The organism is Sphingobium sp. KKT206, assembly GCF_055640555.1.
The window spans coordinates 771340-1002025 of record NZ_CM145765.1 but is presented as its reverse complement, the minus strand read 5'-3'; the positions used below and the strand labels follow the sequence as shown (position 1 = coordinate 1002025).

Below are 230686 nucleotides of genomic sequence, written 5' to 3'. Positions count from 1 at the left end.
GGATCGACCTGTCCACGCCCGAAGGCCAGGAGGTTTTATATGAGCTGGCCAAGACGGCGGATGTCTTCCTGACCAACTATCTGCCGCAGGTACGCCAGAAAAACCGGTTCGATGTCGAGCATATCCGCGCCGTGAACCCCGATATCATCTATGCCCGTGGCAGCGCGCTGGGCGACAAGGGACCGGAGCGGCTGGTCGGCGGGTTCGACGGCACCTGCTTCTGGTCGCGCAGCGGCGTCGCCTATGCGATGACGCCTGAAGCCCTGCCGGGTCCGTTGACGCAGGGTATCCCGGCCTTTGGCGATTCGATCGGCGGCATGTTCATTGCAGGCGGCATTTCGGGCGCGCTGCTGCATCGCGAGCGCACGGGCGAGGCGACCGAGGTGGACGTATCGCTGCTGAGTGCCGCCTGGTGGGCGTCGGGCGCGCTGATATCGCAGGTGATGGAGACCGGGATCGAAACGCGCAATCCGATGCCGACATCGGGCGGGTCGCTGCGCAATCCGTTCATGGGCAATTTCCGCACGTCCGATGGCGGCACGATCAATCTGTGCATGGTCAGTCCAACCGGCCTGATCCGCGATACGTTCGAGCATGTCGGTGCGCCGGAAGCCGCGGACGATCCGCGCTTTAAAGACGTCTTGTCGCTGATCGAGAATGCGGGTGCGGCGAGCGACATATTGGTCAAGGCCTTTGCCCAGAAGCCCTTTGCCTATTGGCGCGCGCACCTCAAGACCATGAAGGGGCAATGGGCGCCGGTGCAGAGTTTCAGCGACCTGCTGACCGACGAACAGGCGCTGGCCAACGACATGATCATCGAGGTCGAGGGTGCCGATGGCAGCGGCAAGCCGCTGCGGCTGGTGCGCGGACCGGTGCAGTTCGATGGCAAGCCGCTGGAAACCACCCGCGCGCCACAGGCGTCGGAGCATACCGAAACGGTGCTGATGGAAATGGGCATCGAGTGGGACAAGATCGAACAGTGGAAAGCCAGCGGCGCGATCGCGTGAGGCTTGGAACAAAGGCGACCAGTGCAATGAAACCGGGAACGAAATTGAAGAGCGCGGCATGCGACACCGAAGTCATGGTGATCCGTTGCGGCGAGGGAGCCATCGAATGCGGCGGCGCGGCGATGGGCGAGGCGAAGCCGGAAGCGGTCGGCACGCCGTCGGCCGATTTCGCCGCTGGCACGTTGATGGGCAAACGCTATGTCGATGCGGCAGGGACGTTCGAATTGCTGTGCGTCAAGCCGGGCAAAGGATCGCTTTCGGTCGACGGCGTGGCCTTGCAGGTCAAGGACGCCAAGCCCCTGCCCGCGTCGGACTGAATGACAGACCGATGAACATCGCCCTCTTCCTGGAAATGACGGCCGACGCCGCACCCGACCGGATCGCTTTGGTGTGCGATGGCGCGCGCTGGACCTATGCTGACCTGCTGGCGGGCGCGCGCGGCGCGGCTGCGCTGATCCGGCAGAGCGAGGTCGCGCATGTCGCACTGCTCGACGAAAGCAGCGAGGCGGCGGTCATGGCGTTGTTCGGCGCGGCGCTGGCAGGCGTGCCTTATGTGCCGCTCAACTATCGGCTGGCGGATGCGGATCTGGGGGCGCTGCTGGCGCGGATCAGCCCGGCGTTGATCGTCGGGGATGGCGCGCGGGTGCGGCGGCTATGCCCGGATGCCGCCAATATCATTGTGTCGCGCGCGGATTTCGTCGCGCAGGCCCAAACACTGGCGGGCGATGCGCCGGTGGAAGCGGACGCGGGCGACGATGTCGCGATCCAGCTGTTCACCAGTGGCACGACCGCCGCGCCCAAGGCCGCGATTTTGCGTCATGCCAATCTGGTCTCCTATATCCTTGGCACGGTGGAGTTCGCCGCTGCGCCGGAAGAGGATGCCGCGCTGGTCAGCGTGCCGCCCTATCATATTGCGGGGATCGCGGCGTTGCTGAGTTCCATTTACGCGATGCGGCGAATCCTGATGCTGCCCGCCTTTGCACCCGACGCCTGGCTGAACCTCGCGGCGGTGGAGCGAGCGAGCAATGCGTTTGTCGTGCCGACCATGTTGGCGCGGATCATCGAGGCGATGGGCCAGATGGTCGCCAAGGGTGCGTCGCAGCCGGACCTGTCCGCGCTGCGGGCGATCGCCTATGGCGGTGGCAAGATGCCGACCGAGCTGATCCACCAGGCGCTCGACCTGTTTCCGACGACCGGCTTCACCAACGCCTATGGCCTGACCGAGACGAGTTCGACCGTCGCGCTGTTGGGACCGGATGAGCATCGCGCGGCCCATGGGTCGGACGATCCGGTGGTGCGGGCGCGGCTGGGATCGGTGGGGCGGCCGTTGCCGACCGTGGAGATCGAGATACGCGACGAGGATGGCCAAGTGCTGCCGCCGGGCGTGCCGGGCGAAATCTATGTGCGCGGCGAGCAGGTGTCGGGCGAATATCGCGAACGCAGCGCGCTTGACGCCGATGGTTGGTTTCCGACTCGTGACGCGGGCTATATCGATGCGGACGGCTATCTGTTCCTGTCGGGGCGCGCGGATGATGTGATCGTGCGGGGCGGCGAGAATATCTCGCCCGGCGAGATCGAGGATGTGGTGATGACCCATCCCGCCGTGGCCGAGGCGGCGGCGGTCGCCATTCCTTCGCATGAATGGGGCGAAGCGGTGGGCCTGATCGTAGTGCCGCGCGCAGGCCATAGCGCGCCGGACGAGGACGAGCTGAAGCAGATGGTACGAGCGCGGCTGCGGTCATCGCGGGTACCAGAGCGGGTGCTGTTCACCGATGCCCTACCCTATAATGAGATGGGCAAGCTGCTGCGGCGGGAAATCAAGACGCTGTTTTCCCGCTGAAGCGCAACAAGCGGACAGCGAATCGGACAATGGTTACGGCTTTTTGCGCCGGGGTTGCTGTGCATTTTTCTTCGGAACCGAACGGTGACCGGCAGCTCCATTGCTCTGGAAACCTGTACGGAACGTCTATTTTTATAGTAATAATTCAGATGGTTGTGAGGATTTCTGGCTGCTTCCACCTGCCCAATTGGGCAAAATAAACGAGAGTATCTCATTTTTAATTGACAGGCCTGCCCCGGTAGTGAACAACTGTGTTCATAAACCGAAGGAGAGGACCATGGCTCAAATAGAGTCCAACAAGGCAAAGATCGCCAAGCGCGTCATCGAAGTGCTGGAATTCTTCGATGAAGATCATCCGCAGGCTACGGTGATGGACATCGTCCGTCGTTTCGACCGGCCTCAGTCCAGCACGTCGGAATTGCTGTCGAGCCTGGTTGACCTTGGCCTTTTGCACAAAGATCCCTGCTCGCGTTCCTATTCGCCCACGCCCCGCGCCGCGATGCTGGGGGCCGCCGTGCAGCCCAAGCTGGTGCGCGATGGCGTGCTGACCGGGCTGATCGATCGCCTGTCGGCGCAGACGGGCCTGGGCGTTGCGGTGTTCGGCATGGTGGGCCTGAAGGTCCAGGTGTTCAACTGGCGGGCCGGCACGCGCACCTTCCGCACCGCCGGAGCCGCCGGTTTCTGCGGCGGCCAGCAGGATCATCTGTCCGACAGCGCGGCGGGATGGCTGATGCTCTCGACCGTTCCGCAGCCGCGGCGCGACGGCATGATCCGCCGCCTGAATGCGGAAGCCACGCCCGATCGCAAGTTCATACCCGCCGACATGAGCGCACAGGTGCTGTCATGCCGGGAGCAGGGCTTTGCCAGTGGCAAGGTCGGCTTCGGGTCGATCGCGGATGTAACGGCCGTGCTGCTGCCCAACATGCCCGAAAGCCAGCCGCTGGCCATTGGTTTCGTCTACGAGCCATCGGACCAGATCGATGCCGACAGCCTGTTGCGGACACTGAATGAAGCGGTGCGTCGCTGCGTGGAGGAACCGGCGCCCGCGCCCGTTTCCCCGCTGTTCGATGGCAGCCGCCAGCCGATGGAGATGAAGCATGGCTGATGTGAAGGACAAGACCGACAGCGAAATGGCGCAGGCCGCCAAGAAATATTGGTCGGCCGAAGGCTATACCGAAGGCGGCGTGATCCGCGAGGTGGATTATGCCACACAATCGGGCGGGTTGGACCCATCGCTGGCTGGCATCAAGATCGTCGACACCGACACGCATATCACCGAAGCACCCGACCTGTTCACCTCGCGCGCGCCGGCCAAATATAAGGGCAAGGTGCCCTATGTGAAGCAGGACGCCGACGGCGTCGAACGCTGGTATGTCGGTGACCGCAATTTCGGATCGATGGGTGGCAACGTCATTCGCGCCGACAATAACAAGCTGTTGGGGCGGCTTGCTTTCCCCAAGCTGGAGCAGGCGCATCCGGGCGGCCACCTGATCAAGGAACGGTTGCAGGCGATGGACGATATGGGCGTCTATGCCCAGATCGGCTTCCAGAATTCGGGCGTGACCCAAGCCGGGTCGTTGATGTCGCTGGGTGACCCCGACCTCGCGCTCGCCATCGTGCAAATGTATAATGATGCATCGGCCGAATATCAGCAGGTGTCGGGCAACCGCATCTTCAACATGGGCCACCTGCCCTTCTGGGACCAGAAGGCGTTGGAGACCGAGGCGCGGCGTTGCTACGACATGGGGATCAAGGGCTTTGTCCTGCCCGATACGCCCGAACGTGTCGGCGTGCCGAGCTTCATGCACGATTATTGGACCCCGTTCCTGGAGATGTGCGAAGCGACCGGCATGCCGCTCAATTTCCACCTCAACAGTGCGGTCGACCCCAATACGCTGACCTGGGACGGGTTCGGCTTCGAGCAGACGCTGTCGGTGGTGGCGACGATGTTCTCGATCGGCAATGCCGCGACGCTGGGCAATTGGATGGTGTCGGGCCGGCTCGATCGCCATCCCAAGCTCAAGATCGGCCTTATCGAAAGCGGCATGGGCTGGCTGCCCTTCGCGATCGAGGCGCTGGAGCATCAGTTCAACGAGATGCTGCCGAGCAAGGCCAATATGCTGCATAAGCGGCCGTGGGAATATTTCCGCGACCATTTCTGGGTCACCTTCTGGTTCGAGAAGGTCGGTCCCAAGCTGCTGCTGGAAACCATCGGCGTGGACAAGGTGATGTTCGAAACCGATTTCCCGCATCCCACCTCGCTCTATCCCGGCGTGCAGGCGCATGTCATCGACGTGCTGGGCGGCTATGATTTCGAGGTCAAGAAGAAGGTCCTGCAGACCAACGCGACAGGCCTCTACAACCTGCCCTTCTGATAGCGAAGGGACGATATGGGGCGCGCCTTCCCTCTCCGGCGCGCCCCTTTTTTTCGTCTATCGCGGGTGGAAGGCGTGACCATCGAAATGGTCGAGCGGGGTCGGCGACGCACCGCTGAAATCGATGACCTGGCCGACGCGGCGGGCGTGAACGGCATTGTCCGGCTGGAAGGTGAAGCAGTTGGGCGGCACCTTCGTCGCGGTGGATTGCCGCTCCATAGGAATCAGGCGGCCATTGGCGAGGATCGTGCCCCATTGCAGCAGGCGGGCGGCTTCGCGCTGCGGGTCTTCGAGGCTGTCGATCCAGGGGCGCAATTTCAGGAGCGATTGGCCGGCGATGGCGGCCGGGGCTTCCAGGATATGCTGGCGATGCGTTAGCCTGAGCAGTAGCGCGCCGTCGCGCCGGATTTCCGCGACCGCCAGGCCATCGACGGGGTCGCAAGCGACGATGTCGTAGAGGATCGGTTCATCGTCCGCCGCATGGGCGGCGGCCAGTACGGCCAGATCGTGCAAATGGGTGCAATTGGCCTTTTTTTCTCCCCGCGCCGCGACATCCACCAGTGCGACACCGGTGAAGGTCGCGGCCAGCACAGCAGGCGCGCCGGGACAAGTGGTCCAGGGTACGCGCTCCATGAGGGAGTCGACGCCAGTGACGTGCGTGCCGTCATGGCGCAGGGTGACGGCCATGCAATGATAGTCATCCTCGACTGCGGCGATGACCGCCCCCTCAGAAGGCGTGACGCGGAAACGCCGCCGGAAGCCCGGCAGCGCGTCGAGCGTAGCACTGTCCATGACAGGCTAGTCCTTGGCCAGCAGCAGCGCCGCCGCCATGGGGCCGCCGCCTGACGTGGCGATGGCGACGCGGGGATCGCCGCCGATCTGGCGTGCGCCGCCCTCCCCACGCAATTGGACGACCGATTCATAGGCGAAGCCGAAGCCGTGGAGCCGGCCCCAGCCAAGCTGGCCGCCACCGGTATTCATCGGCAGCGCGCCATCACGGGCGATGCGGGTGCCGCCTTCGAGGAATTGACCGCCTTCGCCGATGGGACAAAAGCCCAGCCCTTCGAGCCAGGTGATGGGCTGGAAAGCGAAGCCGTCATAGAGCTGGACGGTATCGACATCGTCCACCGTGTAGTCCGTGTTCTTCCACAGGTCGCGCCCGGTGGCATAGGCGCCCGCCCATTCGGCCTGGTCCCAGCTATAGCGTTCGACCGAACCCGCGCTCGCGGCGATGCGGATGGGTGTCGCCTTCACGTCGCCAAGCGCGTCGCCCGCCGAGACGATCACCACGGTCGAGGCATCGGTGAAGCGGTCGCAATCATAGAGGCATAAGGGCGAACTGATCATCCGGGCGGACATATAATCGTCCATCGTTAGCGGCTTTTTGACCAGCGCGCGCGGGTTGAGCGTGGCATTGGCATGATCGTTCAAAGCAACCTGCGCCAATTGCTCGCGGGTGAGGCCATAGCGTTTCATATGGCGCATCGCGAACTGCGCGGTCCAGTTGGCGGCGGAGAAGGCACCGAAGGGCGAGACCCATTGGGAATTGCCCGACACATCCTTGCGCCGTTCCATCGGCGGGAACTCCTCCGGGCGGGCAAGCGCGGCGGCTTCATAAACGGTGCGGAAGCAGAGGACGTGGCGGGCGAGGCCTGCCTTCACCGCATTGGCGGCTTCGATGATGGCCCCCAATTGCGCGGTCGATTCCGCCGCACCGATATGCCAACGGGTTTTCAGCCCCAGCACTTCGATCAGGTCGTCCGAACTGACGGGCGAGAAGCCGAGGAAACTCGGCATCTTGCCGGGATAGGTGGCGACGCCATCGATCTGATCGAGCGTCAGCCCGGCGTCGGCGATGGCTTCGCGCACGGCATCGACCGTGAGCAGCAGCGGCGAGCGGGTCAGGCGCACCCCGACCTCCGACATGCCGATGCCGCTGATATAGGCTTCGCGTTGCGCCATGGTCAGGCGACCTTTTCGAACAGGGGGAACCAGATGCCGTCCTGTTCCTCGAACACGACCTGCACGCGATCATCGATATCGACCGCATCGACCGGGCTGCCGACGATATTGGTGGTGAGGTACACGCCGGGCGCATCGTCCAGCTTCACCCGCGCGATGACGAAGGGCACCTCCATATCCTTGGCCCAGGCCTGGTGATTGATAGTGTAGGTGTCGATGATGCCCGTGCCCGCCACCGCATGGGGCGCGACATTTTCCGACTGGCAATGGCGGCACAGCTCGCGTGGCGGATGGGTATAGTTGCCACAGTCACCGCATCGGGTGATGTGCAGCTTCCCCTCCGCCCCGCCAGTCCAGAAGGCGCGGTTGTCCCGGTCGAGACGCGGGCGCGAACGCTGCCAGGCCATGGATCAGACGTCCCAGACCAGGTGCATGCTTTCGATGCCGATGACATGGCCGCCATGGAAGACCGGCGGATGATCGGGATCGAGCCGGAATTCGGGCATGCGTGCCAACATTTCCTCATAGAGAACCTGCAGCTCGACACGCGCGAGATGCGAGCCGAGGCAGCGATGCGGGCCGACGCCAAAGGCGATGTGGACGTTGTTTTCGCGATCGAGATCATAGACGTCGGGCTGCGGAAATTCCTTTGCGTCTAGATCGGCGGCAGGCAGGAACAATTTGACCATGTCGCCGGGCATCATCTTGGCCCCGGACAGTTCGACGGGGCGCTTCACGACCCGCATCGGCACGGTGAAGGTGTAGCGGCGCAGCATTTCTTCAGCCGCTTCGGCGATCAGCTTGGGTTCGGCGCGCAGCTTGCGCTGAAGATCGGTGTCCACGGCCAGACCGCGCATGGCGAGGCCCATGCCGTTCATCACCGTGTCGAGCCCGGCAATGAAGAGCAGCACGCCGTAATTTTCCATGTCGGCGAGCGTCGTCGGCTGGCCATCAATTTCCAGCTTCCAGAGCATGGAGATGATGTCGTCGCGCGGATTGTCGCGCCGGTCCAGCAACGTGTCGCGCATGGCCGCCGCGATCGTTTGAAGGCGACGCATCGAGCCTTCGCGATCGCCGTCGATCGCTTCCATATGCTCCTTCACGATGGCGCGATATTCGGGCAGCCGATCGAGCGGCAGGCCGAGCATCTTGAGGAACACCTGTACCGGCAAAGGTTCAGCCACCGCGCTCATGAATTCGCAGCGGCCATCAGGCTTGATCGCCTCGATCAGGTCGCCGGCCAGCTCGCGGATGCTGTCGCGCAGCGCCGAGATGGTCTTGGGCGAAAAGACTTTTTGCAGCGGCTGGCGATATTTGGTGTGTTCGGGCGGATCGAGCGTGATCGGGATCGGCTGGGGAATATGCGGCGCGCCGGGCGGCAGCGAGGCAAGCATCGCCTTCATCTTGTCCTGCGGCACAAATTCGCTGGAGAAGGCTTCGGTATCGCGCGACGCCTCATAATTGGCGGCATGCGTCAATACCATCCAGCCGCCGCCGTTGCGCGGGGTCCAGAATACCGGCGGCGCGTTGCGCAGCAGGTCCATGATGCGGACATGCGGATCGTCGAGCAGGCCGGGATCGGCATGGATGTCGAAATCATAGACTAGTGCGTCGGGCACATGGGCGGGTTTCGGGGCGGCGGGGCTGAGGGCGTGATCCATGCAAGTCTCCGGCAAATCTGTTTATCATTTATCCCGGTTTCGCGCGCATGGAGCATAAAGGCAAATGCGTCGCGCAGCCCCGGTCCATATACCGCTCCGACGATTGCTGGCTGGGACGCCTCCCTTGCGTATCGTGGCGGCGATTGAGCGGTTGGACATGTTGATCGGTCTCCCAATCTCCTTTCTAAGGAAGACAAGTATCGCTGGAGTGGCTGCATGAAGATCCGCATCGAAAAGGCCGGTTGCGTGGGCAATGCCCGCTGTGCCGCCGTGTCCGCAACCCTCTATCCGCTGGACGATGACGGCTATATCCAAACCGAGGGCTTCACTGTTCCCGAAGGCATGGAGAAGGCCGCCAGAAATGGCGCGAGGGCCTGCCCCGAACGCATTATCTTCGTTGAAGAAGAGGATGGCCGCATCAGCTGGCCCCCGGCGGCCAAGGCCTGACATTCCCATATAATCGGAGAGTATGATGAGCGACCTGTTGGGTTACAAAGGCAAGCGCGTGATCGTGACCGGCTGCTTTTCGGGCATGGGGGAAGCGACCGCGAAACTGTTGCTGAGCCTCGGCGCGGAGGTGCATGGGCTGGACTATAAGGACAGCGCGCTGCCGCTGGCGTCTTTCCACAATGTCGACCTGCGCGATCCGGCCTCGATCGACGCGGCGGTGGCAGGCATTGGCGGCAAGGTGGACGCGCTGTTCAACTGTGCGGGACTGCCGCAATCCTTTCCAGCGATGGACGTGATGAAGGTGAACTTCATCGGCCTGCGTCATTTGACCGAGCAGGTCTTGCCGCTGATGGGACCGGGTGGCGCGATCGTCAGCATCGCGTCCACCGGCGGGATGGGGTGGAGCCGCCGGATTCCGACCAATATGGAATTCGTCACCACCAAGGGGTTCGACGCGGCGATCGCCTGGTGCGAGTCCAATATGGACACGGTCAAGGAGGGCTACAGCTTCTCCAAGGAGAATGTGATCGTGTGGACCCAGTATATGGGCGCGCATTTGATCAAACAGGGTATCCGCATCAACTGCACCCTGCCCTCCCCCACCCAGACGCCGATGATGGCGGCGTTCGAGGCGACGTCGGGCAAGGATGTGGTCGCCGCCGCCGCCGAGCCGATGGGGCGCTATTCGACGCCGGAAGAGCAAGCGGCGGGGCTGGTGCTGATCAACAGCGATCTGGCGAGCATCGTCAATGGCGTCGTTTTCCCGGTCGATGGCGGTTTCATGGGCGGGGTCGCCACCGGACAAGTGGACCTGAGCGTCATGATGCGCCGGTCCGCGCCTGCGCAGGGTTAGGGGGCAGACACGCCCACCATGTTCCCCTCCCCTTACAGGGGAGGATTGAGAGTAGAGGCATAGTCCCATGAATTTCGACCTGACCGATGACCAGGAAATGATGCGCGACATGTTCGTGCGCTTTCTGGACGAACATAGCAGCATCGCGCGGGTGCGCTCGGCGGCACCTTCGGGTTTCGATCCCGCGCTGTGGACGGGTTTGGCGGAATTGGGCGCCTTGTCGATCCGCGTGCCGGAAGAAGCAGGCGGCCTGGGGCTCGGCCTGTTCGATGCCGTGATTTTGATGGAGGAAGCGGGCCGGACCTTGGTGTCGGGGCCGCTGGCCGAAACACTGGTGGTGGCGCGGATGCTGGCTTTGCTGGGCGGCGACGCGGCGACCGACCTGCTCGGCCGGGTCATGGCGGGCGAAGCGGTCGCGAGCATCGCCTTCCATGATATCGCTACGCAACCGGTGCAGTGGATCGGCGGAGGTCAGGTGGTGCAGGCTGTCGTGGCGCGGCGGGGTGACGACATCCTTCTGATCGACGTGCCGGACGGCGCGCGCGTGGCGGAGGAGAATTTGGCCGATACGCCGATGGCACAAATCGACCTTGGCGCCTTGCCGCAGGTCGTGCTGGCGTCCGGCGCGGACGCCGTTGCGACCTTCGCCAGCGGTATCGAGGAATGGAAACTGCTGATCGCGGCTGGCCTAGCCGGGATCGGGCGCGAGGCGTTGAAGCTGGCGGCGGCCTATGCGTGCGAGCGCAAGCAGTTCGATCAGTATATCGGCCAATTTCAGGGGATTTCCCACCCCCTCGCCGATTTGCTGTGCGATGTCGACGGCGGCAAGTTCCTGGTGTGGAAGGCGATCCGCGACATTGCCGATGGCGCGCCGGAGGCGGGAGCGGCGATCAGCATTGCCGCCTGGTGGAACAGCGATGCGGCGGGCCGGGCGGTGGCACAGGCGCTGCACACATTTGGCGGTTATGGCCTGACCACCGAATATGATATTTTCCTGTTCAACCTGCGCGCCAAGGCCTGGCCTTTGTTGCTGGGCGATCCGCAGCGGTTGATCGGCGAGGCCGGGCGACGACTCTATGCAGGCGAGCAGGCGGCCTTGCCTGATGCGGGCGACATGTCGGTCAATTTCGATCTGGGCGAAGACGCGCGCGCCATCACCCAGGAGATAGAGGATTTCTTTGCCGCCCATGTGACGCCGGAAATGCGCGAGGCGTTTCATTATAGCTGGGAGGGCTATAACCCCGTCCTCAACCGCAAATTGGCGGCGCAGAATCTGCTCTATGTGGGCTTGCCGCAGGATGTCGGCGGGCGCGGGCTTTCCGCCTATGAAAAGACCGCCGCGATGGATGCGTTCGAAGCGGAGGGTTATAATAATCCGGCTGCGAATGTTACGCAGATGGTCGCGCTGATCGTCCATCGCTTTGGCAGCGAGGAATTGAAGGCGGCGATCCTGCCCGAAATCATGCGCGGCGAAGTCATCTGCTCGCTGGGCTATTCCGAGCCGGGCGCTGGGTCCGACGTGTTCGCCGCGCAGTGCCGCGCGACGCAGGAAGCCGATGGTAGCTGGCGGATCGATGGGACCAAGATGTTCACCAGCGGGGCGAACCTGTCGACCTATGTGCTGATGCTGTGCCGGACCAACCCGGACGTGGCCAAGCATAAGGGGCTGACCATGTTCATCGTGCCGCTGAAGGCCGAAGGCGTGACGATCCAGCCGGTCCATACTTTTCAGGACGAGCGCACCAACATCACCTTCTATGACGGAGTGAAGATACCCGATAGCTGGCGGCTGGGCGCGGTCGACGGCGGGGTGCGGACGATGAGCGCGAGCCTGGAACTGGAGCATGGTGGCGGCTTTGCCAAATATCAGCGCGCGATGCTGCATGCGGCCGAAACGCTGTGCCGGGAGATACAGTGCGATGGCCAGCCGTTGATCGCCGACGCCGGGGCGCAGGCGCGGCTGGCGCGCACCGCGGCCAATCTGTGGGCATCCGAACTGATCGCCTTCCGCGCCAATTGGGCAAGCATGGAGAAGAAGCCGAACCTGGCCTATGGACCGATGGCCAAGATGTTCAGTTCCGAGAAGTTCCAGAGCGATGCACGCGACTTGCTGGACCTGACCGCGCCCTTGTCCCTGTCCAAGCGCAAGGGGGCGGCGGCGGAGATCAACATGTTCTACCGCCACGCGCAGGGCGCGACCATTTATGGTGGGACAAGCGAGGTCCATCGTTCCATGATCGCCGAGCGCGCGCTGGGCCTGCCGCGCACCCGCGCCTGAAGGATGACGATATGAGCGACGCCCCGCATCTGCTCACGCAGGACCAGGACGGCATCCTGATCGTAACTTTGAACCGGCCCGACAAGTTGAACGCCCTGTCGGCGCAGACGATGGCGCTGTTCGAACAAGCGCTGTTGCGCTTTCGCGATACGCCGGAATTGCGGGTGATGCTGATCCGCGCGACCGGGCGCTATTTCTGTTCGGGCGCGGATTTGAAAAGCGGGACCAACCCTGACTATCCGCGCACCCCGTCGGGCATTCGCGAAAATCATCGGCTCAACCTCAACGGCATGCAGCGCATCTATGACGAGATGGAGCATATCGAAAAGCCGATCGTCAGCGCCATTCATGCGACCTGCGTCGGTGGTGGGCTGGAAATGGCGCTGTCGTGCGATTTCCGGCTGGCGGCGAAATCCGCTGCCTTTTCCTTTCCCGAAGGCTTGTTCGGGGTATTGCCCGCGTCCAATGGCGTCAGCCGCCTGACGCGCATCTGCGGGCCGCATTGGGCGCGCTGGCTGATCATGGGCAACCAGAAGGCGGATGCCGACCGCGCCCTCGTCATGGGGCTGGTGCATGATGTTTTGCCCGATGAAGGGTTTGACGAAGCGGCGCTGGATTTCTGCCGCCACCTGACCAAGCAGAATGCCGAGCAGATGGGCGCGGCCAAGATCGCGATCGAACTGGCGGCCGAGGTCGGCCCCTCCATGGGGCGGCATGTCGAGCGCATGGCGAACAGCGCGCTGATGCTCAACCCGGCCTATCTGGAGGGCATGGAACGCTATATGAAAGGCGTGGGCAATAAAAAAGACTGAGGGCAAGGGTGTGAGATGAACGGTTGGGCACGCCGACCGTTACGCAACGATGCTCCATTTCTCCGCGCCCGAACCCTATATCCTTTGGCTAACTGGCGCGGGGGTGTTGATTGCCCTGGTCGCCTGGCTGCCGTTGGCGTTGAAGAAACTGCCCCTGTCATTGCCGATCATCTGCATCGGGATTGGTGCGGCCGTTTTTTCCATTCCCGCCGTCACGCTGCGGCCGATGCCGCTGGATTATCCCGACATTACCGAGCGATTCACTGAGTTCGTGGTGATCATCGCGCTGATGGGGGCGGGGTTGAAGCTGGACCGGGCGTTCAGTTGGCGGCGCTGGGGGGTGACCTGGCGATTGCTGATCGTCACCATGCCGATCAGCATCGTGGCGATCACCGCGATCGGCGGGTGGGGACTGGGCCTGCCCTGGGTCGCGGCGCTGCTGCTGGGTGCGAGTCTGGCGCCGACCGATCCCGTACTCGCCGCCGATGTGCAGGTGGGGCCGCCCAAGACGGGCGAGGAAGATGAGGTGCGGTTCGGCCTGACGTCCGAGGCGGGGCTGAATGACGGGCTGGCCTTTCCCTTCGTCAATCTGGCGCTGGCGCTTGGACTGGCGGCATCGGTCGGTGAGCCATGGGCGCAGAAATGGGTGCTGGAAAGTGTGTTATGGGAGATTGGCGGCGGTGTCGCGGGCGGCTGGGTGATCGGCAAGGTCTTCGGTTGGCTGACCTATCATGTTCCGGCGGAAACGAAATTGTCGAAGACGGGCGATGGCCTTATCGCCATTGCCGCCACGTTCGTCTCCTATGGGCTGACCGAAATCATCAACGTCTATGGCTTCCTGGCCGTCTTCGTCACGGCCTTGACGCTGCGCAGGTCGCAGCATGACCATGATTTCAACCATGCCATGCACAATATCACGGAGCAGATCGAACGGTTGGCGATGATGGTGGTGCTGATCCTGCTAGGCGGCGCGCTGGCCAACGGGTTGCTGAGCGCATTGCGATGGACGGATGTGGCGGCGGCCTTTGCCATCATCCTGATCGTTCGGCCGCTGGCGGGTCTGCTGGCTATGATCGGGTTCCGGGCTGCGTGGCCGGAGAAGCTGACTTTGGCCTTTTTCGGCATTCGTGGCGTCGGGTCATTCTATTATCTGGCCTATGGGCTCAATCATATGCCGTTGGAGACGGGCGAGCGGCTATGGGCGATCGTCGGGCTGGTTGCTGTGCTGTCGATCCTGCTGCATGGGCTGACCGTGACACCGGCGATGCGGCTGCTCGACCGGAGCCGCGGGCGCGATCCCGATGAGCCCAGCCCAGACCCGGACGCGACGCCAAGCGGGGCGCACTAATCTGTATCAGTCCGATTCCCGTGCGACGGGTGCGACCAATTTTGGGGTCGAGACGTTATCGCAGCCGAAACAAACGGACAGTCGAACGGTTGAAAGTGGGTCGCCCCAGTCGGGAGCGCCTGCTCCGCCCGACGCAGACAATGAAACGGAATGCAGCATGTTTCCCTGGACCCATAAGTCCCAAGTCCAACTCGAAGCCGAGTTGCAGGACCATATCGTTGCGCCCGCCTTCCCCTGCGTCGGCGCGAAGGCCGCACTGGCGCGGGGCAATCTTGTGACGCTGGCGTGCAATCGCATTGACAGCGCGTGGGACGACTTGCGCGTGCATGATGCGCTGCTGGGCTTTACCAGCGCATATAAGGACCAGCCGGGGCTGTTCCGCAGCTTTGCGGCGGTGTTCGAAGGACCGGACGATCTGTCGGAGGAGGCGTTCGAGCGCGCCTTGTGGGACCGGGTGCAGTCGTTGAGCGACAAGGATGCATGGCGGGGCCAGGATTATGACAAGCGGGTCAGCGCCGATCCGACCAATCCGCATTTTTCGCTAAGCTTCGGGGGCGAAGCCTATTTCATTGTCGGCCTGCATCCGCGCGCCAGCAGGCCAGCGCGCCGGTTCAAATACCCCACCTTGATCTTCAACCTGCATGATCAGTTCGAGCAACTACGCGCCGAAGGGAAATATGAGACGATGCGCGAGAAGATATTGGTGCGCGACGAAGCGCTGGCCGGGTCGCGCAACCCCATGCTGGAGCGGCACGGCGAAAATAGCGAGGCGCGGCAATATTCCGGGCGCGCGGTGGGTGACCAATGGGTCGCGCCCTTCGAATATCATGGAGAGAAAGCATGACCGATGGCGTGCAGGTGATTGCCGAGCGGAGCGGTGCGGCGTTTCGGCTACCGCGTGGGGCCGTGTTGACGGTGACTGACCCCAAGGGCGAGCAGGTGGCGGACCTGTTGGCCTATAATGCCGCCGATGTGCGGGAGGTCATCTCGTCCGGGCGGACGCTGGATTATGCCGAGACAATCAGCCTGACCACCGGCCATGCGCTGTATTCCAATCGGTCGCAGGTGATGCTGACCATCATCGCGGATACGGTGGGCCGTCATGACTTTCTGCTGACGCCCTGTTCGATCGACACGTTCTACCATTTCTATCCCGACCTGGAGCCGCATCGCGGTTGCTTCGGCAATCTGGCCGAGGCGCTTGCGCCCTATGGGATCGAGCCAGATACGATTCCGGTTGCGTTCAATTGTTTCATGAACGTGCCGGTCGCGCCGGACGGCAAGCTGCGCGTGCTGCCGCCCGTCAGCAAGGCGGGCGATCATATCCGCTTTCGGGCGGAGATGGACCTGATCATTGGCCTCACCGCCTGTTCAGCGCCTGATTCCAATGGCGGCAGTTTCAAGCCCATCCATTATGAGATTGCTGAAGCCGCGGATCAGGCCGCCGCCATCTGATCCACTTCGGCCTGGAGCAGAGCGCGGCTCTGGTCGGTCACGGTCCAGCGATCGGCGAACAACCCCTGTTCGCCGAACAGGGCGGTGACGATGCCCGCAGTCCCGGCCGATTGCCATAAAGCGGCAAGCTGCGCGGCCAAGGGATCATCCACCGGTCGCACGTCGCCGCGGATATGAAGCATCCAGGCCGCCAGCGCTTTCAATGTTGCGGGACAGGCGCGCCCGGCGGCCAGGTTAGCCGCCAGCGGCTCCAGCCAGCGTTGCGGGATTTTCTGCGACCCGTCGATCGCGATTTGAGCGAGGCGGTGTGGCAGGGCCGGATTGGCGAAGCGCGCGAGCAGTTGCGCGGCATAGGCGTCGATGTCGAGGCCGGGGTCGCTGCCGAGGCTTGCGCCTGCCTCATTGCACATGAGCCGTTCGATCAGGGGACGCAGGGTGGGATCGGCGATCGCCTGATGCACGAAGTCATCGCCTTGGGCGAGACCGAGATAGGCGAGCGCGGAGTGGGCGCCGTTGAGCATCCGCAGCTTGGCGGCTTCATGCTGACGCACATCGGATACCAGTTGCGCGCCGCCGACTTCCCAGCGAGGGCGCGGTCCGGCAAAGCGATCCTCGATCACCCATTGGCGGAAGGGTTCGGTGATGACGGCGGCGGCGTCGTCCAGGCCGATGGTGTCGGCGATCTGCTGGCGGTCGGCATCGGTGACGGCGGGCACGATGCGATCGACCATGGTGGAGGGACAGGCGCATTCGCGGCGGAACCAGGCGGCGAGGCCGGGATCGACGCGATCGAGATAGGCGTTGAGTAGGCCGGACAGGACCGCGCCATTTTCCGCGAGATTATCGCAGCTTACGAGCGTCAGACCCGCGATGCCGGCCGCGCGTCGACGCGCCAGCCCGGCGGCGAGGAAGCCGTAGATGCTGCTGGGGGTTGCGCCCTTGACCAGTTCCGGTTCGAGCATGGCCAGATCAAGCTGGCCAGCCGGTGTGCGGCAATAGCCCTTTTCCGTCACGGTGAAGCTGACGATGTGCGTGCTGCTGCTGGCCAGCGCCGCGACGACGGCGGCGGGATCGCGCGGCGCGACAATCACGCGCTGCACTGCGCCGATCAGGCGGGTATACGGGCTGCCACTGCCGCGTTCCGACACGGTGAACAGGCCATCCTGGGGCTCCATCTGATCGGCGACATCGCCCGAACGGAGCGATACGCCGGTGATGCCCCAATCGCGGTCGCCCGCCGCCATGGCATCGTCGGTATAGACCGCCTGATGCGCGCGGTGAAAAGCGCCGATGCCGAAATGGACGATGCCGCAGGCCTGAGCCTCGCGGTCATAGCCCGGCCGTTCGACGTCCGCGTTCAGCGCGGCGATGTTCTCTTGCGACAGTCTCACAGCTTATACGCCTTTTTGGCCAGCGTGTAGGAGAGGTCTACCGCCAGTTCGGCGGCCTCCCATTCCTCCATGCGATGTTCTGCGACCCATTGGGCGAGGAAGCCACAGTCGATCCGCCGCGCGACATCGTGGCGTGCCGGGATCGACAGGAAGGCGCGGGTATCGTCGTTGAAGCCGACCGTATTGTAGAAGCCGGCCGTCTCCGTCATCTGGTTGCGGAAGCGACGCATGCCTTCGGGACTGTCGTGGAACCACCAGGCGGGGCCGAGCTTGAGCGCGGGATAATGGCCCGCCAGCGGCGCGAGTTCGCGCGCATAGCTGGTTTCATCGAGCGTGAAGAGGATGATGGTGAGGTTTGCTTCATTGCCATAGCGGCCGAGCAAGGGACGCAGCGCATGGACATATTCGGTGGCCATCGGAATATCGGCCCCCTTGTCGCGGCCGAAGCGCGCGAAGAGCGACGCATTATGGTTGCGATAGGCACCGGGATGGATCTGCATCACCATGCCATCCTCGACGCTCATCCCGGCCATGACGGTCAGCATATGCGCGCGGAACAGTTCGGCGTCGGCATCGGACACACTATCGGCGGTTACGCGGGCGAAGAGCGCTTGCGCCTCTGCATCGGTCAGATCCGCAGTCGCGGCGGTTGGATGGCCATGATCGGTCGAGGTCGCGCCCATGCTGGCGAAAAAGGCGCGACGCTGGCGGTGGGCGGCGAGATAGCCCTTATAGTCGAACGCATCTTCGCCGGTCAGGTCGGACAGTTTGCGCAGATTGTCCCGAAAGCCGTCAAACTGCGGGTCGATGACGGGATCGGGCCGGTAGGCGGTCAGCACCCTGCCCTTCCAGCCATCGGCGGTATTATTTTCGGCAAGGATCGCGGCGTGATGGGCGAGATCGTCGAGCGGCGATTCCGTGGTCGTGATCACTTCGATATTGAAGCGGTCATAAAGCGCGCGCGGGCGGAAGGCCTCGGTCGCCAGCGCCTGCGTAATGGTGTCATAATAAAGGTCGGCGCTGGCCGCTTCGAGCTGAACGGTCAGGCCGAAAGCCTCGGCAAAGACCCAGTCGAGCCACATGCGCGAGGGCGTGCCGCGGAACAGCGTGTAATTTTCCGCCAATATGCGCCAAGCCGCGCGCGGATCGACAGAGGTGCCCTCGCCACCTTTGGGCACCAGCCCGATCATGTCGAGCGATATGCCTTGGCTGTAGAGCATCCGAAAGACATAATGGTCGGGCGTCAGCAGCAATTCGCTGGCATTGCCGAAGGGCTGATCCTGCGCGAACCAGCGCGGGTCGGTATGGCCATGCGGGCTGATGATCGGCAGGCCTGCGACGGCTTCATAGAGGCGGCGCGCAATCGGCCGGACGGACGGATCGGTCGGGAACAGACGGTCTGGATGCAGAATCAGCGGACGCATGAACGAAACCTATAGGGTTGCGGCGCGGGCATAACGCGCACGGGTGGAAGCGATGGTGCGGCGGGCGTCCTCGATCGCATCTTCCTCGATCGTGAACAGCAGATGGTCGATGACCGAGCCTAGATGCGCGCGCATCGCGGCCCTGGCGGCGGCGGGATCGCGGGCATGGAGAGCATCGCGCACGACGCTATGTTCCGCCACCACGGGCTGGATATTGGCGGTGCGCGCCTTTTCGAGCAGCAGTGCGCAGTCGGGCGAGGTCGAGCGCAAGCGCCACATTTCCTCCACCTGATTGTGGATCACCGCGTTGCGCGTGGCCGAAGCGATGAGCAGGTGGAAGGCGCGATCGGCTTCAGTGCTGACGCCGGGGAGGAGATTTTCCTCCGACATTTTCAGGACCAACCGGTCGAGTTCTTCCAGTTCGTCGTCGCGGATGTTGACTGCGGCCAGCGCCGCCGCTTCGCCTTCGACCAACAGGCGCGCCTCCATCAGTTCGAAGGCGGTGACGGTAAAGCCCGGCCGGTCCTGATCACCCGGCAGCGCGCGGACATAGGCACCAGACCCGATCCGCACTTCGATCAACCCCTGGACTTCCAGCGCGATCATCGCCTCACGTACGGCCGGACGGCTGACGCCGTGCATGACCGACAGCTCGCGCTCGGCCGGCAGGCGGTCGCCAATCGCATAGCGGCCGGTCGCCAGATCCTCGAACAATCGGCGTGCCAGCTTCTGATATAGCCGCTCGGTACCGTCCATCGGGACCGATCCACCGGCGCTTTTGCCTGTCTCAATCATTTTTCTACCCTCGCCTGAAAATAGGCCTTACCAATTTTGTTGAAATCGGCAAGAGTGACACTAACGGTAATTGCCAACTATGGCCACTGGTGAGGGAAGTATCTCATGAAAATTCAATCAGCGCGCGTCATCGTCACCTGTCCGGGGCGTAATTTCGTGACGCTCAAGATCGAAACCGACCAGGGTGTCTATGGCATTGGCGATGCAACGCTCAACGGCCGTGAACTGGCGGTCGTCTCCTATCTGGAGGACCATGTCATTCCCTGCCTGATCGGCATGGACCCGCGCCGAATCGAGGATATCTGGCAGTATCTGTATCGCGGTGCCTATTGGCGGCGCGGGCCGGTGACGATGCGCGCCGTGAGCGCGGTCGATACCGCGCTGTGGGACATCAAGGGCAAGATGGCGGGCATGCCGCTCTATGACCTGCTGGGTGGCAAGAGCCGGGACGGCATCATGGTCTATGGTCATGCCAATGGCAGCGATATTGAAGAAACGGTCGATGCGGTCGGCCACTATATCGACATGGGCTATAAGGCGATCCGCGCGCAGACGGGCGTGCCGGGCATCAAGGATGCTTACGGCGTCGGGCGCGGCAAGCTATTCTATGAACCGGCCGATGCCGCGCTGCCCTCGGTCACGGGATGGGATACGCGCAAGGCGCTCAATCATGTGCCCAAGCTGTTCGAGAAATTGCGCGCCACTTATGGCTTCGATCATCATCTGCTGCATGATGGGCATCATCGCTATACACCGCAGGAAGCCGCCAATCTGGGCAAGATGCTGGAGCCCTATCAGCTATTCTGGCTGGAAGATTGCACGCCGGCGGAAAATCAGGAAGCATTCAAGCTGGTGCGCCAGCATACGGTGACGCCGCTGGCCGTCGGCGAGATTTTCAACACGATCTGGGATTGTAAGGATCTGATCCAGAACCAGTTGATCGATTATATCCGCTGCACGGTGGTCGGCGCAGGCGGTGTCACGCATCTGCGCCGGATCGCCGACCTTGCTGCCCTGTACCAGGTGCGGACCGGAAGCCATGGCGCGACCGACCTGTCGCCGGTGACGATGGGTACGGCGCTGCATTTCGACACATGGGTGCCCAATTTCGGCATTCAGGAATATATGCGCCATACGCCCGAAACCGACGCCATATTCCCGCATGATTACCGGTTCGAAGCGGGCGAAATGTTCGTTGGCGATACGCCGGGCCATGGCGTCGATATCGACGAAAAGCTGGCAGCGAAATATCCCTATAAGCCCGCCTATCTTCCGGTGGCGCGCTTGGCCGACGGAACCATGTGGAACTGGTAAGGCCGGTCACTATAGTCGGAATATGACCGCGTAAGAAAAAGGGCGCTGGAATTGGCTTATTCCAGCGCCCTTTTCTGTGCTTTCGTCGCCTGGGTGTCAGGCCGGAAGCGGAATGGCGGAGGGCTTTTTACGAAGCAGGGTCCATAGGATGGCGGCACCCGCAATATCGAACAGAGCGAGGCAAGCGAACAGCGGATCATAGCCGATCGTGTCAGCCAAAGCGCCGATCACGAGCGAGAAGCTCAAGCCGCCGATCCAGGCCGCCGAGCCCGCCATGCCGGTCGCCGTGGCGACGACGCGGCGGTCGAACAGGTCCGCCGACAGCGTGAGCAGCGCGCCCGACAGCATCTGATGCGCGAAGCCGCCGACGCAGAAGAGCGCGATGGCCATGGCCGGACTGCCAGCTAGACCGATACAGCCCGGCCCGATCATGCAAAGTGCGCCGGTGGTCATCACGATCTTGCGCGATGTCAGCAGCGACACGTTGAACCGCCGCATGAGCCAGGGCGCATAATAGCCGCCGATGATCGACCCAGCGTCGGCGGCGAGAAAGGGCAGCCAGGCGAAAGCGGCAATGCCCTTGAGGTCCATGCCGCGCGCTTCAACCAAATAGAGGGGAATGAAGAAGCTGAATGTTTGCCATGCCGGTTCAGCGAGAAAGCGCGGAATGGCGATGCTCCAGAAATCGCGGCGTACGATCAGTACGCGCCAGCCGAGCGGCGTATCCCCCGCTGCGGCATCGGATGCCGCCTCTTCGGCCGCGCGCCCGCCCAAAATATGCTCGCGCTCGCTTGCGCTCAGGCGAGGATGATCTTCCGGGTTGCGATAGCCGAAATACCATAGGGCCGCCCACAGGAAGCCGACGCTGCCCGTGACGATGAAGGCGGATTGCCACCCCCAGACAGCGATGCAGAAGACGACGACCGGCGGTGCGATCATGGCACCGAGCGATGATCCGATGTTGAACCAGCCGGTGGCGACCGTGCGTTCGACCGGGGGAAACCACTCGCCCACCACCTTGATCCCGGCGGGGATCGCCGCCGCTTCGGTCAGGCCAAGCAGCCCTCGGAAAACCGCGAAGCTGGGCCAGCCGGTTGCAAAGGCATGGCAGCAGTTGGCCGCCGACCATCCGAGCGCGAACAAGGCGAAGCCAAGCCGCACCCCCATCCAGTCGAGCGCCAACCCGGCCAAGGGTTGGGACACGGTATAGGCTGCCTGGAAGGCGGCGACGACCCAGCTATATTGCTGGGTGCTCATGTCGAACGTGGCCTTGAGGGTCGGGGCAGCGACCGACAGGGAGGAGCGGGCAAGATAATTAAGGACCGTGCCCAATGTGACCAGACTGATGATCCACCATCTCAGTCGCCCGATCCTCTGTGTGGTCATCGTCAGAACCTTCAAAAAAAATGGCCGGGCCTTGAATGCCCGGCCATTAGGGGGAGATGAAGCAAGCTAAGGCAACGTGTGCCTAGGCTTAATATTTGGCGGCGAGCCGGACCCCGAAATAGCGGGCGGAGTCACGTACGCGCAGGCCGATGATATTCGTCACCGGCGATGGGTTGGGATAAGGATTATTAGCGAAGCTGCCCGCGTCGTTGCGGATCGTGCCGAAATAATGGCGGTCGAACAGATTACGCACCAGGAAGGTGATGCTGTATTTCTGGTCGGTCTTTTCCTCAAAGCCGATGCTCATATTGGCGATGCCATAAGCACCCTGACGTGACGCCGGATCATTGGTTAGCGCGAAGAATGTCGCGCTTTGCCACGTATAATTGGCGTTGGCCTTCAAATCGACCGGCAGGTTGCCCAAGGGCAGGTTTACGTCCGCGCCGACATTGAATTTCCATTCGGGCGAATTGGCGAGCCGCGAGCCGGACAGATCCTGTGCGCGCCCACCAATAGCATTGGGCAGGCAGCCCTGCGCAGCCGTCTGGCCGAAATAGCATTCGCCATTGGGATAGGATTTCACCTTGGCATCGACATAAGCAACGCTGCCGTTGAGGCTGAGCCAATCGCTGGCGCGTGCCGACATCTCCGCTTCCACGCCGCGCGTGCGCAGCGAACCGACATTGGCCAGGATGAACGATCCGCCCAGGCCCGGCTCCAGCGTTTGCGACTGGAAATTGCTATAGTCGGTCCAGAAGCCGGTCAGGTTGAGCGTCACGCGTCGATCAAGGAAGCTGCTGCGCAGGCCGACTTCATAGGCGTCGGCCGTTTCCGGCTGGATCGGCCGGCTGGCCGGGTGGGTCGGGCGCACGAAGGACGAGGTCAGATCATAGCCCTGCCCCTTATAGCCGCGCGAATAGGTGGCAAAGGCCATCACGTCGTCGGCTAGATCCTGCTGGATGCCGAACCTGCCCGTGACGACCGTATCGGACGTGCTGCCACCCGTCGCGAACGGGGGATTGCTGCCGTTGCTGTTGAAGCGCTGATAGCGGAAAGAGATGTCTTCCTTATTCCAGCGCAGGCCCGCGATCAGCTTCGTGCCCAGCATGATTTCCCAGTCCGCCTGGCCAAAAACGGCGACGGCCTCGGACGTCGTGCGACCCGCCCAATTGGCGTTGGCGATCGGACCGGGGCGCACGAAGCTGCGCTGGTTGTTGTTGCGGGAATAATAGGTGCCGACGACATATTGCAGCGGGTTGCCCGATGGCGATGTCAGCCGCAGTTCGTGGCTGAGCGTATCGCCCTTGAAGTTACCACCTTGGGTCAGACCGTTGGGCTGACCAAAGCCAGGACCGAAGGCACCGTCGAAGTCGGACAGATCCTGCGAATTATAATGCGACATAGCGAAGATTTGTGTGAGCGTATGGCGGCCGAGCGCGACGTTCATGGCCAGCGAGCCGCCATAGCTTTCCGAATCCGCCGTCTGGAACGGATCGATACGCACCGCGAAATTATCCTTGCCGGGCGTGATCCCTGCGAGGCTTACCGATGATGGCGTGCCGAAGGACGAAGTAACGCCGGGCGTGCGCTCGATCGTGACGAAGGAGCAGCAGTCGGTGCGGGTCTTGTTATAATAGCCGACCAGTGTGGCGTCGAAATCGGATGAAGGCTCAAAGTGCAGCTTGGCCCGGATATTCTCGCTATCGCGACCGTTGATCATCGTATCGGTCTGCAACTCGCGGACATTGCCGTCGAAGCGGCCGACCGATCCGTTGATACGGAAACCAAGCGTGCTGGTGATCGGGCCGGAGATGCTGGCCGAATAGCGTTGCTCGTCATCATCGGTCACCAGAACTTCCGCGCTGCCAGTGAAGGTCTTGGACGGTGCCTTGGTGGTGATGCTGATAACGCCAGCCGAGGCCGACTTGCCGAACAGAGTGCTTTGCGGGCCGCGCAGCACTTCGACGCGCTCGATATCGTCGAGGTCGTTGAAGCCTTGACCCGGCAGTCCGTTGGCGACGCCATCGACCATGACCAAAACGCTCTGTTCGATGCCGACCGAAAAGGCCGATGTGCCAACGCCGCGCAGGACGATGACATTGTTGTTCAGGTCACCGCCCTGGGTGATCGTCAAACTGGGGGAGAGCTTCGTCAGATCCTGCAACTGGCTGCCGCCGACGCTGGCCAGCTGGTCAGCGCTGACGACGGTGATCGCGACGGGCACGTCCTGAACATTTTGTTCGCGCTTCTGCGCGGTGACGATGATGGCCGCTTCGCCGCTATCGGCCCCCTGCATGACTGGTGCCGTGTCCTGGGCGATGGCTGGCGTGGCCATGGCGATCGCCGTGCCTGCCAATAGAATTGATACGATGTGCATATATCCCCTCCCTACTCACCGGCAATGATTGCTAACCGATTTTTATCTTACTGGTAAGGCCGATTTACGTTTTAGGGCATCGATCTGTCAATCATTTCCTGTGAATTACGCGTATTTCACATATCTGAAGAAATACTGATGGCCGACACCAGTGCGTCATCGCCGTTGGCCGTGAACTCCAGCGTCAGCTTGCCGTTGGTTACCCTTACTGGGAATGTGCGGGTCACAGCCTTCAACGGTCCACCCGCCGCCTGAGCAGGATTAAAGTTCGAGAGCATGATTCGCCCATTTGCCGCCAAATTGAAGCGACGTGTTGCGGCCTTTGAAGCGTCCGGCTCAAACATATGGAGCGTGACGGACCAGCGCCCATTGGGCAGGGGCAGCGCGTAGGAGAAGCTACCTTCCCGATAGGAGGCATAGAGTTCCGGGTCGCTCGTGCCGACGACATTGCTCTCTGCCACCTTCCCGCGTGCGCCCATGCGCAATTCGGGGACCGTGCCACCCGTGAAGAAGGTGTCCGAGCCATAGCGTTTACCGTCAGCAGTGGTAAGACCAGTCAGACTTCCTACCCGGATACGCAAGCCGTCGGCAGCATCCGGTGCCTTCCAGCTTACCGTGTCCAACAGGGACTTGCCGTCAGCGGACGCAGTGGCGGTCACTTCATTGTTGCCCGGCTTAAGCGCGATGCCGGGCCAGACGCAGATATGGTCGGGACAGGGGACCGTGCCGACATAGCGCCCATTGACTTTGAGGCTGGCAGTGGCGGCATTGCTGTAGGCGCGCACATCCATCACCGGATAGGCGCGATCGACGTAGCGCCGACCGGTCAAATGCAGGACAGGCTCCTTCGACCAACTGGCCTTGTAGAAATAAAAGGCGTCCTTGCGAATGGTGCGGTCATAGCTGACCAACCCCTTGTCGTTGAGGTCGATGGCCTCGCCCTCTTCGCGGCTGTTCGAGGCGAAGTCGAACATGTTCCAAATCCAGGTTGCGGAGAGATAGTCCTGCTTTTTGAGGACTTTCCATGTCTCTTCATGGACCCAGGCCTGAAACGCTTCGGGATGGGGACGACCATTGGCATTGACCGGCCCGCCCAGCGGATTGTCGGTATGCTGGGTAAGCGCGCCGCCTGCTCCATATTCGGTCAGCGCAACCGCGCGCCCCGGATATTTGGCATGCAAAGCCGCCAGCGCCGTCGCGGCGTCGCCGGGCTTGCCATAATACCAGCCGAAATAGCGATTCAGCCCGACCATGTCGGTCACGTCGTTGAGGACTTGCGCGCCGGGCAGCGACAGGGGCGAGCCCGTCGCTTCGCAACAATCGGCATAGGCCGTCGGGCGGCTGGGGTCCTCGGCTTGCGCCAGCGCATTGAGTTCGATCAGCATGTCGCGCGACTGGGCGGGTGGCCCCTTTGCCCCTTTGCGCAGCGCGTCGATCGCCGCGCCGATGTCGATTTCATTGCCGACCGACCAGATCATGATTGAGGGATGGTTGTAATTCTGACGGATCAGTTCGCGCAATTGCTGCCGCGCATTGGCGATCAACGCAGGCGATGGCGGGGCGTCGTCGAAGGCGGACTGGTGGACGAAGGGCAGTTCGGCCTTGACGACCATGCCTGCTTCGTCGGCCAAGCGGGTCCATTCCTGGGCATGTTGATAATGGGCATGGCGAATGGTGTTGACGCCCATTTCCGCCATGATCGCCATATCCTGTGCATGGTCTTCCCGGGTGAGCGCCCATCCCTTGCCCTGCCGGTCCTGATGGCGCGACGCGCCGTGCAGGCGGGTGGGCTTGCCGTTCAGAATGAAGCCCCTGTCGGGATCAAAGGCGAAGGTCCGCACGCCGAGCGGTTGCTCCACCCGGTCGACCACGCGGCCGCGTTCGACCAGTTCGGACACGACGCGATAGAGATAGGGATTTTCGCGTCCCTGCCACAATATCGGCTGCGCGATCATCAGCGCGCGGCGCAGTTCCAGCGTGCCATTCGCGGTCAGCGCGGCGGGGGCGCTGTCCCGTGCGACGACCGCGCCGTCGGCATCCAGAATCTGCGTGTTGACGGTCAGCTTGCGCCGCCCCGGTCCGGCGTTGCGCAGCCGCGCGAGCAGCGCCACGCTGGCGGCGGCGTCCGTCACTTGCGGCGTGCTGATATAGAGGCCCGGCCCGCCATGATCGAGCGTATCAAACTGTGCGGCATCGACCGTGATCAGGGATACGCCGCGATAGAGGCCGCCATGGACGAAGAAATCTCCGCCGAGCGGTATGACGTCCGCCGTCGAACTGCCGGGTGCGGGCTTGCTGTTATCGGCTTTGACGACGATGCTATTCGATGCGCCGGCTCGCAATTGATCAGTGATGTCGAAACGGAAGGTCGAAAAGGCGCCGGCATGGCCGCCGACGCGCACGCCGTTCACCCATATTTCCGCGATTGCGCCGACGCCGTCGAACTGGATCAACTGACGCTGGCCCTTGGCCCGCGATGGCGCGGTCAGAGCCAGGCGATACCAGCCGATGCCTTGTTCCAAATTGCTCTGTGCCGACCGGGTGAGCTGATATTCGCCCATGCGGTTCCATGTGTGGGGGAGGTCGATCCGTTCCCAGCTGCTATCGTCGAAGGTCGGGGCGGTGACGCCATCGGCATCGCCGCCGAAACGGAAGCGCCAGCCCGATGCAAGGGAGACGATCTGGCGGGGACCGGCGGCCTGTGCGCCCGGTTGCGCCGTGGCCGATGCGGGGACTGCGGCAGCGGGGGCGGTCGCCAGCGCCATTGCCGCGATGCTGACCAGACCGAGAAAATTGATTTTCGATACGCGCATTTGACCTCTCCCAATTATTGGTAAGGCCAAATAGCATCAGCTGGTCCATGTCAACCATGGACCGCAGATCAGCGGTCGGATCATGCCATTCCGGGCAGATAAATTACGCCGCGTTAGAGCGAGCCGACCTTGATTTTCGAGCCGTCGATCAGGCGGTTCAGGCGAAACTGGGTGGGATCGACGCTTGGCCGGTCGTTGGCGATCAGTTCCGAAGCGAGATAGCCGATGCCGGGGCCAACGCCGAAGCCATGGCCGGAGCATCCCGCTGCGAGATATAGCCCGCCGACCGGATCGACGGCCGAGATCACCGGCACCGCGTCGGGCGTGCAATCGATATAGGCACCCCAAGCGTGGTCAACCTCTATGCCTGCCAGTTGCGGGAAGGTGCCGCGCACATTGTCCATGATCGCCTGGACCAGCCGTCGGTTGGGCACGGGGGCGGCGATGCGGTTGCGTTCGAAGAGACGGTCATCTTTGCCGAACATGGCCGATAGCGATTCCGGGCCGGTGAGGAAGGACGCACCAACCCCCATCTGGACGGCTTTGAGTCGCTGGATAAATTGCGGCATGAATTCGCGCGCAAAGCCTAAGCCCTGGGGCGTCAGTTCCAGCGTGGCCCGGCCGCTGATCGCCATGGTGTAGCTGCCGTCGAAGCGGCGGGTCATGGCGAGGTCCGGGCAATAGAGGACTTCGCCGACATTGACGGTCGGTTTGGTGCGCAGGGCCGTTTGCCGCACGCTGGCCTGCGGGAAGCGGATGCCGTGGCGGCGCAGGAAGGTCGAGGCCCAGGCACCGGCCGCGCACAATATAGCGTCGGTGCGGATCATGCCCCGTTCGGTATGGACGCCAGTGACCTGGCCGTTCGTAATGTCTAGGCCACGCGCGGAACATTGCTGGTGAATGGTCGCGCCGAGAGCGCGGGCGCCTTCCGCCAATATCGGCGCTGCCAAGGCGGGTTCAGCCTTGCCGTCTCGCACCGAATGAAGGCCGCCGACCCAGTTGCGGCGCGTCTGGGGAATGCGCGCGGCCGCTTCCTTGGCGCTCAACATATAGGTTTCGACGCCAAACTCGCGTGCGGTGGGCAGCCACGATTCCCATCCTGCCAACATCGCTGCGTCGTCGGTGGTGTAGATAAGGCCGGAGCGGCGAAAGCCCAGATCCTGCCCGATCTCTGGCGCCAGACTGTCCCAGAGGCGCATCGACAGCAACGACAAGGGCATTTCGCGCGGATCGCGATTTTGCAGGCGGCACCAGCCCCAACTGCGGCTCGATTGTTCGCAGGCGATGTGGCCTTTTTCGATCAGGGCGACCTTCAAGCCGCGCTTTGCCAGATAATAGGTGGCCGCCGTACCGACGATACCCCCACCCACCACGACGACATCGACCGCGTCGGGCAGATGGTCGTCACTGGCGACCTGTTGAACGAAGGGCAGCATCATCGGCTCCTGAAGGGTCAGTCGGTTGTAGCGGGCAGGCTGGCGATCGCGTCGACCTCGACCAGATAGCCATAATGGAGTTCGGGGACGGGGACGACCGTGCGAGCAGGCTTGGCATCGCCCAGCATGTCGGCATAGACGGCGTTGAAGCGCGGCCAGTTGTCGATGCCGACGATATAGGCGGTGACCCGGCACAGGTCGGACAGTTCAGCCCCAGCCGCTTTCAGGATCGCCAGCATGTTGGCGATGGCTTGCCGCGCCTGCGTTTCGAATTCCATGTCGGACAGGGGTGCCTTGTCGGCCCGGATCGGTAGCTGACCCGAAATATAGAGCGTGTTCCCCGACCGGATCGCCTGCGCATAATGGCCGGCCGGAGCGGGGGCAGTGTCGGTCAGGATCGGTTGCGGTGTGTTGGTCATTACCATCCTCCAAAACGCTGCCATTGTGCCACGACCTGATCGTCGGTGCCGTGAACGACATGATAGCGGCGATGCTGCGCGCCGGTGGCGCAGGCATGGTTGGGCAGCACACGCACCCGGTCGCCGATCTTGAGGTCGGGCAAGGCCGCGCCAGAGCCAGGGCGGACCATGATGATGCCATGTTCCTGATTGGCGTCGGCCAGAATGAGATCATCATAGGCCGTGCCGCTGCTGTCGCAGACGACGCCATAGCCCTGATTGACCGCTTGTTTGGATGTGCCGCGATCCTGCGACATCGCCATCCAGCCCGCGTCGATCAATATCCAGCCCTTGTCGCGCTGATGCCCGATCACGGTCGCCAGCACGGAAAGCGCGATATCCTCGACGCGACATATGCCAACGCCTGTCATCACCAGATCGAAGAACATGAAGACGCCCGCGCGCACTTCGGTCACGCCAGTCAGGTCTTGCGCGTGGTGCGCCGTCGGGGAGGAACCCATGCTGACCACCGGACAGGGTAGGCCCGCGTCGCGCAGGATGGCGGCGGCATCGACAACGGCGCGGCGCTCCTCCTCGGCACAGCGGCGCAGCGCCTCTTCCCCGCGCGCGGCATAGCTGCCGCCCGCATGGGTCAGCACGCCGCGCAGTTCGCCGCCCTGGGTCAGCGCCTGCCCGATCGCGACCAGCCGGTCCCGGTCGGTCGGCAACACGCCGGAGCGATGGCCGTCGCAGTCGATTTCGATCAGCGCAGGAATGGCATCGCCCGCTTCGCGCGATGCGGCGGCCACGGCCTGCGCCTGTTCGACCGTGTCGAGGACGATAGCGAGGTCGATGCCCTGTTTGCGCAGGGCGATGACCTTGGCCAGTTTCCAAGGCGCGATCCCCACCGCATAGATGATGTCGCGGACACCGGCGGCGGCGAAAAATTCCGCTTCCTTGAGGGTCGAGACCGTCGCCGGTCCCTGCGGCGTGCTCATGACGCGGTGGGCGACCTCGATCGACTTAGCAGTCTTGAGATGCGGGCGCAGCGATACGCCTAAGGGCGCGAGCCGGTCGCGCAGGCGGGCGATGTTGCGGTCCATGCGGTCGGCGTCGAGGATGAGACAGGGCGTCTCCAGATCGGCGAGGCGCGCGGGCGCCGCTTCGTCCTGCGGCGGTTCCACGGTTTGGGCTATCGTCACGGCCGGTTCCTTGTTGGCATCATCATGTTTGTCATGGGAAATAGCCCAGTATCGCCTTGGTCTCCAAATATTCCTCCAGGCCGAACACGCCATATTCGCGGCCGTTACCCGACTGTTTATAGCCGCCAAAGGGGGCCATGCCGTCCCAGGCCGGATGGTTGATATGGACTTGCCCGGCGCGGATTTGCGCGGCGACGGCGCGGGCGCGGTCCAGGTCGCGCGACTGGACGTGCGCGCCGAGGCCGTAGACCGTGTCGTTGGCGATCCGCACCGCGTCGGCTTCGTTGGCATAGGGGATGAGGCAGAGGACGGGGCCGAAGATTTCCTCCTGCGCGATGCGCATGGTGGGGCGCACGTCGGAGAAGATGGTGGGCCGGACGAAAAAGCCTGTGTCCTGGCCATCGGGCCGCCCCGGACCGCCGCACACCAGCCGCGCCCCTTCGGCCATGCCGATGCGGATCATGGCCTGCACCTTGTCGAACTGGCTGCGATTGGCGACCGGGCCAAGGTCCGTGCCGTCCAGAGCGGGATCGCCGACGACCAACGCGGCGGCGGCGGTTGCGGCGAGCGCTTCGATCTGCGCCAGCCTTTCGGCTGGCACCAGCATCCGCGTGGGGGCGCTGCAGGATTGGCCGACATTGCGGAAGGCCGAGGCCACACCCAAGGGTACGACCCGTTCGAAATCGGCATCGTCCAGCAGGATGTTGGGCGACTTGCCGCCCAGTTCCTGCGTCACCCGCTTGACCGTCGGGGCGGCGGCCTGCGCTACCAGTACGCCCGCGCGGGTGGAGCCGGTGATCGAGATCATGTCGATGCCCGGATGCGCGGCGAGCGTTGCGCCGACCTCTGTGCCGGTGCCACTGACGAGGTTGAAGATGCCCGCCGGTGTCCCAGCGTCGTGCATGATCTGCGCGAAGAGATGCGCGCTGAAGGGTGATAGTTCGCTCGGTTTCAGGATGACCGCGCAGCCAGCGGCGATGGCGGGCGCGACCTTGGCCGTGACCTGGTAGAGCGGCCAGTTCCAGGGCGTGATGAGGCCGCAGACGCCGATGGCTTCGCGCAGGATCGCGGTGCTGCCCTGCTGCCGGAGGAAGGCATAATCTTCCAGCACGTCGATCGCGGCGCGGACATGGGCGATGCCGAACGGCACCTGCGACGCGCGGGCGAAGCCGATCGCCGAACCCATTTCCAGACAGATCGCCTGCGCCAAGAGTTCGAACCGCTCTTCCATCAGCGTCAATATCCGGCGGAGCAAAGCGATCCGTTCGGCGGGGGCGGTCTGGGAGAAGGCAGGGAAGGCGCGGCGGGCAGCCAGGACGGCGGCGTCGACATCCGCCGCGCTGCCCTGGACGACCGCCCCGATCTGTCGCTCGGTCACCGGGCTGATCACCGGGATGGCCGGGAGCGGTTTTGCCGGGTCGACCCAGGCTCCGTCGATATAGAGCCGATCGCAGGATGGGGTGGTCATAAACGCGGCTTTCTTCGATGAAACGGACAGCGACCCGTACATTGGTTTTGACATGCCATGGGTCGCAGAATATGCCGATTTCTGAAGTCCGCAATTAACATATTCTGTATTTATGGCTAAGATGAAACTTAATGCTTTCGACGGATGACCTCCGCTTTTTCCATATGATCGCCAGCGCGCCGTCGCTGGCCGAGGCGGCGCGCAGGTTGAATGTCACGCCGCCTGCGGTCACGCAACGCTTGCGGGCGCTGGAGGAGCGGGTGGGGGTGAAGCTGATCGACCGGACATCTCGCGGTCTGCGCCTGACCGACGAAGGGGAGTTGATCGCGTCGGACGGGGCGGACATCATCAGCGCGATCGAACAATTGTCGGAACGGGTGGCAAGCCGCACCCGGCAGGTCAGCGGCCATCTGCGCGTAGCGGCCCCCTATGGTTTTGGCAGGCGGCATGTCGCGCCGGTGGTCTGCGACTTTGCCAAAAGCCATCCGGCGATATCGGTGACGCTGGCGCTGTCCGACAGCCCGATCCGACAAATGGCCGACAATTGGGATATCGTCGTGCATATCGGGGCGTTGCCCGAAAGCGACCGCCTGGTCACGACGCTTGCCCCCAACAGCCGCATCCTGTGCGCCGCCCCCGACTATCTTGCCCGGCATCCCCCGATCCAGACCCCGCAGGATTTGACGGCGCATCACTGCCTCGCGCTGCGCGAGAATGACGAGGATGTCACGCTCTGGCGCTTTGCCCATGCCAAGCAGGGCAAGGTGACGGTGCGGATCAAGCCGGTCATGGCGAGCAATGATGGCGAGATCATCCGCGACTGGGCGCTGGCGGGGCTGGGCATCATCTTGCGGAGCGAGTGGGATGTCGCGCAGGATCTGGCGGCGGGGCGGTTGCAGGCGATATTGCCGCGCTGGTCGCCGCCCGCCGCCGATGTGGTGGCGCTGCTCCGCGCCCGGCAGGGGCGCAGCGGGCGGACCAATGCGTTCCTGCAGGTGCTGCGCGAGAGCCTGGCTGCGCCGCTGTGGCGCAGGGATTTCACAGCGCTAGGATGAATCCTACGCAGCCTGCGAGGGTGGCGGCAACAAGGAGCATCTGAAGCCCGCGCCGAAAGCGGTGGCCATCGGTCACAACCAGGCTGACGACCAAAATTGCGACGAGCAGGCCCCAGAAGGCCGCGACCAGCGGCGCGTCATTGCCGATCCCTTGGCGCAGGACGAAGGTCAGCATCAGCGCGGCCGGGCTGCCCCAGACGATGGCGTCCCAGGCGCGGGTCAGGCGGGGATGGTCGAGGCCGCGCCGTCGCCGCTTGCCGAGCCAGATCGAGGTGCCGGTCGCGGTCATAGCGCATAGCGCAAGGCCGAACAGGGCATAAGCGATCTTGACCGGCAGGCCGCCATAATTGCCGAAGTGGAGATTATAGGCCGATGCCGCCGCCTGTTGCCCCAGCGCGCCGTCGGACAGGCCCGCCGTGCCATGATAGCCACCCTTGGCGTCGAACATATAATATTCGCCGAAAATGAGCCGGTTGGGATGAAGGCCGACGACCTGGACATGCTGTCCGGCGGTCAGCGGATCATGCAGGATCAGGTAGCTTGGATGCACATCGGGATGATGCGCCTGCATATAGCGCATGGGGGCCGCCATATCCGGGACGGGCGCGGATGCCCTGTCCGCTGCACCTTCGCCGCCGAAGATGGGGGCGTAGACGGCTGCCAGATCGCCCTTGTAGAAACTGCCCGCCAGGCCATAGCCAGTGACGACCGCGAGGCCGATCATCGCGCCGGTCAGCGCGATCATGATGGTGAAGGGCAGCGTCCATACGCCGAGCCGATTGTGCCAGTCGGCAAGCCCCACACCGCCGCTACTGCGCGCGCGCAGGCGGAAGGCATCGCGGAAGATGCGCGGATGGGCGATCACGCCGGAGATCGCCAGCGCCACGATCATGACGCCCAGGAGGCCGACGAGGATCATGCCCAGCGTCGAGGGCAGATGCAGCGTATAATGGAGCGAGAGGAGATAGTCGGACCAGGCATTTTCCTCCGGCATGGCGATGCTACCATCGGAGGCGACATGCACCGCCTGATGATCGGTGGTGATGGTGGTGCGCGGCAGGTCTTGCGTCGGCAGATGGACGTAGAGATGCGTGGTGAGCGGCTTGCCCTTCTCGCTCGCCAGCACGGTTTCCACCGCGCGTTGCACCGATTGGGGCGCGATTTCGCGCATTTCGGGGGCGGCGGGCTGCTCGATCCGTTGCCATTCGGCGAAGAAGACGACGATCGTGCCAGTCAGGCAGACGAGATAGAGGAAGGCACCCGCCAGCAGGCCGATGGCGGCATGGGCCGAGAGCACGTCGCGAACGGTCGCCTTGTCGAAACCTTTGGCGCGCACGCCTTCGCCATTGCTCATTACATCATTCCCCACAGGATGGACAGGCCGCCGACCAGAAGCGGCGCGCCCAGCATCAGCCATTGCGTGCGCCGCCGCTTTGCCAGCATCAGCAGGACGACCAGGATCGACCATAGCAGAGGCGTCAGGAAGAGGGTGACGACATTGGCATTGGCCTCCACTGCCCCGCTGGCGGACACCCAGACGCGCATGGCCAGCGCTAGGGCGAGCGATGTGACGAGGGCGAGCGGCACCGTGATCAGGAAGGTCAGCAGGCGGCGGCCGATATAGGATGGCTCGCCCGCGTCAGGCAGCATATGCGCGCGCCGTTGGGGCGGGCGTGCCTTGTCACGCGGCGCGGTCCAGCCCGCGACGGCTAGGCAGGCGAAGGCGCAGAGCATCAACGACAGGCACGCCACCGACACGCCCCACGCGCCATGGCCCGCCCCTGCGGCGATCAGGCCCAAGAGCAGCAGCGCCCAGGCAGCACCCAGCAGCGGCACGGAACGCCCTTGCAACCGCCAGGCGTGACGGAGCAACAGCACTGCGGCCACCGTCATCGCTGATCCTGCCCAGACCCAGGCCATCAGAAGGCGTAGGTCAGCGTGCCGAAGACATTGCGATCCGCCCCGATGAAGCAGTCGCCGCGCGACAGGCAGGCGGCATAATGTTTCTTGTTGAACAGGTTGGTCGCATTGATCGACATGCGCCATTGCCGCCAGTTCACTTCGGCTAGGGCATCGACCAGCGTGTAGGACGGGGTGCGCACGACACCGCCCGACCAGTTTTCGCCGACATAGCGGACGCCGGTGCCGAGCCGCAGCGACTTGTCATCATCCATGCGGAACGTCTTGGTGGCCCAGGCAGATGCGCCATATTTGGGCACATTGTCGAGTTGCTGCTGATCCGCATTTTCGTTCAGATAGGCTTTGTTGTAGCTGAAATTGGCGATGATCTCATAATCGCCAGGCAGCGAGCGGCGGCCTTCGATCTCAAAGCCCTTCGATGTCGCCTTGCCTGCCTGCACCGAGACGGTTGGGGACAGGTTGATGACCCGATTGCTCTGCCGGATATGATAGGCGGTCGCGGTCAGCAGGGTGCGGTCGTCGGGGTGGAGCTTTACGCCGACCTCATATTGGCGGCCGCGTTCGGGCTTCCACAGCGTGCCGTCATTGGCGCTGCCGGAAATGGGGTTGAAGGATTCGGTATAGCTGAAAAAGGGCGAGAAGCCGGTCACGACTTCGGCGATGATGCCCGCGCGGAAGGAGGTGGCGTTCGCGGTTTCCTTGGTGCGGCTGTTGGTCGTGGGATCGAGGCTTTTGGTTTCGACATGGTCGCGCCGTCCGCCCAGCACGATCGAGACGCGATCCCACAAGCGGATCTGATCCTGCACATAGAAGCCGAGCTGCGCCTGGGTCACATTGCTGTTGGTGCCGTAGAGATAGCCCGCATCGCCCGGCTGCGGGATACCGCCGCCATAGTCGGACAGGGAGGCATAATCGATGTCGTAAATATCGATCGTTTCAAACGCGGCCCCGCCCAATTTGCGCACCCGGTTCCAGCTATAATCGACGCCCGCCAGCAGGATATGTTCGATCGCATCGCCGGTGTTGAAGTCGATCCGCACATTATTGTCGGTCGAAAAGACATCGGTGCTGGCATAGCTGCCATCGGCATAGAGGCCGATCACGCGCTGCGCGGAGTCGAGATAGGGATTGGCGGGATTGCTGTAGCTGTTGGGATAATGGGTGAAATAGGTGAGATCCGAGTCGATCACCCGCGCCTTGAGGTTCAACTGGACATGCTCGTTGAAACGATGTTCCAGCAGGGCCGTACCCTGCAGGGTGCGGCCGTCATAGCGGTCCCAGCCGGGCTTGCCGATGAAGGTGTTGTTCGGCAACTGGCCATTGGGATTGGGCGCGAGCGTGCCGACGATCGGCAGGAATTGCGAGATCGAGCCGCCATCATCTTCCTGATACAGGCCCAGCAGCGTCAGTTCGGTCTGTTCCCCCAGTTTGAAGCGCAGCGAAGGGGCGAGCATCACGCGGTCGTCGGAGACATGATCGACCTGCGTATCGGCATCGCGGACCCGCGCGACCAGCCGCGCAGCGATTCCGTCGGTGAGTGATCCGGTGATGTCGCCCAATATTTCCTTGCGGTCGAACGAGCCATAGCGGACCGACATTTCGCCATGCGTTTCATAATCGGGCCGCTTCGACACGGTGTTGATGAGGCCGCCGATCGAGCCTGACCCGAACAACACGGAGGCCGGGCCGCGCACGACCTCGACTTGCGAGAAATTATAGGGGTCGGACCGGATATTGGCGAAATAGCTGAACAGGTCGCGCATGCCATCGCGGAACTGGAGCGGGGAAATGCCGCGAATGAAGGCCCCGTCCTCGCGCCCGTCCGCGCCATAGGGGTTGGCGACCACGCCCGACACATAGCGCAGCGTATCGGCGATCGAGATCGCGCCCTGCGCCTGATAGGTTTCGGCGTTGATGATGCTGATCGGCTGGGGCGTTTCGATGAGGGGCACGTCGGTTTTCGTGCCCGCGCCGCTCGACTGGCCAGCGACCGCAGTGACGACGATGCTGGACTGGTCCGCGCCCTCCGCAGCGTCGGGTGCCTGCGCGAAGGATGGCGTGACGGTCATGGCGGTGCAGAGGCACAGCGCGAGCTTTGCGGCCTTCATAAAATCCCTTTTATGCAAATAGCGGGCGTAGGATCACCCTGTCGGGCCGCTACTAATGCGAACCACTATCATTCGCAAGTCTCTTTTGCCCTATCGCGATATGCCGGTCTTGGGCACACAGACATAGGCAAGCGATGCTGGCAAGCGGGCTATGCGCCTGCTATGTGAGCGTTACCACGCATCGGAACAGATGCCATATGATGGAGGGAGCCGATGAAGAGAAAAGCTGCAACCTGGTTGACGGGTCTCACTCCCCTATTGATGGCAGCGCCGGTTGGCGCGCAGAGTCGGCCCGCCGTTCCGCTGACCCCGCAAATCGACAATAGCCGTCCCGACTGGGAAAATCCGGCGGTTTTCGAACGCGGCAAGGAGCCTGCGCGCGCCACCGGCTTTCCGTTCGAAGACAGCGCGCGCGCGCTGGCGGGAGATCGCACGGCGTCGCGGCGCTTCCTGTCGCTCAATGGCCAGTGGCAGTTTCATTTTTCGCCCAATGTCGATGGGGCACCGGCGGATTTCTTCCGCGATGATTTCGATGCGTCGGGATGGAAGAGCATAAGCGTGCCGGCGGACTGGCAGGCGGAAGGTTATGACCAGGCGCGATACAATAATATCACCTACCCCTTCCCCGCGAACCGGCCGCTGATCCCGCATGATCGCAATCCGGTGGGGTCGTATCGCCGCGATGTCGATGTGCCGCCGGACTGGGCGGGCGAGGATGTGATATTGCACATCGGCGCTGCGGGTTCGGCCTATTATGTCTGGGTCAACGGACAGCAGGTCGGCTATAGCGAGGACAGCAAGCTGCCGTCCGAGTTCAACGTCTCGCGCTTCCTGCGCCCCGGCAAGAACAGCATCGCGATCCGCATCTATCGCTGGTCGGACGGTTCCTATCTGGAGGATCAGGATTTCTGGCGCGTATCGGGTATCGAGCGCGAAGTCTTCCTGATGGCGGCGCCGAAGACGCGCATCCGCGATTTCGCGGTGCGGGCGGGGCTGACGCAGGATTGGCGCGACGGGACGCTGGAGGTGGTGGCGAAGGTGCTGCCCGGCAGCGGGCCGATGACCATGCGCGCAACGGTGATGGATGGCGAGCAGACCTTGTCGCGCCGAACGGTCGCGGTCGTGTCGGGCACGGCTGAACAGACGGTGCGCGTTGCCGACCGGCTGCCGGGGGTGCGCGCCTGGTCGGCGGAAACGCCCAACCTCTACACGCTGCTGCTGGAGCTGCTGGACGACAAGGGTGCGGTGGTGCAGGCGACCGCCCAGCGCATCGGTTTTCGCGATGTCGCGATCCGCGATGGGCAATTGATGGTCAATGGCCGTCCGATCATGATCCGCGGCGTCAACCGGCACGAGCATGACCCGGACACGTTCCACGTCATTTCGATGGCGTCGATGCGGCGCGACATGGAGATGATGAAGCGCAACAATGTCAACGCGGTACGCACGTCGCATTATCCCAACGACCCGCGCTGGTATGATCTGGCCGATGAATATGGCCTCTATGTCATGGACGAGGCGAATATCGAATCCCACGCCTATATGGAAATGGGCTGGAAGGGCGAAGCCGAGCGCAAACTTTATCAGATTGGCTATGATCCGGCTTGGGACGCTGCCCATGTCTCACGCGTGGTCAATATGATCGAGCGGGACAAGAATCATCCGTCGATCATCTTCTGGTCGCTGGGCAATGAGGCGGGGATCGGCCCGGCGTTCGAAAAGGCGGCGGCGGAAGCGCGGCGACGCGACCCGACGCGGCTGATCAACTATCTGGGCTGGGGCACGCTGAGCGAACCGAAGCCCAATGCCTATGCCGATATCTTTGCGCCGATGTATTATAGCGTCGACCAGACGATCGCCTATGCCCGTGACCCGCGTTTCACCCAGCCGCTGATCCAGTGCGAATATGCGCATATGCAGGGCAATAGCGGGGGTAATATGGCTGACTATTGGGAGGCCATCTACGCCCATCGCAAATTGCAGGGCGGCTTCGTGTGGGACTGGGTGGATCAGTCGATGCATGCGCGCGACGAGAAGGGCGAGCCGTTTTGGGGCACGGGCGGGATTTATGGTCCCAATCCGGGGGGCGACATCGAATTTGGCGATGGGCTGATCCAGCCCGACCGCACGCCCAATCCGCATCTGTTCGAACTGCATAAAGTCTATCAGCCGATCGCCTTCCGTGCTGATGACCTGGGCAGCGGACGGTTCACAGTGATCAATCGCCATGATTTCCGCAACCTGGCCGATTTCGATCTGGGCTGGATATTGCTGGAAGACGGGATCGAGGTGGCGCGTGGGGCTATCCCCTCCCCCGCTGTCGCCGCGCGATCGGAGGCCACGATTACCGCTGCCTTGCCACAGACCCGCAAGGCTGGTGGCGAATATGTCGTGACGTTGACCGCGCGCGCGCGTGGCGGCGCGGTGCCGCTGGTCCCGGCGGGGCATTTGGTCGCCTGGGACCAGTTCGTCGTGCCGGGCGCCGTGATGGCGCAAGCGCCAGATGGTGGCGGGCCGGTCAGCATCACCGATGACCAGGCCAGTATTGTCCTGGCGGCGGCGGGGTCTGAGCTGAGGATCGACCGCGCGACCGGGCTGATCGGCTATCGCAAGGACGGCCGCGCCATCTTGTCTGGCGGCGCGCCGCATTTCTATCGCGCGCTCATCGACAATGACATAGGCACCGGCGTCGCGCGCACCCATGCGATGTGGCAGACGGCGTCGGAGAAGCGCGTCGTCGAAGCGGTGACGGTGGACCAGGCGGACAAACGCGCCGTCGCCGTCAGCGTCCGGTTCAATGTCGGCGATGGCGTGGCGCGGTTCGAGAACCGCTATGTCCTGCGCGGCGATGGTAAGGTGGCGGTGGAGGCACAATTCACGCCGTTGCAGAAGGATCTGCCCGATCCGCTGCGCATCGGCCTCGCCTATAGCATGCCTTCTGCGTTCAAGAGCGTCGAATGGTATGGCAAGGGGCCGCATGAAAGCTATGCCGACCGCCAGACCGGCGCGGCGCTGGGCCGCTGGACCGGCGCAATCGCCGATCAGCACCATGATTATATGCGACCCCAGGAAACCGGGAACAAGGTGGGCGTGCGCTGGATGAAGGTTAGCGGCGCCACCATGCCGTCCCTGACCGTGAAGGGCATGGAGCCACTGTCCGCCAATGTGCTGGCCTTTCCCTATGACGACCTAGCGCGACGTCCGCCCGGCACCTGGCGCAGCAGCGATATCAAGCCGCATGGCGACGTCACGCTGTTGATCGACAAGGTGCAAAGCGGGGTCGGTGGCACTGATAGCTGGAGCGCGCTTGGCCGACCGTTGGAGCCATATCGCATTCCGGTGACGCCGCACCGCTATGGCTTTACGCTGTCGGTCGATGCGGAGGGGGTGGCGACGACAGGCGCGCTGCCCGCCGCCGCAACGGACACGCCGATCCGCTTCTGACGCAAAAGGGGCGCGCTGCCTGTCGGTAGCGCGCCCCTATTCGGTTTCGCGTCAGCCGTCTCGCTCGACATAATGGAAATAGTCGAAGTCGGCGACGGCTCCTGTGCCCGCCATGTCCTGACAGGCCATGCCGACGAAGGTGCCGGTGAAGTTGGGCAAATAGGGCAAGGTCGCTTCGTCGGACAGAATGCTCGCGTCGCGATCGCCGGGAACCTCGTGCCAAGCTTCGTCATCGGCCATGCGATAGGAGAAGCGCATTGTTTCATGATCCACGTCCAGCCGAAGGCAGACCGGGCCGCGCGCGATCGGGATGGCGGGTGAAGTGACACTGGGACGAGCCTCGTCAGGCACGACCGACAATATCTGGATCACCGGTTGCCCCACATCGTCGGCGGTGATGTGCAGATAATGGAATTTCGTGCTGTTATAATAATGGATCAGACCGGCCGACTGCTGGAAATTGGCGGGATGGAAATCGACCAACGTTTCCGCGCTGAAGCGCCATTCGCACTGGCGTCGCGCCACCAGCGCCTGGGTGAAATGGCTGCCCACGGACTCGCGCCCGAACAGGCGCAGATGGCCCGGCCGATCCGTCAGCGAGAAAATCTGGTCGGGATAGGGCGTGCGCAGCCATTGAAAGGGGGGGGGCAAAGTCGGATCGTCGAAATCCGCGCGATCATCGGTCAGGGTGCGCGCGACGCTCACGTTTCCGACCGACGCCATCGGGCGGCCCGTTCCGTCGATCGTGCGCAGCCAGCCATCCTCGCCCCAGCGCATAGGCTGTATCGCGGTTTCCCGGCCCAATATGCAGCGATCGGACGCGGGCAGCGGGCGGCCGCAGAGATAGACGAGCCAGGGATCGCCGTTCGCCGTTTCCACCAGGTCGCCATGGCCAGCGCGAGCAAGCGGCCCATCGGGCTGATCGCGCGCCGTCAGCACTGGCCCATCGGGATGCAGTTCATAGGGGCCAAAGAGCGACCGCGACCGCGCCATCACCACGGCATGATTGCGCTCCGTCCCGCCCTCGGCCACCAAGATATGATAATAGCCGTCGCGCTTGTAGAGATGCGGCCCTTCGGTAAAGCCCAGCGGGCTGCCAGCGAAGATATTATGCCGCTCACCCAGAAGGCGGCCGGTTTTGAGGCACATTTGCTGGATGACGATCCCGGCGAAGCGTTTGTGGCCGGGGCGATGATCCCACAGCATGTTGAGCAGCCAACTACGGCCATCATCGTCGTGGAAGAGCGCGGGATCGAAGCCGCTGCTGTTCACATGGACGGGATCGGACCATTCGCCATCGATACGGTCGCACCACACCCAATAATTATGGAAGTCCCGCAGCGATACGTCCGTCCGGTCGGACCGGGTGGTGCGGCCATAGCGTTTGACGTCGGTATAGGTCAGGTGAAACCGGCCATCGGCATAGCTCAGGTCCGGCGCCCACACCCCGCAGGAATCGGGATTGCCCCGCATGTCGAGCTGGGCCGGGCGACGTAGCGGCCGGGCGACAAGCTGCCAATTGGCGAGGTCGCGGGAATGGTGGATCTGCACGCCCGGATACCATTCGAAGGTCGAAGTGGCGACATAATAGTCGTCGCCGACCCGCACGATCGAGGGATCGGGATTGAAGCCCCGCAGGATAGGATTGGTAATCGAGATCATACCGGTTTTCGCACCAAGGTCCAAAGTATGGCGGCGCCGACAAGGTCCAGCAGCCCAAGGAGAATGAAGAAGGGGCCATAGCCGACCTGGTCGACCCAACTGCCCAGCAGCAGGGTGAAGATCAGCACGCCGAGATTGGCCGCCGTGCCCGCTATGCCGGTGGCCGTCGCCACCTCATCCTGCGGGAACAGGTCGGCCGACATGGTGATGACGGTGACCGACAGGGTTTGATGGGCAAAGCCCGCGACACAGAGCAGGGCGATGGCCGCAACCGGGCTTTGCACGATGCCGACGAACATCATCGAACACATCAGCACCGCGCCGATGGTGAAGGCGCCGCGCCGCGCGTCGATCAGATGGACGCCGCGCCGCTGGAGCCAGGCGACCAGGGCTGGCCCCGCAAGACAGCCAAGGTCGGCGGCAAGGAAGGGTAGCCAGGCGAAGATCGCAATCTGCTGAATATCGAAATTGCGCACTTGCACCAGATAGAGCGGCATCCAGAGCGAGAGCATCCCCCATACCGGATCGGCGAGAAAGCGCGGGAGCGCGATGCCCCACATATCGCGACGGCGCAGCATCGTGCGCAGGTCCGGGCGCTTGCGCTTCTGCTGCAACTCCGCTTCCTGGCCATCGAGGATCTTTGTGCGTTCTTCCGCGGTGATAGCCCGGTGCCGTGCGGGCGTCTGATACCAGAATAGCCACAGGATGAGCCAGACGAGGCCGAGGCCGCCTGCGACGAAGAAGGCCGCGCGCCAGCTATGGGTGAGCACCGCCCAGGCCACCAGCGGCGGCGCGGCGACGGCACCCAGTGATGCGCCGATCTGGTACAATCCCCCTGCGGTCCCGCGCTCGCGGGCGGGGAACCATTGGGACACGACCTTCATGCCCGCAGGCTGCGCGCCGCCTTCGACCAGGCCGAGCGCGCCGCGGAGCGCGAGAAAGCCGAGCCAGCCCTGCACCAGCCCATGCGCCATGGTGATGAGCGACCAGATCAGCACGAAGAAGGTGAAACCGTAGCGCAGGCCCGCAATGTCGAGGACATAGCCTGCGACCGGCTGAAACATGATGCCGATCTGGAATGCCCCGGTGATCCAGGAATATTGTTCGGACGTGATGCCCTGTTCACCCATGATCGTAGGGGCGGCCACCCCCAGGACGCTGCGCGTCAGATAATTGATGGTCATCGCGATCGCGAACAGACCGATGATGGTCCAACGGATATGCCGGAAATAGGTCAACAGACATGTCCTGCGTTAACGTTATCATAGCGATGTAGGCGAAGGCAGCCGGACGCGGCAAGCGCTAATGTGCAGGAGGGTGCGCATCCGCCCCGATGGAGGCCATCGTCTTTGTCTTGACGGGCCTGCCATCTCGCTAGAAATGGTGCGATTGGTTCGAAAGGATGATCTTGAAGCCTCCCCATCCTCAGCAGCGCAGCGCGACCGTGGTCGATGTCGCCAAGCGTGCGGGCGTGTCCGCGATGACCGTGTCGCGCGTTATCAACGGCAATGGCAAGGTGCGCGCCGAAACCCGTCTGGCGGTCAATGCCGCGATTGCGGAACTGAACTATACGCCCAATGTCGCGGCCCGTGCGCTGGTGACGTCGCGCGAGGTGCGGATCGGCGTGATCTATTCCAATCCGAGCGCCGCTTTCATGCATGATTTCCTGATCGGCGTGTTCGAGGAAGCGTCGGTCATGGGGGCGCAATTGACGCTGCTGGGCGGGCAGGATGGTCGCCCGCCGCCGCCCGAAGCGATCCACCGCCTGATCGGATCGGGCGTGGGCGGCATCATCATCGCGCCGCCGCTGGGGGAATCGCGCGTAGTGCGCGACCCCATCCATCTGGCGCAATTGCCGATGGCAGTGGTAGGTGGCTATGCCCGCGATGCGATCTGCGTGCGGATCGACGATCGCGCGGCGGCTTATGACATGACCAAACATCTGATCGGCCTTGGCCATCGTCGCATCGGCTTCATCATCGGTAATCCTGGCCAGTCCGCCAGCGAAGACCGGCTGGCAGGATTCGACGCCGCCGTGCATGAAGCCGGGGGTATTGAGACGATATTGGTCCAGGGAGACTTCTCCTATACGTCCGGCTTGCTGGCGGGCGAGCAGTTGCTGGATATCGACCATCCGCCGACCGCCATTTTCGCGAGCAATGACGACATGGCCGCTGCGGTCGTCTCCGTCGCCCATCGCCGCCACCTGTCCGTGCCCGAAGACCTGACCGTGGTCGGCTTTGACGATACCACCGCCGCGGTGACGCTGTGGCCGCCACTCACGACGATCCGCCAGCCCGTGCGCGAACTGGCGGCCGAAGCGTTGCGCCTTTTGACCCAGGAAATCAGCACCTCGCGCAAGGTGCGCCATCCCAAATGCCTGCTGGGCCATCAGCTTATCGAGCGGCAATCGACGGCCGCCATCGCGGGATAGACGATGGCGGCCGTTTCGATCGGCGGGTGCAGGGGGAGGTCGCACCGCCGACCGTATCGGTAAAGGTCAGAATTTGAAGCGCACACCGGCACGATACATGCGGCCTACGACATCATAGAGTGCGGGATTGGCGAAATAGGGCGAGCGTGCCGGGTCACGATCGAACAGATTGTCGACCTTGGCATAGGCGGTGATCGCAGGCGTCAGATTATAGGTGCCGCCTATGTCCATGTAGAAGGCGCCGGGCATGAAATTATTGTCGATCGTCGGATTGTTGTTGGTCGAGGCCGGGCAGCTGCCGGGCTGACATTCGACATATTGTTTGCCCAACACGCCGTCGGAAAACCAGCGTTCCTGAACATAGAGGGAGAAGGTGTCGGTGGCGTAGGTCTGGATCGCCAGCCATTTCCAGTCGGGCGTATTGCCCAGGTTCGCGCCCGCCGAGTCCAGGGGAACCGAACCGAACAGACCATTGTCGGTCACGAACTTGCGGATATGGGTCGCCAATGCGCGCAGCGTCAATGTGCCGTCCAGCCCCAGTGGCCGCTGCCACACATAGCTGGCTTCGATATCGATGCCCTCGGTCTTGATCGACGCCAGGTTGAAGGCCTGGACATTGATGAAGTTCGGCCCGTTCTGGTTGTTCAGATTGAACACATTGCAGGCGTCGGGCAGGATTTCGCGGAAGCAGAGATTGACGATGTCGCCAGCGCCCAGGCTGGAAATCACGTCGGTCAGGTTGATCTTGTAATAATCCACCGACAGGCTGACGCCGGGCAGCCAGGGGGCATTGGCCAGCGCCACGCCGAAAGTGGTGTTGCGCGCGATTTCCGGGGTCAGGTCGGTATTGCCGATCTGGTTCTGGATGGCCAGCACGTTGACGTTGCGGAAGGGGTCGAAGAAATTGGGCAAGGTGGTGGTGACGGGCGCCGCAAACAGTTCCGACAGGTTGGGCGCGCGCACATCGCGCGAGGCGACACCGCGCAGACGCAGCCCCTCAATCGGCAGATCCCAGGTGCCGCCGACCTTCCAGGCCCACACCGTTCCCGACGTGCTATAGTCCGTTACGCGGGCCGCGGCATTGATGTTGGCGCGGCCGACGGAGCTGCTGTCGAACAGCGGAAGGTCGACTTCGACAAAGGCTTCCTTGACGCTGTAGGCACCCTGGCCATTCTTGTAATTGCCCGCATACCAATTGTTGCCATCGGTCAACAGCGCGGGATCGGCAGGATATTCGCTATTGTTGGGCGACAGGTCCGACACGCCCGCACCATAGGGGTCGGCCGTGACCTTATAATATTCATGGCGATATTCCGCGCCGAACGCGACCGACAGCGGTCCTGCCCAAAGGTCGAAGGGCGAGCCGGAGAAATTGAGACTGACCACATCCTGCGTCTGGCGGGTCCGCTGATAGGGACCGTTTTCGGGCATGATGTAGGACAGGGCAGCCGCGGATGGCGGTGCGCCGCCCAGGATGTTGAGGGGCACGCAGCCATTGGCTCTGGCAACCGGATCGGCACAGACGATCGCGCCATTCAACGTCACCGCCTGAATCGCCTGGTTGAAGCGGCGGGACAGCATGATGTTGGTGACATCGACGTCGGTATAATTGGTGTCATGCTGATAATAGGCATCATAGGTCCAGTCCGATCCGGCGACCGGCACGCGGCCCTTCGCGCCAGCGACGAAGCGATATTGACGGCGGTCGGTATAGACCTGCGTATTGCCCAGCGCCGCATTGCTGGTGCCATAGGCGAAATTGGTGATGCCCGCCGTGGCGCACGCCTGCTGCACCGATGCTGGCACGAACGGGTTGCTGCATTCGATCGTCAGGTTGGGCCGGTTCATACCCCCCACCGGCTGGTTGTTTGTTTTCACCTGCGCAATATTGACGGTCCCGTAAATTTCATTGTCGGGGGCAAATTCGAAGCCCAGGCGGCCGTAGGTATTGAGCCGCTTGATGCTCGATTGCAGCGATCGACCGGCATCGACATTGCCCGACAGATCGCCGCCGATGCAGAAGCCGGGATAACAGCCATTGACCGCACCCGATGCGTTGCCGGATGGCGTGCCGTTGGAACCATATTGGAACTGGAACGGATTGCCCGCCTGGTCAAAGGCGATGCCCTGCAACGGCCCCGCAGTGATCAGGCCATATTTAGTATAATTATAGGGCTGCGCATTATCGAGCAGCAGATATTGGGGCGATCCGTCGTTGAGCGCGTTGCGATTGATCAGCGTGGTTTGCTTGAACCAGTCGCGGCCACCGGCCAGCCCGATACCGAAATCGCCGCCGCCGACGCCAGCCTCATCGCCATATTCGGCGCTGACCACGGCGCGCAGACGACCGTCGAGAAAGCTTTTGCCCGCCGCCAGTTGGACGAGATATTGCTCATTATCGCCATAGGTGGACACGCCGCCCTGGACGTTGCCCTTGAACCCTTCAAAGCGCGTGTCGGTGATGAAATTCACGACCCCGCCCACAGCGTCCGAGCCATAGGAGGCCGAAGCGCCGCCATTGACCACATCGACCTGCTTGATGAGCAGTTGCGGGAAGAGGCTGACATCGGGAACGCCGGTGACATTGGCACCGACGACGCGCTGACCGTCCAAGAGCGTCAGGGTGCGGATCGGCCCCAGGCCACGCAGCGAGAAGGAGGACAGCCCCTGCTGGCCGCTCGACGTGCTGAACGTATTGACCGTGGAGCCGGTCGATCCCTGCAGCGAGGGCAATTGGGCGATGGTGGTGAAGATATTGGGCTGCGCATTTGCCTCAATCTGCTCAGTGCCGATCATGGTAGTGGGCGTGGGCGCATTGAAGCCGTTTGACGTGATGCGCGATCCGGTGACCACGATATCCTGGTTCGTCGGGGCGGGCGCGGCCGGTGCCGATTGCGGCGCTTCCGATTGCGTGGCGGCGGGCTGCGGAGCCTGCTGCGCCAGCGCCACGGATGGCAGGGCTAGATTCGATGCTATCGCTATCATAGAGCCGGTGGCCACATAGGCGCGCCGCCATTTCAGCCCATATTGTGCCGTCGTTTTCCGTATCATGTCCATCTCCCAGTCTTTGTATTTATTGGATATTTATAACTGAACCCGCGAAATCACCCTAAGCCTGCATTCGCGTGCCGAACGGCTGGAACAGTCAGATCATCCGCCCTGCCGAAAATCAGAATGGTAACGTTAACCCGATTTATTGTGACGGCCCGAAGCTGTCAACAATCTTATGGCAGACCACTGACATTTATGTCGGCCATTTCGCTTCGGGCAACTGCCAACGGCATTGCAGACAGCCGTGGGAAGAACGACAGGTTGTTAAAAAGACAGGATTTTTCCGACCGGCTTTTAGAAGCGGAACATGATTTCCGTTCCCACCATGCGGATGGGGCGGGCGGGGCCGGTCTGGCGCAGGAAGTCGCCAGCGCGGAACAGCGATGCCGAAGCGGAGACGGACAGGATCGTGCTGGCCTGCCAGTTGGCCGACAGTTCGACCTGATTGCCGATGTACCGGGATGCCCCCTGCCCTGCGGCGCGGATCAATTGGCCGGGGACATCATAAATGCCGTCCCCGCGACTGAAGCGCCAATAGGCGATTGCCGTCATTTCGACGGTGAGCCCACGACCCAGATCGACATCGATGCTGGGATGCAGGTTGAGGATATTGCGCGGGCCGATGAGCGTCAGTTCGCCGAAATATTTGCCCTTGGGAAACAGCGCGTTGAACGTACCCAGCCGGTTGTCCCTCGGGTCATCGTCGCCACTGGCGGCATTGGCGCGCAGGCGAAGGCGGGGTTTTAGCGGGGTTTCGGCAAACGCATAGCTGGTTTCGGTCGCAATCGACCAGGCTTTGATGGACTGCGAGCCGAACCGACCGCGCTGGAGCATCGCTTCCCAGTTCCAGCCCAGTGCCGCATGGGTGCCGAACAGCCTGACGCCATAGGTTTGCCGTCGTTCGCGCGCGATCATATTGGCATAGCGGGCGGCGGCGTCGCTGTAACGGAGGGCGTAAAGATCGACTTTCACGCCTGTCGCCAGGGGTGTGGTGACATAAAAGCCGTCAAGCTGTTTGGTCGGCGAACGGCGGTCATCAAAATTGCCGGACTGCACCGCGACGGGCTTTCCCTGGAAGGCTTCGATCCGGCTGTTGCCCCGCTCCAGCATCAGCCGAACGCCGTCGAAAGGCTGCGGGATGTTGGGGCCATAGCGCAAACCGACCAGCCGCTCCGATCCAAGCGCAATCAATTCGCGCCCAGCGCGCAGCGTCAGCGACGCTTGATCGCCGATGGGTAGCTGGATATCGGCAAAGCCTTGAAGCAGGTCCAGGCCGGTTTCATCCGCCGGTCCTGCTCCCGCGCCCACGCCTCTGGCATAGCCGCCAATCCCCTGGACGAAGACACGCACGGGGCCGGCATGCAGGTCGGCAAGGGGCATGACACGCAACCAGAGATAGCCATCGTCCGGAGCGGGCGGCGCGCCCCAAAGATTGTCGGCAAAGCCCTCATAGCGGACCCGCGCTTCCGCGCCCAAGGTCAGCGTGAAACGACCGTCTTCATCCAGCGGCCGGTCCAACGGCGCCCACCAGTCGGCGCGGCGGTCGGGGGTTCCGCGCAACGGCGTCCAGTCCTCGTCATAGCGCAGGTTGGTCTGCGCGACCTGTGCCTCGGCAACCGACGGCAGGCCTAGCAAAGCCGCCAGCAGCAGCGCCCGGATCATCGCGCGACGAGGTGGCGGACCAAAGGCGGCACGGCATCCACCTGAAATGCCCGCACCGCGTCCTGCTGCACCCGGTCGGCATTGGTCACCCGCTCATGCTGGCGCAGATGTTCGAGCCAGCTTTCGACGGTGAAGGTTTCAACCACCCGGCCGGGCTGCGCGACATCCTCATAGACGCCCCAATGGATCGCGCCATCGCGGCGACGGATGCGGCGCATGTCCTGCATCGCGGCGAAGAAGTCGGGCACCAGGACCGGGTCGATGCGATATTCGATCGTCACCAGCACGGGGCCGCGATCCTGCTCGATCACCGCTTCGATCATGGGCGCGGGCCAGTGGAGCGAGGGCGAAAGGTCGAACCGGGCCGCGCTGTCGAGCGGATAGCGCCAGGCGAGCAGCAGCGACGCCAGGACAAGCGCCGCCGCCGCCAGCATCAGGGTCGCCGGAACGCCGATCTGCCCCGCAATGCTACCCCACAGCATAGCGCCAGCGGTCATCGACCCCTGAAAGACCAGCAGGTAGATGGCCAGCGCGCGCGCCTTCACCCAGCCCGGCGAGCGGGCCTGCGCCCCGCCGTTCAGCGCGGCCATCATCGCGATCCATGCGAAGCCGCCCGCCCCTACCGCCATCGCCGCCGCCAGGAAATTGCTCGACCAGGAAAGGCCCGCCATCGCCGCCGCCAGCAGCACGGATGCCGCTACCGTCGTGCGATTGGCCCCCAGGCGCGCGCGCAATCGGGGCATGAGGATCGCACCAGCGACCGCGCCCAGCCCCATGAAGGCCAGCAACCCGCCATAGCCCGCTGGCCCCAGCGCAAGGTCGCGCCGCGCGACAATCGGCAACAGCGCCCATAGGCCGCTGGCAAACAGGAAGAAGCCGACCGAGCGGATCAGCACGACCTGCAATTCCGGCGCGCGCAGGGCGTAGCGCAGGCCGGCCCGCATCGCGCCGACAAAATGTTCGGCAGGCAGATGTCGGGCCGCACCCTCCCGACGCCAGCGGAGCATGACGATGATGACGCCCAGCACGGACACCGCATTGAGCGCGAAAACAGCGGCGCTCCCGGCGATAGCGATGATGAGGCCGCCCAGGGCCGGCCCGATGGCGCGGGCAATGTTGACGCCCAGGCTGTTGAGCGCGACTGCCTGCTGCAAGGCGGGGCCAGGCACCAGTTCGGGCACGATCGCCTGAAAGGTCGGGGCCGACAGCGCTGCCCCGACCGCGATCGCGGCGGTCAGCGCGAGCAGCACCGATGGCGTCGTGAGCCCGCTCGCGGTCGCGACCGCCAGGATGACGGTCGCAACAAGACCAAAGAGTTGCGCGCCGATCAGCAGCTTGCGTCGGTCCACGATATCGGCCAGCGCCCCGGCGGGGAGCGCGAAGAGAAACATGGGCAGGGTCGTGGCCGCCTGGACCAACGCGACCATCAGCGGTTCGGTGGACAGTGACGTCATGAGCCAGCCCGCGCCGACATCATGCATCCATGTGCCGATGTTCGACACGATCGTCGCGATCCACAAAGCGCGAAAGACAGGACACGCGAGTGGCTTGTCGTCCGCGGCGGTCATTGGCCGCGCTCGCGCAGGATCGCGGCCATCATCAGCCCGCCGATCAGGCCGATATGTTCCAAGAAAGTCACCCGCTCATGAAAGCGCGCGACCGGATCAGCCATCTGCCAGAAGGGATGCGCGATTCCCGTCGCCAAGGCCGTGAACAGGCCGAGCGCACCGGCCCCCAGCCACGCCTGCCGCCCCATGATGATCAGCAGCGATGCGCCGATCTGGACCAGGATCGTCAGCGCCGCCACCCCGGCCGGGGGCTGCAACCCGAAATGCGCGGCTTCGGCCAGCGCGCCGTTCCAGTCGATCAGCTTGGCGATGCCGCTGGTCCAATAAGGCAGGGTCAGCAGAATGGCCGCGCCGGTCGCGAAACGGCGATCGGCCAGCAAGGCGGCGATGGGACGCGGGGCCATGACTTAAACCGCCCAGCAGCCGCAGCCGACCGCACCCCAGAAGCTCTGGACGTCAGCGGCGGGCACTTGCGCGCCAAGGGCAGTGGCATGGTCATGGCCATGGACGGCGCAGCCAGATGCGCAGCCGCAGGCCGAGGCCAGCTTAGCCGCCATGTCGTCACGGCGATAATGGCCGCCGAAGGTCGCGACCGGCGACCAGTCGGGCATAGCCTTGGGTGCGGTTGGCGCGAGTGGGCCGAACTCTCCTTCGCCATAGACGATTCTACCACCCAGCACCGTCAGCACGGATCGCAGCAGGGCGATGTCATCTTCCGGCACGCTGAAATAATCGTCCGACAGCAAGGCGAGATCGGCCAGTTGCCCGGCTTTGATCTGCCCCTTCTTGCCGACCTCGTTCGAGAACCATGTGTTCCTTTCCGTCCACAGCCGCAGCGCGGTTTCGCGGTCGAGCCGGTTGCGGACGGGATAGAGCCGCAAGCCCCCGACCGTCTTCGACGTCACCAGCCAGCTAAGCGATACCCAGGGGTTGTAGCTCGCGACGCGGGTCGCGTCCGTGCCGGCGCCGACCGGAATGCCCGCCGCCATCATCTTGGCGATCGGCGGCGTCGCTTCTGCCGCCTTGGCACCATAGCGTTCGACGAAATATTCGCCCTGGAAGGCCATGCGATGCTGCACCGCGATCCCGCCGCCCAAGGCCGCGACCCGGTCGATATTCCGGTCGCTGATCGTTTCGGCATGGTCGAAAAACCAGTTGAGGCCGGTGAGCGGAATATCCTTGTTCACCTTCTCGAACACATCGAGCGCGCGGCCGATCGTCTGGTCATAGGTCGCATGCAACCGCCAAGGCCAGCGGCGCTCGGCGAGCAGGCGGATGACCGGCTCCAGGTCGCCCTCCATCTCCGGCGCCATGTCGGGACGGGCGACGCGGAAATCCTCGAAATCGGCGGCGGAATAGACCAGCATCTCGCCCGCGCCATTGTGGCGATAGCTGTCGTCGCCATCGCCCGGTTTGATCTGGGTCGACCAGCTCGCGAAATCCTTCAGCTCTTCCTTGGGTTTTTGGGTGAAGAGATTATAGGCGATGCGCAGCGTTAGTTCGCCATCCTGATGCAGCTTCTCGACGATCGCATAATCGTCTGGGTAATTTTGCGATCCCCCGCCCGCGTCGATGACACTGGTGACGCCGAGCGAATTCAGCTCGCGCATGAAATGCTTCGTGCTGTTGCGTTGATAGTCGGGCGGCAGCTTCGGCCCCTTGGCCAGCGTCGCATAGAGGATCGTGGCATTGGGTTGGGCCAGCAGCAGGCCGGTCGGGTTGCCTTGCGCATCGCGGACGATCTCGCCACCCGGCGGGTTGGGCGTATCCTTGGTATAGCCCACCGCCCGCAATGCGGCCGCGTTTAGCAGGGCGCGGTCATAGAGGTGCAGGATGAAAACGGGCGTGTCGGGCGCGGCCGCGTTGATCTCGGCTATGGTGGGCAGGCGTTTTTCGACGAACTGATGTTCGGTAAAGCCGCCGACCACGCGGACCCATTGCGGCGGCGGCGTATTTTCGGCCTGCCGTTTGAGCATGGCCATGGCTTCGGACAGGCTCGGCACGCCTTCCCAGCGCAATTCCATATTATAATTGAGGCCACCCCGGATGACGTGAATATGGCTGTCGATCAGGCCGGGGATCAGGCGGCGGCCCTTCGCATCGATGACGGTGGCGTCCGGCCCGGCGGCGGCGCGCACCTCCTGTTCGCGGCCCACCGCCAGGAACTTGCCGTCGCGGATGGCAACCGCCTCCGCCACCGGATTTTCGCGATCCAGCGTCGTCACCTTGGCATTGATCAGGATCATGTCTTTGGCGGTCATGGCGAAACTCTCCGTGGCGGTTATCAGGGCGGTCGAGGCGGCACTGGCCAGCGCCTGGCGACGGGTGATCATGCGTCGCGCCCTGAATTGGCGGGCAATTTGCCCAGCACATGGTGGGCGCAGTCGGTGGCGACGAAGCGGGTCAGTTCGGGCAGGCTGGCGAGGCGCTGGGCGATGGGGATCAATTGCTCCCCCACCAATATCCCCGCCAGCCCGACCAGCGCGATGAGCGGCGGGGCGGGAGAACGGACACCCAAGAGGCTGTAGACGATACCGACCAGCAGCCCGGCACCCAGCGCAAGACAATAGGCTTTCATGGGGTCGTTCTCCCGTTCTGGCGTCAGGCCTGGATGAAGGCGAGCATGTTGGCGTTCAGCACGTCGGCATTCACCGTCAGCATCCCGTGCGGATAGCCTTCGTAGAGTTTGAGCGTCGCGTCGGGCAGCAGTTGCGCCTGCAGAACCGCCGCATTTTCATACGGCACGATCTGGTCATCATCGCCATGCAGGACGAGGGTCGGCACGGTAATCGCCTTGAGGTCATCGGTCTGGTCGGTCTCGGAAAAGGCCTTGATGCCTGCATAATGGGCCAGCGCGCTGCCCATCATTCCCTGCCGCCACCAATTGTCGATCACGGCGGGCAGGATGGTCGCCCCGTCGCGATTGAAACCGTAGAAAGGCCCGGCCGCGACATCGCGGAAAAACTGCGCGCGGTTGGCAGCGAGCGCTTCGCGGAACCCGTCGAACGTCGCGATCGGCAGGCCACCGGGATAGCGATCGGTCGCCAGCATGATCGGTGGCACGGCGCTCACCAGCACCGCCTTGGCAACGCGCCCATTGGGCAGGCCGTGGCGCGCGACATAGGCCGCCACTTCGCCGCCGCCGGTCGAATGGCCGATATGGACGGCGTTGCGCAGGTCGAGATGATCCGCGACCGCCGCCGCGTCGGCGGCATAATGCGCCATGTCATGACCGAAATCGACCTGGGCGGAGCGTCCATGGCCGCGACGGTCATGCGCGACGACGCGATAGCCCTTGGCCAGGAAGAATAGCATTTGCGCGTCCCAGTCGTCCGACGAGAGCGGCCAGCCATGGTGGAACATGATCGGCTGGGCATCCTTGCTGCCCCAGTCCTTGTAGAAGATATCGACGCCGTCCGTGGTGGTGATGAAACTGCTCATGGGAAATCTCCGGTGGAAGAAATTGGGTTTAAGGCCCTGACCGGATCGAGTGTGATCCGGTCAGGGTGCCGGGATCAGTGACCGCCTTCGGACGCGCCGAACATGGTCTTGGCATAGGTGATGCCGATGCCATAGCCACCGCCCCATTTGCGGGCGATGCCGGTGGTGAGGTCATAGGTTTCGCCCCGTGCCCAGTCGCGCTGGAGTTCAAGCAGATATTGCAGCGCCGTAATCGGGCGAGCGCCCGCCTGGATCATCCGCGCGACGGCACGCTCATGCGCTTCTTCGGAAATGTCGCCGCACGCGTCGGTGATGACATAGACTTCAAATCCCTGTTCCAGTGCGGACAGGGCCGGGCCGACGATGCAGACGCTGGTCCACAGGCCCGCCAGGACGATCCGGCCCTTCCCGATGCGGTTGATCTCTTCGATCACGGCGGCATCCTCCCATGTGTTCATCGATGTCCGATCGAGCATTGCCTGGCCTGGAAAGGGATCGGTGATCTCGGTGAACATCGGGCCGGAAAAGCTCTTTTCGGCAACCGTGGTCAATATGGTGGGGACGTTGAACCCGGCTGCGGAACTGGCAACCAGCGCGGCATTGTTGCGCAGCAGTTCGGGCGCGATCGACTTGGTGGCGAAGGCCATTTGCGACTGGAAATCGATCAGCACGAGCGCATGATCGGATGGCGACAGCAAGGCGGTTGCCGGTGTGGCGGTTGCGGTAGGCATGGACAATATCCTTTCGACGAGGACAGGAATGGGGGGCAGCAATAGGCGCTTCCTGCAAGGCGATCGTCACGGTGACGATCGGCAGGGGCAATGATTACACCCGAAGCCCGCTGGCCCCACACTGGCAAGGGGGATAGGCGGCTCCCCCATTTGGGGGAGCGCGCGCTATGGTCACGCCCGACCCCATCCGATAGGTTGCGGCAACGCGCATCAGGGGGACTATCTTTGCGCCATATCAGGTCATGGTTGCTGATGGCAGCAGCGCTGGTGGCGACGCCACTCGCCGCCGCGGGCATAGAGGGATTCAAGCATAGCAGCTGGACGCCCGAACAAGGCGCGCCCAGCAATGTCGTCGGCATCGCCCAGACGCCGGACGGCTATCTGTGGATCGCGTCGGCCGAGGGCGTCTTCCGCTTCGATGGGTTGAGCTTCGAATCCATACCGGCCCCGCGCGAGGCGCGTTTCGCCCATGCCATCCCGACCTCTGTCTTTGCCGATCGGGATGGCCGCTTATGGGTGGGCTTCAATCAAAATGCGGGCGCGGCCGTCTATCGCGCCGGTCGCTTGCACGCCCTGTCCATGCTGGCGCCTCCGCCCTCTATCCTGAAATTCGCCCAGACCGCCGACGGTGCCCTGTGGGCGTCCTGGGGCGGCCAGGGGGACAGGTTATTTCGTTATCGTAGTGATAATTGGCAGGTCATGGACCGGCGCTTGAACCTGCCACCGGGCGAGATTGCGGCGATAGCCTCGACAGCGGATGGCAGCCTTTGGGTGACGCTGGGCAACAGCCGCGCGGATGGCACGCTCGCCCGGCTGTCACCCGGTGCCGCCCGCTTCCGGACAGAGGCCGACCGCATAGGTTTTACCATGCTCGCCCGCGCGCCCGACGGCGCGCTGTGGATTTCGGATCGCAATGCCACCCGCATGATCCGCGATGCGAAGGGCGCTGCGCCCGTCCGCCCGCGCCTGTTCCCGCCAGTCGCGGGCGCCGCCGTCCCTACCCTGGCCTTCGACCGGCGCGGTGGCATCTGGGGCACAACGCGCGGCGTGGGACTGTTCCGGCTCGATCCTGCGAGGGGCACGGGTATCGAGCGGCTGGAAGTCGGCCGCATGCTCTCATCCGATGCCACGATCGATGCCTTCACCGATCGCGAAGGGAGCATCTGGGTTGCGACCGACGTCGGGCTCGATCGCTATCGACCCGCCGCCATAGCCCGGCTGTCGGCCATCCCGGCCGATGTGCAGGATGGCCTGAAACTGGCCCGCGCCAGCGACGGCACGGTCTTCGTCGCGGGAAGCCAGGCTCTTTATGCCCTCGCACCCGGCGGCCCCGCGCGGCGCATCGCCGATGGCTTGGGTCGTGTCGCAACGCTCTGCCCGGCTTCCGACGGCGGCATATGGATCGCCCATGGCGGGTCGATGACACGATATGATGCCACCGGCTCATTGACGACCAGCTTCGCCCTGCCACCCGACCCCGTAGCCCCGACCAGTTGCGCGCAGGACCGGGGCGGACGGTTGTGGATCGATGGCGCGGGCGCGCTCTGGGTCGGCGCAAAGGCGCGCTGGCAGCGGGCCCCCGCCGACCTTCAAGGTGGCGGCGCGCTGGACATCGTCGCCGATCCCGATGGCAGCGGGGTGCTGGTCAACACAGGCCATGCCGACCTGCTGAAGCTCGATGCCGTCACCAGCCGCGGCGTGCCTGGCCCGCCCCTCGCCATCGGCGCGCTCGCCGCGCTGTGGACAAGCGAGGATGGCATCTATGCCAGTGGCGCAAAGGGCATAGCGCGTATTTCCAGTGGCCGGGTGCAGCGGATCGAGGCGACGAACAATCCCTGGCTCGTCGGTGTGCGCGGCATGGCGCTGGGCAAGGACGGTGCCGCCTGGTTCCTGGTACGCCTAGGCATTGTCCGGGTCGCTGTCCGCGATCTGGCACGGGGCTTTGCGGCGCCCACGACCGCCCTGCCCCATCGCCTGTTCGACAGCCATGACGGCTATGCGACACGCGGTCAGGCGATCAGCTTTCGCACGCCGCAGGTTGCCGCGACCGGCGATGGCCGCCTTATCTTCGCGACTCGCGCTGGCCCGCTTCTGGTCGATCCAGCCGATGCGGTCCGCAGTCCGCTGTCGCCACCGGTCAGCATCCGCAGTATTTCGGCCGGATCGCTGGTGCGGCGCGATCCACCCGCCAGCCTGACGCTGCCAGCGGGCACGCATACGGTTCGGATCGGCTTTGCGGTCAACAGCCTCGCCGTGCCCAGCCGCAACCGGGCCTTCTATCGCCTCGAAGGCCAGAGTGGCGGGTGGACAGCGGCAGGCGGTCGGCGCGAGGCGACCTATACCAATTTGGGGCCGGGCCGTTACCGGTTCCAGGTGATCGCGGTCAGTACCGATGGCGTCTGGAACCGCCGGGGCCAGACATTGGCGATCGAGATCCCGCCGACCTTTCTGCAAAGCTGGACTTTCAAGCTGCTTTGCATGGCGCTGGGCCTGGCTTTGCTGTGGATAGCCTATCGCATCCGGTTGCGCTTCCTGGCGCGCGAAATCCGTTCCCGCCTGCTTGATCGGCTGCGCGAGCGGGAGCGGGTCGCACGCGACATCCACGACACGCTGCTGCAATCGATCCAGGCGCTGATGCTGCGCTTTCAACTCGCGGCCGATGGCCTGCCTGCGGGGCATCCGGCGCGCGGGCAGTTGGAGGAAGCGATGGACCGGGCCGATAATGTGATCGCCGAAGGGCGGGACAGATTGAGCGACCTGCGCCGGACGGAGGGCCTGGAAGATCCCGAAGCGGCGCTGCGCGAGATTGCCGGGCATCAGTTGGCGGGGACGGCGATCGCAATCACGATACGCTCCTCCGGCGCGGTCCGGCCGATCGATGCCGTGGCCTGGGACGAACTCGCCAGCATCGCGGCGGAAGTCCTGTTCAACGCGGCGCGCCATGCCCATGCCTCCGCCATGGTCGCGGAAATCCAATATCGCAGCACCGGCCTGACCTTGCGCATCACCGACGATGGGATCGGCATCCCGCCACATATGGCCAAGGAGGGACGGCAGGGCCATTTCGGCATAGCGGGCATGCGCGAGCGGGCCGCCCGGATCGGCGGCCATTTTCGCATCGAAAGACGGCGCGAGGGCGGAACCGAAGTGACCGTGACAGTGCCCGCCGCCATGGTATATGGCAGCAGCAGAAAGCGATAGCGGCAGGTGGGCAGGCATGAGCGGTGTGAACGACGCATCCGAGCGCGACAGGCCGATCCGTCTGCTGGTCGTCGATGATCACCCGATGGTGCGCGAGGGGATTTGCGCCACGCTGGCGCGGCAAGACGACATGGTCATCGTCGGCGAGGCCGAAGACGGGGTCGAGGCATTGGCCCTGTTTCGCGATCTTCGCCCCGATGTCGTGCTGATGGACATTCAGATGCCCCAGATGGATGGCATTGAGGCGTTGCAGGCGATCCGCGCCGCACGAGCCGATGCCACCGTCCTCATCCTGACCACCTATCCGGGCGATGTGCAGGCGCATCGCGCGCTGCAGGCGGGCGCTGCCGGCTATCTGCTCAAATCCTGCCTGCGCAAGGAACTGGTCGATACCGTGCGCGCCGTGCATGCGCACCGCCGCGTCATTTCTCCCGCCGTTGCACAGCAATTGGCGCTGCACGACCCGCAGGATCGGTTGACCAACCGCGAAGTCGATGTCCTGCGCCTGGTTGCCGAAGGACAGCCGAACAAGCAGATCGCCTGGCAATTGTCGGTCTCGATCGAGACGGTCAAGTCGCACCTCAAATCGATATTCGAGAAGCTGGGCGTGGACGACCGCACCCATGCGGTGACGGTCGCCGTGCGCCGGGGCTATTTCAGCTGATCGGGATTCACGCCAAACCCAATTCCGCGACAAGCGCCTTTTGCAGGCGGAATTTCTGAATCTTCGACGTCGACATCGGCCATTGATCGATGATGCGGACATGGCGCGGCACTTTGAAACTCGCCACCTTGCCCTTGCAATGATCGATCAGTTCCTGCGTGGTCGTCTGGCTGCCATCGACCAGTTCGACAAAGGCGGCGGGCACTTCGCTATAGCGGTCGTCGGGTATGCCCACGACCTGCGCCAGCTTCACAGCCGGGTGGCTTTGCAGCATCGCCTCGATTTCCGCCGCCGCGACATTTTCGCCGCCGACCTTCAGCATATCCTTGGTCCGGCCGCGGAACATCACCTGCCCGTCGGCATCCATCGACCCGATATCGCCGGTATGGAACCAGCCATCGCGGATGACCTCGGCCGTCTTCTCAGGGGCGTTGTAATAGCCTTTGAGCATGTTGCCATGAAGAACCCTATCTCTTCGTCGATGCGCCTGCGGGGCTGCTGACTTGCGTTCAGATGGGGACGAGCGAATTTCACGGCTGGGGCGCTAGGATCGAGGATGTCGAGAAGCCCGACCGGCTTGTGTTCGATCTTGATCCCGATGAGGGGTTGGCATTCAAGGATGTGGTGTCAGCCGCCTTCCACCTGCAGGATATGCTGGCGCAGATGGGGCTCGTGACCTTTCCGATGGTGACGGGCGGCAAGGGGGTGCATGTGATCGCGCCGCTGACCCCCAGCGCGGAATGGCCGCAGGTCAAGGATTTCGCGCATCGGTTTGCCACCGCTTTGTCGCAGGCTGACCCCGACCGGTTCACCGCCGCACTCGCCAAGGCGAAGCGGACGGGCAAGATCTTCATCGACTATTTGCGCAACCAGCGCGGCGCGACGGCCGTCATGCCCTATAGCGCGCGCTCGCGGCCGTTCGCACCGATCGCCGTGCCGATCAGCTGGGAGGAACTGCGCACGCTCGATGGCCCAGACCATTGGCATATCGGGGATGCAAGCGAGATGGTGAAACGCGCGGCTTCGAAGGATCTGGCCCATTGGGGCAGAGCTGATCAGATTCTGCCCGACCTATAGATTGGGTCGGGCAGAATGTTCAAAATTCAATCGATGCCGACGCTTTGAAGGTGCGGGGCATGCCCTGCAACAGGTCGGGACGGAAGCTGTCGAACGCGGACGCCCAATAACGCCGGTTGGCAATATTATCGATGCCCGCACGAAGCGTCAGCGGGCTGTCGCCCAGCAGCGAGACATGGCGCAGGCCGAGGTCAAACCGTGTCCAGCTAGGCAGGAACAGCGTGTTATCAAGGTTGGCGGCCTGCTTTCCCGTATGCACCGCCCGGCCCGTAACGGTGAACGCCGGGACGAACGGCAGATCCCATTCGACATTGGCATTGAGCATATATTCGGGAACGCCGGTCGGTTTATTGCCTTCATTGACCCCACCTTGGGTCTGGCGCAGTTCGGCGTCGATCACCGATCCGCCAGCGATCAGGCGCAGGCCGTTCACCGGCTCCGCGTCGATGCTTAATTCTATACCGCGGTGCCGCTGCGTGCCGAACGGGCCATAGACAAGAAAGCCCGGCCGCGCCGCGTCGAGCGTATAGATAGCGATGTCGCGATCGATCTGGAATAAGGCCAGGCTGGCGTTCAGCTTGCCAAGCGCAACCTTGCCACCCAATTCATATTGCGTGGATAGAAAGGGGGGAAGCGTCTCACCGCCATTGCTGACGGGCAGGACGCCGGTGCCGGTATTGGCGCTGACGGCTGCAGTGGCGCCGGGCACCAATGCCTCTATCCGGTTGGCGTAGAATGACACGCCGTTGACGGGCTTGAAGACGAGACCAAGGACCGGCGTCACGGCATCTTCATCATAGCGGCCGGTCAGGCCGCCGGCAGCGATTGGTCCCGTGGCGTTTGCGGCATAGGATTTGCTGCCGATCATCTGCAGCCGCAGTCCGGCAGTGATCTGCAGCCGGTCGTTCCAGAAACCGATGGTGTCGGACACGAACAGGCTGCTCAATTTCTGCCGGTTGATCGGGAACGGATCGTCAATGTCGCCGCCTGCGAAGGTGACCACATCGGGACGCGGGACAGCGACGGGATCATAGATATTGGTCGCCACCGGCGAGGCCGCATAGAATAAATAGGCATTGCGGTTGACCAGCCAGTTGATCGACCCGCCGACATTGACTTCATGCGTCCAGAGGCGCGATGCCAGCTTGGCACGCAGACCTACGGTAGCCGCCTCGTTGTTATCCGTGCGCGGGATATAGGAACCCTGTGCCGTAGCCGCGCCAGTTGCTGCGTCGGTCAGTCTTATGGTCTGGTAGAAGCCGCGCTCCGACCCGTCGCGCGCGCCGAATGATGCATAGAGCAGCACATTGTCGGCAATGTCATATTCGGCCCTGAATTGCCCGAAGATATCGCGCAGCGTGCTATTCTGCCATGGCTGACCATAATTGGTCGATGACCCCGGCACGGCAGGAATGATATTGCCGACCACCAGCTTGGGCCGCTGGTGCGCCACCCTTACACGCTGGTAGACGATGTCGAGCGCGAGCCGCAGCGGGCCATTGTCATAGTCGATGGCGCCGCCCAACAGGTAGGAGCTGCGAAACTCATCGTCGATTGCCACATCGCCCCGTCGCGCCGTGCCGTTGATCCGCGCGCCCCATTCGTCGTTCGCCCCATAGCGACGGCTGACGTCGAACGCGCCGCCAATATGCTCTGGCCCGGTATAGTTGACGGTCAGCCGATTGAGATCATGCGCGCCCGCACGCTTGGGCATCAGGTTGACGCTTCCGCCGATGCCGCTGCCGCCCGGCGCGGCCCCGTTGATGAAGGCGCTGGAGCCGTTCAGCACCTGCACTGACTGAGCGAGTTCGGGCGCGACCAACTGGCGCGGCGCTATGCCATAAAGGCCACCGAACCCGACATCGTCTCCGCTCAGAGCAAAGCCGCGGATGACGAACAGTTCGCCCGCAATCCCAAAGCCCAGCGTCGTGCGGATCGAGGGATCATTTTCCAAGACCTGGCCGAGTGTCTGCGGCTGCTGGTTGAGGATCAGCGCCTCATTATAGGTCTTGATGCTGAACGGCGTGTCTTGCGCAGCCTTGTCGCCGAATATGCCGACATTACCTCCGCGCAACACAGCCGTCTCGTTCTGCTTCTGCGCGGTAACGATGATGGCACTGTCCTGCGCGAAGGCGGGCACAGCGAAGGTCGCGAGCGATGCGCCGATCATCAGGCGCGAAAATTTGGACGTCACAATGGTATCCCCCAGGATAAAAGATCGAAAGATGGGCTGAATCAGCGTCTATGTTTCCGCATCGCCCAGACGACCGCGAGAGGCGGGACCAAGAGAGCCGCCCAAGACAACCGATCCGCCGCGCCGTCACCGGCCAGCGCAGACACCAGCCCGACCAGAATCAGCAGCGCGATGATCAGCGGCGCCGCGAAAATATGGCGAAGCGACCGGACATGATTTCGGGACTTGCCAGTCATTCAGCCGCCGCCATGAGACCACCGCTCTCGACCTCTCGGACATGCGCGTCAGCGCCCGCACGCCGCTTGCCCAGCCACAGCAGCAAGCCGGTCCACAGGACATAGAGGGTGAAAAGGTCAAGGATCGCCCAGAGGATCTTGAGCGGCAGCGCACCATAGTCGCCAAAATGCAAGGGTTGCGAATAGGATAGCGCAACCATGTACCAGGGCATTTGGCGGATGTCGGTCAGCACGCCGCTTTCGCCATCGACCAGCGCTGGCGTCAGCACATGTTCGGTCAGCTTCGTCGTGCCCTGCAGGAAAACGGCATAATGATGCTTGCTGCTGAACCCACCCCCAGGGAAGGCGATGAATTGCGGATTGTTGCCCGGCCGCGCCGCCCGTACCGCCGCCATGGCTTTGTCGATCGACCCGTATCGCGACGGTGGCAATGGCGGCTGGCCCGCATAGGCTAGAGTCATTTCGGCAAGTTCGCCCATCTGCCACATCTGGCGCAGCGGCGTCGCGGCGGCATTGATCACGCCCGTCAGCCCGACGACGCCCATCCAAGCCAGGGCAACAATGCCCAACAGATTATGATAGTCGATCTGCCGCAGCCGCCGACTACGGCTCACGCGCAGGGTGCCGAAGTCCAGCTTGCGCATGAAGGGCGCGTAGAGAACCGTCCCTGACAGCAGCGCGATGAAAAACAGGACGCCCATGGCACCCAGGAAAAGCATGCCGGGCAGACCCATAAACATGTCGGTATGCAGTTGGAGCAGAAAATGCATCACGCCCTCCTCACTCTCCCGACCCGTCACTTCCCCGGTCGCGCGATCAAGAACGTGAATGGTCATGTCCGCGCCACTGCTGTCGGGTTGCGGGGCCGTGGTGATGGTCATCAGCGGCGTGTCATTGTCGAACGCCATGAATACCGGAACTTGGCCCGGTGCATTTGCCAAAACCGTGCCCAGCAAAGCATCAAGCGATTTCAGGCCGGGCGCATCGCTGGATGAAGGCGGTCCCGCTACCGCCATGCTGTCGGGTTCACCTGACAGAGCGTCGATTTCATCGTGAAAGATCAGCGGCAGTCCGGTGACGCACAGCATCAGCAGGAACAGCGTGCAAATGAGGCTGGTCCATTTATGAACGAGATACCACACGCGGATTGTGCCGCGGGTCATTATAGAGCGCCCCTTGCTTAGTAATGCGAATTATTCGCGATAAATCGGCGCGTGCGAATATTCAAGGGGGTTTGACCAAACTGCTGACGATATCCCTCTTTGGGTCATCCCCGTACCGGTGAACGGCCCTAGGGAAGAGACGGCGAAGCCGCTCGCTTTACGCGCGACGTTGCCAGCCAGCCTGGCTTAGGAAGCGCGCATCATGGCTCGATCCCAGCACGTTCGCGAGTAAGGCGCTTCGCAAGCAATTCACGCGATCGGGCAGCATAGCGGCGGCAGGCCCCAGGCGTATCATTATATCGACCTTGGCCTGCATTATCCGGATGTGCGGAGATCAGTATGTCACATGGCAATCTGTCCATCCGCTCGTAGCTCGCCGCAAAACCCCTGATGATCGCAGCGCTTGAGGGCGCTATGTAGCGATAGCCATCGGCTGACACCGGATTGAGGCTGGCGGCGAAGACGATCGCCTTGCAGACCTTGCCTTCACAGGCTTTCCAGTTCCAACTCATGCTGCCCATCGTATGACCGGATGTTGCGTGTGCGGTGACCGCCGTGCGCCCAAGCCTCAGCACTTCGCGGTCCTTGACGACGCGCAGGCGCGTCACACGCGGCCAGCGGCCGCCATAACCCAGTTGTGGATCATCTTTCATATGCGCCCCTAACCGCAAGCCTTCAGCCCCGCGCGCGCTTGCAACGATGGTTGCACCGGTGTCGCGGGCGAGCGCGGCAAGTCCGCCGCTATGATCAAAATGCGGTTCCGTACTCAGAATAAATTTGATGTCTTTAGGGTCGAAGCCAAGCGCGCGGACATTATTCATTATCGCCGGTGCCGTTTGCGGAAGTGCGCCATCGATCAATATCAGCCCTGCACCTGTGTCGATCAATGCGATACTCAGTCCCCCAAAGCCGACGAGATAGGTGTTCCCGAAGATTTTTTCCGGCGGCACTGGCGCAAGCCATTCCTTGGCCCGCTCTGTAGCCATCGGGCGGGTCAATGGATCGATCTGGCCTCGTGCGGGGACGCTGGCCTTGGCAGCGACCAAAGACGGTGCCCCGTGCCCGATGGTTGGTTGCGGACCTGAAACCAGGGCGGCGATTGTCAGTATTGCGATCATATCCTGTCTCCCATTCACCGCTGGGATGCCCGCCGACGTCGCACGTTACAAAGCATGATTTCTCGACAAAGCCATGAGAATAATCGATGGCAAGGCCATGGATCGCGCCCAACTTCCGCTCAACGCCCTGCGCGCTTTCGAGGCGGCAGCGCGTCATCTCAATTTCACCCGCGCAGCGATAGAATTGTGCGTCAGTCAGGGCGCGGTCAGCCATCAGGTCGCGCAGCTCGAACGTCGCCTTGGCACGCGCCTCTTCCTCAGGCTGCCGCGCGGCCTCGCGCTCACCGACGAGGGGCATGCGCTTGTGCCCGTACTTGCCGAAGCCTTTGATCGTGTCGGCGCGACGCTCGACCAATATGCTGATGGCCGGTTCCGAGAGGCGCTCAAGGTCGGGGTCGTCGGCACGTTCGCCACCGGTTGGCTGATTGCGCGCCTGGACGCCTTTGCCCGTTTGCATCCTTCGATTGATCTGCGCATCTCGACCAACAACAATCGTGTCGATCTGGCAGGCGAAGCGCTCGATTTCGCGATCCGCTTTGGCGACGGTGCGTGGCATGGTACGCATGCCGAGCCATTGCTGGCTGCACCCATGGCACCCGTCTGTGCGCCGGTCATTGCCGCGCGGTTGAAGGCCCCCATCGACCTTTTCCATGAACAAATGTTGCGGTCGTACCGACCCGATGAATGGGCGCTGTGGTTCGAGGCTGCAGCCGTACCTGGTCCCGATGCTGCGCGGTCCCGTTTTCGATAGTTCAGCGCTGATGGCCTCGGCCGCTGCCGCTGGACATGGTGTCGCGCTGGTGCCGCTCGCGATGTTCACCCGCGAACTGGCCTCGGAACAACTGATGCAGCCTTTTGCAATCACGGTCGACGTCGGCCGTTACTGGCTCACTCGTCTGATCTCACGCCCGGAAAGTGATGCGATGCGCCGCTTTCGCCATTGGCTTATGGATGAGATAGCAGCGCCATCACCCATGGATCAGCGATAAAAAACTACTGGAGTGGCGAGTTAGTTTTAGTGCGGCACGGTTGGAGTGGAAGATCGTTTTCGGTTATGCCGTTGGAGGCAGGTTCGCGGTCGCAACCTGCCCCCCCCATCAGCCATCAACGATCCGCTTTGTCCGCAGCCTGACGGGCCGCCAATTGGCGAGCAGCCGTTGCCGTCGCGTCAGCGGCAGTCACTATGTCGTCCCTGTCATTATCCTGCTCAGCGAAGGCACGGGTGCCGGAGGCGTCATATTCGGCCTGGGTCATCTTTGCGTCCTTATCCTTGTCCAGTACAGCGAAGCGGACATAGGTTTGGCGAATCTGACGTTGCCGTTCCTCTGTCTTTTTTTCCTCGCTGCGGTCCGATCTGGCGAGTTGCTGTTCCAGCCGGGCACGATATTCCGCGACATATTCGGCCTCCGACACCCAGCCATCGCTGTTGGTGTCGGTCGCCTGGAAGCGGGCCAGTCGCCCGGCGTCGAATTCGGCGCGGGTCACCTGCCCGTCCTTCTCGGCATCATAGTCGCGGATGAAGGCGGAACCTTCATGTGGGGCGGCTGCGGCATTCCCGGCGATGGCGAGCAAGGCAGCAGCGAGAGAAATTTGGATTTTCATACTATCTCCGATGAAGGAAGAACGGGGCGATCAGGCCGCGTCGAAGGTCAGCGTATAGGTGTAGCTGCGATAGGGTGTTTCGGACCCTGCCGGGGCTGCGCCGCGATGGCGTACAAGGATGAGATAGGTGCCCGCATCCGGCGGCGTCAGGGCGAAGCGCCCATCGGTTCCGCTTTTGATCTGCGCGACGACCTTGCGCCCGTCATAAAGACCAGCGCTGCGGAACAGGCTGATGTCGGCCTGAGGAAGCGGCTTCCCCTCGAACAGCAAGGCAAAGCTGGCGCCGGATCCGGCAACGATGGCGTTGGGGTGGGTGATCGCCTGGATTTCCAGCGCCCGCCCCGATGGCTTGAGCGTCGTGTCGGTCGGTTGGCCGCGCGTCACATAGGCTTCGGCGAGGGTCATGCTCTGCACATCGACCTGCTCGACATTAGCGGGCGGCGTCCCGCCTTCACCGCGCATCGCCCATTTGTCGCCTTGCCGGAACATCTTGCCCTTGCGCCCGGCACGCTGGCCGCTGGTCACCCGATAGGTGCCGTCGGCGGGAATCGCCGCTTCAAAGACAGTCAGGTCGCGCAAATGGGTGACGGGGCCGGTCGGTACGTCCCGGCCATCGGGCGCGACCAGATGGAAGGGTGCGTCGCGCATGGCGACTTCGGGCAGGAAGGCGTCCTCGGCAAAGGCCGCCTGGACAGTGACATGGTCGCCCTTGGCCCCCAGGTCGAATGTGGTCGGCAACATATAGGGCATATGGGCCTGCGCCATGGTGGTGCAGAACAATGTCAGGCCCAGCGCAGCGGAATGGAATCGCGATATCTTCATAAATCCCCTTTCTAGCCTCAGCACTATATCTAATGCGACTCACTTGCAATCTCATTCATTGCTGCTAGGTGCTGGCTGGACCGGGCGGGTCAACGCCCGCCTACTGCCGAAGGGGGCCGCATATGATGTTGAAGACCAAAATGAAGCTGGCATTGGGGACCGCGCTGATCGTCACGCCGATCCAGGCATGGGCGCAGGACACCGCCGCCGATGCGCCGCAAACGACGCGCATGACGCTCGATCGGATGGTGATATCCGCGGGCACGGAAAAGGTCGCGATCGACACGCCGCAGGCGGTCAGCACGCTCGATCAGGACGATATCGACCAGATCCAGGCAACGACGATTGGTGACTTGCTGGAGGCCATGCCGGGCGTCAATGTCCAGGGCGGCGTCGGCCAGCTGGGTCAGGGGTTCAACATTCGCGGCCTCGGCACGGCGATCGGCGACAGCGACAATCGCATCCTGCTGACCGTCGATGGCGTGACCAAATTCTACGAACAATATCGCATGGGGGCGCTGTTCAGCGAACCGGAACTCTACAAGCGGGTGGAAGTGCTGCGCGGCCCAGCCTCTTCAACCCTCTATGGCGCGGGCGCGTTGGCGGGCGTCATCAATTTCACGACCAAGGATGCGTCCGACTTTCTGGCCGATGGCGATCCGCTGGCGGTGCGGCTGAAGGCTGCGACCGAAACCAACGCGCAGGCGCATACCCTGTCGGGGATCGTCGCGGTGTAGCCGGTCGAGGGGGTCGAACTGCTGGGCAGCTATAATTACCGGCGCAGCGACGATTATAAGAGCGGCAATGGTGAAACGGTAGCGGCTTCCGCCACCTTGTCGGATAGTTGGCTGGTCAAGGGCCGGGTAGCAATCGGCGGCAACAAGAAACATGCGATCTGGGCCAGCTACCAGGACTGGGTGAGCGATGCGCCGCAGGTCTATGATCAGATATCCGCAGCGACAGGCGCGGCGCTGATGCGCCGCCGCGTTCACGACAAGACGGCGGTGCTCGGCTATGTAAACGACTTCGACGGCAGCAAGATTTTCAATATCGAAGCGCAGATCGCCCATTCCCTATCGAAGGTGCATCAGACCGAAACCACTTTCCTTGGCCCCCTCGCCTATTCCGATTTTTCCTATGAAAGCTGGCAGGCCAAGGTCCAGAACAGCAGCGAGTTCGCCATGGGCGGCGACTGGACGACCTTCCTGATTCTAGGCGGTCAGTGGAGTACCCAGGAACGGCGCAACCCGCGCGTTGCGTTCGACGGCACGGTCACGCCGGGCGCGGGCACCCATCCCGAAGGCAGTATGGACCGCTATGGCCTGTTCGGGCAGTTGGAGATCATCTGGTCCGACAAGCTGACCATCATGCCGGGTGTCCGGGTCGATTGGAACGACTTGAAACCCGGTGACACGGTGGTTGGCGGCACGACACTGACCGAGCGGGTCAAGGATAGCGGCATTTCGCCCAAGCTGGCGGCGCTCTATAACATCACCCCCTGGATCGGCCTGTTCGGATAGGTGGCGCGCACCGTGCGAATGCCCAATGTCGACGAAGTGTTTACGCGTGCTGCGATCCCCGCGCCCCTGGGGCGTCCCAACAATTCCGGTCTTCGCCCGGAGAAATCGGATAATATCGAGGCGGGCTTCACCCTGTCCTTCGATGACATGATAGGCTCGAATGACCGGTTTCGGGCCAAGACGACCCTGTTTCGCAATGACGTCAAGGATCTGATCATCCAGGGGGCGGCCACGTCGGGAACGCCCTATTTCCAGAATATCGGCCGGTCACGCTTCAAGGGTATCGAGGTGGAGGCGGAATATGGCCTCGGCGGTTTCTTCGCCCGCGCCAACGCGTCCTTCGTCGATGGCAAGGACCGGCTAACGGATAATTATCTCAACACGATTCCGGCCAACGACTATCGGTTGACGCTGGGCTATGTCGATACCGCCACCGGCCTGTCCGGCGGCTGGTCCGGCGAATTTGCCGAACGGCAGGACAGGGTGACGACGGGCAATTTCTCATCGGCCGGGTCCGGCCTGCCGACGCCGGGCTATAGCGTCCATAATCTCTTCTTCGCGTTCAGGCCGCAGAGCGGCGCGGCGAAAGGTTTCGAGTTCCGCATCGCGATGGATAATGTCTTCGACAAAAACTATCGCCGCCATCTCTCCGCGCTTGCAGCAGAGGGGCAGAGCTTCAAGTTCACCGTGGCTAATATGTTCTAACGCCATGGCACGGGCAGCGCCTTCCTTTCGCATCGGCGGACCAGCAGCGGCATCGCTTTTGGTCAACGGGCTGCTGATCGCGGCCTTGCTTAACCTTGGCATGGAGCATGTCGCGCGGCGCAGGGATTCACCGGCGCTGACGGTCGTGTCGCTGGCGGTGTTGAAGGGGACGGAGCAGGGGAAAGACGAAGCGGAGGCATCGGCTCCCCCTACCCCGCCCGCTGCGGCTGACCCACCGCCTGTCGCGCCCTCGTCGCCAGCGCTTGCGCCCGTCATTCCCGTATCGATCGCGCCGCCGATCAGCGCAATTGCTTCCAGTCTGCCGCCTACGCCATCGGTCCAACACACGGTATTGGTCGCCACCCCCTCTACAGCACCGTCGCCCCCGGCCCAGCCCGTTTCGGGCTCGGCATCGCCAACGACATCGGCCGCCCGTCGCGGCGTCACCGATGGCCTGGACGTCAAGGCACCGCCCGGCACCAGCCGGACCTATGCCGCCAAGATACGATCCTGGCTCTATGCCCATAAAATCTACCCCCGCCGCGCGCGGATGCGGCGGCAGGAGGGGCTGGTTCAGGTTCGTTTCATCCTCGATCGCACCGGCATGTTAGTGGAAGGCGCGATCATTCGAGGATCGGGCAACGCCGTTCTGGACGAAGAGGCTGAGGCGATGATGCGGCGTGCATCCCCCTACCCCCCCGCGCCCAACGATTTGCGCGGCGAGCGGATCGAATTCACCGCGCCGATCGAATTCGTCCTGCCGGTCTGAACCGGGGAAGGCCGGCAGCGGTCGTGTTCTGACGGGGCGCTCGGCGGTGCTGGCGGCTCGGTGCGTAGTGATGGGTCAATGACAAGACCGGGGTGGCGCTTGTCTCCGCGAGCCTTCGCCGTGGCGCGGCTCAATGTGACGATTTCGTTTCATCAATCCGGTTCGAGCTTCATCTGATTGTCATCTCCTAGCCTCTGGCAAGTCACATCCTTGGGGCATCGGCGTCCTCATTCAAAAAGGGGTTCGCCAACATGACACGCCGTATGCAGTTTTTCGTCGCCCTGCTTTCCAGCAGCACCGCTTTCCCAGCTGCGGCCCAGACCATGGCGCCCGAAGTCGAGGCCGCAGGCCGCGAGCAGATCATCGTCACCGCGCAGAAGATCGAACAGCGGGCGATGGACGTGCCCATCACCATATCGGCCGTCAGCGGCAAGCGGATGGCGGAAATCGGCGTTTCCGACCTGGACGAACTGTCCAACTATATCCCCGGCCTCAACATCCAGGAACAGAGCGCCAACAATCCGGGCATCGTCATTCGCGGCATCACGTCGGACAGCGGATCGGCCCAGCAAGCGCCGCGCGTCACCCTTTATTATAACGGCGTCGACATTTCCCGCTCGCGTGGCTCCTATCAGGACATCTACGATATGGAGCGGATCGAGGTCATCAAGGGACCGCAGGCGACCTTGTTCGGAACCGCGTCGGCGGTGGGCGCGATCAGCATGATCTCCGCCCGGCCCAAGCCCGGTTTCGCCGCCGAACTGACCGCCGGATACGGTAATTATGATGCCAAATTGCTGAGCGGCTTCGTCAATGGCGGGTCGGACAAGGTCTCCGGCCGCATCGCCTTCGCCTGGAAGAAGCGCGACGGCTATGTGAAAAATCTGTCCGCGACGCAGGACGATCTCTATGCCCGCGACCAGTTGGGTGTGCGCGGCTCGCTGCGCCTCACGCCCACCGACAATTTCACCGCCGACCTTATCCTTACCTATGACCGTCAGCGCAATTCCGGTACGCCCTTCATCTCGCGCGCACTGCCAACCTCGCAGGGGCCGGGCAACCCCTTTGGCGCGGCCAATCTGAGCGGTTCGCCGCTATCGTCTTCCGCTCTGCGCGGCGACAAGCTGGGACTGCGCCGCGACGTTTATGACGCGAACCTGACCTTCAGCTGGGACATCGCCGACGACTGGACGCTGACGATGGTCCACGGCTATCGCGATTTCGACAGCAATGAAATTTTCGATGCGGACGGTTCGGCCGCCTGGTATCTGGAATTTGGCGAGGAGGCGAAGGGCTGGCAGGCAAGCCATGAAACCCGTTTCTCCTATGCTGGCGACCATTTCCGTGGCGCGTTCGGCTGGAATATGTTTCGGGAGAAAAGCAATCAGCGCGTGCCTTTCTCGACGGAAGAAGGCACCTATATCCAGTGCGCCACACGCCTGATCCCCGGCCTCGCCTGTGTAGCGGCCGACGGCACCGTCACGGCATCGCAGGCGACGGCGATCCTCACGCAAGGCGCGGCGACCGTCATTCCCTACAACTCGGTCTTTGAAAATCAGGGCAAGAATGACAGCTATTCGATGTTCGCGGATGGCACCTGGCTCGCCAGCCCATCGCTGGAACTGACGGCTGGCATCCGCGCGCTCATTGAAAAGCGCCGGTCGGGCTTCGTGACGACTGTACCCAACTCCGTGCTGAGCGGCGCGCCGCTCATTCCCAGTCAGGTCAACACCAATGGCCGCGTCCTGCGTGCCGAAGACAGTTTCGCCGCCTTCCTGCCGCGCTTCAATATCCTCTATCGTTTCTCACCCAATCTGAACGGCTTTGCCACTGTGTCGAAGGGCCGCCGGTCACCGACCGTCAGCCTGGACGCGGCCGCTGGCGGCGTTGCCCGCATCAATCGGATCGCGGGGGAAAATGTATGGAACTATGAAGTCGGGCTGAAGGCCAATAGTGGCATCATTTCCGGTTCGCTGGGTGTCTATTATCAGAAATATGATAATTTCCAGGTCAGTGTGACCGGCACCGACGGCGTCAATCGGACAGTCAGCGCCGGGACGGCCAGCAATCTCGGCGTTGAAGCAGAGGTCGCGATCCAGCCCACCAGCTGGCTCAACATCTTCGCCAATGGCGGCTATATCGATGGCGGCATCGACAACAAGGAAGCCAATGGCCGCTTTGCGGGCGATCAGTTCCGTCTCCAGCCCAAATTCCAGTCGGCAGCCGGTTTCACCATCGACGCGCCGCTGGGCAATGGCATGCGCGTCTTCGCAACGCCCAGCCTCACCTATCGCAGCAAAATCTATTTCGAAGTGCCGAACACCGAAGCCATCAGCCAGAAGGCTGTCATGCTGGCGAACGTACGCGCAGGCATCGGCTTTGCGGATGATCGCTACGAGATTTCAGGTTTCATCCGCAACCTCACGAACAAGGACTATCTGCTCGATGCCGGTAATACCGGCGGCGGCTTCGGCATCCCGACCTACATCCCCGCAGAACCGCGCTTCTACGGCGTGCAGCTCACCGGCCGCTTCTGAACGGCGAGAGGAAGGAACAATCATGCGCTTCACCATCGATCGCCGCCTGCTCATCAAGGGCAGCATATTGGGCCTGGGTGCCCTGTCCATTCCCGGCGCCGCGCAGATATTGGGCGCGCGCGGCTTTAGCCATGGCGTAGCCAGCGGCGAACCGGGCATGGACAGCGTGCTGCTCTGGACCCGCTATGTCGGGTCAGGAGACAGCAAGTTGCGGGCCGAAGTCGCCACCGATCCGGCCTTTACCAAGGTCGTGTCGGGCGGCGAAGTCACCGCCCGCGCCGATGCCGATCACACAGCGAAGATCACCGTCACTGGCCTTCAACCCGGCCAATGGTATTTCTACCGGTTCATCGCGCCCGATGGCGCGATCAGCCGGATCGGTCGCACCCGCACCTTGCCTCAGGGTAATGTGTCGCGCTTCGGCATCGGCCTCTTCTCCTGCTCCAACATGCCCTTTGGCTTCTTCAACGCCTATGGCCATGCCGCCGTGCGCGACGATATCGACCTGGTCATCCATTGCGGCGACTATCTCTATGAATATGATCGCGGTCATTATCCCAGTCTGGAAGACGCCGTTCCCGGCCGGATCATCGAACCGGCGAACGAGATGGTGACGCTGGCCGACTATCGCCTGCGCTACGCCTCCTACCGGCTCGACCCTGATCTTCAGGCGCTGCACGCCGCCTTCCCGATGATCGCCCAATGGGACGATCATGAACTGACCAATGACGCCTATAGGGATGGCGCGGAGAATCATCAGCCCGACATGGAAGGCGAATGGGCGGTGCGCAAAGCGGCCGCGCAGAAGGTCTATCGTGAATGGATGCCCGTCTCCGATGCGATGTATGACAGTTTCCAGATCGGTACGCTGGCGACCATCTTCCGTCCTGAAACCCGGATCACAGCGCGCAACAAGCAGTTGAACGTCGGCGAAGCGGTCGCCGGGCGCGGCGACCTGGCCAAGGCGCTGGCCGATTTCCGCGACGGTGCCTGGAGCATGCAGGATCGCACCCTGATGGGTACGGAGCAGGAAAAGTGGCTTTATGATGGCCTGGGCAAGTCCAAGAAGGACGGCACAGCCTGGCAGATACTCGCACAGCAAGTAATCATGGGCTATGGCCGTTTTCCAACCAATGCGGCCGATTGGGTGCCTACCAATTCCCCGGCGATCGTGCGCACGAGACTGGCCGGTGCGGTGGCCGCGTCGCAGGCGGGGCTACCCTATAATATGGATAGCTGGGACGGCTATCCGGCGGCGCGCAACCGCCTCTATGACGCGGCGCTCGCGGCCGATGCCGACCTTGTCGTCCTGTCGGGCGACAGCCACAACGCCTGGGGCTATAATCTGGGCGAACGCGGCCCTGGCCAGGGCGACAGCAAGCATAGGGTCGGCGTCGAATTTGCGGGGCACAGCGTTACCTCACCGGGCTTCGAGGCCTATGCCAAGGGCGTGCCGCCAGCCGACATCGCCCGCGCCCTCCGTGCGGTCAATCCGGGCATGGCCTTCTGCGATACCAGCCAGCGCGGCTATGTCTCGCTGGAGGTAACGCCGCAGCAGGTCGCAGGCTCCTGGCACTTCATGAAGGATATCCGCACGCGCACGACCGACCTTGCAGGCACGCACCGCATGACCGTGCAGCGCGGCGCGAAGCTGCTGCAGAACGCATAAGGCATAGGCAAACCCCGCCATTGCAGGATGGCGGGGTTCGCACACGAGGAAATGCTAAACGCCGCGCGTCCGTCGGTGCGGAGCATCACGGCGTCTATCGACGATCATCATCATGAACATTCAAATCAGAGAATGTTGGCATAGTGGCGTGCGGCGACACCGCCAAATATCTGCATTTGCCGCATGATCTTCTTACAACTGGGGACATTGTTGCCGCGCGGCGCGCTGGCGCCTGTAAGTCAGGGCCGTGAGCAAGCGCGCATGGCGGGCATGGCTGATGTCGTTGGCGCGCATCAGTCCTATCGCGCATAGGCTGCCGACGATCGGTACGGCCAGTCCCAGGCTGAGCATAGCTGTCTGCACCAATGCTGGCTGGATAGTTTCGGGCACATAGCCGAGCCAGCCCAGTGTCCAGCCGATCAGCGCCGTCGATGCCGCACCGCTCGCCTTTACCACCACCAGATAGAAGGCGAACAGCCCGGTTTCGAACCGGCGATGGTGACGCCAGGCGACGACGTCCACGGCATCGGCCAGCAAGCCCCAGGGCAGCATGAAGATGCTGGCGAACCCGAAGCCGATCAGCAGCGTGCAAGCGATCAGGGCATTGGGCCATGCGAGGCACAGGGCGAACAGCATGATGCCGCTAATGCAGACGGCATGACCTGCAGCCAGCAGGGTCGCCTTGCTGAACCGGCCGGTCATCGACGTCCAGGCCAGAACGCCCAAAAACTGGCCGGTGGTGAGGCCCAGCAGCAGCATCTTTACCAGGTCCGGGCGCTGGATCACATAAGTGCCGATATAGAGCAGCATCCGGCTGAACATCGGGATGGCAAAGCCGGTGATGAAGGCGAGTAGCGCCAGCGCGAGGATCAGGGGATCACGCAACGGTATCGCAATGCCGTCGCCCTCGACCGCTGGGTCGGGTGGGGGCGTCGAACCGTTGTTCGATGCCAAGGCACTAAGAATCATGGTCGCGGCAAAGAGAATACAGGCGATGACACCGGCCACGGCAAGCCGATCGAAGTCCCCTGTCCGCCCGGCGGACTGCACCATCGGCGCGAGGATGATCGCGATCGCCAGCGAACTGATCGTGCTGAAGAACAGGCGATAGCCCGACACGCGGCCGCGCGATCGGCTGTCCGAGGTTACCCGCGCCATGAGTGCATTGTGCGGCACGTCGATCACCGCATAGGCACCGCGAAACAGCAGCAACCCGGCGGCCACGATCCACAGATCGCGCACGCCGAGCGCTGGCAGGGCATAGAGCAAGGCGAAGGCCGCGCCGCAGGGTATGGCGGCGGCGGCGACCATCCAGCGATAACCTCGCCCGGTGCGTCGCAGACGGATAACCAGCTTTGCCGCCAACAGGTCGAAGACGAGATCGCCCAGCACCGCGACCAGCATCAGGGAACCCGCGCTGGTCGGCGACTGGCCCAACAGGTCGGTCAGGAGAAACAGGATGGTGAGATCGGCCCCGGAAAAGAGCAGCGCCTTACCCATATTGCCGGAGGAATAAGCGAGCAGCCGACCTTCGCGCCCTGCCCATTCGCGCAGCGGTATTCGCCGGTGCAGGTTCTGCTTTGACGCTCGCAACGATGTCAGCACATGATGTCCGCTCAACCCATGCCTGCGATCCAGCGCGCCGACATTTCGGGGACGGCGCCTAGTGGCGCTCTCTTACAGTTTGGCGACTCTGCGGCCTGCGTGAGCAAGCGCATTGGCCGCAGGGCAGGAAAGCGCCATTTGCGCCGATCCGACAAATCGCCCTATAGCGCAAACGCCTGTAGCGGGACGACGACGCCCAGAAGCATGGGTGCGGTCGATTTGGGATATGTGGATGAAACGCCAGAAAGCCTCCAGCCTTGCCGACCTGTCCGCACTTGCCGGCGTGTCCATATCCACGGTGTCCCGCGCCCTGGCCGACAATCCGCTGGTCGCGGTCGCTACCCGCGACAAGATAAAGCAGTTGGCGCGCGAGCATGATTTCCAGATCAATGTCGCCGCCCGCAATTTTCGGCTGCAGCGGACCGGCGCAGTGGGGGTGATATTGCCGCTGGGCCATGAAACCGAGCAGCATCTGACCGATCCCTTCTTCATGAGCCTGATCGCGTCGCTCGCCGATGCGCTCGCAGATCGCAATTATGACCTGCTGCTCTCGCGCGTCATTCCCTCGAACGACCAATGGCTCAAGGCCTTTGTCGAATCCGGCAAAGTCGATGGCGTCATCATCGTCGGGCAATCGGACCAGATCGACGTGATTGAAACAGTGTCCGCCCGCTATGCCCCACTGATTGTCTGGGGGGCGTCGATACCCGGTTACAGCCAGTTGACCGTGGGGTCCGACAATTTCGAGGGCGGACGGTTGGCCGCGCAGCATCTTCTGGCGCAAGGCCGGAAAAAGCTGACCTTTGTCGGCAATCCAGCGGTGCCGGAATTCGCGGCCCGCTTTGCTGGTTTCAACGCGGCGATCGCACAGGCTGGGGTGCCGCAAGGCGCTGTCCTGCCCTCGCATGTCACGGCCGAAGCCGCCTATGCGACGGTACGGGCATATCTGAAGCAGGATGCCGCACCGGATGGCATCGTCGCTGCGTCGGACGTGATTGCGCTCAATGCGCTGCGCGCAATTGCCGACCATGGATTGCGCGTGCCCGAAGATGTCGCCGTCGTGGGCTATGACGATGTGTTCATCGCCGAACAGACGACGCCACCGCTGACGACGATTCGGCAGAATTTCGTGCTGGGCGCGCAGATGATGGTCGACCTGCTGTTCCGCCGGATCGCAGGCGAGGAGGCCGCTTCCGTCTCCCTTCAGCCAACGCTCGTATTGCGCGCTTCGGCCTAAAACCCCTTTTGAAACCAAGCGATTGCCCCGCTGTACAAAAAGTTTTGCAAACGTTTGCATTTAAGATTGCAAACGTTTGTTTTTGGAAATATCAGAGCGGCAACAAGATAGCTGGGCATAGGGGATGATCGGTGAGGGCTGATGTAAGGATTGTGCCGGGTTCGGCACGTCGATTTGGCCATGACGACCATCCTGCCCTGCGCTCTCTTTCAGCGCCTTCTCCGGCCGTTCGTTCCGCCGGGGCGAAGTCGGACCTCCGCCAAAGACTGCACGCTTTGGCGGGGGTCATGACATGGGCGAGCTTCGCCGCATGAGCGAAATGCCTGCCACGAGCCATTGGACTGCAGAGGACGTCGAGCGCATCGATCGCGCTACAGCGCCTTGCGCACCGGTCATCCCGGCGCAGCGTCGCGTCATCGAGACGCTGGACCTGTGGGATTATTGGCCGGTGCAGACCGTCGATGGTCATCCGGCCGATATTGCAGGCGGCACGCTGTTCATCGCGCTGTCGGCACCCATTCTGCCCGACCCCGACGCCAGACATGCCGTGGCGCGAATGCGGCTGCTGCATCGCGTCGAGGGTGAATGGCGCGATCTGGGGCCGGTTTTGCCAGACGGTTTTTCGCCCGGCAGTCGCGAATGGTCCGGTTCGGCCATCCTTTCGCCCGACGGCGAGACGATCACGCTTTATTATACCGTGGCCGGCGTCCGGGGCGAGGTGGAAACAAGCTTTGCCCAGCGGCTATTCTACACTTGCGCAGGGTTGACCATTCGGGATGGCGCCATAGCGCTTTCGCCTTGGTCGGAGCCTGTCGAGTTTCTGGAGCCGGACGATGTTCATTACAGCCGCGACATGGCAGGCGGCGGTGCGGTCGGCACGATCAAGGCGTTTCGCGATCCGGCCTTTTTCCGCGATCCGGCCGACAATCAAGACTATATCCTGTTTGCCGGATCGATAGCCCGGTCGCGGTCGGCATGGAATGGGGCGGTCGGCATTGCGCGCCGGGTCGTTGACCAGGAGTGGCAGATATTGCCGCCGCTGGTCGAAGCGGATGGGCTGAACAATGAGCTGGAACGTCCGCATGTCATCATGCGGGACGGGCGCTATTATCTGTTCTGGTCGACCCAGACCAAGGTGTTCGCGGCAGATGGCCCGGTTGGACCGACCGGGCTTTACGGGATGGTGGCGGACGGGCTGTTTGGCCCGTGGCAACCGCTCAATGGGTCGGGGCTGGTGTTCGGCAACCCACAGTCCGCGCCGTTCCAGGCCTATAGCTGGCTGGTGCTGCCGGATCTATGCGTGCAGAGCTTTGCCGACCTGGTCGGGTTGGCGGAGCCGCCGCGCGATGTCGTGCAGGCGCGGGCGCATTTCGGCGGCACCCCGGCCCCCGAATTGCGGCTTATGATCGACGGCGAGAAGGCGTGGCTGGCATGACGACAACGGAAACCATGATCGCGGGCGTCGAATTGGGCGGTACCAAATGTATCGCGACGCTGGCGCGGGGCAAGGATATCCTGCGGCAGGAGCGCTGGGCGACCGAAGGGCCAGAGACGCTGGACGAGATTTCGGCGGCCTTGGCGGCATGGCAGGACGAGGCGCCGTTCGCGGCGATCGGGATCGGCAGTTTCGGGCCGCTATGCCTGGACGCCAGCAGTCCGCATTTTGGCCACATGGAGAATACGCCCAAGCCCGGCTGGGCGGGGGCGGATGTGCATGGGCATTTTGCGCGCCGCTTTGCCCTGCCCGTCGGCATCGACACGGATGTCGGGGGCGCGGCCCTGGCCGAGGGGCAATGGGGTGCGGCGATGGGATGTGCGGTGCATGGCTATGCAACGATCGGGACAGGCGTTGGCCTTGGCCTGGTGGTCGATGGCAAGGCGGTGCATGGCCGCCTTCACCCCGAAGCAGGGCATATGCGTATCCGGCGGACGGCGGGTGATATGTTCGAAGGCGCCTGCCCTGCCCATGGCGATTGCCTGGAAGGGCTGGTCGGTGGTCCGGCGCTGGCGGCGCGGGCGAACGGCGCGCTGGCGGATATGCCCGATGACGATCCGCTTTGGGATCGGGTGGCGCGCGAACTGGGCGAATGGGTGGCGATGCTGATCCTGTGCGTGTCGCCCCAGCGACTGGTGATAGGCGGCGGGGTGCTCGATTACCGTCCGACCCTGCTTGCGAAGATACGGGTGGCGGTCGCCGCCAATCTGGGCGGTTATCTGGCGGGGCTGGATCTCGCTGCGCTGGAGACGTTGATCGTGCCGCCTGCCTTGGGGCGCGATGCGGGGCCATTGGGGGCGATCATCGTGGGTCAGAATGCGTTGAGGGGGAGCCAAGCATGAACGAATGGCGCTATTCCGGCATAGCCGCAGCGATCGTGGCGCTGGGCGGTTGCACATCATTGACCGATGTCGCGCCGACCGCAGCGGTCGGTGATCGCTGCGCCGCCTTTGCATCGACACTGCAAGGCCATTGGCCCGACGCCTCGACAAGGGTGACCAGTGCTGTGTTCGTCCCGGAAGGGCCAGCGCCTGCGCCCGATCCGCGTGGTTTTCAATATGACAGCACGGTTCCGCTGAAAGCACATTGCGACGTGCAGGCTGTAATGGCCGAGCGGCAGGGCATGGATGGTCAGAGCTATGCGATTAAATTCCATCTGCGCCTGCCGATGGAATGGAATGGTCGTTTCCTGTTCCAGGGCGGCGGTGGCACCAATGGCGACATTGGCAATGCGTTGGGCGCGTTGGCTGGCGTTGGCCTCGTCACACCTGCATTGGCCCAGGGCTATGCGGTGGTCAGCCAGGATTCCGGGCATGACAATGCGGTCAACAACGACCCGGCCATGGGCGGTGCGGTGGCGTTCGGCTTCGACCCGCAAGCGCGGCGCAACTATGCCTATGCGTCATTGGGGGCGGTGACCGATGCGGCGAAGGCTGCGATCGCGACCTTTTATGGCAGCGCACCGCGCTATTCCTATTTTGCGGGCTGTTCCAAAGGCGGCCAGGAAGGGTTGGCGGTCGCGCATCGCTATCCCGATGCGTTTGACGGTATCGTCGCGGCGGCACCGGGCATGTCGCTGCCGCGTGCGGCGTTGGCGCAGGCTTGGGACGTGCAGACATTCGGACGCCTGGTGCCCCCCGGCCCCGATGGCGTGCGACCTTTCGGACAATTGGCGAATGCCTTTTCGACCAGCGAATTGGGGATCGTGCGGCAGGCCATACTGAAGGCGTGCGACGCCAAGGATGGCGTGGCCGATGGTCTGGTCGCGCATTATGGCCAGTGCGGCAATGAAGATGTGCTGCCGGTGTTGCGCAGTTTTGCCTGTACCGGACAGCGAAACGGACAATGTTTATCCAATTTGCAGATCGATGCGCTTGTCCGGTCCATGTCCGGTCCGCGCAAGAGCGATGGGTCACCCCTCTATGTCCGTTTTCCCTGGGACGGCGGCGTGGGAGAGCCGGGCTGGGCGGTGTGGAAAGTGGGACTGGCCAAGGAGGGCGTCCCTGCGTTGAGCATCGTCGTCGGCGGATCGGCCCTGTCCGCGATCTTCCAGACGCCGCCGAAGCTGGTCGCGGCTGATCCGCAAGGCATGATGCAATGGCAGATGGGCTATGATTTCGATCGCGATGCCGACGCCATCTATCGGGTGGCGGCCCCCTTCCCGGCTTCGGGCTGGGACATGATGTCGGCGCGGTCGCCCGATATTGATGGGTTCCGGGCCGCTGGCGGCAAGCTGATCGTGCCGCATGGCGCGGCAGATCCGGTCTTCTCGCTGGACGACACGCTGCAATGGTATCGGGAGGTCGACGCCCGTTATGCGGGCAAAGGCGCGGACACCGTGCGCGTCTTCCCTGTGCCGGGCATGAACCATTGCGAGGGCGGGCCATCGACCGATCGCTATGACGCCTTTGCCGCGATGGTCGATTGGGTCGAGCAGGGCCGTGCGCCCGAACAGCTCAATGCCGTGGCCCCTGCGGCCAGTCCGTGGCCGGGCCGTACCCGACCTATCTGCCGATACCCCGCTTATGCCCGGTACAAGGGCCAGGGCGATGTCGAGAAAAAGGAAAGCTTCGAATGCGTAAGAGGATGATAGGCCGACTTGCCCTTGGGGTTATCGCGATGCAGGCGGCCCTGCTGCCGGTGCAGGCGGTGGCGGCGGACGATGGCCGCTGGGTCGCGAGTTGGGCGTCCAGCCCTTCCCTGCCCGTCGCCAAGCTGCCGTTCGATTTCTGGGAGCCGGCACCGGAGGTGCAGGGGACCATCCGCTATCATCTGCGCCTGAGCGCGGGCGGCACGAAGGTTCAGGTTCGCCTGTCGGGCGATACCCAGCCGACCGACGTCGCGATCGGCAGTGCGACCATCGCCCTGGCCGACGCGCAGGGCCGGATCGATGCGGCCACCATCCGGCCTTTGACCTTTTCCGGCGCGCGATCGGTACGGCTGCCTGCAGGAGCGCCCCTCTTGTCCGACCCGCTGCCGTTGCAGGTGAAGCCGGGCGCGGTCGCCGTGGTCAGCGTCTATCTGCCCACCAAGGTGATCTTGCCGCAGGCCGACCCCAATCATCGCGCCGAATGGGCGATCGGGAGCGACCAGACCGGGTCGGCGACGTTGCGCGGTGCCAAGCCGGTATCGAGCCGTGAAATCGTGACGTCGGTATTGGTGCAGTCGGACAAGGACGCCCGGACCATCGTCGCCTTTGGCGATTCCATTACCGATGGCTTTGGGGCCAAAGATCCGCTGCTGCGCGGTTGGCCGGGGCAGTTGGCCAAGATGCTGAACGCCAAGGGGATCGCCAATGTCGGCATCGCCAATGCGGGCATCGGCGGCAATCGGGTGTTGCGCGAAGAAGTCGGGCCAAGCGGCCTTGCGCGGTTCGACCGCGATGCGCTGGCCGTGCCGGGCGTCACCGACATCGTCCTGCTGGAAGGGATCAACGATCTGGGGCTGAGCGGTCTGGACAATCCACGCACAGACGGGCTGCATGACACGATCACCGCCGATGACCTGATCGCGGGCTATCGCCAGATGATCGCACGGGCGCGGGCGCAAGGCATCAAGGTCCATGGCGCGACGCTGACGCCGTTCCTGGGTTCGACCTTTCCGGGCTATGCGACGCCTGCCAAGGAAGTGATCCGCCAGGCCATCAACCAGTGGATCCGCACCAGCGGCGAATTTGACGGCGTGATCGATTTCGACGCCACCGTCCGCGATCCCGCCGCGCCCGACCATATCCTCGCCCAATATGATTGCGGCGACAAACTCCACCCGTCGGACGAGGGCTATGCCGTCATGGCCAAGGCCGCATGGGACCATTTCAACTTCTAAATCATAGCATGAAAACAAGGACTTGGATCGAGACAAGGTGACGATCCAAGCCTCCATAAAAAGGGAGAGTATCGTGAAGCATTTCTCATTTCTGTTCGTCGGCGCCAGTGTCGCCGCCTTGTCCTTCCCCGCGCTGGCGCAGGACGTAGCGCAGCCGCAGGCTGAAACGGACATGGCCGATAGTTATGGCGGCGACATCATCGTCACCGCGCAAAAGACCTCCGAAAAATTGTCCAAGGCGCCGGTCGCGATCAGCGTCGTGTCGCAGGATAGCCTGACCCGCCAAGGCATTGATTCCGCCGCCGCGCTGACCAGCACGGTGCCGGGCCTGCAATCGAGCCAGAACGGCTTTGCCATTCGCGGCATCGGCAGCAACAACAGCTTCAGCGGCTATTCCACGGTCGCGACGCAGATTGACGGCATCTATGATCCGTCCGCCGCCGTGCTGACGCTCGGCCTGTTCGATCTTGGTTCCGTCGAAGTGCTGCGCGGGCCGCAGGGCACCGTTTATGGACGCAATGCGACCGCAGGCGTCGTCAATATCAACACCGCCGATCCGGGCAAGGATCTGGGCTTCAATGCCGATATCCAATATGGCCGGTTCAACGAAGTGCGCGCCCGCGCCGCCGTCGACCTGCCGATCAGTGACGCTTTTGCCCTGCGCATCGCCGCCTATCGCCAGGTTGATGACGGGTTCGAGGGCAAATATGGCGCGCGACAGAATTACAACAAGACCGACCAGGCCGGGCTGCGCGTCAACAGCATCCTGCGTCTGGGCGACAGCCTGACCTGGCGCCTGTCGCTCAACTATGGGGAAAATAAGGGCACGATCCCGCTGACCTATATGCGCAGCCGCAACGTCTATCCCGATGCCAACATCGCGGCGGGCACGTTCGGCCCGATCCAGACCATCTATGATGAAGTCGTCAATCCGGGTCAGGATTTGGTCACCGACAATCAGATGGACCTGAAATATTATGCCGCCCGGTCGCGCCTGACTTGGCAGGCGACCGACGCGCTGTCGCTCACCTATCTGGCGGGCTATTCGGTGCTGAAGAATAATGGCGTGGATGCCGCAACGGGCGTGTTTACGCAGCAGAATATCAACCGTCGGACCGAAACCCAATCGCATGAGGTGAACGTCAATTATAATGCGGGCCGGTTCGATCTGGTGCTGGGCGGCTTCCTCTATCAGGACAAGCAGCCATCGGGCACGCGCCTGCTGCATGCCGGCGATACAGCGCCTGCGCCGTTCGGCAGCATCCTCAATGCGGCTGGAATCGCCAAGGTCGCGGGCACGGGCAATAATATCACGACCATCAGCGGCGTCGATGTCGTGACCTCCTATCGCGGTCAGGGGACCAAGTCGCAGGCGGTGTTCGGCCAGGGCACCTATGAACTCGCACCGGGCCTGAAGATCCTGGGCGGCGTGCGGTCGACCTGGGAACAGGTCAACCAGCGCAATATCGAGCTGGTCTGTCCCGGCGACACGATCACGCTGGAGAATATCACGCCCACGACCTGTCCCGGCATTCCCTTCGTCTATGCCCTGACCGATGACACCAACCGGCCGGAAGCGAAATTTTCCAACGTCAGTTGGAAGGCCGGCGTGAATTACGAGCTGACGCCAGAAACGCTGGCCTATGCCAGCGTTGGCACAGGTTTTCGTGGCGGTGGCCTCGAAGCCACAGGCAACGCGCCGGAGTTCCGGGAATATCAGCCCGAAACCGTGACCAATTACGAAATCGGCGTGCGTAGCTCGCTGATGGGAGGCAAGCTCTACCTTGCCGCCACGGCGTTCAACATGGACTATAAGGATCTGCAGGTATCGAGCATCGTGCTCAATCCGCTGACCAACCAGGTGTCGGCGGTGACGACCAATGCCGCGACGGCGCGTTTGCGCGGCATCGAGCTGGAAGCGATCATCCGGCCGACGAGCAATGACCGGATCAGCGGCTTCGTCTCCTATCTCGACGCGAAGATCCGGTCGTTCCCGACGGCATCGGACAATCTCAATTCGGGCAGCGGCAATTATAACGGCGTCACGGGTGCATTCGGCAACCTGCCCCTGCCCACCAATGTCGTGCGGGACGTGTCGGGCAATGAACTGCCCAATGCGCCGAAGTGGAGCGCGCGGGTGAGCTATGCGCATATCTTCGACCTGGGCGGTGCGGGTAGCCTGACGCCGAGCGTGGACTTCTATGTCCAGTCGCGGACGTTCAGCGACATCCAAAATTATGCGCAGAGCCGCCGGGCATCCTATACCAAGACCGACCTCAACCTGCGATATGAAACCGAAGATGGGCAGTTGTCGATCACCGGCTTCGTCAACAATCTGGAGGATGAGCGCGTGGCCAATAATCTGGTGACGGTGTGGAGTTCGACCACCGCCAATTATGATCCGCCGCGTACCTATGGCGTGCGCCTCGGCATGCAATTCTAAGCTAGGGTGGGGCGTCCCGTGCGGGACGTCCCATTTTTTCGGAAAGGGCAGCATCATGGCCGACAGGCAATTCCCGAACGACCCGCAGACGCGCCGCAGCCTGTTGCTCGCCGCCGGCGCACTGGCGGCCGTTCCTGTGATGGCTAAAGCGGCAGCGCCTGCGCCCGTGCCAGAGGACGTCCCCAAGGCGGAATTCGTCTATGAGGCGATCGTGACATTGGGCCCGCCCGAAGAGATTGGCGAGACGCCGCATGGCAAGCGCGTGCGCATTCCGATCACCGGCGGCACGTTCAAAGGGCCACGGATCAGCGGCACCATCTTCCCCGAAGGCATGGACTGGCAATTGATCCGCCCGGACGGGATGACCGAATTAGAGGCCGCCTATCTGATGCGGGAGGCCGACGGCACCGTCATCCACATCCAAAACAAGGGTGTGGCGGGCAAGGGCTATGCGCGGACGAGTGCCGTGTTCGAAGTACCCAATGGCCCGCACGCCTGGCTGAACGAAGCCGTGTTTGCAGGGACGGTCGGCCCGGTGCCGGAGATGGACACCCCCGCCGTGCGCATACGCATGTACAAGCTGATTTAGGACCGCAGGCAGATGGCACGCATTCGTTGGCTCACCTATTTGATGTTCCTGATGTTCGCGATGACATCGGAATCGGTCGGGGTGATCATTCCGTCGGTGATCCGCGAGTTCGGGTTGGGCATGACGGCGGGTGGTGCCTTTCACTATGCGACGATGAGCGGCATCGCGCTGGGCGGGGTCTTGCTGGGATCGATGGCGGACCGGTTCGGGCGCAAGCCGACGATTTTGGTAGGCCTGGCGTTGTTCGGCTTGAGCGCGTCCCTGTTCGCTTGGGTGAGCAGTTTCGGCCTGTTTCTGATCCTGCTGTTCGTCGGCGGGCTTGCGGTCGGCATCTTCAAGACGGCGGCGTTGGCGTTGATCGGCGACATATCGACATCGACGCGCGCGCATACGGCGACCATGAATGTGGTCGAGGGGTTTTTCGGCATCGGCGCGATCATCGGGCCGGCGATCGTCGCTTATCTGCTGTCGCATGATGCGTCGTGGAAATGGCTCTATCTGATTGCCGCGGCGCTGTGCGGATTGCTCATGATCGTCGCCTGGCGCGTCCCCTACCCGCCTGTGCAGGCGAAAACGGACAGCGCGCCTATGGCCGACATGCTGGCGATGATGCGCAATCGCTATGCGCTGGCGTTCAGCAGCGGGATCATGCTCTATGTGGGGGTCGAGACCGCCATCTATGTGTGGATGCCGACATTATTGGCGGGCTATGCGGGGCCGGGCTGGCAATGGGCGGCCTATGCGCTGTCGATCTTCTTCATCCTGCGCGTCATCGGCCGCTTTGCCGGCTTCTGGCTGCTGGAGCGATTCAACTGGACCGCGGTGCTGGCCTCGTGCGGGATCGCCATCCTAATATGCTTTGCGCTGGCCATTTTTGGCGGGCGGCCCTTGGCAGTCATATCCCTGCCTTTGTCGGGCCTGTTCATGTCGGTGCTGTATCCGACGCTCAATTCCAAGGGGATCAGTTGCTTTCCAAAGCCCCAGCATGGCGCGATTTCGGGGGTCATCCTGTTCTTCACCTGCGTCAGTGCGGTGGTGGCACCGCTGGCAATGGGGTTGATCGGCGATTATTTCGGCGATGCCATTTATGGCTTCTACCTCGCGACGCTGTTTGCGGCCGTGCTGGCGGTGGGGCTGGTGCTCAACATGATCTTCGATCCGGCGAGCGGCGAACTGGCAAAGCGGGGCGCGCTCGACTATCGGGCTTGAGCGCGCACCGCACAAATCTGCTGACAGGCGGGCCGATTTGAAGGATAGACGTTCCTTTATTTGGGACGCATGGCGAACATGATATGAGCGATAGCGAAGACAGCAAGGAACCGGGCGTCAAGGGCACGCAGACGCTGATGCGCGCGCTCGACATCATGGACGAGGTGATTGACGGCCCCATTCGCGCCGCTGACCTGGCCCGTAAACTGGGCATGAGCAAGACCACGGCGCACCGGCTGGTGCAGGCGCTCAAGTCGCGCAACTATCTGGCCGTGACGCGGGATGGTTTTGCGCTAGGACCGAAGCTGCTGCAGTTGGGCGTGCTGGCGACTGAGCAGATCGACTTTGTGCGGATTGCCCGGCCATTCATGGAATTATTGTCCGAACGCAGCGGTTTTTGCGTGTTCGTGGGCAAGCGCGAGGGGGATTTTTCCCGCCATCTCGATCGGGTGACGGGAACGCAGCGGCTGCGCGTGGCGACGGCACCGGGCGATCGTCGGCCGATCGCGGAAACGGGCCTCGGCAAGGCGCTGTTGCTGGACGAGGACGAAGCGACCTGGGAGCGGCTTTATGTCGCGGCCAAGGGCGGCAAGCCGTCGCGCGCGGCGATCAATGCTTTCATCGCCGAAATGCAGGGCCACAAGGCGCGGGGCGAAGTGTTGCATGACAGCGAATTGGGTGACGGTGTCCGATCGATCGCGACACCGATCCGCGATGCGAAGGGCAATATCTGCATCGCCATCTCTATCGCCAGCGCCGCCCATTATCTGACCGATGAATTGCGCACGACGCTGGCGCTGCAAGTGATGCGGTCGGCCGAGCAGATCAGCGCTGCGGTAGGCTATAGCGGCCCGCGCTGAACGAACGTTCCCCAGAAACAATAAGGGCGCGATCATTGTGATGATCGCGCCCTTTAGGTTGGGGGAGAGGATGTCTTTACATCCGGTAGGTCACGCCGAAGGTGAAGGTGCGGCCGATGCGCGTTTCGAACAAAGTGTCCTGCCGCACGCTGTCGGTGTAGAGGCGGTTCTGTTCATCGGTCAGGTTCTGGGCTTCGACGATCAACTTGAGCCGATCGGTCACAGCGAAAGAGGCCGATGCGTCCATGTAGAAGGTCTTGGCATTGCCGACCAGATCGCTGCCCGGCGAGGCGGGGATGCCGCGAATGAATTTATCGCGGAAATTGCCCGTGGTGCGGATGCTGAACTTCTCATCCTCATAATAGAGGGTGCCCGACGCCGTGTTCTTCGACAGGCCGACAAGGTCCGCCGTGGTGGTCACGGTCGGCACACCGTTCACGCTGGCGAGGATATAGTCGATCTTCGACGTGACATGGGTGAAGTTCGCCAGCATGCCGAAATTGCCGAGGAAACCGTCGAAGAAGGTGAAGGGTATCTGCGCATTCAGCTCGATACCCTTGAGCGGGCCGCCCGGCGTATTGAACGGCTGCGACACGTTGAAGGGTTCGCTGGGGTCGGTGTTGCTGTTTTCGAGCAGACCATTGGGCAGGCCCAACTGGTTGAACGGAATGAGGCTGTTCACATTCTGAACGAAGCTCTTGATATCCTTGTAGAAGAAGGCGGCAGATAGCAGCGAGCCGGGACGGAAATACCATTCCACCGCGACGTCGAACGTGTTGGCACGGATCGGGTCGAGGAAGGGATTGTTGATATTGCCGACGCGGGTGACCGGATTGACGCCGCTGGTGGGGGTCAGCAGACCCAGTTCCGGGCGCGCCAGCACCTTCGCACCGGAGAAGCGCACCAGCAGATTTTGCATCGGCTCGATCACGACATTGGCGGACGGCAGCCAGTCGTCATAGACATTTCGAGCGGCAGCGAACCGTCCCGCAAGGCCGGTGGGCGTCGTGGCGCTGGCGACCTGAATATAGCCCGACGAGAACATGTCGGTCTTGACGTAGCGCACGCCTGCATCGCCGCGCACGCTGAAACCGATAGCATCTTCAAGGTCGAAATTGGCCATCACATAGCCGCTCGTCACCTCTTCGCGGACCCGGCTACGGCCACCGCCACATTCGACGCCGCAATAGCGTACTGCATCGAAGCCGAACGTATCAGCCCATTTTTCGGCATCAATCGCTGCCCAGCCACTGGGCGCACCATTGCCCCATAGCTTGTCGACGCCGCCGATGGTGGTCGTGATATCTGCCAGCGTCGTGCCGGCCGGCAGGGCGCGGACCACAGTGTCGGCATTGAAGGGCCGCAGGAAGGTGGAGAGGAAGTCGCTGCGCCGATATTGGCCGCCCGCCCGGATCGAGAAGGCTTCGCTCGCCTTCCACGTCATGTTCGCGCCAGCGGTGAGATTGTCGGTCTTGTTGCGGGACGGCTTGCCCTGGAAGCTGAAGCCGCCGCGCACGGTGCCATCGGCGAGCGGCGGCGCATAGGCGAAGCTGCCGGGGTTGCCGACATCCGTGCCAAAGCCCAGAACCGGCGTGCTGCCGCCATCCCGGAAGTCGATCGAGAAACCATCGACATCGACGGCATCCATGAAGGTTTGCAGGCGCTTCTTGCCGTTCCAGATCGAGCGGTTGAACCCGACGATCGCGTCGACGGTCAGGCTGTCGTTCAGCTCGCGCTTGAAATTGACATTGGCCTGTTTGAAGGTCGAGACGAAATTGTCGACCAGTCCTTCGGAGCGGACATCGACGCCGTCGAATACGCCATGGACCAGCGATCCATTCTCGTCGAATTCGATTTCGCGCACCGACGTCATCGGCTGACCCAGGTTTGAGGCGTTACGCGCGAAGGACACGGCGGCGATATAATTGTCGCGACGGGTCACTTCGAACCGCGAATAGAGGAAGTCGACGGAGATATCGGTCTGGTCGTCCGGCTGATATTGCAGGGTCAACGATCCGCCGATCCGTTCCTGCTTCTGCTCGCTATTGAGATAGCGCGGCAGGCGGGGGAAGAAGGCGCCGCTGCCAGGCGTCCCTTCCGCGCCTTCGCGACGCAGATTTTGGATCGTGTCATAGGCCGCCTGCGTGCTGGTGCGCGGATTGCCGTTGCTGCAATTTGCGGCCGTTACGCCGCGCGTCGCCAATTGTTCAGGCGTCTGGCCTGCCGTATTGATCGGTGCGCCCAGCGGCGAACAGAAGCCGCCATTGATATTGGCAGGCAACAGATCGACCGCAGAATAGCCGACTTCCCGCAGGTTGCGCTGCTGATAGGCGACCGATGCCAATATGCCGAAACCGCTATCGCCAAATTGCTTGGAAACCAGCAGCGACGCGCGCGGATCGACCTTTTTCGACAGTTCGTTATAGACGCCACGCGCCGTCATGGAGAGGACGAAGTCATCCTTCTGATCGAAGGGCTTGGGCGCGGAGAGGTCAACGGTCGCACCGAGCGAGCCTTCCTCGATATCGGCCGAGGGTGTCTTGCGCACCGACAGGGCCGAGAAGATTTCGGTGGGGAACACGTTGAAGTCGAAGCTGCGGCCATTATTGCCTGCGCCATAAATGTCAGAGCCGCCGGTCTGGGCCGTGCCTTCCATACCGTTGATGCGGACGCGCGTGAACCCGGCGCCGAGGCCACGGACCGAGATGTTGCGGCCTTCGCCACCATCGCCACGCGCAAGGGCGACGCCCGGAACGCGCTGCATCGATTCAGCGAGGTTGGAGTCGGGGAATTTGCCGATGTCTTCAGCGACGATCGAATCGATCGCTGCCGCTTCACGGCGTTTCATGCCGAGCGCGCTGTCGAGCGAGGCGCGGAAGCCAGTGACGACGATATCGGCGGTTTCGGATTGATCGGCGACGGACTGATCCTGGGCGATGGCGGGGACCGCCACAAGCAGCGTGGTGGCGATCGCGATGGCCGAGCTGCGGCGCGCAAATGCGGAACGGGTGTGCAACATGACTTCCTCCCCTATTGACCGGTTGACATCACCCCGATGACATCCGAATGTCCCACTATGTGGATTACGGTGTCATCTTATATCGAGAGTTATGAAATGGAAAGAAAAATCATCATGTGATTTTATTATCCACATTGTGGGATATTCCTATCATCCCCATGAGGAGAAGCAGGATGAAAAGCGATTGACCCTGATAAAATCCCTATATATGGGTTATAAACCTATTTAGCGGGATAGATATTGGCCTCTGCACGGGCCGATATTCTGGGGGGAGCGTGGCGGCCTTCGTGGCGCTCCCCCGCTCTTGCACTTCTGCAAAGGCCCATGTCATGCCGTCCAGCGCTGCGCTCTTCCTGATGCTGGCGGCCGCTGGCGGGGGGGAGACCATCGTCCTTAACCGCGACTCGTTGCAACCCTATCAGGCGGCAAGCCACGGCGTCGAACCGGGCGGCAATGCGCAGGGTTTTGCCTATTCCATCGCGCTGCCCGAAGGCCGCTATCGCGTGACCGTGCGATTGGGGGACCGGACGCGGGCGGGCGATACGACGGTCAAGGCCGAGGCGCGTCGCCTGATGCTGCGCTCTGTACGCACCCGCAAAGGAGAGGAAGTCGAGCGCCGTTTCCTGGTGGATGTCCGCACGCCCGCGCTGCCGCCGCCACCGCCCACGGCGCCGGGTGGCGACCGGGTGCGGATCGATGGGCGGGATGCGCAGGAATTTACCTGGGACGACAAGCTGACGCTGGAGTTCCTCGGCCAACCGGCGGTCCGGTCGATCCGCGTTGAGCCGGTCACGGCCCCGGCGATCTTTCTGGCGGGAGATTCCACCGTCACCGATCAATATGCGGAACCCGCGGCGAGTTGGGGCCAGATGTTGGCCGCGCTGCTGGATGACCGGATCGTCGTCGCCAATCACGCCAAGTCGGGCGAGACGCTCAAATCTTTCCTGACCAGCTTACGCTTCGACAAGCTGCTGTCGGCGATGCGGCCCGGCGACTGGTTGTTCATCCAGTTCGGGCATAATGACCAGAAGCAGCAATGGCCGCAGACCTGGGTCGCGCCGGATTCGACCTACCCCGCCTATCTGCGCGCCTATATCGCCGAAGCGCGACGGCGCGGCGCGCATCCAGTCCTGGTGACATCGCCCGAACGGCGCAATTTCGATGCGCAGGGGAAGATCATCGATACGCTGAGCGACTATGCGGCGGCGGTGCGGAAGGTCGCGGCGGAAGATGGCGTCCCGCTGATCGACCTGAACGCGGACAGCCGCGCCATCTATGAAGCGCTTGGCCCCGATGTCGCGCCCGCAGCCTTCAACGATGGCGGCAAGGACAAGACGCATCATAATAACTACGGCGCGTGGTTGCTGGCGAGCGCCGTGGCGCAGCGCATCCGCGATACCATCCCTGCGCTTGCCCCGCATGTGAGCGCCGGTGCCTTCGCGCCTGCAAAGCCCCCCACGGCAGCGCAGGTCGCCATTGTCCCAAGCCTGATCCACAGCGATCAGCGCCCGGCCGGGAACTGACATGGACATGACTCGCCGCGATCTAGCGTTGGGACTGGCCAATCTCGCTCTGGCGGCCCTGCCCTTCCCCGCCCATGCCGCGCGACGCTTCGATGTGCGGGATCATGGTGCGCGCGGCGACGGCATTGCGATCGACAGCGATGCAATCAACGCAGCGATCGAGGCGGCATCGCGCGGCGGCGGCGGCACCGTCCTGCTGACGCGCGGGCGCTATTTGTGTTTCTCGATCCGGCTGCGCAGCCGCGTTACCTTGCTGTTGGGAGAAGGTGCGGTGATCGAGGCGGCCGATCCGGCGCGCCATGCCGGGCGTTATGACCTGCCCGAAGAGGGGATCGATCAGCTGTATCAGGATTTCGGCCATAGCCATTGGCACAACAGCCTGATCTGGGGCGATGATGTGCGGAAGGTCGCTATCCTTGGCCCCGGCGCAATCGATGGCGCGGGCCTGACCCGCGATGGCCCCGGCGCGCGCTGGAAGCGCCAGGCAGGCGAGCGTCCGCTGTCGATGCGGGCGATGACGCAGGCGCAGATTGATGACCTGGAACCGACCGCCGCTGCGATGGCTGGCAAGGGCAACAAGGCGATCGCGTTCAAAAATGGCCGCGACATCCGCCTGTCGGGCTTCACCATTCGCAAGGGCGGGCATTTCGCCATATTGGCCACGGGTACGCAAAAGCTGCGCATCGATGGGCTGACGATCGATACCGACCGCGACGGCATCGATCTCGATTGCGTGCGCGACGTGGTGGTGGAGCGCTGCCGCGTCAATTCGCCCAATGACGATGCCATCGTGATCAAGAGCAGCCATGCGCTGGGGCGGGCGATCGCCGCTGAAGACATATTGATCGGCGATTGTGACGTGTCGGGCTATGATATGGGATCGCTGATCGACGGCACCCGGACGACCCGCCAGCAGATCGCCCCCGATCAGGATCGCGTCACGGGCCGGATCAAACTGGGGACCGAGAGCAATGGCGGTTATCGCAATATCCGTATCGAGGATTGCCGCTTCACCCGCTGCCGGGGGCTGGCACTGGAGACGGTGGATGGCGGGGTGATGGAGCATATCGTCGCGCATCGGCTGACCATGCGCGACGTTACTACCGCGCCCCTTTTCCTGCGGCTGGGCGACCGGCGGCGCGGGCCGGAGGGGACAGGGATCGGCGCGATCCGCCATGTGGAGATAAGCGAGGTCGATGCGCGTGGTATCGATCATCGCTTCCCGGCCACGATTGCGGGCCTGCCCGGCCATCCGATCCGCGACGTGACGTTGCGCGATATCCACCTGGACTATGAGGGCGGCGGCACGGCGCAGGATGCCGCACGGCGGCCCGGCGAACTGGCCGACGCTTATCCGGAACCCAGTATGTTCGGCGTGCTGCCCGCCTGGGCGCTGTGGGCGCGGCACGCGGAGCGGTTGACGATCGAGCGGTTCTCGGCGGCGACACGCTCGCCCGACCAGCGTCCGCCCTTGCTGTTCGACGATGTGCGGCATCTGACGGTGCGAAACACGCCACTGTGGCGTTGACGAACAATTGGGACGATGTTACCAAATATAGGTCAAAGGTTCCATAATGTGGTTTATAGGGGAAGAGCCGAGATGTCGATCCACGCCTTCAAGATGCAATTGAAGCCCGGCGTCGTGGACGAATATCGTCGCCGCCATGACGAGTTATGGCCCGAACTGTCCGATCTGCTGCGCCAGTCGGGTATTTCCGATTATTCCATCTTTCTGGATGAAGATACGCTCAGCCTGTTCGCTGTGCTGACGCTGGCGGCGGAGAATCAGCGCGACACGCTGCCCGATCATCCCGTGATGCAGAAATGGTGGGCCTATATGGCGCCGTTGATGGAGGTCGAGCCGGACAATAGACCTAAGGAATGGCCGCTCCCCCTGCTGTTCCACATGGATTGATCCGACCGATGCGCTCCCTAATTGCCGCCCTGCTGCTGGGCTCCGCCCTGGCGATCCCTGCGATGGCGCAGGTTGCCAAGCCCACCGCCAACCTGTCCGCCCCGGTCAAGAGCTTTGGCCGCGTCTCCTATGATGCGCGCTCGCTGATGATCGATGGCGAGCGCAAGATCATCTGGGGCGGGGAATTCCACCCCTTCCGCCTGCCCTCGCCCGACCTGTGGCGCGACATATTGCAGAAGATGAAGGCGAGCGGGTTCAATACCGTCGCCCTCTATTTCGACTGGGGCTATCATAGCCCGAAACAGGGCGTGTACGACTTTACCGGCATCCGCGATGTCGACCGGCTGCTCACCATGGCGGAGGAGGAAGGCCTCTACGTCATCACCCGTGCCGGTCCCTATGTGAATGCCGAACTGTCGCGCGGCGGCTTTCCCGGCTGGCTGGTCAACCAGCGCGCGCGTGCGCGCACCGACGACCCGGATTATCTCAAGGCCGTCGATGAATGGCTCAGCCAAATCAACCCGATCATCGCGCGGCACCAGATCAATGTGGACAAGCAGCGCAAGGGCGGCGTCATCCTGCACCAGATCGAAAACGAACTGGCGCTGACGACGCCCGCACAGCGGCGCTATATGGATCACCTCTATGCCAAGGCGCGCGCCGACGGCATCACCGTGCCGATCTTCCACAATGATCAGGGCCGCAATGGCTATTGGACGCCGGAATCCTCGACGGTCGACAAGGTCGTCACCGGCCCCAACGACATGTATGCGTTCGATGGCTATCCGGGCGGCACCTGCACCGTCAACGGCCAGCCCACCCGCGATGTCGCAGCGCCCGATTGGGGCTATTATGGCACGGGCGGGGCGAAGGGCGGCGCGTCGGCTTCCCCCGACACGCCGGGATTTGCGGCCGAGTTTGGCGGTGGCTGGTTCGATTATTGGGGGTCGAACGGCGGCTATGAGTGCAACGCGATCCAGCGCGGCAAGCGGTTTCAGCGGGTCTTTTATGGCACCAACCTAGCCAACGGCATCGGTATCCAGAGCTTTTACATGACCTATGGCGGCACCAGCTGGGGCTGGCTGGCTGGCCCGGTGGTGTTCACCAGCTATGATTATGGCGCGGCGATTTCCGAACCCCGTGCGCTGCGCGAAAAGGCGCAGGAGATGAAGCAGTTGGGCGGCCTCATCGCGTCCGTCCCCGATCTGGCGGGCATGATTTCGGCCGGGCCGGTCGAGATCACGTCGCCCAATATCCAGATTTACCATAATAAAAGCCCTGAAACCGACGCTCGTTTCCTGATGGTGACGCACAAGCCGTCCAACGGGCAGACGAACGACAGCTTCGCCTTTACTGCCGACCTGCCCGATGGGCGTTATACCGTGCCGATGCGCCTCAATGGCTTTGACGCGAAATGGTTGGTCGCGGGCGTGACACTGGGTGGGCAAAGACTGGTCTATTCCACGTCGGAACTGCAATCGGCGCAGCGGCAGGATAAGGGCGACCTGCTGCTGCTCTATGGCCGCGCTGGGGAGCCGGGCGAGACCGTGCTGCGCTACACCAGCGCGCCGACCGTGACCGTGATCGAGGGGGAAGCCACCAGCCGTTTCGACGCGGCGAAGGGCGACTTGAAACTCAGCTACAGCCATCAAGGCCGCGCGATCGTGCAGATCGAGGGCGGCGGGCGGCCGCCGCTGACGGTGATCCTGGGCGACGAAGCCGAAGCCGTCCGCTATTGGCGGCAGGGCGATATGTTGATCCATGGCCCTGAACTGGTGCGCCATGCGACGGTGAAGGGCGGCACGCTGGCCCTGACCGGAGACACCGCGACGCAAAGTCCGCTCGAAATCTGGGCGCCGGGCGCGATCCGCAGCGTGACGTGGAACGGCACGAAGATCGTCACCCGTGCCACGCCATCGGGCAGCCTTGCGGCCACGCAGCCGCTTGCCGGTCCTGCTACGTTCGCGCTGCCTGCGCTCACCGACTGGCGAATGGCCAAGGGTTCGCCCGAAGCAGAGCCAGCCTTCGACGATAGCGACTGGCAGGGGATCGACAATCGCTCATCGGCCAGCATCACTGCCCGCCCCGACGGCCAACCCAATATGGGCATGGACGCCTATGGCTTTCATGATGGCGATGTCTGGTATCGTGGCCGCTTCACTGGAACGCCCGATGCCAAGACGCTGTCGCTCTATTATGGTGCGGGTGGTTCTGGCCTTGTCCAGGCCTGGGTCGACGGGCAATTTATCGGCGAGGCGGAAACGCCGGGCGGCCTGCCGCGGCCAATCACCACCGGCACGGCGCGCTTTGCCCTGCCCGCCAGTGCCCAAAGTGGCGAGCATATCCTGTCCGTCATGGTCCGCAACAATGGCCATAATTGGGATCTGGACAGCGACGATTTCCACAAGGAGGCCCGTGGCCTGATCTCCGCGTCGCTGGAAGGTGGCCCAAGTGGACGCAGCTTTGCCGTGCCGATCGCCTGGAAGATTCAGGGCAAGCGGGGCGGCGAGACGCTGGCTGATCCTGTCCGCGGTCCGGCCAATAATGGCGGCCTCTATGGCGAGCGCATGGGATGGCATCTGCCCGGCTTCGATGACAAGCGCTGGGCGAAAGCTGCGGTCCCTGCCACGCAGGCAGAAGCGGGAACCAGCTGGTATCGCACCAGCTTCGACCTGGCCGTGCCCAAGGGGCAGGACGCGACCATCGCGCTCAGCTTCGGCGACGCGACCAAGCCGCGATCGCCGGTTCGCTATCGCGTGCTGATGTTCGTCAATGGCTGGAACATGGGGCAGTTCATCGCCCATGTCGGGCCGCAACGCACCTTCCCCATTCCCGAAGGCATATTGAACCACCGGGGCAAGAACCATGTCGCGCTGGCCGTCACATCCGATGGCCAGCCAGGCGATGCGCTCGAAGCCGTGCGCCTCGTCACCCTTCATTCCGTGAAAGGCGGTCTGCCAGTGCAGATGGTTACCGCGCCAAACGCACCTTCAGACCTTAAGGAGTAATAATAAGTGGCCGCACTCAATCATGATGTCCCGCGCGCCCAAGTGGTCGACGCCATCGACCGGCTGATGGACAATCTCGTCAATATCAAGGACGAGACCGGCGAGTTTCTGCTCCATCTGGAGGATGGCCGCATCATCGACACCAAGGGTTGGGCCGGGTGGGAATGGACCCATGGGATCGGCCTGTTCGGCATGTGGCGTTATTATGAGCAGACCGGCGACCAAAAGGCGTTGGGCATCATCAAGCAATGGTTCGAGGATCGCTTTGCCGAAGGCACGCCGACCAAGAATATCAACACCATGGCGCCCTTCATCACGCTCGCATACCTGTATGAGCATGAGCCGGACCCGCGCTACATTCCCTATCTCGACACTTGGGCCGAATGGTTGATGGCGGATGATGGCCTGCCCAAGACCGAAGAGGGCGGCTTTCAGCATATCGTCTATAATGACGAAAATCCGGGCGAAATGTGGGACGACACGCTGATGATGTCGGTGCTGCCGCTGGCCAAGATCGGCCTGCTGCTGAACCGCCCCCATTATGTCGAGGAAGCCAAGCGCCAATTCCTCATCCACATCAAATATCTGTTCGATACCAAGACGGGCCTGTGGTTCCATGGGTGGGATTTCAACGGTCGTCATAATTTTGCAGAAGCGCTGTGGGCGCGCGGCAATTGCTGGGTGACGATCGCCATCCCTGAAATCATCGAGATACTGGATCTGCCGCAGGGTGATGCGTTCCGCACCTTCCTGATCGACACTTTGGCCGCCCAGGTGAAGACATTGGCGCAGACGCAGGACGCCGATACGGGCCTGTGGCACACGCTGATCGTCGATTCGACCAGCTATCTGGAAGCCTCGGCCACGGCCGGGTTCGCCTATGGCATTCTTAAGGCGGTGCGGAAGGGCTATCTCCCGCGCCATTATGAGGCTGTCGGCATCAAGGCGGTACGCGGCGTGCTGGCCAATATCGACGATGCGGGCGAGTTGCAGCAGGTGAGCTTTGGCACCGCGATGGGCGACACCCAGCAATTCTACAAGGATATTGCGCTGACCTCCATGCCCTATGGCCAGAGCCTCGCCATCTGCGCGCTGGGTGAATTTCTGCGCAGCTATATCTGACATAATGAGAGCTTGGACGGCGGCGGGTCTTGGAAGGAGCGCCGCCGTCCAGGGCCAGAATGATAATAAGGCGGAGGAGCCGAACATGCCCAACCGAGCACCCATTCGCCCCGTTCGCCTGCGCAATTATCTCGCTTATGGGTCCAATGACGTGTTGGGCGCAGGGTCGATGGCGGTCATTTCCGGTTGGGTATTGATCTTCTACACCCAGTTTTGCGGGCTTTCCGCCGGACAGGCGGCGACGATTTTTGCGGTCGCGCGTATCCTGGACGCCGTTGCTTCGCCGATGATCGGCTATATTTCAGACCATTTCGGCAGCACTCGGTTCGGCCAGCGTTTCGGGCGTCGGCGCTTTTTCATCCTGGCGGCGATCCCGCTATTGCCCAGCTTCGCGCTGATGTGGCTGCCGGGCCAGACCTTCTGGTATTATCTTGTCAGCTATGTGCTGTTTGAACTCGTCTATGCGATGGAGATCATCCCGTTCGAGACATTGGCTGCCGAAATGTCGAGCGATTATAAGACCAAGGCGAAGTTCGCAGGCGCGCGCATCCTGTTCGGGCAGGCGTCGGCCATTTTGGCGGGCTTCCTGCCGCTGTGGCTGATCACGACGCTGGGCCGCGACAGTGCCGACACGTTTTTCTATATGGGTATCATTTTCGCCGCGCTCTTCATGCTGACGGCCGGGCTGCTGTATCTGTTCAGTTGGGAACGGCATATGCCAGGCGGCGTGGAGCTGACGCAGGCTGCGCCGACCGCTGGCATGGGGCAGGCGTTCAAGGCGCTGTATCGCAACCTTTTTTCCACCATGCGTATTCGGGCGTTCCGGCTCCATCTGGGTATGTATCTGGGCGGCTATATCAGTCAGGATATTTTCAACGCGGCCTTCACCTTCTTCGTCATCTTTGCACTGACGGGGTCGATGGCGATCGCATCGGGGCTGCTTGGCACCATGTATATCGTGCAGTTCGTGGCGGTCATCATCGCGATCAACCTGGCGCTGCGGGCGTCGCCGTCGCGCGCCTATCAGATTGCGGCGGCCAGCTTCGCGGCGGGTGCGCTGACGCTCATCGGCCTTTGGGTGCTGGACATTCCGGCGAGCAGCCCGATGATCTGGTTACCGATCATCCTGGCGGGCCTGGGTCGTGGCGCGCTCAACTATATCCCCTGGGCGACCTATAATTATATGGCCGACGTGGACGAGATCGTCACCGGCCAGCGGCGTGAAGGCAGCTTTGCCGGTGTCATGACCTTCGTGCGCAAGGCGACGCAGGCCGCGGCTGTCGCGGGCGTGGGGTTCATCATGCAGGCGGGTGGCTTCGTGTCCGGTGCGCCAGTGCAAAGCTATGATGCCATCCTGACGATCGCCCTGTTGCTGGGGATCGGCACGGTGGGGATGCTGGGCTTTGGTATCCTCGTGTCCACCCGCTTCCGCCTCAGCCCCGCCACGCATGATGTGCTGATGGCCGAGATCGAGCATCTACGGGGTGGCGCACAGACGCCTACCAGCCCGGAGGCGGGCCGGATCGTCGAGGATCTGTCGGGCTGGCGCTATGATCAGCTATGGGGCAGAAACCCGGTCGCCCGCTGACAAAGGATCGATCATGCGCCCCGTGCTATTTCTTGCCGCTCTTGCCTTCTTAGCCACGCCCGCTGCGGCCCAGCACTGGTCGCGCAGCTGGATGGCTGCGCCGCTCGTCTGGACCGCTCCCGCCGACAAGCGCCCGGACCTGACCGACCGTACGGTGCGGCAGGTCGTTCGCCTGTCCAGTGGCGGGGTGCGCATCCGGCTGCGCCTGTCCAACGAAATGGCGGTTGCGCCGCTGACGATCGGCGCAGTCCATGTCGCGCTCGCCGGGGAAGATGGCGCGACCCTGCCGGGCACCGACCGCGTCGTCGCGTTCAACGGCGTGCAGGGGGTAACGCTTTCCCCGCGCGCGCCGCTGCTGAGCGATCCAATCGACCTGCCGGTCAAGCCGCTGACCCGGCTGACGATCAGCATCCATCTGCCGCAGGGCGCAGCCACGCCCACCGTCCATGCCTATGCCGCCGCCACCAATTGGATCGCGCCAGGCGACCAGACCACCGCCATCAACCTGACCGGGGCGACGACCATCGGGCCGCGCCTGATCCTGTCCGCCGTGGAAGTGGAAACCGCCCGGCCCGCCCCCACCATCGTCACGCTGGGCGATTCCATCACCGACGGCGTGCGCGCGACAAATGACAGCAACCGGCGCTGGCCCGACCTGCTGGCCGAACGCTTCCAGAAGGCGGGGCGGAGGAATGTCGCGATCGCCAATGCCGGGATCAGCGCCAACCGCCTCTTGTCCGAAGGCGAGGGCTATAATGCGCTCGCGCGCTTCGACAGCGATGTGCTGGCGGTGCCGGGCGTCAGCCATGTGGTGATATTGGAAGGGGTCAATGATATCGGCGCGGCGACAGCACAGAACCGCCCCTTGCCGAGCGCCGATGACCTGATCGGCGCCTATCGTCAGATGATCGCGCGGGCGCGGGGCAATGGGGTCAAGGTCATCCTCGCCACCATCCTGCCCTATGAGGGTGCGGGCTATTGGAGCGCAGAGGGCGAGGCTGTTCGCATCGCCGTCAATGAGTGGATCCGCACGACCGACGAAGCCGATGGCATGGTCGATCTCGCCAAGGCGATCGCCGACCCCGCCGATCCGGCGCGGATAGCGAAACCCTATGATGTGGGCGACGCGCTGCACCCCAATGATGCGGGATTTGCGGCGATGGCGGCTGCGTTCGATCTGCGCCTGTTTCGATGATCGCTGCGGCGCTTCTGCTCGCGGCTGCCAGCGCACCGATTGCGCCCAAGCCGCTCTATCGCGACCCCGTGCATGATGGGGCAGCCGATGCTTCGACCGTCTATGACCGGGACAGCGGCGAATGGGTGATGTTCTATACCAACCGCCGCGCCGACCTGCCCATGGAAGACGCTAAGGACGTGCGGTGGGTCCATGGCACCGCGATCGGCACCGCCCGGTCGAAGGATGGCGCCCATTGGCGTTACAGCGGGACGGTCGCCATCCCCGAAAGCTGCACCGGCGAGACGCTTTGGGCACCCGAAGTCCAGTTTCTCGACGGGCAATGGCATATGTGGCTGACCGTCGTGCCGGGTGTGTTTCGCGACTGGAATGCGCCGCGCTTCATCGTCCACCTGACCAGCCCCGACTTAGCGACATGGAAATGCGGCGAGCGGCTCGATCTTGGCTCCGACCGGGTGATTGATGCCAGCGTCATAACGCTGCCTGACGGCGGCTATCGTCTCTTCTTCAATGATGAACGCGAGAATAAGGCGATCCGCACGGCGGACAGCAAAGACCTGGTCCACTGGACGGTTGGTAAGCGCCTGACCGACACGCCCGGCGAAGGCCCCAAGGCATTCCGCTGGAAGGGGCGTTGGTGGCTGATCTCCGACGCGTGGAAAGGGTTGTTGGTCATGCGGTCCGACGATGCGGAAACATGGACGCGGCAGGAGGGCCATATCCTTGGCGTTCCCGGCACCCATCCCACCGACCGCGCCAAGGGCCAGCACCCCGACATCATCGTCGCGGGCGACCGCGCCTATATCCTCTATTTCGTTCATCAGGATGGCGAAGCGGAAGCCGTGGACAACGCCGACTGGAAGCGCCGCAGCGTCCTCCAGATCGCGGAGCTGGTCGAACGCGATGGGATTATTTCGGTCGATCGCAATGCGCCGGTTTCGGTCGCGCTGAAACCCTGATCGGCCGTTACAGGAACCCGACCTGCCGTAGCCAAGCTTCGCATAGCGTTGGCCAGATCGACACCGGCATGTCCGCCGTGTCGAGCGCAAAGCCGTGCGGCGCATCGGCAAAGATATGGAGTTCGGCTGATCCTCCAGCGTCCCGCAATGCCGCATGTAGGCGATGGGCATTCTCCACCGGGACCACCGGGTCATTGCCGGCATAGACGATGAAGGTCGGCGGTGGTTCGGGCAGCAGTTGGGCGTCGGGCTGCAGCGCATCGTAGAGCGCCCGCTTTTCGACCGGCGACAATGGCGGTTTATCGGCGACGACCGTTCGGCCCATTGCATTGGTCGAGATGGGAGCATAGCCGATGACCAGAGCATCCGGCCGCTGTGGAGCGGCTTTGCCCCATTTCGCCGGATAGTCGGCGACAAGGCAGGCAGTGAGATGGCCGCCCGACGACAGGCCCATGACACCCAGCCCTTCGCTTGCAAGCCCGCTGGCGCGGGCCAGCGCCATCGCCGCATGTGCGTCGTCGAGCGGGGCGGACGGGCCATTGTTCGCATCGGGAAAACGATGGATCAACAAGAAGACATAATAGCCCAGCCGATTGAGCCAGCGCGCGACCTGCACCCCTTCCCGCCCCGCCATCAGCGCGACATAGCCGCCCCCGCCCAGCACCAGCATCGCTCGGCCATTGGGACGATAGGGCGCATAGCCTAGCAGGACGGGGCGTTCGACTGCCGTGACCACGGCTTGCTCTGGCGGAGCGGTGTTGTCCTCCAGCGTGAAGGCGCCTGTTGCTGCGCCATGCAGCGGCCAGACCTGATCAGCACCCAGCATCTTGCGCTCCCATCGGGCAACCATGGGTGGGATAGGCTTCCCCATCCAGTTCCACCGCCTCGCGCACTACCGCCACGCGATCGCCAGTGTCGCGCATTTCGTAAAATTTGGCCAAGGCGCGCTTGAAGGGGCGATGCACGACCATCATCAGCCGCCCATCGAATGCGCGGAAGAGCATGCCATGCCCGCTGTCGCGCTCGACCAATGGCCCTAATTGCTCCCATGGGCCAGTTACCGTGCCGGATGTCGAGCGGGCCAGCGCCTGGACATAGCCATCCCTGCCATAGCTCGACCAGAGCATTAGCAGCGTACCGTTCGCTGTGCGGAACAGTTCGGGGCCGTCGGTGACATGGACGATGTCGCCTTCCGGCTGCTTCTGTCCGACTACCCAGTCAGCCTCATCGGCGCGGAATAGCAAGCGCGGCAGCCCGGCTGCCGACAGGTCATCCTTGAGCGGCATCGCATCGATCGTGCCGGTGCCGACCTGCATCCATTCATGGGCATAGACGAGCCAGGGCTTGCCCGCTGCATCAATATGCAGCGTGCCATCGAGCGTCATGGCATCGGCCGGGGCGATCGGATCGCCGCCGCGCACCAGGGCAAAGGGACCGTCGAGCCGGTCGGATACCGCCAGCAAGGTGGTGCGCCGATAGGTCGGGCGCTTGGCCTTTGCCTGGATGGCGGCAGCTTCGTTATGGAAGGTCGCCAGCAGATGCCAGCGCCCCTTCCAGCGATGAACTTCGGGTGCCCAGGCTCCCTCATTCGCCCATGTCCCGTCCGGCAAGGTGAAGACGATGCGCGGCTTTTCCCAATGGGCAAGGTCGCGGCTGACATAAGCCATGATACCCAGCCGTTTGTCGCCGGTGACGGCGGGATCGTTGCGGCTGAACAGCCAATAGGTCTGGCTGTCGGTATCCGCGACCACCCATGGATCATGGATACGCAGATGGGATGTCAGCAGCGGCGCTTGTGCCGCCAGGGGAGCAGCGAACACCAACAGCAACAGGGCAAGCAAGCCCCGCATCAGCCCGCCATCCGGTTGCCATAGCCGATGATCAGCGTCGCGAAGACCAGCAGGCCCACGCCGCTCCACACCATGCGGCGAACGGCGGGGGCTGCGTCTTTCCACTCGCGAAAGGCAAAGCCCCAGCAGGTGCCGAAGATGATGATCGACGCCATGTGCAGGGTCCAGCTGGAAAAACCGAAGCGACCCATCTGGCTTTCGCCCATGGTGTAGAAGAAGAATTGGAAATACCAGGCCGTGCCCGCCAGTGCGCAGAGCAGGACATTGGGCAGCAGCGCCGGGCGCTTGCCATCTGCGTCGGGTGCGCCGAGCCACTGGCCCGCAGACTTGTTTTTCACGATCAGCCACCCGCACCAGACGGCGTTGGTGATGAGGCCACCGAACATGACGATGCACAGCGTCGGCAGGCCAGTCCACAATGGTCCTGTTCCAGCGGCAGCAGACAGCGCCTTGACCGGTTCGCCCGCCGCAAGGCCAAAGGCGAAGCAGGAGGACATGATGCCGGAAAAGATGGCGACGGCGATACCCTTCTTGAAGTCGAACTCGGCAACGGCGGCGGCCTTTTGTTCAGGCGAGAGCGCCGCATCCTTGCGCGCGCCGGCCATGGCGACGACGATGATGCCCAGCACGGTCACGGCAAGCCCCAGCAGCACGATCTGCCCATGCAGCGTGCCTGCGATCTCCGTCATGAAGCTGCCATCGACGATCGGCGGGATCAGCGTGCCGAACACGGTGCAAAGGCCCAGCACCACCGCCATGCCGAGCGAAAGGCCGAGATAGCGCATGGTGAGGCCGTAGGTCAGGCCGCCAAAGCCCCATAGGAAGCCGAAAAATATGCACCAACCGACGACCGAGCCCGGCACCTGCGCCATCACGCCCATCAGATCGTTGGTCTGGACCGACGCGAAGAACCAGGGTGCGATGACCCAGGAGAAGATGCCGCCGGTCAGCCAGAAAATCTCCCAATTCCAGCGCTTCACACCGCGATAGGGGACATAGAAGCTGGCCGAGGCAAGGCCCCCCAGCCAGTGGAACAAGACGCCGAGAAGAGGATTGCCGATCATATATCAAGTCCCAGGCGATAGAGGCGATTGGCGTTGCCGCCGAACAGGGCGCGGCGGTCGGCTTCGGGCAAATCCGCGACGATGGCGTGATAGGCCTCCATATAGCGGTCGATTGGGCCAAACAGCTTGTCGGTCGGCGTGTCGCTCGCGAACATGCAACGATCGACACCGAACAGGTCGATCGTTTCGCGGATGAAGGGCGCGATCGTCTCGCGGCTCCAGTCGCGACGGATGAAGCCCAAGCCCGACAGCTTGACGCAGACATGGGGTAGCGCTGCGAGCGCCTGCATGCCCCGCCGCCAATCGCCGACACCGTCCGCGTCGGTCAGCACCGGCATGCCGAGATGGTTGATGATGACGGGGATGTCGGGGTGGCGCTCGATCAGCGGGACAAGTCCCGGCATCTGACCCGGATAGCATTGCAGGTCGAAGGAGAGCTTGTGCTTTGCCAGTAAGCCATAGCCCGTCTGCCATTGCAGATCGACGGTCAGGTCGGTGGACGTGTAGCTGCGCCGAGGATCGGGGTGCCAGTTGACGATATGGCGGATGCCCTTGACGCGGCTGTGCGCGGCTTGCGCGGACAATAGTGCATCGACGTGCGGGCCGTTGAGCGCGGCGAAGGCGACGATGCCCGTGGGCAGCCCCTCGATCGCAGCAAGGCCATCTAGCCATTGGGTTTCCCGCAGAGCGCTGTCCGCCGCCGCACCCGCATCGACATGCACGGCGCCAACGACATTCCAGCGTGCGAGGTCTGCGCGATATTCCGCGATGCCATAATCATGCGCGATCGGTTCGACGCTGCCGTTCGGCCCATCCTCGGCGAAGGGTGGGCTGAGCCAGTCGTAGCGGATATGCGCCAGATCCCATAAATGGATGTGCGCATCGACAAAGGGGATCATGGCCGTCCTCTCCCTCGGCGGCGCGCTGGCTCTTATCGGCCAGTCGCGCCGCGCGACTTGTGTCAGAAAGTGGTGCGACCGCCCGACGTGTCGAAGGTCGACGCGGTGGTAAAGCTGCATTCCTCGCTGGCCATGAAGCAAACCATGGCAGCGGACTCGCTGACTTCGCCCAAGCGCCCCATCGGGATTTTGGAGCGCATATAATCGACCTGGCTCTGGGGCAGCTGTGCGAGAATCGGACTTTCAAAAGTGGCGGGGGTCAAGGCATTGGCAATCACGCCCTTGCCCGCCAGTTCCTTGCCCAGGCTCTTGGTCAAGCCGATCACGGCAGCCTTGCTTGCGGAGTAAGCGGAGGCATTGGGATTGCCCTCCTTGCCTGCGACGGAGGCCAAGTTGACGATGCGACCATAGTCATTTTCGAGCATGAACGGCACCACCGCGCGGTTGCAGTAAAAGAGGCCGTTCAAGTTAATGTCGATCACGCTGCGCCAGCTGTCGAGCGGATAGTCCCATAGGGTCGCGGTCGCGCCGGTAATGCCCGCAGAGCAAACCAGCACGTCGACTTTGCCCAGTGCTTCCGCGCTGGACTTGGCTGCCGCCTCCACTGCCGCCTGATCCGAGACGTCGAGCGCGACCACATGGGTCGCGTCGATTTCTGCTTTGGTTTCCGCCAGCGCATCGGCGTTCACGTCCCACAAGGCAACCTTACCGCCTTCGGCCACGATCCGCGCGGCGACCTGTTTGCCCAAGCCCGACGCGCCGCCGGTGACGATGGCGCAGCGTCCTTCATAACGACCAGCAAAGACGCTCATCCGAGCACCTCGTCGCCCAGATGCCGCCATTCGACGACATTCTGCGTCTGGGTGCCCAGCTTGGCGATGCCCAGTTCCATCACGTCACCGGCGTTGAGGTAAATGGCGGTCGGCTTCTTTCCCTCGCCCACGCCGGGCGGCGTACCGGTGATCATCAGGTCGCCAGGATACAGCGTGATATATTCGCTGACATAAGAGATGAGCTGTGCCACGTTGAAGATCATCGTGCGGGTATTGCCGGTCTGCATCCGGTCGCCGTTCAGGTCCAGATACATGTCCAGATCCTGGGGATCGCCCACTTCATCGGGCGTCACCAGCCAGGGGCCGGTCGGGCAGAAAGTATCATGCCCCTTGCCCTTGCTCCACTGGGTACCGCGCTGCTTCTGGTTAAAGCGTTCCGACACGTCGTTGACCAGCGTGTAGCCCGCGACCTTCGACAGCGCCTCTTCTTCGCTCACGAAGCGGCAGGTTTCGCCGATGATGACGCCCAGTTCGACTTCCCAGTCGCCATGGGTTGCGCCCTTGGGCAGCATAACCTCGTCATTGGGACCATTGAGCGATGACAGCGCCTTCATGAACATCATCGGTTCGGTGGGGATCGGCAGGTTGGATTCGATCGCATGATCCTCATAATTGAGGCCGATGGCGACGATCTTGCCCACGCCCTTCAATGGCACGCCATAGCGCGGAGTCCCCTCGACGATCGGCAGCGACGCGATGTCAGCGGCCTTGGCGGCGGCCAGCGTCTCGATCGTCAGCTCGGTGACCACGCCCGACAAGTCGCGGATATGGCCATCGGCATCGACGATACCGGGCTTTTCCTGGCCACGCGGGCCAAAACGGCAGAATTTCATGGCAATCTCGCTTCTTGCTTAATGAGTATAGGGGCGGTGCATCGCGATATCGCGGTTCAGTTCGACGCCAAAGCCGGGCGCGTCGAGCGCGCTGGCCTTGAGCTGACCATTTTCGGGCACGGGTTCGCCGATCAATTGCGGATGGAACATCGGCACCACTTCGGTTGGTCCTGGATGCATCATCAGGAATTCGGCGAAGGGCGAATTGTGGCGGGTGATGACGAAATGATAGCTGTAGACCGAGGAGCCGTGCGGCACGACCATCTTGCCATGGGCATCGGCCAGCGCGCTGATCTTGAGCAATTCGGTCACGCCGCCGCACCAGCCGACATCGGGCTGGATGATGTCGCAGCAGTCCATCTCCAGCAACATGCGGAAGCCCCAGCGGGTCGCCTCATGCTCGCCGGTCGTCACCAGCATCCCCTTGGGCACGTTGCGCTTGAGTTGTTGATAGCCCCAATAATCGTCGGGGCTGATCGCTTCCTCGATCCATTTGAGGTCATGGTCATGCGCAGCGATGGCGAGGCGCGTGGCGTAATCGACGTCGAGCGCCATCCAGCAATCCCACATCAGCCAGAAGTCGGGACCGCATTTCTCCCGCATGTCGGCGAGTTCGGCGATATTCTTTTTCAGGCCTTCAATACCCTCGGCCGGACCATGGTGCAGCGGCATCTTGCCGCCGATGAAGCCCAGTTCCTTGGCGACATCGGGCCGCGCGCCGGTGGCGTAGAATTGCAGTTCATCGCGCACCGCCCCGCCCAGCATGTGATAGACTGGCTCTTGCCGCAACTTGCCCAGCAAATCCCACAGCGCCAGGTCGACACCGGAAATCGCGTTCACGACCAGACCTTTGCGCCCATAATATTGGGTCGAGAAATACATCTGGTCCCAGATTTTTTCATAATCGGTGGGCGAACGGCCTTCCAGAAAACGGGCCAGATGCTTTTCAACGATGAACGCGGCGGGCTCACCACCTGTCGTCACGGCAAAGCCGATCGTGCCATCTTCCGCCTCGATCTCAACGACCAAAGTGCCCAGTACGTTGATGCCGAAGCTCTGGCGCGACTGGCGATATTCGGGATAGCGCGACATCGGCGTCGCAATATGGTCGTCGATCCAGTGGCCTTCGCCCTGGTCATGATAGTCGGCACCGCCACCGCGCACGGTGAAGGCCCGGACATGCTTGATTTTCGGCAAGGTCACGATCGGCACGCACACACTCCCTGAACCATGCCGACGTCCAATATATGGGACAAGGCGGCAGAAACTTCCAAAATCTGAGCAAAATGGCGATAAAGGTCGGACAGCAGGCACGGGGACATGTTCGAAAGAATCACGCTTGGTCCTCGCCTTCGCCCTTGTTTTTCTCATTTTGTGGGATAGAGTGTTATTAGATGAGACAGAAAACGTCAAATCCAGAATCGGGTGAACGAGAGGAAAAGTCGAAAGCCGCCGGGTCGCAGACCTTGCAGCGTGGGCTGGACCTGCTCGACCAGGTGATCGACGGGCCGGTAAAGCTCGCCGACCTGTCCGAACGCATGGGTCTCACCCGATCGACCACCCACCGCCTCGCCAATGCGATGGTGGAACGGGGATTCCTTACCTTCCTGCCGCGCGAAGGCTATCAGTTGGGGCCGAAACTGCTGCAACTCGGTTTCCTGGCGCAAGCGCAGGCCGATGTGGTGCAGATCGCCCGCCCGCATCTCGAAGCCCTGGCTGCCGCCAGCGAAGATACGGTGCATCTAGGTCGGCTCGATGGCGATCAGGCGCTCTATCTCGACAAGATAGCGGGGCGTCGCCGCGTCGAAATATCCAGCCGCATCGGCGATCGTCATCCTTTGACCTCGACCGGGCTTGGCAAGGCGCTGCTGTTGGACGACGGCGAAACGGTCTGGACCCGGCTGTTCGACGCCGAGCGCGAAGATGGCACCCATGATGCCGATGCGGCCCTCTGGTTCGACCGTATGCGCGCCTATGTCGCGCAGGGGCGCACGTTCGACCTCGAAGAAAATGAGGACCAGATACGCTGCGTCGCAGCCCCCGTGCGCGATGCCGCAGGGGCGATCGTGGCCGCCATCAGCCTGTCGAGCGCAGCGCAATATATGGACGACGAGCGGATGCAGGCGCTGAGCGCCGATGTCCGCGCCGCGGCTCACGCCATCAGCGCCGATCTGGGTTGGACCCCCGGCGTCAAACCACCCAACCGCCCTGCACGGCGGTAACCAGCCAAGGAAGGCCCGATTTCATGAAACTGCTTGAAGGCAAGACCGTCCTCGTCACCGGCGCATCGACCGGCATCGGCCGCGCCGCCGCCATTGGCGCCGCGCAACATGGTGCCGATGTCGCGATCAACTATGCCAATAGCGATGGGCCTGCCGCGAGTTGTGTCGCCGAGATCGAGGCACTGGGCCAGCGTGCCATCGCGGTGAAGGGCGACGTCGCTGATCCGCAGACCGCACAGGATTTCGTGGCAAAAGCGGTTGACGCCTTCGGCAAGGTCGATGTGATGGTCAGCAATGCGGGCATCTGCCCCTTCCACGCCTTTCTCGACATGCCAGTGGACGTGGTCGAGCGCACCTTCAAGGTGAACCTGCATGGCGCCTATTTCATGGTGCAGGCCGCCGCGCAGCAGATGGTGAAACAGGGCCATGGCGGCTCGATCGTCGCCGTTTCCTCCATCTCCGCGCTTGTGGGCGGTGAGTTTCAGACCCATTATACGCCGACCAAGGCGGGCGTTCATTCGCTGATGCAGTCCACCGCCATTGCGCTCGGCAAACATGGCATTCGCTGCAACAGCGTGCTGCCCGGCACCATCCTGACCGAGATCAACAAGGATGACCTGGCCGACGTCGAAAAGCGGACATATATGGAGCAGCGCACGCCGCTGGGGCGGCTGGGCGCGCCGGAAGATCTGGCGGGTCCGATCGTGTTCCTGGCGTCGGACATGGCCGCCTATGTCACCGGCGCGGCGCTGCTGGTGGATGGCGGCATGTATGTGAATTTGCAGTAAACCGTGATGCTCCCCCTCACCTCCGTTCGCCCTGAGCCGGTCGAAGGGCTTTCTTTCTCGCTTGGCGAAATCTGGGCTTCGACAAGCTCAGCCCGAACGGGGGGAGAGCAGAATGCGTAAGCTCGCTGGTCATGCTGTAAGGATGGTGCAGATTGTCCTGTTAGGCGTCATCCTCACCGCCCCCGCAAACGCCACCCGTCCTGGCAACACCATCCTGATCGCGGGGGATTCCACCGCGGCTGACTACGCCCCGGCGCGGTATCCACAGACGGGATGGGGCACGATGCTGCGTTGCGCCGTGGCGCCCAATGTCCGCATTCTCAACCATGCCATGGGCGGCCGCTCGACCCGCAGCTTTTTGGCGGAGGGGCGCTGGGACCGGCTGCGTGCCGATATCCTGCCCGGCGACACGGTGCTGATCCAGTTCGGCCATAATGATGCGACGCGGGCGAAGCCGGAGCGCTGGGCACCGGCGCAGACCGACTATCGTGATAATCTACTGCGCTTCATTCGTGACGTGCGGATGGCGGGCGGCGTGCCCGTCCTCGTCACCCCTGTTACGCGGCGCAATTTCGGGCCGGAAGGCCGCGCCGTCGCGGATTTTGCTGCATGGTCGGGCGCGATGCGCGATCTGGCGATCAAGACCGGCACGCCATTGATCGACTTGGAGGCCCGCTCACGGGCATGGCTCGATCGCGCCGGGCCGAAGGGGTCGAAAGCGCTCTATCTCCATTATAGCGCGCAGGACAATGTGGCCGCTTTCCCCAAAGGCATCAGCGACAATACCCATTTTAGCGAATTGGGCGCGCGGCAGGTGGCCGATCTGGTTGCCGAGGGTCTGAAATCACTTGCCCTTCCCATTTCCGAGAAAATCGAGGCGCCGCGCCCGGCCGTGACTCGAACCACCCCGCTTGGAAGGACGGATTGCCAATGACACCGCCGATCGACCGCCGCACCCTCCTTGCCGGAACCCTCGCCTCCGCCACGCTAGCAACGCCTGCTATGGCGCAGAGCTTCCCTCTGCCCCAGGGGTTCGAACGGTTTCCGATCTGGCCCGGCAAAGCGCCGGGTGGCGAACGGGTCACGGTGCAGGAGGTCGAAAGCCTCCGTCGGCCCGATAGCGGCCCGGATGACGGCGTGTTCGCGCATGTGGTGACCCCGACACTCACCTTGCTGCGCCCCGCCAAGCCCAATGGCGCGGCGATCCTGCTCATCCCCGGCGGGGGCTATAGCCGCGTGGCGATCGGCCATGAAGGCTATAATATCGCCCGCCGGTTCGCGGAGGCGGGCTATGTCTGTTTCTCGCTGCTCTACCGCCTGCCCGCCGATGGCTGGGCGGCAGGCGCAGAGGCACCGTTGCAGGATGCCCAGCGCGCCCTGCGCCTGATCCGCGCATTGGCCCCGCGGGAGAAGTTCGACGCGAACCGGATCGGTGTGATGGGCTTTTCGGCGGGGGGGCATCTAGCGGCCTGGCTGACCAGTCGCACGCCCCAGGAAAGCTATACGCCGGTCGATGCCGCCGACCGCGAACCGATAAGGGCCGCAATTGCCGCCTATATGTATCCGGTGATCCAGATGGAGAGCGCGTTCGTCCATACCGGATCGCGCGCGCAATTGCTTGGCCCTGATCCAACGGCGGAACGGAAGCGCGCCTATTCGCTCGACCATGACGTGAGTGCAGAGACCCCGCCCGTCTTCCTCGCCCATGCGTTGGACGACAAGGCGGTGCCGCCTGAAAACAGCCTGGCCATGCTGGCTGCGTTGCGCGCCAAAGGCATAGCGGCGGAGTGCCATTTGTTCGAGAATGGCGGCCATGGCTTTGGCCTTGTCGCCTCGCCGGCAGCACCAGCGCCCTGGCCAGACCTGTTCCTGAATTTCGCGAGACGCCACGGCCTATGAGCGCACATGTCGCCCTGTTCGTCACCTGCTTGGTCGATGTCATGCGTCCGCGCATTGGCTTCGCCGCGATCCGTGCGCTCGAAGCGGCGGGCTGTACCGTCGTGGTGCCGCAGGGGCAGACCTGTTGCGGCCAGCCTGCGCTCAACAGCGGCGACCGCGCGCATGCCGTGGCGCTGGCCGAGCAGACGATCGAAGCGCTCGAACCTTATGAGGCGGTTGTCGTTCCCTCCGGCTCTTGCGCCGGGACGATCCGCTGCCACTATCCCGAACTGTTCGACGATGACGCGGCGTGGCAATTGCGCGCGCAGGCCGTCGCCGCCAAGACCTTCGAGGTGATGGCCTATCTGGATGAGGTCTGCGGCTGGAAACCGGAGGGCGTCGCCCTGCCCGCCACCGCCACAGCAACCTATCATGATAGTTGTTCGGGGCTTCGCGAACTGGGGATCAAGGCGCAGCCCCGCCGCCTGCTCAAAGCCGTTGATGGCCTGTCGATGACGCCGCTGCCGGGCGCGGAAACCTGCTGCGGTTTTGGCGGCACTTTCTGCGTCAAATATCCCGCCATCTCCAACGCCATCGTCGGCGAGAAAACCGATGCGATTGACGCGACCGGCGCAGACCTGCTGCTGGCGGGCGACCTTGGCTGCCTGATGAACATGGCGGGCAAGCTCCACCGTAATGGCTCCAAGGTCCGCGCCTTCCACGCGATCGAACTGATTGCGGGCATGGGCGACGGCCCGGCGATCGGCGAAGAGGCATGAGCGGCTTTACGGATCGCGCCGACGCGGCGCTGGCGGATCCGATCCTTAAGATCGCGGTCGAGCGCACGGCTGGCACGGCGGAGGCCAAGCGCGCAATAGCTGTCGATGCTTTCCCCGATTTCGAAGCTGCGCGGACACGCGCGGCTGCGATCAAGGATCATGTGATCGCGCATCTTGGCGCCTATCTCGAACAATTCGAAGCCAGCGCCATAGCGTCGGGGGCGCAGGTCCATTGGGCACAGACGGCAGACGAAGCCTGCCGGATCGTCATCGACATCTGCAAGGCGGCGGGGGCACAGACGGTCGCCCGCTCCAAATCCATGCTAGGCGAGGAAATCGGCTTGCCCCATGCGCTGGAGGAGGCGGGTATTGTCCGGGTCGAGACGGACCTTGCCGAACATATCATCCAATTGGCCGACGAACGGCCGTCCCACATCATCTGGCCCGCGATGCACAAGACGCGCGAACAGGTGTCCGCCTTGTTCCGCGCGAAACATGCCAATCCGCATGAGGAAGAAACGATCGCCGCCATGGCCCAGAGCGCCCGGCGCGAACTGCGCGGGGCGATGCTGGGCGCGGATGTCGGGATATCGGGTGCGAACTTCCTGATCGCAGATAGCGGCGCGGTCTGCACCGTCACCAACGAAGGCAATGCCGAACTCTCGCTCGTCCCGCCGCGCGTGCATATCGTGACGGCGGGGATCGAAAAGATCGTGCCGTCCATGCCCCACGCTATCCATATGCTGCGGATGCTGGCACGGTCTGCCACTGGCGCGGCGCTGACCCAATATACGACCTTTTACACCGGTCCAAAGCGCGTTGGCGACCGCGACGGGCCGGAGCAGATGCACATCGTGCTGGTGGACAATGGCCGCACCAAAATGCGCGAGGAAGGTCTGGCGGAGATGCTGCGCTGCATCCGCTGCGGCGCGTGCATGAACCATTGCGTGGTGTTCCGCCAGATTGGCGGCCATGCTTATGGCGGCACTTATCCGGGGCCGATGGGGGCGGTGCTAACGCCTGCGCTCGACGGCTTAGCGCCCAATCGCGACCTTGCCCATGCCTGCACCTTGAATGGCAAATGTCAGGAGGTCTGCCCGGTCAAGATCCCGCTCCCCACGCTGCTCAAGGGCTGGCGCGAGAAAAGCTGGCGCGAAGGGCTGGAGCCGACCTCAATGCGCTGGGGGTTGGGTGTCTGGGCTTGGTTTGCGCGCCGTCCCGCGCTCTATCGCCTGGGCACCGCCTCAGCGATCCGGGCGATGCGGCTGATCGGCCGTACCGGCTGGATCGCCAGCCTGCCGCTGGCGAGCGGCTGGACCAAGCATCGCGACCTGCCCAAACCCGCCGCCCGCAGCTTCATGGCGCAATATCAGCAGGAGCAGCGTAAATGAGCGCCCGCAACGCCATCCTCGCCCGTCTGGAAGGTCCGAAGCCGATCGCTTCAGAAGCCGTATCCCTGCTCGACGCCCCCGAACGTCCGGCGGTGGACGCCTCGGCGCTTGAAGCCGAATTTCTCGCCCGTCTCGCTTTGCCCAGCGTCAATGCCAGCCATGACCGTATCGCCAGCCTGGCAGACCTGCCCGCTGCCATCGCACGCTACCTGACTGGACAGCAGGAACCCTTGACCCTTTGTTGCCCGCCCGATCCGCGCCTGACGGTGTGCGACTGGTCCGCCTTCACCCTGCACGCCGATGCCGCCCCCGACGAAGGCGCCACCCTTGCCATTGCACGCAAGGGCATCGCGGAAACCGGATCGCTGATCTTCGAAACCAGTCCGATCGCGCCGATGCTGCCCAATTTCCTGACGCTGCATCATATCGTGTTGTTGGCAAGCCGCGACATCGCCGCTCATCTGGAGGACGCGCCCCTGCCGGGTCCGCAACCGCGCGCCCATTACTGGATCACCGGCGTATCCGGTACGACGGATATCGAGGGCACCTATGTGCGCGGCGCGCACGGCCCGCGCTTCCTGCATGTCATTCTGCTTCAAGAATGATGACCGCATATCGGTTCATCATTCCACATTAAGGGATAAATACTTTCCTTCGTGGTACTGGACGCTATAAGGCTTGGCAAAGTCATTCAGGAGATAGCCGATGTTCGACAAGACCTATTACGCGACGCACCCCGACATGATGGAATGCGTGTCGAACGAGGAATTGCGCGATCGCTATCTGATCGGCGGGCTGTTCCGCGATGGCGAGTGCGTGCTGAACTATACCCATGCCGACCGCTTCGTGATCGGCGGCGTTGCCGTGGTTGATGCGCCGGTCGCGCTGCCGGCGCAGACCGAGCCTGCTTCGGCGGCAGGGCATCCCTTCCTCGAACGGCGCGAAATGGCGGTGGTGAACGTCTCGAACGTCGAAGGCACCGTTACCGTCGATGGCGAGCGCTTCACGCTGGGCAACAAGGATTGCCTCTATGTCACCATGGGCGCGAAGGATGTGCAGTTCGCCGGCGCAGGCGCGCGCTTCTATCTCGCCTCCTGCCCGGCGCATAAGGGGTTCACCACCCGCAAGCTCGGCATCGCCGATGCCAATGCGCTCGGACGCGGCTCCCTCGAAGAATCCAACGAGCGCACCATCTTTCAGCTCGTCATCCCCGGCATTTGCGACAGCGCGCAGCTGGTCATGGGGCTGACTGTGCTCAAGCCGGGTTCGGTGTGGAACACCATGCCCCCGCATATCCATGAGCGCCGCAGCGAGATTTATTTCTACTTCGAGCTGGATGGGCCGTCGGATCGCGTTTTCCACTATATGGGCGAAGGCGATGCGATGCGGCATATCGTCATAGCCAATGAGGAAGCGGTGATCTCGCCACCCTGGTCGGTGCATATGGGGTCGGGTACCAAGGCCTATGCCTTCATCTGGGCGATGGCGGGTGAAAACCAGGATTATACCGACATGAATGTGCTGGATATCTGCCAGCTCGCCTGAACCCTATTGTCGTCATTCCCGCGAAAACGGGAACCCATCTCCCAACCTTGCAGCCGCAACGACGCTTGGGAGATGGATCCCCGCCTGCGCGGGGATGACGTGGAGTAAAAGTCCATGACCAACCCCTTTGATCTCAGCGGCCAGGTGGCCATCGTCACCGGCGCGAATACCGGCATTGGCCAGGCCATCGCCCTGTCGCTGGCTGCGGCCGGTGCGGACATTGCCGCGGTCGGCCGCACCCCGGCGCAGGAAACCGTCGACAAGGTCCGCGCGCTTGGGCGTAAGGCGGAGATCATCTCCGCCGATCTCTCGACCATAGAGCCGGTCCAGCGCGTGGTGGACGAGACGCTGGAAAAGCTCGGCGGGCTGCACATCCTCGTCAACAATGCCGGGATCATCCGCCGTGCCGACAGCGTCGACTTTACCGAGGCGGATTGGGACGCCGTGATCGACACCAATCTCAAGGTGCTGTTCTTCCTGTGTCAGGCGGCGGGTCGCCATATGATCGGCCAAGGCGCAGGCAAGATCATCAACATCGCTTCGCTCTTGTCCTTCCAGGGCGGCATCCGCGTGCCGAGCTATACCGCGTCCAAGAGTGGCGTTGCTGGCCTGACCAAGCTGCTGGCCAACGAATGGGCGGCCAAGGGCGTCAACGTCAACGCCATCGCGCCAGGCTATATCGCCACGAACAACACTGTCGCGCTGCAGGCCGACGAGACCCGCAACCGACAGATCCAGGAACGCATCCCGGCAGGCCGCTGGGGTGAAGCCAGCGACATTGGCGGCGCGGCCGTGTTCCTCGCGTCGAGCGCGGCGGGTTATATCCACGGGCATACGCTTGCAGTCGATGGCGGCTGGCTCGCACGCTGATCGCCTGACCTGCGCGAAGCAACGCCCTTCGACAGGCTCAGGGCGAACGGACGATCAAACAGAGGAGGGATAACCCTCCCAAACCACAAACAGGAGGATGGATGCCCGATATCAACAGGCGTGCCGCGCTTACCGCCACTGGCCTGGTCGCGCTGGGAGCCGCCCTGCCCGCTTCCGCCTTCGCGCACGCACCGCTGACGCTTGGTGCTAGAAAGTCCAGCCCGCCGCTCAAAGCGGGGCATCTCCGCATGGGCACCGGGACTGGCCCCAACGGTACAATCGGCCTCACCAACCTGACCCTGCTTCGGGACGGCCAGCCCTGGCTACCGGTGATGGGCGAATTTCATTTCACCCGCTTCCCGGCGCGCTATTGGGCGGAGGAACTGCGCAAAATGAAGGCGGCGGGCATCACCATCGTCGCAAGCTATATATTGTGGAATCATGTGGAGCTGGCGCCGGGCCAGATCGACTGGAACGGCGACCGCGACATTCGTCGCTTCATCCAGCTTTGCGACGCCGAGGGATTGCTCTTTTTCCTGCGGCCCGGACCCTGGGGCCATGCCGAGGCGCGCTTTGGCGGCATCCCCGACTGGATCGTCGCAGGCACGCACCCGCGCAGCAATGGTGCCGCTTATCTGGCAGAGGTCGAACGCTTCTGGCGCAGCCTCTACGAACAAGTGAGGGGTCTGTTCTGGAAGGATGGCGGCCCGATCGTCGGGATGCAGATCGAGAATGAATATAATCTCGATGGTCCAGGCCAAGGCCGCGACCATATCGCCGCGCTTAAAACCATGGCGCAGAAGATCGGCTATGACGTGCCGCTCTATACGGTCACTGGCTGGGACCAGACGCTTTATCCCAAGGGCGAGGTCGTTCCCGTCCATGGCGGCTATCCTGACGAACCCTGGTCGGCCAAAACCACCGCGCTGCCGCCCAAGGAAAATTACCTGTTCCGTTTCGATAGCCGGGTGAGCGGTGACCTGGGCGCGCAGACCCGAAGCAATCGCCGGGGCGACGCCGATAACGATATGGCGGACACGCCCTTCCTGGGCGCGGAATATGGCGGTGGCGTGCCCGTCATGTATCGCCGCCGACCGCTGCTCGACCCCAAGGATGTGGCCGCCGCCGTCACCACGCAGGTCGGGTCGGGCGTCAATCTGCTGGGCTATTATATGTTCCACGGCGGGGCAAACCCGCTCGCGCATGGCCGCACCCTGGAAGAGACCCAGCGGTCGGGCGGCTATAATGACTGTCCGATCATCGGCTATGATTTTCAGGCTCCTCTTGGTCAATATGGTGAGGTGAACCCGGTCAATGCGGCACTGCGACCACTGCATTATTTCCTTGGGCAATATGGCGACCGGCTCGCACCCATGGCCGTTCAGGCCCCTGCTCGACTACCCAGCGACAAGAACGACCTGCAAATCCTGCGCTGGTCGGTCCGGTCGCGGGGCGATAGCGGCTTCCTGTTCGTCAACAACCATGTCCGCCAATATGCCACCCCTGCCCATCGCGGCGTGCAGTTCACGGTCCAACTGACCAGTGGCCCGGTCGTCCTGCCGTCGCGGCCGGTCACGATTGCAACAGGCGACTATTTCTTCTGGCCGATCGGCCTGGACTTGGACGGCGTGTTGCTCAGCTGGGCCACCGCCCAGCCCGTCACTCGACTGGCCGATGCGGATGGCCCGATCCATGTGTTGATCGCCACTGCGCCAGGGTCCGTCGAACTCGCCTTCCCTTCGGGCACGCGCCTGTCCGCGCCATCGCGCACAGAAGGTCCGCACGTCATCGCCGATGTCCCGCCTGCCCCGGACCGGCTGCTGGCCGTGACCGGAGCCGATGGCCGCAAGGTTCGGTTGCTTCTGCTCGATCAGATGTCCGCGCGCAGCCTGTGGGTTGGCGATCTGTCGGGCCAGCGCCGCCTCGTCCTGACACCGGCCGACACGATGTTCGGAACAGACAGCCTGACCCTGCGCCAGCGCGGCGATCCCGCCTTCCGCTATCGCATGCTGCCCGGTCGAGCGGGCACGGCAACGGCGAAAGGCCCGGCATCTAGGGCCATTCCCTTTACCCAGAGCCGCGCCGCCGGCACTGCACCGCCCATCATTATCGGCGGCCCCGCCAACGCAGCGATGCAACCCCTGCCCGAAGCGCATCGCGCGGCCGCCGCCTTTACCTTCACGCTGCCCAAGGATGCGCTGGCAACGGGCGACGCCTTTTTGGAAATCGATTGGCGCGGCGACATGGGTCGCCTGTTCGACGGTATGGATATGCTGGACGATGCCTTTTGGGACGGCCGCGTCTGGCGCATCGGCCTCAAGCGCTTCGCCGAACGGTTGGGGCGACCATGGACACTGACCATCCTGCCGCTGCGTGCCGACGCGCCAATCTACCTGGACGATAGCGCCCGCGCGAAACTGCCAAAAGCGGCCCAAGTTGCGGACCTGCTCACCCTTTGCCTCGTCCCAGAATATCAGTTGGAGATCCGCGCATGACCGCTCTTACCCGCCGCGCCACGCTTGGCCTCGCCACACTGCCGTTACTGACCACGCCTGCGCTGGCCGCGCCCAAGAAGACCGGCGCACGCCCCGGCCCTTTCCTGATCGGCGCGGACATCAGCTGGATTCCCGAAGATGAGGCCGCAGGGGCTCGCTATTTCGTGAAGGATCAGCAGAAGGACCCCATCCTCCTGTTGCGGGACGCAGGGTTCAACGCCATTCGCCTGCGCATCTTCGTCGATCCGGCGAATGGCTATTCGAAGCGAGAACCAGATAAGGCATGGGCCGGGCTGGAACAGACCGTCAAGCTCGGCCGCCGCGTCCGCGAGGCGGGCCTATATCTGGTTCTGAGCTTTCATTATAGCGACACTTGGGCAGACCCTGAGCATCAGGGCGTGCCCGCTGCCTGGGCAGGCTATGACCTGCCCAAGCTCGCCAAAGCCGTCGATGCCCACACGCATGACACGCTCGTCGCGATGCGTGCGGGCGGCGCGCCTGTCGACATGGCGGTGATCGGTAACGAAACGACCTTTGGCATATTATGGCCCCATGGCCGGGTGAAGCTGTCTACCCCAACGGGCAATCCCATTACCGACGCCAATCATGCCAAGGTCGGACAGGTTGGTGGCTTCGATGCCTTCGCCGCCTTGTTGCGCGCGGGCATAGCGGGCGCGCGTCGCGCCGAACCGGGCATCGCCATCCAGTTGCACAATCATCTGGGGCGTCATTGGGGCATCGTGCGCGAATGGACCGATGCGCTGGTGGCACGCAATGTCGATTTCGACGTCATCGGCTTTTCCGCCTATCAGCAGCAGCGACAGGGCGACTGGGCCAACAGCTTCGACCAGTTCCTCAAACGCTATCCGGGCAAGGGGCTGCTGGTCGCCGAATATTCCAGCCGCAAACGCTATATCAACGATCTGGTCCACGCCCTGCCGGACAAGCGCGGCTGGGGCACGTTCATCTGGGAACCGACGCGGCATCAGGAAGCGATCTTCGACCGCAATGGCGAGAATGCGGGCGAAGGCCCCAAACCTGACCTGTTGAGCCAAGGCATCAACAGCGCCGAAGCCCCCGGCGGCCTTGCCACCGCTGCGCCAGCGCCCAAGCCCCAACCGACAGGACCGATGGGCGTTGGCGGTGACTATATCGCCAATCCCCTGCTCGATCTCTATGGTCGGATGGCGCAGGATTATCGACCGTGAACCGCCGCGACTTCACGCTGGGCGCTGGGGCGCTGGCGCTCACCGCTTGCGCGACGCGCCCGGTGGTCGGGGCCGATCCGTTGGTGTTCGCCTATTTCACGACCGGCAAGGGCGAGGCGGATGGCCTGAAACTGGCTACCAGCGACGATGGCTTCGCTTATCGGTCGTTGGCGGGCGGGCGCAGCCTGCTGGTGCCGCAAGTCGGCGAGAAGAAGCTGTTGCGCGATCCCTTCCTGTTTCGGGACGGCGCCATCTATCATCTGCTGTGGACCACCGCCTGGGAGGGCGTGACGATCGGCCATGCCACCAGTCGCGACCTCGTCCACTGGTCGCCGCAACAGGCTATTTCGGTCATGGCGACCATATCCGGTACGCGCAATTGCTGGGCACCCGAAGCCATTTATGATCCGCGCGCGCAGCACTGGCTGCTCTTCTGGTCCAGCACGGTCACCGGCCGCTACCGCGAAACCGAAGGCACGTCGGAATCGGGGTACAACCATCGCCTCTGGTCCACCACTACGCACGATTTCAAGACCTTTTCACCGCCGCAACCGCTTTATGATCCCGGTTTCAGCGTCATCGACGGCAGTTTTGCGCACGCGCCGGACGGCAGCCTGCACCTGATCGTCAAGGATGAGACGGTGTCGCCACCGCGCAAATGGTTGCATAGCGCGCGCGCCCACAGTCCGTCCGGCCCCTTTGGCGCGCTATCCGCCCCTTTCTCCCCCGCCTGGGTCGAAGGGCCGATGACCGCGCGCATCGGCGATGCGCTGGTCTGCTATTACGACATCTACAAGGAGGGTCGCTGGGGCGCGACGATGACCCGCGACATGGTGACATGGCAGGATGTCAGCGATCGGCTGGCGCTGCCAACGGGCGCGCGCCACGGCTCGCTGATTCGCGTGCCGCACGGGGTGATCGACGCGATCGGGAGCGGATAGATAAGGTGTTTACGCCATCGCGAAGGCTTTGAGCGCACGCAAATCGCGGGTGATCCATTTGACGTCACGGGCGAACATCTCATCATCCATGCCGGGCTGACGGAACAGCGTCAGCATCACCTCCGCGCCATGGCCATTGGCGATGACGCGCAAGGGGACATGGATTTCCGTGCCGTTCCCGGTATCGACATAATGGTCCATCACGCCGAACGCATTATGCGGCGTGAAGCGGATGGCCACTGGACCTTCCGGGCCATCGGCCAACCACCGATCGCCCTCCTGGCGAAGATTGGATTCGGCAAGGCCGGAAGCCCATTTGGGGAAGATTTCCGGCCGCCAGATACGGTCGTAGAGCGCCTGCCAATCCCGGTCGATCGATATGCTGTAGGTGCGTGCAGGCAGCATGAGGCCTCTCCATCCTGGGTCCAAAGTCGATGCCCGATAGCGCGATAGAGCCACGCTGTCACCGATTGGTCGTGCGAGAAGGGGCCAGTCTGCACGGCATTTTTACAGGATTTTCATGGATGAGGCCACGAACCCCCATCGATAGTTCACGCGCATAGCGGCCATCGTCGGCTCCGATGAAAAGGAGTCTTTCATGACGTTCGACTTTGCCCTTGCTGGTCTGGTGGCGTTGGGCCTGCTGGGCTATCTGACCGCCGTGCTGATCCGGCCGGAGCGCTTCTGATGGCCGGCACCTCGCTGTTCGAGCGCGCGCTACTGCTGCCTGCGGTGCGCGATGCGTTCATCAAGCTCGATCCGCGAACGCTGGTGCGCAATCCGGTGATGTTCACCACGGCCATCGTCGCCATGGTGGCGACGGTCATCCTGCTGCGCCACATGATCATCGGTGCAGGCGATCTGGCGCTCGAAGCGCAACTCATATTCTGGCTGTGGCTGACCGTGTTGTTCGGCAATTTCGCCGAAGCGCTGGCGGAGGGGCGTGGCAAGGCGCAGGCGCAAAGCCTGCGCGCGACCAAGGACCAGCTTGTCGCGCTGCGCATCGGCAAGAATGGCGCGACCGAGGAAGTGCCCGCCACGCAGTTGCGGCAAGGCGATGTGGTGCTGGTCACGCAAGGCAGACAGATCCCGGCCGATGGCGAAGTCGTGGCCGGCGTCGCCTCCGTCAACGAAGCTGCGATCACCGGCGAGAGTGCGCCGGTGATCCGCGAGGCAGGGGGCGACCGATCGGCCGTGACGGCTGGCACGACCGTCCTGTCCGACGAAATCCGCGTCAAGGTGACGGCGGAACCGGGCAGCGGCTTTCTCGATCGCATGATCGCGCTGGTCGAAGGCGCAAGCCGCCAGAAGACGCCCAATGAGATTGCACTGACGATCCTGCTCACCGGTCTGACGCTGATCTTTCTCGTCGCGGTGGGGACGCTCCCGGCCTTTGCCGCTTATGCAGGCGGCGTGCTCTCGGTACCGGTGCTGATCGCGCTGTTCGTGGCGCTGATCCCCACCACCATATCGGGGCTGCTGTCCGCCATCGGCATTGCGGGCATGGACCGGCTGATCCGTTTCAACGTGCTGGCCAAATCGGGCCGGGCGGTCGAGGCGGCGGGCGACATCGGCACATTGCTGCTCGACAAAACCGGCACCATCACGATCGGCGACCGGCAAGCGAGCGAGTTCGTGCCGCTGCCAGGCGTGGCTCAGGCCGACCTGATCGCTGCGGCGCGGATGGCCAGCCTATCCGATACCACGCCGGAGGGCCGGTCGATCGTGACGCTTGCGGGCGACGGCGACGGCCTGCCCGCCGACGCGGTGACGGTAGGCTTCACCGCGCAAACGCGGGTGAGCGGGATCGACCTGCCGGGGCGGCGCATCCGCAAGGGCGCTGTCGATGCGGTCCTCAAGCTGGGCGACTTCCCAGAAGATATCGTCCGCGCGCTCAGGAAGATTACCGATCGTATCGCGCAGGCGGGCGGCACGCCGCTGGCGGTGGTGGAGAATGGCCGGCTACTGGGGGCGGTACATCTCAAGGATGTGATCAAGGCGGGCATCCGCGAACGCTTTGGCGAATTGCGGCGCATGGGCATCCGCACGGTCATGATCACGGGCGACAATCCGCTGACGGCCGCAGCGATCGCGGCGGAAGCCGGCGTCGATGACTTTCTGGCCGAAGCGACGCCGGAGGATAAGCTCGCATACATCCGCAAGGAACAGGCGGAGGGCAAGCTGGTCGCCATGTGCGGCGATGGCACCAATGATGCGCCCGCGCTGGCCCAGTCCGATGTCGGTGTCGCGATGAATACCGGTACGCAGGCAGCGCGCGAGGCCGGCAATATGGTCGACCTGGATAGCGATCCGACCAAGTTGATCGAGGTGGTGGGTATCGGCAAGCAATTGCTGATGACGCGCGGGGCGCTGACCACCTTCTCGATCGCCAATGATGTCGCCAAATATTTCGCGATCCTGCCCGCCATTTTCGTGGTGCTGTACCCGTCGCTTGGGGTGCTCAACCTGATGGGACTGGCCAGCCCGTCGAGCGCCATCCTCTCGGCGATCATCTTCAACGCGCTCATCATTCCGCTGCTGGTGCCGCTGGCGCTGCGGGGCGTGGCGTATCGCCCCATGCCTGCGGCCAGCCAGTTGCTCCACAATCTGGGCATCTATGGCGCGGGCGGCGTGATCGCCCCCTTCATCGGCATCAAGCTCATCGACCTCGCCGTCGCCGGCCTCGGCCTGGTTTGAGCGGGAAAGGACCAGATCATGTTCACAGCCATTCTCACCATCATCCTGATCGTCGGCGGCGCGGCGCTGCTGTCCTGGCCGCTCGGTCGCTATATAGCGGCGCTCTTTTCGGGGCGCTTCGGGCGCGTCGATGGCCTGTTCGTGAGGGTTGCGGGGCGTGCGCCGCAGCAAGACTGGAAGCAATATTCGGTCGCACTGCTGGCGTTCAACGCCTTGATGTTCGTGTTCGTTTTTGCGCTGCTGGCGACGCAGCATTGGCTCCCACTCAACCCCGATGGCCAGACCGCCGCATCGCTCGACCTGGTGTTCAATACCGCGACGTCCTTTACCACCAACACCAATTTGCAGCATTATTCGGGTGAAAGCAGTTGGAGCTATCTGGCCCAGCTTGGCGGGCTGATGTGGCTGCAATTCGTGTCGGCCGCGACCGGGATCGCCGCTCTGGCAGCCCTGGCCCGCGGAATCGCCGGGCAAGCGAGCATGGGCAATTTCTTCCTCGACCTGCAACGCGTGACCTTTTGCGTGCTTTTGCCGCTGGCGATTATCGTCGCGCTGGTGCTGGCGCTGAGCGGCGTGCCGATGACCTTCGAAGGCGCTGCCCATGCGACGACGCTGGAGGGCGTGGCGCAGACGATCGCGCGCGGGCCTGCCGCCGCGTTCGTGGCGATCAAGCAATTGGGCACCAATGGCGGCGGCTTCTTTGGTCCCAACTCGACGCACCCGTTGGAAAATCCGAACTTCTGGTCGAACGGCTTTTCGATGATCGCCATCATTATCATTCCGATGGCTTGCGTTTGGATGTTCGGCCGGATCATCGGGCGGATGAAACATGCCGGTGTGATCTTCGCCGTTATGCTCGCCTTCCTGCTGCTGAAGATCGGCGGATCGGTCGCCTTCGAAGCCGCGCCGACCCAGGCCTTCGTCCACCTGCCGGTGATGCAGGATGTCGGCAATTTGGAGGGCAAGGAATTGCGTCTTGGCGCAACGACCGGGCCGCTCTGGGCGGTGCTGACCACGTCGACCAGCAATGGGTCGGTCGCGGCCATGCATGACAGCCTCAATCCCCTAACCGGCCTGATGCCGATGATCGGCATGTGGCTCAACGCCACCTTTGGCGGGGTCGGCGTGGGCATGATCAACATGTTCCTCTACATTGTGGTGGCGGTCTTCATCGCCGGGATGATGGTGGGCCGGACGCCCGAATATCTGGGGCACAAGGTCGAAGGCGGGGAAATGCGGCTCGCCATCCTGGCGCTGTTCAGCCACGCCCTGCTCATATTGGGTGGCACCGCCCTGTTTACGGCGACCGCCTGGGGGCAAGCGACGCTGCACAATGTCGGCGCGCATGGCTTTTCCGAAATGCTCTACGAATTCAGCTCCGCTGGCGCGAATAATAGGTCGGGATTCGAAGGGTTGGGCGATAATACGGTGCCTTGGAACATCGCCACCGGGCTGGTCATGCTGATCGGACGCTATCTGCCGATCATCGTGCCGTTGGCGATCGTCGGATCGCTGATGGCCAAGAAGCGCAGCGCGGAAAGCGCGGGCACGCTGAGCGTGGAGGGCGGCAGTTTCGGCATCATGCTGGTGATCACCATCCTGATTTTCGGCGCGCTAACCTTCTTCCCCGCCGCCGCGCTCGGCCCGATCGCCGAACATGTGACATTGATGCGCTAAGCGGCCGCTTGGTCGAAAGGATTATACGCAATGGCCTATCTCATTCCCTCGATCCGCCTGTGGCTGGTGACGCTGCTTGTTTGCGTTGTCGGCTACACGCTGCTCGTTCTCGCCTTCGCGCAGAGCGTCGCGCCGTTCCGGGCCAATGGATCGATCATCATAGTCGATGGTCGGGCGGTCGGCAGCGAACTGGTCGCCCAGAATTTCACGTCCGATCGCTATTTCTGGCCGCGCCCCTCTGCCGCCGATTATGATGCTATGGGCGCGGCGGGTAGCAACCTGTCGCCAACCAGGGAGGCACTGGCCAAGCGGGCCGCCGACACCGTCGCGCGCTATGGGGCAACGTCCGCCAATCCGGTTCCGGCCGATCTGGTGGCGGCGTCCGGCGGCGGTCTGGACCCCCACATCTCGCGCGCCGGGGCGCTGTATCAGGTGCAGCGGGTGGCGCGCGCGCGCGGCATCGATCCAGCGGCGGTGACGCGGCTCGTCGATGACAAGGTGATCGTACCGGGTGGCGCCTTCGCGCCCGACCCGATCGTCAATGTGCTGCAACTCAATCTGGCGCTGGATCGCGTGAAGCCATAGAGCAGGTCCAGCGATGACCCAGTCCACCCCCTCCACCGATGCCGATCATTATCTGCGGCTGGCGCGCCAGGAGCAGCGCGGGCGTCTGACCGTCTATCTGGGTGCTGCGTCAGGCGTGGGTAAGACCTATCGCATGTTGCAGGATGCGGCGCGGCGACAGGCGGAGGGGGTGGATGTCGTCGTCGGCGTGGCGGAAACCCATGGCCGCAGCGAGACGGCGCTGCTGCTCGAACCGTTGCGCATATTGCCGCGCCACCGCGTCGATCATCAGGGCCATGCGCTGGACGAGTTCGACATCGACGCTGCGATCGCGTGGCATCCGGGGCTGATTCTGGTCGATGAGTTGGCGCATAGCAATACGCCGGGCAGCCGACACCCCAAGCGGTGGCAGGATGTGGAGGAATTGCTGGCGGCGAGCATCGATGTCGCCACCACGGTCAACATCCAGCATATCGAAAGCCTCAATGACGTCGTGGCGGGCTTCACCCATATCCGCGTGCGCGAAACCGTGCCCGACCAGATATTGGACGATGCCGAACTGATCATTGTCGACCTGCCCCCCGATGCCCTGATCGAGCGATTGACGGCAGGCAAAATCTATCTGCCGGACACGGCGGGCCGGGCGCTCTCCAATTTCTTCACACCTACCAAGCTGGCCGCGTTGCGCGAACTGGCACTGCGCTTTGCCGCCCGCAGCGTCGACCGGCGCCTCACCGATCAGTTGCGCACGGCAGGCGACGAGGGCGATTTCGTCGCTGGCGAGCGGCTGATGGTCGCGGTGAGCCCCGGCAAAGGCGGGGCGCAGGTCGTCCGCCATGCCAGGCGGATGGCCGATATATTTCATGCGCCCTGGACCGCAGTAGTTGTCGAAAGCGGCCGGGCGCGCGCGATCGTCGGCGCGCAGCGCGAGCAGTTGGCCGACAATCTGGCGCTGGCGGCGTCGCTTGGCGCGTCGCTGATGACCGTTGCGGCCGACCATGTCGGGGACGCGCTGGTCGATCAGGCCCGACAATTGCGAGCCAGCCAAATCGTGATCGGCAAGAGCCGCCGGTCGCGCTGGTTCGAATGGCGACATGGATCGATCGCCCAGGACGTGATCCGCAAGGCGCAAGGGGTTGCGGTGCATGTCGTGCCGCTCAGCGATGCGGATGAGAGGCCCGACAAGCCGCGTGAAGCGGCCTTTGCCCGCGACGATATAGTGGCGTTTGCGATCGTCGTCGCAACCGTTGCCGTGCTGCGGCTGGTCCAGCCATGGCTGCCGTTCGGCGCGATCGACCTGCTGTTGTTGATTCCCGTCATCCTGTCCCCCACGGTGCTGCGGCTTCGCGCGGGTCTCTGGTCGGCGGTCTGGGCCGCGCTCTGCTATAATTTCTTCTTCATCCCGCCCCTGCATAGCCTGACCATCGACGATCCCCAGAATGTCATCACCTTTGCCGTGTTGGCGCTGGTTGCGGCCGTGGTAGGCTGGCTTGCCGGGCGCATCCGGCGGCAGGCCGAAACGAGCGCCGGGGTCGCGCGCCTTAATGCGTCGCTGGCGCGCTTTGCGGGCTTGATGGGGGGACTGTCGGAGAAGGAGGAGACGGCGCGGGTAGCTTGCCGCGAAATCGGCAATCTGCTCGATGTCGAGGCGGTGATCGTCACGATTGAGGATGGCGATATCGTCGTGCGCGGCAATGACGCCTATCGCCGGATTGACATGATCGACGAAGCCGCGGTCCGCTGGGCGCTGGAACAGGGTATAGCGACGGGACGCGATACGGGCACATTGAACGCATCCGATTGGCAATTCCATCCGCTCAAGACATCTCTTGGCACCATGGGGGCACTGGGACTGGCGCGGCCTTCGCAGGAGCGGATCATCCGGCCCGACGATGCGGTCATGCTCGCCTCGCTCGTGGACCAGACCGCACTGGCGCATGAACGCATCGTGCTGGAGGGACAGGCGCGCCAAGTCGATGCTTTGCGGGAGCGGGACCGCCTGCGCGGCGCGTTATTGGGCAGCATCGCGCATGACCTGCGCACCCCGCTTACGGCCGTGATCGCTGCGACGGAGGCGATCCCGGCGGAAGGAGCGTTCGCCGAAGAGATCGGCATCGCCCGTTCGGAATCGCGGCGGTTGCAGCGCTTTCTCGACGATCTGCTGGAAGCGTCCAGGATCGAACATGGCGCGATCGAACCGCGATGGGAGAGCGTCGACCTGACTGATGTCATCACCGACGTCCTGCGGGCGCTGCGCCAAGACGAGGCAGGCGCGCGGGTCACGACGCGGATCGACGGGGATTGCCCGTTCGTGTCCAGCGATCCGCTGTTGTTGCGCCATGTGCTGATCAACCTCATCGACAATGCGCTGAAATTTTCGCCTGTCACGACGCAGGTGGAGGTCGAATTGCTCTGCCGCGACGGGGATGTCCTGTGCCGCGTGCTGGATTCCGGCCCCGGCCTGCCCGCCGATACGGAGGCCTTGTTCGATCGCTTCCACCGGCTGGAGGGGAGCGACCGGGTCGGTGGATCGGGACTCGGCCTGTGGATCGCCAAGAATTTTACCGAAGCAGTCGGCGGGACGATCACGGCCGGTAACCGGGCGGGTGGCGGCGCGATGTTCGAGGTCATATTGCCGGGGCGCCCCAAGGATGAAGCGGAAGGACGCGCTGCCGATGCATAAGGATGTGCTGATCGTCGAGGATGAGCCCGCGATCCGGCGCTTGCTGGTGGGCGCGCTTGATCGGACGGGGCTGACCTATGCCGAGGCATCGACAGCCGCCGAAGCGTTGCTGCTGGCGGCCGTTCAGCCCCATCCGCTGGTGGCCCTGCTCGACCTTGGCTTGCCCGATCGGGACGGGTTGGAGATCATCCCGCAACTGGTGGAGGCCGGATTGGCGGTCATCATACTGACCGCCCGCGATGCCACCGACGAAAAGGTGGCGGCGCTGGACCTTGGCGCGGATGATTTCGTGACCAAGCCCTTCGACAGCGCCGAGCTGCTGGCGCGCATACGCTCGGCGCTGCGGCGCAAGACCGGCAGCCGCGCAGACCCGCAACGGCGGGCGTTCGAGGGCGGCACGATCGATCGCGAAGCCCATGCCGTGACGATCGGTGGCGGGGCGGTGGCGCTGACCCCGCGCGAGTTCGACCTGCTATGGGCATTGTGCGAAAAGCCCGGCCGCGTGTTGACGCACAGGACGTTGCTCGAAACCGTCTGGGGTGTGGCCCATCGCGACGATGTCGATTATCTCCGCGTCGCCATTCGCGCCCTGCGCAAGAAGGTCGAAGCGGATCCGTCGCGTCCGAAGCTGATCATCAACGAGCCTGGTGTCGGCTACCGCCTGGCAGGGTCGGCACCGAGGGTCGCGTGAAGCGGAAGCCTTTTCGGTTCGGCGCACCGGTAGGATACTGTTAACATTCTTGCTCCCATGGTGGCGTATGGAGAGACGCGCCAAGAATGGAACGCATCGCCGAATTTCGGCATTCAGCGCGGCAGCGGAGCTTACCTTGCCGGACGCCGTCTATCGCGACCTCGTCTCCACGCTCTTTGCCATGGCGATGCCGATCATCGGCTTTGGCATCCTCTACGCCCTTGTCGGCACGCTGATCTTTCTCAAATGGCAGGATGGCGTGATAGCCGTTCTGACCGGTATTGCCATTGTGATCACCATGGCGCGTGTCTGGCTCATAAAAGCCTATAATCGCGCGGGAAGCACTACGCAGGATATCCCAGCGCTGAAGGCATGGGAGAGACGCTATGCGTTTTTGACCTATATATTCGCGCTATTGCTGGCGGCGCTCCACATACGTGCCTTGTCCGCGCACGAGCCGCTCGTGCATATCGCAACGATCAGCCTCATCTTCACCTTTGGTGCGGGAATAGTATCGCGCAACGCCTCTCGCCCCAAGCTATGCGTCATGAGCTTGTCGCTGGTGGTTCTGCCGACGGCGGTCGCCATGCTGATCCATGCCACGCGCGAATATGATCAATTGCTGCACGCCGAGTTTTTTGCCCTGCAAGCCCTGCTGCTGGTCACGGTCGCGCTGATGAGCTTGCAGTCGGTGCGGCATCTCTATGCTTCGTCCGTCGAACATCTGACAACCAAACATGATCTGGCGACGCTTGCGCGCTTCGATCCGCTCACGGGCCTGCCCAACCGCCTGTTGTTGCGGGAGACTTTTCAAACCAACGTGCAATCATCGGACATTGGCGACCAGATGGCGGTCCATTATCTGGATCTCGACGGCTTCAAGGCGATCAACGATCGATATGGCCATCCCGCTGGCGATGCGGTGCTGCGGGAGGTGGCGCGGCGGCTGCAGAGCATGATCCGGACAGAGGATGTGGCGTGCCGTCTGGGTGGCGACGAATTTCTGCTGCTCCAAGGCCATGTGCGGCATCAGGACCAAGCCGACCTGCTTGCCCGGCGCATCATCAAGCAGTTGAGCGAACCCTATCTGGTCGATGGGATAGAAATGCGCATTACGGTCAGCGTGGGCATTGCGATGGCCCCCGAATTTGGCCTGGAGCTGGAGCGGCTGATGGCTTTTGCCGATACCGCCCTGTACCGATCCAAGGCCAAGGGGAAGGCGCAGGTACATTTTTGTACAGCAGAGGATTTGCGACAATCCGGGCAGGCCGTAGCCTGAGCGCGGCTTAAAGCGCCTTTGTTGATATGAGCGTCACGCCGACAACATGCCCCGCCCCGCCACGATAAGGAATGGCGGTGGTCGGCAACCCCATGGCCGACAATATCTGGTTAATATCCCGGCCGAAATCGGTATAGACCAGCGACAGGCTGTCCGCACCCGATCCATGATAGACCGGCGGTAACAGCATGATGTCCTCCGGCCCGCTGGTGTCCACACGCGCCCGCGTGACCGGCGGGGGCGGCATGCCGATCGGCACGGTCCATATGTGCAATCCGCCCGGACGCAAAATGCGACTTCGGCGAAGGCCAGCATTGGCTTGCGGATATGTTCGAACATGTCGGACGTGATGACGACATCGAAACTGTCATCGGCAAAGGAGGTCGCCATCAGATCCTGACAGGTCAAGGCACCGCGCCGCGTTCCGCTGGGTACGCCCGGTTCATCGAAGGATTGTTCGTAGCGGCGCGCGCGGCCCAGCCAACGGCGCAATGGCCCTGAAAAGCCAGCTTCGAATATGTCCAGTTTCGGCAATAGGTCCGACGCTGCCAGCGCGGCCAACGTGTCGAAACGGCCGCCACCCAAGCGATCGACTAGGGTTTTGGCCTGTTCGCGATAGCGCAATGTGGCCCGGCAATCATGACAAGCCAGCGTTTCCCGTTCGCTGGCGTGGGTGCGGCGAAACAGTCCTTCCCATCCGCATAGATTGCAGCGGTCCGCCATTTCATAAACAGCAAAGCCGGGCCTACCGATCGCATCCAGCCGTGCTTGCAAGGCAGGTGCCACGGCCCAGGCCGCCGGCTCTGAGCCAGCGGTAGCCAGTTCCTGTACATTGACGATATTGCCGGAATTCTGGTCCAATCCGCGCACGAGCGATGACGGCAAGGCCGCCGCATCCGCAGGCTGATGGATGTCGATATGGCTGTCGCGCACCCCGAAGCCGCCATTGAAGATGAGCGACGGCAGAATATCCGTCGACCGGAGCGTCAGATCGACACGGACCGACCGGACATTGGAAAGCAGCATGGCGCATTCCGTCCATGTACCAGCATCGACATCAACGGCAATCGCCTCGATCGGCGCATCCCGGCGACCAAGCAGGGACAACGCACGCCGCACCTTGCTGGCACGCAGCCTAATGCCACCGGCACAAGCGCTTTCTCCAGCTTCACTACGCTCGATAGTGATCGCACTGCCGTTCACATCGTCGATGTCGGCATCGATCGAAAACCCATCGCAATCGATCAGATGGATGGCGGGCGCGGCGGCGCGGTGGGCGATGTTGCGGGCTTTTACCGTCAATCGAAGCTGGTCGCACCGGGTAAATGTCGCGGCCTGCTGGCCTGCGTCCTTAACGATCAGGTCGGTAATGGTGAATCGTTGGCATCCGTCCGCCCGCATGCCGCTTCCCTGCACGCCGACGATGCGGATGCCGTCCAACACGCAATCATCCGCAGCGACCGTCAACAATGGCGTAGCCCGATGCCCGCTCCCGGTCAGCGCCAGCGACTGAAGCTGGCCGCCATTGCCCCGCATCGTGAGGCCATGACGCGGATCGATGAAATGCAGGATTGGTAGGAGACCGTCCTCTCCCCATAGAGTGATCGCACGATCCAGCAGAATATCGTGCGCCAGATCATAGTGCGGCGCGTCGAGCATGATGTGCGCACCGGGCGGTGCTTGTGCAAGCAGAGCCACCAGGGCTGTGGTGTCGGCGGCACGAAGGTCCGTCATCGGGTGGCGAACCTGCGTCTGGGTACCCGGCTCATAGCTTCCGGTAGGCGCGCCGATGCTCCACGTCGCGATAGCCCAGGGGTATCTGTTCGAAACCGGCATCGGGGTCGAGCAGCAGGCTGCATATCATCTCGACATGCGACAATTCGATCTGCTCCTCGCTATAATCCGCCAGCACGGATGGATTATGCGAGGGTCGCATCGTCGGCGATTTCGCGATGGTCCAGTCATAATCGTCGAGCAGCAAATAGCCGCCTGGCTTGAGCAGTTCCTTACAACAGACCGCTGCCAACGTATCATATTGATAAAGATGTCCGCCATCCAGATAGATGAAGTCGAACATGCCTTCGGGCCGGTCGATGCGCGCGCGCCGCGTCAGCATGGCGAGCGTCCAGCCATAGCTGTCGAAGGTGCGCCGCGAGTTGCCGACAATCTCGACATTGCGATAGCCGATGTCGGCAAGGTCAGCGCGCAATTCCTGCACGCGGCTGTCGAAATCGAACAGCCATAGCGTGCCACGATGATCCATCGCGCGCGCCAAGGCGAGCGACGTCGCGCCGATGCCGATTCCGACTTCCGCGATAAGTGGATCGGCATGGGTCGCCAGAACGCGGGTCGCCAATTCGACCGCCTCCGCACAGGGTCGCGAAATGGCTTGATAGCGGGGCTCTGCGTGCTGCTCCAACATGGCTTATGTTCCCGTCCATCGGCCAACAAGGCGGTTTACCAACGCGATAGGCCATAGTAGCTCTGTCCTCAAGACATGGGAGGCTTGGCCGCGTGACCGATGCAAATAATTCGCCGCCGGACAGTTCCGGCGCAGGCCCGCGCGTCGCGCTTTATGGGACATTCGACGTCCTCAACTATGGCGACCTGTTGTTTCCGCTGCTGCTGCGCGACCGGCTGGGCATCCCCGAAGAGGATTTTCGCGCTTATTCCCCGCGTGGCGGCAAACCGGCCTGGGACGACACCGTCCCCTGCCTGCCGATCGAGACCGCAGCCGATTGTCCGGCGGACCTGCATGTTATCGGCGGCGGCAACATCATCCATGCGACCAGCACGCCATTGCCCGACTATGCCGAAACGCGCTTTGGCGCGCAGGGCAGCTATGCGGCGTTGTGGCTGGGCGCGGGGTTGATCGCTGCGCAGACGGGCGGACGGATCGCCTGGAATGCGCCCGGCCTGCCCCACCCCCTGCTGCGTGGACCGGTGCGAACCTTGAGCGACGCCATTCTGGCCGCTAGCGCACAGGCGACCGTGCGGGACGAGGCCAGCCGCAATTTCCTGGGAAAATCGGGCGATGCATCCGTCCAGATTTTGCCAGACACCGCGCTTGACCTCGCTGCGCTCTGGCCTGCGGCGGACTTGCGCGCCATCGCCGAGGCGGCCTTTGCGCGGCAAGGCATGGCCGTGCCCGATCGCTGGGTGGCCGTGCATGTGAACAGCCGCTATCTCGACGCGGATGAGGCCGAGCAAGGGAGGCAAGTGGCAGCGCTGGCCGACCGGCTGAACGCTGTACCGGTACTCATCGCGATCGGACCCTGCCATGGTGACGATCAATTGGCCCAGCGCGTCGGCAAATTGCTGCCGATACCAGTGCTGATTCTGGATCAGCCCGCAGGTTTGAAGGAAATTGCGGCACTGATCGCCCATGCCGCCTGCTATGTCGGTTCTTCCATGCACGGGCTGATCACGGCGCTTGCCTATGAAAAGCCAGCGCTCGTCATTGCCCGGCCACGCATGGTCAAGTTCGCCGGTTTTCTGGAGCAACTCGGCATGACGGAGCGGCTGAGCCACAGCTGGGCCGAGGCGTTGGGCAAAACGGCCCTGATGACGCCATTGCAAGAGCAAGAACGGAGCGCGATCAACACTGCGCGCGCGCGGATCGCGGATCATTGGGCACGATTGCGCGCCCTGTTGCACGAGCCCATGACCGAACGCGAAACGCAAGCCATGGACAGGCTGCGCCACTGGATCGCCGACCGCCCCGAAGGGCAGCGCGACTGGCAAAGCTTTGAGGCCGTCCTGCCCGTCCTTCTACCCCAAGCAGTATCGCCGATCAGCAAGCCGTTCCATTGCAATATCTGTGGCGGCAAGACGGTGCGGCCTAACCGCCGACAAGCGGACGATATGGTCGGCCACGATCATATTTGCGCCGGTTGCAACGGGACGGCCCGGCATCGCGCCATGCGCCAGGTGTTGGAGGTGCTCCGGTCGGACCCGGCCTTGCGCACCATGGGATTGCAATATGGGCGGCATCGCGTCGCGGCGGGCGGCTGGTTTGCCCAATTCGACCTGATCGCGCCAACGCATGAAGGCGCTACGCTGGTGCCTCCGCCTCCCGACAAACGCTATGATATGATCTTGTGCCTGGACATGCTGGAGCAGGTGGCGGACATTCAGGCGACCTTGATGCAATTGCGGGCGGCGTTGGCGGATGATGGCGTGCTGCTGCTATCCTTTCGCACTGTGCCAGCGCGGCAAACCACGCTGGAATGGGGATTTCCGCGCGGCGACGATCATGGTCGCCTGCGCGCTTTTGGCACCGATATGCTAGCGCGTCTGGACACCTATCTGCCAGATGCTTTCCTGACCTTCGCCTGGCCGTCAGACCCCTATTCGGACACGGAAACCGTGCTGTGTATCGCGACGGGTACGCAGGCACGGCATGACTGGATACAGGCCAGCGCCATCGCCGAAATGGCCCGATCAACCGACGGTCTTGCTGATCGACTATAGTATCGTCCAATCTCGACCAGTTCCTGCGACACCGTCCAAATCGGACTTCAATATTGACCCGGTTTGGATTAGCCATTGTCATGGCCATTGAAGGCAGGGGGTACATGGGGGGCCGATGTTACACCGGGCAGACAAAAAAGCTGATGGTGTGACCGCATCGCTCCTGCGCGATGAGATTGCCGCACTGGAGGCGCTGACGAAAGCGGCGGGCGACGACGATGGGTCGATCGATCGCCGCATATCTCTGGCGCGCGGGCGCTGGCCCGATGATCTGCGCCTGCGTCTTATCGAAGGCGGCTGGCTGGAAAAGACAGGCCGGGTCGAGGAAGCCGTGGCGGTCTTCCAGACGGCGCGCGACAATCATCCCGCCAACCCTTGGCCTGCGGTCCGACTGGTCGAACTCTTCCTGCGCCGCCAAAGGCCTGACGATGCCCGCATGCTGTTTCGTGAGGCCGTGTGGGCAGGTAGCGCGCCAGAACAGACGCGAACCGGGCTGCTGTCTCGCATCCTCATGACCCTGGTCGATCCGGATATACGGCGCGCCTATCTCGAAACCCTGCTGCGGTCGCACCCGGATGATCGCTTCATCCTGCTGAAACTCGCCGCGATCCGCTTTCGCCAGCAGGATCGAAGCGGAACCGAAGCATTGTTCGACAAGGCACGCGCCTGGGGACCGCTAACCGATGAAAGCCGGTTGATCGAGCTGGAGCTGCATCTGGCGGCCGCACGGTTCGAAGATGCCTATGCCCTGTCCGTCCAGTTGATGGAGCGCAACCCCGACCGGGTCGAGTTCGCCCGCCGCGCGATCCAGGCGGCCATCTTCACCGGACGGATCGACGGCGTGATCGCGCTGCTCGACGCGGCACTGACCCGCTGGCCGGACGATTGGCTGTTGCTGTTCCGCTATAATCGCTGCCCTTTGTCCGATAGCGTGGACAAGCGGCTGTTCGCGCTATTGCGCGCGCGCGCACCGGAACAGGCGAGCAATTCGCGCTGGCTGTTCCAATATGCGATAGCCGCCCTGCGGCACGGCGCTGTTGCCGATGCGCGGGCGATCATCGATCGTTTGGCGACGCAGGATGCCGTCGCCCATATGGCCGGGCCGTTGCGCACGGCTATGGCCGCGCATCCTGCTGCGACCTGGGACAATAAGCGCGCGGTTCGCCATGGTTGCGACCTCGACGTTCAAATTCTGCCCATGGCAGGTGCGCAGGCGACAATCCTGTTGTTTGCCAGTGTCGTTGGGGGGCTGGGCTATCTGCCTTTTGGACTAGCCGACGGATTGCTGCGCCAGCGCCCCGTGAACATCCTCTATCTGCGCGATCGCAACCATCGCAGTTTCACCAGCGGCATCGCATCGCTCGGTCCGGACCATGACGCCATGATCGAAGCGTTGCGCCGCATGGCCGATGAGTTGGGCGTGCCGGTCATCACCATGGGATCGTCCATTGCTGGTGTCGCGGCCATTCGGTGCGCCGCCATGATGGAAAGCCATGCGGCCATATCCTTTGCCGGGCCGGTCAATCTGGGGCTGGATGCTGCCGAAGACGCCCCGGTTGCGGCCAATGGCACGCGCGCTTCGCTGTTTTCGACCTTTACGAGCGCGGATATGGACTTGGTGGGCCTCATCCGGTCCGTGCCGCAAACCCATGTGCATCAGGTCTTCGGCGCCGCGCACGCCCCCGATGCGGAGGCGGCACGCTGCCTGGATGGTCTCGACAATGTCACCCTCTATGCGATCGCGGACTGCGCCGACCATTTTGCGATCGAACATGCCATCGACAACGGCCTGTTCTTCACCGTGCTCGACAAGGCATTGGCCACCATAGGAGGCGGGATATGAGCGCGCGGCGCACCATCCTCATATCCGGCATGTTCGATATGAACAATTATGGCGACCTGCTGTTTCCCCTGGTGGCGCGCACGCGTCTGGCCGATGCGGGTTTTGATGTGGTGGCGGTGTCACCGACCGGCGGGCAGGCCGACTTCCCTGACGCCCTGCCGACCATCGATATTGGGGAGATGTTGTCGGGATCGATCGCCCCGGCCGGGATATTGATCGGCGGCGGCTATATGATCCACGCCAATTCGCTGGCCTTTCTGGATCATTATGGCGATCCGTCGCTTGGCAATTGGGCAGGCGCTGGCCTTTGGTTGGGGGCGACGCTGGCGGCAGCGCTGCGCGACATTCCCATCGCCTGGAACGCGCCCGGCGTGCCGCATCCCTTTTCCAGTCGACAAAGGCGCGTGATCGACGCCGCCCGCCATGCCGCATCCTATGTTTCTGTGCGGGACGAAGGCAGCCGCCATCTGCTCGCTCCTGCGACGGAAGACGCCAGTATCGCGATCGTACCGGACCCCATTGCTGATCTGCCGCGGCTGTGGTCACAGGCCGATCTTGCCGACCCATTCCGGCAATTGCTGGCACGCAAGGGGATGGCACCCGACACACAATTGCTGGCCATCCATATCCGCAATCGGTCGGTCGCGGGCGTGGATCGCCAGGCGCTTGGATCGGCGCTGCGCCAGTTCGCTGAGGCACGACGGATGGTACCGATGCTGGTGGCCGTCGGGCAGAACCATGACGACCCGACGGTCGCGCGCCAATTCGCTGACTCGCTCGGCGCACCTTGCCTTATGCTCGACGACCCACTCAGCCTGCAGGAAATCAGCGCCGCAATCGCCCATAGCGCGCTCTATATCGGGGCGTCCCTGCATGGCTATGTCGCCGCCAGTGCCTATGGCGTGCCTGGCATTCTGGTCGGCCGTCCGAGCTATAATAAATTTTCAGGCTTTCTGGCCCATTGCGGGCGGCCACAGGATCTCGCGCGCACCTGGGAGGAGGCTTTGACGATGGCATCGACGAGGAGCCAACGCCAGGATGGCAGCCTGCTGCCCGCATCGATCGCCGATGCCCTGGACCGCCATTGGGCGAGAATCACCGCTGCCTTCAACGCGCCTGCGGAGCGGTGGGAGGAAAGGCGCGACTTCGCCCTGACCTGGATGCGCGACATGATCGCGAACGATGGGCCGGGCTGGGCGCTCCAGCCCATTCTCAATCGCCGGATGCGCGCCCAGCCTGCTGCGGCGGGCGGCCTGTTCGACCTGTCCCCTATTACAAAGGAACACCCATGAACCAACGCTTGCCATGTGACCGCGATACGCTGCGTGCCTGGATGGTCGCCTATATCGGCGGCGTCCTGTCCCTGCCCGAACAGGTGCCGACCGATCAGACATTCGACGCCTATGGCTTCGACAGTGTGGAAGCCGTGGTGATGGCCGGCGTGATGGAGGAAGAGTTCGGCGTGCAGGTCGATCCGGTCCAACTGTTCGAAAATCCCAGCATCGACGAATTTGTTGCCGCCTTTGCCAGCGATGGGGACGGGAAGCTGGCGGGCGCGGAGCAACGCGATTGACGCAACCCGCCGTCTCGATCGTGCTGGTAAGCTATAATATGCGGCGGGAACTGCCCCGCACGCTATTGTCGCTATGCCCGCCCTATCAGACGGACATCGCGCGCGCCGATATCGAGATCATCCTGATGGATAATGGTTCCGACCAGCCACCAACCCTGACGGACGTGGCTCATCTGGATGCCGATATTCGCATCGTACAACAGGCCCACCCCAGCGTGTCGCCAGTGTCGGCGATCAACCATGGGCTCTCGCTTGCCCGCGCGCCGTTTATCGGGGTGTGGATCGACGGCGCACGACTGGCGTCACCCGGATTGATCGCCGCCTGCCGTTCGGCAGCGACGCTGCATCCCCGGCCCGTGGTCGCGACGCTCAACTATCAATTGGGACCGACCCTGCAGTTCGACAGCATACGCCATGGCTATGATCGCCATGCCGAGGATCACTTGCTCGATACGATCGACTGGCCGCAGGCGGGCTATCGCCTGTTCGACGTCGCGACGAGCGAATTGCGTGGTGGCCCGGAGGGGCCGATGCTGGAGAGCAACGCGCTGTTCCTGCCCCGGCCGCTATGGGACGAACTGGGCGGCTATGACGCGGCGTTCGTGGAGCCGGGCGGCGGCGTGGTCAATCCCGACACCTATTTGCGGGCCTGTGCCCTGCCCGATGTGCAGCAGATCCGCATAGTGGGCGAAGGGACGTTCCATCAGATCCATGGCGGCGTGTCGACCAGCACCCCGGAAAGCGCGATAGCGGTACTCCAGACCGGTAGTCGCCTGTATCGGCAACGGCGCGGTCGCCCGCTGGCCACGATGCGCGATCCGGGCTGGCTCTATGATGCCCAAAACCGATCCGTCATCCAGCCGCCGATCGGTGCGCGCGCATGACGGCGCATCGCATCGATAAGGCCGCCATCGCCCGCTATCGGCGCGACGGTTTTCTCGCGCCCCTGCCTGTGATGGATGAGGCCGCGATGGCCGCCCAACTCGCCCAGGTCGATGCGCTGGCCGCGATGCGCGCGGGCCGGATCGCGCCCGGCCATAATGTGAAGGTGCATCTTCTCGCCCCTTTCCTCTGGGACATGGTCCATCATCCCGCTATTCTCGACCCCATCGAGCAATTGCTGGGGCCGGACCTTCTCTGCTGGGCAGCGGGCTTTTTCGACAAGGCCCCAGGCACGCCGCAACATGTGACCTGGCATCAGGATGCGACCTATTGGGGCCTGTCGGCGCCCCAGGCGCTGACCGCCTGGATCGCCTTCACCCCTTCCCTGCCGGACAATGGCTGCATGCGCGTCAGTCCCGGCAGCCATTGGACACCCTTGGTGCATGTCGATACCCGCGACAATGACGTGATGTTGCCCGGACGCGAAGCGATCGCCGAGGAGGTGGACGAGAGCAAGGCGGTGGATATCCAGTTGCGCCCCGGCGAATTGTCGCTGCACGACGTCATGCTGGTTCACGGCTCACGCGCGAACATGTCGATGCAACGCCGTTGCGGTTTCGCCATCCGCTATATTCCCGCCCACCTCCGATCCATCGGCCCAGTACGCGCTTCCGCCACATTGGTACGAGGGCGGGACCATGGTCATTTCGATCTGGAACAGGCGCCCGAAGCCCCCTACCATCCGGCTGCGCTTGACCGATATTCTGGTGTGCTGCGCCGATGGATGCGCAATGTCCTGCCCAATATGGGGGGGCAGTCTTGAGCTTGTCTGTAGCCCTGACTTTGCCCGCTCTACTGGAACAACATGCGGCGACCCGTGGGGACCACAGCGCCATCCGGTTCCTGCAACGGGGCGAAGCGGTCACCGAGCAGGCATGCTATGCCGACCTGCATGCGGCGGTAACGACCATGGCAGGCCGATTATACCAGGCGGGCCTCGCCGACACGCCGGTCGTGCTGGCCTTGCCACCGGGCCTGCCCTTCGTCGTGACGCTGCTGGCGTGCCTGCGCGCGGGTGCCATTGCCGTACCGATCCCCTTTCCCCCGACCGGCGACGAGGCGCGGCGGAGGCTGGCCTTGATGGTCGCCGATCTGGGCACCGGCAGCGTAATCGGTCCCGCCGATCATGGCATCGACATGGGCGCACTGCGCCCAGTCGATCCGGCAGCCATGACGGGAGACGGGGTAGATGTGCCCCTGCCCGATCCCGATGCGGCGGCCGTGATCCAATATAGTTCGGGTTCCACCCAGGCACCCCGCGGGATCGTCATCAGCCATCGCAACATCATGGCCAATCAAGCGATGATCGGACAGATGTTCGGTAGCGGGCCGGACATCGTGGCCGTCAACTGGCTCCCCCCGCATCATGATATGGGGTTGTTCGGCGCGCTCCTGCATCCGCTTTATGCCAGCGGCACCGCCGTACTGATGCCCCCCTTCGCCTTTATCCAGAAGCCGCTCCGCTGGCTGAAGGCGATCAGCGACCATCGAGGCACGACCGCTGGCGGACCCAATTTCGGCTATGACCTGTGCGTTCGTCGCATCACGCCGGCGCAGGCAGGGACGCTCGATCTGTCGACATTGAAAGTCGCATTTTGCGGGGCGGAGCCGGTACGATTACGCAGCCTGAACGCCTTTGCCGACCGCCTGGCACCGGCACGGTTCGATCCGGCTGCCTTTCTGCCTTGCTATGGTTTGGCCGAAGCCACGCTTTTGGCGACATCGACCCGATGGAACGATGGCGCGCCGGTTGCAGTCCCTGGCGTGGGCCGTGCCCATGTCTCCTGTGGATGGGCACCCGACGACGCGCAGGTCAGGATTTGCGATCCGCAGGATGGACGCCCGCTCCCTGATGGCGAACGCGGCGAAATCTGCATCGCCGGACCGCATGTCGCCATGGGTCTTTGGTCAGGGTGGGAGGGCCGCGTGGTGCCATTGCCCGAATTGCGCGAGGATGAGGATGGGACAGGCTGGCTTCCCACTGGGGACGTGGGCAGCTGGGCTGCTGATGGCCTGGTGATATTGGACCGGATCAAGGATTGCATCATCGTCCATGGCCGCAATATCCATGCCGCCGACGCCGAAGCCGCCGCGCTGGACGTGGATGGATCGCCACTGCTGGCGGTAGCGGCCGTCGGCATTACCGTCGAGGATGAGGAGCAACTGCTGCTATTGTGCGAAGTCGCGCGGAACCGCAGCAGCGCGATGGAACGCAGGGAATGGGCCAGGGTCGTGGCGCAGCAGGTTGGTGAACGGTGCGCCCTGATGCCCCAGATCGTCTTTGTCGGCAGCGGTGCCCTGCCGCGCACGACCAGCGGCAAAATCCGACGGCAGGCGGCCCGCGCCGCCTATCAGGCGGGTGAGATCAAGGCGCTGGTTGAGGGGGATATGTGATGGGGAAAGGCCTGACCGATGCCCATATCGATGCTTTTCGTCGCGACGGCGTCGTTTTCCCCGTTCGCCTGTATCCGCAAACGGAAGCCGCGCAATTTCGTTCCGCACTGGAAGCGATCGAGGCGAGCCGTGCCGGGCGGCTGCCGCCTGCGCTGAACGCCAAGCCGCACCTGCTGATCCCCTGGCTATGGGATATGGTCCATAATCCATGTCTGCTCGACGCGATCGAGGATCTGCTGGGGCCGGACCTGCTATGCTGGGGCAGCAGTTTCATCATCAAGGAGAGCCACAGCCCCCGCCATGTCACTTGGCATCAGGACCAGACGCATTGGGGCCTCAATGCACCGCGCGCGGTGACGGCCTGGCTGGCGCTGAGCGACAGCGGCCCCGACAATGGCGGCGTGCAGATGATTCCAGGCAGCCATGCCCAGATATTGCCCCATCGCGACAGCGGCGACCGGCTGAACATGCTGGGTCGCCGCGAAGAGGTGATCGGCGGCGTGGATCAGCGGTCGGCGATCGACGTCAGGCTGCGTCCGGGCGAAATGTCGTTGCATGATCCGCTCATCGTCCATGGATCGCCACCGAACCAATCCAGCGAGCGGCGTATCGGCTTTGCGATGCGCTATATTCCCGCCACGGTGGCGCAGCGCAGCGGCGCGCGCAATTTCGCGACGTTGGTCCGTGGCCGGGATCATGGCCATTTCCAGTTGGAACAGGCACCCGCCGCGCCCTTCCACCCCGATGCGCTGCGGCATCATGGTGAATCGATCCGGCATGGGATGGCCGTGATATTCGACAAGAGCGATCGTCAACCAGAAGCCTCTGCGCCCAAAGGTCTTGACGAATGACCTCTATTACTGATCCCGACGCGCCGATCAGCCCCGCCATGCCGCCCTTCCGCAGCGAAGGGAACGGCCCGTGGGTCATCACGCGCCACGCCGATGCCAGCCTGATATTGCGATCGCCCGCTTTCCGCACAGCATCGCCGATGATGGGCATCGAACGGATCGCTGATCGCGCCAAGCGCGACTATTCAGATTTGCTGGCATTACTCGACCAAACGATGGTGTTTCAAAATGGCTCAGCGCATCTGGTCAGCAGGCAAGCCGTGCGCCATATCGTGCAGCAAAGCATGGCACGATGGCCAGCGTCCACCATTCTGGCGGAAGCCCGGCACATCGCAACTTCGGTGCCGTCTGGCGGCGCGATCGACGCGGTTGTGCATCTGGCTGATCCCCTCCCTTCTCGGATCCTGGCATCGATGCTGGGTTTGCCGGTCGATCAGGCCATGGCCTTGCGCGCGGACGCGATGCTGGTGACGCGGGCCTGGTCGCATAGCTGCAGTTTGCGGGACTATGATGCCTGCCAGGATGCCGCCGGTCGCTTGCGCCGTGGGCTCCGCAGCGGCTTGCAGCGGGATAGCATTGAGACTGACGATGCATCTTTCGATCTGATCGCGTTCCTGCTGGTCGCCGGGGCGGATTCCATCGCGGGTACGATCAGCGCGGCTCTGGACCTATTGGCGCGCAACCCGGCCTGGCAGGCGCGCCTACGGTCGGAACCGACTCTGATGCCGGGATTCATTCGCGAAACGCTGCGTCTTGCCGGGCCGTTGCGCCGTCTCAACCGGCGCGTGGCCCAGGCAGCGGTCGATATTGGGGGCGTGTCGATCGCGCCGGGCGATCTGGTGTTGCTGCGGATCGACCGTGCCCACCGGGACGCCGAAGCATTCGCTGACCCCGACCAAGTCGATCCCGGCCGGAAAAATGCACCGTTGCTCGCCTTCGGCGGCGGCGCGCATATGTGCCAGGGGCCATTGCTTGGCGCGATGGAGGCCGAAATGATGGTAACCGCCATCATCGACCGCTTCCAGATACGCCCGGCCGCGGCGCGCGGTGTCTTGCTAGATCATGAGGATTGGCGTGTGTTCGCGCACCTGCCCCTCATACTGACCCCGGTTGCGGCGGAGCAATGATGACCGATCCGACCTCTCCCCAACCCCCGGTTCAAGACATAATGAATGACGCGCCGACACATGCCTGCGATATTGCGAACGAGACGTTCGACGACTGGATACCGGACAGCGATCAGGACAATGATGGCGCATTTTGCGGTGCCTGGCATGTCGAATATAAGAAGAACAGCCGCTTTGCGCTAACCCCTGCGCTGCAAGGCGACCGGCCCAGTGGGGTGGCGGTGACGCTCCATGACGGCGCGTCCTGGCTGCGCATCTGGCAACAATTGCCGCACCAGTCGGATGAGGCGCAGGCGGATTATGCCCTGGCACTCAGCGCACCGGCCAAGGGCGGGGACGGTGTGCCTATCCTCAAATGGGTGGTGTTGCTGAGCATAGATGCGAAGGGGCAGCGGGTTCTGCACAAGACGCTGGTGCAGGGACCGATCAGACTTGTACCGGGATCGCGGATCGTTCGCAATTTCTCAACGGCGGGGAGCGTCGATGGTCGTCCGTTATTGTTGGCGATGGATTTCGCCGATGGACCGGGGACATTGGCGATTGCATCCCTGTCCATCCGTCCCCGTGGCCCTTTGCCGAGCCAGCCTGCCTTGGCCAAACGGCCCGAACGGGTGTGCGTCATATCCTGGGACATGGCGCATAATCCGGTCGGTCGCGCCTTCCTGCTCGCCGATATGGCCGCTCGCAATCATAGCGTCGAACTGGTGGGACCGATCTTCAAAACCTATGGGACCAGCATCTGGCCACCGATCGCCGACGCCCTGTTGCCGATGCGTAGCTTTCCGGCGAGCGATATGGCGAGTTTCCTGCGCGGGGCGGCGGAGATGGCACGCAACACGCGCTGCGACATCGTCCATGTCGGCAAGCCCCGCCTGCCCAGCCTGTTGCTGGGCCATCTGATTAGTCAGGCGAATAATTGCCCGATGATCGTCGATGTCGATGATCATGAACTGGCCTTCGTCAAGGACCGGACACCGGCCGATTGGGACGAAGTGCTGGCGGCAGCGGAAGCGGACGCTTCGGGCTTTGCCATACCGCATAGCGACCTGTGGACGCGCTTTGGCGAAACGCTGTTGGCGGAAGCCGATTATGTCACCGTCTCCAATATCGCGCTGCAACGCCGTTTCGGCGGTGCAGTGCTGCGCCATGCGCGCGACGAGACGCTGTTCGATCCAGCCCGCTATGATCGCGATCAGACGCGCGGCGAGTTCGGCTATGGCGCGCAGGATCGCGTCATCCTGTTCCTGGGAACGCCGCGCGCCCACAAGGGCTTGCTGGATGTCGCCGAAGCGTTGCGCCGGGTGCAAGACCCCCGGCTGGCGCTGTGCGTCATCGGACGCATTGGCGACAAGGCGCTGAGCGAGACGCTGGCGACGTACACGGATATTCGCCTCGCGCTGCATCCCGATCAACCTTGGGATCGCTTGCCCGAACTCGTCAACATGGCCGATGCCGTCGTGATCCTGCAAGACCCGGACCACCCGATCGCCGCCTATCAATTGCCCGCCAAGCTGACCGATGCGCTGGCCATGGGCGTGCCCGTGCTCGCCCGCACCGTGCCGCCTTTGGAGGATATCGCCCTGGCGCGCGCCTATCTGCCCGTGCCGAACGATGCGGCGTTGGATGCTGCCCTGCGCGATGTGGCGGCGAACCGGATTGCATCGCAGGGACAGGCGGGGCGGACTTATTTCCTGACCGAGATGAGCTATGCCGTGAATGCGGCGCGCCTCGACCTGGCCTATCGCGCCGCACAGGCAGCGCGCCCGGCCGCCACGCCGCTGCTGGACCGGACGCTTAAGCTGCTGTCGCGCAAGACCGGCATTGCGCTTGGTCCATCGGCACGCCGCCCACCGCTCAGACGCGACGACGCCCCGCGCGACATGATCTTCCTGTGGAAGCAGAATGACTCCGACATCTATGGCCGTCGTCCCGACATGCTGGCCAAATATATGCTGGAGACGGGCAAGGTACGCCGCATCATCCATCTCGACGCGCCGATTGCTCTGCAGGAGCTGGAACAGCAAAGCGAGGCAGCGCAGCAGCAGGCCGCGCATCAAGGCAGGCAGATTTACGAGACCGTAAAAAAGCGGGTACTGCGCCAAGCCGACACGCCGGACTTTCTGCGCCGCACCTTCCTGCATCGCGGTCGCGCGGCATCGGGCGAGGCCTTTGGGGAGGCCCTGCCACCGCCCGAAGCCTATGCCGATTTCCTGCGCGCTTTGCGCGAAGAGGCGGCGGTGCAGGATGGGCCATTGCTATGGGTCTCGCCGCTGGTATTCGACTATCCGTTGGTGATGGAGGTTTTCAAACCCCGGCTGGTCATCGCCGACCTGATCGATGACCAGCGCACCTTCCCCGGATCGAGCGCGGCCTATCGCCAGCGCGTCGAAGCAGGCTATGAAGCGATATTGCGGGATGCCGATATGGTGTTCAGCAATTGCGAACCCATAAGGGAAGTGTTCGCGCCGCTGCGCACGGACATTCATCTGGTGCCTAACGGGTGCGAGCGGCTGGGCGGCGAGGTCGAAGCCCATGCTGCGCTGCGCGACCTGCCGCGCCCCATCATCGGCTATGTCGGCAATCTGCGCGACCGGGTGAACTGGCCGTTGATCGAGCGGATCGCGCAAGCCTACCCCGATGGCAGCATCGTACTGGTCGGATCGGCGCATGGCCGACCAGAAGTGGCCGCCATCGCCGAACGTCACGCCAATATCCATATGCTGGGCGTCAGGCCTTATGAAGAAGCCTTGCAGATCATGCGTGGCTTCGACGTCGCGATCATGCCGCATCTGCAAAATGCGCTGAGCGATCGGATGAACCCGCTCAAACTCTACGTCTATTTCGCCTCCGGCCTGCCGATCGTCGCATCAGCCGTCGCCAACATCGATGAACTGGCACCCTATATTGCGGTCGCCGATACGGACGATCAGTTCATGGCCCAGCTCAAGGCGGTGCTGAACGGCTGGATTCCGCCGGTCAACCCGGCGCTGCGCGACTATCTGGTCGGCAAGATGTCGTGGCAGGCGCGGGTCGAAGCGATTTGGCAGGTACTTGAAGGCGAGTGACGCGCGGTGCCGCCGCTTACCGAGAGCGGCGGACCGGGTTGATCGCGAAGGCCCCTAGCAAGGCGAAGAGGCAGCCGACGATATAGATGGCGGCGTAATTCTTGCCGCTCGCGCTGCCGATGGCGAGGATGATGGGGGCGATGGCCGGGGCCAGGGACTGGGGCAGGGAATTGGCGATCTGGAAGACGCTCATATCCTTGGCACGGTCTTCCTCGCTTGGCAGGATCGCCGCGAGCAAAGCCAGATCGACGGCGAAATAGAGCCCCTTGCCGATCCCCGCCAGGGCAACGCCGACAAGAAATTGCGACACGGATGGCGCAAGCGCGATGACCAGAAAGCCCGACGCTTCCAGCGCAGCCGCGACGAAGATCAGCGGCTTGCGACGGCCGGTCCAGTCGGTGATGAAACCGCCAACCAGCGAGATAGCGATGGTGGCCGATGCGATGATCGCCATCGACTTGACCATCACCTGCGTCGCGTCAGATCGGCTGAGCGATAGCTGGTCGGTCAGGAAGAAGAGCTGATAGGTCAGCAGGAAGGACCAGGCCATCATGATCAGGAAACGGCTGCCAAAGGCCCAGCTGAAATCCCAGTCGCGGAACGGCGCGAAGATGGAGCGCAGCATGATGAGCGGATTCATCTTGCTGTCGCTGCTGACCGCTGGACGATCGGGCAGGATGACACATAGGGTCAAGACGCTGGCGACCGTGATGCCAAAGGGCACCAGGAACATCAGCAGGTCCGACGATTGCGTATATTGCGTGATCCAACTCCCGACAAAGGTGCCTGCGGTCGATGTCATGCCGAGCATACCGGCAACGCGGCCCTGCATGCGGAAGGGAATGATGTCGGGCAGGATCGGCAGGCAAGCGGCTTGCATGGCATTGAATCCGGCCTGACAGATGACCCAGCCGATGCCCAGCAGCAGCAGATTGGGCGCGGTGCCAAGGATGGTCAGCCCCAATCCGCTGACCAACAGGCCACCGACCAGCCAGGGGCGACGACGGCCGAAGCGGCTGCGGGTGCGGTCCGAGAGCGCACCGCAGATCGGCGTGATGACGAGCGCGACAAAGCCGCCGATGGCGAGGATGATGCCAAGCCAGCGGCCCTTTTCGGCTTCCCCCGCAATTTCACTAACGCGCAGCGCGATGGTCATAACGACCGGCGTCAGCAGGGCGATCCAGATGCCGAACTGGGCCAGCACATAGATGGCGATGAAGCCGATCGACACCGGCGGACGCCCCTGATGCACGGTCGGTTGACCGATCATGGCCGATAGGCCTTGCCCGCAGCATCGGCTTTTTGTTTGGCGGGCGTATCGGCGAACAAGTCGTTCATCTTCGATGGCAGGTTAGGCTGAACATACCAGTCGGCCGGGAAATCGGCGGCGCGGGTGCCATCGATCTTGCGATGGACCAGGCCCGAACTCGTCTTGCGGGTGTAAGGGACGACATGCTCGCCCTTGCTGTTGCCGAGCTGGTCGAACAGCGCCTTGCGCAGGGTGATCTTGGTGTCGAGCCAGGCCGGGTCTGCGATCAAATTATGCATCTCATCCGGGTCAGTCTTGAGGTCGTACAGTTCCTCCAGATCCCAGACGCCATGATATTGGATATATTTCACCCGGTCCCGCTCGATCGCAAAGGTTGTGGGGGTCTGCGGGAAGCTCCATTCCCAATAATATTCATAGACGAAATCGCCGGGATTCCAGGCCTTCTCGTCGATCTTGCCTTCGGCCACGGACAGGAAACTCTTGCCCTCCATCTGCTGCGGCTTGGCGACATGGGCGATGTCGAGGAAGGTCGGCGCGAGGTCGAGGTTGCGCACGACCGCCGGATTGGTGACGCCCTTTGGCACTATGCCCGGTGCCCAGACGATCATCGGCACGCGGACCGAGGGCTCATAGGCGTTGCGCTTGTCGATCAGGCCATGTTCGCCGATCATGAAGCCATTGTCGGAATAGAAAACGACCATGGTATTCTTGTCGAGCTTGTTCTTCTTGAGGTAAGCCATGATCCGCCCCAGACTGTCGTCGACGGGGCTGAGCGTGCGATAATAGTCGCGGACCTGCTCGGTCATGGGATTGTCGGTATGATAGGGGAAGTCCGCGCCATGCCAGCTGTTGCGCTGATTCTGGACCCAAAGAGGCTTGCCCGCATTATTTTCCGGCGTGTTCGCCATGCTGGCGGGCAGCTTGATGTCGAGTCTGCTATATTGGGTCTTGTAGCGTTCGGGCGGCAACGGGTCGCTATGGACGGCCTTGTGGCTTAAATAGAGGAAGAAGGGCTTGGACGTGTCGCGGCCCTTTTCCAGCCAGTTCATCGCATAGTCGGTCAGTTCGTCGGTGATGTAGCCGGTGCGCTTCACCGCCGTTCCATCGACGTTGAGCATTTGCCGATCGCCCGCCGCGAGCCGTTCGGGTGAGAGCAATTCGGTCGGGAAATAGGTGCCCTGCCCCTTGAAACTCACCCATTTGTCGAAGCCTTCGCGCGGCGCATCGGTGTCGAAACCCATATGCCATTTGCCGAAGAAGCCGGTCTGATAGCCTGCCTGTTGGAGATATTTGGGGAAGAAGGTCAGCCCTTCCTCCGAACTATTATTATTGTCGACCACGCCATGGTTGCGCGCGGTCTGGCCGGTCAGGATCGTCGCGCGGCTGGGCGAGCAGAGCGAGGAGGTGACAACGGCGTTGGGGAAATAGACGCCATTTTTGGCCAGCGCGTCGATGTTCGGCGTCTGAAGGCCCGGCGTCAGAAAGCCCATCGCATCATAGCGCAAGTCATCGACCAGCACGAAGATCATGTTGGTCGGCTTTTGCGGCGCGTTGACGGGCTTTGCCAGCACGCCCGGTCCTAACAAGGTGCAAGCGGCAAGCGCAGCAGCGCGCAAGGCGCGGCGGGCGTTCTTCATGAGCGGTTTTCCTTCTTGTCGCGGATGATGCAGCGAAAGCCGATATGGCTGGTCGAACTATCCACCGCCTGCGGGTGGCGGGCGGCCGGGCGATAGCGCTGGCAATAATTGGGCGCGCATAGATGGGAGCCGCCCTTGAGCACCTTGCGCGGGATCGGCGCATCGGGGTTGGCGGGGTCGAGGCTTTCGCGCTTCGTGCCGCCGCGCGGATTGGCGGGGACGCAGCAGCTACCCTTGGCCTTGCGCTCGATCCGGTGCTGAGCGAACCAGTCGGTCGTCCATTCCCACACATTACCGATCATGTCGAACAGGCCATGGCCGTTGGCGGGATAGGTGCGGACCGGCGAGGTCCGTTCATGGCCATCGTCCAACGTGTTGGCGAAAGGGAAGGCCCCTTGCCAATAATTGGCCAACATCGCGCCGCCGGGTGCCAGTTCGTCACCCCAGGCGAAATCCGCGCCGCCCAGGCCGCCGCGCGCAGCATATTCCCATTCCGCTTCGGTCGGCAGCGATTTTCCGGCCCATTTTGCATAGGCCTCCGCATCCTCGAACGCGACGTGGACGACCGGATGATCCTCCAGCCCGTCGAGGCTGCTGTCAGGGCCATGGGGGTGCCGCCAGTCGGTGCCGAAGCTGAACTGCCACCATTGGCTATAGTCGGCCAGATCGACTGGGCCGCGTGTGCGTTGGAACAACAACGATCCCGGCTGCGCCAGGGCCGAGTCCATGCCGGGATAGTCTTTGGGGTCCGGCGCAACCTCGGCCAAAGTGACGTGGCCGGTCGCCGCCACGAAGCGCGCGAAATCCCGGTTCGTTACCGGCGCCTCGTCGATCCAGAAGCCATCCACCTGAACCCGGCGGACGGGCGCTTCTTCGGGATAGAAACGGTCCGATCCCATCTGGAACGCGCCGCCGGGCACATGGCGCATGCCGTCGGTCATTGGTCGCCGCCCACCACGATCCCCGCGCCGCGCGGATAGGCGGGGGGTGGGCCATCATCGGAAAGATCGGGACGCTGGGCCTCCACATCAGCCATCGACCGGGGCAGTGAGAAGGGCAAGCGGCCCTGTGCCGTGGCGCGGCCTGCAACCACGTCCAGCACGGCGGCATCGCTCGCGCCGAAGGTGACGATCAGGGCGCGGGCCAGGGGTTCGATCGCGGTCAGGATGGCCGGGCGGTCCATCTCGATGGCAACGATGGTGGGGACATGGGCGGCGGCGCGTGCGATCGCCTGTACATCCTTGTCATCGCCGCGGAAGTCCAGCCGCCCTTCATGCTGGCGAGAGCCGAAGAAATGATGGGGGTGCAAGGTTTCGAACGGCGTCGCGGTGCGGATCAGCGCGACCTGCGCCTGTGCGGGATCGTCCACCACGACGAAGCCAGCGGCGCGAGCTGCAACCGGATCGACGCCGTGCAGCCAGATGCGCTGGCCCGGCGCCACCGGCAGGGTTGCGCGATCGTTGCGCAACAGCACTTGGGCATCGCGCTGGACCGCATCGGCTTGGCGCTGGGCCTCAGGATTGCCGACGATCCGTGCGGCCGACTGTTCATCGACATAAGGGTTGTCGAACAGCCCCTGTTCGAACTTCAGGCGCAGCACGCGGCGGGCGGACTCGTCGATCCGCTGGATGCTGACCAGCCCCTTGGCGATGGCGTCAAGGATGGGCGCGGGGTCGTCGGCACCGCCGAACTGGTCGATGCCGGCCTCTATGCCCTTGGCGAAGCGGGCGGTCTTGTCCGCTTGCTCCATGCCCCAAGGCATGCCGATCGATGCGGGCGTCTGCGGGTTGGCGGCATCCGGCGCGACGCAGGCCTGCGGACAATCGCGGGTGATCGACCAGTCCGATACGATCAAACCGGCAAAACCTTTGTCGCCACGGAGCAGGCCGGACAGCAATTGTTTGTTGAAGCCGCCGCCGACCGGCTCGATCGGCTGCCCTGCGACCTTTGGCCCCTGGACGATGACATAGGTCGGCATGACGCCTGCACTGCGCGCGGCCAGTGCGCCATCGAAGGCGCGGATATGGTCGGCGAAGGAAGCGTCGGTGAAAGTGGCATGGCGGCCATAGCCATTATGCCCGTCAAATCCCTCCGGCTGGGCGCCATAGCCGACCCAATGTTTGACGACGGTGGCGACGCCCTGTGCAGTGACGCCCTCGGTCCCCTGCTGGAATCCTTCGACATAAGCACCGGCCAGGCGCGATACCGTGTCCGGGTCAGACCCGAAGGTCGCCGAAAAGCGCGCCCAGCGCGGTTCGGTGGCAAGGTCAGCCTGGGGCGACAGCGCCATATGGATGCCAACGGCGCGATATTCGGCGCGGGCGATATCGCCGAAGCGACGCATGACGGCCGGGTCGTTCAGCGCTGCAAAACCGAGCATGTCGGGCCAGAGCGAAAAGCCGCCGCCGGTCGTGCTGGCCCCCAAGGTGGCCTGGAAATGGTGGCGCGGGTCGGTGCTGATCGTCGCTGGAATGCCGAGCCGTCCGGCCTCTGCCAGTTTCTGGATTGCATTATTCTGGGCTGCCAGTTGGGCAGGCGGCACGACGAGCCGGGTGATGAAGCTGGATATGTGGCGATCGCGCATCAGGCGGGTGGTGGCGGCCTGGTCATATGCCTGTCCGGCAAAGCCGATCGATGATCCGGGCGTCGGCAATGTCCCGTGCAGCATCAGCCCGGCCTTTTCCGCCAGCGTCATGCGCGCCAGCAGATCCTCGACCCGCTCATCGATCGGGACATGCTTGTCCTCATAGGGATCAAGCCGAGCATTATGATTGAGATCGCGCCAGCCCGTCGGTGGCGCGGCAGCCGCGCTGAGCGTAAAAAGCGCGATAGACGCCGCCAGCCATTTGCTCAAGCCTACCATCGCAACTGCCCCTTGCCGCAAAATGCATCGACCGGGCTGACCCCGGTAAAGGCGGCCTCCCCTACCAGCCGTTCGACCAGCGCCGTCTGAACGTCAGGCAGCGAAGCGTAGGCATTGACATAGGTGGAGAAGTTCGGCGCGTCATACAGATAATAGGGCTGGCCAAAGGAGATGAGCAGCGTCGGAATTTCCCGGTTGAACTGGATCATCGCATTGCGGGGACCAGCGTGGAGCTTGGCGAAATCGAGGAAGATATGACCAAGGCCCGGTGTCGCTTCCTGGCCGATGAGATAGAGGACGAGGTCGGTGTCCTCCGACGTCGGCATAGCTTCGGCGTCGAAATGCCGGACCGCAAAGCCCCGTTGTTCGAGGCCTTGTACCAGCGGGGTGAAGTCGCGGTCCGGTGCGCCTGCGAAGAAGCTGGTGCCCGCGTCCGATATCACAACGACGCGCTGGTGGTGCGCGGGGCTGATCGGTAGGAGCGCGTCGCGATCCTTGACCAGCGTCAGACTATCCGCGACGGCGCGCCGGGCGACATCCAGATGGCCGGGACGGCGCAAGGCTTCGCGCACCTGCGGCAGGGGGGCGATCCGTTCATTAAGGGTCATACGGTGCAGACCGAGCTTCGCCTTGAGCGACAGGCAGCGGGTGACCGCTTCATGCAGACGACGCTCCGACAGGCGGCCTTCGCGCAGCCCTTTAAGCATCAAGGCCATGTCCTGCGCCGGATCGCGGCTGAACAGGAACATGTCGCAGCCATTTTCGATGATGGCAGGCACGGCTTCGGCGCGCCCCATCCAACTGGTGATGCCACCCATGACGGTGGCATCGGACAGGATCAATCCGTCGAAGCCAAGCTGCCCGCGCAACAGCTCTTCGTTCAAAAGGCGCGACACCGACGCCGGTTCAAAGGCCTGCGCACCCGCGCGCGGCAATTTGTCCCGTATATAGGCGGGCAGCGCAATGTGGGCGGACATGATCGTCATAACGCCATCGTCGATCAGCGCGCGGAAGATACGGCCGAAGGTCGCTTCCCATTCGGCGAGGTCCATGTCGTTGACGCTGGTGACCAGATGCTGGTCGCGATCGTCCAACCCGTCGCCCGGCCAATGCTTCGCGCAGGCGGCAACGCCCTGTGCCTGCAGCGCGCGGATATAGGCCTTGGCCTGGTCCAGAATGCGGTCGGGGTCGGAGCCGTAGGAGCGCGTGCCGACGACGGGGTTGCGGAATGCCCGGTTGATATCCACGACCGGGGTGAAGGACCAATTATAGCCAAGCGCGCGGCTTTCCTGGCCGACGATGGTCGCGAGTTGGGTGCTCAGCGCAATATCGTCACACGCGGCGATGCCCATCTGGTTGGGAATGGCGGTGGTGAAGGGATAGCTGACCGTTCCGCCTTCAATATCGCCCGACAGGATGAGCGGCACGTCCGACCGCTCGACCGCATCGCGGGCCGCCGCCCAGGCCGCATCCAGATCGCGCGTCGGAAAGCGGTGAATGCCACCGGGCGCGTGCGCGAGCAGTTCGTCAGTTTCCGCCACACTGTCATGGCGCGAGGACAGGATGAACAACTGCGCGATCTGCGCCTCGACACTCAGGGCGTCGCGCGTGCGCTCGACCCAGCGTGTGTCCTCAGGTGACAGGGCAAGCGGAGAGGTGCTTTGCGCTACATCGGTCGACAGGGATTCACGGCCAATATTCATGCGGGCGAACCTTGCGGGTTCTTCATCGGTTCAGCTCCCACCAACAACAGGGGCGCGACGGCGATCTCGCCGCCGCGCCGTCGGATCAGAACTTCACGCCGAGGGTGGCGCCAAAGTAGCGGTCCGCATCCTTGTTGAAGGTGCCCACGAGGTCGGTATTGCCGCCCAGGAACGACGTATGGCCGATGCTGGTGAGGTAGTTTTCGTCAAACAGGTTCTTGACGAACAGGGTCAGGCTGTAGCGACCATCGATCTGCTTCACGCCGATGCTGGCATCGACCAGCGTATAGGCAGGTTGTTCCAGCAACGGATCCTGCTCGACCGAGAAGTTCATCGCGCTCTGGAAATTGACGCCGACCTGCGCGAACGCAGCCAAGTTCGTGCCCGTTATATCGGCGTCATAGCGGGGTGCGAAGCTGATCTTCCAGCGCGGACTGACCGGCAATGTCGCGCCGCGCAGGTTCTGGACCGGCGTGACACCGGCGGCTGGGCGGTAGCAGATGTTCGTCGGCATGCCCGTCAGAACCGGCGCACCAGCATTGAACTGCTGTGCGCAATTAAGGCCATCAATGTCAATCGTGGCCTTCGAATAGGTCACCGCACCCATCAGGCTGAAATGATCGTCGGGACGCACGGTGACTTCGATTTCGAAGCCCTTGGCGCGCGACTTGCCGGCATTGGTCGGCGCGAACTGGGTAATGCCCAAAACCAGATCCGACCGGTTGGCCTGCACCTGCAGGTTGGAATAATCCGCCAGGAACAGCGCCGTGCTGACGCTTAGCACGCCATCGGCGGTGCGTCCCTTGAACCCGATTTCATAGGCATCGACATCTTCGGGTTCCAACACCGTCTGGTTGGCCAGATTGGCCGAAATTTCGATGTCATAACCCAGCCCCTTATAGCCGCGCGTGTAGCTGCCATAAATCTGCGCATTGCGGCTGAATTCATATTGCAGACCAGCCTTGCCGGTAATGGCCGTATCGTCCGCTGTCACCGATCCACTGACCGGCGCATTCCCTGGCAAAATCGCATCGCCCGGCACCAGCGGTGCGATCCGGCTGCCGCTGTTGGTGCCCTTTTCATATTGCAGGCGCAGGCCGCCGATGGCCTTGAGACCGCCGGTGATGCGATATTCGACCTGACCAAAGGCAGCGACACTGTCCTGCTTCAGGCGGATATTGCTGGCCGAAGACTGGTAGATGGTGTTTTCGGGCGCGCACGGCTGGCCGAAGGTGCCCGCCGTGCAGCGCACGCGACGACGGTCAAAGGGCCGCTTGATGTCGGAATGCATGTAGAACACACCCGCGACATAGTTGAAATCACCGCTATCATTATTGGCGATGCGCAGTTCCTGACTGAACGCGCTGATGTCCAGGCCACCGCCATTGCGGCTCCAATTGGCATAGGGCGCGGCAGCCCCGACGAACAAAGGCACTGTGCTGTTGATGCGCTCGATCGGCTGGTTCACATCCAGCTTATAGTCCTGATAGGCCGTGATCGACGTTACCGTTGCACCGCCCAGATCCCAATCCGCCTGTAGCGAATAGGTCTGTTGGTCGCTGTTGGAATAGGTCACCGTCTCATCATTGAGGTTCCGGTTTTCACGGGTGGCATTGATCGGACCGACGAGCGTCTGGAGGTTGGGATTGTTGATCGCGATCCAGGTCGACGCACAGCAATCCGCTTCGGTCTTGCGATATTCGCCGGTGAAGAGGAGGTTCAGATTCTCGGTCGCGTCCCATTCCAGCTTGCCGCGCACGCCCCAGGATTTGGAGCCATTGTCCCAGCTGTCCGTGGCGATGTTGCGGGCGACGCCGCGCACGTCGTTGTAGAAGCCGGTGACGCGGGCGCGCAGCGTGTCGCTGATCGGGCCGGACACGGTGCCGCGGGCGCGATATTCATCATGCTCTGCGATGGTCACTTCGCCGCGACCTTCGAACTCGCGCGAGGGGCGCGCGGTCGTGACGCTGATGACGCCGGCCGTCGCGTTCTTGCCGAACAACGTGCCCTGCGGCCCGCGCAGCACTTCGATACGCTCAATGTCAGCGAGGTCGGTAAAGCCCTGCGTCTGGCGCACGGCAACGACGCCATCAATGACGGTCGATACCGACGATTCAACGCCCTGACCGAAGAGGGCGGTGCCGATGCCACGAATACGGAAGCTGCTGTTGGTGGGCGTTGCACCCTGCTGGAAGGTCAACGAAGGGACGGCCTGCACCAGCGAGGCGCTGTCGTTGATCTGGCGGTTAGAAAGCGTGTCCCCCGAAACGGCAGTGACCGCGAGTGGTACGTCTTGCAGCCGCTCTGCGCGCTTTTGCGCGGTGACGACGATGTCGGTGCCGGCATTATTGTCGTCGACTGCGGCCATCGCTGCATCTTGCGCAAAGGCCGGAACCATGTTGGCGGCGGCGAGCGTCGCGATCAGCCCGATCATGGACGAACCGGACAGACGTTGAGTGACCTTAGAAGCTTTCATAGTACCTCCCCTTTATGCCTGTCGGATTGATTTCCGACGTTTGCAAGCAAACAATCTGGGCTATGCGACCCGAAGCGCCCATTGATCTTGTAGCGCTACATGTTGCCTTCCGACCCTTGAGTCAAACAAATATGTAGCGCTACATATTTTTCCGGGTGGGGTTGTCGCTTTTCCGACACAGGGCGCGCCCGTGCAGGCGATTCATGGATTGAAGCGCAGGCGCGTTAAGCTATGGAAGAGCATGGGTTTGGGAAAAAGATGACAAGACGGCCGAGCAAGACGATCACCATCAAGACCGTCGCCGAACTCGCAGGCGTGTCGCCCATGAGCGTGTCGAACGTTCTCAACAACCGGCATAAGGTGCGCGAAAGCACGCGGCAGGCGGTGATGGACGCCGTCAAGACGCTCAACTATTCCCTCAACCCTGCGGCCAAGTCGCTGGCTGGCTCCGGCATGACCCGCATCGGCCTGATGTATCGCAATATCGAAAATGCGTTTCTCAGCTCGATCCTGATCGGCAGCCTCGAAACCACCAACCGCATGGGCGCGCAACTCTTGTTGCAGCCGCTCGAAGTGGGCGATGCCGGGGAAGTGGCGGCGGGTATTCAGACCCTTATTAGCAACGGCGCGAATGCTATCCTGATCGCCCCGCCCTATTGCGAGATTGCCAATAGCCACGGCCTGACCAAGGACGCGCCGGTGCCGATCGTGGCGCTTTCCCCCGGCGACGATCTGACTGACGAATATTGCATCCGCATCGATGATTTCGCGGCGGCGCGCGACATGACGCGCTATCTTATCAGCCTCGGCCATAAGGATATTGGCTTCATTCGCGGGGCCGGGCATCATCTGATCAGCAGGACGCGCCGGGATGGCTACATCGCCGCGCTACAGGAAGCCGGTATCGCCCTACGCCCCGAACTGATCGCTGATGGCGATATGAGTTTCGAATCCGGGCTGGACGCCGCGCAGACGCTTCTGAGCCTGGCCCCCCGGCCCACCGCCATTTTCGCCAGCAACGACGATGTCGCGGCGGCCGTTACGTCGCTGGCGCATCGGCAGGGGCTGGATGTCCCGCACGACCTGTCGGTCGCGGGTTTCGATGACACACCCATTGCGGTGAAGATCTGGCCTGCCCTCACGACCGTTCGCCATCCGGGGGCAAGGATCGCGTCGGAAGCGGCGACGCTGGGCATCATGCTGGCGCGGGGAGGAGATGCCCCGACAAAAAGCGCGACCCATCTCGACTATATGCTCGCCATCCGCGAATCGACTGCGCCGCCGCATGGGCCGGGCAGCCATTAGATCGTCATCACCGCTCATCATGCTGCCGACGCGGCGAAATTGCGGGCCAGGTCGACGAAGGCCTTGAAGGCGGCGGATGGGTTTCGTCGGTTGGGATAATAGAGGCACAGTGGCGCGAGCGGCGGCGTCCAGTCTTCCAGAACACGGACCAGACGGCCCGCCTTCATGTCCTCGCGAATGTCGGACTCCATGAGGAAGCCGATCCCAACATCGTCCAGCACCGCCATGCGCGCGAGACTGGCCTCGTCCAGCGTCATCGGACCATCGACATCGATCTGCACCGCTTGCCCCGCTTTTTCGAACTGCCAGCGAAACAGGCTGCCGTTGGGCAGCCGGACACGCAGACATGGATGCGCAAGCAGATCCGGCGGGACCAGCGGCGTCCCATGCGCCGCCAGATAGGCGGGTGACGCAACGACGGCATAGCGTCGATACAGACCGAGCGGAATAGCGATCATGTCGCTCGGCACCAGGTCGGCCGTGCGAATGCCCGCATCAAATCCATCCGCCACGATGTCGACGAGCCGCCCTTCCGTGACGAGATCGATATGGACCTGCGGATAGCGGCGAAGATAGTGCAGCAACAGGGGCGAGAATATCTCCCGCGCGGCCGTCGCAAAGGCGTTGATGCGCAACGTGCCTGAGGGCGTTGCCTGCTGCGACCGGGCGGCATCCATCGCCGCATGAATATCCTGCAGCGCCGGGCCGACCCTGCCGACAAAATCGCGCCCCGCATCGGTCAGCGAAACGCTGCGGGTGGTGCGGTTGAACAAGCGCACGCCAAGCTGCCGTTCCAGCTTCCCGATGGCGTTGCTCAGGGCGGTGGTGGAGACGCCCAGATCAATCGCCGCCGCCCGGAAGCCCCCCCTGCGCGCGATCGCGATTACCGCGTCGAGTTCGATCAGACCATGCCGCATCATTGTCCCGCTTTTCGTAACAGCGCATCCCGATCTATCCCGATTATCATGGCGCGCGTCTACCGCTAACTTGGGTGACAAGATCCAACCCTGGATGCACGGCGGCCCGTGACACGGATCATCCGCCCCTTTGCTATCCTGGACAGGTCGAAACGCATGGAAGGAAACCAGATATGACGGTTCAACTGCCCCCGCCCATCGCCGCCTATTTCGCGGCCGATGCCAACAAGGACGGCCATGTGGTAGCGCATTGCTTCACCGACGACGCCGTGGTGAAAGACGAAGGCAAGACGCATAGCGGGAAGGACGCCATCCGGGACTGGAAGGCGCAATCCTCCACCACCTATCGCTATACGGTGGAGCCTTTTGCCATCGCCACTGATGGCGCGCGGACGGTCGTGACCAGCCATCTCGAAGGCGACTTCCCCGGTAGCCCGCTCGACCTGCGCTATTTTTTCACGCTCGACGGGGACAAGATCGCTGCCCTTGAAATCATCCCATGAGCGCGGGTCATCGCCGGATCAGGCCCGCTAACTCTCAAATATCTGACCGATTGGAACCCACCGCATGACGCCTTTTCTGACCTTGCAGGGGAAGCGCGCGCTGATCACGTCGGGTACCCGTGGCGCGGGCGCTGCGACGGTCGGCCTGTTCCGCGAACTTGGCGCGCAGGTTCTCACGACTGCGCGCACCCCGCCTTCGGGCAGCCCGGATGCGCTGTTCGCTGCTGCTGATCTTACCACGGCCGAAGGTTGCAGCGAATTGGCAAGCGCGGTGCGCGATCGGCTGGGCGGCGTGGACATCATCGTTCACATGCTAGGCGGATCATCGGCACCAGCGGGGGGATTTGAAGCGCTGAGCGATGCAGAATGGCGCAACGCCCTGGACCTCAACCTCATGCCCGCCGTCCGGCTCGATCGCGCGCTGCTGCCGGACATGCTGTCCCGCGGCAGTGGCGTGGTGATCCACGTCACCTCCATCCAGCGCGAACTACCCCTGCCGGAAGCGACCACCGCCTACGCCGCCGCCAAGGCGGCGCTTTCCACCTATAGCAAGAGCCTGTCCAAACAAGTGTCGCCCCAGGGCGTCCGGGTGGTGCGGGTGTCGCCGGGCTGGATCGAAACGGAATCAGCCGTCGAACTGGCAACCCGACTCGCAGCCGAGCATGGCGGCGACATCGCCCAGGGCAAGAAGATGATCATGGACTCGCTCGGCGGCATTCCGATCGGCAGGCCATCGACACCGCAAGAGGTCGCCAGCCTGATCGCTTTCCTAGCGTCCGACCGGGCGGGGACCATCACCGGCACCGAATATGTCATCGATGGCGGGACCGTGCCAACGGTGTGAGAATGATGTGTTCCTACGGGCACCGGAGGATCGAGGGTAAAATAGGAACCTAGGTGTTTAGAGTATCCGTGATAGTCAAGCGCATGCAGTGGTCCAGAGACGATCTGCCCTGAGTAGCGCATTTGCGGTGACGATGAGCTTTCGCATGATGGCTGTGATGGCGATTTTGGCGGGTTTTCCGGCAGCGATGAGCTGCTGGTATTTGGCCTTGAGGTTTGGATTGAATCGGGCGGCGACCAGAGCAGGCATGTAGAGAGCCTGTCGGACATTGGCCCTACCGCCGCGGATGAAGCTTTTGCCTTTCCATTGGCCGGACTGGCGCGCGACCGGGGCAAGTCCGGCGAGCGAGGCAGCCTGCTTGTTATCGAGCGATCCGAGTTCGGGCATGGTGGCGATGATCTGGTTGGCGGTGAGTGTGCCGAGGCCAGCGATGCTGGTGAGAATGTGGTGGCGCCGGACGAGCTTTTCATCTGCGGCAATGACGGCCGCGATTTCAGCGTCGAGCGCAGCGATGTGGCGAGCGATCTGTTCGAGCCGTTGGCTGCACTGGCGCTTAAGCAGCGTGACGGTGAGGTTCTTTTCGCGGTTTTTGAGCGCGGTGCGATCACGCACCAGACCATCGCGGGCGTTGACGAGTTCGGCCAGTTGGTTCTGCTGCGGGCTTCGGGCGGGCCTGACCGGGGGTTTCAGCGTCACCGCCATCCGTGCGAGCAGCCTGGCGTCGATGCGATCGGTCTTGGCGAGCGTGCCTGTCGCCTGAGCGAAGCGCCTTGCCCGTTCCGGGTTGAGCTTGACGCAGGGCATATGGCCGAGCGCGACCTCCAGCGCGCGGTGGTAGATGCCGGTAGCCTCATAGGCGATCCGCTCGACCTCCCATTGCCCGGCCCATGCGATCAGGGTCTTGTGGCCCTTGGTGGTGTTGGGGAACTGGCGCTCGATCCCGATGGGATGGACATAGCAGTCCAACGTCGCTTTGGAGATGTCGATGCCGATGGTTTGTGGTAGAGAGTTGCTCATCTTTTTCGCTGTCCCATGCTTGTCATCCGGGCCTTGAAAGCCCCGGTATCCGTTCGGGCCTGATGAAAAAGAAAGGGGCGATCCTACTCTAACCCGGTCCCTTCACGACCAGCGGTTTTGCGATCCGTCCCCTTCCGTCCGGTCCGGGGTGGCCACCCCGGACCGGACATCGCATCCTGACCCGAACGGACCGCAAAGTCATAAGACAAGCGGTTTTCGACCGTTATGAATCGTTGAGGGATTTCCACGGGGCGTGATTTCTGATTCAGAGTCTGTGCTGGTGAAGGAGGCCAGCATGGATGGGCCAACCTCTATCGATGGATTTACGTAAGCGGCTTCTGGCGGCGATCGATGCCGGGATGAGTTGTCGTGCTGCGGCGGCTCGGTTTGGTGTAGCGCCCTCGACAGCGATCCGTTGGCAGGATCAGCGGCGTACGACCGGCAGCTTTGCTCCCAAGCCTCAGGGTGGCGATATGCGATCGCGCCGGATCGAGGAGCGGCAGGCTGAAATCCTCGCCATATGGGAAGCGCGCAAGGACATCTCGCTTGAAGAACTGCGGGCGGCGTTGATCGATCTGGGCCTGCACGTCTCGGTGGCCGGGCTTCACCGCTTCTTCGTTCATCACGGTATGACGCGCAAAAAAAAGACTGGCCATGCAATCGAGCAGGACCGCCCCGATGTCCTGAGCCAACGACATGACTGGTTCGATGGTCAGCTCGATCTTGACCCCGAACGGCTCGTGTTCATCGACGAGACCTGGACCGCGACCAACATGACCCGCAGCCATGGCCGCTGCGCCAGGGGCGAGCGCCTGCGGATGGGCTTCCCGCACGGCCACCGCAAGACGACCACGCTGGTTGCCGGATTGCGCATGACCGGAATGGTCGCGCCAATGGTGCTCGATGGCCCGATCAACGGCGACTGGTTCGAAGCCTATGTCACCCATGTTCTCGTGCCCGAACTGCGGCTCGGCGACGTTGTCATCATGGACAACCTGTCGAGCCACAAGCGCGCATCGGTGCGCGAGCGGATCGAAGCGGCAGGCGCAACCTTGCGCTTCCTTCCGCCCTACAGCCCAGACTTCAATCCCATCGAGAAAGCCTTCTCCAAGCTCAAGGCCATGCTCAGGAAGATCGGCGAGCGCACGGTGAGCGGCCTCTGGAACCTCATCGGCAGGCTCGTGGATATCTTCCAGCCCGGAGAATGCGCCAACTACTTCAGCTCGTGCGGATATGATCCGGACTGATCGAAAAGCGCTCTATTATACTGCTATGGTTGCGGGAGGACGATACAACCGAAGCCGACATTCACTCTCTACTGTTATTTAAGCATGTCTCGATACTTATCTAGATCATCGAGCGTATCGACGTCGAACCCTAGCCCCGCTCGCACGATAATGGCAGCATCGGTGCGCTGTTGCCGATGATTTGCCAAGCTGCCCGGCCCGAAGGCAAATTGGAAAGGGCCACCGTCCGCAAGTGCGACAGCATTGGTCCCCCGCCCGTGCCTGTCCGGCGCGAACGCCGCGCCGCTCGCTGAAGCTGCGGCCAAAAGGGACACCACATCGTCGACAGTCAGGCAGGGCAGGTCGGCATGAACGATAATGATCGGCCCATTGCCCAAATCATCCCGCGCCGCCGCCAACTCCTCGTTCAGTCCGCGCCCCTCGTCCCGCAACGATTGGCACGGCAAACGCGGAACAGCGGCGGGGGCGAGCAGATGCACGGCGGCAATGGATGGCACGTCGGACAAGCAGCTAATGACCGCCTCCGCCATGGCAGCGGCCAATGCCTGTCGCTCCGGCACATCCAATGTTGCGCTCAACCGCGATTTGGTGTCTGGCCCTTGTTTCCACGGGACGATCGCGGTCCATACCATTAGGCGCGCAATCCGGCCGCCAGATCGAGCGCTGCTTGCGCCACCCGCATTTTGTGCGTCAGCGTCGTCATCAATGTCGCGCAATGCGCAACGGCGATGCCCGGCGCGTCGCACCGATCGCCGCTGTCGATCAGCATAGCATCGATCAGCCCGGCATAGTGGTGCGCAATGCTGTCATTATCGACCGCCATGTTGAGGTCACCCATCAGCTTCGCCGTGGGTCCCTTGACCGCTTTGCCGCCGATCAACGGTGACACAGCGACGGTCGGCGCGGCAGTCTGTTCCAGCGCCGATCGCAGGGCGGGCACGGCCAGCAGGGGATCGACACTGAGAAAGGGATTGGACGGCGCGATGAGAACGACGTCGGCCGACAGGATCGCATCCACGACGCCGGGGGCCGGTTCGGCCTGCGCCGCGCCATCGAACAGGATGGACCGCACGGCGGGTTCGCACCGCTGTTCCACGAAATAGCGCTGAAATTCCAGGCGGCCGCGATCGGTATCCAGCATTGTGGCGACGGGCTGATCGCTCATCGGCAAGATGCGGATGGGGATGTTCCAGCGAGCGGCGAAGCGGGCCGTGACCTGCGAGAGGCTTTCCCCCTGCGCCAGGGTATGGGTGCGCAAGACATGGAGCGCCATGTCGCCATCGCCCAGGGCAAACCAGTCCGGGCCGCCCAGTTCGCGCAGCCCCGCCATGAACGCCCAGCTTTCACCTTCGCGGCCCCAGCCCTGCGCGGCATTGGCCTTGTCCGCCAGCGTGTAGAGCAAAGTGTCGATATCGGGCGAGACATGCAGGCCCAGATGCCGGAAGTCGTCGCCAGTATTGACGATCGCGGTCAGCGTGTCTGGCGGCAGGATGTGCGAGAGGCCGAGGACAAGCTTGGCCCCGCCGACCCCACCGGTCAGGACGACGACGCGCTTCATGCGAACAGATCCTCATGTGACGGGCGGACCAAGTCCGCGGCGGGGCGCGACGCGCCCGCCACGGCGTAGCCGCGCAGCAGGGCGGCGGGAATACCCTCCGCCCCCTCCCCCGTGGCCAAGCAGGCGGCGGTTGCGATGATGTCCCCCAAGGCGATCTGGGTGACTTCCAGGGTTCGGCCGTCTCGGTCGATCTCGCCGCGTCGGTCGTCCAGCGCGGGCAGCCCCGCCGCACCAATGGCGACCGCCACGACGCCCATGCGCCAGGGCCGGCCGAAACTGTCCGATATGATGACGGGCATGGCGAGTTGCCGGTGCAGCGACGCGGCGGTCGCATCCGGATCGACCGGCAGCAGCAGCGCGCGATCGCCCGCCCCTGCGCCGATGTTGGACCGGTCTATGCCCGCATTGGCCATGACATGGCCCAGCCGGTGCCGGGCGATCAGCACATGGGGCACGGCGCGGATGATGGCGCTGGATTCGTCGAGCACCAGTTGCACCAGCCGGGCGTCCTTGCGGGTGATGTCCGCCAGCCTGAGCGCTTCATCGCCGGGCACGACATCGTCCAGCGCGACGAAGCGCCCCTGCGCCTTCGACACGATTTTCTGGGTCACGACCAATATGTCGTCAGGGCGCGGTTCGATGCCGCACCGATCCAGCGCGCCGCGCAGGACGTCCGCCAGATCGTCGCCCGGCTGGACCTCCCCAATCCCTGTCAGGGGGATGATTTCTATCATTGCGTCACGTCTTCTCCCGGCGGCATCGCCTGTCCTGCGATGCCGCCGCCCCCTGCGTCAACCCTGGCGGTCTGGACGGACGCTTTTGGCCGCGATCAGCCCCATTGCAGGTGCAGGTCGGGGACGTGGAGGATGTTGCCCACGAAATAGGGAATCTGGAACCCGTCCTTGACCCGAAATTCGGGCAGGGTCGTGACAAATTCCTCCACCGCGATCTGCAATTCCAGACGCGCCAGATGCATCCCCAGGCATTTGTGGATGCCGCTGCCAAGCGACATATGGGGTGCCTTGCGATCGAAGCGGATCGCCTGCGGATCTTCGTAAAAGGCAGGGTCACGGCCGATGACGGGCGTGCTGAACGCAACATAGTCGCCCGGCATAATCATCTGCCCCTGAATCTCGATCACCTTGGTCGCGATGCGGAAGGCGGTGACGGGGGCGAAGGCGCGCAGAAATTCCTCCACCGCCAGCACGATCAGCGAAGGATTAGCGCGCAGTTCATTCTGCTTGTCGGGGTGGGTGGCGAGATAGGCGAAGATGTTGCCCAGCAGCGACGTCACCGTGTCCAGCCCGCCGATATAGAGGTTGAAACAATGGCCGAGCACTTCGTCGTCATTCCACAGGCGACCATCGACCTCGAACGTCAGTATCTTGCTGATATAATCGTCGCGCGGCGCAACCCGGCGGGCCTCTATCTCCTCCATCAGATAGTTTTTGACGCAGCGCACGGCATTGCCGCGCACTTCCCAGTCGTTACTGTGGAGCAGTTCCTTTTCCCATTTCAGGAATTCGGCCATCCGATCCTGCGGCAGACCGAGCAGGTCGAGCACGATGAAGATCGGGAATTTTTCGGAGAAGTCGGCGATGAAATCGCACGCGCCCTTGTCCTTGAACTGGTCGATCAGGGTGCGGGCGCGCTCGCGCACCTGGTCCTTCAACGCGAACATTTTTTGCGGGGCGAAATGGCTGTTGAGCGCCTTGCGATAGGCGGTGTGGACCGGCGGATCGGCCTCTGTCGGGATCACCAGCCAATTTTCACCGATATTCTGGGCCCATTTGCCCATGCCGTTTTTCGTGAAATTGTCGGCGTCGCGCAGCATCGCCTGCACGTCTTCGGCATTTTTGAGCAGCCAGCCGGGCTGGTCGCCGGGAAAGATGTTGGTGACATAGGTGACCGCCGGCAGGTCCGCGTGCATTTGCGGGATCAGCACTTCGTGCGGATTGTCATAGGTCACCTTGCGCGCGAACAGCGGCAGGGCCATCGCCAGTTCGGCAGGGACATGGGCTGGCAGGGGCTTTTGCGCGAGTGCGGTCATGGAAATCTCCGAGGGGTGAAAGGGCAAGGGTTCCCCTTGCCAAAGACAGGTGCGGCCATGGCCGCCCGCCACATGATGGCGGCGACGCGGATCAACCGCGAGACAAGGAGGCGATGGATATGAACGAGGCAGAGACGCTGGATCTGGAACAGGCGATCCGCGACAATTACCGGTTGTGGAACGAGGGCAAGCGCGAGGAGCTGGACCGTCTGTTCGCAGCGATGGGGCCGGACGGCTTCACCATCGAATATGTGGGCGCACCGGCGATCGACGGTCCCACCGCGATGGCCGACATGTGGACGAAGTATGGCGGCCAATGCATCACCGAACCGGCCGAGGTGATCGTCAACGGCAGCGAAGGCGCGGCCTATGTCGCCAATCGGCTCCAGACCCCGGACGGCGTCGTTACGCTGCCAAGCCTGGAAACCTACAAGGTCGAGGACGGACGGCTGACCATCCGCTATTTTCACCGGGCCGCGCATTAAGGATCGGCAGGCGGCGGGCATGTCAGTCCGCTGCCTGCATGAAGGCCAGGAGGTCGGCATAATGGGGCTGGTGGATCAGCCCGCCGCCAGAGATGGAGATATTCTCGCCGGTGATGTAGCGCGATTCGTCGGACGCGAGGAAGGCGACCAGCGCAGCGATATCGTCGGGCGTCCCAAACTCAGGCGTCAATATGTGACGTTGGATAATTTCCTTCAAGCCTGGCACCGTCTTTTCCAGAGCCTCGGTCAGCACAACGCCGGGCGCGATGCTGTTGCAGCGGATATTCTGCCGCCCATGCTGGGTGGCGACATATTTGGTGAGGCCGATGATCGCGGCCTTCGACGATCCATAGGCGATGCGGGCCAGGTCGCCCGCACTGCCCGAATTGGACGCAGTGTTGATGATCGACCCGCCACCGCCCGCGACCATGTGGGGAATCGCATATTTGCATCCCAGCAGATAGCCGGTCAGGTTGACGTCCAATATCTCGCGCCAGATGGCGATGGGGATGTCGACGGCGGTGGTGTCCTGCGGGCTTTTGGTCGGGTCCGTCATGGCCGCATTATTGTGCAAGATGTGCAGGCCGCCGAAATGATCGACGCAGCGGTCCACCAGCGCCTTGACCGAGGCGGGATCGGCCGCGTCGAACTGGACCGCCAGCGCCTTGTCGCCCAAGGGCTGCGCCGCGCGGACGGCCGCATCCTCGAACAGGTCGGCGATCACAACGCACGCGCCTTCGGCAACGAAGCGCCGAGCGACGGCGGACCCGATCCCCCCCCCGCCGCCGGTGATGATCGCAACCCTGTTTTCCAACCGCATCATACCAGTCTATTCTCCATGTTCAGCTTTGGGGAGAAAGCAGGTCGGCCCTCCCCCCAAGCCCCGTTCGGTCAGAATTTGAACGTCGTTTCCACGCCATAGGTGGCGGGCTGACCGACATAAGCCACCGCGATCCCCAGCGTCCGGTAGAGGTCGGGGAAGCGGCGCAGCAGATATTTTTTGTTGGTGATGTTGCGGCCGTACAGCGCGATTTCGACATTGGGATTGTCGAGTTTGAAGGCGATGCGGCCGTTGAAGATGCCGTAGCCGGGCACCTTGCCCAGCGCGTTTTCGACATCATAGGCGGCCTTGGTCGCGGCCGAAGCCTGATCCGCCGCCTTGACCGCGTCGAAATGCTGCGACCCGACATAGGCATAGGCCCCTGTCACGGCGAGCGTGCCGCCACCTACATCCAGCTTCTGCGTGGCGCTGATGTTGAGCTGCCTCTTGGGCAATTGCAGCAGCGGCAGGCCGCTTAAATCGACGACGCAGCCATTGACGACGCCGGCGGGGTTGGTGCAGCCGCTGCCCGCGACAACCTGCGTCTCGCTGAAGCTGCCCTTGACATATTTGCCGTTCTGCAAGCTGCCATTGGCGCTGAACGTCATCCCTTCCCACGGGATTACGGTGATTTCATTTTCGATGCCCCAGATGCGGACCTTGCCGTTATTCTGGATATATTGGGTGACGCCGATGCCGGGGACGAAGCTGTTGACGATCGCCTGATTATCATCCTTCCAGGTGTGGAAGATCGCGGTGTTGAAGCGCACGCGCCGGTCGAACAGGTCGACCTTCAGGCCCGCCTCGACATCCTTGACCTTTTCCGGCGAGAAGGCGGGAAGACCGCCGGCGCGTAGGTTCCAGCCGCCAGCCTTGGCCGCGCCGCGGGTGGCGAGATAGAGGAAGATATTGTCGGCCGCCTGCCAGTCGATGCCCAGGTTCCAGGCGGGATAGTTGAACTTGGCGTTCTGGACCTGGTTGCAGGTCGTGGGGGTCACCGGTTCCGATGGGGTGACCGTGCAGTTAATGCCGGTGGGCGTGCCTGCGACGGCCACATCATAGGGGCGGCCCAGAACCTGCGCATTGTGCAGCACGCTGTTGCGCGTGTCCCAGGTGTAGCGGAAGCCACCGACTGCGCGGATCGTAGGCGTGATCTCATAATAGGCCTGGGCGAACAGGCCGAACGTCTTGTTGGTGACGTCCGCGTTGGAGTCGCGGATCAGCCCGCCGAAAATCTGCGAACGGCTAAATTCATAGCCACTTTCCTTGCCAGCATAAGCGCCGGTGATGAAGCTCAGACTATCGGTGATGTCGCCTGATAGCTGGAGTTCCTGCGAGACATAATAGGAGCCAGACCCGGCGAAAGTGCCCAGCAGCGGGACGGCGGTGCCGTCCGTATCGCTGAGGCCATAGTTCATCGAGTGGCGATAGCCGGTAATCGATTTGAAGTTCAGGCCGCCCAGTTCGACATTGAGCGTGCCGGAAAAGCCATAGACTTCGAGCGTGTTGAACGGCTGCACGCCGTACAGCGCCTGCGCTTCGGGCGTCAGCGTGCCGATGCCCGCCGCGAGCGACGTGCCGGTGGCTGTATTATCCCACCAGTCGGCCTTCCTGAGCAGCCCCGCGGTCAGGCCGGGTTGGAAGGGGGCGGGAACGATGGCGGGGTTGAAGGCCCAGAGTGCAGTCTGCTGGCCATGATTGGACTGGCGGTTCCAGTCGCCCGACAGGGTGAAATCCCAGCCTTCGCCATCATATTTCAGCTTGCCGCGCAGGAATTTCGACCTGTTGTCGGCGAAATCGCGATTGTTGAGCGGGTTGGTGCCATAGCCTTCACGTTCATTTATCGCGCCGCTGACCCGTATGGCCAGACCCTGCGCCAGCGGCACGTTGACGCTCGCCGACACGCCCAGATTGTCGTAATTGCCATATTCGGCCTTGAACGTGCCGCTCAACTGATCGTCGGGATCGCTGGTGATGATGTTGATCGCGCCGCCGGTGGTGTTGCGGCCGAACAGCGTGCCTTGCGGCCCGCGCAGCACTTCCAGGCGCTGAATGTCCTGCAGATCGGTCATGCCAGTGGAGGGACGGGGAATATAGATGCCGTCGATATAGGTGGCGACGGCGGGATCATTGGCCAGGATCGGCTGGAGATTGCCCTGGCCGCGAATGGCGACGAAGACGATGCCGTCGCCGCCGGCCGAGCCGCGGCCGATGACCAGGCCCGGTGCGGTGCGTTGCAGATCGACGACATTTTCGACCTTGGCCGTGGTCAGCGCTTCCGGGCTGAGCGCAGTGACGGCGATCGGCGTCGTCTGAAGGCTTTCTTCAGTACGGCGGGCGGTGACGACGATGTCCTGAATGCCTTCCGCGCCGGACTGCGGCTGTTGAGCACAAGCAGGCTGCGCTATGGCGGCGATGAACGCGCCTGTGGCGATGGTTCCCAGAGTGACGGCCTTGGTCATAAATCCTCCCTGTTTATTTTTATGTTGGTGCCTAGTCGGGCACGTCATTACGGGATGATGCTAACGGAGCGGCGGTGGACCCTAAAGGGAGCGCGCCCTGATTGACTGTATCCCGACAGGTTTTGGCCGCTGCCCGACAGTTTGCGCGTCAATGCAGCTGGATCGGCAGGCAGCGATATTCCCTGGGCGTCTGGCCGGTTGCCGCGCGAAAGGCGGCAGAAAAGGCGGATGTGCTGCTGAAACCGCAGCGCCAGCTGACTTCCTTGATCCGGGCGGTGTCGCCGCGTAGTAATTCCTTGGCCAAAGCGATGCGGCTGGTCGCGACAAATTCGCCCAGGCTGACGCCGGTTCCATCCTTGAACACGCGCGCGACATGCCGCACGCTCATATTGCAGCCGCGGGCGATGTCCGCGACGCCCAGTGGGCCCGACAGATTGTCCATCACATAATCGACGATATGGCGCACCTGCCGCCCGCAGCGCGACATCCCCCCGCTCAGATCCTGCGGCCCAAGATGGCGGACGAGTTCGACCGCCAGGCCCATCAGCATGGACTGGATCAGCGTCTGGCTGGCGAAACCGGGGTTACGCAGTTCGGCCGCGAGCCCTTCAAACATGCGGCGCATAGCGATATTCTGGACGTCGGCGCACGGCTCCATCCCCTGGAGCGGGCGTTCGCCATCGAACAATTCGTCCAGAAAGCTGTCGCCCAGCACGACGCAGACCAGATGGCGTTCCTGCAAAGCGGGTTCGCCGACATATTGGCGGTGCGGCGGCATGTAGAGGATGTCGCCCGCCGCTGCACGCCGGTTCGGCCCGCCCATGCTGACGATGCTGCGGCGTGGCTGGCTGTCCAGCGAATAGTCGAGATAATGTTTTTCCGGGCTGAAGACGCCGCTGCAAGGCAAGACCCAGTCGAAGTGGCGTACATCGACCCGTGCATCGCACATGGTCGCATGCGCCTCTATATAGAAGTTTTTAACTCCGAACCTTTCCTGGCCGGTCCAATCGCTCTCCGGTCGAAACATCCTGTCCTCCGCCCGTTTCTATTTTTGCGTATGCGCCTGCATAGCCGGACTGATGCCGCCTGGCACTATCTTCGGGTAGGTATTCGCGTGGCCTTATCGCGACAGTATCTGGCCGAAGGGCGGCATAGCCCGGCGATGGTGCGCGCGCGCCCGACGGCTAGGCTGCGCCATCCTGATAATCGGAGAGGCCCAGCATGTATCATCCCCCAACGCCAAGAAGGGCCGCGCCATGAGAGCGCCCGGCGATGCGCGCCCCGACGCCCGCCCAGATATAGGTCGCTACCCCTGGTATGTGCTGGGGATATTGACGCTGGCGCAGACCTGCCACGGCATCGATCGCGCCGTCATCGGCCTGGTGCTGGCGCCGGTCGGGCGGGAATTCGCGTTGTCGGACGGGCAGCTAGGGATATTGGCGGGCTTTGCCTATGGCATCTTCTTCGCGCTGGCCGCCCTGCCCTTCGGCATTGCGGTCGATAGCTGGAACCGGCGCAACCTGATGGCCGCCGCGCTGACGTTGTGGAGCGGGGCGACCGCTCTATGCGGGCTGGCCACCGGCTTCTGGACGCTGGTGATCGGCCGCGCGGCTGTGGGCACGGCGGAGGCGGGTGGTTCCCCCACCGGCATGTCGCTGCTGAGCGATTATTTCGGCGAGGATCGCCGTGCGACCGCGATCGGCATCTGGTATCTAAGTTCGGGCATTGGCCTGGCCATCGCCTTCCTGGTGGGCGGCGCGATCGTTCAGAGCGCGGGATGGCGATGGGCCTTCGTCGCGGCCGGCGTGCCGGGGCTGCTGCTGGCGCCGATCCTGCTGCTGACAGTCCGCGAGCCCCGGCGCGGCGGGCTGGACGGCCCGGCCAAGCCGCAGCATAGCGAGCGCGGGGGCCTGATCCAGCGTATCGGCCTGCTCGCGGCGCGACCGGGGCTGCTTTACTGCATCGGTGCGATCGTGCTGATCGCGGCGGGGATTTACGGGATGAGCACTTGGCTCACCACCTTCCTGATCCGCGTCCATGTCATGCCGATCGGGCGGGCGGGCATGATTATCGCCATCGCCTATGGCGGGCTTGGGTCGCTGGGCGGTTTCCTGGCGGGCTGGGTGATCGATGCGATCAATCGGCGGCGTGGCGGGTTCGACCCTGCGCGGACCGCGCTGTTCGGCGCGATCATTCCGCTGCTGACCGCCATCACCGGGATCGGCACGATGCTGGTGCATGACCTGCAACCGATGCTGGTGCTGCTGATGGCCTGCGGCTTTTTGAGCGCATCCTATAACGGGCCGATCTATGCCGTGATCGTCACGATCGCGGGGCCGCGGCTGCGCGGTCTGGCGGTGTCGATGGTGCAACTAGGCGCAAACCTGATCGGCGTGGGGGCCGGCACCTATCTGATCGGTGCGGTCAGCGATTATGTGGGCGGGAATGAGGGCATCGCCTGGGGCATCGGCATCGCGATGCTGTTCACCTTTGCCGGTGGGTTAATGTTGCTGATGGCGTCGCGCGCGATACGGCGGGCGGCGGCGCAGGACGTGGCATGAAAAAAGGGGCGGGCTGGTCGATTATGACCGGGCCGCCCCTTTTGCTTCAGGATCGTTCGTTCATTCCGCAGCGGCGGCGCGTTCCTTGCGGCGGGCCTTGGCCGCTTCTATCCCACGGAACACGGCCGTCGTATTGCCAGCACCGGCGTAGAAGAGGAGGAACAGGGGCAGGAAATCCAGTTCCTCATCCGTGAATTCATCGTTGGTCAGGGCGCCGTTCATCTGGATTTCGACCAGGTCGGGCCGCCCCAGCATTGCCGTGGCCCCCAACACTAGCAGGCGCTTTTCGCGCATCGAGAAGATGTCGCTACCCCACAGATTAGCAAATTGATTGCCGACGATTTCCTGGTTGAAGGACGAGTCGCGGAACGGCAGCGTCATCGCCGACGTGCCCGGCCCATAGACCTTGTCGAAAACTTCCAGACCCTTTTGCCACTGGGCTTCGTCGATGCTCATGCTTTCTCTCCCATCACATCAGCTAGGCCAACGACGGCCTGGTCCGTCCGGCGCGCCAATTCGACCAGCGGCAGCGTAATGCCGTAGCTGCGCGCCAGATCGATCGCGGCGTCCAGATCCTTTATCATCAGCGCGCGGGTATATTCGCGGATCGCCGCCTCCTGATCGCTCGATGCCGGATCGTCGCGTATGGTCAGCATCAACGGGCCGCCCACGCTGTCGGAGCTGGCCTCGATCACGTCGCTCAGCTGGCGGACGTCGACACCGGCGTTGCGGCAAAGGACCGCCGCCTCATAGCCTGCGCGCAGGCCGCCGAAGACGATGACGTTGCGCGCGATCTTCGCCGCCATGCCAGCGCCGGGACCGCCCATATGCGCGACCAGCTTGGCAAAGCCTTCCAGCACCGGGCGCACCCTTGCGACGCCCTCGTCCGAGCCGCCGACCAAGCAGACCAAGCCGTTTTCGCGCGACTTGGGACCGCCGGTCACGCCGCTGTCGATCAGGTCGACGCCGGCCGCGTCGGTCAGCGCCCGGATTTCGTTCAGATCCTCGATCGATACGGTGGCGACCAGCACGATGCTCATGCCCGGTCGCGCCTGCGACAGCACGCCGTCCGGGCCGGACAGGACGTCGATCGTCTGCCTGGCATTCACCACCGCGATGATGACCACATCGGCCTGCCGCGCCAGTTCGGCCGGGCTGGCGACCACTGGCGGAACGCCGTCCAGCGTATCGGCCGCGTCCGCGCGAACGTCATAGACCGCCGCCAACTGGCTGCTGCGCGCCAGGCAGATGGCCACCCCCGCCCCGATCTGCCCCAATCCAATTACGCCTGCGTTTCCCATCCTCAACATCCTTTCCGCCGCCTGTTCGCGGTCCTGTGGTCACAATGGCGGCAGCGTGGCATAGCCATGGCCCCCACGTCATCCCGATCATCGCGGCGTGGCCGAACATCGACAGCTTTGCGGCCCGTCACGACGCATTTGCCTCCCCCGGCAGGTCTTTGGCGGCGAGCATATAGTGGATCACCGCCAGCACCAGGACGCAGGCGGCGACCTGCATACTCAGCTGCAGGCCGTCCGCCGAGGCGGCAAGACAGGCGGGTGTGGGCCGCGCGGAGGCCGATGCCAGGCAGTCGGCGGCATAATCGCCTGCATAGAGGAAAGCGGCGAGTCGGTCGCTGAGATAGCCCAGCACCACCGACCCCAGGCCTAGACCCGCGACCGTCTGGCCAAAGCTGTGCAGCGCGGCGGCCGAGGCGCGCATCCGCGGTTCGACCAGCGACTGGGTGATCGTCATGATCGCGGGAATGAAGGCGTAGAGCAAAGTGGTGGCCAGGAACAGGAAGCCCACTAGCCAGCGCCAGTCGCTCTGGTGGATGGCCAGCAGATAGAGCGGCAGCGCAAGGCCCACTGCGATGGCGGGAGCCCAGCCGCCCCAGCGCATGTCGCGCCGGATCAGACCGCCGATCAGATAACCGCCGCTGCCCTGCCCTACCATCGTAGCCAGGCTGAAGGAAAGCGCGAAGACCATGCCCGCCTGCGCCAGGGGCAGGTCGTAGCGGCGCACCAGCAGGGGAATGAGGAACAGGTTGGTGCCGAACCCGACCATGCCGACAAAGCCGCTGCCGAAGGTCAGGTGCAGGAAGGCGGGGGAGCGCCCCAGCCGCCGCAGCACCGCGCCGAAGGGGGGCGTATCCGCCCGGTCGCCCGCATCGGTGCGGACGGGTTCGGGGATAGTCAGGAACAGCAAGAGCGCCAGCAGCAACCCCGGCGCGCCGACCGCCAGCAAGGCCAGCCGCCAGCCGAAATGCTGGGCAATGGCGCCGCCGCCGATCGCGGCGATGGCGCCGCCCAAGGGCACGCCAAGCGCGATCAGGGAAAAGACGACAGCGCGGCGCGCCGGATCGAAACGGTCGGAGATCATCGACACTAGCGCGGGGGTGAAGCCGGCCTCTCCCACGCCCACGCCCATGCGGCAGAGTAACAGCTGAAGATAGCTGCCCGCCGCGCCCGACAGCGCGGTCATGAAGGACCAGAGCACGGTCACGGCGGCGATGATGCGCACCCGGCTATAGCGTTCGGCCAGCCGCGCCAGCGGGATGCCGAGCGCCGCGTAGAAGAGCGAGAAGGCGAGGCCGCCGAGCATCCCCAATTGCAGGTCGCTGAGTTGCAGGTCGTGGCGAATCGCTTCGCCCACCACCGCGATGATCGTGCGGTCGATGAAGTTGAACATGTAGATCGCGCCCAGCAGCAGCAGGAACCAGCGGTCGCGCGCGCCAAAACCGGTCTTCCCCATCCGCATTCCCTTTCAGCCTCTTCCCCGGCTTTGCGCCGATAGCACGATACAGATAGAACAGATTCTTTTCTATTTGTATCAGTTTCCTGTTGAAACCATCCCGCTGCTGCGGCAACAGATCGGCATTATCGACAGAAGGATTTTTGCATATGAAGACGATCATCATCGCGATCGCGGCGCTGGGCCTGGCGACGCCTGCGCTGGCCCAGGCCCCCGCGATCGACCGTAACGAAGCGATCTTTTCCGCCGAGGGGACCAAGATCGGCAAGATCGAAAAGGTGGTGACGGGCGATGACGGCGCGGTAGCCGCCGTGCGCCTCATCTATCGCGGCAAGTTCATCACCATTCCGGCCGCCACGCTGACCGCGAGCGACAAGGGCGTCACCACCAGCCTGTCGAACGCTGACCTCAAGAAGCTCTGAACCTTTGTAGCGGGCGGGGCGGCGGACCATGCCCCCCGCCCCCGCTTATAGGCAGGCATGGCGGCCACGCGGAACCCGCGTCAGGCCGCCTTGTCTTCGAGCGGGACGAGATTTTGCATGAATGCAGCGAAGTCCGGGCCAAGCTCTGGAATGGGCAGGCCCAGCTTTTCCGCCAGATAGAGCGTCATGAAATTATCCTGCAACGACCGGTTGGTGGCAGGGATATTGCCGATGCCGACTTGCCGGTCGAACGCGCCGACCGCGACCAACGCCATGCGCAGCGCGGCGACGATGTCGTAATAATCGAGATGCTGTGCCTTTTGCCCGGATGCGGCTTCCCAGATCGCGATCGTCTCGTCGCGGTCCGGCAATCCCTCCAGCCGGGTGACGCCGAAACGGCGGCCGAACAGATCGTCGAAATAGAGCCACCAGGCCAGGTCGAGTTCCGCGGGGCCCAGCGCGGCGAGTTCCCAGTCGATCAGCGCGTTGACGCTGCCGTCGGGCGCGAACATGACGTTGGACGGCGTTGGGTCGCCCCACAGCACGTTGACGCCCGCGTCCGCAGGCATATTCCCGCGGACATAGGCCATGGCGGCATCGACTATCGGCATCGGCCGGCCACGTCCCGCGGCCCGGTGCCAGGCTTCGAGCGCGCCGACATATTGGTCGAGGCCCGGCGCGCCATTTTCGGGCTGGGCGAGAAATTCAAAGCCATCGCGCCAGTCGATCGTCGCCAGGGTGGCGAAGGCGGCGATGGCGTTGGTGAAGCTGGCGCGGCGCTGGTCGGGGGTCATGTCGACCAGCCAGCCGTCGAGATTATAATTAGGTTTCTGCTTGGCGCATTCGCCGTCCACCTTGCCCATGACCAGGAAGGGCAGGCCCAATATGTCGGGTTCCAGGTGCATGCCGATCCAGGGCGGCACGGGCAGGTCGCCGCGCGCGTAGAGCGCCGCCATCATCTTGCCCTGTAGCGCCAGGCTGCTGCCGAACACGACTTCCAGGTCCATCGGCTGGCGGCGCACCACCAGCGTCTGATTCTGTGGCCCCGCCGGGTCGACATAATCGACGTCGACGAAGAAGATGTCGGCCGAAAAGCCCGCGCCCAGGGTCACGTTGAGTGGACAAACGACAATGTCGCGCCAGTCGGGCTTTTCGCTGGCCAGCCAAAGTTGCAACTGGGTAGTGATGCGGTCGGGCGTCAGATAGTCCATCGCCTACAGGCCCTTTGCCGCCAGCGCGCGCTTCAGTTCGGTGGTCAGCGGCCCCATATCCTTGGGCGAGGCGCCGTGGAGCAGGATTTCGTCCGCCCCCGCATCCAGAAAGTCCATCAGCTGATCGGCGCATTGCGCGGCGGTGCCGACAGCAGCGCCCTCGTCCAGCCAGTGTTGCGGGATCAGTTTGCTGACATCGACCAGTTCCTGGCGCGTATAGGCCTGATCGGCGGGTTTGCCGTTCAGGCTGGCGATCTTGGGATGGGCGCGGATCTGGTCCAGCACGCCCTTGTCCCAGCCGTTGATGTCCACGATCAGGTCGCCGAAACCGGGCAGTTCGAAATAGGTGATGGCGCGGCCGCCGACGACGGCTTCCTCCTCATCCTTGGGCAGGTCGGGGGCGACGATGATATTGTGGTAGATGCGGACCGCCATAGGATCACGCCCGGCTTTTTCCGCTGCGTCACGCACGATCTTCGTGCTGTTCTTCACCCCCTGCGCCGACACGAAGGGATGCAGCAGCACGCCGTCGCAATGTTCGCCGGCAAATTCTAGGCTTTTGGGGCCAATGGCGGTGAAGATGATCGGCGGCGGGGTGCCGCCATGGCGATCGGTCAGGCTGATCGCGGGGAATTTGCCCAGCACGCCTTCATAATCGACCTTCTCCCCCGCCCACAGGCGACGGCAGATGGAAATCAGGTCGGCCAGCCGTTCCATCGTGATCGGCGGCGATCCCAGCATCTTCATATAGGCCGGGACGGCGCGCGCGAACATCAGGCGGAAACGGTCGCCGCTCAACGCCTGCATCAGGTCCGCGACGCTAGCGGTGACGAGCGGGTGGCGCATCGTTGCGTACATGGTGCCGGTGATGCGGATCTTCGACGTCGCCTGCGACACGGCGCCTGCAAGGACGGCGGGTTCCTTCAGCGCATAGCGTTCGGAAATCCACACGCAGCCAAGGCCGATACGCTCAGCCTCCTGCGCTTCCTCGATACCCCGGCGCGGATCGCTGACCCGTCCAGGCAGGATATAGGTGCCGAACTTGTCGAACAGCGCCTGCGCGCCGGGTTCCATTGCTGCCGTCATATCCTGTCCTCTCAAATCTATAGAGACAGGATTGCCGCGCGAGCGACGCTTCGCAACCTGTCAAAGGACAGGCGCGGGATGCACTTCGACAGTGAGGCGGGTGAGTTTGAGGAACGCGATCTTCCATCCACCGTCCACGCGCACATAGCGTTCGGTGTAGTGGCCAAAGCCGGTGATCGATGCACCGCCGGGGATCGGGCATGTGCCGGGCGCCCAGACCACCCGGTCCTGCATGGCGGTGACGACATCGGCGCTATCGCCTCGCAGGGCGATTTCGGACGAATGGACCTGATGCGCGGTCTGCGCGTCGATGACGGCGGAGCGGACCTGCTCCAGAATCGCGGCATGGCCGGTGATCGGCGGGTTTCCGGTATCTTCCTGCACGTCCATCACTGCGTCGGGCGTGAACAGGGCGATGAAGCCGTCCCAATCCTTGGCATCGAGCAGGCGGCAATAGCGCGCCTTCACCTGACGGATCGCCTCATAATCTAGCAGCATGGCCAGTGCGTCGCTCATGATAATATCGACCTCACCAGATGACGCGCATATGGGCGCGCAATGTGCGCTCACGGATCGCGGCGTCGCGCGCTTCCGGCGTTACCAGCACCGTGTCGGGGGGCAGATGGCTGCGGACGTCGGCCAGCTTCACTTTGCGCATTGTCGGCGTGGGCCGGGCTTCGCTGTTGAACCAGCGGCCCTGGACAGCGCCGCTCGCATAGCCCGCCGTATCGAGCCAGTTATGGACGCCCGGATCGCGCGCAGAAATGACCGCGCGGAACACGCCGTCACCATCGATCACAGCCTGCGCATCGTTCAGGCTCGACTGGTTGTGATACCAGTCGGTCGTTTCATAGAGGTCATTGGTCAGGATGAGCGACCAATAGGCGACGTCGGCCGGGATCGCTACTGCGGTAATCAGCGCTTCGTCATCGCCCAGATCATAGACGCCCTCATAATAGGATTGGCGGGCAAGGCCGGTCATCTGCGAGAAGTCCACGACTTTCAGCGTGTTGATGAGGCCTTCGTCGCGCAGCTTCTGCACCTTATCGGGGAAGGCCAGGGCGCAGACCGCCGCGGTTTTCGGTATTTCGGCAAAGCGATGCGCCAGTTGCGCCAGCGTCGGGCGCCCCTTGGCCGCTTTGTCCGCATCCAGCCGGACGACGCCTAGGCGCGGTTCACGCTCCACGCCCCAGTCGCAACCGACGATGCGGACCATCAGCTTTTCGGTGTCCGGTTTCAATTCCCACCAGTCGCCGCTGTGGCCCTCCGGCCGGGTCGGCGAGAGGATGACGTCGAACGCGCCGTCCGGGCCGACGGCCAGATCGTCGAAATCATTGGCGTCCTGTGCAGGATGATGCTGGCCGGTGCGCAGGGTGTCGGGGCCAAGCTGCGCCAGGATCATCATCCGGGTCGTGCCGCGATCGCCCCGGATGCGATAGGTGCCGCCCTTTTCGATCAACGCCGCCTTGTAGATGGTGTCTGCATTGGGCTGAAAGATATTCTGGCAGATATTGAGTTCGGGCACGAAGATCGGATGGCTGCGGTCATGCATGATCGCGTCGTTGGTGGTGCGCAGGACGCTGGAAAGCAGCAGACGCATGGCCTCCTGCATCACCTGCGGGTCTTCATGCAGCCGCGCCGGGATGCGATCGCGCATTTGCTGGCCCAGCGGGCGCAGTTGGTCGAGCAACTGTTCCCATTCGTAGATCGCAGTGTCCGTCATCTCATTCTCCGCCAGTAACGAGAGTTTGCCGCAGCGCGTCGCGCCGATCGGCATCCACACCCGCCGCCTGAAAATAGCCGTCGATCCCGCCCCATTGCGACGCCACGACATCAAGCGCGCGGTTCAGGAAATCGGCATGGACGCCGATCAGCACCGCGACCATGTCGTCAGGCGGAACAAAGCCGAACGTCTTTTGCAGATCGCCCTTCAGATGGCCCGACATCACCAAATTCTGGCCGAACACATCGGACTTGCGATAATCTTCGGCGATCGCATCGCGCGGGACGCCCAGCAGGTCGAGGATCAGGGCGACCACCACGCCGGTCCGGTCCTTACCCGCCGTGCAGTGGACCAGCATCGGCGTGTCGCCCGCCAGCAGCGCGTCGACCATCGGCCCGACATGGGGCAGGAACGCCTGGGGCATCAGGCCATAATTATGAGTCATCACGGCGATGGCGCGCGCCTGTGTCGGGTCGCGGCCTAGCGTCATCCACATATCTTCGCCCTGCGCGCGCAGGTCGGTGTTCATGTCGAGATCAAGGATGCGGCAATCGGCCCCGCACCAGTCATGGGGCGCCTTTTCGCGCTCCATGTCCGAGCGGAGGTCGGCGACGGTGCGAAAGCCCAGTTCGGCCAGTTCGGCATGATGGTCTGCAAGGAAACTGGCCGGGCCTTCGGATCGGTACAGGATGCCGGGTCGCACCTGCCGGCCATCGCGGGTCGGCAGTCCGCCGATATCGCGGAAGTTGAGGCGGGACAGGGCAAGGGTCATGACGGACTTTCCAGTGGAGGGTAGGCAGGCACGATGCCGCGCATCTGGGCCAGCAGGTCCGGCGACATCCAGACATGTTCGACATAATGGCCCAGCGTGGCGCGCTCGTCGGTGTAGATGTAGCGCAGCATGTCGCCGATCGCCCCGTCGAACGCGACCGGATGCGTAGTTAGGTCGAGCGAGGCGACATGCGCGTCCCAGTTGGAGAGCGGACCGTCGATGCGGGCAGCGATATGGTGGAAGCGGATGGCCAGATCGTCGCCGCCGGGCAGGACGTCGCTAAACAGTGGCGCGGTGTCGCCAATCGGTTCGATCAGTTCGACCTCGACCCCGCCGACCAGCGCCAGCGCGATCTTGAGCACCGGCTTGCCCGCCGAGTTTTCGCCCGGCTGGATGTTCGACATTTCGAAAAAGCCCGGCGTGCCGTATTCGGCGGTCAGCCGGGCCATGGCGGCGGCCAGATCGTTGGTCACATAGGCGATCTGGCTATGATGGCTGTTGGGCCGGGCGAACATGCGCTTCTCCTATAAGGCGTGCCCGATCAGCCGCATCGCGGCTGGCCTGGCACCTGCCGGACGGTCAGTTGGCGAACAGCTTGCCACCGTCGATGACCAGCGTGTCGCCCGTATGATAGGCGGCCATGTCGCTGGCGAGATAGACGACAGCGCCTTCCAGATCGGCGGGCTTGCCCGCGCGGCCCAGTGGTGCTTTGGCCGCGACCATGTCAGCGAGCATCTGGCCGATGGCGGGGTCGGCAAAGGTCATGTCGGTTTCGATGAAGCCCGGCGCGATGACGTTGCAGCGCACTCCGATCGGACCCAGTTCGGCGGCTAGCGCCTTGGCCAGAGAATTAAGGGCGCCCTTGGCGATGCCGTAATGGGCCATGGTAGGTACGCCCTGAAAGATAGACCCGCTGCCGCAGATGATGAGTGACCCGCCCGGATCGCCGGCCTCAGCCCTTGCCTTCATATGCCGAGCGGTTTCCCGCAGCGCAAAGACTGCGCCATCGAGATTGACGTCGATCAGTTTGCGGTATGTTCCTACATCCATGTCGGTGAAGGCAACCTGGGTGGCGATACCCGCATTGGCGACCAATGTATCGACCCGGCCCATCGCGTCGAGCGCACGAGCAAAACCAGCTACGATTGCTGGTTCGCTGGCCACATCGACGCTGTCGGCAAACACTCGGACCCCATATTGACGCAACGCATGCGTTGCCTCTTCATTTCGATCCGAGCGACGACCCCACAGGATGATGTCGCTTCCTGCACGGGCCAGCCCCCTGGCATAGCCGAACCCCAGTCCCGAATTGGCACCAGTGACCAGCGCCACTTTGCCGCTAAGATCGAACAGATTTTCCGGCATAGCGTGTCTCCTGATAGCCGCCCGTCATGGGGCAGCGCTTTGGCGTAACAGTGTTGGGGAAATCACTCGGCGACAAGCATGCCGACTTTCGCAGTCACGCCAAAGGCATCGCAAAAACGCCTTGCTCTCAATGTAGCATCGTTTTCCGAAACTGTCGGGGGGTGATCCCGGTAGCTCTACGAAAAGCAGAAGAAAAGGCCGCTGCGCTATCGAATCCACACTCCCAGGCAACAACCTTAATTGCGGGCCCCACTTGGCGCAGCAACTGTCTGGCCCGATTGATCTTGCGATCTGTAACATAATGGGTGAGTGTCTGACCGGTGGCGGCGCGGAACTGGCGGAAGAAATGGCGGTTGGACAGGCCGCACTCCGCTGCCAGATCGGCGACGGTCGGGGGCTTGCCGGGTTGTTCGATGCGATCGGTGATCCGCCGGACCTGCGCACGGGACAGCCCGGAGCGTGCGCCCTCTTCCTTGACCGAAAGGCGCAGATAGCGTTGCAGATCGACCCAGGCCTGCACCCACAGGGCCTGCGCCAGCATATCGCTACAAAAGCCCGGCGCGGCGATCTCGTCCGCGATGCGCCGCAGCCCGTCGCGTACGGCCGGGCTGCGGACGTCGAGCGATGCCTGCAAGGCCGCCTCCGACATGGCCATATCTTCGCCGTCGAACGCTGCGCCGTCGAAGCCGCAGCAGATCGACGTCTGTTTTCCCTCTCCCCAGGCGGTGTGCAGCGGCGTGCCGGCCGGAATGAAGAGGATATCGCCCAGTGCGTTGCAGGGCGTGTCATAGCCGCCGCAGGGTGGGCCGGGACGGGGCGACAACGCCAGGTCGAGAAAGCTGCGGGGCGAGGAGAAGACGCCCGCCTGCGCCCCGCGAAAACGGTAATGGTGCAGTTCCATTACCAAGCCCGGCAACGCGATCCGCCCATTGACTGTGCAGTCGATGGCGGACGTGACGGGCAGGTCATAGACTTGGGAAGCAGCGTCCATTCATCCTCTCCGCTTGGGCCTTTCCCTGACCCTTTGGCGCGATGGCGTAGCAATTGGCGCAGCGGCGATGGCCCCGCACCTTGCCGACGACAGGGTCGGCACGATTAGATGCGCCAACAAAAACAGGAGAGCGACATGGGCAGTTCCCCGCAAGATGTGGCCGCACGCTGGAACATCATCGACATTACCGATCTACATCATCCGGTGCTAACTGAGGTTCAGAAACAGGTGATGGCCGGGGCCGAGGCGGCGGCGGACCAGATCGTGTTCCAGCCCGCGTTCATATTGGGCGCGGCGCAGGCGCAGACCGGCCTGTCGGATTTCGGCGCGGCGGATTTTCGCGAACGGTTGGCGGTGTGGTGCCAGGCGATCGACGAGGATGCCAATGCGTCCGCCGTCGCCCGCGCCACCCTGTTCCAGATGATGATCCGCTATGCCGCGACCCGGTTGCGGATCGAGGATATCGTCAAGCGCCACCCGGAGATAGTGGACATCCCGATCGAGCGGCCGATCATCGTCGCGGGCCTGCCGCGATCGGGCACGACGCATTTGCTGGGGCTGTTGTCGGCCGATCGCCGTTTCCGGTCGCTGCCCTGGTGGGAGGCCATCGCGCCGGTGCCCGCGCCCGACGAGGCGCCGACGCCCGACGACGCCAATCCGCGCTGGACCAAGGCGGAACAGGGGTGGCGGATGATGGAGTCTATCCTGCCGCACATGGCGATCATGCATGAATTTTCGCCCGACCATATCAGTGAGGATATCGAGTTGCAGGCGCCCGATTTCTCCTCCTACCTGATCGAATGGCTGGCAATGGTGCCGCGCTGGCGCGACTATTATCTGAGCCATGACCAGTCGGGCACCTATGCCTATCTGAAGAAGGCGTTGCAGGTACTGACATTCCTGAACGGCCCCAACCGCTGGGTTATCAAATGCCCGCAGCATATGGAGCAATTGCCCGCGCTGTATAAGATCTTCCCCGACGCGACCTTCGTCATCACCCATCGCGATCCGGTGGGGTCGATCCGGTCGCAACTGACCATGTATACTTACGCAGCGCGGATGTTTCGCAAGTGGGTCGATTTACAGGAGCCGCTGGGCTATTGGCCCGACCGCTATGAGAGGCTGTTGCGCGCCTGCGTGCGGGACCGCGACATATTGCCGCCCAATCAGACGATCGACGTCTATTTCCACGATTGGATCAAAAATCCCGATCCGATCCTGAAGGAAATTTACCGCATCGCCAACATCCCCCTGACCAATGAGGTGCTGGCCGACCTACATCTCTATCTGGCCGAGCATGGCGAGCAGACGAAGGGCAAGATCGTCTATGACCTGGAACGCGATTTCCATGTCACCGCCGAAGAGTTGCGGCGGCCCTTCACCTTCTATTTCGATCGGTTTCCGGTTGCGATCGAAGTGAAATAGAGCGCGTCCCGCCCTGTCTTCCGGCAGGCAGGGCGGCGTGTCCGTGTGCATAAAGCTGGTCGACCATTCCGATTCCAGACGAGGAATATCATGCCCGAACTGAACGTCATCACCCGCGACGGCACCTGCAAGACGATCGATGCGCCCGCCGACATTTCTGTGATGGAAGTCATCCGCGATGCCGGCTTCGACGAATTGCTGGCGCTGTGTGGCGGCTGCTGTTCGTGCGCGACCTGCCATGTCTATGTCGACCCCGCGGTCGCCGCGAGCCTGCCGCCGGTCACGGAAGATGAAAGCGACCTGCTCGACGGATCGTCGCATCGCAACGACCTTTCGCGCCTGTCGTGCCAGATCATGTTGACGCAGGCCCTGTCGGGCATGACCGTCACGATCGCGCCCGAAGATTGACGGCAGCGCGGGTCAGGCGACGGGCGGCAGCAGCGCGGCGAGCAGGAAACCGGCCAGCCGGTCGGCCTGCGCGGCGGCATGGGCGTCATCGACTTCGCCCCCTGCCCCCAGCCGCTGTTGCATCGGCACGGCGGAGAAGTAGAAGCCCACCCCCTGTACCAGCAATGCCATCAGCGCGGGGGTGGACAGATCGTGCACCGGCCGTTGCCGCCGCACCGCGTCCAGCAGATCGTCCAGTCGCCGCTGGAACGGCAGCACGAAATGTTCGACGATATGGTCGAGCCGCCAGGTCGAGCGGCATCCTTCGACATTGGTGAGCGAGACGATGTCGCCATTGCGGGTCGCCCAGAGGCAGAAGCGCTGGATCAGGTGGCGCAGGCGGACTTCGGCGTCTGCGGGTTCGTCGAACGCGGCTTCGACGAAGGGCGATGCCTGCGCCATGCGCCAATCGACTGCGCGGACCCACAAATCCTCCTTCCGCCCGAAGCGGACGTTGAGCAGATTATGGCTGACGCCCAGCCGCTTGGACAGGTCGCGCAGCGTCGTCCCTTCATAGCCGCGTTCGGCGAAGGTCGCGAAGGCAAGCCCAAGCAACTGGTCCTCATCCAAGGCCTGGACGGCATTGAGGGCGGGGCGGCCACGGGCGCGCTGGGGTCGATCGAGCATCTGCTGATCCATAGTGAAAAGACGTTGACATATAAATTGTCATACGTCAATTTAATCGCAGGAGTAAGGATAACCGCTATGAGTCTCGATACCGATCTTTGGTGGGCCGTCGCCCGGTCTGAGGAAGTCACGTCCAAAAAGCCGCTGTCGGTGGACATTGGCGACCAGCCGGTGGTGCTGTGGCGCGACCATCAGGGCATTGCCCGCGCGCTGGAGGATCGCTGTCCCCACCGCCGCGCGCCGCTGTCGCTGGGCTGTATCCGCGACAACGGGCTGATCCAGTGCGGCTATCATGGCTGGAGCTATGATGGCGAGACGGGGCGGCTGAAAGAGATCCCAAACATGAAGGATCAACAGAAATTTCCGCCGCTTTACAAGGCCAATGCCTTCGGCGTCAGCGAACAGGCCGGCTTCGTGCGCGTCTGCCTGAACCCCAAGGCAGAGGCGCCACTGAGCGCTGACCCTAAATATGGCTATATCGGCACGGTCAACGTCAGTTGCGGCCATCAGGAATATCTCGATGCCCTGTATGACGATCCCGCGCTGATCCTGGCGATCCGGGGCGTGCGGTTCAGCCCCTATATCATGTCCGAACTGCATGAAGAGGGCGGGATGCTGGTGATGGAGCGCAGTTGCCAATGGCACCCGCTGCATTGGCCATCGCATTTCGTCGCCGAATTTCCGCTGACGCTGCTGACCCGCACCCATCCGCTGACCGGCGAGACGCGTCTGACGCTGCGCGACGACGCCTTCAACGACCTGCTCCATGCCGTGCTGTCCCCCGTCCCTGCAGCGCGCGGCGTGACCGCCGTGCGCTGGCGCGCGGAACTGGGCGTGCGTCGGCCGGGGCTGCGTGGCGCGATGCTGCGCGGGGTCAATCCGCTGACCGTCCTGTCGTCCATCGACGGATCGAAGCTGCGGACCACCAAGCCGACCGTATCGCTGCATGGCGAGGATTTGCGCAACGCCCTGCTCGACGCGCCGCAGGACACCCACGACCAGACCGTAGCGGCCTGAAGGAGGATTTGACCATGTTAGACATCGCCGATCACCCCGCATCCCATGACGACAATAGCGCGCCGCCATCCGGTGGCAGCCCGATCGCCATGAATGTCGTCAACCGCTGGGTTCCGCACAATATCGTGATGCGCGACAGCTGGTTCCCGGTCGCCCACGACTATTCGGTGACGGGCAAGCCGGTGCGCCGTGCCGTCTATTCCAACCCGATTTTCCTGTGGCGCGACAATGGCGTGGTCGTGGCCAGCGAGTTCCACCCCAATGAGCGCGTGGTGCGTGACAAGAGCGACTATACCGACGCACATGGCCACTATCCGGTGATGGAACATTATGGGGTGGTCTGGATCTGGCTGGGCAATCCGCTGGCGGCCGATCCGCGCCATTTGCCCAGCCTGCCCTTCCTGCCGCCCAAGGGTGGCCTGCCCCGGCACATGACGGCGACGGTGCGCTTCGAAAGCGCCGCGCCGATCAGCCTCGAGAATCTGATCGACCTGACCCATGCCGATTTCCTGCACGCCGACGTCGTGGGCGACGAACGGTCGGACAGCGAGACGATCGAGACCTATTATGACAGCGAGACCGTCACCATGGTCCGCACCTGCGTCAATAAATCGGTCGCGCCCGTGATGAAATTCTTCAGCGGCATCAAGCAGCCGACCCAGAATGTGCGGCAGGTGATCCGCATCTATCTGCGGTCGCATTGCGCGATCGCCTATGGCCGGTTCAGCCCCGGCGACGACGTGCCGCTGTTCCACCCCTGCACCCCTGAAACGCGGGATCGTACGCGGATGGAAATGGTCATGAACACCAGCAATGCCGGGCGCATGTTCAGCTATGTCATGCCCAAGGCGGGCTACAAGGTGTCGCGGCAGGACAGCTATATGACCTCCCCGCAAAGCCCGCGTTACATGCGCCATACCGACCGCAAGGATTTGCACAGCAAGTTCGACCAGGCCGGGCAGCGTTATCGCATGGCGATGATGGAACTGGCCGATCGCCAGGCAAAGGGCGACTTCGCCTATCGCGATAATGTGAGCGCCGATTGCAGCGACATCATCGGCCTGCGCAAGGAACTGTTCCAGTTCTGATCTCCCCCTCCCCCTGAAGGGCGGACCACTATGGTCCGCCCGGTTTTTTCGGGATGCTTCATGCCAAAGCTCGTCAACGCCGTCGGCGGCGAACGCCGCTGGTGGGGGGTCATGCCGACCCTGCCCGCCCCCATGATGGGCGGGATCGGCCAGAAGATGGAGCAGGTCGGCTTCGAGGGTTGCTTTTCGCTCCAGATTTACGGCCCGCCCTTCGTGCCGATGGCGGCGACGGCTGCGCTGACCAGCAGCCTGAAGGTGGGCACCGGCGTCGCGATCGCGGGCACGCGCAGCCCGGTCGAAACCGCCTATGCGGCGATGGACGTGGACCGGATTTCGGGCGGGCGCTTCGTGCTGGGGCTGGGGTCCAGCATCAAGAGTTGTGTCACCGGCATGTATGGCGAACCGGAACGCAAATTGCTGACCCATTTGCGCGAGAGCGTGAAGGTGATCCGCTATGTCATTGCCAACGCGCATACCGGGCTGGACCCGATCGAGGGCGAGTACTTCACCGCCGATTTTGGCGAGATGATGCTGACGGCGCCGCCAGTTCGTGTGGAAATCCCGATCTGGATCGCTGCGTTGCAGGACAAGATGACCGCGCTGGCGCTGGAGGTTGGCGACGGGCTGATGGTCCATGCGCTCTGGTCGGCGGCCTATGCGCGCAGCAAGCTGCCCTTCATCGAAGCGACGCTGGCCAAATATGGCCGCGCGCGCAGCGACATAGAGATTAACGCCTGGCCTTGGATCGCGGTCAACGACGACAAGCAGAAGGCGATCGACGACAGCCGCGCGACGGTGGCCGCCTATTCGGGCTATAAGGAATATGAGCCGTTCTTCGAAGCGATCGGCTTTGGCGACCAGGCGCGGGCCTGCCAACTGAGCCTGGGCGAACATGGCGACATCGCCAAGGTGATCGGCAATGTGTCCGATGATATGGTAGAGGCGTTCGTGACCTGCGGCCCGGTGGACGAGGTGCTGGAGAAGATCGAGCCCTTCTGGGACGTGGTGGATTCGCTCTGCCCGATGACGCCCTATCGCCACCTGACGATGGCGCAGATGACCGACTATAATGCGGGTCTGTACGCACTGGTCGCCACCGCGAAGGCGCGGGCCGGGGTCAGCGAACCCGCCTGAACGGTCAGACGGGCACCAGCGCTTCCGCCATCGCCTGCCCCGCAATATAGCCCGTCACCATCGCCGGACCAACATTGCAGCCATGGGCGGGCGACTTGCCGCGCCAGATGGAATTGGCGTCCAGCCCCGCGGCATAGAGGCCCGCGACCGGCGCACCACCGGTGCCGATGACCCGACAATGCGCGTCGATCTTCAAGCCCACCGTGGTCGATCCGTCGCCCGGATGGATCTTGATCGCGTAGAAAGGCGCCTTTTCGACGCGGCCGAGGCAGGGGTTGGGTTTGTGCTTCGGGTCGCCGATCTCGATGTCGATCTGGGTATCGCCCTTGCCGAAATCGGGGTCTCTGCCGGTTTCGGCGTAACGATTCATCTTGGCCACGGTCGCGAGCAGGCCGTCGCCATCGACGCCGATCTTGTCGGCGAGTGCCCGCAGAGTCGGCGCTTCGATCACATAGCCAGCCGCGATCAGCTTTTTCAGCCCGCCGCCGCCGGGCAGCACCATGCCCATGCCGTAGGTCTTGACGCAATGGGCGTCGCCGATGATATGGGCGGGCACCGTACCGGTGGCGTGCATCGCCTCAACGAAATGCACCGACGCTTCGTTGCCGAACCGCTCGCCCTTCCCGTTGACGGCGATGCAGCCGGGTTTCGACATGTCGATCAGATGCGCGTAGCGGGCGACATAGCCGTCGGGCCGGGTCATGGTGGATACCACGGCCCAAACGGCGTTGACCAGATTGTCGCCGTCCAGCGATGCGCCAGCCTCCAGACCCATATTCATGCCGTCGCCGGTATTTTCGTAGGGGAGGATAGAGACATGGTCCTCCGCATAAGGGATATAGGCTTTGCGCAATTGCTCGCTGGCGGAAAAGCCGCCCGCCGCCAGCAGCACGCCGACGTTGGCGGCGATATCCTCGCCACCCACGCGCACGCCGGTCACGCGGCCGTCGGCGACCAGCAGGCGATCGACCGCCGCGTACTTGCGCAGGGTTATGCCCGCGTCGAGCGCGGACCGCAGCAGCCGCGCGACAAGGGCGTTGCCCATCGTCAGACGGGTGCCACGCGGGTAGCGGCGCAGCTTGTCCGCGCCGAATTTCGCGGCAAGCTTGCCGAAGTGGAACAGGGATTTGGGCGAAGGCATCTCCGCCAAATAGGGCAGATCGAACAGGTCGATCATGAAGCCGCCGGGTGCGTTGAATTCCTCGCGCGCGGGGCGCAGGTCGGCGAAATGCGCGCCGAGCTTCTTGCCGTCATATTCCTGGGGCGACAGCAGGCGGCCATGGTCGGCGGACCCGGCGATGTCGGGATACCAGTCGCTGCTGGGCGGCGAGAGGAGGAAGCGGACGGCGCTGTTGTTTTCCAGCCAGGCGACCATGGCCGGCGCGGCGTCAAGATAGGCGTCGATCAGCGCCGGGTCGGCGCTTGGCCCGATGACGTCCAGCACATATTGGCGCGCGACCGCGGCGCTGTCATCGACCCCGGCGGCCTGCGCCTGCGGACTGCCCGGCACCCAGATGCCGCCCCCCGATATAGCGGTGGTGCCGCCGAAATGCGCGGCCTTTTCCAGCACCAGCACCGACAGGCCTGCCGCAGCGGCCCGCAGCGCCGCCGTCAAGCCCGCCGCGCCCGATCCGACGACGACCACATCATATTGGGTCATGATCTACTCCGATTCACTATGCGGGTGGGCAATGCTCACACCCTGGGCATGATTTCTTCGGCTACCCAGTGCAGGCGCTCAATATATTCGGTCAGGCCCGTCATGCCCGGTGGCAGCGGCACGATCGTTTCGTTGACGCCCAAATCCTTCAGCCAGCCGATCTGGTCGATGATTTTCTGCGCATTGCGGGTGCCGGGCGCGCGGGGATCATCCATAATTTCGTGATGGGCGCCGACATTTAGCATTTCCAGCGCGAAGAACAGGTCGATCGGGCGACCGTCATAGGTCGGCTGCGCGCGGATAAGGTCGAGACATGCGGGGAATTTTTCGGGCGGGGTGCGGAAGGGCGACCAGCCGTCGCCGAATTTCGCGACACGCTTGAGCACCGGTTCCGCGTCACCGCCGAACCAGATCGGCAGGCGCGGCTGCTGCACCGGCTTGGGCGCGAAGCCGACATTCTTGAAGGAGACAAATTCCCCTTCGAACGTCGGCGTGTCGGACGTCCATAGTTCGATGATTGCGGCGACATATTCGTCCGCCATGCGCCCGCGATTGTGGAAATCGACGCCCAGCATGTCGAATTCCTCCTTCAGCCAGCCGACGCCGAACAGCGCGGTCGCGCGGCCGCCGCTCAGCCAGTCGAGCGTGGACCAGGCCTTGGCCTGTACGATCGGGCTTTGCAGCGGCAGGATGGAGACGGACGAGCTGACCCGCATTTTCGATGTCCGCCCGGCGAGGAAAGCGAGCGCCACCGTGCCATGGACATAATGGTCGCCAGACAGGGCGATATGTTCCTGCGGGATGATGAAATGTTCGCCCAACATGCATTTGTTGAAGCCCAGATCGTCAGCGACCTTAAGCGCGCGACCGATATCGTCGCCGGTCAGCGCATGTTCCCATGGCTGGGTCATCGCCGCCACATGCATCGAATTGGGCACGCCGATGTTGAGCTTCATTCCTCTATCCCCTGTATCGTTTATGCCCGGCAGGATGGCGCGCCCGGTGGCCGGGTCGCACCTTCCGCCCGGAAGGGGTTGCGCTCAATCCGTCGGCGGGATCAGGTCGCCGGTGATGCGGATGCCCGCGCCGTCAACCTTGTAGGTCTTGTTGAGGAAGATGAGGATCGAGGTCAGGGCTTCGGCCGCCGCCGAATTGCACAGCGCGCCACCGTGCAGGCCGCGCAGGCCCATCGCGTCGGCCAACGCGACGACCTGGCCCCGCGCCGCCTTGTCATCGCCGAACACCAGCACGTCGCAGCCGACATCGACATCCTTGGCCAGCTTGTGCGCGGCGACATTGTGGAAGGCAGACACGACAGTCATCCCTTCGCCCAGCGCGGCCTGCGCGCGGAGCGCGGCCGATCCCTCGGCGGGGAGTTGCACGCGCATCACCTTGGGCGGGACCAGCGGGACGGTGGTGTCCACCACGATCTTGCCCGCGACATGGGGCGCGATGTCGCGCAGCGTCGCGTCCTGCGCCGCGAAGGGCACGGTGACGATGACGATGTCCGCGCCGGCCGCCGCGTCGATATTGGTGGCGCCGGAGAGGCCGTGGCCGAGTTCCGCCGCCGTCTTTTGCGCGCCGTCCGCGCTGCGCGATCCGATAACGACGGGATAGCCCGCACGGGCGAGGCGCCAGGCGATCGCCGCGCCCAGATTGCCGGTGCCGCCGACGACGGCGATGGATGGAAAGTTCATGCGCTGGTTCCTGATTGCATGGCAGCGAAGCGCATCATGTCCGCATAGACCGCCGAATGGGATGTAAAGCCGCCATCGGCGACGATCGATGCGCCCGTAACATAACGGGCCTGGTCGGACGCGAGGAAGGCGACGACTTCGGCGATATCCTCCGGCCGGCCCAGATAATCGACCAGATTATGTTCGGTCATCAGCTTCTGGGCCTCTGGCGGCATATTGTCGTCCAGCGCCTCTGTCATCACCAGGCCGACCACGACCACGTTGGAGCGGATGCCCTGCTTGCCATATTGGGTGGCGATATATTTGGAGAGGCCCAGCATCCCTGCCTTGGTCGTGCCATAGGCAGGATAGTCGACATCGCCCGCCAGCCCCTTGCCGGAACCTGTGAAGACGATCGACCCGCCACCTGCCGACAGCAGATGGGGGATGGCGTGCTTGGCGCACAGCATCGACCCGCGCAGGTTGGTGGCAAAAGTGCGATCCCAGAAGGCGACGTCCATGTCGGCGATCAGCGCGTCTTCGTGCATCAGGCCGGTCTGGGCGGCGTTGCTGTGGAGGATATGGAGGCCGCCGAAATGATCGACCACCTTGGTTATGCCCGCCGCGATCGAGGCTTCCTCCATCACGTCCATGGCGACGGCGAGCGCCTGCCCGCCCTGCGCCGTGATTTCGTCGACCACATGGGACAGGCGCGATTCGGTGCGGCCGGTGATCGCGACCTTCGCGCCGCGCTGCGCCATCATCAGCGCGGTGGCGCGGCCGATGCCGCTGCCGCCGCCGGTGATGATCGCGACCTTGTCCTTCAGAGGGTGCAAGAGATCGGTCATAGGGACTCCGTGATGTGGGTTTGCCGGGGCGATACCGGATCATAAAGGGTAGTGCGCTGGCGGACGGGACGTCCGACCGATGCGGCGAGCGCACGCATTTGCGTGGGGCCAAATTCCTGGCCGTTGACGCCACCCGCCGCGCGGGTGATCGATTCGTCCATGAGCGTGCCGCCCATGTCGTTGGCGCCCGCGTTCAGGATTGCCGCCGCCCCCTCCGGTCCCATCTTGACCCAGGACACCTGGATATTGGGGATCAGCGGATGCAGGACGATGCGGGCGATGGCGTGCATCAGCACCGCCTCGCGATAGCTTGGTCCCGACCGGGCCAGCCCCTTGCGCCAGATCGGCGCTTCCATATGGACGAAGGGCAAGGGGACAAATTCGGTGAAGCCGCCGGTCTGTTCCTGCAAGGCGCGGATGCGCAGCAGGTGGCGCGCCCAGTGGCGATAGCCCTCGACATGGCCGAACATGATCGTCGCGGTGCTGCGCAGGCCGATGCCATGGGCCACGCGCATCACTTCGATCCATTCGTCTGCGCTGACCTTGTCCGGGCATATCAGCGCGCGGATTTCGGGGTCGAGTATCTCGGCCGCGGTGCCGGGCAAGGTGGAGAGGCCCGCCGCCTTCAACTGCGCCAGATAATCCTCCAGCGGCAGGCCCAGCGTATGCGCGCCATGGGTAACTTCCAGCGGGGAGAAAGCGTGGATATGGATGTCCGGCGCGGCTTTGCGCACGGCCTTCAGAACGGAGAGATAGGTGTTGCCGTCATAGTCGGGATGGATGCCCCCTTGCAGGCAGACTTCGGTGGCGCCGCGATCCCATGCTTCGGCCGCGCGCCGTCCAACCTCGGCATAGTCGAGCCGGTAGGCGGGGCCGCGCATCGCCTTCGTACTGCCCTTCGAAAAGGCGCAGAAGCCGCATTTGTAGAGGCAGATATTGGTGTAGTTGATGTTGCGATTGACGGCATAGGTCAGCGTGTCGCCGATAGTCTCCTGCCGCAGCCGGTCGGCCTGGGCGACGATGGCAGCAAGGTCGTGGCCATCGGCATCGAACAGGGTGACGATGTCACGCTCGCTCAGGCGCGCACCAGCTTCGGCGTGGCGCAGGAGCGTCTGCACCGATGCCGATGCCTGGCCGACATCGCCGCCGATCAGCGCGGGCGCGTCGTCGCCATGCCCGGCGGCCCAATCGTCGGGCTTGGGCAGGCCGCGTCCGTCGATCGCGCGCAGGATAAGGGTTGCGACCGCAGGCGCGGCCCAATCCTGCGCCGCCAGCGCGTAACGTGGCCCGATGGCAAGGCGTTGGGAAAGCGTGCGGCCAGCGGCGCGGGTGGCCTGCGCCAATGTCTCCAGATGGGGCCATGGGGCTTCGGGGTTCACATGGTCGGGCGTCACCGGCGACACCCCGCCCCAGTCGTTTACCCCGGCCCGGATCAGCGGAGCAAGATCGACTTGGTCGTGGAGGTTGGGCGGCGCCTGGATCGTCATGTCCGGTCCCAGGATCAGCCGCGCGGCGGCGATCGTCCAGAGATGATCGTCGAGCGCCGGTTCGGCATGTTCGGCCATCCGCGTGCCCGGCTTGGCCCGGAAATTCTGGATGATGACTTCCTGAATATGGCCATATTGGCGATGCAGGTCGCGGATGGCGACCAGCGCGTCGACCTGTTCGTCGCGGGTTTCGCCGATGCCGATCAGCAGCCCGGTGGTGAAAGGCACTTTGGTGCGGCCCGCCTCCGCGATCGTGGCCAGACGACGCGCAGGCTGCTTGTCGGGCGAGCCGAAATGCGGGCCGCCACGCGCGCACAGCCGATCTGCGCTGCTTTCCAGCATGATGCCCATCGACGCGGCATGGGGGCGCAGCAGGGCATAGTCGGCCGCGTCCATCAGGCCGGGGTTGAGGTGGGGCAACAGGCCGGTTTCGCGCAGGACCAGTTCCGCCATTTCGGCGAGGTAGGAAAGCGTGGAATCATGGCCCAGCCGGGCCAGCGCGTCGCGCGCCGCGGCATAGCGGTCCTCGGGCCGGTCGCCCAGGGTGAACAGCGCCTCCCGGCACCCGGCCTCAGCGCCCGCGCGCGCGATCGCCAGGACTTCTTCGCGGCTGAGATAGGCGTCGACCGCCGGCGCCGGTGTGGTGGCAAAGGTGCAGTAATGGCAGACGTCGCGGCATAATTTGGTGAGCGGAATGAACACTTTGCGCGAATAGGTGACGCGGGCGCCATGCCCCTCCAGCGTCAGCGCTTCCGCCTGCGTCATCATCGCGGCCAGCGTGCTGGCGCGCAGCAGGGCCGCAATCTCGCCAGCGGCCGCGTCGATGCGATGCAGATCGTCCAAAGTCACATCCTACTCCGCAGTTATCCCGGCCCGAGGCGCAGGCGGGGCAGATGCTATCTGCCCCGCCTGCCTTCTCATCAGAAGCTGTATTTCGCGCTGACGCCCCAGGTCCGTGGCTCCCCGGCATAGACCGAGCTGAGCGGGAAGGAGGACAGCAATACGCTGGACGCCGAGAAATATTCTTCCTTGAAGACATTCTTCACGAACACGCCCAGATCCAGGCCCGTGCCGCCAATGCCGCGCCAGTCGAGGCGGGCGTTGACCAGCTTGTAGCCGGGCAGCTTTTCGCCGTTCTGGCCACCGAAATCATCGGTCATGAACAGGTCCGAGTTGAAGGCGAGATCGCCGTCGGCCGGCTTGATCGGCAGGATCCAGCTCACGCTCGCCGTGCCGGAGAATTTGGGCGAGTAGGTGTTGATTTGCGCCTTGCCCAGCGTGACCGAGGCGGGCAGCCCGTTCGGTACGTTGACGCTTTCCACCTTCACGTCGGTATAGGCGGCGTTGAAGGACACGGTGAAGTTGCGGGTGGGGCTGATCGAGGCTTCCAGTTCCACGCCCCATATCCGCAGGTTGGCGACATTGGCCGCCAGCGATCCGTTGGTCGGCGAATCCGGCGTGCCATTGGGGATGATGGTCTGCGTGTTGAGGAATTGCAGCGCGTTTTTATACTTGCTGTAATAGGCCGCGATGTTCAATCGGCCGCGTGCCTCCCCCACATGATAGTCATATTTCGACCCCAGTTCGACGTCGGTGATCCGCTCCTCGCCGGTCTTCTGGAAGGCGCGCAGGTCGGGGCAGACGCCGCCGGTTGCGACGCAGGACGGATCGACGCCGCCGGTGGTGAAGGGCGTTTCGAACAGCGGGGTGTTGATGTTCACGCCGCGATAGCCGCGCCGCGACGAAATGTAGAGCAGCCAGTCGGGCGTCGCCTTGTAATCCAGGCCGATGGTCCAGCTCGGCTCCTCCCCCTTGTTGGAGACGGTGCCGACGCCATCGGCCAAGCCAAGCGCTGCCGTGGCCAGGCAGGTATCCTCATCGACGTAGCTGGTGCCGATCGTGCCGCCGCAGGCCGATACCTTGTCCCAGCTGTAACGCGCGCCGAGGTTCAGTTTCAGCTTATCCGTGATTTCATAACCGATCTGGCCATAGACCGCGAAATTCTTGTTGCGGACATGCGCGCTAACCGCAGGCGCTGGCACTCCACCGACCGAGAAGGCCGTGAATTGCGATCCGGTGGGACCGGCGGACTTGTCGTTATTGTAGAAGACGCCGGTGATGAAGTTGAACGACCCGAAATCGCCCAGCAACTGGGTTTCGTTGGTCAGATACTGGCGATCCAGCACCGACGCGGCGTGGAACAGGGTGAAGGGCACAGCAGCGGGGAGTGGCGCGGGCAGGCCGGTGGGGATCGACAGATTTTGCAGCGCGCCGGTGTTGATCAGCTGATTGCTGAAATTCTTGCGGAAACCGAAGATGTTGCGCAGCGTCAGGTCGCCAAAGCTGAACGAGGTGTCGTTGGTGATCGACGTCATCTTGCGCGACGAACGGCCGCCATTGATGCCGCCGTCGAACGAACCGCGCCGGTTGGCGCGCTGCGTTTCGAGCGCCTGCTGTGCCTGCGGGTCCAGCACGCCGAGGCCGAAGGCGGCGAGCGAGAAATTCTGGCGCAGCAGATAAAGGCCACCGGCCAGTTCGTCGCTCTTGAAATATTCGTAGATGGTGGTGCTTTTCAGACCCTCGATCGGCTCCAGCAGCAAGGACAGGCGGAAGGCGTCCTGCTTGATATTGTCAAAGCCGGGGCCACCGTCGAACGCGATCGTACGAGGATCCTGCCGCCGGACCTGGCCGGCCGCGCGGAACGCCACCGTGTCGGCGATGATGGGGACGTTGATCGCCCCTTCCAGTTCGCGATAGTCGAAGCTGCCATAGGTGCCCTCGACATAACCTTCAAATTCATAGGTCGGGCGCTGGCTGCCGATGACGACGGCGCCACCCAGCGTGTTGCGGCCGAACAACGTGCCCTGCGGCCCTTTGAGCACCTGGATGCTGCCGATGTCGTAGGTCGGCACGTTGGAGCCGACGGCAGGCAGCGGGGTGTCGTTCAGGTAGATGACGACGCCCGGCGTGACTTCGCCCAGCGGCAATTGGCCGATGCCGCGCAGGGTGAGCGCGACATTGTCCTTGCCGCCTTCGGACGAGAAGGTGAAGCCCGGTGCGATCGTCTTGACGTCGCTGACCGTCTGGACGGTGCTGCGTTCCAGCGAGGCGGCCGAGAAGGCGGAGATGGAGACGGACACGTCCTGCAACCGTTCTTCGCGACGGCGGGCGGTGACGACGATGTCGCCACTGCTGGAACTTTCAGCCTGGGGCGCGGCGCTGGTCGCGTCCTGCGCCCAGAGCGGGGTCGCCAAGGTCGCACCGGTCGTCAGCAACGCCAGTCTCAAAATGCCGAATTTCATTCTCTCTCTCCCTTGGCCGATCTGGATCGCCTGTTCTTTTTGCAGGCATCGTCCTTACCGGCGCATAGAGGCGGTCATAGCCGCCATTCTCCACCTACCTTTCGGCAGGAATCGTTGAACAGATTGAAACTAATCTGTCTCTCGTGGTAATTATGCCGCAGGCTTTTGGCGTGGCGATTAGGACCAGCGGCGGATGATGTCCGCCGCGTCCGCGCTGGCGGCTTCGGTGATGGCCCCTGCCGTGCGATCCAGCCTGGGCGCGGGTGCCGGTTGGGCGATGCTTTCCCGCTGCATAAAGGTGCCGCGCGCCTGATTATGCGGATGCCCCGGCGCTTCGGCCATCGCCAGAACCGGGGTGACGCACGCATCGGTCTCCCCGAAATGATCGGCCCATGCGTCGCGCGTGCGGGTCGCGAAGACGGCCGTAAAATCGGCCTGCATCGCTGGCCAAGTCGCGCGGTCGTTCTGGTCGTAGCGACGATCCGACAGGCCCAGCCCATCGACCATCTGGGCAAAGAATTTGGGTTCCAAGCAACCGACCGCGACATGCCGACCATCCGCACACATATAGCAGCGATAGAAAGGCGCGGCCCCGTCCAGCAGGTTGGAGGCGGGCGCATCGGTCCATAGCCCCTTGGGCTGCCAAGCGTAAAAAAGGCTCATCAGCGACGCGACGCCGTCGGTGATGCAGGCGTCGACCACCTGCCCCTGTCCCGTTCGTTGCGCCGACAGCAGGGCGCTGAGCAGGCCGAAGATCAGGAACATAGCGCCGCCACCATAATCGCCCACCAGATTGAGCGGCACCGGCGGCGGCGCGCCCTGTTCGCCCATCGCGTTCAGCGCGCCGGTGATTGAGAGATAGTTGATGTCATGCCCAGCGCGCATCGCCAGTGGACCCGATTGGCCCCACCCGGTCATGCGGCCGAACACCAGGCGCGGATTGCGCGCCAGGCAGATGTCCGGGCCGATGCCCAGCCGCTCCATCACACCAGGGCGATAGCCCTCTATCAGGCCGTCCGCCCGATCAATCAGGTCGAGCAGCTGGGCGCGGTCATCATCGCGCTTGAGGTCGAGATGGATCACCGTCCGGCTGCGGTGGAGAATGTCGCCGCCGACATCGTCCCAGTCGCCCGCGCCCGCCGATGGTGGTCGCGCGACGCGGATGATCTCCGCCCCCATATCCGCCAACAGCATCGCCGCCAGCGGCACCGGGCCGATAGCGTCGATCTCGACGATGCGGATACCGGCCAGCGGCCCCGATAGCTTGGTCATCAGATGTTGGTCCGGTCCGCGCCCTTGAGGTCCAGAATAGCGCGAGCCTCATCCGGCGTAGCCACTTCCAGCCCCATACCCTCGATGATCTGGCGCGCGGTCGCGACCTGTTCGGCATTGGTCTGCGCCAGGCGGCCGGGGCCGCCCCAGAGCGAATCCTCCAGCCCCACCCGCACATTGCCGCCCATCGACGCGGCCATGGCGACGATACTCATCTGGCGCGCGCCTGCGCCTAGCACCGACCATTGATATTGATCGCCGAACAGTCGGTCGGCGGTGCGTTTCATATGCATGATGTCGTCGGGATGGCTGCCGATGCCGCCCAATATGCCAAAGCAGGTCTGGATGAACAAAGGCGCCTTCACCAGCCCGCGGTCAAGGAAATATTTGAGGTTGTAGAGGTGGCTGGTGTCGTAACATTCAAATTCGAAGCGGGTGCCGAGCGGCGACAGGGTGGCCAGCAGATATTCGATATCCGCATAGGTATTCTTGAACACCAGGTCGCGCGATGCTTCCAGTGCGACCGGTTCCCAGTCATGCTTGAAGTCCTTGAACCGGTCCAGCATCGGGAACAGGCCAAAGCCCATCGTGCCCATATTGAGGCTGGCGACTTCGGGCGCGAAGCTCTGCGCCGGGCGCATCCGTTCCTGCACGGTCATGGAAGGATGGCCGCCGGTGGTCAGGTTCAGCACCGCGTCGCTGCGCTGCCTGATGACCTTGAGGAAGGGCGTGAACAAGTCGGGATTCTGGTCGGGCCGCCCGTCGACGGGATTGCGGGCGTGCAGGTGGATGATCGCCGCGCCCGCTTCCGCCGCGCCGATCGCCGACTCTGCGATCTCCTCTGCCGTGATCGGCAGATAGGGCGACATGGAAGGGGTATGGATGGCGCCGGTGATGGCGCAGCTGATGATGACTTTACGTTTGGCCATGATGGTTCCTTTCGCCCGGCTGGGCGATGGCAGGCGCGTGAGGACGCGCAATCTATCCTTGGGTAGGCGGAAGCGGGAGCGTCAGGGCAGGATGCCAAGCTGGCGCGCGCGCAACACCGCCTGCGGCCGCCGCCGAACGCCCAGCTTGTCGTAGATCTGCTGCATATACCATTTGACCGTGCCTTCGGTCAGGCCAAGCCGGTCGCCGATTTCGCGGTTGCGCAGGCCCCCGCTCACCATCATCAAGATATCGACTTCCCGGTTGGCAAGGCGACCAGTCAGGCCGAAATCATCGTCATCCTCCTCGTCGCTTTCGATCTGCGGGCCGCTGCGCATCAGCGACACCAGCCGCACGGCGAAGCGGTCGGCCGGGGTTTCCAGTTCCGGCCCCTGTGCATAGGCTTCGGTCAGCAGCGAGGCGATGACTTCGCCTTCATCGACGAAGATGCGGACCCAGCCCGCCGGTTCGGCCATTTCGACCGCGGTCCGCACGGCGCGACGAGCTTCGGACCGATTGCCCTGTAACACGGCGATTTCCGCCAGCAACAGTTCGAACGTCACGGCTGAGCGGACGGCCCCGGCGCGACGGACGAATTCCAGCCAGCGATGCGCAACCTTGCGCGCGCGGCTGAGCCGATGGCGCTGCATCTCGATCCGTAGCCAAGCGATGGCGATGCTTTCGTTGCGGCGCGTGGGATGCAGCGTGGGGATCGGTTCGCCGTCCAGTTGCGAATCGCCCGCGGCAAAATGCCGTTCGGCTTCCTCGATCTGGCCGCCCTTGATGAGCAGGCGGACCTCTTCCGCCACGATGAAGGCGCGCATCCGGTCCAGCCCACATTCGATCGCGACCAGATGCGCGTCGTTGAGCGTCGACAGCGCGCCCGGCAGATCGCCGCGCGCGGCGCGCAGCCGGGCGTTGACGATGTAGCCCGACGCCATCTGGTCCGCGAATCCCCATTGCCGCACCACGGGCAGGTGGCGTTCGACCAGCGCCGCCGCGCCATCCAGATCGCCCGCGTCATAAAGGAGTTCCGCCAGTGGCAAGGCGGGCAGCGCCGCAAGGCCCGACCCCTCGCCATGAATGTCGCGGGCCAGGGTAAGGGCCTCGTCCAGGAAACGATGCGCCAGCTGCGTCTTGCCCTGCGCCATCAGCGTCGGCGCGACCGAGGCCTTGAGCGCGATCGACGCGAAGTCCGATCCGGGGCGAGACAAAGCGCGCCGGGTTTCCGCCTCAAGCTTGAGCATGTCCTGGAAATGATAGAGTTCGCGCCGCGCCGACATCAATTGCGCGAGCAGGGTGCAGCTGAGATAGGCGTGGCTTTCGGCCATTTCCGCAAGCAGGGGTTCGGCTTCCGCCTCCACCTCCACCATATCGTCGCGCGCCGCCGCCAGCATGACGAGGCGATGGCGGATCATCAGATCCAGTTGTTCATTATCATGCGCCGACACGTCGTCGCTCTGGTTGCGCGCTTCGTGGATCGACCGCGCGGTGGCGATCAGCCTGTCGGCGGCGGCGAACGACAATTGCCGTATCCGCCGCCAAGCCAAAGCCAGCAGCAGATAGGGGTGTTGTGCCAATACGGCCCAGGGGAGTTCCGCGCCCAACTCGTCGATCCGATACAGATAACCCGAATAGGTGAGTTGTTCGGCCAGCCGATCCAACTGTCCGGCCAGGAAAGCCTGATCCCCGCTCAGTCGGGCATGTTCGACCGCCTTGAGGATGTCGCCCGTCGCGGCGAAATGATCGCTCGCGCGGCAATGCATCATGGCGGCGCGCGCGGGGGCCCGGTCCATCAGGCGGCCCAGCACCATGTCGCGGAACAGGCGGTGATAGGCGTAGCGGCCATGTTCCTGATCGATCGGATTGAGGAACAGCCCTTCGCGAAAGACGCGATCCAGCATGGCGCGCGCATCGTCATTGCCCGTCACCGCCGCACAGGCGGAAGGGGTGAGTTCATCCAGAATTGATGTGTCGACCAGGAAACGGCGCACGTCGTCGGGCTGCTGGCCAAGCACCTCTTCATGGAAATATTCAGCAAATTCCGGACGCAGGCCGGTCAGCCGCATCTGGCCCGCCCCCTGCGCGCCGCGCCGGTAGAGATCGCAAGCGATGACGACGCCCGATACCCAGCCCTGGGTATCGCGCACGATATCCTGCAAATTTTGCGCATCGATCGGCGCGCCCACGCTCATCGTTACCAGTTGCGTGGCTTCAGCCAGCGTCAGAGAGAGGTCGGCATTACCCACCTCGACCAGGAAACCGAGCGCCCGCATCCGCGCCAGCGGCAGTCCTACCGAGCCGCGCGCCGCCACGATCATGGTCAGGCCGTCGCGCGCGCTGGACGACAGCTGGGCGATGAAGGCCAGGGTCGCTTCGTCCAGCAGTTGCGCGTCGTCGATGACGATGACCGGCTTGGGTTCGACCACCGTCGACAGCGCCTCGAGCCACACGGCATCACCCGCGTCGGCGTCGAGATCGGCCCAATCCAGCCGGGCCGCGACGCCGGCAGCCTTGAGCGCGAGCAGGAAGGACGCCTTGTTGCCGATGCCCGCGCGCGCCGCCAGCCACAGCAGCGGTCGCCCCTCCGCCCGCAGACGTTCGGCCCAGAACAGCATGGCCGTGGTCTTGCCGCTGCCTGCCGGCGCGGACACCACCGTCATGCGGGATAGGGCAACCTTTGGGATCAGCGCCAGCAGCGCCGGACGCTCGATCAGCGTCGGAGTGATGCGGGGCGGCAGGACGATTGTCGGGACAACGGCCATTCAGTCTCTCCTGTTCGTGCTGCGTGGCACGATTCGTTTTATTGTTGCAAATATATTCTGACCGTTGAAATCTGAAATGCAATCCCCTTTTCCTATCCACAGATAGGTCATGAGCGCGCCAGAACATTGTCCTGATGGCATGACAGGCTGCGTCGCGGGCGCGCCATCCAGAAAAAGGCAGGCGATCCCAACGGCCGCGCCGACGCATCAGGAAAGGTTCACCATGAAGGCCCTGTATCTCGAAAAGATCGACGGACCCGATTCCGTTATCATGGCGGATGTCGAAACGCCCGTGCCCGGCCCCGGCGAAGTCCGGGTCGCTATCAAAGCCGCGTCGATCAATCACCGCGAACTGTTCATCACCCATGGCCAATATCCCGGCATGACCGTGCCCACGACGCTGGGTTGCGACGGCGCGGGCGTGGTGGACATGATCGGCGAGGGCGTGAGCGGGGCCAGCGAAGGCGACGAGGTCGTCCTCTACCCCGCCCGCAACTGGGGGCCGAACCGTCATGCCCCCGCCGCCGATTTCGGCCTGCTGGGGATGCCCTTTGCCGGGACGATCGCCGAATATATCTGCGTGCCGGTCGAAAATCTGGCGCCCAAGCCTGCCTTCATGAGCTTCGAGGAAGCCGGCGCGATGCCGCTGACGGCGCTGACATCCTGGCGAGCGCTGATGTTCAAGGGGCGGTTGCAGGCGGGCGAGACGCTGCTGATCAGCGGCGTGGGCGGCGGTGTTGCCACCTTCGGCCTGGCCTTTGCCGTCGCCAAAGGCGCCGATGTCTATGTCACCGGCGAGAACCAGGAGGTGATCGACCGCGCGATCGCCATGGGGGCCAAGGGCGGCCTGCTCTACACCGACCCCGACTGGCGCAAGCAGGTCGGCAAGCTGACCGGCGGCGTCGACGTCGTGTTGGACGGCGCGCCCGCGCCCAGCTTCGCCAATTATGTCCGCGCGATCAATCCGGGCGCGCGCATCGTCATCTACGGGTCGACCGCGGGCAACGAGATCAAGTTCAACGCGACCGACATCTTCCTGAAAAGCGCCAGCATCGTCGGCAGCCAAGTGGGCGATCCGCAGGATTTCCAAGAGATGCTGGCATTTGCGAGTGATCATCAAATCAGGCCGGTGATCGAAGCCACCTACCCGCTGGCGCAGGCGAAGGAAGCGCTGCTGCATCTGCGCGACAGTCACAAATTCGGCAAAGTCGTGGTGACGATGTGAGCTACCTGTTCAGCCTAGCGGGCAAGAAGGCGATCGTCACCGGCGGCGCGCAGGGGCTGGGCCGGATGATCGCCGAAGGGCTGCTGCGCGCGGGCGCGACGGTGGCGATCACGTCGCGCAAGGCCGATATCTGCGAGGCTGCGGCGAGCGAGATGGGGGCATTGGGTACTTGCATCCCCCTGCCCGCCGATCTTTCGACGCCGGAGGCCGCAGTCGATCTGGTCGCGCGCTACCGCGATGCCGTGGGGGCGTGCCATATCCTGGTCAATAATGCGGGCAAGACCTGGGGCGGAGAGATAGACAGTTTCCCCGACAAGGCGTGGCCCGGCGTGATGGCGGTGAATGTCCAGACTCCCTTCACCATGGTGCGCGAATTGCTGCCCGAACTGGGCGCGGCAGGAACCGACGACAATCCGGCGCGGATCATCAATATCGGCTCGGTCGCGGGCATGAAGACCGAGCGGCTGAGCGCCTATAGTTATGCCGCCAGCAAGGCGGCGGTCCATATGATGACGCGCGACCTGGCGGGCGATCTGGCCGCGCGCAACATCACGGTGAATGCGGTCATCCCCGGCTTCTTCCCGACCAAGATGACCGCGCATATGCGCGACGAAGACAGTGTCGATGCGGGGCTGCTGGCTCATATTCCGCTGGGTCGCCTGGGCAAGCCGGACGACATCGCCGGGATTGTCGTATTTCTATGTTCGCGGGCGGGCGCTTATGTGACGGGCGCGCAAATTCCGGTCGATGGCGGCGTGGTCGGTTGCGGCTGATATCATGACCCACAGTCTCCACATTCTGGCCGACCGGATCGCGATAGAGGCATGCCTGTATCGCTACGCCCATCTGATCGATGCAATGCAGTATCACCGGATTGCGGACGAGGTGTTCACGCCCGACGGCATCATCGATTTTGGCGGGGCGAAGGCGGTGGGACGGGACGCCATCCATGCGCAATGCATGACCTATCAGGGGTCGCTACTGGGCTGCTGCCACAATGTCACCAATGTCGTGATCGAGGTGGATGGCGACGAAGCGCGGGCGGCCAGCCGCATCCTGGCCTGGCATTGGTTCGCGATTCCCGATGCCGATCCGCTGCGTGCCACCGATCTGCTGGCGGTGGGCGGATATGAGGACCGGCTGCGGCGCACGCCTAACGGGTGGCGCATCCGTGAACGGCGTGGTTTGAATTTCGGTACGGGTGTCGGTGCCGGGCAAGTGCCCGAACCTATGCGGCCGATCTTTACGGGGATGCATGGGCGCGCGCCGACCTGGCCCGCTTGACTGGCAGGCGAGGCCGCGCCCCGCCGCCTCGCCTATAGCTGCCAGCCGCCGCCCGCGACGATGACCTGGCCGGTGATGTAGTCCGCTTCGGGCAAGCACAAAAGATAGACCGCGCCGGCGGCTTCCTCCGGCGTGCCCGCGCGGCCCAGCGGTATGCCCTTTTCCATCGCTTCCAAGATTTCGTCGCTGACACCGGCCTTGATGTCCTTGCCCTTCACATTGATGGTCGAACTGCCCGCCTCCCCCGCGGTCATCCGCGTCATGATCGCGCCGAAGGCGACAGCGTTGACGGTGACATTATAGCGGCCCCATTCCTTCATCACGGTCTTGGTCAGGCCCACGATCCCGGCCTTGCCAGCGGCATAGCCCGCCTGCCCAGGATTGCCCCCCAGCCCCGCGACCGAGGAGATGTTGACGACGGTGCGGCGTGTGGCGCGGCCATGTGCGGCGATCTCCGCCTTGGCCGCCGCCGCGATGACCGGTTGGGCGGCGCGCAGGATGCGGAACGGGGCGCTTAGATGCACGTCCAGCATCGCCATCCATTGTTCGTCGCTGGTCTTTTGTAGCACCGAATCCCAAGCATAGCCGGCATTGTTGACGATGATGTCGATCGTGCCGAAGGCGTCGGCCGCTGCGGCGATGAATTGCTCGCCGAAATCCAGCGCAGTTACGTCGCCCACGCATACCACTGCGCGGACACCCAGCGCCTCAATCTCTGCGGCCGTTGCATGGGCGACGTCATCGTCCAGGTCGTTGACGACGATATGCGCGCCATTGCGCGCCAGCTTGAGCGCGATCGCCTTGCCAATGCCGCGACCCGACCCGGATACCAAGGCCACCTTACCATCCAATATCTTCACGTTACTTCCCGTTCCCTTCAAAATCCGGCGACGCAAGCCCGTCCACCATCCATGACCACTATGCCCCGATCGGGGACGCTGGCGCGAAACAGCACATCAACGCCATCGCGCCAGATTTCCGTTCGCACCGTTTCACCCGGCCAGACCGGAGCGGTGAAACGCGAACTAATCGCCGTAAGAAGAGCGGGGTTGCCACCACAGCATGAATGAACCAGCGCCCGGCTGACCAGCCCCATCGTCGCCAGCCCATGCAGAATCGGTCGATCGAACCCGGCCGACGCGGCGGTTCCGGCATCCACATGCAGCGGGTTGCGATCCCCGGTCAGGCGATAGAGCAGCGCCTGGTTGATCGCGGTCGGCAGGTCGAGCAAGGCATGGGCCGGCTCGTCGGGCATGGCGACGGCTGCCGCACCGGGCAGATCGCGCGGCCCGCCAAAGCCACCCGTGCCGCGCAACACCCAGGTCTCTTCCATCTCCGCGATCACCAGGTCGGTCGGCGTCATCAGGGTCCGCTTGGCACGCACCAGCGCAGGCTTGCCCGGTCCCTTATCGGCGATATCGCCAATCTCGATCCGACCGTGCACCAGTTGGCCCAGCTCCAGCGGGCGGAACAGACGCAAACTCTGTTCGCCATGCAGGATGTTGGCCCAGTCCCAGCCCAGTTCCGCCGCCATCGGCCAGAAACCGGGCGTACCTAGCACCAGCGCCATGGTCGGCAGCACCGCCAAGTCACGCTCGAACACCAGATTCTGTTCATCGATCGGCCCGAGACCCGCGCCCACGCCCAGTGCGTAGAGGATGGCGCTGCGCGGATCGCACATATCCTCCGCCGCGGGAATGGCGAAGTCCCGCAAGCGATCCAGGTTCAACATCGGCACTCTCCCGGCAGCAACTTAGGACAGCTTGCGTTCGTCCAGCCCCAGCCCCCGCCCGATGATTTCGCGCATAATTTCGCTGGTGCCTGCAAAGATACGGCTGATCCGCGCGTCGGTATACATGCGGCTGATGCGATATTCTTCCATATAGCCTGCGCCGCCATGCAACTGGACACATTCGTCCATGACCCGGCCCTCAAGTTCGCTGCTCAGCAGCTTGGCCGCCGATGCATCCTCCGCCGTCAATTCGCCCGCGTTCAGCAGCAGGACGCATTGGTCCACATAGGTCTGGAGCGCGTCCAATTCGGCGCGCATCGACGCCATCTTGAAGCGTGTATTCTGGAAAGCGCCGATCGGTTTGCCGAACGCCTTGCGCTCCTTCACATAATCCAGTGTGATGTCGAAGGCGGTCTGCGCCGTCGCCATGAAGCCGATCGCGGCTACCAGCCGCTCCTGCGCCAGGAAACGGGCGAGATATTTGAAGCCCTGGGTCGGATCGCCCAGCACATTGGCCTTGGGCACCTTCACATCGTTAAAGAAGAGTTCGGCGGTGTCCTGCGCCTTCAGGCCCATCTTGGCGAGTTTGCGGCCGCGTTCGAACCCGTCCATGCCACGTTCAACCACGAACAGGCCAAGGCCATGGCGGCTGTTGGGATCGGTCCGCGCGGCAACCACGATCAGGTCGCCCAATATGCCGTTGGAGATATAGGTTTTCGCGCCGTTCAAAAGCCAATGGTCGCCCTGATCGGTGGCGCTGGTTCGCATCCCGGCCAGGTCGCTGCCCGTCGAAGGTTCCGTCATCGCGACGGCCAGGATCTTTTCGCCGTTAACGATGCCGGGCATCCAGCGATCCTTCTGTTCATCATTGCCCAGTTTGGCGAAGTAGGGCGCGACGAGATCATTATGCAGGTTGATGTAGAAACCCACATCGCCATGGCGCATATTTTCTTCGATGATGATCTGTTCGAAGCGGAAATCGTCGATCCCCGCGCCGCCATATTTTTCGTCCGCCCAGGTGCAGAGCAGACCCTGCGCCCCGGCTTTGAGATACAGCTCGCGGTCGACAATGCCCTGTTCGCGAAACCGCTCGGCATGGGCGCCGACTTCGGTGCTCATGAATTTGACGACGCTGTCGCGAAACTGTTCATGTTCCGGTTCGAAGATGAGGCGTCTCATGCCGGGACCGGCTCCTTGACCGTGGTTTCGCTGGCGGGGGTGTAGAAATCTTCACCCCGCGCCGCCTTGTCGCGCAGCCAGGCGGACGGCAGGAAGCGCGGCCCGTAAAGCTGCGCCAGACGGTCAGATTCCTGTACGAATGTTTTGATGCCGATGGTGTCGATATAGCTGATCGTGCCGCCGGTCCACGCTGGGAATCCCCAGCCATAGATCGCGCCAAGATCGGCATCCTGCGGCGTTTCCAGGACATTTTCTTCCAGGCACCGGGCGGTTTCCATAGCCTGCGCATAGAGATAGCGCTGCTTGAGTTCCTCGATGTCCCAGTCCGCTTTGGTGGGGAAATGATCGGCCAGCCCCTTCCACAGATGCTTCTTGCCGCCTTCGGGATAGTCGTAGAAGGCCCCGCCTGCCTTGCGGCTGGAGCGGCCGATCTCGTCCTTCATGCGGCGCATGACGGCAACGCCGGCGGGCGGCGTATAGGCGTCGCCTTCCTCGGCGATCGCCTGATCGACGATCTTGAGCGGCAGGTCGAGCGTCAGTTCGTCCAGCAGCGCCAACGGGCCAACGGGCATCCCTACCGCCTTGGCCGCATTCTCGATCACCGCAGGCGGCACGCCTTCAGCCAGCATCGCCGCGCCTTCGTGGATCAGCATCTGGAACACGCGGCTGGTGTAGAAGCCGCGGCTGTCGTTGACGACGATCGGCGTCTTGCGCAGTTGGGCGATATAATCGAGGCCCTTGGCCAGCGTCGCCTTGCTGGTCTGCTTGCCCATGATGACTTCGACCAGGCCCATGCGCTCGACCGGCGAGAAGAAGTGCAGGCCGATAAACTGCTCAGGGCGCTGTGATGCCTGCGCCAGTTGAGATATCGGCAGGGTCGAGGTGTTGGAGGCGAACACTGCATGGTCGGGCAACACCGCTTCGGCTTTGCGCGTCGTTTCCGCCTTGATCCCGGTGTCCTCGAACACCGCCTCTACCACGAGGTCGCAGCCGTCGAGCAGGGCGAAATCGTCGGTAGGGGTTATGCGGGCGAGGACGGCGTCGGCCTTGTCCTGTGTCGTCTTGCCCTTTTCGATCAGCTTGCCCAGCACCCTGGCCGCATAATCCTTGCCCTTTTGTGCGGTCGCGGTGTCGCGGTCGATCAGGATCACCTCGATCCCCGCATTAGCGGAGACATAGGCAATGCCCGCGCCCATCATGCCCGCGCCCAGCACGCCGACCTTCTTCGCCGCGAATTTCTCAAAGCCTTCGGGACGGCGCGCGCCCTTTTCAGCGGCCTGCTTGGAAATGAAGGTGGTGCGAATGATGTTGCGCGCGACCGGATCGGTCAGCAGCTTGGCGAAATATTTGCCCTCGACGGTCAGCGCCTTGTCGAAGGGCAGTTGCAGACCCTGGAACACGCAATTGAGGATCGCCAGCGGAGCTGGCTGATTATAGCCCACTTTGGCGATGCCACCCGTCGCCATCATATAAGCCGTCGAGTCTTCAGGGACGGTCAGCCCTTTCTTCTGCGGTGGGGTCCAGCCCTTGACGTCCCATGGCTTGACCGGGTCGGGCGCGGTCGCAAGCCAGGCTTTGGCCGCGTCGATCAGCGTGTCGGCGGAAACCACCTCGTCCACGATCTTCAGCTTAAGGGCTTCGGCGGGGCCGACCGAACGGCCCGACAGCAGCAGGTCGAGCGCGGTTTTCATCCCCGCGATCAGGCCCAGCCGCACCGTGCCGCCCGATCCAGGAAGCAGGCCGACATTGACTTCGGGCAGGCCAACCTGCACCTTTGCGTCGTCCACCAATATGCGCCGATGGCAGGCAAGCGTGAGTTCGAACCCACCGCCCAGCGCCAGCCCGTTGATCGCCGCGACCCAGGGCTTGCCCGACTGTTCGATCGCCCGGTGCATGTCGGTCGCGCGCCTGGAGAAAGCGTAGGCTTGGCTTGCCGTCAGCGTGCCGAAGCCGTTGACCAGTTGCTTAAGGTCGGCACCCGCCATGAAGCTGGCCTTGGCCGATGTCAGGATGACGCCCGTGATGCTGTCATCTTCCGCGATCTGCTTCGTCACCGCTTCCATATCGGCTAAAAAAGCGTCGTTGACGACGTTCATCGATCCTTCCGCGTCGAGGGTCAGGATCGCGAAGCCGTCATCGGCCTTTTGCAGTTGCATGGTCTTCATGGAATGTCCCGCTCTATAGTTCGCAAGGGCGCGTTCAGACGCGCTCGATGATGGCGGCCGTGCCCAGGCCGTTGGCGGCGCACAGCGTGATGAGGCCAGTTGCTGCGTCGCGCCGTTCCAGTTCGTCCAGAACGGTGCCCAGTATCATCGCGCCGGTCGCGCCGAGCGGATGGCCCATAGCGATCGCACCGCCATTCACGTTGATCTGGTCATCGGGGATGTCGAGGTCACGCTGGAAGCGCATCACGACGCTGGCGAAGGCTTCGTTCAGTTCCCACAAGTCAATGTCCTTTTCGGTCATCCCGCCTGCCTTCAACGCCTTGCGCGACACGGCGGTGGGCGCGGTCAGCATGATCGTGGGTTCAGAGCCGATATTGGCATAGGAGCGGATACGCCCGCGCGGCTTCAATCCCGCTTTCTCTCCGAACGCCTTCGATCCCACCAGCACCAATCCAGAACCATCGACGATGCCGGAGCTGTTGCCGCCGTGGTGGACATAGTTGATTTCTTCCAGCTCGGGATATTTCGCCTTGCCCACTGCCTCGAACCCTGCCTTGCCATAGCCTTCGAACGCCGGCTTGAGCTTGGCGAGGCTTTCGACCGTGGTGCCGGGGCGCATATGTTCGTCGCGGTCGAGGATGACTTCACCCAGCACATCTGTCACCGGGACGATCGAGCGCTTGAAATAGCCCTGGTCCCAGGCATGGGCGGCCTTGCGCTGGCTTTCGACGGCGAAGCCGTCGACATCCTCGCGGGTATATCCGTCGAGCGTAGCGATAATGTCCGCGCCGATGCCTTGGGGGGCGTAATAATTGCTGAAAGCCACGGCGGGGTCTGACGTCCAGGCGCCGGAGTCATAGCCCATCACCGTGCGACTCATCGACTCAACGCCGCCGCCGATACCCGCGTCGATCATCCCGGCATGAACCTGCGCAGCGATCAAGCTGACCGCGTCAAGGCCGGTGGCGCAGAAGCGATGAATCTGCTGCCCCGCGACGGTCTGGGCATAGCCTGCCTGCAACACGGCCGCACGCGCCAATACCCCGCCTTGTTCGCCGACAGGCTGTGCCATGCCAATGATCACATCGTCGAGCAGCGCGGTATCGAGATTGTTGCGCGACTGAAGCGCCTTGAGCAACTGCGTCGCCATTTCGACCGAGCTTATCTCATGCAGCGCGCCATCCGGGCGGCCCTTGCCGCGCGGCGTGCGAACATGATCGTAGATATAGGCTTCCATCGTAAATTCCCGATCCGTGATCCGATATTTTGCTGTGTCCGCTCTTGGCGTGGGCGGCCCTGTCCGCACCTATCCAACGAAAGGCGCATGGACGGACGCACGCTGCAATCTGAAGGCCAATCGGGATCTACGGGTATTAGGAGCGGTCTTTCGTGGGCATCAAGGGCGAGAACAGCGCCGCAATTCGCATCTCTGCGACAACCCTGGGCGACCTGCTGATGAAGGGGTGGGACAAGGGCGGCGGCAAGGAGGCGCTGGTATTTCCGGGCGAACGCAAAAGCTATGATGATGTGGTGGCTGGCGTAATTAACCGCGCGCGCGGACTGAAGGCGCTGGGCATCGGGCGCGGCGACCATGTCGGCATCTTGCTGCCGTCCAGCATAGAATTTGTCGAGGCGCTGTTCGCCAACGCGATGTGTGGCGCGGTGTCGGTGCTGATGAACGCGCGCTACAAGGCGCCGGAAATGGCCTATGTCGCGCAAAATGCCGATCTGCGCGCGATCGTGACCAATGATTTGGTAACCGAGCATGTCGATTTCGGCGCGCGGCTGGTGGAGGCCTTTCCCGACCTACCGACAGCGGCCGATCCCGCTGCCCTGACCCTTGCAGGCACGCCGCTGCTGACGCAGATCATCATGCTGGGCGGGCGTTCCGCGCCCGGCTTCATCGACCAGGCCCGGTTCGATGCGGCGGTACAAAGCGTCAGCGAAAGCGACATCCACGACACGCGCCTGACCGTGCGGGTGCGCGATACCGCGATGATCCTCTACACTTCCGGCACATCGGCCAATCCCAAGGGGTGCCTGCTCAGCCATGAGGCAGTGACGCGCGAGGCGAACAATCTGGCGCGCTATCGCTGGGGCTTCCAGCCTGACGAGCGGGCCTGGTCGCCGCTGCCACTGTTCCATATCGCGGCGATGCTGTGCATGTTGGGAGCGATGGATGTAGGCGGCACCTTTATCGGCCAGCCGCATTTCGACGCCGGGGAAAGCCTGCGCCAGATCGAGGCGGAGCAGGTGACGATGATGTTCCTGCCCTTCGTCACTTTCCATCAGGCGATGATTGCTCACCCCGATTGGGACAAGACGGATATGTCATCCGTCCGTCTGCAAAATAGCTGCTTTGCGTTCATGCCGGACCGGGTTGGGCAGGCCTATCGCGACAAGGCCCCAGATATGCTGCAAGTGGGCACCATGGGCATGACCGAGGCGACCGGCATCGTCACCACTGGCGGCCCAGCTATGGACCCGGAAATGGGTTTCAGAAAACTGGGCTACCCGCTCGCCGGGATCGAGATGAAGATCGTCGACCCCGATACCGGCGCGGAACGGGGCGTGGACGAGCGGGGCGAGATTTTGATCCGGGGCTATAATCTGTTCGACGGCTACTATCGCGACGCGGAAAAGACCGCCGAAGCGATCGACGTGGACGGATGGTATCATAGCGCCGACATCGGATCGATCGATGCGGACGGCCATATGATGTTCCATGGCCGGTTCAAGGATATGCTGAAAGTCGGTGGCGAGAATGTCGCAGCGGCCGAGGTCGAGGCGGTGCTGGCCAGCCACCCAACCGTGCGGCTGGCGCAGGTCATCGGCTTGCCCGACGATCGGCTGGCCGAGATTCCGGCGGCCTATATCGAGCGCGATGGCGACGTCGCGGTGGAGCCGGACGAACTGATCGCCTACACCAAATCGCGCCTGGCGTCGTTCAAGGTGCCGCGCCACATAAGATTTATCGACGAATGGCCGATGTCGGCGTCGAAGATCCAGAAGTTCAAACTGCGCGCGGCGCTGATGGCCGAACTAGGCCTGAGCGACTGACAAGGCAGAAAAAAAGGAGAGGTTGAATGCGGGTCATCATCACAGGCGCGGCGAGCGGCATCGGGCGGGCCTGCGCGCAAATGCTGGCCGCAGGCAGCGTAATCGCGGGCGAGCATCAGTTGCTGTTGGCCGATCGGGATGCCGCCAATCTTGAGAGCGTAGCCGATGCGATCGGACCGGCGGCGGCGACCTGCGTGGTCGACCTAGCCGAGCTGGATTGCGGCGACCGGATCGTCGCGGCGGCAATGGCGCATATGGACGGGATCGACGCGGTCATCAGCAATGCCGGAATCATCATGGGCGGGGCGCTGATTGATCTGCCCGCCAGCGACTTCGACCGTATATTCGCGATTAACACACGGTCCGCCTGGCTGCTGGCCAAGGCGGCGCATCCACATCTCAAGGCCAGCGGCGGGGCGTTCGTGGCCACCGCATCCATGTCCGCCACCGCGCCGACGCCTGCGCTAGGTTTCTACTCGTGCAGCAAGGCCGCGTTGCTGATGATGATCCGGCAGCTCAGCATCGAATGGGGACCGGACGGCATTCGGTGCAACACTGTGTCCCCTGGCCCGACCTATACGCCGATGACGGCAGCAGGCTATGACGACCCGGCGAGGCGCGACCAGCGCGAGGCGACCATACCGCTGCGCAAGCTGGGCGTGGCGGAGGATGTTGCCAACGCAATCCTATTCCTGATCGGGCCCCATGCGGGGCACATCAGCGGCATCGACATATTGGTCGATGGCGGGATGAGCAACATGCTGATGCCCGCCAGTGGTGGCGGCACCGGGCAGAAGCGGCAGAATTAGGATGGGGTCAGGCCGCCCGCACCTGTGTTTTCTGGCCCGGCAGGCGCATCGCGCCGTCCTGTGCATCAACCAGCAGGCGGGCGGTCGCCACCAAGTGATCGCCCAGCAGCGCGACCGCCCGATCGGCGTCGCGGCGCAACGTCGCGGTGACGATATCGCTATGTTCATGGACCAAGTCGCGCTCGCCGGTCGCCAGCGGGACAGTCAGGTAGCGATAGCGTTCCGATTGCGCGTAGAGCCAGTCGCGCATCCGCAGCAGCCAGGGGCTGTCGCAGGCGGCAACCAAAGCATGGTGGAATGCGCCATGGGCGTCGGCATAATCCTCGTTCAGGCGGGCAGGATCGGTGGGATCGCGGGTCGGCGTCTTGCTGAGGCGATGGGCGGCGCTGACGATCGCGGATTCCCAGTCCAGCCCGCCGCGCGCGATGGCGCGTCGCAGGCATTGCCCCTCTATATCGCTGCGCACTGTCACCAGATCCATCAGGTCGCCGATCGAAATCGGCGTCGCGCGAAAGCCCCGCGCATCGTCTTGCGTCACGAAACCTTCGGACGTCAGGCGCGACAGGGCTTCGCGCACAGCGCCCAGGCTGAAGCCGCGATTGTCGGACACGTCTTTGATATTGATCCGATCGCCCGGCACCAGCCGGCACGTCAGGAGATCGTCCCGCAACTGGCGATAGGCCCGCTCGGTCAGGCTCAGCTTCTTCATCATCGCCAAAGCCATAGCAGTTTTGAAGCCAGAGGCAAATACGAATAGTATATTTCAGTTATCGGAATATATTTCATGTTGACCCGGAGGGCGGCGCCCCTCACGGTGGCAGGGTATCAGGAGGATAGAATCATGCGTTTGGCTAAAGTTTCGAAAAATGGGCAGACCGGTTTGGCAGTCGATACCGGCGCGGGCGTCAAGGCGCTGTTCGGCGATGCCGGGCTCTATGATCTCGACGCGCTGATCGCGCAGGGCGGCGACGCGCTGACGCAGGCGGGCGACGCGGTCGTGGCGGGCGGCGAGGATGTCGCGATTGACGATCTGACGTTCCTGCCGCCGCTGATCAAGGCGCCCAAGATCCTGTGCCTGGGCCTGAACTATAAGGACCATGCGGCGGAGGGCGGTTTCCAGGTGCCGGAATTCCCGACCGTGTTTGGCCGGTTCAACTCTAGCCTAATCGGCCATGGCGCGCCCATCATCAAGCCGCCCTGCTCCGACCAGCTCGACTATGAGGCGGAAATGGTCGCAGTCGTGGGCAAGGGCGGCAAGGACATCGCCAAGGATGACGCGTTGTCGCACATCGCCGCCTATTCAGTGTTCAACGACGGGTCGATCCGCGATTATCAGCTAAAGACCCCACAATGGACCGTCGGCAAGAATTTCGACGATACCGGCGCATTCGGACCATGGCTGGTGACGGCGGACGAACTGCCCGCAGGCGGCGCGGGCCTGAAGATCGAGACGCGCCTGAACGGCCAGACCGTACAGAGTGCCAACACGTCCGACATGGTGTTCGATGTGGTCGATACCGTCGCCCTACTGTCGACCTGCTTCACGCTGGAGGCGGGCGACGTGCTGGTGATGGGGACGCCGTCGGGCATCGGCCTGGCGCGCAATCCCCCGCTGTTCATGAAGGATGGCGATGTGTGCGAAGTGGAGATCGAGAAAATCGGCCTGCTGGTCAACCCGATTAAGGCGGCCTGAGCAGCGAAAGGGCGGCGGCACGATCCGCCGCCCGACATGCCAAGGAGGACAGGATGAACGACAAGAGCATCGCCGGGCGGCGCGCCAATGTACTGGGCGTCCATTCGATTGACCATTTCGCGCTGGCCGTCCCGGATCTGGAGGACGCGCGCCGCTTCTACAGCCTCTTTGGTCTGGACGTGCGCGAGAGCGACGGCGGGCTGCATCTTTTCACACAGGGCAATCTTCATCGCTGGGGCGTCATCACGCAGGGCGCGGGCGCCAAGCAACTGCGCTATCTGAGCTTTGGCGTCTATGCCGACGAGATGGATGCGTTTGCCGCGCATCTCGATGCCTGTGGCGTCACCTATATCGACGCGCCTACGAGTGCGGACACGCAGGGCATCTGGTTCAGCGGCTTTGATGGCCTGCCGATCAATATCCGCCCGGCGGACAAGGCGACGCCGGCGGAAAAAAGCCATTTCTCCTTTGCTAGCGCCCCGCCCGGTCAGTCCGGCGCGATCCTCAACAGCCAGGCACCCAAGGTCCATCCGCGTCGCCTGTCGCACTTCGCGATCTTCACGACCGATGTGAACGCGGCCATCACTTATTATGAAAAGACGCTGGGCCTGCGCCTGTCTGACAAGAGCGAGCCGGGCGTCGCCTTTCTGCACGGCGTGCATGGCAGCGACCATCATCTGCTCGCACTCGTCCTGTCGGACCGACGCGGGATGCATCATAATAGCTGGGACGTAGGCTCCGTTATGGAAGTGGGCCTTGGCGGATCGACTATGGCGCGGGCGGGCTATGGTCCCAACTGGGGCGTGGGCCAGCATGTGCTGGGGGCCAATTATTTCTATTATGTCCGCGACCCATGGGGCAGTTTCAGCGAATATTCGGCCGACATCGACTTCATTCCCCATGACGTCGAATGGCCATCAGCCAATCATGCGCCCGAAGACAGCATGTTCCTGTGGGGGCCAGACCCCTTCCCCGAATTCATCCAGAACACAGAACCTACGGAGGCTGACCTGCCATGACCACATTTGTTTTACTCCACGGCGGCGGCATGGGCGGCTGGACCTGGAAATATGTCCGCGAGCTGCTCGAAGCGCGGGGGCACAGGGTTTATACGCCGACCTTCACCGGCTTTGGCGAGCGCGCGCACCTGACCGGCCGGCATGTCGGCAACACGGTCCATGTGCAGGATATCGTCAACGTCCTGCATTATGAGGATCTGCATGATGTCGTGCTGGTCGCGCACAGCTATGCCGGGACGGTGGCGCCGGGCGCGATCGCGCAAGCGGGCGACCGCATCGCCAGCGTCATTTATCTGGACGCCATCGTGCCCCATTCAGGCGAGCGCATAGCGTCGCTGATGGGCTATGTACCCGAAGACCAACTCGCTGGCCTGGACGCGATGCTGGAGGCAGGCGAAGGGCCGATAGGCTCTGGCGTAGATGTGATGCAGCGGGACGCGGCCAAGACGCACCCGCATCTGATGGACGCTGACCGGCAGCAATGGCTGCTCGATAATCTGACCGACCAGCCGATGCGGGCGACATCCTGTGTCATTCCTATAGGGGCTGAAACGATCACCAAGCCTGTCGATTATATTGCGGCGGCCATCACCGTCATGACCGCGATGCATCATCGCGCGCGGGCGCTGGGCTGGACCATCCACGACCATCCGGGCGATCATGCGCTGCTGGTGGGCGATCCCGAAGGGACGGTCGACCTGATCCTGAAGATCGCAGCCTCTAAGGGCGCGTCATGAATATCGACGCGCTTTTTTCCGTGCAGGGCCGCGTTGCGCTCGTCACGGGCGGGTCGAGCGGCATCGGCCGCCATATTGCCACCGGCTACGCCGCGGCCGGGGCGAAGGTCTATATCTGCGCCCGAACCGAGGCCAAGGTGTTGGCGGCAGCGCAGGCGATCAGCGAGGTAACCGGTGGCACCTGCATCGGCCTGACCGCCGACCTGTCGACCCTTGCTGGGATCGACGCTCTGGTGGCGCAGGTGGCTGCGCGCGAAGACGCGATGCACATGCTAGTCAATAATGCCGGGACGATGGCCGATGCGCCGATTGACGATTATAGCGAGGACGACTGGGACCAGGTGATCGACCTGAACCTGAAGGCGCCCTTCTTCATCCTCCAGAAATTCCTGCCATTGTTGCGCGCGGGCGGCACGGCGGAGCGGCCAGCTTCGCTCATCAATATCGGCTCGGTGGGCGCGCTGAAGGTCGGGCCGAAAGAAAATTACGCCTATCAAGCGTCAAAGGGCGCAATCCACTGGCTGGCCAAGGGGCTGGCCAAGCGACTGGGCCGCGACAACATCATCGCCAATGTGATCGCACCGGGATTTTTCGAATCCGAGATGACGGTGATCGCGTCGGACGAGATGCGCAAAATGGTGGAGGGCATGGTGCCGCGCGGGCGCGTGGGGACGCCGGAAGATTTGGCCGGAACGGCCATCTATCTGGCGTCGCGCGCGGGTGCCTATGTCACCGGTTCGGTCATTCCGGTCGAAGGAGGATTGTCGATCTAATATGGGTCAACTTCATTTTGTGGCTATTGGCGGCACCTTGCGCGCCTTCTCTTCAACAGAGCGCGCGCTTCGCAAAGCACTAGCCCTTGCCGAGACACGAGGTGCGCGAACGACATTGTTATCTGGCGATGCCATCAACTTTCCGCTTTATTCGCCGGAAAATGCAGTTCGATCTGAGCTTGCCAGCGCCTATGTCGAAACGCTGCGGTCCGCTGACGCAGTCATCTTAGGATCACCCGGTTATCACGGTGCGATTTCCGGCTTTGTGAAAAATGCGCTGGATTATGTTGAAGATCTGAATCGGGATGATCGTTGTTATTTTGACGGCCTGCCGGTCGGCTGCATTGCCACGGCGGCGGGGTGGCAAGCCGCGGTCGCCACACTTCAACAGTTGCGTGTCATAACTCATGCCTTGCGCGGCTGGCCGACACCATTGGGTATTGCCATCAATACCATCGGTGAGACTGGAGACCCAGTCGAACAAAATCCCATTCCCGCCCATTTGGGCATGATGGTGGATCAACTGTTTCAATTTTACAATCGCTCGACCCTATAAGAGGATAGGTTCTCAAAGACCCTGACAAGTGCCTAATAGTTGGGCAAAGAGAACAGGAAAGATAATGGATTTTTCGCTTACCGAGGAACAGCAGGCCTTTCGCGATATCGTGCGCCGCTGGGTCGATGCTGAGGCGCCCAAGGACTGGATGCGCGCGCTGGAGGCCGACGAGGAAAATTACCCCTACGCGCTATGGGACAAGATCGCCGAGCAGGGCTTCTTCGGCATCGGCATACCAGAGGAATATGACGGCCTGGGCGGCGACGTCATGATGCAGATGATCTTCGCGCGCGAATTTGCACGGACCGCGGGCGGGCTGCTGTGGGTCTGGGGCCTGACATCCTTTGGCGGGGCCAAGACGATCAGCGCGGTCGGCACCGAAGAACAGAAGAACCGCTGGTTGCGGCCGATGGCGCAAGGCAAGCTGCGCGTGTCGCTCTCCATGACCGAACCCGATGGCGGGACCGACGTGCTGGGCGCGATGAAGACCCACGCGGAAAAGGTCGATGGCGGCTGGAAGCTGAACGGCGCGAAGATGTGGACGACCGGCGCGAAGGCGGCCGACCGCCTGCTCGTCCTGGCCCGCACCGACAAGAATGTGGAAAAGAAGCATCACGGCCTGACCATGTTCTTCGTCGATGCCAAGACGCCGGGCATCACCGCGTCGCTGCTGCCCAAGCTGGGGATGCGCGCGATGGGGTCGTGCGAGGTCCATTATGAGGATGTGTTCGTCCCCGATGCGGACGTTCTGGGGGAACCGGGGCAGGCCTGGTACGCGATGCTGCCGACGCTGAACAATGAGCGGATCATGGTCGGCGCGCAATGCCTGGGCGCGATCGACGGGGTGCTGGAAGATGCGCTGGCCTATATGCTCCAGCGCAAGGCCTTTGGCGGCATCATCGGGCGGTTCCAGGTGTTGCAGCATTATGTCGCGGATATCGCGACCTGGCAGAAGACTACCGAATTGCTGCTCAACAATGTCGCGTGGATGCAGTCCAACGGCATGAATTGCGGCGTCGAGGCCAACATGCTCAAGATGGTCGCGACCGAAAATGCGGTGAAGGCCGCCGACCTTGGCATCCAGATATTGGGCGGCATGGGCTATTCGGCGGAAACCGACATGCAGCGTTACTGGCGCGATCACCGGATTTTGCGGATGACGCCGATCAGCAACGAGATGGTCCGCAACTCGATCGCCGAAAGCCTCGGCCTGCCGCGCTCTTATTAGGGACCAGCCATGAGCGATCTCGACACCCTGCCCCCCGCTCCCGACGCTGCCGGCATCTCGCTGGACGGCACGACGGTCTTCACGATCAGCGCGGAAGAGAATGCCGCGCTGTGCCGATCCACCGGGATCGAACCGGCCAGCGACGGCACTGCCCACCCGATCTATTATTATGTCGCCACGCAGGTTGCGATGGGCAAGACCGTCGCGGGCGTGTGCGAAGCCTGCCAGTTCGATGTCGATGACGGTCCGATGATGGGCAGCAGCGGCGTCAAGTTCGACGCGCCGCTGATGGTCGGGACAAGCTACAAGGTGACGGGCGAAATATTGAGCCTGATCCGCAAGCGCAGCCGCAAGCTGGGCGTGATGGACGTGCTGACCTATCGCCTGCGCCTGCATCTGTTGGACGGGATGCAAGTTCTGGAAACCGATAATGTCTGGGTGCTGCCGCGCAAGGAGTTTGCCACATGAGCTATGCCGTCGGCGACACGTTGCCGCTCTTCACGATCGAGAGCGTCAGCGCCGAAGCGATGGAGCAATGGGCGATTTTCTTGGCCGATCCTAACCCCATCCATCTGGATGTCGAGGTGGTGAAGGCCAAGGGGCTGGGCGACCGAGTCATCAACCAGGGCCCGGCGAACGTCGCCTATATGATGAACATGCTGATGCGCGCTTTCCCCGGCGGGCGGATCAAGGCGATGGATTCGCGCTTTCTGGACAATGTCTATGGCGGCGACCGCGCGACCGTGACCGGCACGGTCGCGACCATCGAGGGAAACAGCATCACCTGCGCATTCACGCTGGATGTCGAGGGACGGGGCACCGTCAATTCCGGCACGGCGACGATAGAAATCTAAACATTCCGAGGAGATAAGATTATGCCAAGCGGACCTTTTGCCCATGTGTGCATGGTCGTGCGCGACCTGGACACCGCGATCGTGGACTGGACCAAGATCCTGCGCGTGCTGGACCCAGCCAGCCTGGAAAAGCGCCTGGTTAAATATGACGAATTTTCCAGCGGTGCGGACGCGGGCATGAAATGGGCGACCTTCGTCAATGACGGCGGCACGGAAATCCAGTTCATCCAGCCCGCCCCCGGCACGCCGATGGGCGACCGGTTGGACAAGGTGGGCGAGCATGTCCATCACCTCTGCTATTCGACCGACGATGTGCCAGGTGCCATGGAGAAGCTGCGGGCCGAAGGGTTGCACCTGCCCGGTGGCGGCCAGACCCATAACGACCCCGACATGACCTGGCAGAAGTGGAGCTGGATCGGCCACAAGAGCACGCATGGCGCGATGATCGAAGTGGCGTCGCCCTACGAAAGCCGCAATGACGGCAAATGGCACCATGCGCCGGGCAAGTTCGCCTATGCCGGTCCCGGCGAACATGAGTGCTTCGCCGAAATCGCGCCGCCGATCGCCGCCGAATAAGCACGGAGCGCCCGGCATGATGTCCGCGACCCGGATCAGCCTGCCTGGCGACGGCATCACCCTGGTCGCGGACGCCTATGGCGACCCGACCGCGCCGCCCGTATGCTTCTTCCATGGCGGCGGGCAAAGTCGGCGGTCCTGGGCCGGATCGGCGCGGCGGGTGGCGCAGGCGGGCTATTATGGCCTGACCTTCGACCTGCGGGGCCATGGCGACAGCGATTGGGCCAGCGATGGCGACTATCTGCTGGAAGCCTATGGCCGCGATGTCGAGGCGATCCTGATGGCGCTTTACCGCCCCGTCGCGCTGGTGGGCGCGTCTCGCGGCGGCCAGTGCGCGCTGGTCGGCGGGTCGCGCCATCCCGATCGCGTGCGCCTCATCATGCTGGCCGACGTTGCGCCGCATATCGACGACGCCGGAGTGGAGGAGATACGCGGTTTCTTCCGCGCCAGTAAAGCGGGCTTCGCGTCGCTGGACGAGGCCGCCGATGCGCTGCACCGCCATCTGGGCCAGCCACGTGTGGCCGATGTGTCGGGCCTGGCCAAGGCGATGCGAACAGATGGCGAGCGGCTGTTCTGGCACTGGGATCCGCGCACGACTTCGCAGGAATTTCTGCATCCGCCATCCGAAGGCGAAGCGCTGGTGGCAGCCGCGATGCGCGTCACCACGCCGGTCGTTCTGGTGAAGGCGGAACTGAGCGAGATCGTGTCGGACGAGAGTGTCCGCCAGTTTCAGGCGCTGACCCCGCAACTGGAGGTCGAGGTCGCGCATGGCGTGGGCCATATGTTGACCGGCGACCATAATGACGCCTTTGCCGAACGGCTGCTCCGACATTTGACCACGTATCTGCCGCTATGAACCGGGGTGCGGCCTTTGTCGTCGGCGGTACGGGCGGGCTAGGCGGCATCATTTGTCGTCGACTCGCGGACGAATGGGATGGCGTGGCGATCGGCTACCGCTCTAGCGCGGACAAGGCGCGCGCGGTGATCGACACGCTGCGCGGAGGCCAGGACCGAGCGATTGCCGTCCATTGCGACCTGTCCGACATGGCCAGCATCCAGAGCGGCTTTGCCGACGTCAAGGCGCGGTTCGGTGCGATAGGAACGGTGATTTTCGCCAGCGGTGTGGACATTGCCCAACCCTTCGTCAGTCAGATCGGCGAGGATCAATGGCGGCAGGTGATCGAGGTCGAATTGATCGGCTTTACCCGCATCGTCGCCGCCGCGCTGCCCCACTTCCGCGTGCAGGGTTTCGGCAATTTCGTATCGGTGGTGTCGGTCGCCAATTATTGCTTCCCGCCGGGCGATGCCCTGTCCTCGGTGCCCAAGGCGGGGATCGAGGCGCTGGGCCGCGCCATTGCGAAAGAGGAAGGCCGCTATGGCATCCGCGCGAACATGGTTGCGCCCGGCATCATCAACGCGGGACTGGGGGCCGAATTTCTCACCACCCTCTACACGCCCGCCATCTGGGAAGCGCAGCGCAAGCGGATCGCGCTCCAGCGCTTTGGCGATGGCGAGGATATTGCGCAGGCCGTCGCCTTCCTGGCGTCGGAGCGCGCGCGCTACATTACTGGCCAGACATTGATCGTCGATGGCGGCTTCAGCCTTTGAACGGATAGAGCGATCCATGCCGAAGTTCACACTGTCCCTGAACGTCGAAACCGCGGTCGATTTCGGCGAACCGATCCAGATCGCGGCAACACTGGCGATACCCGACAGACTGCCCGATGGCCCGATCGACCTGCTCGTTTGCCTGCATGGCGGCACCTATAGCCGCTGGTATTGGGATGCGCAGATTGATGGATGGCCGGGCTATAGTTTCGTCGATCATTGCTTGGCACAGGGCAAGGCGGTGTTGGCGCTGGACGCGCTGGGTATGGGCGAGAGCAGCCAGCCGGGCCGGGAAGATGTGTTGACACCCCATGTCGGCGCACAAGCGCATCATCTGGCGCTGGCGGCGGTTCTGGAACGGATGGAGGTCGGGGAATGGGGCGCGCATATCGCGGGGCGCACGCGGCGGATAACCGGCATCGGCCATTCGATGGGCGGGATGCTGACGATCGTGCAACAGGCCCAATGGGCCAGTTTCGATCAGGTCGCGGTACTTGGCTTTACCAATATCGGTCTGGCCATGTCGGACGAGGTGCAATCCGCCATCGGGGCGCAGGTGGCAGGGCCAGGCTATGGCGCGGCCAATCGCGCGGCGATGCACGGCTATTTCCATGCAGCAGACGTGCCCGAAACGGTGATCGCAGCCGACGATGCGCGGGCGTCGCTGACGCCCAACAGCTATGGGCGGCTGGCCATCATGCCCGGCGGCGTTGCGGCGGAGGCTGCCGCGATCGCCGCGCCGGTCTATCTGCATTTTGCCGACATCGACGTAAGCCCTGAACCCCATGCCGAACCGGCGGAGTATTGCGGATCGCGCCATGTCACGCTGACGACGCTGGCGGAAGCAGCCCATTGCCATAATTTCGCATCGACCCGGCTGCAAAGCTGGACGATGCTGCACCGGTGGATCGACCATATCGGTGCCATCGGCTGATATTGCCCCGGCCACCCAGAAGGCGGCCGGGGCCACGCTTGCTTATTTATACGGGTCGACCGGCTGCGGCACCTTGATGACTTCCAGATCCTTGAGCATCGTCAGCACGTCCGAGATCGAATAGATATGGTCGATCTTGCCGTCGCGGAAGCGCAGCCAGGAGAACCACAGGACGTTGAGTTCGTTGCCAGTCGGCTGGACGCCCATATAGGGACCGCCGGTATGCTTGCCATGGTGATGGCACAGCACGCAGATTTCATCGTCGCCCCGGCCCCACGCCTTGAGCGTGCGATAGATGCTGGGCGGGAAAGTGGTGTACAGGCCCTGCGGCGAGCTTTTCCAGACATGATAAGTACCCAGGTCCGGCCGGTTTGGATTGTCATAGGTCATGGTGTCGGTATTGAAGAAGGCATCCATTCCGTCCCAGTCACCGCGATTAATGACTTCGTGCAGGTCCATCCAGTGATTGACCATATATGCCTGGCTGTCGGTCAGCCCGGCGGTGATTTCAGCCCGTGTCTCTGCGGACAGGACGAAATCGGCTTCGGTGAACGGGGCTAGACCCATTTATACTCTCCTAGATAAACGCTTGAGGCAAATTGGCCCGCTGACATGTGCCTGCGGTAACGCCTCATCCCCTGTCGCTATCCCTTCGACACCTACCCAACGAAAGGCGGCTGGCCAACCGGCCTGTGCGACCAATCATTCTATAGAATGAAGGAGAGTGGGTGATGCTGACCGTGCAGGAGATGTCGGACCGGTTCGAAATACAGGATTTGATCGTGGGCTATTGCTACGCGGTCGACGGCCGCGACTGGGATGCGCTGGACCAGTATTTCACAACCGACGCGGTGATCGACTATTCCGAAATGGTCGGCGTTTCGGGCAGCCTGGCCGAGATCAAACAGTTTCTGGCGAGCAGCCTGACGCCGATCCTGGCGTTCCAGCACGGGGTATCGACCACCCGCTACAACATCGATGGCGACCGCGCGCAGACCAAGACCGTCTGCATCAATCCCATGACCGTCAGCGATGGCACGAACGCCGACACGCTGGTTTTCGGCCTGTGGTATATCCATGATTATGTCCGCACGCCTGCGGGATGGCGGATCAGCCGCCTGTACGAACAGAAATGCTATCGCATGAACGTGCCCGACTGGCTGGCCGCGCAACTGCCTGCCTGATCGCATCCGTCGCCCTCTTCCCTGCCCCCGTGCGCCAAGGTGCCTTCATGCAACGCTTCCTCAATGCCGCCTTCCTGATCCTGCTTGCCGTGGCCGGGCTTTGCCTTGTCTGGCTTGGCGGGCGGCTGCTGTTGCTGGGCGGATCGCCTTGGTATCTTGCGTCCGGACTGGTCATGGTCACCGTCGCGCTGCTGGGCTGGCGCAGGGCTCCGCTGTCGATCGCTTTGTTCTGGGCTTTTCTGGCGACGAACCTCGCCTGGGCCTTGTGGGAGGTAGGGCTGGACGGATGGGCGCTGGCCCCGCGCCTGGCCATGCCGCTGTGCCTTGGCCTCTATATGCTGACCCCCTATTATCGGCGCCACGTCGGGCGATCCACCCCGTTGCCGGGCGAACGCGTGCTGTGGCCCGCGCTGGCGCTGATCGTCGGGGCAAGTATCGGCTTGGCGTTCTGGGCCGATCGCACGCCTGCCGCGGCGAGTCGGATATGGGGTCCGGCCCCCGCCAGTGCGGCCGATGGTGACTGGATCGCCTATGGCAACGACCGAGGCGGATCGCGCTATTCCCCGCTGGAACAGATCAGCCCGTCCAATGTCGGCAACCTCCAACCGGCCTGGACCTATCGCACCGGCAAGGTGGGCGACGGCAAACAGGGCACAGCCTTTCAGGTCAACCCGATCAAGGTCGGCAACCGCCTGTTCCTGTGCGCGGGCAATAATGACGTTATCGCGCTGGACCCGGAAATCGGGCGGCAATTGTGGCGGCATAATCCCAAGACGGATCTGGCCGGGGTCTATGGCCTGGTGTGCCGGGGCGTAACCTATTATCGCGTGCCCGGCGCAACGGGGGCCTGCGCCGAACGCATCTTTACCGCCACGCTCGACGCGCGGCTGATCGCGCTGGATGCCGCGACCGGGCGGCCCTGCCCAGGTTTCGGGCGCGGCGGACAGGTCGACCTGAAGACAGGGCTGGGCCAGGTGGACAAGGGCTATTATTTCGTTACGTCGCCCCCCGCCCTGGTGCGCGGGCGCCTGGTACTGGGCGGCTGGGTAACGGACGGGCAGAAGATCAGGGAGCCGTCCGGCGTCGTGCGCGCATTCGACGCCGTCACCGGCGATTTCGCCTGGGCTTTCGACATTGGTCGCCCCGACGACCATGGCCTGCCGCCGGCCGGCGCGACCTTCACGCCCGGCACACCCAATAGCTGGGCGCCGATGAGTTCGGACGAGACGCTGGGCCTGGTCTATGTGCCGACCGGCAATGCCACGCCCGATTATTTCGGCGGGCACCGGACGGCCAACGATGATCGCTACGCCAGTTCGGTGATTGCACTGGATGGCATGACCGGCGCGGTGCGATGGTCGTTCCAAACGACGCATCATGATCTGTGGGATTATGACGTGCCGGCCCAGCCCACGCTGGTCGATCTGCCCGGCGGGGTGCGCGGCCTGCTCCAGCCGACCAAGCGTGGCGAAATTTTCTTTCTCGACCGCGTGACCGGAAAGCCGATCCTACCGGTTGAGGAACGTCCCGTGCCGCAGGGTGTGATGCCGGGCGAGCGCCTGTCAAAAACTCAGCCCTATTCGGTTGCCATCCCCAGCTTTACCGGACCGCGTCCGACGGAAAAGGGCATGTGGGGGCTGACCCCGATCGACCAGGCGATCTGCCGCATCCGATTCAGGGAGGCGCGGTTCGATGGCGACATGACGCCGCTGTCGACAGAGCATCCGACGATCACTTGGCCCGGCTATCTGGGCGGGATCGACTGGGGCGGTGTATCGGTCGATCCCCGGCGCGGACTGATGATCGTCAACAACAACCAGGTCGGCAATTATAACCGCCTTATCCCGCGCGCAGAGGCCGACCGGCGCGGCATCAAGCCGATGAACGCCGTCCATATGGGCGATGTCGGTGGCCCCGCAGCACAACAGGGCGTGCCCTATGCCGCGCAGATCGCACCGTTCCTATCGCCGCTTGCCATTCCCTGCCAGCAGCCGCCCTATGGCCGGATCAATGCTGTGGACTTGAAAACCGGCAAGATGGTGTGGAGTCGCCTGCTTGGCACATCGCGCGACAGCGGGCCGCTGGCGCTGCCGACCTTCGTGCCGATTCCGATGGGGGTGCCCAATATCGGCGGATCGGTGGCAACGGCCAGCGGCCTGACGTTTATAGGCGCGACCCAGGAACATGCGTTTCGCGCCTATGACACAGCGACCGGCCGCCTGCTGTGGAAGGCGCGCCTGCCCGCCGGCGGCAATGCGTCGCCCAGCAGCTATTGGTCCAACGCCAGCGGACGCCAATTCGTGGTGATCGCGGCCGGTGGCCATGGCGCAATGCTGTCGGGCTCCAGCGACCAGTTGATCGCCTATGCCCTGCCAAAGAAATGATCGGCCGGCGGCTCGATCCTATCGCTTGGCGGGCAAGATCGGCCGTCCCTTCCCTATGCTGTCCAACGACATGAGGGAGGATCAGAATGGCAGCACATGGCAGCCTGACGCGCAGGGCGCTGCTTACGGCGGATGACGAGCGGGCGATCCACCATTTGCTGCTGCGCTACGCGACCGGGATCGACACCCGCGACTGGCCGTTGTTCCGCACCTGCTTCGCGCGCGATTGCGAAGCCGATTATGGCAGCTTCGGACGCTGGCGCGGGTCGCGCCAGATCACCGAATATATGGAGGGCGCGCACCGCCATATGGGGGCGACGCTGCACCGGATCAGCAATATCGTGGTGGAAAGCTGTAACGACGAAATCGTCGCGCGCAGCTATGTTGACGCCATCCTGATGGACCGGATTCAGGGCGTGACCCACCGGGCGACCGGCTATTATGACGATTGCTTGATCCGCACATCGGCAGGATGGCGCATATCGCGGCGGAAATTCACGATGGTCAAGGCCGGGCTGGATGGGTGAGGCCAACCGCCAGGTGATTCTGGTCGCGCGGCCGACCGGCATCGCGCAGGCAGCCGATTTCGCGATCCGGCCCGGCCCGATCAACCAGCCCGGTCCCGGCCAGATACTGGTGCGCAATCATTATCTGTCGGTCGAACCGGCGATGCGCGGCTGGATAGCTGATAGCGGCAGTTATGCCGCGCCCGTCGCTATCGGTTCGGTGATGCGCGCGCTGGCGGCGGGACAGGTGGTGGCGTCGGGCGACGCGGCCTACCAGGTCGGCGATCATGTCACTGGCTGGTTTGGCTGGCAGGACTACGCCTGCGTTTCGACCGACCAGGTGGTGCAGCGCACCCGCGCGGCGGAGATGCGCGCGGCGCTGGGCATATTGGGGATCAACGGCGTGACCGCCTATCTGGCGCTGACGATGATCGGCCAGCCGCGCGCGGGCGAGACGGTGCTGGTGTCCACGGCCGCCGGGGCCGTCGGATCGGCGGTGGGGCAGATTGCGCGCATATTGGGGTGCCGCACGATCGGCATTGCCGGTGGCCCGGAGAAGGCGCGCTGCAGCGTCGACGATTTCGGCTATGACGGCGCGATCGATTATCGCGGGGAAGATGTCGGCGCGGCGGTGGCGCGGCTCGCGCCGGAGGGGATCGACATTTATTTCGACAATGTGGCGGGCGCGATCAGCGACGCGGTGCTGCCGCATCTGGCCATGAAGGGCCGGGTCGTGGTGTGCGGCACGGCGTCGATCGATCGCTGGGAACCGTGGCCGCAAGGGCCGCGGGTCGAACGTCATCTGCTGGTCAAGCGCGCGCGGATGGAGGGGTTCGTCATCTTCGACCATATGGACCGCTATGGCGATGCCGTGGCGCAGTTGCGCGCGTGGATCGGCGAGGGCCGCCTGACGTGGCGGGAAGAGATACTGGACGGGATCGAAGCCTGCGCGGATGCACTGGCGGGGCTGTATCGCGGCGAAAATGACGGCAAGCGGCTGATCCGCCTCGTCTGACAATGGATGAAGGAGAGATGCGATGACCAGTCTGACGGGGAAGATTGCAATCGTGACCGGTGCGTCGTCGGGTATCGGCGCAGCTACGGCGCATGCGTTGGCGGGCGCGGGCGCGACTCTGGTGCTGGTGGCGCGCCGGGCGGATCGGCTCGCGGCGCTGGCGGCGGACCTTGGCGCCGACTGCCTGCCCTTGGTTGCCGACATGGCCGAGGCGGGCGCGCCGCAGTGCCTGCATGATAGGGTGATGGCGCAGTTCGGGCGCGCCGACATCCTCGTGAACAATGCCGGCATCCTTCATGCCGCGTCGATCGATCAGTTCGACCTGGACCAATTACGACCGATGATCGCGCTAAATTATGAAGCGGTGGTGCGGACCTGCACGTTGTTCGGGCGGTCGATGAAGGCGGCGGGCACTGGCCAGATCATCAACATATCCAGCATCGGCGCGAACATCATCGCGCCGGGCGTGGGCGTCTATGGCGGGCTGAAGCGGGCGCTGGAGGCGTTTACCGATTGCCTGCGCGTCGAGCTGGCCGGAAGCGGGGTCAAAGTCGGCATCGTCGCGCCGGGCACCACCAACACGGAGATTTTCGAGGACATGAAAGCGCGCGGCCAGCCCGCCTGGGACAGTTTCATCGCCGCAATGCAGCCGGGCGACGTGGCTGATGCCGTGCGGTACATGGCGACGCAGTCGGACCGCACCAACATGGCGCGCATCCAGGTCTATGCCGCCGCGGACACGCATTAATCCAGCGTGGCGTAAGCCTCGAGCCGGAACGGATCGACCGCGCCGCCATCGCGCATCTTGCGGACCCAGTGGGGGTCCATCAGCAGCGCGCGGCCGACGGCGATCAGGTCAAATTCGCCCTGCGCCATGCGGGCCACCACCAAATCCAGATTATCGGTCATCACCGTTGGCTGGGCGAAGGAGGATTGCAGATCCTTGCTGAGGCCGACGCCACCGACCGCAATCACTGGCTTGCCAGTCAGCCGCTTGATCCAT

At 63.3% G+C, this 230686-nt stretch carries 191 protein-coding genes and 3 pseudogenes (2 of these 194 running past the window's edge); 105 read left to right on the top strand and 89 right to left on the bottom strand.

All coding sequences use genetic code 11. The annotated features are described in order from the left end of the window. The 5 genes from ACZ2HM_RS22610 to ACZ2HM_RS22590 all read left to right on the top strand — a co-directional run. On the top strand, positions 1–1007 hold the 3' portion of the coding sequence (locus ACZ2HM_RS22610; RefSeq protein ID WP_037476725.1) for a CaiB/BaiF CoA transferase family protein. It extends 223 nt beyond the left edge of the window; 1007 of the gene's 1230 nt are visible here — the last part of the coding sequence; the start codon falls outside the window, past its left edge; it ends in the stop codon at positions 1005–1007. A 26-nt stretch (positions 1008–1033) separates the two neighbouring features. Beyond that, entirely contained in the window at positions 1034–1324 is a 291-nt protein-coding gene (locus ACZ2HM_RS22605) for a hypothetical protein (RefSeq protein ID WP_037476724.1), read from the top strand. Positions 1325–1335: 11 nt separating this feature from the next. After that, a complete protein-coding gene (locus ACZ2HM_RS22600; RefSeq protein WP_037476722.1) occupies positions 1336–2847 on the top strand; it encodes a class I adenylate-forming enzyme family protein in 1512 nt (503 codons plus the stop codon). 277 nt (positions 2848–3124) lie between these two features. Continuing rightward, on the top strand, positions 3125–3952 hold the full coding sequence (locus tag ACZ2HM_RS22595) for a helix-turn-helix domain-containing protein (RefSeq protein WP_052027718.1): 828 nt from the start codon (positions 3125–3127) through the stop codon (positions 3950–3952). Beyond that, positions 3945–5222: an amidohydrolase family protein gene (locus tag ACZ2HM_RS22590; RefSeq protein ID WP_037476721.1), complete on the top strand. Its 1278-nt coding sequence runs from the start codon at positions 3945–3947 to the stop codon at positions 5220–5222. Before ACZ2HM_RS22595 ends, ACZ2HM_RS22590 begins: the two co-directional genes overlap by 8 nt. Before the next feature lie 57 nt (positions 5223–5279). Here the strand turns inward: ACZ2HM_RS22590 and ACZ2HM_RS22585 are convergent, their stop codons facing one another. The 4 genes from ACZ2HM_RS22585 to ACZ2HM_RS22570 are packed head-to-tail and all read right to left on the bottom strand — an operon-like array spanning position 5280 to position 8845. Further along, a complete protein-coding gene (locus tag ACZ2HM_RS22585; RefSeq protein WP_037476720.1) occupies positions 5280–6014 on the bottom strand; it encodes a DUF2889 domain-containing protein in 735 nt (244 codons plus the stop codon). 6 nt (positions 6015–6020) lie between these two features. Further along, the gene (locus ACZ2HM_RS22580) at positions 6021–7190 is read right to left on the bottom strand and encodes a thiolase family protein (protein ID WP_037476719.1); all 1170 of its coding nucleotides are present in this window, start codon (positions 7188–7190) and stop codon (positions 6021–6023) included. Continuing rightward, entirely contained in the window at positions 7187–7591 is a 405-nt protein-coding gene (locus tag ACZ2HM_RS22575; RefSeq protein ID WP_037476718.1) for a Zn-ribbon domain-containing OB-fold protein, read from the bottom strand. The genes ACZ2HM_RS22580 and ACZ2HM_RS22575 overlap by 4 nt, the downstream gene beginning before the upstream one ends. 3 nt (positions 7592–7594) lie before the next feature. Continuing rightward, on the bottom strand, positions 7595–8845 hold the full coding sequence (locus tag ACZ2HM_RS22570) for a cytochrome P450 (protein ID WP_333971543.1): 1251 nt from the start codon (positions 8843–8845) through the stop codon (positions 7595–7597). Positions 8846–9061: 216 nt separating this feature from the next. On the opposite strand from ACZ2HM_RS22570, the gene ACZ2HM_RS22565 reads away from it, so the two are divergent. The 7 genes from ACZ2HM_RS22565 to ACZ2HM_RS22535 all read left to right on the top strand — a co-directional run bounded on the left by ACZ2HM_RS22565 (position 9062) and on the right by ACZ2HM_RS22535 (position 16041). Beyond that, entirely contained in the window at positions 9062–9292 is a 231-nt protein-coding gene (locus ACZ2HM_RS22565) for a ferredoxin (protein WP_037476715.1), read from the top strand. Positions 9293–9317: 25 nt separating this feature from the next. Continuing rightward, complete coding sequence (locus ACZ2HM_RS22560; RefSeq protein WP_069064358.1) at positions 9318–10148, top strand: coniferyl-alcohol dehydrogenase; 831 nt, start codon at positions 9318–9320, stop codon at positions 10146–10148. Positions 10149–10215: 67 nt separating this feature from the next. Continuing rightward, entirely contained in the window at positions 10216–12426 is a 2211-nt protein-coding gene (locus tag ACZ2HM_RS22555) for an acyl-CoA dehydrogenase (protein WP_037473538.1), read from the top strand. 11 nt (positions 12427–12437) lie between these two features. Next, positions 12438–13238, top strand: coding sequence for an enoyl-CoA hydratase/isomerase family protein (locus ACZ2HM_RS22550; RefSeq protein WP_313921912.1), 801 nt, complete (start codon positions 12438–12440; stop codon positions 13236–13238). Positions 13239–13287: 49 nt separating this feature from the next. Continuing rightward, entirely contained in the window at positions 13288–14586 is a 1299-nt protein-coding gene (locus ACZ2HM_RS22545) for a cation:proton antiporter (protein WP_037473541.1), read from the top strand. A 157-nt stretch (positions 14587–14743) separates the two neighbouring features. Beyond that, positions 14744–15430, top strand: a complete 687-nt coding sequence (gntA, locus tag ACZ2HM_RS22540) for a guanitoxin biosynthesis heme-dependent pre-guanitoxin N-hydroxylase GntA (protein WP_037473543.1) — start codon at positions 14744–14746, stop codon at positions 15428–15430. Beyond that, positions 15427–16041, top strand: a complete 615-nt coding sequence (locus tag ACZ2HM_RS22535; protein WP_037473544.1) for a DUF1989 domain-containing protein — start codon at positions 15427–15429, stop codon at positions 16039–16041. The genes gntA and ACZ2HM_RS22535 overlap by 4 nt, the downstream gene beginning before the upstream one ends. Here the strand turns inward: ACZ2HM_RS22535 and ACZ2HM_RS22530 are convergent. The 3 genes from ACZ2HM_RS22530 to ACZ2HM_RS22520 are packed head-to-tail and all read right to left on the bottom strand — an operon-like array spanning position 16023 to position 19651. Then, the gene (locus tag ACZ2HM_RS22530) at positions 16023–17432 is read right to left on the bottom strand and encodes a mannitol dehydrogenase family protein (RefSeq protein WP_076605457.1); all 1410 of its coding nucleotides are present in this window, start codon (positions 17430–17432) and stop codon (positions 16023–16025) included. The genes ACZ2HM_RS22535 and ACZ2HM_RS22530 overlap by 19 nt on opposite strands. Further along, complete coding sequence (gene uxaC, locus ACZ2HM_RS22525) at positions 17429–18856, bottom strand: glucuronate isomerase (protein WP_470427087.1); 1428 nt, start codon at positions 18854–18856, stop codon at positions 17429–17431. Before uxaC ends, ACZ2HM_RS22530 begins: the two co-directional genes overlap by 4 nt. Positions 18857–18865: 9 nt before the next feature. Next, positions 18866–19651 carry a FadR/GntR family transcriptional regulator gene (locus ACZ2HM_RS22520; RefSeq protein WP_069064365.1) on the bottom strand — a complete coding sequence of 262 codons (786 nt, stop codon included), beginning with the start codon at positions 19649–19651 and terminating at the stop codon, positions 18866–18868. A gap of 105 nt (positions 19652–19756) precedes the next feature. Between ACZ2HM_RS22520 and manD the strand changes: the two genes are divergently transcribed. After that, entirely contained in the window at positions 19757–20965 is a 1209-nt protein-coding gene (manD, locus tag ACZ2HM_RS22515) for a D-mannonate dehydratase ManD (RefSeq protein WP_037473547.1), read from the top strand. Positions 20966–21061: 96 nt separating this feature from the next. On the opposite strand, the gene ACZ2HM_RS22510 is transcribed toward manD, so the two are convergent. The 7 genes from ACZ2HM_RS22510 to ACZ2HM_RS22480 form a co-directional block, all read right to left on the bottom strand. Continuing rightward, entirely contained in the window at positions 21062–22351 is a 1290-nt protein-coding gene (locus ACZ2HM_RS22510; protein WP_037477810.1) for an MFS transporter, read from the bottom strand. Between the two features lie 88 nt (positions 22352–22439). Then, on the bottom strand, positions 22440–24728 hold the full coding sequence (locus ACZ2HM_RS22505) for a TonB-dependent receptor (protein WP_037473549.1): 2289 nt from the start codon (positions 24726–24728) through the stop codon (positions 22440–22442). 116 nt (positions 24729–24844) lie between these two features. Then, positions 24845–27541, bottom strand: a complete 2697-nt coding sequence (locus ACZ2HM_RS22500; RefSeq protein ID WP_313921914.1) for a glycoside hydrolase family 2 TIM barrel-domain containing protein — start codon at positions 27539–27541, stop codon at positions 24845–24847. A 113-nt stretch (positions 27542–27654) separates the two neighbouring features. Beyond that, on the bottom strand, positions 27655–28977 hold the full coding sequence (locus ACZ2HM_RS22495; protein WP_037478083.1) for an NAD(P)/FAD-dependent oxidoreductase: 1323 nt from the start codon (positions 28975–28977) through the stop codon (positions 27655–27657). 17 nt (positions 28978–28994) lie between these two features. Then, a complete protein-coding gene (locus ACZ2HM_RS22490; protein WP_076605475.1) occupies positions 28995–29396 on the bottom strand; it encodes a RidA family protein in 402 nt (133 codons plus the stop codon). Then, complete coding sequence (locus ACZ2HM_RS22485; RefSeq protein WP_202807680.1) at positions 29396–30478, bottom strand: alanine racemase; 1083 nt, start codon at positions 30476–30478, stop codon at positions 29396–29398. The genes ACZ2HM_RS22490 and ACZ2HM_RS22485 overlap by 1 nt, the downstream gene beginning before the upstream one ends. 130 nt (positions 30479–30608) lie before the next feature. Further along, positions 30609–32045 carry an aldehyde dehydrogenase family protein gene (locus ACZ2HM_RS22480; protein WP_081913027.1) on the bottom strand — a complete coding sequence of 479 codons (1437 nt, stop codon included), beginning with the start codon at positions 32043–32045 and terminating at the stop codon, positions 30609–30611. A 131-nt stretch (positions 32046–32176) separates the two neighbouring features. Here ACZ2HM_RS22480 and ACZ2HM_RS22475 point away from each other — a divergent pair, with 131 nt between their 5' ends. Further along, the gene (locus ACZ2HM_RS22475; RefSeq protein WP_313921916.1) at positions 32177–33100 is read left to right on the top strand and encodes a LysR family transcriptional regulator; all 924 of its coding nucleotides are present in this window, start codon (positions 32177–32179) and stop codon (positions 33098–33100) included. Here ACZ2HM_RS22475 and ACZ2HM_RS22470 read toward each other — a convergent pair. The 3 genes from ACZ2HM_RS22470 to ACZ2HM_RS22460 are packed head-to-tail and all read right to left on the bottom strand — an operon-like array spanning position 33084 to position 37128. Further along, positions 33084–34454 (bottom strand): PepSY-associated TM helix domain-containing protein, encoded by a 1371-nt coding sequence (locus ACZ2HM_RS22470; RefSeq protein ID WP_076605618.1) that lies wholly within the window; start codon positions 34452–34454, stop codon positions 33084–33086. The two genes, ACZ2HM_RS22475 and ACZ2HM_RS22470, sit on opposite strands and share 17 nt — an antisense overlap. Continuing rightward, positions 34454–34993 carry a hypothetical protein gene (locus tag ACZ2HM_RS22465; protein ID WP_156106333.1) on the bottom strand — a complete coding sequence of 180 codons (540 nt, stop codon included), beginning with the start codon at positions 34991–34993 and terminating at the stop codon, positions 34454–34456. Before ACZ2HM_RS22465 ends, ACZ2HM_RS22470 begins: the two co-directional genes overlap by 1 nt. A 26-nt stretch (positions 34994–35019) precedes the next feature. Continuing rightward, complete coding sequence (locus ACZ2HM_RS22460) at positions 35020–37128, bottom strand: TonB-dependent siderophore receptor (protein WP_470427086.1); 2109 nt, start codon at positions 37126–37128, stop codon at positions 35020–35022. Positions 37129–37341: 213 nt separating this feature from the next. Here ACZ2HM_RS22460 and ACZ2HM_RS22455 point away from each other — a divergent pair, with 213 nt between their 5' ends. After that, positions 37342–40572: a glycoside hydrolase family 2 TIM barrel-domain containing protein gene (locus tag ACZ2HM_RS22455; protein ID WP_052027832.1), complete on the top strand. Its 3231-nt coding sequence runs from the start codon at positions 37342–37344 to the stop codon at positions 40570–40572. 51 nt (positions 40573–40623) lie between these two features. Here ACZ2HM_RS22455 and ACZ2HM_RS22450 read toward each other — a convergent pair whose 3' ends face one another. After that, a complete protein-coding gene (locus ACZ2HM_RS22450) occupies positions 40624–42234 on the bottom strand; it encodes a glycoside hydrolase family 43 protein (RefSeq protein ID WP_313921918.1) in 1611 nt (536 codons plus the stop codon). Continuing rightward, positions 42231–43472, bottom strand: coding sequence for an MFS transporter (locus tag ACZ2HM_RS22445; protein ID WP_237748985.1), 1242 nt, complete (start codon positions 43470–43472; stop codon positions 42231–42233). The genes ACZ2HM_RS22450 and ACZ2HM_RS22445 overlap by 4 nt, the downstream gene beginning before the upstream one ends. A gap of 164 nt (positions 43473–43636) precedes the next feature. Between ACZ2HM_RS22445 and ACZ2HM_RS22440 the strand changes: the two genes are divergently transcribed. Further along, positions 43637–44668, top strand: coding sequence for a LacI family DNA-binding transcriptional regulator (locus ACZ2HM_RS22440; RefSeq protein ID WP_076605617.1), 1032 nt, complete (start codon positions 43637–43639; stop codon positions 44666–44668). A 66-nt stretch (positions 44669–44734) separates the two neighbouring features. Here the strand turns inward: ACZ2HM_RS22440 and ACZ2HM_RS22435 are convergent, their stop codons facing one another. The 8 genes from ACZ2HM_RS22435 to ACZ2HM_RS22400 all read right to left on the bottom strand — a co-directional run bounded on the left by ACZ2HM_RS22435 (position 44735) and on the right by ACZ2HM_RS22400 (position 55121). Continuing rightward, entirely contained in the window at positions 44735–47653 is a 2919-nt protein-coding gene (locus tag ACZ2HM_RS22435) for a TonB-dependent receptor plug domain-containing protein (protein ID WP_470427338.1), read from the bottom strand. Between the two features lie 360 nt (positions 47654–48013). Continuing rightward, the gene (locus ACZ2HM_RS22430; RefSeq protein ID WP_037480265.1) at positions 48014–49381 is read right to left on the bottom strand and encodes an alginate export family protein; all 1368 of its coding nucleotides are present in this window, start codon (positions 49379–49381) and stop codon (positions 48014–48016) included. Further along, positions 49378–50949 carry an MFS transporter gene (locus ACZ2HM_RS22425; protein ID WP_470427085.1) on the bottom strand — a complete coding sequence of 524 codons (1572 nt, stop codon included), beginning with the start codon at positions 50947–50949 and terminating at the stop codon, positions 49378–49380. Before ACZ2HM_RS22425 ends, ACZ2HM_RS22430 begins: the two co-directional genes overlap by 4 nt. Continuing rightward, entirely contained in the window at positions 50946–51353 is a 408-nt protein-coding gene (locus ACZ2HM_RS22420) for a DoxX family protein (RefSeq protein ID WP_069064378.1), read from the bottom strand. The genes ACZ2HM_RS22425 and ACZ2HM_RS22420 overlap by 4 nt, the downstream gene beginning before the upstream one ends. Positions 51354–51356: 3 nt before the next feature. Continuing rightward, positions 51357–53282, bottom strand: a complete 1926-nt coding sequence (locus tag ACZ2HM_RS22415; protein WP_470427084.1) for an amidohydrolase — start codon at positions 53280–53282, stop codon at positions 51357–51359. Next, positions 53279–53527: a DUF1427 family protein gene (locus ACZ2HM_RS22410; RefSeq protein ID WP_096062437.1), complete on the bottom strand. Its 249-nt coding sequence runs from the start codon at positions 53525–53527 to the stop codon at positions 53279–53281. The genes ACZ2HM_RS22415 and ACZ2HM_RS22410 overlap by 4 nt, the downstream gene beginning before the upstream one ends. Positions 53528–53550: 23 nt before the next feature. Then, positions 53551–54390, bottom strand: coding sequence for an alpha/beta fold hydrolase (locus tag ACZ2HM_RS22405; RefSeq protein ID WP_470427083.1), 840 nt, complete (start codon positions 54388–54390; stop codon positions 53551–53553). A gap of 74 nt (positions 54391–54464) precedes the next feature. Beyond that, positions 54465–55121, bottom strand: coding sequence for a hydrolase (locus ACZ2HM_RS22400; RefSeq protein ID WP_069064380.1), 657 nt, complete (start codon positions 55119–55121; stop codon positions 54465–54467). Between the two features lie 252 nt (positions 55122–55373). On the opposite strand from ACZ2HM_RS22400, the gene ACZ2HM_RS22395 reads away from it, so the two are divergent. Further along, positions 55374–58322, top strand: coding sequence for a sensor histidine kinase (locus ACZ2HM_RS22395; RefSeq protein WP_470427082.1), 2949 nt, complete (start codon positions 55374–55376; stop codon positions 58320–58322). 16 nt (positions 58323–58338) lie between these two features. Continuing rightward, positions 58339–58986 (top strand): response regulator, encoded by a 648-nt coding sequence (locus ACZ2HM_RS22390; protein ID WP_096062440.1) that lies wholly within the window; start codon positions 58339–58341, stop codon positions 58984–58986. Positions 58987–58993: 7 nt separating this feature from the next. On the opposite strand, the gene ACZ2HM_RS22385 is transcribed toward ACZ2HM_RS22390, so the two are convergent. Continuing rightward, complete coding sequence (locus tag ACZ2HM_RS22385) at positions 58994–59437, bottom strand: class I adenylate-forming enzyme family protein (protein WP_470427081.1); 444 nt, start codon at positions 59435–59437, stop codon at positions 58994–58996. 5 nt (positions 59438–59442) lie between these two features. On the opposite strand from ACZ2HM_RS22385, the pseudogene ligD reads away from it, so the two are divergent. After that, positions 59443–60063 (top strand): annotated as a pseudogene (gene ligD, locus ACZ2HM_RS22380) (non-homologous end-joining DNA ligase LigD); the annotation flags it as partial. 19 nt (positions 60064–60082) lie between these two features. Here ligD and ACZ2HM_RS22375 read toward each other — a convergent pair. The 3 genes from ACZ2HM_RS22375 to bla form a co-directional block, all read right to left on the bottom strand. Continuing rightward, entirely contained in the window at positions 60083–62257 is a 2175-nt protein-coding gene (locus ACZ2HM_RS22375) for a TonB-dependent receptor (RefSeq protein ID WP_470427080.1), read from the bottom strand. Between the two features lie 232 nt (positions 62258–62489). Next, positions 62490–63656: a PepSY-associated TM helix domain-containing protein gene (locus ACZ2HM_RS22370; RefSeq protein WP_470427079.1), complete on the bottom strand. Its 1167-nt coding sequence runs from the start codon at positions 63654–63656 to the stop codon at positions 62490–62492. A 200-nt stretch (positions 63657–63856) separates the two neighbouring features. Next, positions 63857–64774: a subclass B3 metallo-beta-lactamase gene (gene bla, locus ACZ2HM_RS22365; protein WP_470427078.1), complete on the bottom strand. Its 918-nt coding sequence runs from the start codon at positions 64772–64774 to the stop codon at positions 63857–63859. 97 nt (positions 64775–64871) lie between these two features. Here bla and ACZ2HM_RS22360 point away from each other — a divergent pair. Continuing rightward, positions 64872–65763: pseudogene (locus tag ACZ2HM_RS22360) on the top strand (LysR family transcriptional regulator). A 115-nt stretch (positions 65764–65878) separates the two neighbouring features. Here the strand turns inward: ACZ2HM_RS22360 and ACZ2HM_RS22355 are convergent. Together ACZ2HM_RS22355 and ACZ2HM_RS22350 are read right to left on the bottom strand one after the other, a co-directional pair. Continuing rightward, positions 65879–66376, bottom strand: coding sequence for a CREC-EF hand family protein (locus ACZ2HM_RS22355; protein WP_037474736.1), 498 nt, complete (start codon positions 66374–66376; stop codon positions 65879–65881). Positions 66377–66406: 30 nt separating this feature from the next. Next, positions 66407–67198: a DUF4198 domain-containing protein gene (locus ACZ2HM_RS22350; RefSeq protein ID WP_037474733.1), complete on the bottom strand. Its 792-nt coding sequence runs from the start codon at positions 67196–67198 to the stop codon at positions 66407–66409. 122 nt (positions 67199–67320) lie between these two features. Here ACZ2HM_RS22350 and ACZ2HM_RS22345 point away from each other — a divergent pair, with 122 nt between their 5' ends. The 5 genes and pseudogenes from ACZ2HM_RS22345 to ACZ2HM_RS22325 all read left to right on the top strand — a co-directional run bounded on the left by ACZ2HM_RS22345 (position 67321) and on the right by ACZ2HM_RS22325 (position 74398). Continuing rightward, positions 67321–67935, top strand: a complete 615-nt coding sequence (locus tag ACZ2HM_RS22345; protein ID WP_470427077.1) for a TonB-dependent receptor plug domain-containing protein — start codon at positions 67321–67323, stop codon at positions 67933–67935. A gap of 180 nt (positions 67936–68115) precedes the next feature. After that, positions 68116–69423 (top strand): annotated as a pseudogene (locus tag ACZ2HM_RS22340) (TonB-dependent receptor domain-containing protein). A 4-nt stretch (positions 69424–69427) separates the two neighbouring features. Continuing rightward, positions 69428–70192, top strand: coding sequence for an energy transducer TonB (locus ACZ2HM_RS22335; protein WP_470427076.1), 765 nt, complete (start codon positions 69428–69430; stop codon positions 70190–70192). Between the two features lie 263 nt (positions 70193–70455). Then, a complete protein-coding gene (locus ACZ2HM_RS22330) occupies positions 70456–72729 on the top strand; it encodes a TonB-dependent receptor (protein WP_470427337.1) in 2274 nt (757 codons plus the stop codon). 22 nt (positions 72730–72751) lie between these two features. Continuing rightward, positions 72752–74398 carry an alkaline phosphatase D family protein gene (locus ACZ2HM_RS22325; protein ID WP_470427075.1) on the top strand — a complete coding sequence of 549 codons (1647 nt, stop codon included), beginning with the start codon at positions 72752–72754 and terminating at the stop codon, positions 74396–74398. Positions 74399–74590: 192 nt separating this feature from the next. Here the strand turns inward: ACZ2HM_RS22325 and ACZ2HM_RS22320 are convergent, their stop codons facing one another. Then, positions 74591–76003 (bottom strand): MFS transporter, encoded by a 1413-nt coding sequence (locus ACZ2HM_RS22320; RefSeq protein ID WP_470427074.1) that lies wholly within the window; start codon positions 76001–76003, stop codon positions 74591–74593. Between the two features lie 232 nt (positions 76004–76235). Between ACZ2HM_RS22320 and ACZ2HM_RS22315 the strand changes: the two genes are divergently transcribed. From ACZ2HM_RS22315 to ACZ2HM_RS22275, 9 genes are all read left to right on the top strand, one after another. Beyond that, a complete protein-coding gene (locus tag ACZ2HM_RS22315) occupies positions 76236–77240 on the top strand; it encodes a LacI family DNA-binding transcriptional regulator (protein ID WP_470427073.1) in 1005 nt (334 codons plus the stop codon). A 292-nt stretch (positions 77241–77532) separates the two neighbouring features. After that, a complete protein-coding gene (locus tag ACZ2HM_RS22310; RefSeq protein WP_470427072.1) occupies positions 77533–78675 on the top strand; it encodes a glycoside hydrolase family 68 protein in 1143 nt (380 codons plus the stop codon). Beyond that, entirely contained in the window at positions 78672–79577 is a 906-nt protein-coding gene (locus tag ACZ2HM_RS22305; RefSeq protein WP_470427071.1) for an ROK family protein, read from the top strand. The genes ACZ2HM_RS22310 and ACZ2HM_RS22305 overlap by 4 nt, the downstream gene beginning before the upstream one ends. After that, entirely contained in the window at positions 79574–81325 is a 1752-nt protein-coding gene (locus ACZ2HM_RS22300) for a tannase/feruloyl esterase family alpha/beta hydrolase (protein WP_470427070.1), read from the top strand. The genes ACZ2HM_RS22305 and ACZ2HM_RS22300 overlap by 4 nt, the downstream gene beginning before the upstream one ends. Continuing rightward, positions 81310–82560 (top strand): SGNH/GDSL hydrolase family protein, encoded by a 1251-nt coding sequence (locus tag ACZ2HM_RS22295; protein ID WP_470427069.1) that lies wholly within the window; start codon positions 81310–81312, stop codon positions 82558–82560. The genes ACZ2HM_RS22300 and ACZ2HM_RS22295 overlap by 16 nt, the downstream gene beginning before the upstream one ends. Positions 82561–82633: 73 nt before the next feature. Next, complete coding sequence (locus tag ACZ2HM_RS22290; protein ID WP_037480359.1) at positions 82634–85003, top strand: TonB-dependent receptor; 2370 nt, start codon at positions 82634–82636, stop codon at positions 85001–85003. Between the two features lie 55 nt (positions 85004–85058). Next, positions 85059–85592 carry a DUF3237 domain-containing protein gene (locus tag ACZ2HM_RS22285; protein ID WP_052027836.1) on the top strand — a complete coding sequence of 178 codons (534 nt, stop codon included), beginning with the start codon at positions 85059–85061 and terminating at the stop codon, positions 85590–85592. Between the two features lie 12 nt (positions 85593–85604). Further along, positions 85605–86801 carry an MFS transporter gene (locus tag ACZ2HM_RS22280; protein ID WP_470427068.1) on the top strand — a complete coding sequence of 399 codons (1197 nt, stop codon included), beginning with the start codon at positions 85605–85607 and terminating at the stop codon, positions 86799–86801. 83 nt (positions 86802–86884) lie between these two features. Then, entirely contained in the window at positions 86885–87661 is a 777-nt protein-coding gene (locus ACZ2HM_RS22275) for an IclR family transcriptional regulator (protein WP_037480355.1), read from the top strand. A 76-nt stretch (positions 87662–87737) separates the two neighbouring features. On the opposite strand, the gene ACZ2HM_RS22270 is transcribed toward ACZ2HM_RS22275, so the two are convergent. Continuing rightward, positions 87738–90680, bottom strand: coding sequence for a TonB-dependent receptor (locus tag ACZ2HM_RS22270; RefSeq protein WP_470427067.1), 2943 nt, complete (start codon positions 90678–90680; stop codon positions 87738–87740). Positions 90681–91009: 329 nt separating this feature from the next. Between ACZ2HM_RS22270 and ACZ2HM_RS22265 the strand changes: the two genes are divergently transcribed. The 8 genes from ACZ2HM_RS22265 to ACZ2HM_RS22230 all read left to right on the top strand — a co-directional run bounded on the left by ACZ2HM_RS22265 (position 91010) and on the right by ACZ2HM_RS22230 (position 101990). Next, positions 91010–92203, top strand: coding sequence for a rhamnogalacturonan acetylesterase (locus tag ACZ2HM_RS22265; protein WP_470427066.1), 1194 nt, complete (start codon positions 91010–91012; stop codon positions 92201–92203). A gap of 7 nt (positions 92204–92210) precedes the next feature. Beyond that, positions 92211–93731 (top strand): rhamnogalacturonidase, encoded by a 1521-nt coding sequence (locus ACZ2HM_RS22260; protein WP_470427336.1) that lies wholly within the window; start codon positions 92211–92213, stop codon positions 93729–93731. A gap of 72 nt (positions 93732–93803) precedes the next feature. After that, positions 93804–94118, top strand: coding sequence for an L-rhamnose mutarotase (locus ACZ2HM_RS22255; protein WP_069063856.1), 315 nt, complete (start codon positions 93804–93806; stop codon positions 94116–94118). A gap of 8 nt (positions 94119–94126) precedes the next feature. Continuing rightward, the gene (locus tag ACZ2HM_RS22250) at positions 94127–97126 is read left to right on the top strand and encodes a glycoside hydrolase family 35 protein (RefSeq protein ID WP_470427065.1); all 3000 of its coding nucleotides are present in this window, start codon (positions 94127–94129) and stop codon (positions 97124–97126) included. Positions 97127–97132: 6 nt separating this feature from the next. Beyond that, complete coding sequence (bglB, locus tag ACZ2HM_RS22245; RefSeq protein WP_069063857.1) at positions 97133–98248, top strand: beta-galactosidase BglB; 1116 nt, start codon at positions 97133–97135, stop codon at positions 98246–98248. An 85-nt stretch (positions 98249–98333) separates the two neighbouring features. Beyond that, complete coding sequence (locus ACZ2HM_RS22240) at positions 98334–99836, top strand: MFS transporter (RefSeq protein WP_470427064.1); 1503 nt, start codon at positions 98334–98336, stop codon at positions 99834–99836. Between the two features lie 13 nt (positions 99837–99849). Then, positions 99850–101031 carry an SGNH/GDSL hydrolase family protein gene (locus ACZ2HM_RS22235; protein ID WP_470427063.1) on the top strand — a complete coding sequence of 394 codons (1182 nt, stop codon included), beginning with the start codon at positions 99850–99852 and terminating at the stop codon, positions 101029–101031. Further along, positions 101028–101990: a glycoside hydrolase family 43 gene (locus ACZ2HM_RS22230; RefSeq protein ID WP_470427062.1), complete on the top strand. Its 963-nt coding sequence runs from the start codon at positions 101028–101030 to the stop codon at positions 101988–101990. Before ACZ2HM_RS22235 ends, ACZ2HM_RS22230 begins: the two co-directional genes overlap by 4 nt. Before the next feature lie 7 nt (positions 101991–101997). On the opposite strand, the gene ACZ2HM_RS22225 is transcribed toward ACZ2HM_RS22230, so the two are convergent. The 7 genes from ACZ2HM_RS22225 to rhmD form a co-directional block, all read right to left on the bottom strand. Then, positions 101998–102816 carry an alpha/beta hydrolase gene (locus ACZ2HM_RS22225; protein ID WP_470427061.1) on the bottom strand — a complete coding sequence of 273 codons (819 nt, stop codon included), beginning with the start codon at positions 102814–102816 and terminating at the stop codon, positions 101998–102000. Further along, positions 102803–103840: a glycoside hydrolase family 43 protein gene (locus ACZ2HM_RS22220; protein ID WP_470427060.1), complete on the bottom strand. Its 1038-nt coding sequence runs from the start codon at positions 103838–103840 to the stop codon at positions 102803–102805. Before ACZ2HM_RS22220 ends, ACZ2HM_RS22225 begins: the two co-directional genes overlap by 14 nt. Beyond that, positions 103840–104904: an L-rhamnose/proton symporter RhaT gene (rhaT, locus tag ACZ2HM_RS22215; protein ID WP_470427059.1), complete on the bottom strand. Its 1065-nt coding sequence runs from the start codon at positions 104902–104904 to the stop codon at positions 103840–103842. Before rhaT ends, ACZ2HM_RS22220 begins: the two co-directional genes overlap by 1 nt. Then, on the bottom strand, positions 104901–105803 hold the full coding sequence (locus ACZ2HM_RS22210) for an amidohydrolase family protein (RefSeq protein ID WP_470427058.1): 903 nt from the start codon (positions 105801–105803) through the stop codon (positions 104901–104903). Before ACZ2HM_RS22210 ends, rhaT begins: the two co-directional genes overlap by 4 nt. Positions 105804–105865: 62 nt before the next feature. After that, positions 105866–106615 (bottom strand): SDR family NAD(P)-dependent oxidoreductase, encoded by a 750-nt coding sequence (locus ACZ2HM_RS22205; RefSeq protein ID WP_470427057.1) that lies wholly within the window; start codon positions 106613–106615, stop codon positions 105866–105868. Beyond that, entirely contained in the window at positions 106612–107469 is an 858-nt protein-coding gene (locus ACZ2HM_RS22200) for a 2,4-didehydro-3-deoxy-L-rhamnonate hydrolase (RefSeq protein ID WP_470427056.1), read from the bottom strand. The genes ACZ2HM_RS22205 and ACZ2HM_RS22200 overlap by 4 nt, the downstream gene beginning before the upstream one ends. 18 nt (positions 107470–107487) lie before the next feature. Then, positions 107488–108672: an L-rhamnonate dehydratase gene (rhmD, locus tag ACZ2HM_RS22195; protein ID WP_470427335.1), complete on the bottom strand. Its 1185-nt coding sequence runs from the start codon at positions 108670–108672 to the stop codon at positions 107488–107490. A 191-nt stretch (positions 108673–108863) separates the two neighbouring features. On the opposite strand from rhmD, the gene ACZ2HM_RS22190 reads away from it, so the two are divergent. The 12 genes from ACZ2HM_RS22190 (at position 108864) to ACZ2HM_RS22135 (ending at position 121586) form a co-directional block, all read left to right on the top strand. Then, the gene (locus ACZ2HM_RS22190) at positions 108864–109691 is read left to right on the top strand and encodes an IclR family transcriptional regulator (RefSeq protein WP_470427055.1); all 828 of its coding nucleotides are present in this window, start codon (positions 108864–108866) and stop codon (positions 109689–109691) included. A gap of 23 nt (positions 109692–109714) precedes the next feature. After that, a complete protein-coding gene (locus tag ACZ2HM_RS22185; RefSeq protein ID WP_037475237.1) occupies positions 109715–110479 on the top strand; it encodes an SDR family NAD(P)-dependent oxidoreductase in 765 nt (254 codons plus the stop codon). 142 nt (positions 110480–110621) lie between these two features. Continuing rightward, the gene (locus ACZ2HM_RS22180; protein ID WP_470427334.1) at positions 110622–111413 is read left to right on the top strand and encodes a rhamnogalacturonan acetylesterase; all 792 of its coding nucleotides are present in this window, start codon (positions 110622–110624) and stop codon (positions 111411–111413) included. Continuing rightward, positions 111410–112378 (top strand): alpha/beta hydrolase, encoded by a 969-nt coding sequence (locus ACZ2HM_RS22175; protein ID WP_470427054.1) that lies wholly within the window; start codon positions 111410–111412, stop codon positions 112376–112378. Before ACZ2HM_RS22180 ends, ACZ2HM_RS22175 begins: the two co-directional genes overlap by 4 nt. Further along, positions 112375–113136: a (Fe-S)-binding protein gene (locus ACZ2HM_RS22170; RefSeq protein WP_470427053.1), complete on the top strand. Its 762-nt coding sequence runs from the start codon at positions 112375–112377 to the stop codon at positions 113134–113136. Before ACZ2HM_RS22175 ends, ACZ2HM_RS22170 begins: the two co-directional genes overlap by 4 nt. Continuing rightward, on the top strand, positions 113133–114527 hold the full coding sequence (locus ACZ2HM_RS22165) for a lactate utilization protein B (RefSeq protein ID WP_470427052.1): 1395 nt from the start codon (positions 113133–113135) through the stop codon (positions 114525–114527). The genes ACZ2HM_RS22170 and ACZ2HM_RS22165 overlap by 4 nt, the downstream gene beginning before the upstream one ends. Continuing rightward, entirely contained in the window at positions 114524–115132 is a 609-nt protein-coding gene (locus ACZ2HM_RS22160; RefSeq protein ID WP_470427051.1) for a LutC/YkgG family protein, read from the top strand. Before ACZ2HM_RS22165 ends, ACZ2HM_RS22160 begins: the two co-directional genes overlap by 4 nt. A 100-nt stretch (positions 115133–115232) precedes the next feature. Continuing rightward, positions 115233–116072 (top strand): 5-dehydro-4-deoxy-D-glucuronate isomerase, encoded by an 840-nt coding sequence (kduI, locus tag ACZ2HM_RS22155; protein WP_470427050.1) that lies wholly within the window; start codon positions 115233–115235, stop codon positions 116070–116072. A 114-nt stretch (positions 116073–116186) separates the two neighbouring features. Continuing rightward, positions 116187–116942 carry a 2-dehydro-3-deoxy-D-gluconate 5-dehydrogenase KduD gene (kduD, locus tag ACZ2HM_RS22150; protein ID WP_470427049.1) on the top strand — a complete coding sequence of 252 codons (756 nt, stop codon included), beginning with the start codon at positions 116187–116189 and terminating at the stop codon, positions 116940–116942. Positions 116943–117043: 101 nt separating this feature from the next. Beyond that, the gene (locus tag ACZ2HM_RS22145; RefSeq protein WP_470427048.1) at positions 117044–119437 is read left to right on the top strand and encodes a beta-galactosidase; all 2394 of its coding nucleotides are present in this window, start codon (positions 117044–117046) and stop codon (positions 119435–119437) included. Next, positions 119434–120645 (top strand): glycosyl hydrolase 53 family protein, encoded by a 1212-nt coding sequence (locus ACZ2HM_RS22140; protein WP_470427047.1) that lies wholly within the window; start codon positions 119434–119436, stop codon positions 120643–120645. Before ACZ2HM_RS22145 ends, ACZ2HM_RS22140 begins: the two co-directional genes overlap by 4 nt. Then, positions 120642–121586, top strand: coding sequence for a glycoside hydrolase family 43 protein (locus ACZ2HM_RS22135; RefSeq protein ID WP_470427046.1), 945 nt, complete (start codon positions 120642–120644; stop codon positions 121584–121586). Before ACZ2HM_RS22140 ends, ACZ2HM_RS22135 begins: the two co-directional genes overlap by 4 nt. 9 nt (positions 121587–121595) lie before the next feature. Here ACZ2HM_RS22135 and ACZ2HM_RS22130 read toward each other — a convergent pair whose 3' ends face one another. Further along, on the bottom strand, positions 121596–121991 hold the full coding sequence (locus tag ACZ2HM_RS22130; RefSeq protein ID WP_470427045.1) for a polyketide cyclase: 396 nt from the start codon (positions 121989–121991) through the stop codon (positions 121596–121598). 193 nt (positions 121992–122184) lie between these two features. Between ACZ2HM_RS22130 and kdpF the strand changes: the two genes are divergently transcribed. From kdpF to ACZ2HM_RS22095, 7 genes are all read left to right on the top strand, one after another. Continuing rightward, positions 122185–122274: a K(+)-transporting ATPase subunit F gene (kdpF, locus tag ACZ2HM_RS22125; RefSeq protein WP_152542666.1), complete on the top strand. Its 90-nt coding sequence runs from the start codon at positions 122185–122187 to the stop codon at positions 122272–122274. After that, the gene (kdpB, locus tag ACZ2HM_RS22120) at positions 122274–124283 is read left to right on the top strand and encodes a potassium-transporting ATPase subunit KdpB (protein WP_470427044.1); all 2010 of its coding nucleotides are present in this window, start codon (positions 122274–122276) and stop codon (positions 124281–124283) included. The genes kdpF and kdpB overlap by 1 nt, the downstream gene beginning before the upstream one ends. Before the next feature lie 18 nt (positions 124284–124301). Beyond that, positions 124302–125960 (top strand): potassium-transporting ATPase subunit KdpA, encoded by a 1659-nt coding sequence (gene kdpA, locus ACZ2HM_RS22115; RefSeq protein WP_470427043.1) that lies wholly within the window; start codon positions 124302–124304, stop codon positions 125958–125960. Between the two features lie 30 nt (positions 125961–125990). Beyond that, a complete protein-coding gene (gene kdpC / locus ACZ2HM_RS22110) occupies positions 125991–126545 on the top strand; it encodes a potassium-transporting ATPase subunit KdpC (protein WP_470427042.1) in 555 nt (184 codons plus the stop codon). Positions 126546–126558: 13 nt separating this feature from the next. Next, complete coding sequence (locus ACZ2HM_RS22105) at positions 126559–129207, top strand: DUF4118 domain-containing protein (protein ID WP_470427041.1); 2649 nt, start codon at positions 126559–126561, stop codon at positions 129205–129207. After that, a complete protein-coding gene (locus ACZ2HM_RS22100; RefSeq protein WP_470427040.1) occupies positions 129176–129898 on the top strand; it encodes a response regulator in 723 nt (240 codons plus the stop codon). Before ACZ2HM_RS22105 ends, ACZ2HM_RS22100 begins: the two co-directional genes overlap by 32 nt. A gap of 136 nt (positions 129899–130034) precedes the next feature. Then, the gene (locus tag ACZ2HM_RS22095) at positions 130035–131177 is read left to right on the top strand and encodes a diguanylate cyclase domain-containing protein (protein WP_470427039.1); all 1143 of its coding nucleotides are present in this window, start codon (positions 130035–130037) and stop codon (positions 131175–131177) included. A 33-nt stretch (positions 131178–131210) separates the two neighbouring features. Here ACZ2HM_RS22095 and ACZ2HM_RS22090 read toward each other — a convergent pair whose 3' ends face one another. Beyond that, positions 131211–132911, bottom strand: coding sequence for a methyltransferase domain-containing protein (locus ACZ2HM_RS22090; protein WP_470427038.1), 1701 nt, complete (start codon positions 132909–132911; stop codon positions 131211–131213). Between the two features lie 31 nt (positions 132912–132942). Next, positions 132943–133599, bottom strand: a complete 657-nt coding sequence (locus ACZ2HM_RS22085; protein WP_037475618.1) for a class I SAM-dependent methyltransferase — start codon at positions 133597–133599, stop codon at positions 132943–132945. Between the two features lie 92 nt (positions 133600–133691). Between ACZ2HM_RS22085 and ACZ2HM_RS22080 the strand changes: the two genes are divergently transcribed. From ACZ2HM_RS22080 to ACZ2HM_RS22035, 10 genes are all read left to right on the top strand, one after another. Then, positions 133692–135650 (top strand): polysaccharide pyruvyl transferase family protein, encoded by a 1959-nt coding sequence (locus ACZ2HM_RS22080; RefSeq protein WP_470427037.1) that lies wholly within the window; start codon positions 133692–133694, stop codon positions 135648–135650. Positions 135651–135798: 148 nt separating this feature from the next. Next, positions 135799–137493 carry a tetratricopeptide repeat protein gene (locus tag ACZ2HM_RS22075; RefSeq protein ID WP_470427036.1) on the top strand — a complete coding sequence of 565 codons (1695 nt, stop codon included), beginning with the start codon at positions 135799–135801 and terminating at the stop codon, positions 137491–137493. Next, complete coding sequence (locus ACZ2HM_RS22070) at positions 137490–138785, top strand: polysaccharide pyruvyl transferase family protein (protein ID WP_470427035.1); 1296 nt, start codon at positions 137490–137492, stop codon at positions 138783–138785. The genes ACZ2HM_RS22075 and ACZ2HM_RS22070 overlap by 4 nt, the downstream gene beginning before the upstream one ends. After that, complete coding sequence (locus ACZ2HM_RS22065; protein ID WP_470427034.1) at positions 138782–139066, top strand: acyl carrier protein; 285 nt, start codon at positions 138782–138784, stop codon at positions 139064–139066. The genes ACZ2HM_RS22070 and ACZ2HM_RS22065 overlap by 4 nt, the downstream gene beginning before the upstream one ends. After that, a complete protein-coding gene (locus tag ACZ2HM_RS22060) occupies positions 139063–139950 on the top strand; it encodes a glycosyltransferase family 2 protein (RefSeq protein ID WP_470427033.1) in 888 nt (295 codons plus the stop codon). The genes ACZ2HM_RS22065 and ACZ2HM_RS22060 overlap by 4 nt, the downstream gene beginning before the upstream one ends. Continuing rightward, positions 139947–140771 carry a phytanoyl-CoA dioxygenase family protein gene (locus ACZ2HM_RS22055; protein WP_470427032.1) on the top strand — a complete coding sequence of 275 codons (825 nt, stop codon included), beginning with the start codon at positions 139947–139949 and terminating at the stop codon, positions 140769–140771. The genes ACZ2HM_RS22060 and ACZ2HM_RS22055 overlap by 4 nt, the downstream gene beginning before the upstream one ends. Beyond that, the gene (locus tag ACZ2HM_RS22050) at positions 140768–142402 is read left to right on the top strand and encodes an AMP-binding protein (protein ID WP_470427031.1); all 1635 of its coding nucleotides are present in this window, start codon (positions 140768–140770) and stop codon (positions 142400–142402) included. Before ACZ2HM_RS22055 ends, ACZ2HM_RS22050 begins: the two co-directional genes overlap by 4 nt. Next, on the top strand, positions 142402–143253 hold the full coding sequence (locus ACZ2HM_RS22045; protein WP_470427030.1) for a phytanoyl-CoA dioxygenase family protein: 852 nt from the start codon (positions 142402–142404) through the stop codon (positions 143251–143253). The genes ACZ2HM_RS22050 and ACZ2HM_RS22045 overlap by 1 nt, the downstream gene beginning before the upstream one ends. Beyond that, positions 143250–144380 (top strand): cytochrome P450, encoded by a 1131-nt coding sequence (locus ACZ2HM_RS22040; protein WP_470427029.1) that lies wholly within the window; start codon positions 143250–143252, stop codon positions 144378–144380. The genes ACZ2HM_RS22045 and ACZ2HM_RS22040 overlap by 4 nt, the downstream gene beginning before the upstream one ends. Positions 144381–144421: 41 nt before the next feature. Further along, complete coding sequence (locus ACZ2HM_RS22035) at positions 144422–147445, top strand: glycosyltransferase (RefSeq protein WP_470427028.1); 3024 nt, start codon at positions 144422–144424, stop codon at positions 147443–147445. Positions 147446–147461: 16 nt separating this feature from the next. Here ACZ2HM_RS22035 and ACZ2HM_RS22030 read toward each other — a convergent pair whose 3' ends face one another. From ACZ2HM_RS22030 to ACZ2HM_RS22005, 6 genes are all read right to left on the bottom strand, one after another. Next, on the bottom strand, positions 147462–148715 hold the full coding sequence (locus ACZ2HM_RS22030) for an MFS transporter (RefSeq protein ID WP_470427027.1): 1254 nt from the start codon (positions 148713–148715) through the stop codon (positions 147462–147464). After that, positions 148712–150352: a sulfatase family protein gene (locus tag ACZ2HM_RS22025; RefSeq protein WP_470427026.1), complete on the bottom strand. Its 1641-nt coding sequence runs from the start codon at positions 150350–150352 to the stop codon at positions 148712–148714. Before ACZ2HM_RS22025 ends, ACZ2HM_RS22030 begins: the two co-directional genes overlap by 4 nt. Continuing rightward, positions 150349–151281, bottom strand: a complete 933-nt coding sequence (locus ACZ2HM_RS22020) for a formylglycine-generating enzyme family protein (protein WP_470427333.1) — start codon at positions 151279–151281, stop codon at positions 150349–150351. Before ACZ2HM_RS22020 ends, ACZ2HM_RS22025 begins: the two co-directional genes overlap by 4 nt. 8 nt (positions 151282–151289) lie before the next feature. After that, positions 151290–153215 carry a glycoside hydrolase family 3 protein gene (locus ACZ2HM_RS22015; protein WP_470427025.1) on the bottom strand — a complete coding sequence of 642 codons (1926 nt, stop codon included), beginning with the start codon at positions 153213–153215 and terminating at the stop codon, positions 151290–151292. Next, positions 153209–154918, bottom strand: coding sequence for a glycoside hydrolase family 3 protein (locus ACZ2HM_RS22010; RefSeq protein WP_470427024.1), 1710 nt, complete (start codon positions 154916–154918; stop codon positions 153209–153211). The genes ACZ2HM_RS22015 and ACZ2HM_RS22010 overlap by 7 nt, the downstream gene beginning before the upstream one ends. A gap of 85 nt (positions 154919–155003) precedes the next feature. Beyond that, on the bottom strand, positions 155004–157394 hold the full coding sequence (locus ACZ2HM_RS22005) for a TonB-dependent receptor (protein ID WP_470427023.1): 2391 nt from the start codon (positions 157392–157394) through the stop codon (positions 155004–155006). Between the two features lie 258 nt (positions 157395–157652). Between ACZ2HM_RS22005 and ACZ2HM_RS22000 the strand changes: the two genes are divergently transcribed. Beyond that, positions 157653–158699 (top strand): LacI family DNA-binding transcriptional regulator, encoded by a 1047-nt coding sequence (locus ACZ2HM_RS22000; RefSeq protein ID WP_470427022.1) that lies wholly within the window; start codon positions 157653–157655, stop codon positions 158697–158699. A 17-nt stretch (positions 158700–158716) separates the two neighbouring features. Here the strand turns inward: ACZ2HM_RS22000 and ACZ2HM_RS21995 are convergent, their stop codons facing one another. After that, complete coding sequence (locus ACZ2HM_RS21995; RefSeq protein ID WP_470427021.1) at positions 158717–159619, bottom strand: LysR family transcriptional regulator; 903 nt, start codon at positions 159617–159619, stop codon at positions 158717–158719. Positions 159620–159789: 170 nt separating this feature from the next. Between ACZ2HM_RS21995 and ACZ2HM_RS21990 the strand changes: the two genes are divergently transcribed. Together ACZ2HM_RS21990 and ACZ2HM_RS21985 are read left to right on the top strand one after the other, a co-directional pair. Further along, positions 159790–160119, top strand: coding sequence for a nuclear transport factor 2 family protein (locus tag ACZ2HM_RS21990; protein WP_037475601.1), 330 nt, complete (start codon positions 159790–159792; stop codon positions 160117–160119). Positions 160120–160183: 64 nt separating this feature from the next. Beyond that, on the top strand, positions 160184–160963 hold the full coding sequence (locus ACZ2HM_RS21985; RefSeq protein ID WP_470427020.1) for an SDR family oxidoreductase: 780 nt from the start codon (positions 160184–160186) through the stop codon (positions 160961–160963). A gap of 75 nt (positions 160964–161038) precedes the next feature. Here the strand turns inward: ACZ2HM_RS21985 and ACZ2HM_RS21980 are convergent, their stop codons facing one another. Next, positions 161039–161980, bottom strand: a complete 942-nt coding sequence (locus tag ACZ2HM_RS21980; protein ID WP_006966739.1) for an IS110 family RNA-guided transposase — start codon at positions 161978–161980, stop codon at positions 161039–161041. A 299-nt stretch (positions 161981–162279) separates the two neighbouring features. Between ACZ2HM_RS21980 and ACZ2HM_RS21975 the strand changes: the two genes are divergently transcribed. Further along, positions 162280–163227: an IS630 family transposase gene (locus ACZ2HM_RS21975; protein WP_470427019.1), complete on the top strand. Its 948-nt coding sequence runs from the start codon at positions 162280–162282 to the stop codon at positions 163225–163227. Positions 163228–163301: 74 nt separating this feature from the next. Here ACZ2HM_RS21975 and cofC read toward each other — a convergent pair whose 3' ends face one another. From cofC to ACZ2HM_RS21955, 4 genes are all read right to left on the bottom strand, one after another. Further along, entirely contained in the window at positions 163302–163859 is a 558-nt protein-coding gene (gene cofC, locus ACZ2HM_RS21970; RefSeq protein ID WP_470427018.1) for a 2-phospho-L-lactate guanylyltransferase, read from the bottom strand. Continuing rightward, positions 163859–164785: a 2-phospho-L-lactate transferase gene (gene cofD, locus ACZ2HM_RS21965; protein WP_470427017.1), complete on the bottom strand. Its 927-nt coding sequence runs from the start codon at positions 164783–164785 to the stop codon at positions 163859–163861. Before cofD ends, cofC begins: the two co-directional genes overlap by 1 nt. Then, positions 164782–165519, bottom strand: coding sequence for a coenzyme F420-0:L-glutamate ligase (gene cofE / locus ACZ2HM_RS21960; protein WP_470427016.1), 738 nt, complete (start codon positions 165517–165519; stop codon positions 164782–164784). The genes cofD and cofE overlap by 4 nt, the downstream gene beginning before the upstream one ends. A gap of 95 nt (positions 165520–165614) precedes the next feature. Next, entirely contained in the window at positions 165615–166835 is a 1221-nt protein-coding gene (locus ACZ2HM_RS21955; protein ID WP_037475556.1) for a cytochrome P450, read from the bottom strand. A 119-nt stretch (positions 166836–166954) separates the two neighbouring features. On the opposite strand from ACZ2HM_RS21955, the gene ACZ2HM_RS21950 reads away from it, so the two are divergent. Next, positions 166955–167320, top strand: a complete 366-nt coding sequence (locus tag ACZ2HM_RS21950) for a nuclear transport factor 2 family protein (protein WP_470427015.1) — start codon at positions 166955–166957, stop codon at positions 167318–167320. A 22-nt stretch (positions 167321–167342) separates the two neighbouring features. Here the strand turns inward: ACZ2HM_RS21950 and ACZ2HM_RS21945 are convergent, their stop codons facing one another. From ACZ2HM_RS21945 to ACZ2HM_RS21935, 3 genes are all read right to left on the bottom strand, one after another. Beyond that, positions 167343–168143 (bottom strand): SDR family NAD(P)-dependent oxidoreductase, encoded by an 801-nt coding sequence (locus ACZ2HM_RS21945; RefSeq protein ID WP_470427014.1) that lies wholly within the window; start codon positions 168141–168143, stop codon positions 167343–167345. 68 nt (positions 168144–168211) lie between these two features. Further along, positions 168212–170602 (bottom strand): TonB-dependent receptor, encoded by a 2391-nt coding sequence (locus ACZ2HM_RS21940; protein ID WP_470427013.1) that lies wholly within the window; start codon positions 170600–170602, stop codon positions 168212–168214. A gap of 148 nt (positions 170603–170750) precedes the next feature. Continuing rightward, on the bottom strand, positions 170751–171551 hold the full coding sequence (locus ACZ2HM_RS21935) for an AraC family transcriptional regulator (RefSeq protein ID WP_313922014.1): 801 nt from the start codon (positions 171549–171551) through the stop codon (positions 170751–170753). A 307-nt stretch (positions 171552–171858) separates the two neighbouring features. On the opposite strand from ACZ2HM_RS21935, the gene ACZ2HM_RS21930 reads away from it, so the two are divergent. Then, a complete protein-coding gene (locus ACZ2HM_RS21930; protein ID WP_470427012.1) occupies positions 171859–173163 on the top strand; it encodes an MFS transporter in 1305 nt (434 codons plus the stop codon). A 60-nt stretch (positions 173164–173223) separates the two neighbouring features. Here the strand turns inward: ACZ2HM_RS21930 and ACZ2HM_RS21925 are convergent, their stop codons facing one another. The 3 genes from ACZ2HM_RS21925 to ACZ2HM_RS21915 form a co-directional block, all read right to left on the bottom strand. Then, positions 173224–173619, bottom strand: coding sequence for a carboxymuconolactone decarboxylase family protein (locus ACZ2HM_RS21925; RefSeq protein WP_037479741.1), 396 nt, complete (start codon positions 173617–173619; stop codon positions 173224–173226). After that, positions 173616–174464: an NAD(P)-dependent oxidoreductase gene (locus ACZ2HM_RS21920; protein ID WP_470427011.1), complete on the bottom strand. Its 849-nt coding sequence runs from the start codon at positions 174462–174464 to the stop codon at positions 173616–173618. Before ACZ2HM_RS21920 ends, ACZ2HM_RS21925 begins: the two co-directional genes overlap by 4 nt. 127 nt (positions 174465–174591) lie before the next feature. Further along, entirely contained in the window at positions 174592–175917 is a 1326-nt protein-coding gene (locus tag ACZ2HM_RS21915) for a spinster family MFS transporter (protein WP_470427010.1), read from the bottom strand. 149 nt (positions 175918–176066) lie between these two features. Here ACZ2HM_RS21915 and ACZ2HM_RS21910 point away from each other — a divergent pair, with 149 nt between their 5' ends. Then, on the top strand, positions 176067–176339 hold the full coding sequence (locus ACZ2HM_RS21910) for a hypothetical protein (RefSeq protein WP_470427009.1): 273 nt from the start codon (positions 176067–176069) through the stop codon (positions 176337–176339). Between the two features lie 80 nt (positions 176340–176419). Here ACZ2HM_RS21910 and ACZ2HM_RS21905 read toward each other — a convergent pair whose 3' ends face one another. The 8 genes from ACZ2HM_RS21905 to ACZ2HM_RS21870 form a co-directional block, all read right to left on the bottom strand. After that, positions 176420–177550 carry a phosphotransferase family protein gene (locus ACZ2HM_RS21905; RefSeq protein ID WP_470427008.1) on the bottom strand — a complete coding sequence of 377 codons (1131 nt, stop codon included), beginning with the start codon at positions 177548–177550 and terminating at the stop codon, positions 176420–176422. 3 nt (positions 177551–177553) lie between these two features. Then, a complete protein-coding gene (locus tag ACZ2HM_RS21900; protein WP_470427007.1) occupies positions 177554–178636 on the bottom strand; it encodes a TIGR03857 family LLM class F420-dependent oxidoreductase in 1083 nt (360 codons plus the stop codon). Between the two features lie 60 nt (positions 178637–178696). After that, the gene (locus ACZ2HM_RS21895) at positions 178697–179152 is read right to left on the bottom strand and encodes a nuclear transport factor 2 family protein (protein WP_037479728.1); all 456 of its coding nucleotides are present in this window, start codon (positions 179150–179152) and stop codon (positions 178697–178699) included. Positions 179153–179165: 13 nt separating this feature from the next. After that, a complete protein-coding gene (locus ACZ2HM_RS21890) occupies positions 179166–180359 on the bottom strand; it encodes a DUF1214 domain-containing protein (RefSeq protein WP_463266090.1) in 1194 nt (397 codons plus the stop codon). A gap of 1 nt (position 180360) precedes the next feature. Then, positions 180361–181131 carry a tyrosine-protein phosphatase gene (locus ACZ2HM_RS21885; protein WP_037479726.1) on the bottom strand — a complete coding sequence of 257 codons (771 nt, stop codon included), beginning with the start codon at positions 181129–181131 and terminating at the stop codon, positions 180361–180363. Then, positions 181128–181646 carry a VOC family protein gene (locus tag ACZ2HM_RS21880; protein ID WP_037479724.1) on the bottom strand — a complete coding sequence of 173 codons (519 nt, stop codon included), beginning with the start codon at positions 181644–181646 and terminating at the stop codon, positions 181128–181130. The genes ACZ2HM_RS21885 and ACZ2HM_RS21880 overlap by 4 nt, the downstream gene beginning before the upstream one ends. Before the next feature lie 64 nt (positions 181647–181710). Continuing rightward, positions 181711–182496, bottom strand: a complete 786-nt coding sequence (locus tag ACZ2HM_RS21875) for an SDR family NAD(P)-dependent oxidoreductase (RefSeq protein WP_037479722.1) — start codon at positions 182494–182496, stop codon at positions 181711–181713. Positions 182497–182623: 127 nt separating this feature from the next. Then, positions 182624–183487, bottom strand: a complete 864-nt coding sequence (locus tag ACZ2HM_RS21870) for a helix-turn-helix transcriptional regulator (protein WP_470427006.1) — start codon at positions 183485–183487, stop codon at positions 182624–182626. Positions 183488–183622: 135 nt separating this feature from the next. Here ACZ2HM_RS21870 and ACZ2HM_RS21865 point away from each other — a divergent pair, with 135 nt between their 5' ends. Then, complete coding sequence (locus ACZ2HM_RS21865) at positions 183623–184912, top strand: sulfotransferase family protein (RefSeq protein WP_470427005.1); 1290 nt, start codon at positions 183623–183625, stop codon at positions 184910–184912. A gap of 90 nt (positions 184913–185002) precedes the next feature. Then, entirely contained in the window at positions 185003–185320 is a 318-nt protein-coding gene (locus tag ACZ2HM_RS21860) for a 2Fe-2S iron-sulfur cluster-binding protein (protein ID WP_470427004.1), read from the top strand. Positions 185321–185332: 12 nt separating this feature from the next. On the opposite strand, the gene ACZ2HM_RS21855 is transcribed toward ACZ2HM_RS21860, so the two are convergent. Continuing rightward, complete coding sequence (locus ACZ2HM_RS21855; protein WP_235209595.1) at positions 185333–185986, bottom strand: TetR/AcrR family transcriptional regulator; 654 nt, start codon at positions 185984–185986, stop codon at positions 185333–185335. A 78-nt stretch (positions 185987–186064) separates the two neighbouring features. Here ACZ2HM_RS21855 and ACZ2HM_RS21850 point away from each other — a divergent pair, with 78 nt between their 5' ends. The 3 genes from ACZ2HM_RS21850 to ACZ2HM_RS21840 are packed head-to-tail and all read left to right on the top strand — an operon-like array spanning position 186065 to position 189225. Continuing rightward, entirely contained in the window at positions 186065–187003 is a 939-nt protein-coding gene (locus ACZ2HM_RS21850; protein ID WP_470427003.1) for a Rieske 2Fe-2S domain-containing protein, read from the top strand. 14 nt (positions 187004–187017) lie between these two features. Then, positions 187018–188091 (top strand): aromatic ring-hydroxylating dioxygenase subunit alpha, encoded by a 1074-nt coding sequence (locus tag ACZ2HM_RS21845; protein ID WP_470427002.1) that lies wholly within the window; start codon positions 187018–187020, stop codon positions 188089–188091. A gap of 60 nt (positions 188092–188151) precedes the next feature. Beyond that, on the top strand, positions 188152–189225 hold the full coding sequence (locus ACZ2HM_RS21840; RefSeq protein ID WP_037480504.1) for an LLM class flavin-dependent oxidoreductase: 1074 nt from the start codon (positions 188152–188154) through the stop codon (positions 189223–189225). Positions 189226–189229: 4 nt separating this feature from the next. On the opposite strand, the gene ACZ2HM_RS21835 is transcribed toward ACZ2HM_RS21840, so the two are convergent. The 9 genes from ACZ2HM_RS21835 to ACZ2HM_RS21795 form a co-directional block, all read right to left on the bottom strand. Continuing rightward, positions 189230–190885, bottom strand: coding sequence for an FAD-dependent oxidoreductase (locus tag ACZ2HM_RS21835; protein WP_037479709.1), 1656 nt, complete (start codon positions 190883–190885; stop codon positions 189230–189232). A 35-nt stretch (positions 190886–190920) separates the two neighbouring features. Then, entirely contained in the window at positions 190921–191841 is a 921-nt protein-coding gene (locus ACZ2HM_RS21830) for a TIGR03619 family F420-dependent LLM class oxidoreductase (RefSeq protein ID WP_037479707.1), read from the bottom strand. A gap of 84 nt (positions 191842–191925) precedes the next feature. Then, positions 191926–192582, bottom strand: coding sequence for an NADPH-dependent F420 reductase (gene npdG, locus ACZ2HM_RS21825; RefSeq protein ID WP_037479705.1), 657 nt, complete (start codon positions 192580–192582; stop codon positions 191926–191928). Further along, complete coding sequence (locus tag ACZ2HM_RS21820; RefSeq protein WP_037479703.1) at positions 192579–193409, bottom strand: SDR family NAD(P)-dependent oxidoreductase; 831 nt, start codon at positions 193407–193409, stop codon at positions 192579–192581. Before ACZ2HM_RS21820 ends, npdG begins: the two co-directional genes overlap by 4 nt. After that, positions 193406–195745, bottom strand: coding sequence for a 5-amino-6-(D-ribitylamino)uracil--L-tyrosine 4-hydroxyphenyl transferase CofH (gene cofH, locus ACZ2HM_RS21815; protein WP_470427001.1), 2340 nt, complete (start codon positions 195743–195745; stop codon positions 193406–193408). Before cofH ends, ACZ2HM_RS21820 begins: the two co-directional genes overlap by 4 nt. Positions 195746–195816: 71 nt before the next feature. Next, a complete protein-coding gene (locus ACZ2HM_RS21810) occupies positions 195817–198198 on the bottom strand; it encodes a TonB-dependent receptor (protein WP_470427000.1) in 2382 nt (793 codons plus the stop codon). Positions 198199–198375: 177 nt separating this feature from the next. Beyond that, entirely contained in the window at positions 198376–199470 is a 1095-nt protein-coding gene (locus tag ACZ2HM_RS21805; protein ID WP_470426999.1) for a CaiB/BaiF CoA transferase family protein, read from the bottom strand. After that, positions 199470–200399, bottom strand: coding sequence for a 3,5-dioxohexanoate:acetyl-CoA acetone transferase (kce, locus tag ACZ2HM_RS21800; RefSeq protein ID WP_037475992.1), 930 nt, complete (start codon positions 200397–200399; stop codon positions 199470–199472). The genes ACZ2HM_RS21805 and kce overlap by 1 nt, the downstream gene beginning before the upstream one ends. An 81-nt stretch (positions 200400–200480) precedes the next feature. Next, entirely contained in the window at positions 200481–203162 is a 2682-nt protein-coding gene (locus ACZ2HM_RS21795) for a winged helix-turn-helix domain-containing protein (protein WP_470426998.1), read from the bottom strand. Positions 203163–203385: 223 nt separating this feature from the next. Between ACZ2HM_RS21795 and ACZ2HM_RS21790 the strand changes: the two genes are divergently transcribed. From ACZ2HM_RS21790 to ACZ2HM_RS21780, 3 genes are read left to right on the top strand one after another with little or no spacing between them, the layout of a single operon-like run. Continuing rightward, complete coding sequence (locus ACZ2HM_RS21790; protein WP_043150308.1) at positions 203386–204387, top strand: quinone oxidoreductase family protein; 1002 nt, start codon at positions 203386–203388, stop codon at positions 204385–204387. Beyond that, positions 204384–205160, top strand: a complete 777-nt coding sequence (locus ACZ2HM_RS21785; RefSeq protein WP_470426997.1) for an SDR family oxidoreductase — start codon at positions 204384–204386, stop codon at positions 205158–205160. The genes ACZ2HM_RS21790 and ACZ2HM_RS21785 overlap by 4 nt, the downstream gene beginning before the upstream one ends. 4 nt (positions 205161–205164) lie before the next feature. Continuing rightward, positions 205165–205671 carry a nuclear transport factor 2 family protein gene (locus ACZ2HM_RS21780; protein ID WP_037478529.1) on the top strand — a complete coding sequence of 169 codons (507 nt, stop codon included), beginning with the start codon at positions 205165–205167 and terminating at the stop codon, positions 205669–205671. Positions 205672–205703: 32 nt separating this feature from the next. On the opposite strand, the gene ACZ2HM_RS21775 is transcribed toward ACZ2HM_RS21780, so the two are convergent. The 5 genes from ACZ2HM_RS21775 to ACZ2HM_RS21755 are packed head-to-tail and all read right to left on the bottom strand — an operon-like array spanning position 205704 to position 211984. Continuing rightward, positions 205704–206531, bottom strand: coding sequence for an SDR family NAD(P)-dependent oxidoreductase (locus ACZ2HM_RS21775; protein ID WP_037475996.1), 828 nt, complete (start codon positions 206529–206531; stop codon positions 205704–205706). A gap of 17 nt (positions 206532–206548) precedes the next feature. Further along, positions 206549–207403: a MaoC/PaaZ C-terminal domain-containing protein gene (locus ACZ2HM_RS21770; protein WP_037475998.1), complete on the bottom strand. Its 855-nt coding sequence runs from the start codon at positions 207401–207403 to the stop codon at positions 206549–206551. A 21-nt stretch (positions 207404–207424) separates the two neighbouring features. Then, entirely contained in the window at positions 207425–208582 is a 1158-nt protein-coding gene (locus ACZ2HM_RS21765) for an acyl-CoA dehydrogenase family protein (protein WP_037476000.1), read from the bottom strand. Continuing rightward, on the bottom strand, positions 208579–210747 hold the full coding sequence (locus ACZ2HM_RS21760; RefSeq protein WP_463266108.1) for a 3-hydroxyacyl-CoA dehydrogenase NAD-binding domain-containing protein: 2169 nt from the start codon (positions 210745–210747) through the stop codon (positions 208579–208581). Before ACZ2HM_RS21760 ends, ACZ2HM_RS21765 begins: the two co-directional genes overlap by 4 nt. Positions 210748–210781: 34 nt before the next feature. Next, entirely contained in the window at positions 210782–211984 is a 1203-nt protein-coding gene (locus tag ACZ2HM_RS21755) for an acetyl-CoA C-acetyltransferase (RefSeq protein ID WP_169571208.1), read from the bottom strand. Between the two features lie 152 nt (positions 211985–212136). On the opposite strand from ACZ2HM_RS21755, the gene ACZ2HM_RS21750 reads away from it, so the two are divergent. Beyond that, positions 212137–213807: a class I adenylate-forming enzyme family protein gene (locus tag ACZ2HM_RS21750; RefSeq protein ID WP_470426996.1), complete on the top strand. Its 1671-nt coding sequence runs from the start codon at positions 212137–212139 to the stop codon at positions 213805–213807. A gap of 26 nt (positions 213808–213833) precedes the next feature. Beyond that, positions 213834–214616 carry an SDR family NAD(P)-dependent oxidoreductase gene (locus ACZ2HM_RS21745; RefSeq protein WP_463266110.1) on the top strand — a complete coding sequence of 261 codons (783 nt, stop codon included), beginning with the start codon at positions 213834–213836 and terminating at the stop codon, positions 214614–214616. Between the two features lie 7 nt (positions 214617–214623). On the opposite strand, the gene ACZ2HM_RS21740 is transcribed toward ACZ2HM_RS21745, so the two are convergent. Then, on the bottom strand, positions 214624–215328 hold the full coding sequence (locus ACZ2HM_RS21740) for a GntR family transcriptional regulator (RefSeq protein WP_193378856.1): 705 nt from the start codon (positions 215326–215328) through the stop codon (positions 214624–214626). Positions 215329–215457: 129 nt separating this feature from the next. On the opposite strand from ACZ2HM_RS21740, the gene ACZ2HM_RS21735 reads away from it, so the two are divergent. The 12 genes from ACZ2HM_RS21735 to ACZ2HM_RS21680 all read left to right on the top strand — a co-directional run bounded on the left by ACZ2HM_RS21735 (position 215458) and on the right by ACZ2HM_RS21680 (position 224594). Further along, positions 215458–216309: a fumarylacetoacetate hydrolase family protein gene (locus tag ACZ2HM_RS21735; RefSeq protein ID WP_463266111.1), complete on the top strand. Its 852-nt coding sequence runs from the start codon at positions 215458–215460 to the stop codon at positions 216307–216309. Positions 216310–216362: 53 nt separating this feature from the next. Further along, positions 216363–217328 carry a VOC family protein gene (locus ACZ2HM_RS21730; RefSeq protein ID WP_043150248.1) on the top strand — a complete coding sequence of 322 codons (966 nt, stop codon included), beginning with the start codon at positions 216363–216365 and terminating at the stop codon, positions 217326–217328. Further along, positions 217325–218065: an alpha/beta fold hydrolase gene (locus ACZ2HM_RS21725; protein WP_470426995.1), complete on the top strand. Its 741-nt coding sequence runs from the start codon at positions 217325–217327 to the stop codon at positions 218063–218065. Before ACZ2HM_RS21730 ends, ACZ2HM_RS21725 begins: the two co-directional genes overlap by 4 nt. Next, the gene (locus ACZ2HM_RS21720; RefSeq protein ID WP_043150251.1) at positions 218062–218838 is read left to right on the top strand and encodes an SDR family oxidoreductase; all 777 of its coding nucleotides are present in this window, start codon (positions 218062–218064) and stop codon (positions 218836–218838) included. Before ACZ2HM_RS21725 ends, ACZ2HM_RS21720 begins: the two co-directional genes overlap by 4 nt. Before the next feature lies 1 nt (position 218839). Next, positions 218840–219394 carry an NADPH-dependent FMN reductase gene (locus ACZ2HM_RS21715; RefSeq protein WP_037476443.1) on the top strand — a complete coding sequence of 185 codons (555 nt, stop codon included), beginning with the start codon at positions 218840–218842 and terminating at the stop codon, positions 219392–219394. A 64-nt stretch (positions 219395–219458) separates the two neighbouring features. Beyond that, the gene (locus tag ACZ2HM_RS21710; protein ID WP_463266112.1) at positions 219459–220622 is read left to right on the top strand and encodes an acyl-CoA dehydrogenase family protein; all 1164 of its coding nucleotides are present in this window, start codon (positions 219459–219461) and stop codon (positions 220620–220622) included. 9 nt (positions 220623–220631) lie between these two features. Next, positions 220632–221090, top strand: a complete 459-nt coding sequence (locus ACZ2HM_RS21705; protein WP_470426994.1) for a hypothetical protein — start codon at positions 220632–220634, stop codon at positions 221088–221090. Next, complete coding sequence (locus tag ACZ2HM_RS21700) at positions 221087–221476, top strand: MaoC family dehydratase (RefSeq protein WP_470426993.1); 390 nt, start codon at positions 221087–221089, stop codon at positions 221474–221476. Before ACZ2HM_RS21705 ends, ACZ2HM_RS21700 begins: the two co-directional genes overlap by 4 nt. Before the next feature lie 21 nt (positions 221477–221497). Further along, positions 221498–222052, top strand: coding sequence for a VOC family protein (locus tag ACZ2HM_RS21695; protein ID WP_235209598.1), 555 nt, complete (start codon positions 221498–221500; stop codon positions 222050–222052). 16 nt (positions 222053–222068) lie between these two features. Then, complete coding sequence (locus ACZ2HM_RS21690; protein WP_463266113.1) at positions 222069–222908, top strand: alpha/beta fold hydrolase; 840 nt, start codon at positions 222069–222071, stop codon at positions 222906–222908. Further along, the gene (locus tag ACZ2HM_RS21685) at positions 222905–223660 is read left to right on the top strand and encodes an SDR family NAD(P)-dependent oxidoreductase (protein ID WP_463266114.1); all 756 of its coding nucleotides are present in this window, start codon (positions 222905–222907) and stop codon (positions 223658–223660) included. The genes ACZ2HM_RS21690 and ACZ2HM_RS21685 overlap by 4 nt, the downstream gene beginning before the upstream one ends. A 16-nt stretch (positions 223661–223676) precedes the next feature. Further along, the gene (locus ACZ2HM_RS21680; RefSeq protein ID WP_052027698.1) at positions 223677–224594 is read left to right on the top strand and encodes an alpha/beta fold hydrolase; all 918 of its coding nucleotides are present in this window, start codon (positions 223677–223679) and stop codon (positions 224592–224594) included. A 42-nt stretch (positions 224595–224636) separates the two neighbouring features. On the opposite strand, the gene ACZ2HM_RS21675 is transcribed toward ACZ2HM_RS21680, so the two are convergent. Continuing rightward, positions 224637–225161 (bottom strand): ester cyclase, encoded by a 525-nt coding sequence (locus ACZ2HM_RS21675; RefSeq protein WP_463266115.1) that lies wholly within the window; start codon positions 225159–225161, stop codon positions 224637–224639. A gap of 164 nt (positions 225162–225325) precedes the next feature. Here ACZ2HM_RS21675 and ACZ2HM_RS21670 point away from each other — a divergent pair, with 164 nt between their 5' ends. The 5 genes from ACZ2HM_RS21670 (at position 225326) to ACZ2HM_RS21650 (ending at position 230431) form a co-directional block, all read left to right on the top strand. Then, complete coding sequence (locus ACZ2HM_RS21670; RefSeq protein WP_235209600.1) at positions 225326–225778, top strand: nuclear transport factor 2 family protein; 453 nt, start codon at positions 225326–225328, stop codon at positions 225776–225778. Positions 225779–225825: 47 nt separating this feature from the next. Beyond that, positions 225826–228162, top strand: coding sequence for a membrane-bound PQQ-dependent dehydrogenase, glucose/quinate/shikimate family (locus ACZ2HM_RS21665; protein ID WP_043150320.1), 2337 nt, complete (start codon positions 225826–225828; stop codon positions 228160–228162). Positions 228163–228248: 86 nt separating this feature from the next. After that, positions 228249–228689, top strand: a complete 441-nt coding sequence (locus ACZ2HM_RS21660) for a nuclear transport factor 2 family protein (protein ID WP_470426992.1) — start codon at positions 228249–228251, stop codon at positions 228687–228689. Continuing rightward, positions 228682–229683 carry an NADP-dependent oxidoreductase gene (locus tag ACZ2HM_RS21655; protein ID WP_043150264.1) on the top strand — a complete coding sequence of 334 codons (1002 nt, stop codon included), beginning with the start codon at positions 228682–228684 and terminating at the stop codon, positions 229681–229683. Before ACZ2HM_RS21660 ends, ACZ2HM_RS21655 begins: the two co-directional genes overlap by 8 nt. 22 nt (positions 229684–229705) lie before the next feature. Beyond that, positions 229706–230431 (top strand): SDR family oxidoreductase, encoded by a 726-nt coding sequence (locus ACZ2HM_RS21650; RefSeq protein ID WP_043150266.1) that lies wholly within the window; start codon positions 229706–229708, stop codon positions 230429–230431. Here ACZ2HM_RS21650 and ACZ2HM_RS21645 read toward each other — a convergent pair. Continuing rightward, positions 230428–230686, bottom strand: partial view of an oxidoreductase gene (locus tag ACZ2HM_RS21645; RefSeq protein ID WP_470427332.1) — the final stretch only. Its footprint extends 854 nt past the window's final position; 259 of the gene's 1113 nt are visible here — the last part of the coding sequence; its start codon lies off the right edge, out of view; it ends in the stop codon at positions 230428–230430. The two genes, ACZ2HM_RS21650 and ACZ2HM_RS21645, sit on opposite strands and share 4 nt — an antisense overlap.

Excerpts from the sequence above, each read along its gene's own strand:
- ACZ2HM_RS22430 (WP_037480265.1), bottom strand. The coding sequence starts at position 49,381 with ATGATCCGGGCGCTGCTGCTGGCGGCTTTGCTAGGCCTGCCGTCGGTT.
- ACZ2HM_RS21855 (WP_235209595.1), bottom strand. The coding sequence starts at position 185,986 with ATGCTCGATCGACCCCAGCGCGCCCGTGGCCGCCCCGCCCTCAATGCC.
- ACZ2HM_RS21910 (WP_470427009.1), top strand. The coding sequence starts at position 176,067 with ATGAAGACGATCATCATCGCGATCGCGGCGCTGGGCCTGGCGACGCCT.
- ACZ2HM_RS21705 (WP_470426994.1), top strand. The coding sequence starts at position 220,632 with ATGAGCGATCTCGACACCCTGCCCCCCGCTCCCGACGCTGCCGGCATC.
- ACZ2HM_RS22015 (WP_470427025.1), bottom strand. The coding sequence starts at position 153,215 with ATGGTAGGCTTGAGCAAATGGCTGGCGGCGTCTATCGCGCTTTTTACG.
- ACZ2HM_RS21940 (WP_470427013.1), bottom strand. The coding sequence starts at position 170,602 with ATGACCAAGGCCGTCACTCTGGGAACCATCGCCACAGGCGCGTTCATC.
- ACZ2HM_RS21915 (WP_470427010.1), bottom strand. The coding sequence starts at position 175,917 with ATGGGGAAGACCGGTTTTGGCGCGCGCGACCGCTGGTTCCTGCTGCTG.
- ACZ2HM_RS22565 (WP_037476715.1), top strand. The coding sequence starts at position 9,062 with ATGAAGATCCGCATCGAAAAGGCCGGTTGCGTGGGCAATGCCCGCTGT.
- ACZ2HM_RS21895 (WP_037479728.1), bottom strand. The coding sequence starts at position 179,152 with ATGAGCGACGCACTGGCCATGCTGCTAGATTATGAGGCGATCCGTCAG.
- kdpA (WP_470427043.1), top strand. The coding sequence starts at position 124,302 with ATGTTCACAGCCATTCTCACCATCATCCTGATCGTCGGCGGCGCGGCG.
- ACZ2HM_RS22240 (WP_470427064.1), top strand. The coding sequence starts at position 98,334 with ATGCCCAACCGAGCACCCATTCGCCCCGTTCGCCTGCGCAATTATCTC.
- ACZ2HM_RS22255 (WP_069063856.1), top strand. The coding sequence starts at position 93,804 with ATGTCGATCCACGCCTTCAAGATGCAATTGAAGCCCGGCGTCGTGGAC.
- ACZ2HM_RS22470 (WP_076605618.1), bottom strand. The coding sequence starts at position 34,454 with ATGAGCAATGGCGAAGGCGTGCGCGCCAAAGGTTTCGACAAGGCGACC.
- ACZ2HM_RS21725 (WP_470426995.1), top strand. The coding sequence starts at position 217,325 with ATGACCACATTTGTTTTACTCCACGGCGGCGGCATGGGCGGCTGGACC.
- ACZ2HM_RS21985 (WP_470427020.1), top strand. The coding sequence starts at position 160,184 with ATGACGCCTTTTCTGACCTTGCAGGGGAAGCGCGCGCTGATCACGTCG.
- ACZ2HM_RS22330 (WP_470427337.1), top strand. The coding sequence starts at position 70,456 with ATGCAGTTTTTCGTCGCCCTGCTTTCCAGCAGCACCGCTTTCCCAGCT.
- ACZ2HM_RS21710 (WP_463266112.1), top strand. The coding sequence starts at position 219,459 with ATGGATTTTTCGCTTACCGAGGAACAGCAGGCCTTTCGCGATATCGTG.
- ACZ2HM_RS22305 (WP_470427071.1), top strand. The coding sequence starts at position 78,672 with ATGACGACAACGGAAACCATGATCGCGGGCGTCGAATTGGGCGGTACC.
- ACZ2HM_RS22225 (WP_470427061.1), bottom strand. The coding sequence starts at position 102,816 with ATGCTGGGTGCTGATCAGGTCTGGCCGCTGCATGGCGCAGCAACAGGC.
- ACZ2HM_RS22140 (WP_470427047.1), top strand. The coding sequence starts at position 119,434 with ATGACCGCTCTTACCCGCCGCGCCACGCTTGGCCTCGCCACACTGCCG.
- ACZ2HM_RS22465 (WP_156106333.1), bottom strand. The coding sequence starts at position 34,993 with ATGACGGTGGCCGCAGTGCTGTTGCTCCGTCACGCCTGGCGGTTGCAA.
- ACZ2HM_RS22275 (WP_037480355.1), top strand. The coding sequence starts at position 86,885 with ATGAGCGATAGCGAAGACAGCAAGGAACCGGGCGTCAAGGGCACGCAG.
- gntA (WP_037473543.1), top strand. The coding sequence starts at position 14,744 with ATGTTTCCCTGGACCCATAAGTCCCAAGTCCAACTCGAAGCCGAGTTG.
- ACZ2HM_RS22595 (WP_052027718.1), top strand. The coding sequence starts at position 3,125 with ATGGCTCAAATAGAGTCCAACAAGGCAAAGATCGCCAAGCGCGTCATC.
- ACZ2HM_RS22450 (WP_313921918.1), bottom strand. The coding sequence starts at position 42,234 with ATGATCTCGATTACCAATCCTATCCTGCGGGGCTTCAATCCCGATCCC.
- ACZ2HM_RS21880 (WP_037479724.1), bottom strand. The coding sequence starts at position 181,646 with ATGTTCGCCCGGCCCAACAGCCATCATAGCCAGATCGCCTATGTGACC.
- ACZ2HM_RS21930 (WP_470427012.1), top strand. The coding sequence starts at position 171,859 with ATGAGAGCGCCCGGCGATGCGCGCCCCGACGCCCGCCCAGATATAGGT.
- ACZ2HM_RS22040 (WP_470427029.1), top strand. The coding sequence starts at position 143,250 with ATGACCTCTATTACTGATCCCGACGCGCCGATCAGCCCCGCCATGCCG.
- ACZ2HM_RS22265 (WP_470427066.1), top strand. The coding sequence starts at position 91,010 with ATGCCGTCCAGCGCTGCGCTCTTCCTGATGCTGGCGGCCGCTGGCGGG.
- ACZ2HM_RS22345 (WP_470427077.1), top strand. The coding sequence starts at position 67,321 with ATGATGTTGAAGACCAAAATGAAGCTGGCATTGGGGACCGCGCTGATC.
- ACZ2HM_RS21790 (WP_043150308.1), top strand. The coding sequence starts at position 203,386 with ATGAAGGCCCTGTATCTCGAAAAGATCGACGGACCCGATTCCGTTATC.
- ACZ2HM_RS21955 (WP_037475556.1), bottom strand. The coding sequence starts at position 166,835 with ATGACCGCACTCGCGCAAAAGCCCCTGCCAGCCCATGTCCCTGCCGAA.
- ACZ2HM_RS22170 (WP_470427053.1), top strand. The coding sequence starts at position 112,375 with ATGAGCGCACATGTCGCCCTGTTCGTCACCTGCTTGGTCGATGTCATG.
- ACZ2HM_RS22160 (WP_470427051.1), top strand. The coding sequence starts at position 114,524 with ATGAGCGCCCGCAACGCCATCCTCGCCCGTCTGGAAGGTCCGAAGCCG.
- ACZ2HM_RS22600 (WP_037476722.1), top strand. The coding sequence starts at position 1,336 with ATGAACATCGCCCTCTTCCTGGAAATGACGGCCGACGCCGCACCCGAC.
- ACZ2HM_RS22505 (WP_037473549.1), bottom strand. The coding sequence starts at position 24,728 with ATGCACATCGTATCAATTCTATTGGCAGGCACGGCGATCGCCATGGCC.
- ACZ2HM_RS22325 (WP_470427075.1), top strand. The coding sequence starts at position 72,752 with ATGCGCTTCACCATCGATCGCCGCCTGCTCATCAAGGGCAGCATATTG.
- ACZ2HM_RS22010 (WP_470427024.1), bottom strand. The coding sequence starts at position 154,918 with ATGAATATTGGCCGTGAATCCCTGTCGACCGATGTAGCGCAAAGCACC.
- ACZ2HM_RS21730 (WP_043150248.1), top strand. The coding sequence starts at position 216,363 with ATGAACGACAAGAGCATCGCCGGGCGGCGCGCCAATGTACTGGGCGTC.
- rhaT (WP_470427059.1), bottom strand. The coding sequence starts at position 104,904 with ATGATCGGCAATCCTCTTCTCGGCGTCTTGTTCCACTGGCTGGGGGGC.
- ACZ2HM_RS22165 (WP_470427052.1), top strand. The coding sequence starts at position 113,133 with ATGAGCGGCTTTACGGATCGCGCCGACGCGGCGCTGGCGGATCCGATC.
- ACZ2HM_RS21850 (WP_470427003.1), top strand. The coding sequence starts at position 186,065 with ATGAGTCTCGATACCGATCTTTGGTGGGCCGTCGCCCGGTCTGAGGAA.
- ACZ2HM_RS21690 (WP_463266113.1), top strand. The coding sequence starts at position 222,069 with ATGATGTCCGCGACCCGGATCAGCCTGCCTGGCGACGGCATCACCCTG.
- ACZ2HM_RS22105 (WP_470427041.1), top strand. The coding sequence starts at position 126,559 with ATGACCCAGTCCACCCCCTCCACCGATGCCGATCATTATCTGCGGCTG.
- ACZ2HM_RS22495 (WP_037478083.1), bottom strand. The coding sequence starts at position 28,977 with ATGCTGCCCTTCGTTCAACAGGTCGCCAGTGACGACCATCTGCCCGAC.
- ACZ2HM_RS22500 (WP_313921914.1), bottom strand. The coding sequence starts at position 27,541 with ATGCGCGTATCGAAAATCAATTTTCTCGGTCTGGTCAGCATCGCGGCA.
- ACZ2HM_RS22420 (WP_069064378.1), bottom strand. The coding sequence starts at position 51,353 with ATGGCCCCGCGTCCCATCGCCGCCTTGCTGGCCGATCGCCGTTTCGCG.
- ACZ2HM_RS21920 (WP_470427011.1), bottom strand. The coding sequence starts at position 174,464 with ATGGGAAACGCAGGCGTAATTGGATTGGGGCAGATCGGGGCGGGGGTG.
- ACZ2HM_RS22210 (WP_470427058.1), bottom strand. The coding sequence starts at position 105,803 with ATGATCCCCTTTGTCGATGCGCACATCCATTTATGGGATCTGGCGCAT.
- ACZ2HM_RS22070 (WP_470427035.1), top strand. The coding sequence starts at position 137,490 with ATGAGCGCGCGGCGCACCATCCTCATATCCGGCATGTTCGATATGAAC.
- npdG (WP_037479705.1), bottom strand. The coding sequence starts at position 192,582 with ATGAACTTTCCATCCATCGCCGTCGTCGGCGGCACCGGCAATCTGGGC.
- ACZ2HM_RS22390 (WP_096062440.1), top strand. The coding sequence starts at position 58,339 with ATGAGCGGTGTGAACGACGCATCCGAGCGCGACAGGCCGATCCGTCTG.
- ACZ2HM_RS21860 (WP_470427004.1), top strand. The coding sequence starts at position 185,003 with ATGCCCGAACTGAACGTCATCACCCGCGACGGCACCTGCAAGACGATC.
- ACZ2HM_RS22485 (WP_202807680.1), bottom strand. The coding sequence starts at position 30,478 with ATGGACCGCAACATCGCCCGCCTGCGCGACCGGCTCGCGCCCTTAGGC.
- ACZ2HM_RS22175 (WP_470427054.1), top strand. The coding sequence starts at position 111,410 with ATGACACCGCCGATCGACCGCCGCACCCTCCTTGCCGGAACCCTCGCC.
- ACZ2HM_RS22455 (WP_052027832.1), top strand. The coding sequence starts at position 37,342 with ATGAAGAGAAAAGCTGCAACCTGGTTGACGGGTCTCACTCCCCTATTG.
- ACZ2HM_RS22415 (WP_470427084.1), bottom strand. The coding sequence starts at position 53,282 with ATGATCACCCGTCGCCAGGCGCTGGCCAGTGCCGCCTCGACCGCCCTG.
- ACZ2HM_RS22295 (WP_470427069.1), top strand. The coding sequence starts at position 81,310 with ATGCGTAAGAGGATGATAGGCCGACTTGCCCTTGGGGTTATCGCGATG.
- ACZ2HM_RS22285 (WP_052027836.1), top strand. The coding sequence starts at position 85,059 with ATGGCCGACAGGCAATTCCCGAACGACCCGCAGACGCGCCGCAGCCTG.
- ACZ2HM_RS22180 (WP_470427334.1), top strand. The coding sequence starts at position 110,622 with ATGGTGCAGATTGTCCTGTTAGGCGTCATCCTCACCGCCCCCGCAAAC.
- kce (WP_037475992.1), bottom strand. The coding sequence starts at position 200,399 with ATGGCCAAACGTAAAGTCATCATCAGCTGCGCCATCACCGGCGCCATC.
- ACZ2HM_RS22335 (WP_470427076.1), top strand. The coding sequence starts at position 69,428 with ATGGCACGGGCAGCGCCTTCCTTTCGCATCGGCGGACCAGCAGCGGCA.
- ACZ2HM_RS21975 (WP_470427019.1), top strand. The coding sequence starts at position 162,280 with ATGGGCCAACCTCTATCGATGGATTTACGTAAGCGGCTTCTGGCGGCG.
- ACZ2HM_RS22400 (WP_069064380.1), bottom strand. The coding sequence starts at position 55,121 with ATGCCTACCGCAACCGCCACACCGGCAACCGCCTTGCTGTCGCCATCC.
- ACZ2HM_RS22065 (WP_470427034.1), top strand. The coding sequence starts at position 138,782 with ATGAACCAACGCTTGCCATGTGACCGCGATACGCTGCGTGCCTGGATG.
- ACZ2HM_RS22460 (WP_470427086.1), bottom strand. The coding sequence starts at position 37,128 with ATGAAGGCCGCAAAGCTCGCGCTGTGCCTCTGCACCGCCATGACCGTC.
- ACZ2HM_RS22130 (WP_470427045.1), bottom strand. The coding sequence starts at position 121,991 with ATGCTGCCTGCACGCACCTACAGCATATCGATCGACCGGGATTGGCAG.
- ACZ2HM_RS22550 (WP_313921912.1), top strand. The coding sequence starts at position 12,438 with ATGAGCGACGCCCCGCATCTGCTCACGCAGGACCAGGACGGCATCCTG.
- ACZ2HM_RS21845 (WP_470427002.1), top strand. The coding sequence starts at position 187,018 with ATGTTAGACATCGCCGATCACCCCGCATCCCATGACGACAATAGCGCG.
- ACZ2HM_RS22575 (WP_037476718.1), bottom strand. The coding sequence starts at position 7,591 with ATGGCCTGGCAGCGTTCGCGCCCGCGTCTCGACCGGGACAACCGCGCC.
- ACZ2HM_RS21700 (WP_470426993.1), top strand. The coding sequence starts at position 221,087 with ATGAGCTATGCCGTCGGCGACACGTTGCCGCTCTTCACGATCGAGAGC.
- ACZ2HM_RS21890 (WP_463266090.1), bottom strand. The coding sequence starts at position 180,359 with ATGACGGACACTGCGATCTACGAATGGGAACAGTTGCTCGACCAACTG.
- ACZ2HM_RS22490 (WP_076605475.1), bottom strand. The coding sequence starts at position 29,396 with ATGACCAACACACCGCAACCGATCCTGACCGACACTGCCCCCGCTCCG.
- ACZ2HM_RS21670 (WP_235209600.1), top strand. The coding sequence starts at position 225,326 with ATGCTGACCGTGCAGGAGATGTCGGACCGGTTCGAAATACAGGATTTG.
- ACZ2HM_RS22605 (WP_037476724.1), top strand. The coding sequence starts at position 1,034 with ATGAAACCGGGAACGAAATTGAAGAGCGCGGCATGCGACACCGAAGTC.
- ACZ2HM_RS22355 (WP_037474736.1), bottom strand. The coding sequence starts at position 66,376 with ATGAAAATCCAAATTTCTCTCGCTGCTGCCTTGCTCGCCATCGCCGGG.
- ACZ2HM_RS22190 (WP_470427055.1), top strand. The coding sequence starts at position 108,864 with ATGAGACAGAAAACGTCAAATCCAGAATCGGGTGAACGAGAGGAAAAG.
- uxaC (WP_470427087.1), bottom strand. The coding sequence starts at position 18,856 with ATGCGTCCGCTGATTCTGCATCCAGACCGTCTGTTCCCGACCGATCCG.
- ACZ2HM_RS21740 (WP_193378856.1), bottom strand. The coding sequence starts at position 215,328 with ATGATGAAGAAGCTGAGCCTGACCGAGCGGGCCTATCGCCAGTTGCGG.
- ACZ2HM_RS21780 (WP_037478529.1), top strand. The coding sequence starts at position 205,165 with ATGACCCACAGTCTCCACATTCTGGCCGACCGGATCGCGATAGAGGCA.
- ACZ2HM_RS21870 (WP_470427006.1), bottom strand. The coding sequence starts at position 183,487 with ATGGACGCTGCTTCCCAAGTCTATGACCTGCCCGTCACGTCCGCCATC.
- ACZ2HM_RS21650 (WP_043150266.1), top strand. The coding sequence starts at position 229,706 with ATGACCAGTCTGACGGGGAAGATTGCAATCGTGACCGGTGCGTCGTCG.
- ACZ2HM_RS22000 (WP_470427022.1), top strand. The coding sequence starts at position 157,653 with ATGACAAGACGGCCGAGCAAGACGATCACCATCAAGACCGTCGCCGAA.
- kdpB (WP_470427044.1), top strand. The coding sequence starts at position 122,274 with ATGGCCGGCACCTCGCTGTTCGAGCGCGCGCTACTGCTGCCTGCGGTG.
- ACZ2HM_RS22260 (WP_470427336.1), top strand. The coding sequence starts at position 92,211 with ATGACTCGCCGCGATCTAGCGTTGGGACTGGCCAATCTCGCTCTGGCG.
- ACZ2HM_RS22300 (WP_470427070.1), top strand. The coding sequence starts at position 79,574 with ATGAACGAATGGCGCTATTCCGGCATAGCCGCAGCGATCGTGGCGCTG.
- ACZ2HM_RS21945 (WP_470427014.1), bottom strand. The coding sequence starts at position 168,143 with ATGATGCGGTTGGAAAACAGGGTTGCGATCATCACCGGCGGCGGGGGG.
- ACZ2HM_RS21760 (WP_463266108.1), bottom strand. The coding sequence starts at position 210,747 with ATGAAGACCATGCAACTGCAAAAGGCCGATGACGGCTTCGCGATCCTG.
- ACZ2HM_RS21765 (WP_037476000.1), bottom strand. The coding sequence starts at position 208,582 with ATGAGACGCCTCATCTTCGAACCGGAACATGAACAGTTTCGCGACAGC.
- kduI (WP_470427050.1), top strand. The coding sequence starts at position 115,233 with ATGTTCGACAAGACCTATTACGCGACGCACCCCGACATGATGGAATGC.
- ACZ2HM_RS21995 (WP_470427021.1), bottom strand. The coding sequence starts at position 159,619 with ATGATGCGGCATGGTCTGATCGAACTCGACGCGGTAATCGCGATCGCG.
- ACZ2HM_RS21685 (WP_463266114.1), top strand. The coding sequence starts at position 222,905 with ATGAACCGGGGTGCGGCCTTTGTCGTCGGCGGTACGGGCGGGCTAGGC.
- kduD (WP_470427049.1), top strand. The coding sequence starts at position 116,187 with ATGACCAACCCCTTTGATCTCAGCGGCCAGGTGGCCATCGTCACCGGC.
- ACZ2HM_RS21755 (WP_169571208.1), bottom strand. The coding sequence starts at position 211,984 with ATGGAAGCCTATATCTACGATCATGTTCGCACGCCGCGCGGCAAGGGC.
- ACZ2HM_RS22395 (WP_470427082.1), top strand. The coding sequence starts at position 55,374 with ATGGCAGCAGCGCTGGTGGCGACGCCACTCGCCGCCGCGGGCATAGAG.
- ACZ2HM_RS22555 (WP_037473538.1), top strand. The coding sequence starts at position 10,216 with ATGAATTTCGACCTGACCGATGACCAGGAAATGATGCGCGACATGTTC.
- ACZ2HM_RS22545 (WP_037473541.1), top strand. The coding sequence starts at position 13,288 with ATGCTCCATTTCTCCGCGCCCGAACCCTATATCCTTTGGCTAACTGGC.
- cofD (WP_470427017.1), bottom strand. The coding sequence starts at position 164,785 with ATGAAGCGCGTCGTCGTCCTGACCGGTGGGGTCGGCGGGGCCAAGCTT.
- cofE (WP_470427016.1), bottom strand. The coding sequence starts at position 165,519 with ATGATAGAAATCATCCCCCTGACAGGGATTGGGGAGGTCCAGCCGGGC.
- ACZ2HM_RS21835 (WP_037479709.1), bottom strand. The coding sequence starts at position 190,885 with ATGACCCAATATGATGTGGTCGTCGTCGGATCGGGCGCGGCGGGCTTG.
- ACZ2HM_RS22315 (WP_470427073.1), top strand. The coding sequence starts at position 76,236 with ATGAAACGCCAGAAAGCCTCCAGCCTTGCCGACCTGTCCGCACTTGCC.
- ACZ2HM_RS21745 (WP_463266110.1), top strand. The coding sequence starts at position 213,834 with ATGCGGGTCATCATCACAGGCGCGGCGAGCGGCATCGGGCGGGCCTGC.
- ACZ2HM_RS22205 (WP_470427057.1), bottom strand. The coding sequence starts at position 106,615 with ATGAGCGTCTTTGCTGGTCGTTATGAAGGACGCTGCGCCATCGTCACC.
- ACZ2HM_RS22535 (WP_037473544.1), top strand. The coding sequence starts at position 15,427 with ATGACCGATGGCGTGCAGGTGATTGCCGAGCGGAGCGGTGCGGCGTTT.
- ACZ2HM_RS22585 (WP_037476720.1), bottom strand. The coding sequence starts at position 6,014 with ATGGACAGTGCTACGCTCGACGCGCTGCCGGGCTTCCGGCGGCGTTTC.
- ACZ2HM_RS22020 (WP_470427333.1), bottom strand. The coding sequence starts at position 151,281 with ATGCGCCATGTGCCCGGCGGCGCGTTCCAGATGGGATCGGACCGTTTC.
- ACZ2HM_RS22100 (WP_470427040.1), top strand. The coding sequence starts at position 129,176 with ATGAAGCGGAAGGACGCGCTGCCGATGCATAAGGATGTGCTGATCGTC.
- ACZ2HM_RS21990 (WP_037475601.1), top strand. The coding sequence starts at position 159,790 with ATGACGGTTCAACTGCCCCCGCCCATCGCCGCCTATTTCGCGGCCGAT.
- ACZ2HM_RS21720 (WP_043150251.1), top strand. The coding sequence starts at position 218,062 with ATGAATATCGACGCGCTTTTTTCCGTGCAGGGCCGCGTTGCGCTCGTC.
- ACZ2HM_RS22570 (WP_333971543.1), bottom strand. The coding sequence starts at position 8,845 with ATGGATCACGCCCTCAGCCCCGCCGCCCCGAAACCCGCCCATGTGCCC.
- ACZ2HM_RS22310 (WP_470427072.1), top strand. The coding sequence starts at position 77,533 with ATGGGCGAGCTTCGCCGCATGAGCGAAATGCCTGCCACGAGCCATTGG.
- ACZ2HM_RS22220 (WP_470427060.1), bottom strand. The coding sequence starts at position 103,840 with ATGCGGGGCTTGCTTGCCCTGTTGCTGTTGGTGTTCGCTGCTCCCCTG.
- ACZ2HM_RS22350 (WP_037474733.1), bottom strand. The coding sequence starts at position 67,198 with ATGAAGATATCGCGATTCCATTCCGCTGCGCTGGGCCTGACATTGTTC.
- ACZ2HM_RS21830 (WP_037479707.1), bottom strand. The coding sequence starts at position 191,841 with ATGAAGCTCAACATCGGCGTGCCCAATTCGATGCATGTGGCGGCGATG.
- ACZ2HM_RS22520 (WP_069064365.1), bottom strand. The coding sequence starts at position 19,651 with ATGATTGAGACAGGCAAAAGCGCCGGTGGATCGGTCCCGATGGACGGT.
- ACZ2HM_RS22560 (WP_069064358.1), top strand. The coding sequence starts at position 9,318 with ATGAGCGACCTGTTGGGTTACAAAGGCAAGCGCGTGATCGTGACCGGC.
- ACZ2HM_RS22045 (WP_470427030.1), top strand. The coding sequence starts at position 142,402 with ATGGGGAAAGGCCTGACCGATGCCCATATCGATGCTTTTCGTCGCGAC.
- ACZ2HM_RS21795 (WP_470426998.1), bottom strand. The coding sequence starts at position 203,162 with ATGGCCGTTGTCCCGACAATCGTCCTGCCGCCCCGCATCACTCCGACG.
- ACZ2HM_RS22085 (WP_037475618.1), bottom strand. The coding sequence starts at position 133,599 with ATGTTGGAGCAGCACGCAGAGCCCCGCTATCAAGCCATTTCGCGACCC.
- ACZ2HM_RS22005 (WP_470427023.1), bottom strand. The coding sequence starts at position 157,394 with ATGAAAGCTTCTAAGGTCACTCAACGTCTGTCCGGTTCGTCCATGATC.
- kdpC (WP_470427042.1), top strand. The coding sequence starts at position 125,991 with ATGGCCTATCTCATTCCCTCGATCCGCCTGTGGCTGGTGACGCTGCTT.
- ACZ2HM_RS21875 (WP_037479722.1), bottom strand. The coding sequence starts at position 182,496 with ATGCCGGAAAATCTGTTCGATCTTAGCGGCAAAGTGGCGCTGGTCACT.
- ACZ2HM_RS21655 (WP_043150264.1), top strand. The coding sequence starts at position 228,682 with ATGGGTGAGGCCAACCGCCAGGTGATTCTGGTCGCGCGGCCGACCGGC.
- ACZ2HM_RS22230 (WP_470427062.1), top strand. The coding sequence starts at position 101,028 with ATGATCGCTGCGGCGCTTCTGCTCGCGGCTGCCAGCGCACCGATTGCG.
- ACZ2HM_RS21675 (WP_463266115.1), bottom strand. The coding sequence starts at position 225,161 with ATGGGTCTAGCCCCGTTCACCGAAGCCGATTTCGTCCTGTCCGCAGAG.
- ACZ2HM_RS21695 (WP_235209598.1), top strand. The coding sequence starts at position 221,498 with ATGCCAAGCGGACCTTTTGCCCATGTGTGCATGGTCGTGCGCGACCTG.
- ACZ2HM_RS21905 (WP_470427008.1), bottom strand. The coding sequence starts at position 177,550 with ATGGACTATCTGACGCCCGACCGCATCACTACCCAGTTGCAACTTTGG.
- ACZ2HM_RS21925 (WP_037479741.1), bottom strand. The coding sequence starts at position 173,619 with ATGAGCATCGACGAAGCCCAGTGGCAAAAGGGTCTGGAAGTTTTCGAC.
- ACZ2HM_RS22480 (WP_081913027.1), bottom strand. The coding sequence starts at position 32,045 with ATGACCACCCCATCCTGCGATCGGCTCTATATCGACGGAGCCTGGGTC.
- ACZ2HM_RS22035 (WP_470427028.1), top strand. The coding sequence starts at position 144,422 with ATGAATGACGCGCCGACACATGCCTGCGATATTGCGAACGAGACGTTC.
- ACZ2HM_RS22435 (WP_470427338.1), bottom strand. The coding sequence starts at position 47,653 with ATGATAGCGATAGCATCGAATCTAGCCCTGCCATCCGTGGCGCTGGCG.
- ACZ2HM_RS22385 (WP_470427081.1), bottom strand. The coding sequence starts at position 59,437 with ATGCTCAAAGGCTATTACAACGCCCCTGAGAAGACGGCCGAGGTCATC.
- ACZ2HM_RS22145 (WP_470427048.1), top strand. The coding sequence starts at position 117,044 with ATGCCCGATATCAACAGGCGTGCCGCGCTTACCGCCACTGGCCTGGTC.
- ACZ2HM_RS22590 (WP_037476721.1), top strand. The coding sequence starts at position 3,945 with ATGGCTGATGTGAAGGACAAGACCGACAGCGAAATGGCGCAGGCCGCC.
- ACZ2HM_RS22025 (WP_470427026.1), bottom strand. The coding sequence starts at position 150,352 with ATGAAGAACGCCCGCCGCGCCTTGCGCGCTGCTGCGCTTGCCGCTTGC.
- ACZ2HM_RS22250 (WP_470427065.1), top strand. The coding sequence starts at position 94,127 with ATGCGCTCCCTAATTGCCGCCCTGCTGCTGGGCTCCGCCCTGGCGATC.
- ACZ2HM_RS21935 (WP_313922014.1), bottom strand. The coding sequence starts at position 171,551 with ATGTGCGATGCACGGGTCGATGTACGCCACTTCGACTGGGTCTTGCCT.
- ACZ2HM_RS22405 (WP_470427083.1), bottom strand. The coding sequence starts at position 54,390 with ATGAGCAGTTTCATCACCACCACGGACGGCGTCGATATCTTCTACAAG.
- ACZ2HM_RS22270 (WP_470427067.1), bottom strand. The coding sequence starts at position 90,680 with ATGTTGCACACCCGTTCCGCATTTGCGCGCCGCAGCTCGGCCATCGCG.
- ACZ2HM_RS22185 (WP_037475237.1), top strand. The coding sequence starts at position 109,715 with ATGAAACTGCTTGAAGGCAAGACCGTCCTCGTCACCGGCGCATCGACC.
- ACZ2HM_RS21735 (WP_463266111.1), top strand. The coding sequence starts at position 215,458 with ATGCGTTTGGCTAAAGTTTCGAAAAATGGGCAGACCGGTTTGGCAGTC.
- ACZ2HM_RS22200 (WP_470427056.1), bottom strand. The coding sequence starts at position 107,469 with ATGAAATTCTGCCGTTTTGGCCCGCGTGGCCAGGAAAAGCCCGGTATC.
- ACZ2HM_RS22510 (WP_037477810.1), bottom strand. The coding sequence starts at position 22,351 with ATGACCACACAGAGGATCGGGCGACTGAGATGGTGGATCATCAGTCTG.
- ACZ2HM_RS22055 (WP_470427032.1), top strand. The coding sequence starts at position 139,947 with ATGACGGCGCATCGCATCGATAAGGCCGCCATCGCCCGCTATCGGCGC.
- ACZ2HM_RS22090 (WP_470427038.1), bottom strand. The coding sequence starts at position 132,911 with ATGACGGACCTTCGTGCCGCCGACACCACAGCCCTGGTGGCTCTGCTT.
- ACZ2HM_RS22440 (WP_076605617.1), top strand. The coding sequence starts at position 43,637 with ATGATCTTGAAGCCTCCCCATCCTCAGCAGCGCAGCGCGACCGTGGTC.
- ACZ2HM_RS21715 (WP_037476443.1), top strand. The coding sequence starts at position 218,840 with ATGGGTCAACTTCATTTTGTGGCTATTGGCGGCACCTTGCGCGCCTTC.
- ACZ2HM_RS22475 (WP_313921916.1), top strand. The coding sequence starts at position 32,177 with ATGCTTTCGACGGATGACCTCCGCTTTTTCCATATGATCGCCAGCGCG.
- ACZ2HM_RS22235 (WP_470427063.1), top strand. The coding sequence starts at position 99,850 with ATGCGCCCCGTGCTATTTCTTGCCGCTCTTGCCTTCTTAGCCACGCCC.
- ACZ2HM_RS21810 (WP_470427000.1), bottom strand. The coding sequence starts at position 198,198 with ATGAAATTCGGCATTTTGAGACTGGCGTTGCTGACGACCGGTGCGACC.
- ACZ2HM_RS21805 (WP_470426999.1), bottom strand. The coding sequence starts at position 199,470 with ATGACCAAGCTATCGGGGCCGCTGGCCGGTATCCGCATCGTCGAGATC.
- ACZ2HM_RS21885 (WP_037479726.1), bottom strand. The coding sequence starts at position 181,131 with ATGACCCTTGCCCTGTCCCGCCTCAACTTCCGCGATATCGGCGGACTG.
- ACZ2HM_RS21900 (WP_470427007.1), bottom strand. The coding sequence starts at position 178,636 with ATGACGGCAGCAATGGAACCCGGCGCGCAGGCGCTGTTCGACAAGTTC.
- ACZ2HM_RS21840 (WP_037480504.1), top strand. The coding sequence starts at position 188,152 with ATGCCAAAGCTCGTCAACGCCGTCGGCGGCGAACGCCGCTGGTGGGGG.
- kdpF (WP_152542666.1), top strand. The coding sequence starts at position 122,185 with ATGACGTTCGACTTTGCCCTTGCTGGTCTGGTGGCGTTGGGCCTGCTG.
- ACZ2HM_RS21770 (WP_037475998.1), bottom strand. The coding sequence starts at position 207,403 with ATGTTGAACCTGGATCGCTTGCGGGACTTCGCCATTCCCGCGGCGGAG.
- ACZ2HM_RS21820 (WP_037479703.1), bottom strand. The coding sequence starts at position 193,409 with ATGACCGATCTCTTGCACCCTCTGAAGGACAAGGTCGCGATCATCACC.
- ACZ2HM_RS21680 (WP_052027698.1), top strand. The coding sequence starts at position 223,677 with ATGCCGAAGTTCACACTGTCCCTGAACGTCGAAACCGCGGTCGATTTC.
- manD (WP_037473547.1), top strand. The coding sequence starts at position 19,757 with ATGAAAATTCAATCAGCGCGCGTCATCGTCACCTGTCCGGGGCGTAAT.
- ACZ2HM_RS22280 (WP_470427068.1), top strand. The coding sequence starts at position 85,605 with ATGGCACGCATTCGTTGGCTCACCTATTTGATGTTCCTGATGTTCGCG.
- ACZ2HM_RS22030 (WP_470427027.1), bottom strand. The coding sequence starts at position 148,715 with ATGATCGGTCAACCGACCGTGCATCAGGGGCGTCCGCCGGTGTCGATC.
- ACZ2HM_RS21660 (WP_470426992.1), top strand. The coding sequence starts at position 228,249 with ATGGCAGCACATGGCAGCCTGACGCGCAGGGCGCTGCTTACGGCGGAT.
- cofC (WP_470427018.1), bottom strand. The coding sequence starts at position 163,859 with ATGGTATGGACCGCGATCGTCCCGTGGAAACAAGGGCCAGACACCAAA.
- ACZ2HM_RS21865 (WP_470427005.1), top strand. The coding sequence starts at position 183,623 with ATGGGCAGTTCCCCGCAAGATGTGGCCGCACGCTGGAACATCATCGAC.
- ACZ2HM_RS21980 (WP_006966739.1), bottom strand. The coding sequence starts at position 161,980 with ATGAGCAACTCTCTACCACAAACCATCGGCATCGACATCTCCAAAGCG.
- ACZ2HM_RS21665 (WP_043150320.1), top strand. The coding sequence starts at position 225,826 with ATGCAACGCTTCCTCAATGCCGCCTTCCTGATCCTGCTTGCCGTGGCC.
- bla (WP_470427078.1), bottom strand. The coding sequence starts at position 64,774 with ATGATCGCAATACTGACAATCGCCGCCCTGGTTTCAGGTCCGCAACCA.
- ACZ2HM_RS22410 (WP_096062437.1), bottom strand. The coding sequence starts at position 53,527 with ATGAAAGCCTATTGTCTTGCGCTGGGTGCCGGGCTGCTGGTCGGTATC.
- ACZ2HM_RS21950 (WP_470427015.1), top strand. The coding sequence starts at position 166,955 with ATGAACGAGGCAGAGACGCTGGATCTGGAACAGGCGATCCGCGACAAT.
- ACZ2HM_RS22425 (WP_470427085.1), bottom strand. The coding sequence starts at position 50,949 with ATGACCGCCGCGGACGACAAGCCACTCGCGTGTCCTGTCTTTCGCGCT.
- ACZ2HM_RS22370 (WP_470427079.1), bottom strand. The coding sequence starts at position 63,656 with ATGACCCGCGGCACAATCCGCGTGTGGTATCTCGTTCATAAATGGACC.